This window comes from Flavobacterium sediminis (assembly GCF_003148385.1).
In the GTDB taxonomy this organism is placed as follows: Bacteria; Bacteroidota; Bacteroidia; order Flavobacteriales; family Flavobacteriaceae; genus Flavobacterium; species Flavobacterium sediminis.
The window spans coordinates 864021-1094706 of sequence record NZ_CP029463.1 but is presented as its reverse complement, the minus strand read 5'-3'; the positions used below and the strand labels follow the sequence as shown (position 1 = coordinate 1094706).

The following is a 230686-nucleotide window of genomic DNA, read 5'->3' as shown; positions in this document are numbered from 1 at the left end:
GTTAATGGTTTTCCCCACAAGATCTTCGTCTTCTTTAGAAGCTTTGTTTTCAAATAAAACATAATCAATAGCTCTTGTAGCATCAGACTTGTATTGTTTCGGGTGCTCTTTCATGTAAGCAATGATCTCATCGTCTGAAACTTTTACTTCGTCATTATTGATCGTGTTGTAAGGTACAGTAACATATTCAAAATCTACTTTTTTATTTTCAGCAACATGTTTGAATTTTCCTTCTGCTTTGGTAGTATAGATACTTCCTTTGATCAGGTTAAAATACAATTGCTCAATTGCAGATTTTTCTACCTCATTTTCAAAATTTTGCCATTCAGCCCAACGATCTTGGTTTTGGTCGTTCTTGATTGACTTAACGAATTCTTTGAATTTTGCTTCGTCAAATTGTCCGGCAGCATTTAAAAATTGCGGATTTTGTGAAAAGTAAGGGTTGGTTTTGATAACGTTGATTAATTGGTCATCAGCAATGCCAAGTCCTAATTTCTCAACTTGTTCACCTACGATAATACCTCTTAATTCCTGTTCCCAAACGTTGTTCATTGCCTGAGTGTTGCTCATGTTCTGGTTTTGTTTCTCAACCTGAGCTACTTTGCGCATGAAAGTTTGTGCATCGATATCTGTTCCGTTTACAGAACCGATATTGTTTGCATTAGAACCAAAAAAACCATTCTCTAAAGCTCCTTGAACTACAAAGATGATTAGCGCAAGTGCTATTAAGAATATAAGTAGTCCTGTTTTTTGTCTAATTTTACCTAAAACTGCCATTTTATATCAATTTACTTTTTTTCAGAGGGCGAAAATACGATTATCTATTTAATAATAAAAAAGAAAAAATAATATTTCAATTAAAATTTTTATAATTTTTCTTCTTTAACGCAAAAACGAACCAATTCAATTTTTTTATTGCTTGCTGAATGAATGGTTATTTCAAAGTTTTCGATTTGTATCTTTTCTTCATTTTGTGGTATTTCCTTAGTGTTGTGTACAATAAACCCTCCGAGAGTACTGTATGAGTCTGATTCGGGGATGTTAAGATTGTACTTTTCGTTAAGGATCTCCACTTCTAAACGCGCAGAAAATAAATAAATATTTTCTTCCAGTTGTTCTTCTATCAGCTCTTCGTCTAAATCGTGTTCGTCTTCAATTTCACCAAAAAGTTCTTCAATGATATCTTCTACTGTAACAATACCTGAAGTTCCGCCGTATTCGTCCAGAATAATGGCCATACTTTTTCGCTTTTTGGTTAAAATATTGAGTAGGTCTTTTATGTAAATCGTTTCCGGAACAAATTCCATAGGGATCATGACTGATTTAATGGTTTTCGGTTTTTTAAACAATTCGAAAGAATGAACGTAACCTAAAATATCGTCAATGGAATTTTGATAGACCACAATTTTGGAATAGCCGGTTTCTATGAATAATTGGCGTAAATCTTCAACAGAATCCAATATGTCGACACCCGCAATTTCAGTTCGGGGCGTCATGATATCCCGGGCTTTTAAATCAGAAAACTCTAAAGCATTTTGGAAGATCTGTATCTCTGAGTCAATTTCATCCTCATCGCTTACGCCGTTCATTTGTTCTGATATGAAGTTTCCTAATTCTACCTTGCTGAAATAATCCTGAACCTGATCGCCTTCTGTTTTGAAGAATCTTTTTAAAACGAAATCGGATATCCATATGATGAAAAGGGAAACCCAATAGAAAAGATGGTAAAACAGATAAGAAGGAAAAGCAAAAAGCTTCATGAAATTATTAGCATAGATCTGAAAGAATACTTTCGGTAAGAACTCGGCTGTGATCAGGATGATCGCAGTCGAAATAAGGGTCTGTAAAAGCAGATTGGTAAATGAGGAAAAACCGATAGAAAAAGAATTAAGCCAATCCATGATCAGGTCACCTGAATAGATTCCGTAGATCACTAAGACCACATTGTTGCCTACAAGCATTGCTGTGATGAATTGCGAAGGTTTTTCCGTTATTTTAGCTAAGATCTGAGCGTTGAAATTGTTTTGCTTTTTCTCTAATGACAGAAAGACTTTGTTTGAAGAAACATAGGCGATCTCCATGCCTGAAAAAAAAGCAGAAAGTATTAAACAGACGATAATTATGACCACTTCCATTTATGTGTTATTTATCGCGATTCTGGTATTTGTTGTAAAAATGCCTTCTGAACAAAAACATTCCGATCGCTACTAAAGCAATGATAATGCTAAGCCAAGGGCTTTTATCTTCTTGTATTTTCATATAAGCATCATAGATAAAGAAACCTGCAAAAACAAGATAGATAAAATAAAAGATTTTATAAAAAGTCATAATTGGTTTTTTTACCAAATGTAGTTAAATATTTTTATAAAATAAAGAAGGATTATTCTACGGTTGTAACTTCACCACTACTGTTTTGCATGTTGAAGATTTTAAAATCACGACTGAAGTCTACACCGGGACCTTGAAGGTAACCGCCTTCCCCGTCAGAATATTTGAAGAATTTTTCTGTGAAAAACCATTCATTCTTTTGATCAAAATACAATTGAGAAGTTTCCATTTTTTTACCATCATAAGAAGTGATGACCACATTGCCCTGTAGGTCGATGATGTCGGTCATTTTGTAACGAATGGCATAATCTGATTTAATGGTGGTAATATTATTCTGGTTATCGTAAATAGTAACCAAAACGCCTTTAGGGAATTCTGTAAAAGGATTTTCAATTTGACTGTAATCCAACATTTTCGGGCTGCGTAAAGTAGATTTTATTTTGCCGGAATCGGTATACTTCAAATTGATGGAATCTGCTTCACTAATAGGTAAAAAGGATGATTTGTTGAATTTCTGTTTGTCTTTTAAAGTAGTTTCGCATGAAAAAAACATAGTCACGACAAATAGTGTCGTGACCATGATTAAGATATTATTTCTGAAATATAATTTCATATTATAGGCTTGGCACTAAAACGCTTTCACCAACCCAACAGTTGAACGCGATTCTTTGTCCTGCTCTTCCTGATTGGAAAATTTCAGTTCTTGTAGGAGCAGCGGCTCTGTAACCCGAAGCCATTTTGTTAGCTGCGCTTTTCAAAGACGGATCAACTGCACCGGCTTTATCAGCATATTGAGCCGCTAACCAGTACATTGCTCTTTTTTCAAATTGGTCATTACCACATTCGTTAATACTGTTTCCGTAAATCTGAGCGATCAATAAATATGCTTTACCGTAAGAAGGTTTTACTTTTAAAGCTTTACGAGCATAGTTTCTGGCCTGACTTTTATTTGATTTAGAATACATCGTAGCTATTCTGTAATATACAGCAGCTTTTTTAGTATTATCAGTGTACATATCAGCTGCTTTGTTGAAATATTCTAAAGCCTTAGAAGTATTTTTCTTCTGAGCTTCCACAACACCTAATTTATAAGCAGCATCAGCACTTGGATTCAATTGGTATAAAGCTTCTGATATTTTAGAGAATAAAGGATCTGAGTCGCACTCTTTTGCCTCTAAACGGTCAGCAGCACGTTTTAACCATTGTTCGTTAGATTTGTTTGCTTCAAAACCTTTTTGGTAAAAAGGAATTAATTTATCACAAGTAGAAAGTTCTACGATGATAGCATCCATACTTGAAGTAACAATACCGATATCTTCAATGTTGCCTTCTAACTTGTTTTTAGCTTTTACTTCTTTGCTGTCAAGAGCCTGACCTGCTTCTTCCTTTTCTAACAATTTGTCTAAATCATTAGAGTCAGATTCTTTTAATTCACTTAACTTGTCAGAGATGTCATCATATTTGTCAAATACTTGCTGTAAAGTAACACCTTTGTTTGCTTTGTGATCGTTAACTAAAATCTCAAAGTAAGCGTATAAAGCTTTAGTACTATTGAAATTAGCTAAGTCATTTTTGAAAGCTTTGTCAAAATAATTAAAAACCTCTTCTTTAGTACCAACTTCATAATTGAAAAGATCTAATCCTTTCTTCATGTCGACACCGCTTATTTTTTGCGGGAAATATTGTTGGTATTCATCATACAATTTTAACAGATCACGAACATACGTTTCTTTCTCTGTGTTGTTTGTTGCTTTTTCAATTTTTTGCTTGATAGCAAATACACCATAAGCATAAGTTCTGTAGTCATAAGTCGGACATTCTTTTCTCAAGCTGTTTAAATAGTCGTAAGCTGCTACATCCTTAGCTTTAACAGAAGTTGCCATAAGGCTTAAAGTTTCGGCACAATCAACGTTTTGTGCGAATGAAAACACGCTTAAAGCAAGGGCTAATAAAGTTAATTTAGTTCTCATTTTCATTAATTTTCTTTACGTAATATTAGTCGATTAAAGTTTTTCTAAACCATTTGTCTGCTATAGAGAATCCTATGCTGATGTTAAAATAGTTCTCCTGAACCAGTCCTGAATTTGTTGTTCCTGTTTTTCCTAATTCAAAGCCTACATCTATTTTGGAAGCTCCCAGCGGTAAACCAAGACCAAAATTCATGCCATAATCATTTATGCTCTGCCCGTTTAAGATAAGTCCGGTCTTGTTATAACGAAAACCGGCTCTGTAAACCACTCGGCTAAAGTAGCTTGAGAAAGAGTCAAATTTAGGAATGTAATAACCTCCTACGGTATAAGTTTGCGCATTTTCAAACTCGCCGTTAGTGTTTGCACTTGACAAGTTGATCAGCTTGCTGTTGTTTTGTAAGGTTACTTGCGCTCCGACCAACCAGCGGTTTTGTTTGCCTACTCCGGCTCCGAAACTGTATTTTGTCGGAACAGTAATTTTATAGTCAGGAACGTCAATGTCTTCACTGTCATTTACATATTCAGCACCTGAACTTTGTGAATAAACAGTTGTGGCAATATTTCGGGTATTAGCAACATTTAATTTTGTTTCCGGACTAAGTGTAAAGCTACCGTGAACGTTTAAGCCATTAGTTAATTTTTTCTTATAAAGTAAACCTATGTTATAGGTCATTCCTTTTATTTGAGCCGTGTTTCTTTCTCTGGAACTCAATTGTAAGCCACTATGCGATTCGATAAGTTCGTTTTCTATAGTTCCGAAATTATATTCTAATTGGGCTCCTACGCTGAAGTTCTTGTTGATAGTATAGGAAGCACCACCGAAAAAACGGTTGATATTTCCGTCTCCCGTAAATTTTTTAGTGTTTTCAATGCCGTTAACGTCTGTTGCGATATTTTGGAATTTATACCCTACAGATGAATAAGGCATAAGACCTATTGCAGCACCGAATTTCCCCATTGGGATACCCACTGCTAAATAATCAATAGTTGTTCGTTTTGCATTTTCACTGTTGCTTTCGTTCTTTAACGTGGTGAAATTTGTAGTTCCGCCCACGGCAAAAGCAGTTAATCTTAAGTGGGAGTAAGAAGCAGGATTAACAAGGTTTAAAGCCGTACTGTCTCCTTCAATAGCTAAACCCCCCATGGCTCTTTGATCCTGAGTGCCTCTGAAACGATCTTTACCTAAACCGAAATAAGAGTAAGGAGAAGAAGTCCCTTCCTGTGCAAAAGAATGTAAGCCGAATAGCAAACCTGCTGATAGAATTATCTTTTTAATCATTATTTGTACAATGTGTAAAAATTAGATTCAAACTTTCCAGAAGAAAATTTGAATTGGCAAATATGGTGCTTTTTAAGCTTTTAGCCAAAAAATCTGTGTCGCCACCTGTTAAAATAATTGTTAAATCTTTATATTTAAGAAAATATTGGGAAATGAACCCCTCAATTTCATAGATAATTCCGTTCATAACTCCTGAGTGAATAGCGTTGTTCGTGCTGTTACCAATAAAGTCTTCCGGAATTTCTTTTTCTAATAACGGAAGTTTTGAAGTATAATTGTTTAAGCTTTTGTATCGCATCTGAATTCCGGGAGAAATGGCACCTCCTAAATATTCATTCTTTGAATTGACAAAATCGTATGTGATACAGGTTCCGGTTCCGATGATTAATTTATTTTCATTCGGGTAGAGTAAACTGGCACCGGCTGATAAAACCATCCGGTCAATGCCGAGAGTGGTCTGAGTTGTATATAGATTTTGAAAAGGGAATGAAAATCGGTGATCGATTTGAAATAGCTGTGAATACTTTTTGAGTGTTTCTACTAGTTGCGAATCCCCGATTATTACCGAAGAATAGATAGAATGGGTTATTTCAGGATACTGAGAAAAAATTTTTTGAATTTTTTTTTCAGCATCGGAAAAAGCGAAAGTAAATTTTTCTAACATTCTATCGTTCTCAAAAACAGCGCATTTGATGAGCGTATTTCCGGCATCAAGTGTTAAAAGCATATCGGGTTATTTATGTTTGCAAATATACGAATTGATTTTTTTTGAAATTTGTTTTGGAAAATATAAAATTGGTTCTATATTTGCACCCGCAATCAACAAGCAGTAATGCTTTAATTGTTAAGGTACCTTAGCTCAGTTGGTAGAGCAACGGACTGAAAATCCGTGTGTCCCTGGTTCGATTCCTGGAGGTACCACTTAAAAAAGCCAGACAATGTCTGGCTTTTTTATTTGATATAAGACTCATTCCAAAGGTCTTAGTTTATGGCTAAAAGTGATCTTATACTTCGCGCTAGTTCCGCTTCCTTCGATCATTACGTAGACAAACTTATATTCTTTAGCTTCTTTAACAGGGATTGTAACCTGTTTTTTCAAAAAGTTATCTTCAATAATTAAATTGCTCGTATTGCTAAAACTAAAACTGTCCGCATATTTTGTTTTTAAATTACTAATGGGATATTGTTTGTAAATGGTTTTCCCGTTTTGTGTGGCAATGACCTGTTCACCTTTAAAACCTTGTGTTAAGATGATGACCGATTTGTTACTACCCGTTGCAGATTTGCTTTTTAAAAAAGCTTCTGTTTCTTTTTTGTTTAATGATTTAAAATCATCCCGGTAATTGAAAGAACTTGTACTGGTGCAACGAACCAAAAATAAAGCGAGTGTCAATAGAATTAATGTCTTTTTCATGTTTTCCGATTTTATTCTTTGCAAAATTAAACGAACAAAAACCGAAACTATTATATCTTTGTCGGAATGTTTTATATAATTGGACACCGGGGAGCTTCGGGACATATAACCGAAAATACACTTGAATCTATTCAAAGAGCATTAGATTTAAACGTTGATGCTATTGAAATAGATGTTCATGTCTGTGCTTCCGGAGAAGTGGTTGTTTTTCATGATTTTACTTTAGATAGATTGACCGATACCATCGGGGCTATTTCCGATTTCAGTCTGGAGGAATTAAAAAAGATCAAAATAAAAGATACATTTTATATTCCGACCTTAGAAGAAGTGCTGCATCTGGTCAATAGAAAATGCTGGATTAATATCGAGTTAAAAGGAGAACATACAGCAGTTCCTGTTTTTAAGATTTTAGAAAAATATATTTCAGATAAAAACTGGGAAACCGGCGATTTCGTCATTTCCAGCTTTCAATATTCCGAATTAAAAACATTTTCTCAATTCAATTCTGAAATCCCTGTTGCAGTGCTGACTCAGGCGAGCATAGATCAGGCAATAGAATTGGCTGTCGAATTCAAAGCCTCGGCAATTCACCCACATTTTTCGTTATTGACTAAAGAGAGTTGTGATAAAGCGAAAGAAATGGGCTTTAAGATCAATACATGGACAGTCAATAATTTTGAAGATATTGAGCACATAAAACGATTCCCGATAGATGGAATAATAACCGATTTTCCGGATAGAATATGAATTCAAATTACGACGTAGCAATAATAGGAGGAGGAGCTGCCGGTTTTTTTACGGCAATTAATATTGCAGAGCAAAACCCTGCCTTAAGGGTAGCTATTTTGGAAAGAGGAAAAGAGGTGTTGTCGAAAGTAAAAATTTCGGGTGGCGGACGTTGCAATGTAACACACGCTTGTTTTGTGCCTAATGAGTTGGTGAAGTTTTACCCTAGAGGGGAAAAAGAATTAAGAGGGCCTTTCCATCAATTTTGTTCGGGCGATACCATAGAATGGTTTGAAAAACACGGTGTCAATTTAAAAATTGAAGAAGACGGGCGTATGTTTCCTGATACGGATTCTTCACAAACAATAGTAGATTGTTTTTTAAAAGCAGCGCATCAGTCGGGAATAAATGTTTTAACCCAACAAAGTGTTCAGTCGTTATATAAAACGGAAGATTTTTGGAAAGTGGAAACCACTAAAGAAACTTTTTTAGTAAAAGATATTGTCATTGCTTCCGGAAGTAATCCGAAAATTTGGGAAATGTTAAGCGAATTAGGGCATACTGTTGTTGCTCCGGTTCCTTCACTTTTTACCTTTAATAGTAAGGACGAACGCATTAAAAATTTAATGGGGGTTTCGGCTGAAGCCAGTGTAAAAATACAGGGAAGTAAATTAAAAGCTTCCGGTCCGTTGCTGATTACGCACTGGGGAATGAGCGGACCGGCTATTTTACGTTTGTCGGCTTGGGGCGCTCGTGAATTAGCCGATAAAGAGTATCAGTTCAAGATACAGGTTAATTGGGTAAAAGATCAGAATTTTGAAGAAACTCTGGAGCAATTGAATAAGTTGAAATTGGAAAATGCCAAAAGGAATATCGATAAATTCTGTCCTTTTGATTTTCCGAAGCGATTGTGGGAAAGTATCTTGAAAGCCTCAGCGATTCAACCCGAAACCAAATGGGCTGATGTGAATAAGAAGCAAATGATCGCTTTGGTAAACCAATTGACCAATGCTGTTTTTCAGGTTAACGGCAAAAGTACTTTTAAGGAAGAATTTGTAACTGCCGGTGGCGTCGATCTAAAAGAGATCAATTTTAAAACGATGGAAAGCAAAGTTCTGTCCAATCTTTATTTGGCTGGTGAAGTACTGAATATTGATGCTATTACCGGAGGTTTTAATTTCCAAAATGCTTGGACAGGCGGATTTATTGCGGCCCAAGCCATAGCTTTCAGCGATTCAGCCAAAAAATAGAGGCTGTTAAAACAGTGGCAAAAAGAACCCATGCTAAATACGGAATTAAAAGCCAGGCTGCTTTGGGTTTGATTTCTTTGAACAAATGTATCGTTTCGTAAATAATCAGAGCCAGTAAAATAATTTCAATAAGTGCAATAAGAATATTGTTGAGCCCGAAAAACAAATAGCTCCACAAGGCATTAAGTAATAACTGAACGGTAAAAAATAACATGGCTTTTTTTACTTTTTCAGGATTGCTTTCATAAGCGGTCCAGATCATGCCGCCTGCAATTCCCATTAAAATATACAGTAGTGTCCAGACCGGGGCAAAAAGCCAGTTAGGCGGATTGAAGAACGGTTTTTCTAAAGTGGGGTACCAGGTTTCAACAGAACTTTGTGTCACAAGAGATGATAAGTAACCAACGGCTAAACAAATAGCAACTACATAGATAATACGTAAATAAGAATTCATGTTTTTAATTTGTTTGGCAAAGTAACGAATAAACAGCCAAAAGTGGTATTTTTGCAGCAAAAAAACAATATGTTTTCAAATCAGGATTTTGTAGCAACCAACTGTGGAAGTGTTGAAAAAGCGACATTTTCTTGGAGTGCGCCAAGTAATATTGCATTGGTAAAATATTGGGGGAAAAAAGAAACCGGAGATCAGATTCCGGCAAATCCATCCATTAGTTTTACCTTGAGTAATTGTAAAACGATTACGTCTCTAAACGTTAGTGCAAAACAAAATCCGTCCGATGATTTTTCTTTTGATTTGCTTTTTGAAGGAAAACCGAAAGAAGATTTTAAACCGAAAATTCAAAAGTTTCTGGAACGAATAGAAGGTTATTGTCCGTATTTGAAATCCTATCATTTAGAGATTGATACCCAAAATACATTTCCTCATAGTTCCGGAATAGCATCATCAGCATCTGGTATGGCGGCATTGGCTGTGAATATTATGAGTTTGGAAAAAATGCTGAAACCTGAAATTTCGAAAGACTATTTTAATCAAAAAGCTTCTTTTTTAGCGCGTTTAGGAAGCGGCAGTGCTTGCAGAAGTGTGCATGGAAAAGTAGTGATTTGGGGAAAACATCAGGACACGACAGAAAGCTCCGATTTGTTTGGAGTTGAATTTTCGGAGGTTCATGAAAACTTCAAGAATTATCAAGACACTATTTTATTGGTAGATAAAGGTGAAAAACAAGTGTCGAGTACCGTTGGGCATAATTTAATGCACAATCATCCGTACGCTAGCCAACGTTTTGACCAGGCGCAATACAATTTAACGGCAATAAAACAAATTCTTTCTCAAGGAGATTTGGAAAGATTTGTAGAATTGGTTGAAAGCGAAGCCCTGACTTTACACGCCATGATGATGACTTCTATGCCGTATTTTATTTTGATGAAACCTAATACACTGGAAATCATCAATAAAATCTGGAGATTCAGAAACGAAACACAGGTGCCGGTTTGTTTTACGCTTGACGCCGGTGCTAACGTACATGTGTTGTATCCGGAAAGTGTAAAAGAAAAAGTTTTACAATTTATTCAGAATGAATTAGTTGTATATTGTCAAAATGGGCAGTACATTTGCGATCAAATTGGAAACGGAAGTCAGTTAATAATGGACAATGGAAAAGAAGAATGTTATTAAGGATAAAACGTTTGAATTTGCAAAAGAAATAGTTTATCTTTATAAGAATTTAGCAGAGAATAAAAATTTGTTTAGTCAAAATAACTTTTGCGTTCCGGAACGACATTGGGGCAAATGTCAGAGAGGCTGAACACGCACAAAGTAGAGCAGATTTATACATAAGATGTCATTGCCTTAAAAGAAGCGAATGAAACAGAATATTGGTTAGATTTGTTGTTTGAAACTAAATATATTTCTGTTGAAGAGTTTTAAAGTGTTAAAAATAAAATTTTGAGATATTAAAGTTGCTGACCAGCATCATAAATACATCAAAAAAATAATTATCAATTATTCATTATTAATTGTGAATTAGACTATGAAAGGACCATTATTTTACTCGAAGATTTTACTTTTTGGTGAGTATGGAATTATCCAGGATTCAAAGGGGCTCTCTATTCCTTATAATTTCTACAAAGGCGCTTTGAAAAAAGCAGACAATAATCCGTCTTCAGAGATGAAAAAGTCTAATGAAAGTTTGAAAGGCTTTGCAAACTATTTAGCCGGATTACAGCAAGATCAATCGGATTTGGTTACCTTCAATTTAGAAGACCTGAATAAAGATGTGGCTGATGGGATGTATTTTGATTCAAGTATTCCGCAAGGTTATGGTGTGGGGAGTAGTGGAGCATTGGTAGCAGCAATTTATGATAAATATGCGAATGATAAGATCACGGTTCTGGAAAATTTAACACGTGATAAATTATTACAGTTGAAAACTGTTTTTTCGCAAATGGAATCTTTCTTCCATGGTAAGAGTTCCGGATTGGATCCGTTGAACAGCTATTTAAGTTTGCCTATTCTGATCAATTCAAAAGATAATATTGAACCTACAGGGATTCCAAGCCAATTGACTAACGGCAAAGGAGCTGTTTTTTTGATTGATTCCGGAATCGTAGGAGAAACGGCACCTATGGTGAATATCTTTATGGAGAACTTAAAAGATCAGGGGTTCCGAAACATGTTAAAATCGCAATTCATTAAGTATACAGATGCTTGTGTGGAAAACTTCTTGCATGGCGATGTGAAAGCATTGTTTGAAAATACCAAAAAACTTTCCGGAGTAGTTTTAAATCATTTTAAACCGATGATTCCGGAACAGTTTCATCAGGTTTGGCAAAAAGGAATTGACACCAATGATTACTATCTGAAATTGTGTGGATCCGGTGGTGGTGGCTATATTCTGGGATTCACTCAGGATCTGGAAAAAGCTAAAGAAGCGTTAAAAGATTATAAATTAGAAGTAGTATACAATTTTTAGGTGTAAATTCGATTTTTATAGATTCCTTTAAGAGTTCAAAATCTTTTAAATTAACCTGATAAATTGAGAATGTTTTCCAGAAAATTCAAATTATTACTGACCAAGATCTTCAGCTTTTTCTCAGTTGTTAGGGGGTACAATATTTGGGTTGTTGCGCTGGCACAATATCTTTCGTCTATCTTTATTTTAGCTCCGGAAGAAAGTGCTTTACATATTTTACTTGACTGGAAGTTGTTCTTAATTGTATTAGCTTCTTCTTTAAGTATAGCTTCAGGTTATATCATCAATAATTTTTACGATGCTAAAAAAGACCTGATCAATCGTCCTAAGAAAGTAATGATTGATCGGTTGGTTAGCCAAAGTACTAAGTTAAAAGTGTACTTTACGGTTAATTTTATTGTCGTTATATTAATGAGTTTTATTTCATGGCGAGCCGTTTTTTTCTTTTCGGCTTATATTTTTCTCATCTGGTTTTATTCGCATAAATTAAAGCGTTATCCCATGATTGGTAATTTAACGGCTGTGCTTTTAGCGGTATTACCTTTCTTTGGAGTGTTAATGTATTTTAAGAATTTTTATCATGTTATTTTTGCGCATGCTACTTTCTTGTTTTTATTGATTTTAATTCGTGAATTAGTTAAAGATTTGGAAAATATTGAAGGCGATTTAGCCAACAATTACCAAACAATCCCTGTGCGATTCGGAGAAAGAACGGCTAAAACGATTATTACATTCCTGACAGTTTTTTCCATTATTCCTGTTTATTTTTTAACGGAAATATATAATGTAGGTTATATGGAAATCTATTTTTACATCAGTTATTTTTTGCTTATCCTTTTCTTGATCCAACTATGGAAAGTTAATAAGAAGGAAATGTATGTTAAATTACATTTCTTATTAAAAATCATTATTTTAAGTGGTGTTTTTTGTATCGTTTTGATAAAACCGAGTGTTTTAGTTCACGGAAAAAAAATACTTTCCATTTATTAATATATCTTTGCAAAAAAAATAGTTTATGTCACGTCATCAAGGGAATGATAGAAAGAATCCTGGTTCAGGAAGACAAGGAGGGTTTAGAAAGGAACGAAGTTCGAGAGGGAATGACAAATTTGCAAGTGGTCAGCCTAAGTTCTTTAAACAGGAGGCTAAGCCAAAATCAAAACCAGTAGCCGCTAATCCGGATGAAATCCGTTTGAATCGCTACATAGCGAATTCCGGTATGTGTAGCCGAAGAGAAGCAGATATTTATATTCAAAGCGGAAACGTAAAAGTTAACGGAGAGGTTGTAACTGAAATGGGCTATAAAGTTAAGCCGGGCGATACTGTTCAGTTTGACGGTGCCACAATTACCCCGGAAAAGAAAGAATATGTACTATTAAACAAGCCGAAGAATTTCTCCACATCGCACGATGAAGAGAAGAATGCACCCAGTGTTTTGGATTTAGTACGAAATGCAAGTAGAGCTAAACTGCAACCGGTAGGTAGAATGGATAAAACCACAACAGGGTTGTTGTTGTTTACAAATGATACTGACCTGATTAAAAAGTTTACAAGTCCTAATCAGCGTTCTACTAAGTTGTATCAGGTAAGTTTAGACAGAAATCTGAAATTTGAAGATTTAGAAAAGATACAAGGAGGAATAACCATTGACGGGCACAAAGTTTTTGTAGAAGAGATCACATATATTGACAATGAGCCTAAAAGCGAGATCGGTGTGAAAATGAAAACCGCTAATATCAAGATTGTTCGTAAGATCTTTGAACAATTAAAATATAATGTGATCAAATTAGATCGGGTAATGTTTGCCGGGTTAACTAAAAAGAATTTACCCCGTGGAAACTGGAGATTTTTAACCGATCAGGAGATCATTAATCTAAAAAATAGCTAATAATAAAAAAGCCAAACTTCAGTTTGGCTTTTTTATTTATTGCTCTGTTATAATGTAATCATGGTAAGCATCAGCGATTTCGTCAAAAACTTTTAAAACATCTTCAGCACCGTCAGTAGTGACTAATTTTTGACGGTATGCTTTAAAACCGTGAATGCCTTTAAAATAATTCGTATAGTGTCTGCGCATTTCCACAATCCCTAAACGTTCTCCCTTCCATTCCATAGACCAGATCAAGTGATTTTTAGCCGCTTCAATACGATCTTTCATTGTTGGGGCTGCCAAGTGTTCGCCTGTTTCAAAGAAATGTTTGATTTCGTTAAATATCCATGGGTAACCTATGGCTGCACGACCGATCATAATACCGTCAACGCCGAATTTGTTTTTGTATTCCAAAGCTTTTTCAGGCTGATCGATATCACCGTTACCGAAAATCGGCATGGTAATTCTGGGGTTATCTTTAATGCGGGCAATATGCGTCCAGTCAGAATGGCCTTTATACATTTGAGATCTTGTTCTTGCGTGGATCGTTAAAGCCTGTACGCCGATATCTTGTAAACGTTCGGCTACTTCATCGATGTTGATAGATTCTTCATCCCAGCCTAAACGGGTTTTTACGGTAACGGGTAAGCTAGTACTTTTAATAACAGCTTGTGTCAGGCGAACCATTAAATCGACATCTTTTAAAACTCCTGCTCCGGCACCTTTAGAAACGACTTTTTTTACAGGACAGCCAAAATTGATGTCAACTAAATCGGGTTGGACAGTTTCTACGATTTTGGCACTCATGGCCATAGCTTCTTCATCACCGCCGAAAATTTGAATACCAACCGGACGTTCGTAATCAAAAATGTCCAGTTTTTGCCGACTTTTAATAGCGTCACGAATCAACCCCTCAGAAGATATGAATTCTGAGTACATCAGATCAGCGCCGTGCATTTTACACAAACGTCTGAATGGCGGGTCACTTACATCCTCCATTGGAGCCAACAGAAGCGGGAAATCAGGTAATTGTATATTGCCGATCTTGGGCATAGCGTAAATTTTTGGCAAAAATACAACTTTTATATGTTATTAACTTCACAGACTGTTTTTTAATGAAAACTTTGGTTTATATTTGCGGATTAAATCCCCGTTGTATTTAGGGAAAACGACAGATTTGAAGATGAAGAATATTAGAAACTTTTGTATTATTGCGCACATTGATCACGGTAAGAGTACGCTGGCTGACAGGCTTTTGGCGGCAACACAAACCGTAACTGCACGTGAGGAAAAGGCTCAGTTATTAGATAACATGGATTTGGAACGTGAACGAGGTATTACAATTAAGAGTCACGCCATCCAAATGGAATATGAATATAAAGGAGAAAAATATATTTTAAATTTAATTGACACTCCGGGTCACGTTGACTTTTCGTATGAAGTATCGCGATCTATTGCGGCTTGTGAAGGCGCTTTGTTGATCGTAGATGCAGCACAAAGTATTCAGGCACAAACGATCTCTAATTTGTATTTGGCCTTAGAAAATGATCTGGAGATTATTCCGGTTTTGAATAAGGTTGATTTACCCAGTGCAAATCCTGAAGAGGTGAGTGATGATATCATTGACCTGTTAGGTTGTGATCTGGAAGATATTATTCACGCATCAGGTAAAACCGGTTTCGGGGTGGATAAGATCTTAGAGGCAATTGTTGAAAAAGTTCCTGCTCCTAAAGGAGATCCTAACGAACCTTTACAAGCTTTGATCTTCGATTCTCATTATAATCCTTTTAGAGGGATCGAAGTAATTTTCCGTGTTATCAACGGAGAGATCACAAAGGGGCAAAGAATTAAGTTCATGGCTACCGGAAAAGAATATTTTGCAGATGAAGTAGGTACCCTGAAATTGAACCAAGTGCCGAAAAACAAAATTTCTAGCGGCGATGTCGGGTATTTGGTTTCAGGGATTAAAGAGGCAAAAGAAGTAAAAGTCGGGGATACAATTACAGATGCTAAAAATCCGACGACAAATATGATTACAGGTTTTGAGAATGTGAAACCTATGGTTTTCGCAGGGATTTATCCTGTAGATACAGAAGATTTTGAAGATTTGCGAACTTCAATGGAGAAACTTCAGTTGAATGATGCATCATTGGTGTTTGCAGCAGAGAGTTCGGCTGCTTTGGGATTTGGTTTTCGTTGTGGATTCTTAGGGATGCTACACTTAGAGATCATTCAGGAGCGTTTAGAGCGTGAATTCGATATGACGGTGATCACAACAGTTCCCAACGTGTCGTATTTAGCCTATACTAAAAAAGAGCCGGAAACAGCCTTTATCGTTAATAATCCGTCGGATTTACCCGAACCTTCAAAGTTAGACAGAGTGGAAGAGCCTTATATTAAGGCTACCATTATCACAAAGGCAGATTTTGTCGGACAGGTAATGAGTTTGTGTATTGAAAAACGTGGACAAATAACGAATCAGACCTATTTAACTCCTGAACGAGTAGAATTGAATTTTGATATGCCGTTGGCAGAAATTGTATTCGATTTTTATGACAGGTTAAAAACGGTTTCTAAAGGATATGCTTCATTTGATTACCACCCGATAGGTATGCGTACATCAAAATTAGTACGTCTGGATGTTTTATTGAACGGACAATCTGTGGATGCATTATCAGCTTTGATTCACGAAGATAATGCGTATACTATCGGTAAAAAGATGTGTGAAAAGTTAAAAGAGTTGATTCCTCGCCAACAGTTTGACATTCCGATTCAGGCTGCCGTAGGAGCTAAGATCATTTCGCGAGAAACGATCAAAGCTTTGAGAAAAGACGTTACAGCTAAGTGTTATGGAGGAGATATTTCACGTAAACGAAAATTATTGGAAAAACAAAAACAAGGTAAAAAACGTATGCGTCAGGTAGGTAATGTAGAGATTCCGCAATCAGCATTTATGGCGGTATTGAAACTGAACGACTAATAGTTTTTTATAGTAAAAAGATATAAATGGTTAAGGAAATGTTCTTTAACCATTTTTTATTTATATTTAATGTAATATTTTTTAGTATCTTTATACTGATTATTACTGCTATTTACCGCTTCCCCTTCCCAAAAAGCGATAAATATGAAAAGACTATTTTTAAAAATAGTGCTGTTAGTAAATGTTGTATCGTTTTCGCAAGTAGTTACAATCGATGATTCAAGTTACACGGCTGATGATCTGGTAAGTCTGTTGCTTAATACTTCCTGTGTTGAATTTGCGAATGCTACATTTTCTTCTAATCAGTCAGTGGCTTATTTTACAAATAATGGGTCGGCATTTCCTATTCAGGAGGGAATTGTAATACGTAGCGGTAATGTTTCAGATACTCAGGGAAACTATACCGGAGCTAATTTAGGGTCAACTACATTAAACGGTGGCAGTGATGCCTTTCTGCAAGGTTTAAGTGATTTAAGTAGCGGGACTACCGAGTCAATTACAGATTTAGCTTATTTACAGTTTGATTTTGTTTCGGTAGCTAATTCTTTTAACTTTAATTTTCTTTTTGCTTCTAATGAATATGGGGATTACCAATGCCTGTCTAATGATATTTTTGCTTTTGAATTAATAGATTTGGTAACGAATTCAATCACGAATCTGGCGGTAGTACCTAATACAACTACTCCGGTTTCTGTTAAAACGATTAAAAATTCGATTTATAATACTACTTGTAGCTCAACAAATCCGGGATTGTTTGCTGTTTATAATGTAGATGATCCGGGTGCATCGACAATCAATATGAGAGGATATACTGTTGTGCTTTCTGCTTCTTCTGCAATTATACCTAATCATCCGTACCGATTAAAAATGGTTGTAGCCGATTATTTGAGTAGTAATTACGATTCAGCGGTATTTATCGGTGCCGGGAGTTTTACAACAGATTTTGATTTAGGTCCTGATCAGATCATTTGCTCAGGAGATCAGTTTTTACTGGATACAGGGTTAGACAGTACTTATACTTTTCAATGGCTGCAAGACGGAGGGGTAATTCCTGATGAAACCGGATCAGCTTACACGGTTACCGAACCCGGTATTTATGAGCTAATCATAGATAAAGGAGGGTGCCATATAGAAGAGAGTATAACATTTCATCCGTTGTCGGTTACAGTTCCACAGAATCTTTTTACTTGCGACAGTGGAGCGACCACGTACTCATTTGATCTTACATTAAATGATGAAAACTATTTAGGAATAGACAATATAAAATATGATTTATTCTATTATGCTTCAATGGCAGATGTAACAGCAGATAATCCCATTCCTCAAAGTGAATTGACCGCTTTTCAAAGTTCCGGACAAACTATTTATGTGCGAATTTTCAATATACAAACGGGGAATTTTTGCGACGCTCTTTATTCATTTGATCTTGTGATAGATCCTCCTGTAGTGGCAGGAACAGAGATTGTCGGATATATTTGCGATGAACCTGGAACTAGTATATCTTATGATTTGTCACTACATGATCCAGATGTTGTAAATGGTCAGACCGGAAACTTTGTTATTACATATTATAATTCTGAATCTGATGCCTTTAATGGTGAGAACAGTATAAATAACGTAGTTGCAATTCCGGCGGGAACTTCAACAATCGTTTACTGGATTCGTATAGCTTATGCAAATAATTCTTCTTGTTTTGATATAACAAATGTTGAAATAATGATTCATCCTTTACCTCTGGTTGATTCGATTTCAGATATTGTTGAATGTAGTAATACTATCTTACCTGTGATCACTAACGGAACCTATTTCTCGTTGCCAAACGGCTCAGGATTGAATTTAGGTCAGGGTGGTCCGGGATCTTATATTGAGGATAGCGGGACTTATTATATTTTCGCAGGACCGGATGCAAACGGTTGTACAAATCAGACTAGTTTTCAGGTTACTTTTATTGACGAATACGGGCCTCGGATCAATAATTGCGGTCGTTTTGTAGTGCCTGTTCCTCTTCAGGGAATAGGAGGTTTCTATACTGATTTTGGAGGTCCTAACGGTACAGGGACACTAATTCCCTCAGGGACGGTTTATTCTAACTCTTCTTCTTCGACTATTGTACAATCGATTTATTATTATGCTGAGGTTAATGGTGTTCTGTGTCGTGATGATCAATTTGATATTTACATACACCCGATGCCTTTAGTAGATGAACCGGATGATGTAACGTATTGTGATAGCTATGTTCTGCCAAGTTTATCAAATGGAAATTATTTTACGCAGTCGGGCGGAAACGGAACAGCACTTTTTGCGGGAGATGTTATAACGGCAAGTCAAGCAATATATGTATACAATCAATTAAATCATATTAATTCAGACGGGAGTCAGGGGTTTTGTTCACTTGAAAACATGTTTCAGGTGAACATTGTGGATACTTCTCAGTTTACCGATATACATACTTGTGGTAGCTTTATGTTGCCGGATATAGATTTTGGAGGATACTTTAATCAGCCGGGAGGTCAAGGGAGTTCAATTGACCCGAATGTTCCTTTGACTTCGTCTCAAGTAGTGTATTATTATGCAGAGACAACCTTGTCTCCGAATTGTACGGAAAACTTAAATTACAATATTACTATTTACGATGCTCCGGCTGTCGATCAGGTACCTAACGGAAATTATTGTGGAGAGTATATTTTTCCGTCATTAACAAATGGGACTTACTATAGGCTATCAGGTGGGCCAACGGTAGCGGGGCAACAAGAAGTAGTGTTACCTGCTAAGATAGAGATAGGAGGGACGTATCCTCCTGGTACTTATTATGTTTACAATGAGGCAAGTTATATCTTACCGGATGGCTCGTTGATAACGTGTACCAATGAGCATGCCTTTACTATAGTTGTTCGTCCTTTCCCGGGATTGGACCAGGCGATCAATAGAAATGAATGTATGCCTTATAGTCTTTCTCAGCCTCAACTCGGAACGTATTATACGGAACAAGGCGGTCCAAACGGATCCGGTCAGATAGTTGATCCCAATACTATTTTTACGTCGACCGAAACATTTTATCTCTATTATGAAGATCCGGTTACGGGTTGTACGATAGATAAGGAATTCCAGATACTTTTTAAAGGGCTTAATTTACCGGATTATCCCGATGTTGCTCGTTGTGATAGTTATATGTTACCCCTTTAATTAACCCGACACCTAATCCGGAATCTGTAAATTATGTGAAATATTATTTTAGTTCCGGCGGAGATCTGGCTGATGAAATTGATTTTAGTAATTATGTTTTTACGCCGAATAATACACCTCAAACAGTATATGTTTATGGAATAAATACGGATAATCATTTAGCATATTGTACTGAAGAAAGATCATTTATTGTGACCGTTTTGGAAACACCTGTATTACCTGATTATTCGTCTTATGATAATCAAAATTATTGTGGAGAATTTACGTTGCCGGTTTTGCCTTCAGGGAATTTTACGGTGAATTACTACACACAATCGGGTGGAGATCCAACGGATATTTTAAATCCGCAAAATTATGAGTTTAGCGTTGATCCGGGATCGCAACCCCAAACTTTTGAAGTATGGGTCTATGCAGAAATATCTGCTTACGATGAGTCTACAGATACTATGATAAAATGTTATGATGAAGAATATTTTCAATTTACGGTTTATCCCAGATTGCTCTTTGACGTTGAAGAAGGAATAATTTGTGTGGATCCGGAAACCAATCAAACTTTTCAAAGTTTTGTTTTAGAGGCAGGCTTGGATTCAAGTGACTTTAATGTTGAATGGTATTTGAATGAGGAACTGGTAGGCACAGGCTTAACTTATGTAGCTGTGGAGGAAGGGATTTATACAGCAGTGCCCGTCAAATTAACACCGGAAGTGCCGCCTGATTGTAATTATGCTCCGGTAGATGTCGCTGTTGTTCAATCGAGTCCGGCTATTGCATCTGTCGCGGTAACTTCTCCTTTTGAAGATGTAGCTAATGCTGTAGTTACTATTGAAAATGGTTTCGGAACATATATCTATAGTTTAGATGAAGAGGAATTTCAGTCCGGAAATGAATTTTTTGATCTGAGTTCCGGCGAACACGTAATTGTTGTGAGAGATGTTCTTGGATATTGTGGTGACTTTACATTGCCCTTTACGGTGATTAAATACCCGAAATTCTTTACTCCTAACGGAGATACCTACAATGATACATGGAATATCTGGGATTTACGAGATGAATATCCAGATGCGATAATCTCTATTTTTGATCGTTACGGCGAGTTTTTGAAACAAATATCGCCTTCCGGAAATGGTTGGGATGGAATGTTAAATGGTAAAGCATTGCCTTCAACAGATTATTGGTTTACGGTTGATTATCTGTATAAAGGCGAACAGAAAAAATTTAAAGCACACTTTGCTTTAAAAAGATAAAAAAAGTAACAACATAAGATTAAAATAAAAGATTAATCTTATGTTGTACAATGAGCTTTAGTTGTATTGGGCTCTCAGAAACTCTTCTTTGTATTTAGCTTTTTGAATTTCTTTTCTTCTTCCGACAGACTTTTTAGTATAATGTTGTCTTTCGCGTAATTCCTCTTTTACTTTTGTGTCTCTGAATTTTCGTTTTAGTTTTTTTAAGGCTTTCTCAATGCTTTCGCCTTGTTTTATTTCTATTTTTAACATATTAATTGGGTTTATTTATTTGTTTATATCGCATTCTTTACAGGTTTTAACTTCTCCGTAATACGTATTTCTGTATTTGTGAAGAGTTGTAATAGGTATGCCTGCAACGTATTTCTTAATATAGGTAACATTGGCTATTAACCTACCCATTTTGGGGTTAAAACGATTTTCTGTTTTAGTAAATCGTTTTATGTACAAAAAAGCCATTTTTTTAATTTTAGAGAAAATAATGTATGAAGTCTTCATTTTGCTAAATGAAATCTGAATACAAATACTTGATACTTAGAATCTTTAGACGCTAAAGTATAATTGAGGAGGAATAAATTTATTTGATTGTACTCTGAAAACTAAGTACTTAAAAGAATATATCCTTAGATTTTTTATTTCTCTGGTTTTTAAAATCATAAGCGATGCAAAGATACGAAATTATCTTTAAGGATGCAATTGACTAAGGCAGAAACAAAAAAACCTGAACAATTGTTCAGGTTTTCTGTATTGGTGCGGGTGATAGGACTCGAACCTACACACCTTGCGGCACCAGATCCTAAGTCTGGCGTGTCTACCAATTTCACCACACCCGCGTGTGTTTAAATGTGGGTGCAAATATAGCTAATTGTACTATATAAACAAATAGTTTTGAAAATATTTTTTAAGTAGTTTTAAAATGTATAGGTAACCCCAACACCTAAGATTTGCTTTAACTGAACTTTAGGACCTACCGTAATCTGTTCGCCGTTAACTTCTTCCTTCGCTTTGATGTCGTCATCGTAAATAAGATGTGAGCCGATGTTGGCTTTAACATATTGGTTTACAGTCATGTCGAGTTGTAATTGCCAGTCTACATCAATGTTGCCGAACTTATTGATATAATCAGTATATAAACTCAACCGATGTTCCAGATTGATGTTTTTGTAAACTTCTTTTTGCCATTGATTCGTTACTAAAATACCGATTTCCGTTCTGCTCTTTCTCCCGTGTCTGATCAATTCACCGGTTACTTCGTCATAAACCGCAGCATCAACACCAAATGCTCCTTGGTCTGCTAGCCTTCTGTCCAGAACCAAAGTGGTTTTTTGGGTTAAAGGCGATAAGTATAAATTTAAATGAATATCTTTTCTAACATATTCCGAACCAATACCTAAGAAAACGTATGCGGGAGCAAAAAATTTCGAGATAGGTTCATCTGTATTCGGATAGTTGTAACCGTTGGCAAACTGTGTATTAAAAGTGAACTTTCCTCCGTAAAACCAATTAGAGGTACTGTCTTTTCTAAAACCAGCCGTTGAATTAATTTGAATCTGGTCGTCTGTTTTCCGTAATTCCTGTCCTTCCTGTTTGTTGATACCGTAACGGAGAATTAGCTCATTATTCCATGAAAAATTCTTTTTTTCATATTTTCGGAGAGCTTGTCCTTTTACTAATCCGGAAACTGAATTATTTCCACCGGCATTCCAATTAACAAAAGTAATTTGGGAAATGTCTAAACCAATTTTATTTGTTTTAGTCCAGTAGGTTGTTGAGTCGGGTAATTTAGTGACAACTATTTGTGAAAAACTTTGTTGAATAAAAAGAGCTAAAAAACCCATAAAAAAGGTCTTTTTCATGTTGTAATAAGGGTGTTTAATAGGTTAATAATGTTTTTAGTATCTAGGTTACAGATTTTCCGGAGCTCTGACACTTTACCATGTTCTATAAACGCATCAGGCACTCCTAAATTGTATATATTGTTTTTTAAATGATTTTTTCTACTCCATTGATCGATCAAGCTTCCGAAACCGCCAATAATTGTACCATCTTCTATTGTTATGATATTTGTGTAGTTTTCAAAAATTTCTTTTAACAGCCTTTCGTCCAAAGGTTTTACAAAAGGGAAATGATAATGAGCAACATCTTCCGGGTTAACACATTGGTCAATTGCTTGAGAAGCATCAGTGCCAATTGTTCCGGTTGAAAGAATAGCTATTTTGTTCCCTTTTCGCAAAGAAACGGCTTTACCGATCTCAATTTCCTTAAATTCTTGTTGCCAGTCCAATAGTTTACCACGACCTCTGGGATAGCGAATAGCAATAGGGTGTTCCAAGCTTTTTTGGGCGGTATACATCATATTGCGAAGCTCTATTTCATGTAAAGGAGCTGCAATAATAAGGTTAGGGATGCAACTTAAATAAGCGATGTCAAAAACTCCGTGATGGGTAGCTCCGTCTTCACCTACTAACCCTGCGCGATCCAAACAAAAGATTACGGGCAGGTTTTGCAAAGCTACGTCATGGATCACCTGATCGTAAGCACGTTGTAAAAAAGTAGAATAGATGTTGCAAAATACAACCATACCTTGAGTAACCATTCCGGCAGCAAGCGTTACCGCATGTTGTTCGGCAATACCTACATCAAAAGCGCGTTCCGGGAAAGCTTCCATCATAAATTTCATGGAACTTCCGGTAGGCATGGCAGGAGTTATCCCGATTATTTTTTTATTAGTTTTGGCTAACTCAACTAAAGTTAAACCGAAAACATCCTGAAATTTAGGCGGTAAATTAGACTCGTCCTGAGGAATGATTTTACCTGTTTTAGGTTCAAATTTTCCCGGAGCATGATATTTTACCTGATTTTCCTCTGCTAATTGTAGGCCTTTTCCTTTAGTAGTTATAACATGAAGGAATTTAGGTCCTTTAATCTTTTTTAATCGATTCAATTCTTTAATCAGAAGCGGAAGATTGTGTCCGTCAATAGGTCCGGTATAATCAAAATTGAGCGATTTGATCATATTGTTTTGTCTCGGATTTTTCCCTTCTTTGACCTGAGTCAGATAATTTTTCAAGGCTCCTACACTAGGGTCAATTCCAATAGCATTGTCATTTAGGATCACTAAAAGATTAGCATCGGTAACACCGGCATGATTCAAACCTTCAAAAGCCATTCCGCTGGCAATAGAGGCATCACCTATAACTGCAATATGTTGTTTTTCAAAGTCATTGTTTAATTGGGAAGCCAAAGCCATTCCGAGGGCTGCTGAAATAGAGGTCGAAGAATGTCCGACTCCGAAGGCGTCATATTCGCTTTCGCTTCTTTTCGGAAAACCGGAAATCCCGTTGAGTTCTCGGTTAGTATGAAACTCAGCTCTTCTCCCGGTTAAGATCTTGTGCCCGTAAGCCTGATGCCCTACATCCCAGACCAGTAGATCTTCAGGTGTGTTAAACACATAATGTAAAGCAATGGTCAATTCTACTACACCTAAACTGGCTCCCAAATGTCCTCCTTTTTGTGATACAATATCAATAATAAAAGATCTTAATTCATCTGCAAGCTGAAGCAACTGATTTGAATTGAGATTTCTTACCTGATTCGGATCCTGGATGCTATTTAGTAGTGTGTAATCCATGTTTTAAAATGCAAAAATACTATTTCTACAGGATAAAATCAGTGCTTTAACGGTTGTTTTTTAATTCGGAATTAAAAATCAGGGAAAGCTTTTTGTTCTCAATACTCTTCTCGCGTTGTATTTCTTGCATTTCACGACATTTTTTTGCGTAAGCCCTTTATTCATGGGAATTTTGATAAAAAATAGCGGATGCCGAAAAGCTGATAGAGTAGGTGTTTTTTTAACTACAATGAACGATGAAAACAAGATTACTATTCATGATTTTACTGTTTTGTGCCAGTATCAGTAAGGCACAAAGTATAGAAACTAAGGAATTAGAAATCCATCCTTTTGGAAAAGATTGTATTCCGCAAAGAATAAAAAAAGGAGATTATATAAAAACTAAGATATATAATGTTAATGTTTTTAAAGTGAAAGGTTATACTATCGCTAAAGGATCTGATATTACTTATGAAATACCTGAATCGGTCATTAGCTTACTTGAATCTGCTAAAGAAAAGGAAACAGATAGTGTAATAAGTGAGGGAGTGAATAAAGAGATTTATTTTGATGATACAATAGATTTCACCACAGTTTATAAATCCTTTATGGAAAAATATAGAGATCTGCTTTACTATCAGAATCTGGAAAACAGACTGCAAATGCATTTAGGAGATTCGGTCTTTATTAAGAATGTTGATTTAGTTCGGGAAAATGCAGCGAATGATTATGAATTGATCTACAGTGGTTCTGATGCTTCAAGTGCTAAGAGAAATGTTAGGGATAGAATAAAAGAATTAGTAGAAACCTATTCTAAATTAACTCAACTATATGCAGACTTGAATAAAGATGTAAAATCCGGAACATTTTCCTTTTCTGGAAATCTGACCTCAAAAGAGAAGGAAAAGATTAAGATAACCGATGGTGTTATAAAATATGCAGATGCTAAGAGGTTTGAAAAAGAATTTGAGTATGCTAAAAAGATAGGTGAAGCTGTTGAATATAAATCTGATAGTATCGCGAATAAAGCTTTTGCCGGAATAGATCTGTATTATCGGATAAAGGAAGAAGATTTTGTTTATACAACTGATGCACAACAAGTAACTAATGATATTATAGCCATTACTCCTGAACTAAAATCGGCAGACGGTAAAGTGAAGCATACTTTCAACTCTTATACATTACGAACAAATGGAAATATAAAGGTAGATTTTAGTACAGGATATTTGTTGAGTTTTGATGGAAATGAGAATTATAGTTCGTTTACAAATAACGATGGAGATAAAGAGATCAAGAAATCGAAGGCAGATAAAATAACTCAGGCATTAGGGGTTTTAATGAATGTTTATTGGAATCATTCCAATATGTCATTGCCGCAATTCGGGTTTTCTTTCGGAGCCAGTGTTTCAGAAGACACGAATATAGGTTTTTATGGTGGTCTTTCTGCCTTATTTCTTGAGAAAAACCGCTTAGTGTTTACGGCAGGATTATCCTTTGTGAAAATCGATCAGTTAAATACGGTTAATCTAACTCATGTTAATGAAAGTGGTTCGTATGTATTCACAAATAGTGCAGATACAGAAATACGTTATGATAGTGTCTATAAGCCTGCATTTTTTGTAGGAGTGACATTTAATATTTTCAAATCGGAAGATTAATGTGAATCTGGTTAAGAAAGTCTAAGAGTAAATTAGTAATCTGATAAAAGTATGAATAAAAATAAATACATCTTAACATTGTTATTGGCTACAGTCTTAATAAGCTGTAAAAGTTATAAAGAGATAACAAAAAAACCGGATCGGTTACACGATGCCATTGAAATGCCTTCTTACGAAAGTAAGCTTATAGTCGGTTTAAAAGCAGATTTATCTACCTTAGAGGATCAGATAAATGAGGCTTTTAAAAATGGATATAACGATCAGGGAGAAGGAACCTTTCAATACAAATCCTGGATAAAAACGAAGGACCCTTTATATGATCCTAGTGAAGTTATAACGACAAAAAACCCTTTGTACAATCCTAATAAATGGATAAAAACAAAAGATCCTTTATATGATCCCAGAAAATGGATAAAAGTCGGTCCAATAAAGACAAAAAATCCACTATACCATCCCAATAAATGGATTGAAATAGAGAATCCGGCTTATGACCCTAATGAATGGATAAAAACAAAAAATCCGTTGTACCATCCTAATGAATGGATTGAAACTAAAGGTCCGGAAGTAGCTGTGGGCTATCAGTACCAATATGCCTTACGTCTGAAAGATAAAGTGAAGCTTTCATATTTTGATAATAATACAATTAAAGTGTCTGTTCCGATTGCATTTAAAGGGAAAGCAGGACTTAAAGGAAAAATACCGGCCGGATTAGATTTAGACAAGAAGAATTTCGACGGAGAAATTAATTTTTATATCAATACAAGAGTTTTTATGACTCCCGAATGGTGCCCTAAAGTAGAGGCAGATGTAACTCATTCTTGGATAAGTAATCCTCAGTTGGAAATAATAGACAATGTTTATATTTCATTAACAAATGTTGCAGACAAATACATAAAAAAGATTGAAGAAGATGTGGATGAAATCATTTATAACAAAATCGATTGTGATCTTTTTAGAAATACCATTCAAGAGAGATGGAAACATTATAACTTTTCATTACCAACCTTAGTAAATGATAAGCAATATCAACTGAATATTAACCCGACCGGAGCAGCATTGTCAAGCTTGAAGGTCTATAAAGACTCAATAGCTCTGTTTGTGGGAGTAAGAGGGAATATAACTATTGATGACAATATTATAAATACAACAGCAACTTTGCCTTTACTGGAAGAACAAGTAGAAGTTCCAAGTGAAGTAAAATCATTTTTATCGTTTATTCTTAAATATGAAGATATATCAGGTACGGCAAATAAATATTTAAAGGAGAAGAAAGTAGAACTACAACCTGAATTGATTCTCAAAAAGAAAGCTCATATCAAACTGAAAAAAATAGATATATATCCTAACGGTGATGAGGTAGTAGTAGGGGTGAAATTAAAAGCTAAACTCCCTGGAAATTTATTTCCGGTTTCCGGTTGGGTCTATTTAATAGGAAAACCGACAATGACGGATAATAAAAAATTCGAATTAAAAAATCTGGATTTTAGCATGGATGTGGATAACAAATTTTATCCGGTCATATCTTCATTATTCAAACCTCTCATTATAAGAGAAGTTAAGAAACAAACAACAAGAGATCTTTCAGAACCTATCGAAGATCTTAAAAAAAAGCTGCTTGAAAAAGCAAATGCTTACCAACATGATAAGATCGGATTTGTGGTTAATAGTTTAGATGTAGGAGTATATGATATTGTATTAGGGAAAGATGATATAGGGATTATTACAGAATTAAATTCGACGTTTGATGTGTTTTTAAAAGAATAATCAATAAATCGATGTTTTGTAGGAATAAGTTATAATTTATTGCAAAAAACAATTATTTTAGAACAATTTTTAAAAGAATAAGAAAATGTGGACAACAAAGATTAACGCAAAAAGAACAAGTGAAACAACGGTTGAAGTAGCACTTTCATTACATAATATTAGTGTTCGATATGGATTTATAGCTCACGAGCTGATTGCATTACCTGGCAGTGTGCAAAATGAATACGATTATGCAGTAGTATTTCATTTTAATGATATCAGTGGTACCGTTCTGTCTGATGGAAGCGAAATTTTCTCAAAAACCATATCAGTTAACATACCTAAAACCGTTAATTGCGAGGGTAAAAAGCTGAGAGTTTTTTATTGGAATGATAATGTCGGAGAATTAAGTAGTGTTTTGGACTGTTTTAAAACTCTTTTTATTGAAGTTAAACTTGATGATAGTAAAATTCCTGTAGGTCCTTTTAAAATGAATTTTTGTAATGAGTTAATTCCGCGTCAGGGAGGGAACGGAGGTGTTGTAGGAATTGCAGACAATTGTAATTAATGAAGAACTATATATTCCTTATCTTTTTTTTTCATTCTTTTCTGTTTTCACAAATAGACAAAGACTCTGTTTCATACAATTACTTTTATAAAAATGAGATACAAAAAATTGTTGCCTTAAAGAAGCAGTTTACAACTGCTTCTTCGGTAACAACTCAACAATTACTGAAAATAGCCGAGTTATACAGAGATATAAATATAGAAGACTCGGCTTATGCTAATTATTATAAAGCTTACGAAAAAGAACAGACCGATAAAACGATCAGTGAGGAAGAGTACAAACAATTGCTGTACGATATTCATTATGTAGAATCTTCTAAAAATTATTATCATAAAGACCGGCGTTTTTTTCTGAATCAACTATATTCACTTTCTCAGGAAGATAAAAGCGATAAGTGGAGATCCTATTACTATCTGGAATTAGCCAAAGACCATCTGGTTGATAGCCTTCAATTTCCGGAAGCGGAAAAAGAATTTGAAAAAATATTCCAAACGGAATATTACCAAAAGCAAGAAAACTTTCAGGCAAAAACACTTTTGGCTTACGGCTATTTAAAAAATCAACAGCAGAATTACAAAGAAGCGACAGCTATTTTTCAAAAATCGCTCTATTTGTCCCGTAAAACAGCAGACATACAAAATCAATTTTACAATTACCTGAATTTAGCGGTAAACGATGTAGATCAATCTAGATATTCAGAAGCATTGGAATATTTAGACAAAGCGGAAGCATTGCCCATACCGAAATACAAAGTGAAATCGTATCGCTTGTTGTATTTTAAGCGAAAAGAAATCTATTCTGTATTAGGAGATAGCGCCTTATTCCGTAAGAGCGACCTCATCTTTACAAAATTAGATTCCCTATTAGATGATTTTAGAAAAAACAGCAATTTCTATGAGATCGATTCAAAATTCCAACTCAAAGAAAAGCAAAGAGAATTAAGCTCGTTAGAGACAAAGTTCAATAAAAATAGAGTGGTCTATAGTATCTTACTGTTCTTGGTATTCTTATTAGCATTTTATTCCTTCCTCCGTTGGAAAAAAGTAGATGCTAAAAAAAGAAAGATACTTCAGGAAAAAACAGCTATAGAACATCGGCATACAACTACTGTCGAGGAACTTGAAAAAGTAAAACAATTGGTCATAGAAGACCATATTACACTTAAGAATAAAGCAAAAGTATATTTGAACGAATTGATCTATATAAAATCAGAAGACCACTACCTGCAACTCGTTACAACAGGTAAGAATCAATTTGTAAGAGGGAAATTGTCAGAGATCATTCAGCAGTTACCGCCAAATTTTGTAAAATGCCATCGTTCCTATATCATTAATAAAAACTTTATCGGTCAAATGAATAAAACTTCAGTAGTGATGACCGACAAAACAGAAATTCCTTTTTCCAGAAATTTCAAACTGTAAAATCATAATAAGAATAACCATAAATCAACATAGCATTTTTGAAAAAAATGTAAATTTGTGGCTATGGAAAATATTTTTACCGACGAATATTTCATGAAAAAAGCCTTGATGGAAGCCGAAATAGCTTTTGAAAAAGGAGAAATACCTGTTGGTGCCGTTATTGTAATAGATAACAAAGTAATAGCCCGAAGTCATAACCTTACCGAATTACTTCACGATGTTACGGCACATGCCGAAATGCAGGCCATAACAAGTGCCGCAAATTATCTGGGAGGAAAATACCTTAAAGATTGTACGCTATATGTAACACTTGAACCTTGCCAAATGTGTGCAGGAGCACTTTATTGGAGCCAAATCTCTAAAATTGTGTACGGCGCGGCCGATGAAAACAGAGGATTTATGAAGCTGGGAACACAACTGCATCCGAAAACGGAAGTAGTCAGAGGCGTTTTAAAAAACGAGTGTGCCTTATTACTACGTGCTTTTTTTAGAACTAAAAGATAAACTGTCGTATTTTTAGTAAAAAAACAATATCTTTAAGGTGATTTTTGCATCATTTTTGTAAGTACGAAAAACATCTATAATCCATCCCGCCATGATTAAAATTAAAACGCTTTTAAAAGGGCTCTTTGCGTTAGCATTTTTGTTAATTATTTCTTGTTCCAAATCAAATAAGGAATTTAATTCCGATTACGGATTGTTCAAAGAATATATCCAGAATTTCAGTTCCGGATTAATTTCTGCTCACGACGATATTCGCGTTGTTCTCGCATTTGACATACCCGATTGGACACCTGAAACAAAATTGGATAGTAAATTATTTACTATAAATCCGGCAGTTGATGGAAAAGTAGTGGCTTTGTCTGCAAATACAGTAGCTTTTGTGCCGGCTTCACCATTAAAGAACGATCAGGAATACAAAGTTAGTTTTCATTTAGAAAAGCTAAAAGACGTTCCGAGTGAGTTAGAAACCTTCAATTTTTCGCTAAAAACGATCAAGCAGGACTTTGTTGTTAATTTTCAGGATTTACAATCTTACAGTAAAGATTATTTTTATTTGAACGGAACAATCAATACTAGTGATAATTTTCCTTTAGAAAAAGTAACACAGTTGATTGCAGTGCAACAGGATGGAGCTAAGTTGAAAATCAAGTTAGACAAGGAATTGAGTAATGCCCGTGAATTTAAGTTCATTGTTGATAGTATTAAAAGATTTGAAGACGATTCTAAGATAAAAATAGCTTGGGATGGCAAGGATTTTGACATTAAACAAAAAGGAGAAACAGCAATAGACATTCCCGGTAAAAACAATTTTTCAGTTTTAAGTGGCGAAGTAGAAGACGGCAATACACAGGTTTTACTACTGAATTTTTCCGATCCGTTAAAGAAAAATCAGGATTTTGATGGTTTGGTACAAGTGGAATCGGCAAGTCACCTGAAATTTGCTACAGCCGGAAATTTACTGAAAGTGTTTTTCAACGAACCGTTAAAAGGAGAGTTGTTAGTTGAGGTTTTTCAGGGAATTCAAAGTGAAGACGGTTACAAGTTAAAACAAAGTTTTTCGCAAAAAATAGCTTTCGAACAGCTAAAACCAAGTATTCGTTTTGTAAAAAGCGGGACGATCTTGCCAAGTTCTGATAATCTGAAGATCAATTTCGAGGCTGTTAACCTAAGTGCGGTAGATGTTAAAGTATATAAGATATATAAAAATAACGTGTTACAGTTCTTACAAGATAACGAACTTAACGGGAACTATAATCTCAGAAAAGTAGCCGGACCGATTGCAAAACAGAAAATAATACTCAAAAAAAATAATCTGACCAATTACAGCAAATGGAATACGTACGCTTTAGATTTGTCTAAAATCGTTAATCCCGATCCGGGGGCAATTTACAGAGTCGAATTAAATTTCAATAAAAAATACTCACTTTACAAATGCGGAGCTGTTGAAGAAGAAAATCAGGAAGAAACTGAAGAGCAGGATGAAGAAGTCAGAAGAAATGACGGAGGGTATTATTACTATGAAGACGACTATTATTATGATGATTACAACTGGTCAGAAAGAGAAGATCCATGTACCAATTCATACTATTACAGAAAAGCTATTGCAACTAATGTTGCAGCTACAAATTTAGGCGTAATTGCTAAAAGAGGCGAGAATGGTTCTTATTTCTTTGCCGTAAACAATATTGTAACTACAGAACCGGTACCCGGAGCAACAATCGATTTGTATAATTTCCAACAGCAAAAATTAGGAACGGTACAAACGAATGATAAAGGTTGGGCAGAAATTGACCTTGAGAAATATGCTTATTTTGCTGTAGTGACACAAAATAACAATACTACGTATGTTCGTTTAGACGAAGGACAATCTCTTTCTGTTAGTAATTTTGATGTGAGTGGCGAAACCCTGCAAAAAGGGTTAAAAGGGTATATCTATGGAGAACGGGGCGTATGGCGTCCGGGTGATACCCTGCACATTGCTTTTATGCTTAATGATAACGAAAGTAAATTAGCCGGAAAACACCCGATCAAGTTCCGTTTGTCAGATCCCAAAGGGAAATTAATGTATCAGACAGTTCAGAAATACAAAGAGAACAATCATTATTTATTTGATGTAGCTACTAAACCGAGTGACTTGACAGGGAACTGGGAAGCAAAGATTAGCATTGGCGGGGCTAATTTCTATAAATCCATTAAGATTGAAACCATCAAGCCGAATCGTTTAAAAATAAAGAACAGTTTCAATGATGCTCAGATTTATGGCAATCAGCCTAATAAAGGAACCGTTCAGGTAAATTGGCTGCACGGAGCACCGGCTAAGAATTTAAAAGTAGAAATGCAGGCAAAATTCATGAAAGAGAAAACTACTTTCAAAGGATATGCTCCATACGATTTTGATGACGACGTTCGAAAGTTTTATACGGAAGAGGTTAATGTATATTCCGGAAAAGTAGACGAAACAGGTTTGGCAAATGTAACACTTCAGCCAGAAGTGAACCGTCAGTCACCAGGAAAACTAAAAGTGGTTTTTCAAACCAAAGCCTATGAAAACGGAGGGGATTTCAGTACCGATGTCGTTACGGCTCATTTTTCGCCTTATGAAACGTATGTAGGTTTAAAAAGTCCGGAAACCAATAAATACGGTATGCTGGAAACCGGGAAAAAGAATCGCTTTGAAATCATAACGCTTTCCGAAAAGGGCAAACCAAAAGCCGTAAAGAATTTAGAAGTTCGGGTATATAAAGTCGACTGGCGTTGGTGGTGGAATTCGTCAAATGATGATTTAGCGAAATACAATTCGGCGAGTAGTACAACAGCTTACAAAAACTTTGTGGTCAATACTGATGCTAAAGGAAAAGCTTCCTTTCAGTTTGAAGTACCTGAAGAAGATTGGGGACGTTATTTAATTCGGGTTGTTGATGAAGAGGGAGGTCATGCAACCAGTACAACTCAAATTATTGACTGGCCTATCTGGTCCGGGAAATCGAAATCCGGAAATGGAGAAACTGCAAACATGTTGGTCTTTACCTCAGATAAAGAAAATTATCAGGTAGGCGAAAAAGCCGTTGTGTCTTTCCCTTCGAGTGAAGGCGGCCGTGCATTATTGTCTTTTGAAAATGGTTCAAAAGTGGTGCAAACACTTTGGGCAAATACCACAAAAGGAGAAACTAAAGTAGAGGTGGAAATAACTCCGGAAATGGCGCCTAATGTTTACATCCATATTTCATTGCTCAAGCCGCATGCCTCAACGCAGAACGATTCTCCTATCCGCATGTACGGAATTTTACCTATCGAAGTTATAGATAAAAATACCGTTTTGAAACCGCAGATTGAAATGGCAGAAGTGCTACGCCCGGAAAAAGAAGCCACTATAACGGTAAGTGAGCAGTCCGGAAGAGAAATGACCTATACAATTGCTATTGTAGACGAAGGATTATTAGATTTAACCCGATTTAAAACACCTAATGCATGGGATAAATTTTATGCAAAACAAGCACTTGGCGTTCGTACTTGGGATATTTATGATGATGTGATCGGAGCTTATGGCGGAAAGATCAATCAGATATTCAGTATAGGTGGTGATGAAGATTTAGGCGGAAGCAAAGCTAAAAAAGCCAACCGTTTTAAACCGGTAATTATTTATAAAGGACCTTTTAAATTGGAAAAAGGTCAAAAGGCAACGCATCATTTCACAATGCCTAACTACGTAGGCTCGGTTAGAGCAATGGTTGTAGCCGGAAATGCTCAGGAAGATGCATATGGAAGCACAGAAAAAACAGTTCCGGTTAAAAACCCGCTGATGGTTTTGGCCTCAATGCCGAGAAAAATATCTCCTACAGAGAAGATCACATTACCGATCACGGTCTTCGCTATGGAAAATAAGGTTAAAAATGTTTCTGTGCAGATTAAAACGAACAGTTTCTTAAGCCTTCAGGGAGCATCACAAAAAAGTGTTTCATTTGAATCACCGGATGAAAAAATGGTGTATTTTGATCTGGAAGCCACAGATAAGATCGGAATTGCTAAGTTAGAAGTAATTGCCACGTCCGGTAGCCAAAAAGCAACGTATGAAGTGGAATTGGATGTGGAAAATCCGAATCCGTTAACCAATGATTTTGTTGATGTAGTATTGGAACCGAATGAAAGTAAAGAGATCAATTGGTCTACTTTCGGAGTTGCCGGAACCAATAAAGCGGGGGTTGAAGTTTCTTCATTCCCGACGATCGATTTTGGTAGAAGATTACAATATTTGATCCAATACCCGCATGGTTGTGTGGAACAAACCACATCAAGTGTATTTCCACAACTGTATCTGGCTGATGTTGTAGCTGTAAGCGATAGTCAAAAGCAAAAAATCCAGCAAAACATCAATGAAGGAATTCAACGCTTGGGTCGTTTTCAGTTAGCTAGTGGGGGATTGTCGTATTGGCAGGGAAATAGCACAGCTAATGATTGGGGGACGTCTTATGCCGGTCAGTTTATGATGGAAGCAGAGAAAAAAGGTTTTGTATTACCGATTGGTTTCAAACAAAAATGGATCGCATTCCAGCAAAAACAAGCTAAACAATGGCGTTACAATACTGATTTTCATAATGATTTTGCTCAGGCATACCGTTTGTATACTCTGGCAGTAGCCGGGCAAGCCGATCTGGCCTCCATGAACCGATTGCGAGAAACCGTTGGTATATCAACTGATTCTAAGTTGCGTTTGGCAGCAGCTTACGCTTTAGCAGGTCAAAAAGCAACGGCACAAAAAATTATGAGTTCCATAAACTGGAATGCTGTAAATGATGAAAATCGCTACTACTATTATTACTATGGTTCGGAAGATCGAAACAGAGCAATGTTATTGGAAACGTATTTGTTGGTAGATGATAAAGCCAAAGCATTCCAGACTGCAAATATTTTGGCAAAACACTTATCCGGACGATATTATATGAGTACACAAACCACGGCTTACTCTTTATATGCTATGTCAAAATTTGCTATAAAGAACGGGAGTAAAGGTGTTAATTGTAATGTGACGTTTAATGGAAAAACGGAAAAACTGACTACGACAAAATCAGTACTGGAAAAAGAATTAGTGGTAAACCAAGGGGAGTATAGTGTAAGCCTGAAAAATACAGGAAATGCTACTTTGTATGTCAGAGTCTTGAATTCAGGTGTGCTACCAATGGGACAAGAACGTGAGATGCAGAAAAATTTATCAGCTCAAATAGCATATAAGACTAGAAACGGAGAAGCTGTCAATTTATCAAATGTGAAGCAAGGAACAGAACTTGTTGCTCAGGTTACAGTTAAAAATACAGCTACGGAAGCTATTCAAAATGTAGCTTTGGCACAGATATTCCCTTCCGGATTCGAAATTGTAAATTCACGTTTTACAGATTTCGGAAGTTTTGCAGAAAATAAAGCCGATTATATTGATATACGTGATGATAGGACGCAATTCTATTTCGGATTAAAACGAGGAGAAAGCAAAACGTTTACAGTATTGTTAAATGCTTCTTATTTGGGAACTTACTATTTGCCGGGAATCCAATGCGAAGCCATGTATGATGATAATTATGTTTTCAGAAATAAAGGACAGTGGATTACCATTGTAAATGAATAAACGGAATTAAATGCAAAATAAGATTTTTGCGTATTTCAAACGTCATAAAATTAAAACTACCATAGGGATTATTCTTGTGGTAGTTTATTATTTTTCGTTGCCCCGAACCTTGTTTAAGGATTCGTATGCAACAGTTATTGAAAGTAGTAACGGACAGTTTTTGGGAGCCAAAATTGCAAATGACGGGCAATGGCGTTTTCCGGAAAGCGACAGTGTGCCTTATAAATTCCGGCAGTGTATTGTTGCATTTGAGGATCAATATTTTTACAAGCACATCGGGTTCAATCCGGTAGCCATGCTACATGCTTTCCAACAGAATAGAGCTGCCGGAAAAGTAGTTCGGGGCGGAAGTACTTTAACGCAACAAGTTATTCGTCTATATAGAAAAAATGCGGAAAGAAGTTATCTTGAAAAACTTTTTGAAGTCATTTTGGCCACTCGTTTGGAGTTGCGACATTCTAAAGATAAAATCCTGAATTTATATGCTTCGCATGCGCCTTTCGGAGGGAATGTTGTAGGTTTGGAAATGGCTTCCTGGCGGTATTTCGGTTTGCAACCGCATCAATTGTCCTGGGCGGAAGCCGCAACTTTGGCCGTTTTACCTAATGCGCCAAGGTTGATCTATCCCGGTAAAAATCAGGAACTGTTATTGCAAAAACGAGATCGCTTGTTGCATAAGCTTTGGCAAGAAAAAATTATCGATAAAGAGACGTATGACTTGGCCTTGTTGGAACCGCTTCCTCAAAAGCCTTATGCCATACCTAAAATAGCTCCGCATTTGACGGAAAAGATCAATCAGGAAAAACGAGGGCAAAAAATAACCACAACTATTGATTATAACCTACAGGAGCGAGTTAATGAAATTGTTGCACAGTATTATAATGTGTATAAGCAAAATAAGGTTTTTAATATGGCAGTTGTAGTAGTTGATGTCAAAACCCGAAAAGTGCTTTCGTATGTGGGGAATTCGCCAACAGATAAAGAACACCAAAAAGATGTCGATGTAATTCAGGCACCCAGAAGTACCGGTAGTATTTTGAAGCCTTTTTTGTATGCAGCGATGTTAGACGAAGGAGAGTTGCTGTCACATACATTGGTTCCTGATATACCGACGCAGATCAGCGGCTATTCGCCACAGAATTATAATTATACTTATGACGGAGCTGTTCCGGCAAGCAGAGCTCTGGCACGTTCTTTAAACATTCCGGCAGTACTTATGTTAAAAGAATATTCAGTGAATCGTTTTTATGAAAAGCTGCAAAAACTAAAACAACATCATATTAACAGACCCCCTTCTCATTATGGGCTATCATTGATATTAGGAGGTGCAGAAACCAGTTTATGGGATTTGTGTGGAGCGTATGCGTATATGGCTTCAACCCTGAATCATTTTACACAAACGCAGGATTTGTACAGAAGTAATGAAATGACCGCGCTTCAATATATCGGGAATAAACCAATTGATTTCGGAAAAGAAAAAAGGGAAAAGAATAGCTACGGAGCAGGAGCTATTTGGCAAACTTTTAATGCTATGAAAGAGGTAAATAGACCGGAAGGAGATGAAGCATGGCGTTTTTATGATTCTTCTTTGGAAATTGCCTGGAAAACCGGAACCAGTTTTGGCGGTAGGGATGCGTGGGCTGTAGGAGTAAATCCGGATTATGTTGTTGGTGTTTGGGTAGGTAATGCCACAGGAGAAGGTCGGCCGTTATTAACAGGTGTGGAAAGTGCTGCTCCGGTTTTGTTTGATGTTTTCAGGACGTTACCGAGAGGGGAATGGTTTAATCAGCCATACAATGATATGGAGAAAGTAATGGTTTGTAAGCAATCCGGCTATTTGGCACAGGAAAACTGTCCGACCATAGAGCAATGGATCCCTAGAACTTCTAAAAAAACGGAGGTATGCCCGTATCATAAGATGATTCATTTAGATAAGAGTTTGAAGTATACGGTAAATAGCAATTGTGAAAAGGTAGAGAATATAGTTTCTAAATCGTGGTTTATTTTACCTCCGGTTATGGAGTGGTATTATAAAAGCAAACATGTAGATTATATTCCGGTGCCACCGTTGCGCGACGATTGTAAGGATGCTAATGCAAAACCGAGAATGGCATTTATTTATCCGAGTGAATTCACTAAAATTATTTTGACAAAAGATTTTAACGGAATCGAACAACCCGTGATTTTAAAAGTGGCACATTCCAATCCGGATGTGGAGCTTTTCTGGTATATTGACGATCAGTTTTTAGGGACAACCAGAACCTTTCATGAGAAACCTTTAATAGCTTCAAACGGATTGCATTGGGTCACTGTTGTAGATGAAAATGGCAATGAAATTAAACAGCGAATAGTGATTGAAAGGAGTAGTGGAAAATAAAAAATCCGTTACTCAATTAAGAATAACGGATTTAAGTTATTTAATTTCATTTCCTTCTTTGTCAAAGAAATGATATTCTAAATACGTGTAAGCGTCACGAGGTATAACTTTCACCCAACGTTTGTGTTCAAAATACCATTTTGAACGAACGGATGGAAAACCTTTTGTAAGGTATGCTGCCACAAATGGATGTGTATTCAATACAACCTTTTTGTGGTCTTTTGTAATTCTTTCCAGGTCAGCTTCTATTTTGTCGATCAATAAAATCGGAGCTTCAATTTCCCCGTTTTCATTCGGGTCTTCTTCTCTCGTTTTAATGTGAACTTCTGGTCTGACTCTTTGTCTAGTAATTTGTATCAAACCAAATTTACTAGGAGGCAAGATTTTGTGTTTAGCCTTATCGTCACTCATTTCTTCTTTTAAGAAGTCATATAGTTTTTTTCTATTTTCTGCGTTTTGCATGTCAATAAAATCGACGACAATAATTCCGCCCATGTCCCGAAGTCTTAATTGGCGCGCAATTTCAGCGGCAGCAATTAGGTTTACTTCTAGAGCTGTTTCTTCCTGGCTTTGGGCTTTGTTTGAACGATTACCGCTGTTCACGTCAATTACGTGTAAAGCTTCAGTATGTTCAATGATAAGGTATGCTCCTTTGCTCATGGAAACAGTTCGACCGAAAGACGTTTTTATCTGTCGTTCTATATGATATTTCTCAAAAAGAGGTAATTCTTTTGATTGATAGTGTTTTACGATAGACACTTTATCCGGAGCTATCTCTTGCAAATACTCCTTCGTTTGTAAATACAATTCTTCTTCGTCAACATGTATTCCGGTGAAAGTATCATTAAATACATCTCTTAAAATAGAAGATGCTTTATTGAGTTCACCAAGAACTTTTGACGGGTGATGAGCCGTTTGCAATCTTTTGCACATAGCTGACCAACGATCCATGAGGTTTAATAAATCACGGTCAAGTTCAGCTACTTTTTTGCCTTCGGCTACCGTACGGACAATTACGCCGAATCCTTTTGGTTTAATGGAAAGAACTAAACGTTTTAAACGCTCTTTTTCGTCTTTGGAAACGATTTTTTGAGAAACCGATACTCTGTCTGAAAAAGGAACTAAAACGACATATCTTCCGGCTAAAGAGATCTCAGAACTAATTCTTGGTCCTTTAGTCGAAATGGGTTCTTTCACAATTTGCACTAAAATAGATTGATTGGCACTAAGTACATCAGCAATAGCACCGTTTTTATCAATTTCAGGTTCAAAAGGAAAATTTTTGAGTGAATAGTCTTTTAATTTACCTGCGCTTACAAGTTTAATGAATTTCATCAAAGAAGTCAGATTAGGTCCCAAGTCATGATAATGTAGAAAGGCATCTTTTTCGTAACCTACATTAACAAAAGCGGCATTTAAGCCGGGAACAGGTTTTCTTATTTTAGCGATAAAAATATCACCAACCTGAAATTGGGTTCCTTTTTCCTCTTCTTTGTGTAATTCTATTAGTTTTCCATCTTTTAATAAGGCAAAATCTACGGCACCGGAACTGGAACGAATAATTAATTCTTTGTTCATGCAGTACATTTTTATCCGTGAATTAGCATCTGACAAAGCGTTTGTTACACTAGTCATTAACTTCTGCAAGGATGGATTAAACATTTTTTTACAGGTATTTTACCCGAGAATCGATCACGTGATCGATCCATTTCAAAGAACTTTTAAAAAAAGAAAAGTAGTATTATACTACTTTTTCTTTTTGTGACGGTTAGCTCTCGCTCTCTTTTTACGCTTGTGAGTTGCTACCTTATGTCTTTTTCTCTTTTTACCACTTGGCATAACTTTGTTGGTTTAGATTAATAAATAATTATACGGTTACTTCAGTCTTTGTTTTTACTCCTTCAACAAAAACTTTAGCGGGTTTAAATGCAGGGATGTTGTGTGCAGGAATTTTAATTGTAGTGTTTTTAGAGATGTTTCTTCCTGTTTTTTCAGCTCTTGTTTTGATGATGAAGCTTCCGAAACCTCTTAAGTAAACATTGTCTCCTGTTTCTAATGAATTTTTCACTTCTTCCATGAAAGATTCAACTGTTGCTTGAACATCTGCTTTTTCAAGACCTAGTTTTTCAGAAATTTTCGCTACGATATCTGCTTTCGTCATTTTCTTTCGTATTAATTTTTATGTTCATTTTTAGAGTGTGCAAATATACAAATTAAAAAAACAATAAATCAACCTTAATTGATTAAATTTTAAATGTTAAAGTTATAATTTTGTTTTTCAATTGTAAAAAATGAATTTTTCTAACTCTTTAATTAATTGGTATTTACAAAACAAACGGGACTTGCCTTGGCGAAAAACGCAAAATCCGTATCATATTTGGCTGTCTGAAATCATGTTACAGCAAACCCGAGTAGCTCAGGGAATGCCTTATTATGAGGCTTTCACAGAGGCTTTTCCTGTAATTCATAACTTGGCAGATGCAAGCGAGGAAATGGTCTTGAAACTATGGCAGGGACTGGGGTATTATTCCAGAGCGCGTAACCTGCACGCTACCGCTAAATATATTAGTAAGGAGTTGCAAGGTAATTTTCCGGATACCTATAAAGAATTGCTGAAATTAAAAGGAGTGGGGAGTATACGGCTGCTGCGATAGCTTCTATTTCGTTTAATGAAGATGTGGCAGTTGTAGACGGAAATGTTTTCCGGGTGCTGGCACGTTATTTTGGTGTTGAATCAGATATTGCCCAGTCGAAAACTAAAAAAGAATTTCAGGAATTGGCAAACAGTTTATTACCCAAAGGGAAAGCGGCTTTGTTCAATCAGGCGGTTATGGAATTCGGGGCAATGCAATGTGTGCCTAAAAATCCGGATTGTAATGTTTGTCCTTTAAATGAAAGCTGTTTTGCTTTGCAACGAAAAAGAGTGGAGGCGTTGCCGGTAAAGTCTAAGAAAGTAAAAATAAAAGATCGCTACTTTAATTATTTAATAGTAACGGATGTTAATGGGAACTTTTTGGTCGAAAAGAGAACATCTAAAGGAATCTGGCATAACTTGTATCAATTTCCGTTAGTCGAAACAGAAAAAGAGATCCCGATAACTGAAGTGAAAAATAAAATAGCGGAAAAGTATAAGGGAGCAACTTCTGTTTTTTTTGAAGGAGCCTCAGTGATTCATAAATTATCACATCAACATTTGAACATTCGTTTCTTTCAGGTACAATTGCATACAGAAGTAAAAAATGCGATCGAACCGGAAGCGCTTTTGAAATTGCCTGTTCCTATAGTGTTGCATAATTTTATTATAGCAAACCTTAGTACGGTATTCTAAAAAATACTATATTTGATTTATACTAACACAAATATACGCCATGAACGGAACAGTAAATAAAGTACTTTTAATAGGACATTTGGGAGACGAAGTGAAGATGCATTATTTTGACGGAGGAAATTGTATTGGCAGATTTCCGTTGGCAACCAATGAAGTTTATATTAATAAAACAACAGGAGAGAAAATTACATCTACAGAATGGCATAATATTGTAGTGCGTAATAAAGCTGCTGAAATTTGTGAAAAATATCTTTCTAAAGGAGATAAAATTTATATTGAAGGTCGTATTAAGTCAAGACAATGGCAGGCTGAAGATGGTAATACCAAATATACCACTGAGATTCAGGTTACAGAGTTTACTTTTCTGACTACTAAAAAAGATCCTGATGCAAACAGACAAAACTTAAAGTCTAATGAACAGGAATCTCCGAAAAATAGTAATTTTGACGACGAAAATTTAGGTAATGACGATTTACCTTTTTAATGTTTAACTAATACGTACTAATTTGGACTCGGACCCTTCCAGTTTTTTTTCTACTATTGATTTTGAAATGCTAACCGGAATGTTAGTTGTTTTCGTTCTGCTTATTTGCTCAGCTTTTATTTCCGGTTCTGAAGTAGCTCTTTTTTCGCTTTCACAGAAAGATATTGACGATTTAGAGCATGAGGATACAAATAAAGGCAATCAGGTTACTAAATTACTTAACAGACCCAAGCAGTTATTGGCTACGATCTTAGTGGCTAATAATTTCATTAATATTGGTGTAGTTATTATTTTTTCTTCTTTTAGCGAAAGGCTTTTTGGAAGTGTTCATTCGGTTGTGATGCGTTTTGTACTCGAAGTAGTTGTCGTTACATTCCTGATATTGCTTTTCGGGGAAGTGTTACCGAAGATCTATGCTAATAGAAATAATGTAACTTTTGCTAAAATGGTTTTAATTCCGGTTTCTCTATTGTTCAGAGTTCTGGCACCAATAGCCATTCCGATGCGAAATATCACTTTGTATATAGAAAAGAAATTTAGTGTTCAAAAAACAAATTTTTCGGTAGATCAGCTTTCTCAGGCTTTAGAGTTGACCAATCAGGAAGAAACAACGGTAGAAGAACAAAAGCTGTTGGAAGGAATTGTTTCTTTCGGGAATACGGAAGTACGTCAGGTAATGAGTCCTCGTATTGACCTTTTCGCATTGGATATAGAAGAAACTTTTGATGAAGTCTTACCGAAAATCATAGATAAAGGATACTCTCGTATTCCGGTGTATAAAGAAAGTGTCGATCAGATAGAAGGCGTTCTTTTTATTAAAGACCTTATTCCTTATATAGACGAAAAGAAAGATTTTAAATGGCAAAGTCTGATCAGAGAACCGTTCTTTGTTCCTGAGAATAAAAAACTGGATAACTTGTTGAAAGAATTTCAGGGAATGAAAAATCACTTAGCCATTGTGGTAGATGAATACGGAGGAACTTCCGGTTTGATTTCTCTGGAAGATATTTTGGAAGAAATTGTCGGAGATATAAGCGATGAGTTTGACGATGAAAACTTGGTGTATTCACAGATTGATGATAAAAATTATGTGTTCGACGGAAAGATAGGACTGAAAGATTTTTTCAGAATTGTAGAGGTTGATGAAGAAGTATTTGAACAAGCAAAAGGAGAGGCAGAAACCTTAGCCGGATTTATATTAGAGATATCCGGTAATTTTCCTAAAAAAGGACAGAAAATCTCATTTGAATCTTACTTGTTTACAATTGAGAGTTTAGATAAGCGAAGAATAAAACAGATTAAAGTTACGTTATCGTAATGTTGAAAAAGAGTATTATGCGAAAAATTATATTGATTCTACTTTTTTTAGGTTTACAATCTTGTGGTGAAGACACTTTGCCTAAACCGCAAGGGCAATTGCGATTGGAATATCCGAATCCTGTTTACGGGAAGTTAGAAGGTAGTTGTCCTTTTACTTTTGACGTTAATAATGAAACAAAAATAAAAGGAAATGAGAATTGTTCTTTTGAACTGCATTATCCTAAAATGAAAGCAACAATATATGTTACGTATAAAAAAGTTGAAGGAAATGTAGAAGACTTATTGAGAGATGCTCAAAAACTAACATACGAACATGCCATCAAAGCAGATGAGATCAGTACGCAGCCCTATATAAATTCAGAAAAAAAGGTATACGGTATGTTTTCGGAAGTCGGAGGAAATGCAGCTACAAATGCACAGTTTTATGTTACGGATAGTACAAAGAACTTTTTAGTAGGCAGTATGTATTTCTATGCAAAACCTAATTTTGATTCTATTTTACCTGCAGCCAGTTATGTCAAGGACGATATCAGGAGGATTATGGAATCTGTTGAATGGAAAGAATAATAAAAAAGCCTCTGTTTTATACAGAGGCTTTTTTATTAGAAATAAATTTTCATTATGCTTTCGGAGTTACCTGAATATCACTTACGGTGTAAGTATCACCGCCGGCTACATCTTCAACAGTTGATTTTAAACTTTCAGCAGATTGTTTGTTAGCGTCAAAAACAACAGTAGCTTTTTTCTCTTCAAAGTTTACTTTTGCTTCTTCTACACCTTCCAGACCGGAAAGTTTACTTTCAATTGTTTTAGCACAACCTATTTCGCAAGTCATACCGTCAATTGTAAAACTAGCTGTTTCAACTTTTGCCGGAACGTCATTTTGAGCTTCTGTTTTTGTAGTTTCGGCTACTTGAACTTTGGCAGATTCTTCGTTTTCTTTTTTACAGCTTGTTAAAGCTATAGCAGAAAGGATTATTAGGGAAAAAACTTTTATTTTTTTCATAACAAATTGAGGTTTAACATGAATTATTGACAAAAATACAAAATTTAAAACCGTATTTAAAAATAAAGTTAGAATTTTGAACCTTAAAAAAAGGTATGGGAAAGAATAATTTAAAGTGGTATTTGTTAGGGTTCTTGGGGTGCGTATGGGGTAGCTCATTTATCCTGATGCAATTAGGTTTAAAAGGCGTAAATCCGATTCAGCTAGGTTCGTTGCGGATCATTTTTGCAGGATTGTTTTTGTTAGTGATCGGTTTTAATCATTTAAAGAAAATACCATCCTATAAATGGAAATATATAGCCTTAACAGCTTTATGCGGAACGTTTGTTCCGGTTTTTCTGTTTGCTATGGCTTTGTCAAAAATTGACGGATCCATAAGTTCTATTTTAAACTCACTTACTCCGCTGAACACGCTTTTGGTAGGCTTGCTGTTCTTTAAAATTCCGGTAGAGAGAAGACAGTTTTTTGGTGTAGGCTTAGGTTTTCTAGGATGTGTTTTATTGGTATTATTCGGAAATAATCACGGAACAACAGAAAATTATTTATATGCCGTACTGATAGTTCTGGCTTCACTTTTTTATGGAACCAATGTAAATCTGATAAAGAAGTATCTTTCAGATTTGCATCCGTTGACCATTAGTGTGGGGAATTTTTCAATTATGATAATACCTGCTATTCTGGTATTGTATTTTTCAGATTTCTTTTTGATCGCAGATCAGCCGAAAGTACAGACTTCCTTGTTGTTTATCGGGATCTTGGGTATGGTAGGTACGGGGATTTCGAATATCATTTTCTTTAAGTTGATCCAGTTGTCTTCACCGGTTTTTGCTTCTTCCGTTACTTATATCATTCCGGTTGTGGCTATCTTTCTCGGAACATTTTTTATGAATGAAAGTTTGAACGTTCTTCAGATAATCGGAGCTGTAGTAGTGTTAATCGGAGTCTATTTCTCCAGTAGAAAATAAAAAAAGGGTTTCCGTTAGGAAACCCTTTTTTGTTTGTATAAAAAGTAAATTTTATTCAAAATCCGAATCAGAAACCCCTTCATTGATCTTAACATCAGAAGTTGTGAATTCAAGATCCATTCCTACGCTTAAAGTCGTATTGTACGGAAACTTGATTCCTTTTACATCTACATAATTATCATAGTAAGTGAACTGAGTCATTTTTTGTCCCATTTGTTCTTTCTCTCTGGATTCAGCAACTTTTAATCCTGATTTTACGTCGTAGTAATATGTTGTTTCGCCTTTTTTGATAGCATAAGCATCTTTGTCTTTGATCGTTTCAATTCCGGCTAATTCAATATCAGGGTTGTTTAAAAGTTTTAACTCTTTGAAAGTTCCTGCAGATTCCTGCATTTGTTTCAAATCATCTCCTGTGATGTCCATTCTTTGTCCTTGGTTAATAGTGTAACCGTATTTAGGAGTCACAACGGTTTTTGAAACAGTCATTCCCATCATGCTGATCTCAGCAGAGAATTTATCCTGAGCTGATTTAGTAACCATATCAAGTTTTTGTCCTTGGATAGTAGCACCTGAAAAGCTCATAACACTTTTTACTTTTTTAAGAGCTTCTAAGCCACCGATAGCCTGAATGTGTTTCTCAATTACAGATTTTGCAGTTACGCCTGCAGGAATTGGTTTTTTTACAACAGGTTTGTCAGTAGGGTTACCATATTTGTCAAAATAGAAAATAGGTAATTTAGCGGATTTGCTTAAATCCTCAAGTCCCGGTAAAACATCTGCTGCTTTCCCAACGATGATTACTCTCGTATTGTCAGCTAAGAAATATTTTTTGGCAGCATTTAGAACATCCTCTGAAGTTACAGCGTTGATGTTTTGCATGTATTTTTCGTAGAAATCATCCGGTAAGTTCTGTGTTTCTTTGTTTAAAGCATAACGAGCGATAGTTGTAGGTTTCTCGATCTGCATTACAAAGTTACCGATGTACTTAGCTTTAGCGTTTTTCAGTTCTTCTTCAGAAACTAATTCTGTTCTGATTCTTTTTAATTCATTGAATATTTCAACAACAGCACTGTCAGTTACAGTATTACGTACTGAAGCACTTGATCTGAATTTATTGATATATTTTCCGGCTCCTATTGAAGAGTAAGAACCGTAAGTCCAACCGTGTTTTTCACGAAGGTTTAAGAATAAGCGACCTTCTCCGCCACCGCCTAAAATTTGGTTCGCAATTAAAACTGCAAAGTAGTCTTTGTCTGTCATTTTCAAATTAGAAAGATTTACTAATGAAATCTCAGACTGTACAGCGTTTGAAGCATCAACGAAGTTGATTTGGCTATATTGAACGTCTTTAGGGTCGTTGTAAGCAATTTGCGGAGCAATTGCTTTTTTCCATTTACCGAAAAGTTTTTCTACTTGTTTTTTTGTTTTCTTATAATCAATATCTCCTACGATCACTAAATAAGCATTTCCCGGAACGAAATATTCGTTGTAGTTCAATTTAACATCTGCTAAGGAAACATTTTTTAAAGTTTCTTCTGAAACGAATTCTCCTTTATAGTGTTTTTTACCGAAAGTCAATGCGTTTTCAACTCGACGAGCAATTGAAGGAACGCTTTTTTCGTCAGCTTTTAAGCCTTCGATCATTTTATCTTTTTGCTTGTCAAACTCTTCTTGAGTGAATACAGGGTTTAAAGCACCATCTGCCATTAACTCTAAAATTCTGGAAGAATAACGAGATAATCCGTTTGCAGAAGCTCCTTCTGACCAAAAGTTGATATTTGCTCCTAAGAAATCGATCTCTTCATTAAAAGCATCTTTAGAGATGTTTTCAGTGCCACTTCCTAACATGGAACCCAATAAGTCGGCAACTCCTTTTTTATCGCCCTGAGCATAAGGAGCATTGTCTAAAGTTAAGGTGTAAGAAACTCTGGGTAATTTATGATTTTCTACAATCAAAACTTTCAATCCGTTTTTCAAAGTGAACGTTTCAGGATTTTTAATATTAATTGTAGGAGCCGGGCCCGGTTTCGGCATGGATCTGTCTTGTGCTTGCATTGTTATTGTTAAAAATAAGCAGGTAGCAATATATACTATTTTCTTCATTGTCGTCTTAGTTTTGAGTTTTTTCCTTAGCAGGTACGTAATCTAAAACCATTCTTTGGTTAGGTTTTAGGTACTTGTTAGCTACTTCTTTGATTTCTTCTCTGGTAATAGAACGGAAAATGTCAATTTCTGTGTTGATCAGATTGATGTCTCCATATAGTAAATAGTAATTGGCTAAGTTGTTAGCAATTCCTTCCACACTTGCATTACTGTTTACATAGTCACTTTCAAATTTATTCTGAAGTTTTTCATAGTCTTTTTCAGAAATAAGTTCTGTTTGCAGTTTGGTTATTTCTTCATCTATACCTTTTAATAAGTCTTCTTCTGTAGTTTGTCCCATTGGTAAACTGTAGATAAAGTACATACCATAATCTTCCTGACTGTAGTTAAAAGCGCCGATTTGCAATGCTTTTTTCTGATCGTCAACTAACTTTTTGTATAGTTTTGAACTTTTTCCGTCAGAAAGGTAAGAAGAGATCATGTCTAAAACTCTGGCATCACGTGTTTTCATAGAGGGTGTTCTGTAGCAAGCCACATACATAGGAATCTGAATGTTCGGGTCTTCCCAGGTGGTTTTGAATGACTCAGTGATCGGAGCTTCTTCATAATGCTTGCGGGTTACAGGAGTCCCTTTTGGAATAGGACTGAAATATCGCGCAATCCATTCTTTTGCCTGAGCTGTATCAAATTGCCCGGCAACTACTAAAACAGCGTTGTTAGGAATGTAGAATTTTTTGTTAAAAGCTTGGAATTCTTCTAAGGTCGCTGCGTCTAAATGTTCCATTTCTCCGATGGTTGTCCAACGGTACGGGTGAACTTTAAACATGTTTTGTTTTACGGCTTTAATAAGATTTCCGTAAGGTTGATTGTCAACACGAAGTCTTTTTTCTTCTTTTACTACCTCATTTTGCGTGTCAACACCAATTTGATTGATAACCGGATGCATCAAACGTTCCGATTCCATCCAAATGGCTAATTCTAAGTTGTTTGAAGGGAATACTTCATAGTAGTATGTTCTGTCGTCGGTAGTATTGGCATTATTTTGCCCTCCGTTGGCTGTAACAATCTTAAACCATTCTCCACGGTCGATGTTTTTAGTGCCTTCAAATAATAAGTGTTCAAAAAAGTGAGCGAATCCGGTTCTGTCCGGTTGTTCATCTTTAGCTCCTACGTGGTACATTACAGATGTAATGACTACCGGTGCTGAGTTGTCTTGGTGAAGCACAACGTGTAATCCATTGGCTAAATCATATTCTTCAAATGCTACCTTTTGAGCATTGGTAACACCTCCAAGTAGTAATGCAGTACTCAAAGCCATTAAAGATTTTTTCATAAATTATAATTTAATTAAAAAACGTTTTTAATAAGTTGCAATTTCTGATTTTTTGTTACAATAGAGGTCTGTTTTTTGTCTTTTTTAACAAAAAGTAGTCAAGGTGATTTTTTAAGTGTTGGAAATTAAAGAATTAGTTGTATATTTGCACACTTGAAATTTTAACTAAAAAAATTCATACTGTATGTACGCAATCGTAGAGATAGCAGGGCAACAATTTAAAGTAAGCAAAGACCAAAAAGTTTTTGTACATCGTTTAACAGGAGCTGAAGGAGATAAAGTTTCTTTCGATAAAGTTCTTTTGTTAGAGGATAATGGTACAGTAACTTTAGGCGCCCCAGCTATAGAAGGTGCTTCTGTGGAAGCCAAAGTTTTACAACATGTAAAAGGTGACAAAGTAATCGTTTTCAAAAAGAAAAGAAGAAAAGGTTACAAAAAGAAAAATGGTCACAGACAAGCATTGACTCAAATTATTATTGAAGGTATTGTAGCTTCAGGAGCTCCTAAAAAAGCTGCTGCGCCAAAAGCAAAAGCTGCTGCTAAAAAAGGAGATGATTTGAAAAAAATTGAAGGTATCGGGCCTAAAGCTGCTGAGGTGTTAGTAGCTGCCGGAGTAGATACTTATGCTAAATTAGCTGGAACTTCTGCTGATAAAGTAAAAGAAATTTTAGATGCAGCTGAAGCTAAAGTACAACATTTAGATCCTACTACTTGGGCTCAACAAGCACAATTAGCTGCTGACGGGAAGTGGGATGAATTACAGAAATTACAAGATGAATTAAACGGTGGTAAAGCTGTTTAATTTGAGTATTAACTTTTAAAATCAAAACGTCATGGCTCATAAGAAAGGTGTCGGTAGTTCGAAGAACGGTAGAGAATCAGAATCGAAACGTTTAGGCGTTAAAATTTATGGTGGTCAAGCTGCTATCGCAGGGAACATCATCGTTAGACAAAGAGGTTCTAAACATAACCCAGGTGAAAACGTTTACATGGGTAAAGATCATACTTTACATGCTAAAGTTGACGGAATTGTTCAGTTTCAAAAGAAAAGAGATAACAAATCTTATGTTTCTGTAGTTCCGTTTGAAGCTTAATAAGTGTAAAAAACAGATAAAAAAAGGGTTGTGAAATTTCACAACCCTTTTTTTATATTAATATGTGTTTATTTTATAAACTTAGAAATACTTCTGCTGGCAATTAAGGAGGCTAAGTAGCCTAATGTGGTAATAGTGATGATAACGATAGCTATGTTTTGTATTTCAAAAACAACAGGGTAAGCTAAGTTAGGGGTGATCATAATTAAGCTGAATTGTTGTTGTAAAATAACAAGCAAAATGCCTAAAAGTAGACCGATTATTCCTCCTGAAAAGGTCATTAACAGACCTTGGTATAAAAATATTCTGGAAAGTTCCTGTTTTAAACACCCTAAAGAGAGTAGTGTTTTTAAATTGTTCTTTTTGTCGATAATCATCATGATTAAGGCGCCGATCAGGTTAAAAAGAGCAATGATGATGACAAGGGTAAAAATAAGATATACGGCAATATTTTCGGAATTGAGCATTTTGTACAGCGCATCGTTTAATTGAGCTCTGTTTTTAATCTTGATCTGGTCTTTAAAAATTCTGTTTAATTCTGTAATTCCTTGATCTTCACTTATGCCTTCGTTGAGTTTGACTTCAATAAAACTAATCTGGTTCGGTTTGAAGAATAATAAATTTTGAGCCAGACTTAAATCGCAAAATACATATTTATTGTCAATGTCTTCACTAATACTGAAAATGCCTGTCGGGGCTAGTTTTTTTATGGTAAAAGCATCTTCTATATTGTCAATAGCGCCTTTTCCGGCTTTTGGTGTGTAAACTTCTAAGGCATTGTTGAAATCAAAAAGCCCTAAGTTTAATTTTCTGCTTATCTCAGAACCGACAACCACTTCGTTCGATTGGGTTTCAAGCCAGTTACCGGCATAAAGATGTCGCTTGATGTCGGTTACCTTGCTGAAATTTGAGTCTACACCTTTTATATAAGCGACTTGTTCTTTTTCCTTGTAGTAAAAAAGTACGCGTTCTTCAATAGTTTTGCTGAAATCGGCAATGATGGTACTTTTTTGGAGTTCTTTTTCAATTTCCGGAGAAAGTGTTAAAACTTTGCCCTGAATAGGTTGTATACGTAAATCAGGATCTGTTGCATTGGTAAAGCTCAGGCTGAAATCGCGTAAGCCGCTAAAGACAGAAAGGACAACAAAAAGAGCCATGGAGCTAGCAATAATGCCTATAGAGGCAATAATGGTGATAAAGTTGATTGCTGAACTTTTACTGAAAGAAATGCTATACCGTTTAGCTATGTATAGAGAGAAATTCAAATTATGATTTTTTTCTTTTGGCTAATAGATCAGGGTTTTTAACCGGATTTTCTTCTCCGCTTAGTGCTTGATCTATCTTTTCTATGTAGTCTAAGCTGTCATCGATATAGAAAACTAAGTTCGGTACTTTTCGTAATTGGTTTTTAACACGTTGAGCTAAGTCATTTTTGATTAAGGGACTGTTTGATTTTATTGCTTTTAAGATTTCTGCTCCTTTTTCAGAAGGGAAAACGCTTAAGAAAATCTTAGCGATCGATAAATCAGAGGTAACATTTACTCTTGATACGGATATAATAAGATTGTGAATTCCGTTTTTTCTCACTTCACCTTGTAAAATATCAACCAAATCATTCTGTATGAGGTTGCCAATTTTTTTTTGTCTGTTTGTTTCCATACTGCAAAAATACATAAAAAGTAATTTAGTTTTTTAGTGCTGAAACTTTGTTTTACTTTTGTGAGTCAGGAATTCAAATTTGTTTTGGTATAATAGGTAAAAATAAATTATAAAAAAGATGAATAAAATAGAACATATAGGAATAGCGGTGAAAGATTTGAAAGAGTCTAATTTGATTTTTGAGAAGCTTTTCGGGCAGCCGGCTTATAAAGAAGAAGAAGTGGAAAGTGAAGGGGTGAAAACTTCTTTTTTTATGAATGGTCCTAATAAAATAGAATTATTGGAAGCAACCAGAGAAGATAGTCCTATTGCAAAATTTATAGAAAAAAAAGGAGAAGGAATTCATCATATTGCTTTTGATGTAACAGATATTGTAGCTGAAATTGAGCGTTTAAAAGCAGAAGGGTTTGTGGTTTTAAACGAACAACCTAAAAAGGGAGCGGATAATAAATGGGTAGCTTTTTTGCATCCAAAAACGACAAATGGAGTTCTAGTTGAACTTTGTCAGGAAATAAACTAAAATTTTCTTGCAACAAAAAGAAATTAGTATTAATATTGCAACCTCAAAACTGGTCCTATAGCTCAGTTGGTTAGAGCACCTGACTCATAATCAGGTGGTCCCTGGTTCGAGCCCAGGTGGGACCACCAGTAAAATAAAGCCTTCCAAGACAATTGGGAGGCTTTATTTTTTTTAGGTCAAACATAGGTCAAACATATAATTTTAATTATTACTTTGCGGTATTAATTAAGCAGTATGTTATCCAATTTAACAGATAATCCACTTCATATTTTTCATTTAATTTACTTTGAGGATTTTTTGAATATTCTCAAGCAAGATTACTATTCCAATAAAGTTTATTTAAAAGAAATTTTAGTCGTAGAGAATTTTGAAGAATACCCAAATGAAAAAGATTATATTCATTCCTTTTTTCAAGAAATAAGGAAAAAGATAGTTAATAATATTGTTAAAGAAATTTCAGATTTAAATGAACTTGAAATTGAAAACTACATTAGTACTTTAATAAGCAAACTCAATAATTACAAATCAAATATTGACCGCATTAAAGATTACCAAGAAGATGTAAATTCTGAATTAGAAAATATCATTAAATACATTAAGATAAACTATGGCGATGTATTAGAGAATGTTGAAATTAAACATAATACTTCTATTTACTTTAATTTAGGTTCTGACTTAACTCCTTTTAAATTTTTAGATGATTTATTATACAGTGATGGGTTTGAAAGATTAAGCCAATCATATGATTATAAAACAATACATACCAAAGATTACAGATATATTTTTCATAGGGATGAAAAAATATTTTTTGAATCTTGGGTACAGAAAAAAGACATGAGTTATCAAATGGATTTTCCAAAATATAGTAAAGTTGTAAGTGATTATTATTCTACTGCTGGTTTGGAAATAGTGCATAATAACTCTCAACAAACTGATTTTAAGAATTATTTAATTCAACAATTAGATACTTTGTTCAATTATTATTTAAAAGCAGAAGATTTAAAGAAACATGAATTTGAATTAATTTGCCATTCAGTAAATAATATTGTATCAGTATTGTACTCAAAATACAAATCATTAAATATAAATCATAAATTATATAGAATTATTATTGAAGGCGATGACGTTAGTAAATCTGATTTTAAACCAAAAAGAAATTTAAGAATAGAACTTTTTATAGATTTATATACAAAGTCAGAAGAAATTGAAATGTTTGATTCAGAGGAATTATCAGAGGATGATTTTTTGAGTATTTTGGTTTATAAGGAAAGTGAGAATGATTTGAAATTGAAGTTTACAAAATCAAATCCTTTTATTGCTTACTACTTAAAATCAATTGAAGTGTTTTTTGATAATTTGAATCCTCTTACCATTGAAAAAAGTCAACAATTTTATAATAAACAAAATAAGCTTATCAAATCATCAGATTTATATACCGCATTATCAAGAGGAAATATTGAAAACACCAGATTGAAAAGTGATATAGATTTATTAATAAATAAGCTTACTGAAAAATATTTAGAATAAGTGTCTTACACTTTACCTTACATTTTGTCTTACACCCTTATTACACTGTAGAAATAAGGGTTTTTTTATGCGCTTACTTTGCTTCAGTAATAACAGGAAAAGCGCTTTTCCATAATTTTTTAAGATTATGGACTTATTCCAAAAACTAAATGAAATTGAAGCATTATTAAAGAGACAATATGCTTTAGGTAAAGAAATTTTAACTCTTGATGAGGGTGCAGATTATTTATGTTTATCAAAATCTGCGTTGTATAAAATGACCAGCAAAAAGGAAATTCCTTTTTATAATCCTGGAGGAAAAAAAATTTATTTCAAAAAGTCAGAACTTGATAATTGGGTTTTGAATAGCAAGTCAATTTCTACTGAAGAAATAGAAGATGAAATAAATTCATATTTAGGTCGAACTCAAAAATCAAGATTATGATTGATTTTGTAAGAGTTCACTATAATGATAAAATCAAATTAGAGACTTTTATCAAAGACCCAAATAATTTTGAGAAGATGTTTTCTGTCTTAGAATATCATTCAGCAGAAGTATTATATCCTTATAAAGTTAATCTCGAAAATATTGAGGTTGTAGTTAATGAGAAAAGTGGATATGCAAAGAATTCAATTCACAAACTGAATAATTTGTTGATTGAGGGTAAAGAACACAATCATAACGATTTTACTTATTCTCAATTATGTTCTGTTATTGATTACTTAAGAGATAATGTTATTGAAATAACGAATAAAAAACTAACACAACTTGAATTCGGATTTAACTTAAGAGTTCCTATTCCAGCTCAAGAATTAATTTCAAAAAGTGTATTAATGCACAATTTTGACAGACATTCTATGATAAATAAGTTTAAAGGAAAAGGTTACTTAATGAGTTTTGAACATTTCAATTATATCATAAAAATTTATGATAAAGCAAAACAATATAAACTTAGTAATGAGAATATTTTAAGATTTGAAATTAAGTTTTTAAGCTCAAAAGAATTTAACCCACTTGGTGTTTACAATTTAAATGATTTAAAAAATAAAGAAGTACTTGAAAACTTATTTGACTATTTACTAAAGAGATTTAATGAGCTATTAATTGTTGATGATTACTCTGAGGATTTAATTTCTGAAAAAGACTATGAGAAGTTAAACATGTATTCGAGTTTCATTTTTTGGAATAAACTAAATGAGGCAAATAAAAGACAAGTTAAATCCAATCATAAGAAAAGGTATTTAGCTCTTTTAGAAAAGCACAATCTTCAGAAAGTAAAAAATCATTTGAGAATACAATTAACAGAAAAGTTCAATCAATTATTAAGCAAATAAAAATATTGACAAATTCCACACTTCCTATTGTTAGAATTTGTCAACTCAAAATATAAAATTATGGCAAGTATAAAAATATTATTAAGAGATAAATCAACAAATGAAGGACTTTATCCAGTTATATTGAGAATAACTAATAACAGAAAGTCAAAGATTATTTCATTAGGATTTAAGTGTAATTTATTAGACTGGGATGAAGTTAACATTCAATTTAAGAAGACATTTCCAAATCATACACAAAGTAATTTGTTGTTAGCTAAGATGAGAGAGAAAGCTTTGAAGATTATCAATGACTTTGAATTAGAAGAGATAGATTTTAGTCTTGACCAATTTGAAGAAAAGTTTAGAGGTATTGAACCTAATAAAATTACTGTGTTAGAATTTTGGAATGAAGTAATTTCAGATTTGAATAAGTCAGGAAAAGCTGGAAATGCAAAAGCATTAAGTGAAACAAAGAAATCCGTATTTAATTTTCATAAAAAAAACAACTTGATGTTTAAGGAGATTACACCAACTTTTTTGGAGAAGTACGAAGTTTATTTGAGAGAAAACAATAATTCAGATGGAGGGGTAGCTTTTAAAATGAGAGAATTACGTTCACTATATAATAGAGCAATCAAGAAAAATGTTATTGATGAAAAGTATTATCCTTTCAAGGTTTATAAAGTATCTAAGTTAAAAGTTGGAAATATTAAAAAAGCATTAACAAGAGAAGAGGTAAGATTGATAGAGAATTTTGATGAAACAAAATATCCAAATCTTGCAGAAGCTAAAAGAATTTTTCTCTTTTCTTATTACTGTAGAGGGATGAATTATTTTGATATTATGATGTTAAAATGGTCAAGTGTTTCAGGAGATAGAATAACCTATATTAGGTCAAAAACTAAAGGGAAGTTTAACATCAACATACTACAACCTGTCAAAGAAATTTTAGATTCTTATAGAAATAGACCATCAACAACAGATTATGTTTTCCCAATATTATTAAGTAATAATTTAACTGCAACTCAAATTCAAAATAGAAAACACAAAAAGCTAAAAAAGTTTAATAGTGACTTGAAGAAAATTGCAGGAATAGTTGGGGTTGATAAACCTTTAAGTAGTTATGTAGCAAGGCATAGTTATGCAACAAATTTAAAACAAATTGGAGTTTCAACTGACATAGTATCTCAATCTATGGGACATAAAAATGTTGCAATCACAACAGCATATTTAAAAGATTTTGAAGATGATGTTATTGATAAAGAAAATGAAAGATTAATTATGTAAAAATATTTATCTTTAAAACCTATATTTAGGTTTATGGAAGAAAATAAATTAAGAGCAGCATTACAGGAGAAAGAAATTGTGTTTGAACAACACTTTTATTTATATCAAAAAAATGTAAGAAGGTTTGAAAATTACATAAAATATGATGCTTTCAAAGACTTAAAATTAATTTTTGAAATATATTCTGAAATTTTTCATTTGAGAGGTTATAATTATAATAAATTAACTCCTGATAAAATGGAAAAACTGTTAACTCCTTTTAGCATAAGTGAACAAAGGGAATTGTTAAACCATCTTATTAAATCACTTTCTAAAAATGGTAATGATGATGAAGCCAAAGAGATGATGTGTATTTTAAATGATGTTGAATTAAAATATTATTGGGAAAAAATTAAAAATGGGCAAGATTTTTTTACCAGTTTGTTTAAATTATTTCTTAAGGGTATTTCTTATAATTTATATATTTTATTATTAATGATTATAATCTATTTGTTTTTTTCTACTTTAATATTTTGTGATGCTAAATTTGAAATATTTGCAATAATTGAGGTCAAAAAAATAAGTTTTACAGAATGTGTGTGGTCAAATAATTTTGCAAACCTAATTTCTTATTTATTTGAATTAGATGAAAAAATGGAGGTAAAACCATTAAACTTTTGGGGAGTTATCTTATTAGCTTTTCAAAAAGCATTTTTATTTTTAGTTATAGGGAATTATTTAATAATGGAAATGTTTAATAAAATAAAATTACAATAAATGACATTAAACGATATTGATTACGATATAAGGAGATTCAATTCTTTTATTCTTCGTATAGTTTTGATTATTATACTTGTAAGTATAATAATATTTAATCAAAATTTTTTTAGTGATTGGATTTACTATGCTTCATTAATAATATATATTGCTCTACTTTTTTTGAATTTATTTTTTGTTAAAATTGAAAGAAAAGGAGTTGTAAGGTTGGTTTTAGATTTGGCAATCATAAATATATTCTTGTATAATAAAGACCTTAATTATATTTTAAATTATTTGCCTTTTTTTCTCTTAATTTATAATGTACAAAGTCATTCCAATAAAAATGACAAACTTATATATTTTGTCTTAGGAGTACATTTGTCACTATTGAATATTGATAAATTTAGTTTAATATTAACACATCATTTGATTCCAATAATATTTTATTTTTTTATCTTTATTTTGAGTATAAGGAAGTCATTTTTATTTGTAAATCAGGAAATTATAGTTTTAATTGGGGATTTGTTTATTGAAAATGTAAATGAGAATAATAGTCATAAAATATTAAAGGATGTAATAACTAAAATTAATGATTCTAAGGTCAAAATTATAAATCAAGTAGATGAGATTTTTTTATTTATTAATAATAGTGAAAAACTGGTATTGATAAAGGCATCAAAGTTTGTAATTAATAATGACATTACTTCATCATTGGGTTTGAACAATTAATAGTTGGGTCAAAGATTAAAAAAAATCCTCTTAAAGATTCTGTGACCATTGATAATATAAAGTATCAAAATTGTTATTGGTTAAATCATAAAGTTCAGAATAAAGATTATTACTTTATGATTTCTTTGAAAAAAGAGAATGTTTTTAATGAATCATTGATTTCTAATTTAAGACCAATTTTTGAATACATAGCGAGGATTTTTTTTATGAGTAATTCTTTGATTGAGGTAAATAATCATAATCAAAAAATAATTAAACAAAAAGTTGCCTATGTTTTTGATGCTCAAAATGCTTTACACTTTGTGAAGAATAAATTATCTCCAGTAACTGCAACAATTGGTTTGATAGATAGATACTTTAAACAGGAGATAAACTCAGAGCAAAAAAAATATATTGAAGGAAGATTGAAGAATAATAATAACAGTAATGAAATAAAAGGAATCATTAAAAAAGCAGAAATTTTAATAAAAGGGGTAGATAATATTATTGATGAAAATGACGAAATAATTTCATTAAAAACTTTGGTTGATGACATAAGAAAACATTGGTATTTTCATTTTAATAATATAGATGATGTAATAATTAATATAGATGATTTATCTGATTTTGATATTGAAATTAATCAAATGATGTTTGATTTTGTCTTTACAGATATAATTGAAAATATTAACAAGTATGGTACTCATGTTAGAAAAGTTGAAATTTCAATCCAAGAAGATTTTGTTACTATAAAATTTGTTAATGAGATTAAAGATTTTGAGAGAAACAAACTCGATTTAGATGAAATAGTTAGTCTATATAATTTAAAGGACAATGATGAAATTTATAGTAGAAAAACTCATGGTCTAAGTTTTATTAGAAGATTATTAAGAAAGAAAAATATAAATAATAGAATTTTTATTGATCAAGAAAATAAAACTTTCAATAACGAAATAAAAATTAAGAAGTTAAGAAATGAAAATATTAGTGTTTGAAAATGAAATTCCAAAGGTAAAGGATGCTTTTGTAGATGTTAATGAATTGGATTTTAATAATGAGTTATCAGTAAAATATATTGATAAATCTCAAAATTTTGGAGACTATAAAAACGTGAAAGATTTTGACCTAATTTTTGTTGATATAGATTTATCTCCTACAAGTGAAAAAGATGGTTATGGAGTAATTGAGGATATTAAAAGATTTGGAAATGACAACATAGTTGTTTTGACAGGAAATTTGGTTGAAGAGGAATTAAAAAAAAGAGGGTTAAGTGAAATAAAAATTCTTTCTAAACCTATTTTTTTAGATGAATTAAAGGATGTAATAGATGATTTTGTGAAATAAATTTAAATTTAGAATAAGAATATTTAAAGGGAGCATTTGCTCCCTTTTTTTATACCTAAAAATTAAACAATACAATTATGCAATTAAGAAAATCAGAAAGAAGTAAAGCAAAAATCAAGATGGCTTTACAAGGACCAAGTGGTTCAGGAAAAACTATGAGTGCAATTTTAATTGCACAAGGATTGACAAATGGAAACCTTAATAAAGTTGCCATCATTGATACAGAAAATGGAAGTGCTGACTTATATGCTCACTTAGGAAAGTTTAATGTACTTACATTGAATAATCCACATTCACCTGAGAGATATATTGAAGCAATTGAAGTTTGTGAAAAAGCAGGTATGGAAGTTATCATTTTAGATTCAATCTCACATTGTTGGGATTTTCTACTCGATTATCATTCTTCTCTTGCTGGTAATTCATTTACCAATTGGAATAAAATCACACCAAGACAAAAGGCTTTTGTAGATAAGATACTCAATAGCAATTCTCATATCATAGCAACTATGAGAGTAAAACAAGATTATGTTTTATCTGAAAAGAATGGTAAAATGGTTCCTGAAAAGGTAGGTTTAAAAGCTATACAAAGGGATGAGATTAGCTATGAGTTTACTATTGTGTTTGATATTGACAGTAAACATTTTGCTACTTCAAGTAAGGATAGAACTTTACTATTTGAAGGCAAACCACAATTTATCATTAATACTCAAACAGGAAAGAAAATCTTGAATTGGTGCAATAGTACCATGACAAAAGAGGAACTCAAAGTAAAAGTAATTGAATGCAATACTTTGAAAGAACTTACTGAACTCTATCAAAATAATCTTGATTTGGCTAAAACCATTGAGAAAGATTTCATTAATAAAAGAGATTTACTTCAGAACCTAATTAATAACGCAATTAAACCAACAAATGGAAATGGAACTACACACAATTGAAACTGATGTACAAATACCAGCAAAGCAAATAATTATTCCTTCTGCTGGTTTTCACAGAGAAGTGCCAACTTATAAAAAGACTTCTCCATTTATAGAGGCTAACACAGAAGAGGTTAGCCTTTCACAATTAAAAGAAGACTGCATTATTCCTGTATTCACAAAGGATAACGAAATTACCATATCTCACCAAGAGTTTATTGATTCTGCTTTTGCTGGTATAAGTAAATTATTCCCAAATGAAGTGATAGATACTCCTGAAATTAGGACAAGTCATTTAATTAGAGGTAGAACTCCTGATGCTTTACATGTACCAGCAAAGGAATTATTGGAACATCAAAGAACAATGTACTATGAGAGAATGGCTTTCATTATCAGGATTTCTTCAATTACTGAAAATATTAATGGTAATGAATTAGCTTTAACCATAGGCGGAGTAAGAAGTTACAATTTGGAAAACCTTTACAACAAAAAGACTTTTGAAAAGTTTAAGTTTTTTATTGGCTTCCAAAATATGGTATGCTGTAATCTTTGTGTTTCTACAGATGGATTTAAAGATGAGATTAAAGCTACAAGTAGTCAGGAGCTATCAGGTAAAATCATGGAAATTGTACAATCATATAATATACACCAGCAAATAAAGAGTATGAATGATTTAGTTGATTATAAATTAACTGAAAAACAGTTTGCTCAAATTATTGGTAAAAGTAGATTGTATAATTATTTACCAAAGAATGAAAAAGCATTATTACCTGAATTACTTATGAATGATGGACATATCTCTGCTATTGCAAAAGATTATTACAATGATGAAAGTTTTTGTAGAGAGAGTAATGGAGAAATTAATCTTTGGAACATATATAATCTATTTACAGGAGCTAATAAAAGCTCTTATATTGATACTTTCCTTGATAGAGGAGTGAATGCCTTTTCATTTGCAAAAGGCATCTCAAATGCACTAAGTGATAGTAATTCTAACTATTCTTGGTTTTTGAGTTAAATGTATCCAATCTCTTTTTAAATTAGAGATTGGATTTTTTTAAATTTTACTTAATTATCTGAGTGAGAATTATATTATTTCCAAATATTGTTTTTTTATCTTCAATCTTCATTTTTAAACCAGAATCAAGTAATAATTCAAATTCTTCTCTATTACTTATGGGTTCAAGATATAATGCATTAATTCCTTTAGGTACTTTAATTATGATGATAGTTTCATTTTTTAATGGAGAATAATTACTTTCATAATCTTTTCTGTAAAACAAGTCCAATGAAGTGCTTAAAAAGGCTAATTCTTGTATCACTCCATTCTTCTTTAGTTGTTTTCTTTCTAAATAAACTTCTTTTAAAAATGTATTACTAATTCTTCGAGTTACTACAAAATTTGACTTTAATGGAAACTTTTCTATTTCTTTTTTTAGAATTTCTGTATGTTTTAGAATTTTATTAATTATTAATGATTTTTGATTATTAGGCAGTATGCCTCTTAAGTTATTGTTAATTTTTTCGTGAAAATAACCTGTGTAATATTTTATTATTGTATAAGGTAATAATTCCGTTCCATCAAAAAAATGAGAATTATTATACTCTTTTTCAATTTGTAATGAATAATTTTGATACATTCCCATGGCATTATCAATTTCCGTTGTATTGATAAAAAATGAATATCCATTAGGCTTAAAGTCATTGTTTATAAGTTGAGTTATATATTTTTTATATAAAATTTCAAATAAAATTTCAACTACTTTTTTATAACTATATCCCATTATCTTTTTTAAACTGTTCTCCAATAATATTTATAGTTTCATTTTTAAATTTAGTTGCTAATAAAGTAGCATTCCATTTGATTAATTCTTGAATGTTTTTTCTTACTGATTCTTTTTTTGTTATAGATAATTTTTCTTTCCATCTTTCTAAAGAACTAATCAATCTTATTACTACTTCTTCTTTACTATTATTTAAAGAAATTCCCTTTTTTAATGATGAAAAATGAAGTCCATAGTATATGTATATATTTTCATCCTTACTTCCTTTAGAATATATTAAAGAATCATGAAGTGAATTCATAATGGTTGTAGAAAATAAATTTGAGTAAAAATGTTCAGCACTTTGCTTCGCTACATCATTATTAATATTCCACAAAGTTCCTATATAACCTCTTGCACCTGAACTGATAAAATGGTCAGCTATATCAGACCAAGACCAGCAGGTATTGTTAAAAATAATGGGAGAATGAATACCAGCAATAATGTTAAACATAGCTTGATAGTATGATGAATAACATTTTATTGCACATGAATTTGTTATTGAATCTTTAGGTTTCCTAATCATGTTTTCTCTTTTTGATATTTGATTTAGCATATCTGAATATACATAATGGGGATAATTTTTACTTCTAAGTTCCTCACTTCTCCAAATGTAACCATCAAATTTTCTCCATAGGTATTTAAATACTACAGGTACTTTTTCTTCAGGATTCTTAAAATCTATTTGTGTTAAATCAAAAGTTACTACTTCATCATATTCTACGATATGTTTATTACCATCTCTATCAATAAATTCAAAACTAACATCATAGCCTCCAATTTCTCCACCATGACTACAAATATGTAATAAATTAAAAGGGAACTCTTTTATATGATAATCAAGATTGATTGCATTTGCATTCTTATCAACTAATTCAGCTACATAGTAATTATTATTCTTTAAAGTGTTAATTATATTATCAGTTTCTTCATCTATAAATTCTAAAGGAGAAAATACAATTGCTGAATTTATATTAAAAGCATTTTGATAATAAATAGCATTAAAGACAAAAAAGTCAGGATTTATATAAAGATGTACATGAGTGCAGGGTATCACATTTTTTATTATTAGTGAATATGGAATCCCAACAGTAAAAAAAGTTGCAAATTGATAAGATGCAAAATCAACATTTTCAATACTTGGATAAATAAGTGAGCTTAAATCATATAAGTAGCTATCATTATTACTATTCTTCCATTTTTCTATGAAATCTGAAATTTTTCTTTTATCAATATCTATTTCTGGAATTACATATAAGGATAAATTTAAGGACGTCGCATATATAACACTTATAACGCATGAAACCTTATTAATGTCTTCAACGACAATAATGCCTGAATTAGCTTCAAGTGTGATTATAACTTCTTCAGCTTGTTCATCTATTTTTAAAATAGAATTAGACTTTATAGCTTTGTGTAATCCATTTAAAATATCACAAGACCTACATTTAAGAATGTTTTTTTTTGAATTAAATGCTTCAAGATTGGTCTCAACATCATAGTAGTTTTGAATTTCTATTACGTTGTATTTTTCTAAGAAAGTTAGATAACTTTTTTGTTCTTCACTTAGTCCTGCTATTATTAAATATTCGCAACCATAAACTTGATTAATCGCGTTTTTAACTTTAATATTAAACTCATTTGCAATTGTTCTTGATATATGATGTTCATCAATATCATCATCTAAATAATCATAATGTTCAGTTGTAACTGAAGGGAACTCAAAAATCAAATTATACATATTGGGAGAACTAATATAGCTTGTAATCAATGCTGCCAATTCTTTATTATCTCTATTTATTATACAAATAAATCTATTGTCAATTTTAGGTGGGCTATAATTCATTTTCAATTTGTTTATATATCATGGTTTCACAGAAAAAATAATAATTTTCAGTCAGATGTTGTTGCAACATCTCTAATTGATTAACATCATTATTGTCAAACGAATACCTATTAAATAGATTTTTGATTTCATTAGATAGTTTTATGTCTAAGTGCTCTTCAATTCTATTTAGGCTTTTCTGAGATTTTTTTATCCCTTCATTCAGAAAATTATCAATAACTCCTTTATATCTTAAAAAAATAGATTCTCCAAAAGAATCTTTTATTTCTTTGGCTATAGATAAAACTTGGTTTGTTAGTTCCTTCATGTTAGAAATTTCTCCCATGATATTTTCATAATCCTGAATTTCCCAGATAATTTCATTCCAAAAAGATAAGTCTAAATGTGAAATAATATTATTTTCAATTTTGGAAAAAGTATTGAAATACATAAAAATATTATCTTCATCAATATCATTATCAAGATTATGTAGTGATATTTCTACTGCTCTTTTGTTTAATGCTTTCCCTTCAAAGAGAGGAATATAAATTACTGAATCAATATTTGATTCAATAATTATTCTTTTAAAACTAAAATAGTCTGAGTTAATGGAGTTTTGGATAAATATACGTGCAACTATAAGTGATGTCAAATATGTTTGAGAATTAACATCACATGTTAATAACAGTGTTTTTCCAAGCTTACTTTTTGAATTATTTATCTCAATTGTATATGATAAACCAAAATCTTCAAATATTTTTTGTCTTTCTTTTTTTATTTTTTTTGTTAGATTTTCTTTAGTTTCAGAAAACATTGCAATTGCATTTTTACGAACTTTATTGTTGATATTCCCTTTTTGATTTAAAATTTGTTTCCAACAATAAAACATAGTTATAAGATTATCTTCTTCAGATTTATTCATTCTGTCTAAATCTGACTTATTGAAAAATTTATTAAAATGTTTCTCAAAAATTGTTATATATAAACTATGATTAATTAATGCATTTTTTATATTGCTGGTAATAGCTCCTGAATGATAATCATCAATACTGTCTATTTCTGTTCTTATTTTATATAATGACAAAATATTTTGCCCAATTTGATTTAAAAAATTCTCAATTGAAGAGAAATAATCCCTTTGGGCTTTTCTGAAAGATTCGTACTTTATTAAAGAGATTGATTTGATTTGTTTATCTTCATGAGATTCTTGATTTTCAGTTATAGTATTTCTTGATTTCCCCTCTGATATATACCCCCAATTATCGGATATGTTTTTAGGTAAAGGAATCGTTTTTATTTTCTTAATCTCTAACTCTATTTCAGAGATGATATCTATGAAAAACTTAAAATTATTAGTTCGAAAATAATCTGAAAAAGAGTTAATTAATTTAGAGCTTAGTTCGTTATATTTATTCCTCTTAGCTTGTATTGCTTCAATATACTTTGACCAACTCTCATATCTGTATTGGTATAAGTACAAATTATTAATTAGGACATTAATTTGAACAAGATAGGGTATTGGTAAATTTTTATTTTCAATGCTTTTTTCAGAAGGATCATAAGGCATATTGATTCCAAAAAAGTTTTTGCCTATTCCAACTATATTATACTTCTCTTTAAATGGAAAAACATTTCTCAAGAGGTCTATTATTTCCATTGTTCTGTCATTAAAAAAATTGTTTCCTGAATTAGAGTTGTCTTCAAAATCAACAGGATTATAAAAATAAACACATTCAATATGTTCTTGAATATCTAAGTTAATAATGTTATATCTGCTTCTGAGATTTGATATTGCATAAGTTTTTATATCTAAAAGTAATTTATCATATGATTTATAATATTCTAAACCCAAAATAAGTTCTGAAATATTTCCTAATGATGTGTTATTGGCTTGTATTAACTTGATTATATTGTCTTTATTCAAGTTAACTTTTACTTTATCATTTAATTTTAAATGACTAATCCAGAATAAAAACCTACCTAAAGAACTTAAATCTGTATCCAAAAAACATTCAGAGTTAAAACTTTTTTTATTTTCTAACCAAATTTTCACATATTCATATACATCTTCTTTGGGGGTAAATTGAGATTGTATTTTTTCTATATTTTCATTGACTTCTTTCGGTATATATTCTTTAAATAAATCATGAAGTGCTCCACTTGTAACCTCAGAATAATCATATGGAATAATAAAATTCCATAAGCCTCTGTAATTGTTATAAAGAGTATCAAAGACAACTTTGTTTTTAATGAATATAAAATCATAAATACCTTTCCATAAGAGAGCATTAAAGACATTGTTTAGTCCTGTAAAAGAATTTAATTGAATATTAGTTAATTGTATATTTAAAGTTTCAACACTATAACCATTATCAAAACTATTAAGTAAAAATATTTGCAGGTCTTTTTCGTCAATAAGGGAAAGAGATTTATCTATATAATGGTTAATATCAATATAATCATTTTCTGAAAATAATATCTCACATAATAATTTTGAACGTATAGGGTGTAAACCTGTTAAGTATTTTTTATTTTCATTAAATTTTAATAAATATTCATTTTCAAGTAAATCAACAAAAGAGTTAGATATTCCAATATTTATATTTAAACTTGTAATCAGAGCAACATAATTAATCTTTGAGCTATAAGAATCACATAGACATACAAATCGTAAAATTTCAAGTTCATCTATTCTGTTTTCTTTTTCAAGTCTTCTAACTTGATTTTGTAATCTTACTTTAAGCTTGTCACCTTGATTAAGAAGATAGACATATTCTAACAACATCCCTCTTTCCCCATGTTGAAGCCAAGATTCTTCAAAATCAGTAAACTTAAGGTCTAATTTATATTCTGATAAAGATTTATAAATTATTTCAGCTTCTTTTTTATCAAATGTTAATTCTAAATCATCAAAATCAAAATCAACACCTAAACTGGTTCTATTCCAATCTTCTTGTCGAATTGTAATTAAAAAATTGAGATTAGATTTTGTAGAAAGCTCCTTTAAAACCTCATTCCAGTAATTATTTTCGGGAGATACATCTATGTACAGGGTTATTGGGAATTTTAACCCTTTTGAAAGAGAATCTAAACAGTTTATAGTTTCAAAAACTTCCCCTAATCTGTCAGAAAGTTTTAATTCATAGGCTGTGTTACTGTCTACATAATTGTGTAGATAACGGTATGCTAATGTGCTTTTTCCTTGTCCTGATGCTCCATGAATAAAGAAAATATTAGTTTTCTTTAGTGAGGAATTTATAATTTCAAGTTTTTCATTTCTTACTACATCAAGGTTAGCAAGAATATGCTCAAATTTTGCAGAAACACCATAATAAAATCCTTTATGTAAAAGATTTGTATCTTCATTTTTTAGGCTTTTGATACTTAAAGGAATAATTGAATTTCCGAATTGATTATTAAATGAGCTTTGTTCACTTAAAAACTTTCCAATTTTATTTAAATCTTCAAATAAATTTTTAGTTCTTATTTCTTTCTGATTCTCACCTGATTTATAAATCCAGAATAGCAATAATTCCAAAGCTATTTCAGGATTAGTGAAGATGTTATAAGACTTAATAATGCTAATTATCTTATTTACAAGAGTTTCTTCATCGACTATTTCAGGACTACAATAGCTGGTCAAAGTTTTGTCAATATTTATTTTTTTAAACCCTTTCTTTTGAAGTTTTTTATTTAATTTTTCTTTGTCTGTTAAATCATCGCTTATTTTATTAAAAGACACTATTTTTACAATTACATCAGGGTCTTGCAAGACTAATTCTTCAGCTCTTTTAAAAAATGAATCTTTTTTTGAGAACATATCAGAAAAACTTAGTGTTTCTCCTTTATTTTTAATCTGTATAGTTTCTATATATTTATAAGATGAGTCTAAAATATCGAGGTCTTCATATTTACCTTCTACTTTGAAAATATATTCCTCATTATGATTGCTTAATATTCTGTATAATGAATATAAAAATTGTGTACGGTAACCTTTTAATGCTGAAATAGCACTCATATATTATTAATTTATAAATTTCTAAAAAAGAACTACTTGCTTATTGAGTACTAAATTAATAAGATATTTGAATTTTTATATTTTTTAAAAAAAATCAACACAAAAAATAGGCATTTTTGAGACACCCTCACAAACTACCCCCACCTATCTAAAGCTCATCGAAATACCCCCACCCATTAGGAGCAATCCAAAATTTACCAGCAGGATTAATGATATTCATTTGTAGTGAATGTTTTTATCCTTCTGCTGGTTTATCAAAGGTTGTTACAAATTTTATGTTTAACTCAAAAAACTAAAGAAATGGTAAGAATTGTAAACTATCAAAAAAGAACAACGGAGGAGGGAAAAGATTTCTTCGTGTTAGAGATTCAAGGTGGAATTGAATTAGTAAAATCCAAAGCTACTGGGAAACATTATGTAACTGCAAGAAAGGCAAACATTGCAAGTACATTTGATGAAATGACTTGTCAAGCTTTAATTGGTTCTGAATTGCCTGGTAAAGTAGAGAAAGTTACTTGTGAGCCTTATGAGTATGTTATCAAAGATACTGGTGAAGTTATCACATTGGCTCACAGATTTGAGTATGTTGAAGAAAACCAGCAACAAGAAAACGCTATTACATCACATGTTGAGAAAAGTGCTACTAAAGTAGATGATTTCATTCAAGGAATTGATGAAGAACATACCTTTTCCAAAAATGGTGTTTTAGAACATGCTTAACAAATTGCAGTATTAACCTTGTGTCTGAAATTTATACAAACTCAATAAGAGAAGATTATAAATTTCAGACACTCTTTTATTTTTTTAATCATGGAAAATAATGTTGCCGAAATTCAGGTTAGCTATTCAACCAATAGCAGAGTAAGACCAAAAGTAGCTTGTGGAAAGTCAGCCTTTGATTTGTTATACAATTCATGGTCGCAAAATACAATAGAACTTCAAGAAGAATTCAAAGTTCTATTATTAAATAGAGCAAATAACGTATTAGGGATTTATCCTCTTTCAAAAGGTGGTTCTGCTGGAACTGTAGTCGATTTAAAATTACTTTTTGCTGTAGCTTTAAAGTGTAATGCGACTTCAATAATTGTTGCACATAATCATCCAAGTGGAACACTAAAAGCAAGCGAACAGGATATTAAAATTACTAAGAAAATTAAAGAAGCTGGAAATTTATTAGAAATCACACTTTTAGACCATATCATTATTACCAAAAACAACTTTTTGAGTATGGCTAATGAAGGATTATTTTAAGTTCATGTAAATGTGAACGTATTCAAAAATCCATCTTTATGATAGTAAATTGAAATGTGTAAAAAATTTAAGATTATTATAAATAGCTTTTTCTTAATTTTATCTTTTATGACAACTTTAAGATTGTGGAGAAGAGTTTAAATGAATATCCTTTAGAATACCAAAACCAAATTTTAAGAGAAGTACTTTTTACTTTCTTCCCTTTTACATTTGAAGACATGCAGGATTATGAAAGTAATATTGATTTTAAAATACTTTCAAAGAACCAGTATGTAAATTGGAATGAAGAAATACTTATAAAATTCAAAGATAAATGGGATTGGGAAGCAATACAAACCAATCCCTTAATCATTGCGTATAACAATTTAGCAGTATTGTTTCCTGAAATTGCTGGTTTACCAGCAGTAAAATGTAAATGTGAAAATCAATTATCAGCTTGTAATCGTGCTAAAATTTGTTACATCGAATACAATGATGAATTAATGAAAAAGGACATGAAGAATCCTAATCATATACATTTTACACATTGGGTAAATTTCCTTATTGAGGAGTCCTATATAAATAGCGAAAATTTAAGTTACTACCTTTTGTATGATACTGTAATAGAAGATGGAAATACTTATAATACTGAATCTATTAATCCTGAAAATGTAGAAAAAAACAATAATCAGATTAATAGAGAAGATGTTCCTTTTTAGAATTTGAATAATTCTACAAGTTCTACATTCAAAGCTTTGGAAATTTTTTCAAGTGTTGTAACCGTCATATTGGTTTTTCCAGCTTCCAATCTGCTCATGTTACTTTTGTCATAATTGATTTTAGCAGCAAAATCCTGTTGAGATAAATTTTGCAATTCCCTCAGTTCTTGGATTCTTTTACCAATTTTCTTAAGTGTATTATTTTCAATTTTAGACAAATCAGAGTTGTATTTTACGACAAGTCAAAATTTGTTATAAATTTGCTTAGTTGGTTATCATAAAGTACAACTGAAATTTATTTAAAGATTAAATGAAAAGAATTGAAGTTTTATTATTAACTGTAATTGCTGTTATAGTTGTCTTATTCATCTCATGCTTTATTTACACAAAAGAGCTAAGACATTTAATTGCAGACGAAAAGAATTTCATTATTTTCTTTCTACTCATGTTTATTGCTTTACTAATAATTAACTCCTATAAAAAAGTTGACAAAGAAGATTCTCAGAAAGGGTTAGGGTATTTGTCAATTTTAAGCATTTCAATATTTACATCATTTGCTCTCTTTGTTGGAATGCACATTATACTTTTTATTACAGAATGGATTAAATCACTTTTAAATTAAATACAAAACAACATGAAAAAAATTATATTCGTTTTAGCTCTATGCTATTCTTTAATTGCAAACTCTCAAAATCAAACAAAGAATTATTATTTTGATTTAGGAGAAGAATTTTTATCAAAGAGAGATTATGTTAATGCTTTAAATAATTTTGATTTGGCGATTAAAAGCAAAAGCTTTTCAAAAGAAAACCAAAATTTAAACTATCCGTTAACTAACTCCAAATTGTATTATTTCAAAGGTTTTACTTTGTTTAAAACTAATAGATATGCTGAAGCATTAGAATATTATAACCTATCAATTAGTTCAATGAATACAAAAGAGTATTATTGGAATCAAGCTCTTCAGGAAAGAGCGTTGTTAAAATGCCAATTAAATCATTTTGACAGTGCAATTGAAGACCTAAATACAATAATCAATAATTATAATGATTCCAAAGCTAATTATGGATTACAAATATTTTTGAAGTTAAATAAACCAGCAGAGATAAGTAGAGCTTATTGTCTAAGAGCATTTGCTAAAATAAAAATTAATCAATTTAAGGCAGCTTATGAAGACGTTGATTTAGCACTTTCATATAATCATGAAAATAGCGAAGCTTATTTATATGGCGGTTTATGTATGTTGAATACAGGAGAAAAAGACAAAGGTTGTTTGAAATTGATTATCGCAGAGAGTTTGGGTAATCAAGAAGTCAATCCCATATTTGAAAAATATTGTACAAATTAATCTACCACCTTTTAGGTGGTTTTTTTATGCTTATGGTAAAACTATCAATTCCTTTGTTCAGATTAGGAGAAGAATATGAGTTACATGAGTTTGATTTAAATCCTTTAGGTTGCTTTTTAGCTGAAAACAATTTTGCTTATGAATTATATAGATATAGAAAGATTAGAAAATATCAGATTTATCTCTTTTATAATTGTGATATTTTAAGTGCTTTTTGTGTATTTGATAATAAGGAGAATTTAATTAAAATTAAAACAAAGCGAAATTTTAAAAAGGAGATGGTTTTAAAAATTATAACAAAATTTAAAGAATAAGTTTTGTAAAATAGATATTTAGAATATATTTGCACCTCGAATGAAAAGGTTCTGAAAAAGACCAATTGAATTTGAGGTCAAACATAGGTCAAACATTTTTGCTGAAAAGAGTAAAAATCTGAAAACAAAAGAAACTATTAATATTAGTAAATCATTTGTTTTCAAACATTTACAAAGAAAAGCAATAATCTGTAAGACATTTGTTACAGTCTCATAATCAGGTGGTCCCTGGTTCGAGCCCAGGTGGGACCACAAGTTGAAAGAAATAGTCGGTAAAAGACTATTTTTTTTAGCTGATGAGGAAGAAATTAAGATTTTTTTAAGTTTTTTTTTAAAAATCATTGATTAATATAAAAATATTTTTATTTTCGTGTTTTCAAAAGCAATGTTTTAACGACTTTGTTTGCAAATCGTTAATAAATAATTAAGAAAACCCATTTTCTTCCATTAAAGAATAAAAATTTATACTTTAGGCCTATGAAATTAGCAGTACAAAAAATAGTTTTAGTTTTCGTGGCATTACTAAATGTTGATATGGCTTTGGCAGCTGATCCGACCCCGCCGCCACCAACGCCACCACCACCGCCAGGTTTACCTATTGATGGGGGATTAGTATTTTTGTTCTTCTTGGCATTAATATTTGGCTATTTTATATCAAAAAAATATATATCAGCAAAAAAAAGCTCTTTTTAAAAAAGAGCTTTTTTTGTTATTGTTACTACTGATTTAATTCATGGATTCGTTTTACATATTTGCCTAAAACATCAAATTCTAAATTGACTTCTGTTCCTTTTTTAAATGTTTTGAAATTAGTGTGCTCATACGTGTAAGGTATAATGGCTACGCTGAATTCATTTCTTTTGGAGTTGACTACTGTTAGACTGGTTCCGTTTATGGTAATTGACCCTTTTTCTATTGTAATGTTGTTGAGCTTGTCATTATATTCAAAGGTGAAAAGCCAGCTTCCGTTTGTTTCCTGAATATTTATGCAAGTTCCTGTTTGGTCAACATGGCCTTGAACAATATGTCCGTCTAAGCGGTCTCCTAATTTCATGGCTCTTTCTAAGTTGATTAAGTCTCCTTTTTGCCACAATCCTATGTTGGTTTTGTCGATGGTTTCTTTAATTGCAGTGACAGTGTAGTTGTTTTCGTCTATTGCTACAACTGTGAGGCAAATGCCGTTATGAGCTACACTTTGGTCTATCTTTAATTCGTTAGTAATGGTGGAGTTGATTGTAATATGGAGGTTATCTTGCTCTTTTTGAATATCTTCTACTGTTCCGAGTGTTTCTATAATTCCTGTAAACATAACTGATTTTATTTTATTAAATTTGCAGTTCAAAAATACGTAAATAATAATAACCGAAAATGGTTAAAAAGGTAGAAAATATAATAGTTGGTATCTCAATAGGTGATTTGAATGGGATTGGGCCTGAGATTGTTTTGAAAACTTTTGAGGACAATAGGATGTTTGATTTTTGTACGCCGGTTATTTTTGCCAATACAAAAATAATTTCCTTTATAAAAAAAACATTAAATGCAGAGGTTAGTGTTCAGGGAATCGATAATTTAGAACAGATTGTCCCGGGTAAGCTGAATGTGTTGAATGTTTGGCGGGAAGGTGTGAATTTAGATTTTGGTAAAGCAGACGACAATGTCGGACGTTATGCCGTTAAATCGTTTGTAACTGCTACCAAAGCCTTGAAGGATGGTTTTGTCGATGTTTTGGTTACTGCTCCGATCAATAAATACAATATTCAGTCGGATGAATTCAAGTTTCCGGGACACACAGATTATTTGAATCAGGAAATTGAAGGGAGTGCTTTAATGTTGATGGTGAGTGGAAACTTGCGAATAGGTTTGTTGACTGATCATGTTCCTGTAAATGAAATTACAAAATATCTGACTCCGGAATTCCTGGAATCAAAAATAAGAACCATTCAACAATCTTTAATCCGGGATTTCGGAATTGTAAAACCTAAGATTGCAGTTTTAGGACTTAATCCGCATAGTGGAGACAATGGAGTTATAGGAAAAGAAGAGCAAGATATTATTCGTCCCAAAGTTGAAGAATTATTTAATAGCGGAATAATGGCTTTCGGACCTTATTCTTCAGATAGTTTTTTCGGATCGAATCAGTATGAGAAGTTTGATGCTATATTGGCAATGTATCATGATCAGGGTTTGATACCGTTTAAAACGCTGTCTTTTGGTAATGGGGTGAATTATACTGCAGGATTGGAAAAAATAAGAACATCTCCCGACCATGGTACGGCTTATGAGATAGCCGGAAAAGGAGTGGCTAGCTATAATTCTTTCAGAGAAGCAGTGTATCTTGCGATTGATGTTTTTCATAAAAGAAATGAATATCAGGAGCTTATACAGAACCCTTTGAAAATAAAACAAGGGTAGTTGTAAACAAAAAAATGTTTATAACTGGTTTTGGATTTGTAATAATTTTATATATTTGCATCCCTTTTAGAGGGTAAACTGTTGTTATGAAGAATATTAAAGAATATTTGATCCCGTTTTCAGGATTAAAGATAGGTAAGCATCAGTTTGATTATCAGATAGATAATTCGTTCTTTAAACACTTTAATTATGATGAGTTTGATGCGGCTGATATTAAAGTGAATATAGTTCTGGAGAAAAAAAGTACAATGTTGGAGTTGGCTTTTAAGCATAAAGGAGAAGTTAGAGTGCCTTGTGACTTGACTAGTGAATATTTTAATTTACCTGTAAAAGGAAAATTAAAACTAATAGTGAAGTTCGGAGAGGAGTTTAATGATGAAAATGAAGAATTGCTGATATTGCCACACGGAGAGTTTCAAGTAGATGTTTCACAGTATATCTACGAGATGATAGTGCTTTCAGTTCCGGCTAAGAGAGTGCATCCGGGAGTGAAAGACGGAACTTTACAAACGGACGCTTTACAGAAATTGGAGCAGTTGGCTCCGAAAGAAGAGAAAAAAGAAAAAGAAGATATAGACCCAAGGTGGGAAAATTTAAAAAAACTATTAACGGATAAAAATAAGTAAAAATGGCACATCCTAAGAGAAGACAGTCGTCAACAAGAAGAGATAAAAGAAGAACGCACTACAAAGCATCTGTTCCACAGATCGCAACTTGCCCGGTAACAGGAGAGGCTCATTTGTATCACAGAGCTTACTGGCATGAAGGTAAATTATATTACAGAGGTCAGGTAGTAGTTGATAAAACTGAAGCAGTAGCGTAATTGTTTTAAAATACAGAAAACTCTCACGAAGTGAGGGTTTTTTTGTTACTAGTACAGCTCTTTTATTTAGCATTGGTTTTATAATCGTATATTTTTTTGTAATTTCCACCACTTTTTTAGGAGATTACAAATTTTTGGTGCGCTAAAAATAACCAAGGCTGTTTTTCTATATAAAAAAGTAGTTACCATTTTTTAAAAAATTGACAAATGAGTAAAATAACGGCTGCCATTACAGCAATCGGTTCTTATGTGCCTAAATATGTTTTGTCTAACCAGGTATTGGAAACAATGGTAGACACTAACGATGAATGGATTACAACCCGTACAGGGATAAAAGAAAGAAGGATTTTAAAAGAGGATGAAGGAGTCGGGACTTCTTATTTAGCTATAAAAGCAGCTCAGAACCTTATAGAAAAGGCAAATCTTGATCCTAAAGAAATTGATCTGGTTATTATGGCAACTGCCACACCGGATATGCCTGTAGCTTCAACAGGAGTTTATGTAGCAACACAGATCGGAGCGACCAATGCTTTTGCTTTTGACTTGCAAGCTGCCTGTTCCAGTTTTCTTTACGGAATGTCAGTCGCATCTGCTTATATTCAATCAGGAAAATATAAAAAAATATTATTAATAGGTGCTGATAAGATGTCATCTATAATAGATTATACAGATAGAGCCACTTGTATCATTTTCGGTGATGGAGGTGGCGCTGTTTTATTTGAACCTAATGAAGAAGGTTTCGGTCTTCAGGATGAAGTATTGAAAAGTGATGGCGTAGGGCGTGAATTTTTAAAGATCGATGCAGGAGGTTCAATATTGCCGGCTTCAGAAGAAACAGTTAAAAATAAGCAACATTATGTTTTTCAGGATGGAAAAACAGTATTCAAATATGCTGTTTCCGGAATGGCTGATGTGAGCGAGAAGATCATGCAGCGAAACAATTTGTCGCATGAGGATGTAAATTGGCTGGTTGCTCATCAGGCTAATAAACGAATTATTGATGCTACAGCAAACAGAATGGGAGTTGATGATTCAAAAGTTCTGATTAATATTCACAAGTATGGTAATACAACTTCAGCTACATTACCGTTATTACTTTGTGAATTCGAAAAGCAAATTAAAAAAGGAGATAATATAATTTTTGCAGCATTCGGAGGTGGCTTCACTTGGGGAGCTATTTATCTGAAATGGGCATACGATACAAAATAACAACAAGCTAAACCAAATTTCAAAGAGTATGGATATTAGAGAAATTCAAAACCTAATTAAGTTTGTAGCTAAATCTGGTGCTACAGAGGTGAAGTTAGAAATGGAGGATTTTAAAATCACCATTAAAACCACTCAGGAAGGAACTGAAACAACTTACGTTCAACAGGTTCCTGTAACTACAGCTTTGCCACAGGCTGCGGCTCCTATGCCAGTTGCTCCTACAACAGCAGCTGCGCCGGTTGCTCCGGAAGTTAAAAGTTCAGAAGAAAATAGTAAATATATCACTATAAAATCTCCTATCATCGGTACATTCTATAGAAAGCCGGCACCGGATAAACCTGTGTTTGCAGAAGTAGGAAGTACAATTTCAAAAGGAGATGTGGTTTGTGTGATTGAAGCTATGAAACTATTCAATGAGATTGAGTCAGAAATTTCAGGGAAAATCGTTAAAGTATTAGTAGACGATGCCTCCCCGGTAGAATTTGATCAACCTTTATTCTTAGTAGATCCATCTTAATAAAGTTAGAAATTAGAAGTTAGAGATCATATTTTTTGATTTCATTTAATTGTCTAATTGACACAACTTGTCCCGTTTTTTCGGGATGGACTAATTATCTAATTTGATTATTATGTTTAAAAAAATATTAATCGCAAACAGAGGAGAAATTGCACTACGTGTAATTAGAACCTGTAGAGAAATGGGGATCAAAACAGTAGCAGTATATTCCACTGCAGATGCTGATAGTTTACACGTTCGTTTTGCAGATGAAGCAGTGTGTATTGGTCCGCCGCCAAGTAATTTGTCTTACTTGAAAATGTCAAATATCATAGCTGCTGCAGAGATCACGAATGCAGATGCAATTCATCCCGGATACGGATTCTTATCTGAAAATGCTAAGTTTTCAAAGATTTGTGAAGAGCACGGAATAAAGTTTATCGGTGCTTCAGCAGAAATGATTGAAAAAATGGGAGATAAAGCTACCGCAAAAGCAACAATGAAAGCAGCGGGTGTACCTTGTGTTCCCGGTTCAGACGGAATTTTGGAATCTTTTGAACAAGCTAAAAAAGTAGCTAAAGAAATAGGTTATCCTGTGATGATGAAAGCCACTGCCGGTGGAGGTGGAAAAGGAATGCGTGCTATTTGGAAAGAAGACGAATTGCAAAAAGCTTGGGAAAGTGCTCGTCAGGAAGCTGCTGCAGCATTCGGAAATGACGGTATGTACATGGAAAAATTAATTGAAGAGCCAAGACATATCGAGATCCAAGTTGTGGGAGACCAATACGGAAAAGCGTGTCACCTTTCTGAAAGAGATTGTTCTATTCAACGTCGTCACCAAAAATTGACAGAAGAAACGCCTTCGCCTTTTATGACGCAGGAGTTACGTGATAAAATGGGTGAAGCAGCTGTGAAAGCAGCTGAGTATATTAATTACGAAGGAGCAGGGACTATTGAGTTCTTGGTAGATAAGCATCGTAATTTCTACTTCATGGAAATGAATACTCGTATTCAGGTTGAACATCCTATTACGGAACAAGTTGTAGATTATGATTTGATTCGTGAGCAAATATTAGTTGCATCAGGAGTGCCGATTTCAGGTAAAAATTATTATCCGCAATTGCATTCCATAGAGTGTCGTATTAATGCTGAGGATCCATATAATGATTTCAGACCATCTCCGGGTAAAATTACTGTTTTACACGCACCGGGAGGTCATGGAGTACGTTTGGATACTCATGTTTACGCCGGATATACTATTCCGCCGAATTATGATTCTATGATTGCTAAGTTGATTACAACAGCTCAAACAAGAGAAGAGGCAATTAATAAAATGAAACGAGCTTTAGATGAGTTCGTAATTGAAGGAATCAAAACAACTATTCCTTTCCACAGACAGTTAATGGAGAATCCGGATTATGTTGCCGGAAATTATACCACTAAGTTTATGGAGGATTTCAAAATGGAAGAAATTAAAGAATAGTGAAATATAATTTCAATAAAAAATCCCGATTCTTTGAATCGGGATTTTTTATTATTGATTACAGCTACAGAGTTTCTTTTAACCATTTAAAGAATTCGCGTTGCCAAACAATTCCGTTTTGAGGTTTTAAAACCCAGTGGTTCTCGTCAGGGAAAAACATAAAACGGCTGTGTATTCCTTTCAGTTGGGCTGCCTGAAAAGCTTCTTGTCCTTGTCCGATCGGAACCCGGAAATCTTTTCCGCCCTGAATTACAAAAATCGGAGTGTTCCATTTATCAACGAGTTTAATAGGATTGAATTGTTGATACGTTTTTTGAGCGGCAACATTATTTTTATCCCAATAAGGTCCGCCCAAATCCCAATTCGTAAAGAAAACTTCTTCCGTTGTTCCATACATACTTTCAAGATTGAAAACGCCACAATGCGAAATGAATGTTTTGAAACGATTGTTGTGAATTCCTGCTAAATAGAAAACCGAATAACCACCGTAACTTGCACCAACAGCTCCTAAACGTTTGTTATCTACGTAAGGTTCTTTGGCAACATCATCAATAGCACTTAGATAATCCTGGATAGCTTGTCCCCCCAATCCTTGCTGATATCTTCATTCCATTTTACACCGTGTCCCGGCATACCTCTGCGGTTAGGGGCAACTACAATATAATCTTGTGAGGCCATTACCTGAAAATTCCAACGGAAAGAATAAAATTGTGAAAGAGCCCCTTGTGGTCCCCTTGGCAATATAATAGGGTTGGATATTTTTTAGTTTTGTCAAAATTTGGCGGTAAAATAACCCAAACTAACATGTCTTTACCGTCGGTAGTTTTAACCATTCTTTTTTCAACAGTTGGCAAAGCTAATTTGGCATATGTCTTGGTATTTACATTGGTAATCTGATTCCATTTTTTCTTTTTCAGGTCATAGGAAAAAATTTCATTGGCATGGTTCATATCACTTCTTGTAACTAAAACATTATTTCCGCTAAAACCGATAATCTGATTGACATCGAACTGACCTTCTGTTAGTTGCTTAACTCTTACCATAATCTTACTCAGCCCCGGGAAATTCACTTCAAAAAGTTGTTTGGTTCCGTCAACAGGCGCTAAAAAATATACTTTTTTCCCATCTTCGCTCCAAATGAAACTGTCTACAGTTCCGTCCCAAGCAGAAGTTAAGTTGATTAAAAAGCCTTTGTGGTTAACTACAATATCATTTTTATCGGCCTCATAGCCTTCTCGTTTCATTTGCAGCCATGAGAGATCGCCGTTAGGAGAAAACTGTGGGGCAACATCATATCCTTTGTTTTCCTTCGTTAAATTTTTAGTTGTTTTGGTGTTTATATCGTACTCATATAGGTCTGTATTAGTACTAATAGCGTAAGCTGCTCCTGTTTTCTTTTTACATACATATATTATTTTTGAACCATCAGGAGACCAAATGTAGTCCTCATCCCCACCGAAAGGTTTTTGTGGTGAATCAAAAGGTTCGTTAGCCATAATATCAATTTCTTCTTTTTGGTTATTCGTAAAAATAATATGGTTGTGAGTACCGTCGTTCCAAGTATCCCAATGACGGTAATCTAATCCGTTATAGATATGAACTTCGCTTTTTTCTAATTCAGGATAAAAGTCTTTTCCATAAACGTTATCAATTTTAACTTCTTTATGAGAAAGAGTGCCGCCTTTTTCATTATTATTTTTATCATTTACTAAATCAGAAGCGTTTTCAATTACAGTTGCTTTGCCGCCTGTTACAGGGATACTGTAAAATACACTATTTGATTTGTTTTCTTCAACAGAAGGGGTTGATACTTTATAAATGATTGATTTTCCGTCTTTTGAAATTCCTAAAGGAGAAATGCGTCCGAGCTTCCATAAAAGTTCGGGTGTCATGACTTCTTGAGCACTAAGTGAAAGTCCTGCCATAATTAAAATAATAGATAAAAATTGTTTTTTCATAGGGTTTAAATTTGTAGCGTATAAAATTACTTAAATAAAGGCTATAAAAAAAGCCTCATTTCTGAGGCTTTCTTGAAGTGATTAAAGATTTTATTTTTTGATAAATCGTTTCGTTGTGATTTGGTCATTATTTTGAATTTCAATTATATAATGTCCTTGTTCTAAACTCTCTACGTTAATCATATTGTTTTCTGCATTTCCTTTTTTAACCGGTTGGCCTAATAGATTGTAGATTGTAAAAGCACTACTATTACTCAATCCGGTAATGTTTAGAATGCTACTGGTCGGGTTCGGATATAAAGTGATTTCAGTTGAAGTAAACACAGTATCTTCAATTTCTTTTCCACTTGAAGTGATATTTACAGTATAATCTTCAACTTGTCCGTAAGTGAAAGATTCGCAAGAAGTCGGGATTGCATTATACTTCATCGAAACTCTCATTTTTGTAGCTCCAAGTGTAGCTGTTGAAGGAATTGTAATGGTTCCGGAAACCGGAGTTGTTTTACTTGCAGATTTGCTCCATACTAACTCTCCGGAGTCGTCAAAGTCACCATCTTGGTTGAAATCGATCCAAACCGCATAACCTTCACTGTAAACAGTTCCTGACCAATAAGGGGTTATGGTAATGGTTTGAGAAGAACCTCTGGCAGCATTAGTAGATACAGAAGTAAAATCTTCATATCCGGAAGTTCCTGTTGAAGAATTGTTGATAGAACCGTAAACTACTTGTGCAATTCGCTCATCAGAAGTGTTGTTACCTTGTGAAGAACAATACGTTACTGTGTTAGCAGATGTCGTTACACTAACTGTATTACTGGATGCGGATATGTTTCCGGCAGCGTCTTTGGCTTTTACTGTAAAGCTATATGTAGTAGAAGCTGTTAATCCGGTAACACTATAAGATGTAGCAGTAGTGGTGGTTCCGATCTGACTTCCGTTTTGGTAAACGTTATATCCCGTTACGCCTACGTTGTCCGTAGAAGCTGTCCAACTTAAATTAGTGGTGGTTTGGGTTGTTCCGCTTGCTGAAAGAGTAGGTGCTGAAGGAGCTGTCGTATCTGCAGCTCCGGTAGCTAAATTAACGGTGTAATCTTCAACTTCTCCGTAAGAGAAAGTCTCGCAGGAAGTCGGAATTCCGTTGTATTTCATGGAAACTCTCATTCGAGTTGCTCCGCTGGTAGCTGTTGTCGGTATAGTGAAAGTTCCGGAAACCGGAGTTGTTGTGCTTGCGGCATTACTCCAAACCAGTTCTCCTGAGTCATTAAAGCTTCCGTTTTGGTTATAGTCGATCCAAACCGCATAACCCTCACTATAAACAGTTCCTGTCCATGTTGGAGTAATAGTAATGGTATAAGCTGTTCCTTTTGTAAGGTTTGTAGATATAGAAGTAAAATCAGAATAGCCGTTTCCGTTACCTGATGAATTATTGATGGTGTTCAATTGAACTCTTCCGATATATTCGTCCGTAACTGTATTTCCTTGAGAAGTACAATAAGTCGGTGTGGTGGAACCGGATAATGTTGTAACGTTTACGGTATTACTTGTGCTTGAAATATTTCCGGCAGCATCTTTAGCTTTAACAGTAAAACTGTAAGTAGTGGAAGCTGTTAATCCGGTAACATTATAAGAAGTGGTAGAAGAAGTTCCGATCTGAGTTCCGTTTTGATATACATTATAACCTGTCACAGCCACATTATCTGTTGAAGCAGTCCAGTTTAAACTTGTAGTTGTTTGTGTCGTTCCTGAAGCTGCTAAATTGGTCGGTGCACTTGGTGCTGTTGTATCATTTCCTGAACCTGCAGTAATGGTAAAATTAGTATTAGAAACATCAAAGAAAATATGATTGGTTCCTTTGATCATAATTCTACACTGTGAAGAAGGTGTGTTTGGTATAGTAACATCCTGTGTTCCGTCGTTCGTTGTAGCGGCTAAAAGAGTTGTCCAAGTGCTTCCTCCGTTTGTAGAAAGTAAAATATCTACATTAGCACAGTTCACACCGTTAGAAGTAGTTCCTGCAACATTCCAAGTGATTGTTTGCGTACTTCCACCTGTATAAGTTACGGCGGTATTAGGAGCTGTAACTACAAATGGTCCTGCCGTGCCATTTACAGTTACGACCATATCGTCACTATTATTAGCTGATCCGCCGGCTCTGTTATCTCTTACAGTAAATCTGAAATTTAAAGTTCTGGCTACCGAAGAAAGAGCTTCAACGGTAATTTCTGAACCTGAAGTTGTTGTAGCACCTGCCAGAACTCTGGACATCATTGGGAAATAACGAGTAGATGAAGTCGTTGGAGTATAGGATCTGAAATTCGGACCGCTGGTTTTAGTTGCGCTAGCGGCTGAGCTAGATCCTGTTTGTGAGCTTGAAGCATTGTCCATTTGTTCCCAACAATATGTAAGTGCATCTCCGTTAGCATCTATTCCGGAACCGGTTAACATAAATGGAGTGCTTTTAGGAATAGTGTAGTCAGAACCCGCATTTGCAGTCGGAACACTATTTCCTGTACTGGTAAGGGTCGGACAAGATTTTGCCTTAATGTTATTAGTGACTTGTTGTATACTGATAGAGTGGAAGTAAGCATCAGAATGTGCTTGAATATCTTGAGAAGTAATACCGGCATATCCCATAATTGTGGAGCCAGATCCCGGTTCCATATTGGCTCCGGTTCCTTCATTGCTCATTGAAAAAGTGTGATTAGCCCCTAATTGATGTCCTAATTCGTGAGCTACATAATCAATGTCAAAATTGTCACCTGAAGGAATTCCGTCAGCCGGAGAAGTGTATCCGCTACCTTTTTGTCCGTCTACACAAACACAACCGATACAACCGGCATTTCCGCCGCCGCCGTCTTTTCCGAATAGGTGTCCGATATCATAGTTAGATTCGCCGATTACACTAGTTAAAGTCGATTGTAATTGTGAATTCCAATTCGACATACTACTTGAAGGTGAATAAGGATCAGTTGAAGAATTGGTATAAATAACTGAATCAGTATTTGAAATCAGAACTAGTCGAACGCCAAAGTCTTTTTCAAAAACACCGTTAACACGTGTCATAGTGTTATTGATAGCAGCCAAGGCATTTGTCTTTGTTCCTCCGAAATAAGCTGTGTATTCACCTGTTACAGACATAGCTAAGCGGAATGTTCTCAGGGTTGAATCGTCTGCATTAGGGCGTAGTTGAGTGCCAACAACAGCAGATTGGTTTACCTGATCTATTACAGAACATTCAAATTTTGAAAAAGCTTGTCTTTTATCTGATTTTCTGTAAACCGCATAAGAAGATAGATCTGAAGTATAAGGTTCAATAAATAGTGCTGATTGATCGGGATAGAGAGTCATGGATTGGAACCCAAGCGGGGAAATACTGATGTAAATTGTTGCTCCCGGGTTTTCGACACCTTGTCCGACATAAGATTTAATATCCGGATAACGATTAGCCAGATCGGGATCCATAACGGAATACTCAATAATTTTAAAATTTTCAAGTGCACCTTCTGCATTTGGGAATGATAAGGTTAAGTTAGATTGGTCAGCTGAAGTTGTTTTGTGGGACAATTGACTTAGCTTTTGTTTCATTTTTACCATATCCAATCCGAAGAGTTTTGGATTTTGGATCATTCTTTTGTTCTGAACTATTTCAGAATCTGCTTTTTTCTGGGTTCTGAACCAGAATGAGTCTCCGTTTTGCCCAAAGGCAAAGGATGAGATTGCCAGTAAGGCAATTCCTAGGAATTTTTGTTTCATAAAAAAATAGTTAAGGTTAATTATCAAATCAAATGTATTTATTCTAATGTTAAAATAGTTACAGTTTTTCTGTATATTTTGTTAAAATATAACAAAACGATAAAAAATAGCTGTATTTATTACATTTAAGAAATGAATTTTGTTAGAATTTGAGGTAATTAGAGAGAGAGTATTGGGGTGTGATTTGAAAAAATATCCGTATTTTCACAGCTTAATATATTAATTAGCTGTTATGAGGAAACTGGCATTACATTGGCAAATACTTTTAGGGATGTTTCTGGGGTACTTTTTGCTGTTGTTTTGATACAATTTAGTTGGGGGAAAGAAATTATTGTGGATTGGATTAAACCCTTCGGTAATATTTTTATTAACCTGCTTAAACTGATAGCCGTTCCCTTGATTTTAGCATCTTTGATAAAAGGAGTTTCCGATTTAAAAGATATATCGAAACTATCCAGAATGGGAGGGAGAACTATAGGGATGTATGTGCTGACTACTGTTTTAGCAGTTTCGATCGGTTTAGTTGTTGTAAACATAATAAAGCCGGGAAGTTATATTTCCAAAGAAACACGTACTGAATTGGTCGGAAACTATGCCAGTGATGCTAACTCTAAGATCATGGCGGCTGAAGAGCAGAGCGAAACAGGACCTCTACAGGCTTTAGAAGATATGGTGCCAAGTAATATCATGAAGGCGGCTTCAGATAACGGTAATATGTTACAAGTGATCTTTTTTGCAGTCTTTTTCGGGATTGCCTTAATCCTTATTCCACAAGATCAGGCTGCTCCGGTCAAAGCTTTTTTTGACGGATTTAATGAAGTGATCTTGAAAATGATAGATATTATCATGTTAGCTGCTCCGTTTGGTGTTTTTGCACTTTTAGCATCATTAGTGGCTGAATCGCCTAGCTTTGATCTGTTTAAAGCTTTGGGGATGTATGGGATAACAGTGCTGATAGGATTGGGGATAATGATATTGGTTTATATGTTTTTAGTGAAAGTATTGGCAAGAAAATCTCCGAAGTTCTTCTTTAATGGTATATCTCCGGCTCAATTATTAGCCTTTTCAACAAGTTCAAGTGCGGCAACTTTACCGGTTACGATGGAACGAGTAGTCGATAATTTAGGCGTAGATGATGAAGTAGCCAGTTTTGTATTACCGATAGGGGCTACTATTAATATGGACGGAACCAGTTTATATCAGGCCATAGCGGCTGTCTTTATCGCACAGGCTTTCGGTATGGATTTAAGTTTGGGAGTTCAGTTAGGAATTATTACAACAGCAACTTTGGCTTCTATAGGAAGTGCAGCAGTTCCGGGTGCAGGTATGGTAATGTTGGTAATTGTTTTGGCACAAGCAGGAATACCCGAAGCAGGATTAGCCTTGATTTTTGCCATTGACAGACCTCTGGATATGTGCAGAACCACAGTAAATGTAACCGGAGATGCAGCAGTTTCAATGGTTGTGGCAAAATCAGTAGATAAATTAGCGTAATATGGAAGATTTTCACTGGACGAAATTATTTAATCCTGAGTTTTACATCACAATGGAAATCGGTGGGGTTCCTGTCGGTATCTATATGGTTTTATTTATTGTGTTTGCCGAAACAGGGTTATTTGCCGGTTTTTTCCTGCCCGGAGACAGCTTGTTGTTTCTATCCGGAATCTACTCCAGAGAATTAGTGGAGACTTTTTTCTATATACCGGGTGATTTTTCTAACGTTACAATTTTAGGTTTGTTGATTGCTGCGGCAGCTACTTTGGGAAACATATTCGGTTATTGGTTCGGAGCGCGTAGCGGACAATTTTTATACCAAAGAGAGGATAGTTTTTTCTTTAAGAAAAGATACTTGCACGAATCACAGATATTTTTTGAAAGACATGGAGGGAAAGCTATTATTTTTGCTCGTTTTTTACCTATCATAAGAACCTTTGTCCCGATCATTGCCGGAATTGTTCACATGAAAAAAACACGCTTCATGTTTTATAATGTATTGAGTTCTGTTATGTGGTCGTTTATTTTAGTTTTTGCGGGACATTATCTCTATGGTTTGTTCTTAGAAGAGTTTGATCTGGACTTAAAAAAACATATTGAAAAGATTATTTTTATCCTTATTGCTGTAACTACTTTTCCTTTAGTAATGAAAGCAATAAAGTCGGCTAAAAACAAATCTAAAAAGGAATGATACCATTAAGTTACTGGGAGTTGAAAAACTGGTTTACGAATGTAGATTTTACTATTGTAGGAAGTGGAATAGTAGGATTGCATTGTGCGATAGAATTAAAACAACGCTTTCCGAAAGCTAAGATATTGGTCTTAGAAAAAGGAATATTACCTCAGGGAGCCAGTACAAAAAATGCAGGTTTTGCCTGTTTTGGAAGTCTTTCCGAAATTTTAGATGATTTAAAAACACATACGGAAGATGAAGTAGTTTCTTTGGTAGAAAAAAGATGGAATGGATTACAATTGCTTCGTAAGAATTTAGGAGATAAGATTTTAGATTTCAGACAATATGGAGGTTATGAGTTGTTTTTACAGCAGGATGAAGCTTTTTTTGATGAATGTGTAAATCAGCTTTCATTAGTCAACCAAATTTTAAGTCCGATTTTTAAAGAGAAAGTTTTTATTAAAAAAAGCAATGTCTTTGGTTTTCAAAACATTTTTAATTATTTGCTGTATAATTCTTTTGAAGGTCAGATCGATACCGGAAACATGATGCAGGCTTTGTTAAAAAAAGCAATAGCAAATGATATTTTAATTCTGAATCAACAAAATGTTACTACTTTCCATGATTCGGGTGCTAAAGTAGAGGTCGTTACCAATGGTATCTCTTTTTATACCAACAAACTATTATTGGCTACTAACGGATTTGCTTCTGAATTGATGAAAGGGGATATCAAGCCGGCCCGGGCTCAGGTATTGGTAACAAAGCCTATAGAAGGCCTTTCGGTCAAGGGGACTTTTCATCTAGACAGAGGGTATTACTATTTCCGAAATATTGAGAACAGAATTCTTTTTGGTGGCGGAAGGAACCTTGATTTTGAAGGTGAAACTACAACTCATTTAGGGCAAACAAAAATTATTCAGGAACAGTTAGAACAATTACTTAAAAGTGTAATTTTGCCGCAATTTGATTTTGAAATTGAACACCGTTGGAGCGGAATAATGGGAGTAGGAAATCATAAAAGACCGATTGTAAAACAACTTTCTGATAATGTGGCCTGTGGTGTTCGTTTAGGCGGAATGGGAGTAGCAATAGGAGGTTTAACAGGAAAAGAATTAGCGGATTTACTATAAATGACAGCAAAGAAGACAACTACCAAAAAGAAACCGGCTAAAAAACCGGTAAAAAGAACTTTTAAGCAAAAATTACTTCGTTTTGTACTGAAGTTCATTCTTTGGTTTAATGGGATCTGTATTTTCTGGGTGTTGTTGTATAAGTTCGTTCCGGTTCCTTATACTCCTTTAATGGCTATCAGAGCAATTGAGCAAAAAAATGTCGGGAAAGAAATGACCTGTTCACATCATTGGGTGGCAATAGAATACATTTCACCAAATTTACAAAAAGCAGTTATAGCCAGTGAAGACGGCCATTTTTTAGAGCATAATGGTTTTGATTTTACAGCTATGCAAAAAGCTTTTGAAGGCAATCAGAAAGGAAAAAAAATAAAAGGAGGGAGTACAATTTCACAGCAAACAGCCAAAAATGTGTTTTTATGGCCGGGTCGTAGTTATGTTCGAAAAGGATTTGAAGCTTATTTTACGGTTTTGATCGAGTTGTTGTGGAGTAAAGAGCGCATTATGGAAGTCTATCTGAATAGTATAGAGATGGGAGACGGAGTGTATGGTGCAGAAGCCGCTTCCAGACATTGGTATCATAAAGAAGCCCGGAATTTATCGCGTTATGAAGCGGCAGGGATAGCGGCTATTTTGCCTAATCCTCGAAGATATAAACCTGTAAATTCAACGCCTTATATTAATCGTCGTAAGAAAACAATTAGCCGTTATATTGGCTATGTGAAGTTGGAGTATTAGTTTTTCAGTAACAAAAAACGCTGTTTTTCGACTAATCAATCAAAAATATAAATTATGACTGCACACGAAATTGACTACCATATTTATGGTGAAGAAATGCAATATGTTGAAATAGAACTGGATCCGCAAGAAGTTGTAGTTGCTGAGGCCGGAAGTTTTATGATGATGGATAATGGTATTAAAATGGAAACTATTTTCGGTGACGGAAGCAATCAAACAAGCGGGATCTTCGGAAAATTGTTGTCTGCCGGGAAACGTGTTTTAACAGGTGAAAGTTTATTCATGACGGCTTACCAAAATGTGGATTTCGGTAAGAAGAAGGTTTCTTTTGCATCGCCATATCCCGGTAAAATAGTTCCGATAGATCTACAAAAATACGGTGGTAGATTTATATGTCAGAAAGATGCTTTTTTATGTGCTGCCAAAGGAGTTTCAGTAGGAATTGAATTTTCAAAGAAATTAGGTCGAGGTTTGTTCGGAGGTGAAGGATTCATTATGCAGAAGCTGGAAGGAGACGGAATGGCATTTGTTCATGCCGGAGGAACGCTAGCAAGAAAAGAATTACAACCCGGAGAAGTTTTAAAAGTAGATACAGGTTGTATTGTAGGCTTTACAAAAGATGTACACTACGATATTGAATTTATAGGAGGGATCAAGAATACTATTTTCGGAGGCGAAGGAATGTTTTATGCTACCTTACGAGGTCCCGGAGTGGCTTATATCCAGTCTTTACCATTTAGTAGATTGGCAGACAGAGTAATCCAGGCTGCACCTCAAATGGGAGGGAAAGATAAAGGCGAAGGAAGTTTATTGGGAGGTTTAGGAAACCTTTTAGATGGAGATAATAGTTTTTAATTATAATTAATATAACATACTAAAGCCAACTTTTAAAGTTGGCTTTAGCTTTTTATTTTTTGTGAGGAAATATTTTTTAGTCAAATAGAGATGCTAATTTTAATTTAACGTAATTTTATGTATTGATTATCAGTGTTTTATATTGATATTTTGTAACTTTATAGTTTAAATTTTGTTAGTCATGAATAATTCGGTTTTAAAAAATGCAGTTCTAATTTTTATAGGAATTGCCTTGTTTTTCCTAGCAATGGATTTTTTAGGTTTAGCAAGTAAAAATTACTTAAGAGCTTTAAATGCGTTTATCGTTTTGTACGGTATTCGTAAAACCATAAGAGAAAGTTACTTAAAAGGTAAAATAGACTATTTTGAAAACTTTTTTTCTGGCTTCATTACTGGAGTTTTAGGTGTTTTTTTAGGAATCGTTGGCCTTATCATTTTTATCTATTTAAAAGGAGGAGAAACGTATCTAAACACTTTATCTAATACTTTCTTTTTTGTGGGTAAAGTAAGTATTCTACAATATTGTGGAGTGCTATTCTTTGAGGGAGTTGCTTCTTGTGTAATAGGCACATTAGTGCTAATGCAAATTTACCAAGATGTTAATGTAAGTCATAAGTATTAATTTCTAGTAATGACATAACTTTATTTACAAAATTGTTAAAAATAAAAACCGCTCATTGAGCGGTTTTTTTATTGTATTTTAGTCTACTATTTTTATGATATAAGTTGCAACTATATAATCGTTGATTTTAAGATGTACATCGTAGTTTCCTTTCTTGTTAAATTTATATACGAATGATGTTATATCATCTTTTTTTTGAATATTATAAATTTCAAAAGGAATTTCTCTTGATCCTATTAATTCTACAAGCGATGTTTTGTATTCACTATTTGAGCTTTTATAGCTAAATGCAATTTCTTCTCCTATTTTAAATCTATTGATCATTTCATTGGGCAATATGGGATCAATATTTAACTTAAAAGTTTCTCCGTAAACAAGTGGAAATATTTCTTTTGTTTCTTTACTATTAGTTTTGAGAGCCCATTTTGAGTCTTCTGGGATATGATTTTTTTCAAATAGATTAGGTTCTGTTAAGAAATATCCATCATTATATTCTTTAATGAAATATCCTTTTTCATTTAAATAACCGCTTGCCCAAGTAGCATCGCATAAATACCATTTGTTATTTACCTGAACAGCATTCCATGAATGATTGACCAGATCTAAAGATTTGACATTGTCATCAGATGTTCTTCCGTATCCATTAATAATTTCGCATTTAATATTTGCAAAAAAGCACAATTCTTTAACTAAATAAGCATAACCGGTACAGGCAGTTGTTTTTTGCTTGATCAGTTTTTTAAAAGTCTTTTTCTTATGCTTATTGCTCCAGGCGATATAAGCTAAACTGTCGTTTTGGAATTTTTTTCGCATTTGGATGACTTTTGAATTTAGGAAATCATCCGCAGAGATGTTATGGCATACCCAATAAAAAATAGCTCTGAACTTTTCGATATCAGTTGAAAGCTTATGTGTGAGTTTATACGAAAGGACAGGAAGGTTCTCTAAGTTTTCTCCGTCGTTTAATTTAGCGATATTATCTGCTTTTTTTAGATCAATTGAATTAAAATCAGAAATTTGAGCATTTGCAGTTGTAAAGAAAAGAAATAAAAAGAGTATGAGGATACTTTTCATGCAAGGAAATCTTATTTTTTCTTTTTTGAAGAGTATACCCCTTTTTTAGCAACTTTTCCCATCATGTAAAGAGTGCAGGAACTCATATTAACGTTTAATTCAATCTGTAAATTGGAATTCTCGTTGCCCATGATAACCTTTTTTGATTCTAGGCCTACATAACTAAAAAGTAATACGTCTCCTTTTTTAAGTTTTTCAGGAAATTCAAAATTCCCGTCAAAGTCAGTTGTTGTTCCTATTGCAGTTCCTTCAAGAACAACATTAGCGCCGGCAACAGGTCCCAATTCATCTACAACCGTTCCTTTTACGGTAATGTATTCTTGTTGCTGTTTACTTTCTTCAATGGGTTTCTGGTTAGGGTCTTCCTGAGATTTTATTTCCTGAGCCTGAATGTTTCCGCTATTAAAAAAAGATAGATAGGCTAAACCAATTCCGCTAAAAAAACTTAAATATTTCCTTTTTGGATGATTCTTTTCATAAACTTTTAATTGATCGGGTTTAAACCTACCACAGATAACATCACCTTTTTTAAAGTATTGGATGATTTCGTCAGAATTCATTTTACTAAAATCGATAACTTCTTTTTTACAGGAATCACAAAATCCACCTTTAGCAGTAGACGAAAAATTATTAAAGTCCTCTGAACAAGGATTGTCGATATTTAAGCTGAATTTGTTTTTCATAACCTGTAGTTTAAAGAATTGGCTAATGCAATATAATAAAAAAACCGCTCAAACGAGCGGTTTTTTTATTATCTGACTTCCTGATTTAATATTAAGTCAAGATATAAATTTACCTTGTTTTTAAGCTCTTTTCTGTGGATAATAAAATCAAGGAATCCGTGTTCTAATAAGAATTCTGATGTTTGGAAGCCTTCCGGCAAATCTTTTCCGGTTGTGTCTTTTACGACGCGAGGTCCGGCAAATCCGATCAAAGCTCCGGGTTCACCGATGTTAATGTCTCCTAACATTGCATACGAAGCTGTTGTACCACCTGTAGTAGGATCTGTACACAATGAGATATAAGGGATTTTAGCTTCTGCTAATTGTACCAATTTAGCAGAGGTTTTAGCTAATTGCATCAGTGATTGTGCTGCCTCCATCATACGAGCTCCACCGGATTTTGAGATCATTAAAAAAGGAACGTTGTGTTTGATCGAATAGTCAATTGCACGTACTATTTTTTCTCCTACAACAGCCCCCATTGAGCCTCCGATAAAAGCGAAATCCATACAGGCTACAACAATGTCTTTACCTTTAGATTTTCCTACAGCAGTTCTGACAGCATCTTTTAAATGGGTTTTAGCCATTACATCTTTTAAACGATCGCTATATTTTTTGGTGTCAACGAACTTTAGAGGATCCTTTGAAGTCATATTCGGATTTAATTCTTCAAACTCATTATTGTCAAAAAGAATTTCAAAATATTCAGCACTACCGATTCTTACGTGGAAATCATCTTCCGGGCTTACCCAAAGGTTTTTAGCTAATTCTTCTGTGTCAACAATTTTCCCGGTTGGTGATTTATACCATAAGCCTTTAGGTACATCCTTTTTTTCTTCCGTTGGAGTTTGTATACCTTTTTCTTTTCTTTTAAACCAAGCCATAGTCTTTAGTTAGATGTCAGAGTATTAGCCGGAAAAATCCGGCTAAGATCTCGACCGATTAATGATTAATATTTTGTGTTTTTATAACGTGTTTACGTTATTTAAATCTGCAAATGCTTGTTCTAAACGTTTGTTGAAAGTTATTTCGCCTTCACGAACCCATTTTCTAGGATCGTAATATTTTTTATTCGGGCTATCCGAACCTTCAGGGTTACCGATCTGTGTTCTCAGATAGTCGATTTTAGAAGTTACATAGTCACGAATTCCTTCAGTATAAGCAAATTGTAGATCGGTATCAATATTCATTTTGATTACTCCGTAAGAGATAGCTTCTCTGATCTCTTCTAAAGTTGAGCCACTACCACCGTGAAATACAAAGTCAACCGGATTCTCTTCTGTTCCGAATTTTTTCTGAACATATTCCTGAGAATTCTTTAAGATTTTTGGAGTTAATTTAACGTTTCCGGGTTTGTAAACTCCGTGAACGTTACCAAAAGCAGCAGCAATTGTAAATCGAGGACTAATTTTCATCAGCTCTTCATAAGCGAATGCTACTTCTTCCGGTTGTGTATATAATTTAGAGCTGTCAACATCAGAATTGTCAACACCATCTTCTTCTCCTCCTGTAATTCCTAATTCAATTTCAAGAGTCATTCCCATCTTGCTCATTCTTTCTAAATATTTTTTAGAAATTTCAAGATTTTCTGCAATCGGCTCTTCTGAAAGATCAATCATGTGAGAACTGAATAATGGTTTTCCGGTTTCGGCAAAGTGCTTTTCCGAAGCATCCAGTAATCCGTCGATCCAAGGAAGTAATTTTTTAGCGCAGTGATCAGTGTGTAAGATAACGGTTGTACCGTAAGCTTCAGCTAAGGTGTGGATATGCTTAGCTCCTGCAACTGCTCCTAATATAGCGGATTTTTCATTTTCATTACTTAAGCCTTTTCCGGCATTGAATTGTGCACCCCCATTTGAGAATTGGATGATTACAGGTGCATTTAGCTTTGAAGCTGTTTCTAAAACACCGTTAATTGTGCTTGAACCTACTACGTTTACTGCAGGTAGCGCAAATCCTTTTGCTTTTGCATAGTTGAAAATTTCCTGGACTTGATCACCCGTTGCAACGCCCGGTTTAATATTGTGCTTCATAGTTTTGTTGGTTTATGATTAATAAGCAAAATTAATAAAATCTAAATTAGAAAGGATAATTAATACCAAAATTTAAAACAGTTTTACTGAAATTGATGCCTTTAAGCCAACGGTCACTCATCTCTCTTGAAGGATCATAAGTTTTATATCCTAAATCGATCCTGAAAACAAAAAAGCTAAAATCATATCGGAAACCGATACCGGATCCTACCGCCAGATCTTCAAATGATTTAAGACCGTTAAAGGTAAAATCTTTATTTTCCACATTGTCAAATACATTCCAAATGTTTCCCATATCTGAGAATAAAGCACCATCTAAATTTCCAAAGAAATTAAAGCGATATTCGGCACTAAATGCCAATTTCATGTTGGCTTCATTGAAGTCTAATATGCTGGAACTCCTTCCGGGACCTAAGCTATAGGCTTGCCAACCTCTGTTATCATTTGATCCACCACCGAAATAACTTCGGGAGAAAGGAATTGACGTTCCGTTTCCATATGGGATAGCAATACCGGCAAAAGAGCGTATTGCAATACTTTTTTTGCGTCCCAGATCCCAGTGTTTGATGTATTCTACTTCGCCTTTGGCATATTGAGCATATTCAATACCAAAAACTTTTTGGTTTCCGGCAGCACTGGTTTGGTCTGAATTGCTAAAACTATTTGCGAGTAATCGCAGAAGATTACCGGCAGATTCAAGTTTTGTTCTGAAATTGTAATAATTCTTATCAGTAATGTTGTTCTTTGTAGTTCTGCTGAACGTAAAACTCGAAGAAACGATCAGGTTGTCTTCAATCAAACGGACATATCGTTCGGAAATACTTAAAATCGATTTGAAATCCGCATCTTGTGGTGATAAATAACTTCCGCTTAATGCTTCAGCCATAAAATTGACAGCTCCTTCGCTGGTTAGATTACCATATTCGTCAAGGTTTGCCGGAGCAGTGCCATAGATCGCCGCAAATTCATTCAGGCTATTATAGGAAGTTCTGTAGACATTAAAGTAATTGCCAACATTTAAGTTTCTGACATAATTAACACCTAAAAGCTCAAGCTTAAAGTTGTTTCTTTGGTTGTTGGTTTTCCAGTTGTAATTTAAACTTCCTGATACACTCTCTTTGTCTAAACCAATATTTCGTTGACTTGAAAAACCAACGGAAACTTGAGTTGTAGGAAGCATTTCTTTTTTAATGATCTTTTGGGTGTTGATAGGAAAGAAGATACGGGGAAAACTCAGCTTCATGTCGCCACCGTATTCCGAAATGTTAAAAAAGGTGTTGTTCGGGTTGGCTAAGTCTCTTGAAGATCCGATATTTCCTCTTCCTGAAATTTCCAGAATTTCTGCTCCTTTAAAAATGTTTCGGAACATTAAAGATAAATTACCAGAAATACCAAAATCCTGAATATTAGAATGAGTAAAGTCGGTTGAAAAGTTGAGGTTGTATTTTTTTTTCGGGACTAAATAAATATTAGCAATTAAACCGTCATTGTCTACACTCAGACTGTCTTCAACGTATTCTATGGTTGGAAAATTAAACACTTTGAGATTACTTATAGACTGTGAGGTTAACGATTTTTTGTCGTCACTGAAATAGTCTCCTTTTTCAATAAAGATAGCATCAGTTAGAGCTTTAGGCCTATAATTTAATTTTCCGGAGCTATATATGTTGTACTTTTTGTAGAAAACACTATCTTTTATTTGATCGGTTTCTTTTCTGGAAGAATTGGATGTGAAAACATTAACCTGACTGATCTTGTAAATTTTAAAAGGGGTTTTGATCAGAGTGTCTCCCTTTTTAACGCTTCGATCCTCAATGTCAACGACAACATTCACTTTGTAATTCGGGTTTAAGGTATCAATGTCATATTTTACATTGTTTACCTGAAAATGATATACTCCATGGTTTCTGAAATAATTAGTGATACGCGATCTTTCACTTAAGAAATTTTGAGAATTAAAGACATCTCCTTTTTTGAGCAAGGACTCTTGCTCGATATCTGTAAATAGTTTTTCCAGTTCCGGGGTTTCAATTCTATGTGAAATAGTATCGAGAACGGATGCTTTTCCGGTTGTGATCTTGTAAGTGACCTGACCTTTTTTGGGACCTGAAGAATCTATTTGCGTTTGCACATCGGCTTTAAAATACCCTAAATTATAATTGTAGTAGGCTTTAAGTTTATTACGGGTACTTTTTATCTTTTTATCGTTGATAATTACTGGAGCCTGTCCTGTATTTTTAAGAAAGTTACTCAGTCCGGAAACTAAAAAAGATTGACTTAAGCGATCTACTTGTTTGTCAGAAAGTAATTTAGCCAGACGCTCTCTACGGTTTGGTTTGCGGCTTAACCAGTCATAGTATAATGAATCCGGATTGTCTTTTGCCATGTTGTACATAGCCAAACGCAATGGGTAACCGAAAAACTTTCCGTTTGGTTTTTGGTAATAAAAATTTTCCAGAATCTCATCCTTTTTAACGGTGTCATTAACTAAAATGGTGTTTTTAGTCAGGAGCTGTTGTCCTTCCGGAACTTTTTTTGTGATGGAACACGAATAAAAACCAAGTCCTATTCCGAATAATAATAGTATTTTTGGGAAACTTTTTTTCAAAATAGCATTATATAATTAGTCAAAAATACAACTTTTATGGTTAGTAAAAACCAAATTAAACTTATAACGAGTTTACAGCAAAAAAAATATAGAAATCAACATCAATTATTTTTTGCAGAGACTAAAAAAGTAATAGATGAGTTTCTTGATGCTCAATTTGAATTAGTACAGATTTATACAACTCAAGAAGGACTGTTTTCTCAGGTTAATCAGAGCAAGATATGTGCCATTTCTGAAACGGAATTAAAAAAAATAAGTGCTTTGGTTACACCTAATGAATGTTTGGCTGTTTTTAAAATACCTGTTCATGCTTCTTTTGAGGCTAAAGGATTAATAGTTGCCTTAGACGATATCAGAGATCCGGGAAACTTGGGTACAATTATTAGGTTATGCGATTGGTTTGGAGTGGAAACATTATTGTGCTCCAAAGAGACTGTTGATGTATATAATCCTAAAGTAATCCAGTCTACTATGGGGTCGATTAGCAGGGTAAAAGTGATCTATGAGGATCTGATCCCTTTTTTAAAGGAAACAAAGTTACCTGTTTATGGTACTTTCATGGACGGAGCTACTATTTATGCTGAAAAATTGCCTGAAGATGCTGTTGTTGTGATGGGGAATGAAGCAAACGGAATTTCACCGGAAGTAGAACTAGCGGTAACAAAGAGAATTGCGATTCCTCGTTTCGGGAATATTCAAAAAACTGAAAGTCTGAATGTAGCTACAGCTACGGCAATTACATTGAGCGAATTCAGACGAAATTAGTGAAATGCGAAGTTAATGAAGATCCCGCGTGTTTTCATGGATTGAACGTTTCCTGTCCACGGGCTGTTTGGGTTATTGTCACGGATTAATTCGTCTTTAGTGCTGAACACTCCGCGAATAGATGGCGAAAATTTAAAGTATTCAAAATAAACATCAATTCCGAAACCTATTTCGTAAAAGCTAGACCAATTGGTCATTCTGAATTTACGATTATAATTGTCTTCAGGTGATTTGGCTAAACTCCCTAAGTTTAAAGCTGTAGATAAACCTCCGATCAAATAAGGTTTGATGTTGCCTGTTCTTTTTGAAGAAAATTTTAATAAGGCAGGAAAGAAAATATAGGTTGATTTTACTTCGCGAAACCTCTCGATCGGATCCTCAATAGTAGGATAAGTTAAATTGCGTTGTGTAATATAAAGCCCCGGCTCAAAACGAAAATCAAAATGATCGCTCAGGCGAAGATTTCCTATGAGTCCTACATTAAATCCGATAGTGGAGTTTACCTGAATGTCTTCGGTAACGGATAAGTAATCAAATTTAAAATCTAAGCTGTTGAACCCTAAGAAATATCCCCAATGCACACGTTGCTTATCAAAGTTTTCTTTATTGATAAGAGGATCTCTGCCGAACATTTTAAATTGCCCGTAAGAAGAAATACTGATTAAGAATAGAATTAGAATCTTTTTCATACTACTTTTTAGAAGCTTGATAAATAGTTGCCACACCAAAAGTTTGCGGCAAGTGTTTTACCTCTATAAACCCGATTTTTCGCAAAATATTGTTCAATGCCTCTCCGAAAGGGAAAATATTTGCAGAATCAGATAGATATTGGTAAGCCACTTTGTCTTTTGAGAACAATTTTCCAATAGTAGGTAAGATATATTTGGAATAAAAGGCATAACCTTGTTTGTATGGGAATCTTGTAGGAACGGAAGTTTCCAAAATTACAAAAATTCCACCCGGTTTTAAGACTCTTAAAATTTCAGCCAGACCTTTTTCTAGGGTTTCAAAATTGCGAACACCGAAAGCAACTGTAATGGCATCAAAATAGTTATCCGGATAAGGAATGTTTTCACTATCTCCTAAAACCATTTTAATTTTATGATCCAGATTTTGGGCTTTTATTTTTTGTTTTCCTACTTCAAGCATTCCGGCAGAAATGTCTAAACCAACGATTTCTGTAGCGGAAGTTTTGGTCATTAAAATAGCAAGATCTCCGGTTCCCGTTGCAATGTCTAAAACAGTTTGTGGCTTTTTGTCGGCAACTAATTGCAATACTTTTTTACGCCATTTGATGTCAATTCCAAAAGAAATAACCCGGTTTAAACCATCGTAATTTTCGGAAATAGTATCAAACATTTGGGCAACTTGCTCTTTTTTACCCAATTGTGAATCTTTATATGGCGTAATATTTTTAGACATTCTATATCAAATTAGTGGGAAGCAAAAGTACAAATTTTATTCAGACAAATCTCTTTTTACATAGGTTAAAAAGGTAAAGGGGAATGAATGTTTTTCATCAGAGGGATGAAAGCTTTCTTCGACAAGTTTCCAATCTTCCGATTTGATTTCCGGGAAAAAAGTATCGGCTTCCACTTCTGTATGAACTCTGGTTAATTCTATTTTAGTAGCCACTAACATAGATTGTTTGTAGATTTCGCCTCCCCCGATGATGAATAAATTTTCTTCTTGAGGACAGACTGATATGGCTTCTTCAATTGAAGAAACAACTAAACAACCTTTAGGAACTTTATAGTTCTTTTGGCGTGTAATAATGATATGTGTGCGGTTTGGTAATGGCTTTGGGAAACTTTCGAAGGTTTTTCTTCCCATGATAATATAATGTTCCGAAGTTAAGGCTTTAAAACGCTTAAAATCATCCGGTAAATGCCACACCAAAGTATTGTCTTTTCCTAAGGCATTGTTTTCAGCAGCAGCAGCTATAATAATTATCTCCCTCATGTTAAACAGCAACTTGACCTTTAATGTGTGGGTGCGGATCATAACCTTCCAATGTGAAATCCTCATACGTAAAATCAAAAATATTTTTGATCTCAGGATTCAGCTTCATGGTCGGTAACGGTCTGCATTCTCTTGATAATTGTAGGTTTAACTGCTCAATGTGGTTGTTGTAAATATGAGCATCTCCGAAAGTGTGAACAAAATCTCCAAGCTGCAGATCGCATACCTGAGCAATCATCATGGTTAATAAAGCATAAGATGCAATGTTAAACGGTACTCCTAAGAAAATATCAGCACTTCTTTGATACAATTGACAGCTTAATTTTCCATCAGCGACATAAAATTGAAAGAATGCATGACATGGAGGTAAAGCTGCTTTTTGATTGGCAACATTTTCAGCAAAAGAAACAGAAGTATCCGGTAAAACGCTTGGATTCCATGCAGAAACCAACATACGACGACTGTTTGGGTTGTTTTTTAACGTTTCGATCAATTCAGATATTTGGTCTATCTCTTCGCTATTCCAATTACGCCATTGGTGACCGTATATAGGACCTAAATCGCCATTTTTATCAGCCCATTCGTCCCATATTTTTACGCCGTTTTCTTTGAGGTAACCAATATTGGTTTCTCCTTTTAAGAGCCACAACAACTCGTAAATAATAGATTTTAGGTGTAATTTTTTAGTAGTGACCAAAGGAAATCCTTCACTTAAATCAAAACGCATTTGGTAACCGAAAACACTGATAGTTCCGGTTCCGGTTCTATCGCCTTTTTGGTGACCGTTTTCTAAAACATGCTTTACTAAGTCGTGGTATTGTTTCATTTTCTTTTTTTTTATTGTCATGCTGAATTTATTTCAGCATCTAATTCTCGAGATTCCGAAACAAGTTCGGAATGACAAGGTTATGCTTATCCTATAATCATTCCGGCAATAGTAGCTGATAGTAATGAGGCTAAACTACCCCCGATTACAGCTTTTAATCCGAATTCAGACAACGTTTTACGTTGGTTTGGCGCTAAAGATCCGATTCCTCCGATCTGAATACCAATAGACGCAAAATTAGCAAAACCACACAACATATATGTTGCCATAATTACAGACTTCTCATACGTAAAATGTATATCGTTTGCTGCATTTTTAAGCTCAGCTAATTGAATGTAACCCACAAATTCCGAAGCTGCTAATTTTATGCCTAATAATTGCCCCATCAACATCATGTCTTCTTTTGCTACACCGATTAACCACATCAGCGGAGAGAAGATGATTCCTAGGATGGTTTCAAGTGAAAACTTAGTATATGGTGTATGAGCGGCAATAATATCATTTAAACCTGTAAGATCACCAAAATAGCCTAGCATATAATTAATCATAGCGATAAATGCAATGAAAACCAATAGCATGGCTGCAACGTTAGCCGCTAATTTCAGACCTTCAGTTGTTCCTGTAGCAATAGCGTCTAATATATTAGAGCCGATCTTGTCTTTGGTAACTTCAACTTGTGTATTGATGCTTTCGGTTTGCGGATATAACATTTTTGAGATAACAATAGCTCCGGGAGCTGCCATTACTGAAGCTGCCAGTAAGTGTTTTGCAAATTCCAGGCGAAGTACAGGATCATTTCCTCCTAAGAAACCAATGTAAGCTGCCAAAACGCCACCTGCTACTGTGGCCATACCACCGACCATAACTAAAAGGATCTCACTTTTGTTCATTTTCTCCAAATACGCTTTGATCATTAGCGGCGCTTCAGTCTGTCCTAAGAAAATATTACCGGCTACTGAAAGGCTTTCTGCACCTGAGATCTGAAGTATTTTGGTTAAAACCATAGCCATTCCTTTTACTACAATCTGAATAACTCCCAAATAGAACAGTAGAGAAGTTAATGCCGAAAAGAAAATAATAGTTGGAAGTACTTGGAAAATGAAGATAAAACCAAAGGTTTCTACATTCATCATTCCGCCTAATAAAAATTCGCTACCGGCTTTAGTAAAGTCTAAGATTAAGACAAATAAATTCCCGACGTATTCAAAGGCTAATTTTACAAAAGATATTTTCAATACGCCAATGGCTAGGATCAATTGTGATAATAATCCTAAGCCGACAGTTTTCCAGTTGATTGCTTTTTTGTTAGAGCTAAAAAGGAAGGCAATCGCTAATAAAGCAAGCATGCCTATGATTCCTCGAATCAGCCCGGAAGTTGTTAATCCCTGATTGGGAATAATTGTATCTTGTTGAAGCTCTTTTTTCTTCACTTTGTTAGAGGCAAAGAAAGAATAGGCTTCATTTCCTTTTTTTAATGTTAAAGTAGAGTCTGTTTTGGTTTCGATTAAGAAACGTTTGGTTGGGGAATCAGCTCCGTTCTCAAATAAGAAAAGATAATTGTCCTGTATCCAATAATCCCCTTTTTGAAAAATGCTGTCAGAAGAAAGTTTAAGTTGATAGGTTCCTTCCTTTAACTCTAAATAATCATTTTTGGAAGAGCTCAGTTGCCATTTTTTTTCAAGCTGTTGAGCAGAGATGCCTAAGGTAAAAAGGCAAAAAAATATAAGGAAATAAAATTTCTTAATCATTTTCAGGTCTGGAATTAATTAGGATTCTTTTTTTGAGATCTCATCTCTTATTTTAGCTGCTTTTTCATAATCTTCGTTTTGAACAGCTTCTTCTAGTTTGTCGTAAAGTTCTTGTAAAGTGTATTTGCTAAGGCTTTCTGTTTCTTCCGGTTTTTCTTCTTCATTTAGGCCAAAAGCTTCCGGAGTAGTCAGAATCTCTTCTTCGTTTTCTGCATTTTCTTTTGATTCTTCAGAAAGATTAGTTTTTAGGTAAATACCGGCTTTGTCTAAAATGTTCTTGTAGGTAAATATAGGCGCTCCGAACCTAATAGCTAATGCTATCGCATCAGATGTTCGGGCATCGATAATTTCTTCAATCTTATCGCGTTCACAAATAATACTGGAAAAGAAAACACCGTCTACTAATTTGTGAATGATAACCTGTTTTACGACAATATCAAATCGTTCTGCAAAATTTTTGAACAGATCGTGCGTTAAAGGTCTGGGAGGTTTTATTTCTTTTTCAAGTGCAATAGCAATGGACTGGGCTTCAAAAGCACCAATAACAATAGGTAAATTTCTTTCACCGTCCACTTCATTTAGGATAAGCGCATAAGCACCATTCTGGGTTTGGCTATACGAAATTCCTTTTATTGTTAATTTAACTAAACTCATACTTCCGTAGTGTAAAAAATAAATAACACGCTTCTAATTAATTCGTCAAAAATAAAAAAAAGAGCTATCCTAACAAAGATAACTCTTATTTTAAAGTTTTAGAAATAAATATTATGCGTTATTTGCTTTGAACGCTTTTAATTTTTCAATTAGTTTCGGTACAACTTCAAAAGCATCACCTACAACACCATAATCGGCTACTTTAAAGAAAGGAGCTTCCGGGTCGTTGTTGATTACTACTTTTACTTTTGATGCGTTGATCCCGGCAATGTGCTGGATAGCACCTGAAATACCTACAGCAATATATAAGTTAGCTGCTACCGGTTTACCGGTTTGTCCTACGTGTTCACTGTGAGGTCTCCATCCGATGTCAGAAACCGGTTTTGAACAAGCTGTTGCAGCTCCTAAAACAGAAGCCAGTTCTTCGATCATACCCCAGTTTTCAGGGCCTTTTAATCCTCTACCGGCAGAAACAACGATTTCAGCATCAGCAATAGTTACTTTTCCTGTTACTTTTTCAACGTTTTCCGTTTTTATGTTAAAATCAGCATCATTTAATGCCGGTGCAAAATCTTCTTCTGTTAACGAAACGGCTCCTTCTGCTAAACCGAATGAGTTTTTAGCTAAGCCGATAACTTTAACATCTGTTGAAATTTCAGTAATGTTGAACGCTTTGTTTGAGAAAGCATTTCTCTTTACTTGGAACGGACTAGTACTTACAGGTAATGCAACTACATTTGAAGCGTAACCGGCATTTAAATTAACAGCAACGATAGGAGCTAAATATAAACTGTCGGTCGTTGATGATAATACCACTAATTTTGTTCCTTCTTTTTCAGCCGCTTGTTTGATGACATCGGCATAAGCTTTAGCATTAAAGTTAGCTAGTTTGTCGTTTGATACTTTTAAAACTTTACTAACACCGTATTTTGCTAAATCACTAACGTCAGTTGCATTTACAGTTACGGCAGTAACTGTAGTTCCCATAGCATCGGCTACATTTTTAGCGTAAGATGCTAACTCTAAAGCCACTTTTTTAAATTTTCCTTCTGCTGATTCAGCGTATATTAAAATTGACATGATTTCCTGTTTTTTAAGATTAGAGATTAGATTACTTTAGCTTCGTTGTGTAATAAGTTTACCAATTCGTCTAAGTTGTCAGCGCTAACTAATTTAACGGCTGATTTCGGAGCCGGTTTTTCAAATTTAACTGCTTTAGTAGCTGAAGCCGAGCTGGTAGGTTCGTTAACGGCTAAAGCTTTGGAACGAGCCATCATAATTCCTCTCATGTTCGGAATTCTTAAATCTTTCTCTTCTACTAATCCTTTTTTTCCTGCAATTACCAAAGGTAAAGTAGTGCTTACGGTTTCTTTACCACCATCGATCTCTCTGATCGCTGTAGCATTATTTCCGTCTACTTCAATATTTATACAGGCATTGATGAAATTATAACCTAATAAAGTAGCTAACATACCGGGAACCATTCCTCCGTTATAGTCAATAGATTCAGTACCGGCAATCACTAAGTCATATCCTCCGTTTTTAACAACTTCAGCTAGTTCTTTAGCTACAAATAAACCGTCAGTTGGGTTTGCGTTAATACGGATGGCTTCGTCAGCACCGATAGCTAATGCCTTTCTTAAAGTTGCTTCAGTGTCTGATCCGCCTACATTAACAACGGTCACTGTAGCACCTTGTTTTTCTTTAAACCAAATTGCTCTTGTTAAACCAAATTCATCATTTGGATTGATTACGAATTGAACACCGTTTGTGTCAAACTCAGTATCGCCATTTGCGAAGTTAATTTTTGATGTAGTATCAGGTACGTGACTGATGCAAACAAGTATTTTCATATTCTGATTTTTGAATTTTTATTTTTACGACACGAAGTTACTAAAAAAAAATATATAAAAAGCTATGCGTGCATAATAAATTTTGATTTTTAAAATATTTTTAAGTTTTTTTGAGGTTTAATCAAAAAAATACCGATTAATCGGGTTTAAATTTAATATTTTATTAACTATAAGGTTTTAGTAAATAAATTTAGGATTAATGCGTATTTAGATACTGATAAATTAATTTTTGTTATTTTTGCGTTTGTACATCTATAATAAGAAACAATGAAAACGATACAATTTAGAGAAGCAGTTTGCGAAGCAATGAGTGAAGAGATGCGTCGTGACGAGTCTATATATCTAATAGGAGAAGAAGTAGCAGAATATAACGGGGCTTATAAAGCATCAAAAGGAATGCTTGACGAGTTCGGTGCTAAAAGAGTTATTGATGCTCCGATTGCTGAACTTGGTTTTGCAGGGATAGCTGTAGGTTCTGCTATGAACGGTAACAGACCGATTGTAGAATTCATGACATTTAATTTCTCATTAGTAGGGATTGATCAGATCATCAACAATGCTGCTAAGATGCGCCAAATGTCAGGTGGTCAATTTAATATCCCGATTGTATTTCGCGGTCCGACAGCTTCAGCAGGTCAGTTAGCGGCAACGCACTCTCAGGCTTTTGAAAGCTGGTATGCTAATTGTCCGGGTCTAAAGGTAGTAGTGCCTTCTAATCCGTATGATGCAAAAGGGTTGTTGAAATCTGCTATTCGTGATAATGATCCTGTAATTTTTATGGAGTCAGAACAAATGTATGGAGACAAAGGAGAAGTGCCTGAGGGAGAATACACGATTCCACTTGGTGTTGCCGACATTAAAAGAGAAGGAACAGATGTAACCATTGTTTCTTTCGGTAAAATATTAAAAGAAGCATTAATTGCAGCTGAAGAATTGGCTAAGGAAGGTATTTCTTCTGAAGTAATCGATTTGAGAACGATTCGCCCAATGGATTATGATACAATTCTTAATTCGGTTAAGAAAACAAACCGTTTAGTTGTATTAGAAGAGGCTTGGCCTTTTGGAAGTGTTGCTTCTGAGATCACATATATGGTTCAGGAAAAAGCATTTGATTATTTAGATGCTCCTGTTCAGCGTATAACTACGGCTGATACTCCTGCCCCTTATTCGCCGGCTTTGTTAAAGGAATGGTTGCCTAATGCAAACGATGTAATAAAAGCCGTAAAAAAAGTAGCTTATAAATAAGATAGAACTTCTTATATTTGAAACTTCATCAGGACTTCTGATGAAGTTTTTTCGTTTTAAACCATTATTATGTTAAAATATCTTTTCTTTTTTAGTTTTATATGTACTGTAGCTTTCTCACAAACTAAAGTTGGTGGTAAGGTTGTAGATGAGTTTGGTGAGCCAATTCCTTTTGCCAACGTTATTTTTAAAAATTCTAAAGAAGGTGTTATTACAGATGAGAATGGTTATTTTTATTTTGAATCGGATAATGATTATACTGTCTTACAAGTTTCTTTCGTTGGTTTTGAAACCTTAGATGTTCCCTTGAAAAAAGGGCTTAATTCCAATTTGAATATTGTTTTAAAAGAGGGAACAACTTTGAAAGAGGTGGTAGTGTATACCGGAAAGACCTCAAAAAAGAACAATCCGGCTTTAGATATCTTACGAAAGATATGGGCACGCAAGCGAAAGAATGGCCTTTACATGTTCGATCAGTATAAATATGATAAATACGAAAAGGTAGAATTTGATATCAATACGATTGACAGTGCTTTCATGAGTAGCAAAGTTTTTAAAGGGATGGAGTTTGTATTTGATAATATTGATACTTCAAGAATAACCGGAAAAGCTTTTCTTCCGATTTTTATTAATGAAAGTATAAGCGAAGTATATGGCGATAATATTAAGAAAAAGAAAAAAGAGATCTTAACGGCAAATAAAAAAGCAATGGGTAACGGAGACGGTGTTAATACGTTTATTAAAGATCTGTATGCCGATTACGATATCTATAACAATTATCTCAAATTTTTTGACAAAGCTTTTGTAAGTCCGCTTTCAAGAACAGGAATCGATGTATATAACTATGTGTTGAATGATAGTGCATTTATTGATAATAAATGGTGCTATAATATTGTGTACTATCCGAGAAGAAAAGGAGAATTGACCTTTAAAGGTGATTTTTGGGTGAACGATTCTACATGGGCTATCAAAAAGATTAATTTAGAAGCCAGTAAAAGTGCTAATATTAACTGGGTAAAAGAAATCTATATTGAACAAGAGTTTGATGTGTTAAATGATTCCGTGTTTTTATTGAAACGGGATTATATGATGTCCGACTTTAGTTTTTCTAAAAAAGAAGAGTCAAAAGGACTTTACGGAAAACGAACTACTATCGTTAAGAACCATGTGTTCAATCAGCCTAAGGACGATAAATTTTATAAAGAAGAAGTTAATTTTTACGACAATAAAGTTTTTGACAAGTCTGACGAATTCTGGTCAGAGAATCGTTTTGAAAAACTGAATAGAAACGAGTCCAGTATTTATAAAATGTTGGACACGTTGCAAACAGTACCGAAATTTAAACGTATCTATAATCTGGCTACTATTTTAGGAAGCGGGTATATCCAATTCGGTCATTTTGATTATGGACCTATATTTTCCACTTTTGGTTATAACGATGTGGAAGGGCAACGTATAAGGATGGGAGGAAGGACTTATTTCGGGCCAAATGATCGTTGGAGGCTACAGGGGTATACTGCTTATGGTTTTAAGGATAATAAATTCAAATACGGAATCTCAGGAAAATGGATGGTTAATACTAAAAAAAGATTGATTTTAAATGCCGGAAACCGTAGAGACGTAGAACAGATCGGAGTGAGTTTAACGACTTCAAATGATGTCTTAGGTCGAAGTTTTGCTTCTTCATCTTTATTTTCCAGCGGAACGAATAATAAGCTGACATCAGTGAACCTCACGACAGTTGGGGCAGAAATAGAACCGGTGAAGAATTTGGTTTTTCAGACTAACTTTTCGTATCGTACTTTAAAATCGGCTTCAGATGCCTTTAGTCTGGATTATTATACAGACGCCACACAATCAGAAATTAAAAGTGAAGTAAAACAATCTGAGATCAATCTTGTGGTGGAGTATACACCTAAGAGAAAAACAGTAGGTTATGGTGTGGAGAGACTGGAAGTAGACAATAATTATGCTCGTTTCTTTGTGAGTTACAGCAATGGTTTTAAAGGAGTTATGAATAGCGATTTTAATTACCAGAAACTACAACTATTTTACAGACAGCCTGTTTTGGTTGGTGGTTTCGGGCGTTTGTTTACAACTTTTGAAACCGGAAAGATTTTCGGAGAAGTACCGTTAGGATTGATGGGAGTAGTTCCCGGAAATCAGTCTTGGTTTATTATAGAGAATACCTATAATCTTTTGGATTATTATGATTTTGTAGCTGATGAATATGCGTCGCTTCATTTTGAGCATCATTTTAACGGAAGGTTATTTTCCAGAATTCCGGGATTAAGAAAATTGAATTTAAGGGAGATCGTAGGGATTAAAGGGGTTTATGGAAGTGTTTCAGATGAGAATAAACGGATTAATGCTTCCGGACTGAATTATGTGGCTCCCGAAAATGTATATTGGGAATATCATGCAGGTGTGGGGAATATTTTTAAAGTGTTGCGAATCGATTTTGCCTGGAGAGGAAGTTATATGGATATGCCTAATGCAAGAAAGTTTGCCGTTAAAGCATCATTCGGTTTCTATTTCTAAATTTTCAGAAGTATATTTTTTTAGCATAACATTTTTGCATCTAATGTTTTATAGTGCTAAATTTGTCGACCTTATATAAATAAAAAATAAAACATGACAGCAGATAATGTTACTACTTTCGACGTGTTAGTAGAAATCCCGAGAGGAAGCAGAAATAAATACGAGTACGATTTTGATTTGAAAAAAATCCGTTTTGACAGAATGTTATATTCTTCAATGATGTATCCGGCAGATTACGGGTTCATTCCTGAAACTCAGGCTTTAGATAACGACCCACTAGATGCTTTAGTGTTGTTCACAGAGCCTTCTGTTCCCGGGTGTGTGGTTGAGGTAAAACCAATCGCTATTTTCTATATGTCAGATGATAAAGGACCGGATGAAAAGATTATTTGTGTTCCGGTTTCTGACCCAGTAGCGAATAAACTGAACAACTTGTCAGATATCAATCCGCATTTGATTCAGGAAATCGAACATTTCTTTAGAGTATACAAAGATCTTGAAAACAAGAAAGTTGATGTAGGCGGATGGGGAGATGTTAACGAAGCGAAAGAAGCTTTCGCAACGTGTAAAAACAGATTTGATGCTATTGAGAACAAACCGGAAGGTTTATTCAGTATCTAAGTAGATAAAACAAAAAACCGATTGTTTAACAATCGGTTTTTTGTTTCTATAAAAAAACGGATTTAAAACAAACCGTTAATTTCAGCATCAATTCTGTTAATGATCATTCCTAGGTCTTCAGGATTGTCTACAAAGTTGATATTGTCTACATCAATAATTAATAATTTCCCTTTGTCGTAAGTCTGGATCCAAGCTTCATAACGCTCATTGAGTCGACTTAAGTAATCAATAGAAATAGAATTTTCATATTCTCTCCCTCTTTTATGTATCTGGTTCACCAAATTGGGAATAGAGCTTCTTAAATAGATCAATAGGTCAGGAGCGCCTACCAAGTCTTCCATAAGGTCAAACAACGATTTATAATTGTTAAAATCCCTGTTCGTCATTAATCCCATAGTGTGAAGATTAGGAGCGAAGATATGGGCATCTTCGTAAATCGTTCTGTCTTGTATAGTGGCTTTTCCGGACTCTCTTATTTGTAAGACTTGTCTGAAACGGCTATTTAAGAAATAGATCTGTAGATTAAAACTCCAACGTTCCATTTGATGATAAAAATCATCCAGATAAGGATTATCTACGACATCTTCAAAGTGAGCCTCCCATTTAAAATGTTTTGACAAAAGTTTGGTCAAAGTCGTTTTTCCAGCACCTATATTACCGGCAACAGCAATATGCATTTTATAAATTAATTTTGTAATTAATAATAGAATTCCAAGGGGTAAAAATAGACAAAATTCCTTCTTTATAGAAGAAATTTACAAAGCTTTTTTGGTTTATACTGATGGTGTTAATTTCTTTGTTCTCAAAATTATAAAGAAAAAGTTCTTTGCTTGTGGCAAAAAGGCATTGCTTTTCGTTGATAAATTGGAGCTGTTCTGTAACAGGAATGTTCCCGATTCGGAAGATTTTTCCAAAAAGATTGATGCCATAAACATTATTTTCTTCATCTACCCAAAAGGCATAATTGTAATCGGTTTTGAAAAATTTTATTTCAGAACTTATGGGAGTGGAAATTAATTTTAGCTGATTTGTCTTAAATTGATACAGCCCTATTTTTTGAGTGATACTGTCAAAAAACCATATTCTGTTTTGAGAAGCTAATCCGATGTTTTCAAAACTGATAAGTTCATTCAGTTCATTACCATTAATAATAGTAGTTTGGTTAAGTTGATTGTCTAATAAAACAATACTGTTAAAATCTTTGTAGAAGAGAACGATTTGCAACGGATTCAAGATGTCGACTGTTTCAATTTTGCCTAAAGCTAGATTCTTATATTCTTTATGATTTTGTGTATTACTTTTGATTAATGCGTTGTCTTTGATATAGTAATAATTGTCAAAAGCATCACGACCAATGAATCTGTCGGCTTCCGGGAAAGATAAACTGTCTTTATAAACAGGGCTCTTTTTCTCCTGAGCAATAGCAAAAGAGCAAAAAAAGAAAAAAAACAATAAAAATTTTGTATTCATCGTGATCCCAGATTAAACTTTTTGTGTTAATAATTGTCTAAAGTTAGTGTTTTAACTGTGTAAAAAAGTAAAATTTGTAACAAATAAAAGAAATAACAGTCTAAAATAATAAACAATATTCACATGAAAAAAATATTATTTTCTTTAGTTTTCATGACTGGATTTGTATCATTTGCCCAAGATTTTCAAGGAATGGCGGTATATGAGTCAAAGACCAGTACAGCAGAATTCATGAAAAACATGCCTAAGAACAGGGATATCACCCCGGAGATGCAAAAATCAATGGAAGAACGAATGAAAAAAATGTTTGAAAAAACATTCATTCTCAATTTTAACAGAACGGCTTCTGTCTATAAAGAAGAAGAAAAACTGGATATGCCCGGACAAGAAAATGCCGGTCGAATGATGCGAATGATGGGCGGTGGAGGAACACATTATAAAAATGTGAAAGAAAAAATATATGTTGAAGATAAGGAGTTTATGGGGAAAGAATTCTTAATTAAGGATACATTGCCGAAATTAGAATGGAAATTAGAGAATGAAACCAAACAAATAGGAAATTATACCTGTTTTAAAGCTACGGCCATAAAACCAATTGACGAGTCTGATTTTAGAAATTTTCGTATGAGAAGAAGAAATGAGGACGAAAAGGCTAAAGAAACTGAAGAGAAAAAAGATACACTTAGCGACTCTGCTAAAGTGACCAATTTCATGGATCAGTTGGAAATCCCTAAGGAAGTAACGATTACGGCTTGGTATTCACCGGAAATTCCGGTAAATCAAGGACCGGAAAATTATTGGGGACTTCCGGGATTAATTTTAGAAGTAAATGATGGGCAAACCACTATTTTATGCTCTAAAATAGTATTGAACTCTAAAGAGAAAGTAGATATTAAACCTGTGACTAAAGGAAAAGAAGTTACTCAAAAAGAATACAACGAAATTGTTATGAAAAAGATGAAAGAGATGCAGGAGATGTTTCGTAACAACAGAAACGGAGGACATAGAGGAGGTTTTGGGCCAAGATAATTTTTTATGAAGAAAATATTATTTGTTCTTACAATGGCACTTTCAATAAGTGCTGTTGCTCAAAATATACGTTTTGAAGGCGTTGTAAAAGATAGTACAGGTGTGGGGCTTGAGATGGCTAATGTTATGGCAGTCAACAATGATACTAAAGCGATGGATTCCTATGCTATTACCAATGATAAAGGAAAATACGTATTGAATTTGAAAGCCAATGCTTCCTATACGTTAAAAGCCAGTTACATTGGTTTTCAGTCATATGAAAAGACATTGAGAACTTCAGCACAAAATATGACCTTTGATATCGAGATGAGTCAGGGAGTTCAGTTAAAAGATGTTGAGGTCGTGTATGAAATGCCGGTTACGATTTCCGGTGATACCATTGTGTATAATTCCGATTCGTTTACTAACGGAACAGAACGTAAGCTTGAAGATGTATTGAAAAAGCTTCCGGGTGTGGAAGTCAATAAAGACGGAGAAATTCAGGTGGAAGGGAAAACCGTTCAAAAAGTAATGGTTGAAGGAAAAGATTTTTTTGACGGAGATACTAAAATTGCGACCAAGAACATTCCGGCAGATGCTTTGGATAAAATTCAGGTGCTTCGTAATTATAATGAGGTCTCTAATTTAAAAGGATTGGAAAACAATGAAGAAAGTATAGCTCTGAATATTAAACTGAAAGAGGGGAAAAAGAACTTCTGGTTTGGCGATATTACAGCAGGTATAGGTGTTGGTCATGAAGAGGACAGGCATATTGTAAATCCCAAGTTGTTTTATTACAGCCCGAAATACAGTATTAATGTCATTGGGAATATTAATAATATAGGAGAACTACCGTTGACCATGAGTGATTATTTTAAATTCACCGGCGGATTTAGAAATATGATGAAAAAAGGAGGCTCTTCCTTTAATGTTACTTCAAATGATTTAGGGATCTTAGGGTTGCGAAATAATCAGGCAGCCAATATTGACACGAAGTTCGGGGCGGCTAACTTTAGTTATAACCCTTCTAAAGCTTGGACAATCAGTGGTTTCGGTATTTATTTAGGGAATAAGACCAATATTATTACAAATTCAGTAAATGACCTGCCGGTAGGAAGTTCAGCTAATTCTCAGGAAACCCGAAGTCAGATTACGGAACAAAAGAGTGATTTGGGAATGTTTAAGTTAAGCTCAAGTTATGTGCCGTCTGATAAAGTACATTTTGATTATGATGCTTTCTTAAAATATTCCAAGCAAGATGAAAACCAGAGTGTCGTATCGTCAGAAGCAGGGACAATTTTTACCAATAAAGAGCAAAAACCGTTTAGTATTAATCAGAATCTGAATTATTATTATACACTAAATGATAAAAATGTGTTTGCATTTGAAACACAACATTTATATCAGGAAGAAGATCCGTTCTATAATGCAAATCTTGAAATGCTTCCTTTTACCCTTGTGGGGTATGATAATACGCAAACAAGAGACGATATTACTCAGAAACGCTTTGTAAAAACAAATAAATTAGATGCTAAATTTGATTATTACTATATGGTTACACCAAAAAGTAATATCAATGTTACTTTAGGGAATACATACTCGTATCAGAATTTTGATTCCGGTATTTTTCAGATTTTGGATAACGGAACGCAAAATGACTTAGATGATGCAGAGAATACAAATAATGTTGATTATTCGTTTAATGATGTGTTTTTAGGATTGCATTATAAATTTATTTTAGGTGAATTTACCTTTAATCCGGGAGTTACCGCTCATTATTATAGTATGAAAGATTCGCAGTTAGGGGATGAGTTTACAAGAAATTTTAACCGTTTTTTACCTGATTTCTACGCTTTATGGCAAATCAAAAAATCAGAGACTTTAACCTATAACTTCTCGTTGACCAATAATTTTACAGATATAGTAAAATTAGCCGAAGGCTATGTATTTTCAAATTATAACAGTTTGTTTCAAGGGAATCGCTATCTGGAAAATTCATTGTCACAAGTACATAGTCTGAGATATTTTAAATACAATATGTTCAATTTTGAAAATATCTTTGCAAACATTACATATACCCGACAAGTAGACGCTGTTAAGAACAGAGCTTTTTTAAGTAGTATCAATCAGGTTTCTACTGCTGTTAATATGGATTCTAACTTTGCAGATGAGACTTTTATTGCTTCCGGAAATTATGGAAGAAGTTTTTTGAAATATTACAAAGCTTCAGGAGGGTTGAGTTTAAATTGGAGTAAATTCAACAATATACGTGTATATACAACAGGAGATCAGATTCAGGCTACGGAATCCTTTGCACAAAATTACTATGTCAGATTTTCGACCAATTATAAAGAATTGCCTAATTTAAGCTTGGAATACGCCTACACAATAAACGATAACTCCAGTGATATTTTCTATACAGACAATCCGTCGATTGAGTTAGAATATTATTTTTGGGATGCTTTCTCTTTTGTTTCAGAGTATAGTTATTACCACAATAGAAATAAAGGAAAAACGATCGATTCTGAATATGATTTCTTGTCAGCCAGTTTAATGTATCAAAAGAAAGACAGTAAATGGGAATGGAAATTGTCCGGAACTAATTTGTTGGAAACAAAAGGATTGAATTCCAATAGTTTTAATCAGTTGGGAGGAACCAGCAGTTTTTCAAGTTATGTAGTTCAGCCGAGGTATATTATTTTAAGTTTGAAGTATAGTTTATAAAAAAGAGCCCCGTATGTATATTCGGGGCTCTTTTTTTATTCCTTTAAAAGTAATTTTTCCAGACGCTCTAAACGACTTTCTAATTCTTCATTCTTCTTACGCTCTTTATCTAATTCTTTTTTCAGTGTTTGTATTTCCGCTTGTTGTTCTTGCGTCGCTTTTACTAACGGAACTACAAATTCTGCATATCGCAGACTGTAGTGGCCGTTTTCATTCTGAGGTTTGTCAATACCACTGAAATCATAACCCACAGCATTAGCTGATGCTTCAACATCTTGCGCTAAAAAACCGGAAAAACGAACGTTTTCATTTTTGTTTAGATCATTATCCAAATCGTTATTTCCTAAAAATTGCTGTAATCGGGTAAGATCCAGATTATAAGTAACAGGCTTTAATCGTAAGATAAAGTCTAAACCGATCACATCTTCTTGCACGTTTTTCTTAAAACGCTTGTCCGAAAGATTAGACCAGTTCACAAAACCTCCGATACTGGTTACATAATAATTTCCTAAGCGAATCTGATTATTTCCATTAATAACGGTATTGTATCCGATGGCAGTAGAATTGCTGTAATTACCATTGTAAAAAGCACGGTAACCGATGGCGGTATTGTTATTCCCGTTAACGTTACTGCTTAGTGCTAATGCTCCGGAAGCCGTATTGTAATTGCCGTTTTGGTTGGCTCTTAAGGAACCTTTTCCTAAAGCTAAGTTGAAACTACCGTTAATATTGTAGTAAAGGGATTCTGTTCCTAAGGCAGTATTTTCATTTCCGTTGGAATTATTCTCAAGACTTCCTACTCCTACTGAAGTATTAGAATTTCCTCCGGAATTAACTAATAAACTATTTTCACCGATAGCCGTATTCTTAATTCCGCTGATATTACTTTGTAGTGAATAAGTCCCGATAGCAGTGTTCTGACTTCCTGTCGTATTGTTTTCTAAAGTATTGGATCCAAAAGCAATGTTTTCACTACCAGTAGTGTTCTTGTTTAAAGCATTAAAACCGATGGCATTATTTTTAATTCCTGAAGCATTGCTTTCTAAAGAATTACTTCCTAAAGCAATATTTTGAGTTCCTATAGTGTTTTTATTTAAGGCATTAAAACCGATCGCAATATTTTCATCTCCGGAAGTATTGGTGTACAACGTGTTTTCACCTATAGCAATGTTTTTGTTTCCGGTAGTGTTGGAGTACATAGCATTTACACCGATAGCAGTGTTACTGTTTCCGGTTGAGTTAGAACGCAAAGCTCCCAATCCGAAAGCATTGTTGTTCTCTCCGGTTTGGTTAGCGTTTAATGCGGCACTTCCTATAGCCGTATTGTATTTTCCGGTGGTATTGCTCAGCATAGTATAAGAGCCTACGGCGGTATTGTTCCTGCCGCTACTATTATTGAACATACTATAGACTCCTATGGAAGTGTTTTCATTTCCGGAAGTATTGTTTCGCAAAGAATTGACACCAACACTTGTGTTGTTAATACCGATAGTATTTTCGGTTAATGAATAAGTACCGATAGCTGTATTGTTATTTCCGGAAGTGTTTTTAACCATACTGTTACTGCCTACAGCGGTATTGTAGTAGCCTGAATTGTTCAGGTGTAAAGCATTATAACCTTCGGCTGTATTTTCATAACCGGAATTGTTCGTATTTAAAGTACCGTATCCTATAGCTGTATTGTAACTCCCGGATGAATTAGAACTCAGGGAATTACTTCCGAATCCGGTGTTGTGTGTGCCGGAGGAATTAGTTTTAAGGGAGTTATAACCATAAGAGGTATTCTCGATACCTATTAATCCTGATTCGGTGTTGTTTCTTCTGATCAGAAAATCGTTATCGTCTGTAGTTCCTATGAAATTAGTATTACTGTCTATATTACTATTCCCGGTTGTGAACCAAACGTTTTTGGAAGAGGCTAATGCGATCCATTGATGTGTCGGATGATCCCAATAATATAATCCGGGTTGGTATGTACCGTTGATGGTCGTTAAAAATACCAACATTCCGTTTTGGTCAGTCGTAGGATTGACACTAGGGAAAGCAGCAACTCTTGGGATAAGAATTCCGTCTTGGTTGTTTGGAGTAGCAGCGTTGGACGCTTTGATATCTAATACTGCTTTAGGGTTGGTCGTATTGACGCCTACTTGACCGAATATCAGTTTAGGGAATATAAAGGCTAAAGATAAAAATACAAAGAGTAGTTTTTCTTTCATTATGGTTGGTAGTTGGATTAAAGGCGCAAAGGTATAAAAAAAATCAGCCTATAGGCTGATTTTTAATATTTTGAAAAAAAACTAAATTTTAAAAGCATCTTTGATTTTTTCAACATGATCTAATTTTTCCCAAGTGAACAGTTCAACCTCCGTTGTTACTGTTTCGCCGTTTGGAGAAATAAACGTTTTGGTTATTACCTCAGGAGTTCTTCCCATATGACCGTAAGCAGCAGTTTCACTATAAATAGGATTGCGAAGTTTTAACCTTTGTTCAATAAAATAAGGGCGCATGTCAAAGATTTCACTTACTTTTTTAGCAATCTCACCATCGGTTAAATTGACTTTGGCTGTGCCATATGTGTTGACATAAATATTAGTTGGTTGAGCTACACCGATGGCATAGGAAACCTGAACCAGAATTTCATCAGCAACTCCTGCAGCAACTAAATTTTTAGCGATATGACGGGTAGCATAAGCCGCTGAACGGTCTACTTTACTTGGGTCTTTACCGGAGAAAGCACCACCACCATGTGCGCCTTTTCCTCCATAAGTGTCCACAATAATTTTTCTTCCAGTTAATCCGGTATCACCATGAGGACCGCCAATTACAAATTTTCCGGTTGGATTGATATGGTATTTGATGTTATCATTGAATAAATGAGCATATTGCTCATTTTTAGCAATAACTCTTGGAATCAAGATATTAATAATATCTTTTTTAATTTTAGCCAACATCGTTGGTTCGTCAGCAAATTCATCATGTTGTGTAGAAACAACAATAGCATCAATACGAACAGGTTTGTTGTCGTCAGAATATTCTAAAGTAACCTGAGCTTTGGCGTCAGGTCTTAAATAAGTGATTTCGGTATTTTCTCTTCTTAAAGCAGCTAATTCCTGTAAAAGTTGGTGCGATAATTTTAAAGCAAGAGGCATGAATTCTTCTGTTTCATTGGTCGCATAACCAAACATCATTCCTTGGTCTCCTGCACCTTGATCTTCTTTGCTAGCTCTGTCCACCCCTTGATTAATGTCCTGAGATTGTTCGTGAATAGCAGAAAGCACACCACAAGAGTTAGCTTCAAACATATATTCGCTTTTGGTGTATCCGATTCTTTTGATGACATCCCTGGCAATTTGCTGAACATCTAAATAGGTTTTCGATTTTACTTCACCGGCTAAAATAACTTGCCCGGTAGTAACTAATGTCTCACAAGCTACTTTAGAATCGGGGTCAAATGCTAAAAAGTTATCGATTAATGCATCTGAAATTTGATCCGCAATTTTATCCGGATGTCCTTCACTAACCGATTCTGACGTAAATAAATAAGCCATAATAATTTTATTTTTAAAGATGAGTGAGGAAAATTTGTTGCAGGGAAAAGCTAAAAGAAGTAAAACACTGCTTTAGCATTTTTTTATGAGGTTGCAATCAGTTCAAATTTTTCCTCGAATTCGGCTGCAAAGTTATGAAATGGAAATGAAATCCAAATAGTTTTTTGAAAAAAATTATGATTTATGTTCGTCATAGGGGCTTTAAAGAGGAATACAATTTAGATTCATTTTCTAAAAGTTGTTTCAATAACTTTTAAAAATTCTATTAATTGCGTAAGCTATGGTTTAATTGTGAAAATTTTGTTATAAGTTTTGGGTTTTAAAGGATTAAAACTAACTTTACGGTATAAAATTCAAAGAAAATGAGATTTACGTGTTGTAGCGTGTGTACTTGCATGGGGAGATTATCCGCAGAGGAACGCTATTACATATAGTTAATCAAAGAACTATACTATTAAAAGCCTCTGTGTAATACACAGAGGCTTTTTTGTTTTTAACATTTATTACAGAGAAATATGGAAAACAGATTAAAACAGTTATTCGAGTTTAAGCAAAGCCAGCAACATTATTTATTTGATAAATACAGAGCCGAGATTTGGAGTGAAGAGCTTTTCAAATGGCTATTTCTTGGAGGAGAAGAAAGTTGTCGTTTTGATCTATTTGAAGAAAAAGAAGCTGAGTTGAAAAATGAACTAACTGTTTTTTTGAAACAATTACTGGTTGAAAAGACTTCGGATATTGTAGATTCTTTTTTTAACGAATTGTGCTCAATTCATAAAATACTTCTTTCCGATTTAGATGCAGTGATGAAGTTTGATCCGGCAGCTAAATCCCATAGTGAAGTATTGATGTCGTATCCTGGCTTTTTTACAATTGTGATTTACAGGATTGCACATTACTTCTGGAATCAAAAGATCCCTGTTTTTCCAAGAGTTCTTTCCGAATATGCACACTCTAAAACAGGAATAGATATACACCCGGCAGCACAGATCGGAGAACGCTTCTTTATAGATCACGGAACTGGTGTAGTGATCGGTGAAACTGCCGAAATAGGGAATGACGTAAAAATTTATCAAGGTGTAACATTAGGGGCATTAAGCGTAAGTAAAGATAAAGCCGAACAAAAAAGGCATCCTACCATAGAAGACGGTGTGATTATTTATGCGAATGCAACCATTTTGGGAGGTAAAACTATTGTTGGCAGAGGTTCGGTAATCGGAGGGAATGTTTGGTTGACAGAAAGTGTACCATCACAAACTTTGGTATTTCATAAAAGCGAAGTAATCGTGAAAGATAAAATTGATGTAAGTAAAATAATAGACTTTAGTATATAAATATTGTAAAACTATAAAAACCAATAAATATGAAAGCAAATAACATTTTAGAGACCATCGGGAATACTCCGGTGGTGAAAATTAATAAATTATTTGGTGCAGCTAAAAATGTATTCATCAAGTTAGAGCGAACTAATCCGGGAAATAGTATTAAAGATAGGATTGCGTTAGCCATGATTGAAGATGCAGAAAAAAAAGGTATTTTAAAACCGGGGAGTGTTATTGTTGAACCGACTTCAGGAAATACAGGAATCGGTTTGGCTTTAGTTGCTGCAGTTAAAGGCTATAAAGTAATTTTGGTAATGCCGGAATCAATGAGCGTTGAGCGTAGAAAATTAATGGAGATCTATGGTGCTGAATTTGATTTAACACCTCGTGAAAAAGGAATGAAAGGGGCTATTGAACGCGCAGCAGAATTAGTTGAGGAGATTCCGAATGCTTGGTCGCCGTCACAGTTTAGTAACCCTGCCAATGTAGAAGTGCATCAAAAAACGACTGCTCAGGAAATTTTAGCCGATTTTCCGGAGGGATTGATTATTTGATTACCGGTGTAGGAACCGGAGGGCACATTACCGGAGTGGCTTCTGTTTTGAAAGAAAAATTTCCGAACCTGAAGGTGATCGCTGTTGAGCCCGAAGCTTCACCGGTTTTAAGTGGAGGAGAGCCGGGGCCTCACCCATTACAGGGAATCGGAGCCGGATTTATTCCTGAAGTGTACCGAACAGATTTAATTGATGAAATAATTACCGTAGGTAAAGACGAAGCATTTGATTTTGTAAAAAACATAGCTAAAGAAGAAGGCATTTTAGTTGGAATCTCTACCGGAGCATCTTTAGCTGCAGTGTCTAAAAAGATAAAACAGCTTCCGGATGATGCAGTTGTGTTGACCTTTAACTATGATACAGGAGAGCGTTATCTTTCAGTTGAAGGTTTGTTTTAAAGGGAAGTTCTCTTTTAATAGAATAATAATTTATTTAAACTAAGTTTTTATGGTTTAAAAAACTAGTTTTATGTTTAAAATAAGTAAAATTTAGAAAAATTAACTACGTAATTTGTATTTGTAGAAAATAGTTCTAAATTTGCTTCGTCAAAATGAATAAACCAATGAGAGTAACTATGTGCAATATGTGTATGATGATGTGGGATAACCCGCAGAGGAACACTATGGCATAAAGTAACTATTTTTCTTAAACTATAAACCATATTAAACCTCTGCAAAAGCAGAGGTTTTTTTATAACTAAAACTCATAAAAAATGAAAATGTATTTACCGAGACGATGTTGTCGAATGTGTTGCTTAGGCTAAACTTTAGAACTTAAAAAATTAATAACACATTCATAAAAAATAAAAATTATGAGCACACAAAAATTTGCAACAAACGCCCTTCACGCAGGATATGACGTGAAACAAAATAGAGGAACAAGAGCTATTCCGATTTACCAAACAACATCATACGTTTTTAACGATGCCGATCATGCGGCTAATTTATTCGGTTTAGCAGAACCCGGTTATATTTATACAAGATTGAACAATCCTACAAATGATGTTTTAGAACAACGTTTAGCAGCATTAGAAGGCGGAATTGGAGCTGTAGTAACCGCATCGGGAGCAGCAGCCATTTCAACAACTTTGCTAACTTTACTAAAAGCGGGTGATCATATTGTGGCTTCCAATAGTTTATACGGCGGAACCTATAATTTACTGAATGTTACCTTGCCAAGATTAGGAATAACGACCACTTTTGTAGATCCTTCAGATGCCAAAAACTTTATCGATGCAGCGCAAGAAAATACCAGAGCTTTTTTTGCTGAAACGCTAGGAAATCCAAAATTAGATATACTCGATTTAGAAGCTATTGCTAAAGAAGCAAAAGCATTCAAAGTTCCATTTATCGTAGATAATACCGTACCTTCTCCTTATCTGTTAAATCCGATTCAGTTTGGAGCCGATATTGTGATTCATTCGTTAACCAAATATATTGGCGGAAATGGAACTTCATTAGGTGGTGTAATCATCGATGCCGGAAATTTTGACTGGAGTAGTGGAAAATTTCCTGAATTTACAGAACCATCACCGGGTTACCACGGATTAAAATATTATGAAGCATTAGGAGCAGCTTCGTTTATTGCAAAAGCAAGAATTGAAGGATTACGTGATTTAGGTGCTGCTTTGAGTCCGTTTAATGCGTTCCAAATTTTACAAAGCTTAGAAACTTTGGAAATCCGAATCAAAAAGCATAGCGAAAATGCCTTGGCTTTAGCCCAATGGTTGCAAGAACAAGATGAAGTAGCTTGGGTAAACTATCCAGGGCTAAAAACTTCGGAATATTACACATTGGCTCAAAAGTATTTGCCAAAAGGACAAAGCGGGATTGTGACGTTCGGTTTAAAAGGTGGATACGATGCTGCTAAACAGCTAGTGAATGAAACTGAATTATTCTCATTATTGGCGAATATCGGGGATACGAAATCATTAATTATTCGTCCGGCAAGTACAACGCACCAACAACTAACAGAAGAACAACAAAAAACCACTGGCGTGACTCAAGATTTAATTCGTTTGTCAGTAGGTTTGGAAGATATAGAAGATTTGAAATCCGATTTACAAGCGGTTTTTGAAAAGCTTGCCGTGAATACAACAATTTAGTGTTTTAGTTTGTTTTTGACTGTCGGGATTTAGTTTCGGCAGTCATTTTTTTAAAGAATTATTAAGGTGATACAGAAATTAGTTTTTCATCAGTTTACACTCCAAAATCAAAAAGTTCAAGACAAAATAATTTTGTCCTACCAATTATTTGGCCAAAAATTAGGAAAAGCACCGGTCGTTTTGGTCAATCATGCGTTAACCGGAAATTCTCAGGTTATAGGCGAAAGCGGCTGGTGGAATAGCCTTATTGGCGAAGGCAAAACTATCGATACCGATCAGTATACGATTTTAGCGTTCAATGTGCCGGGAAATACCTATCAGGATCAAGAGAACAGCATTGAGAATTATAAAGATTTTACCGTAGCTGATATCGCTGCTGCTTTTTGGAAAGGAGTTGAAAGCTTACAAATTGAAAAATTATATGCTGCCATAGGAGGAAGTTTAGGCGGAGCAATTGCTTGGCAAATGGCAATTCAAGAACCTGAAAAAATTTCGCATTTGATTCCGGTGGCAACCGATTGGAAATCGACAGATTGGTTAATGGCGAATGTTTTGGTTCAAGATTCGATTTTGAATAATTCTAAAAATCCAATTGCCGATGCGCGAATGCATGCCATGTTGTTGTACCGAACGCCACAATCACTTCAGTTTAAATTCAACAGAGAAAAACAACCTGATTCCGATTTGTTTCAAATTGAAAGCTGGTTGTTACATCACGGCGATAAACTGCAAAAACGGTTTCAATTATCGGCTTATAAATTGATGAATCACTTGTTGCGAACTATTGATATTACAAATGGCAACGGAAATTTCGAAAAAACCGTTGAAAAAGTAACGTCAGAAATTCACATTGTAGCGGTCGATACCGATTATTTTTTCACAGCTGATGAGAACCTAAAAACTTATGAAAACCTAAAAAAACTAGGAAAAAAAGTAAACTGGCATCAAATTGAATCCATTCACGGACACGACGCCTTTTTAATCGAATTTGAACAACTCAACACTATTTTAAAAGACATATTTAACAAATGAAAATATTAAAATTCGGAGGAAAGTCTTTAGCAAACGGACAAGGAATTCAAAATGTACTCCAAATTATATCTAAAAAACAAACGAATAATGAAGAAGTAACCGTTGTAGTTTCGGCTCGCGGGAATGCAACTGACGAATTGTTATTGTTGTTAGAAAAAGCACATGGCAACGTTCCATATAGTGACGATTTTGAACTTTTTAAAGAATACCAAAGCTATAATGCGTCAACTTTAAATTTAGAAAAAGAATTTTCGTTGATCGAAAAAATCTTGGAAGGGGTTAATCTTTTAGGAGATTATAGTGAAAAAGTGAAAGATCAATTGGTGGCTTTAGGCGAAGTTATTTCAGCTAAATATTTGACCAATTTATTAAATGAAAACGGAATAAAAGCCAATTTTGTCGATGCCCGAAATGTATTGGTAACCGATGCTAATTTTGGAAATGCGCAACCTATTGAAGCGGTTTCTAAGAAAAAAGTCCAACAGTATTTCAAAGAAAATCAAGGTGTTGTTAACGTGGTAACCGGATTCATCGCGGCAACAGCTTCAGGCGAAACCACAACTTTAGGTAGAAACGGAAGTAATTATACCGCAGCTTTATTAGCTAATTTTTTAGAAGCTAAAGAATTGCAAAATTATACACACGTAGACGGAATTTTTACTGCCAATCCGGATTGGGTTGCTGATGCTAAAAAAATCGATCACCTAACGTTTAATGAAGCGAATGAATTGGCCAATTTCGGAGCCAATATTCTGCATGCTAAAACCATTTTGCCTTTAGTAGAAAAAGATATTCCGTTACGTATCGTCAATACGTTTAATGATGACAACGAAGGAACTTTAATTAGTGCAGCCTTGACTTTAGAAGGAATTAAATCGCTTTCGGTATTGCCAGATGTTTCTTTAATCAATTTTGAAGGTCGAGGTTTGTTAGGAAAAACCGGAGTTGATGCCCGAATTTTCAAAGTAATGGCCGATAATGATATCAGCGTGAGTATTATTTCGCAAGGTTCTTCAGAACGCGGAATCGGAATTGTGGTCGCGGCGAGTAATGCTACCAAAGCGGTTATTGGTTTGGAAAAAGAGTTTGAAAATGACTTTTATACCAAAGACGTAAACCGAATTTCAATTGTAGATAATGTTTCGGTGATTTCAATCATTGGGCAAGATCTGAGTACGTTTCACAAATCGTATACAGCGTTGATTAACAATAATATTGTTCCAATTTTATTCAACAATACAATTACCGGAAAAAATGTGAGTTTAGTCATCAAACGAGATGAGGTTAAAAAAGCGCTAAACGTAATTCACGGACAAATTTTCGGAGTGGCCAAAAAAATAAATATCGCGGTTTTCGGTCACGGAACTGTTGGTGGAACATTGCTAGATCAAATTTTGCAATCAGCCGACACGATTGAAGAGAAAAAAGGAATTAAGCTGAATGTTTTCGCAATTGCCAACTCTAAAAAAGTGTTGTTAACTAAAAAAGGAGCGACTAAAAATTGGAGAGAAAAAGTAAACGAAAAAGGTGTTTCTTATGCCATTTCGGATGTTATTGAATATGCAAAAGACCATCATTTGGAAAACTTAATCGCGATTGATAACACGGCAAACGGAACTTTTGTAGAAAACTACATTCCGTTAGTCGAAAATGGTTTCGATTTAATTTCGTCCAATAAAATTGCAAATACCATTAGTTACGAATTCTATCAAAACTTGAGATCGGTTTTGGCTAAAAACCAAAAAGAATATTTGTATGAGACCAATGTTGGTGCCGGATTACCATTAATTGATACCATAAAATTATTGCATCTTTCGGGTGAAAATATTACTAAAATTAGAGGTGTTTTTTCAGGAACTTTAAGCTATTTATTCAATCATTTTTCAGCAGAAGATCGTAACTTTTCAGAAGTATTGCAAGAAGCGATTGATAAAGGTTTTACCGAACCTGATCCGCGTGAAGATTTATGCGGAAATGACGTAGGTCGAAAATTATTGATTTTAGCACGCGAACTGGAATTACAAAATGAGTTCGACGAAATCAAAATTCAAAATTTAATTCCGGAATTTTTACGTGAAGGTTCAGCTCAAGACTTTTTACAACGTTTAAACGAACTGAATCCGGTGTACCAAGAAGTAAAAGAACAACAAGAATCGAATCATGTCTTGCGTTACATCGGTGAATTATCGGGCGATTTACAACAAGAAAAAGGAAATTTAGAAGTGAAATTAGTTTCCGTTCCGGTAAGTTCGGCTTTAGGTTCACTTAAAGGTTCCGATTCTATTTTCGAAATTTATACTGAATCTTACGGAGAGCAACCTATCGTCATTCAAGGAGCCGGAGCCGGAGCTTCGGTAACAGCAAGAGGCGTTTTCGGTGATATTTTAAGACTTTCCGAAAAAAAATAAAACAAATGAACACACAAAACAAACTAGGATTAGAAACACAAATTATTCGCACGCAGGTAGAACGAACAGAATTTCAAGAGCATTCCGTTCCGTTATACTTAACGTCAAGTTTTATATTTGAAGACGCAGAAGATATGCGTGCTTCATTCGCTGAAGAGAAGGAACGAAATTTATACAGTCGCTTTTCAAATCCGAATACATCTGAATTTGTAGAGAAAATCTGTATCATGGAAGGAGCAGAAGATGGTTTTGCTTTTGCAACTGGAATGGCAGCAGTTTACGGAACGTTGGCGACGTTGTTAAATGCGGGCGATCACATTGTTTCTGCAGGAAGTGTATTTGGTTCTACACACACGTTATTTACCAAATATTTCCCGAAATGGAATATTCAAACGACATATTTCGATGTAAATCATCCGGAAGAAGTAGCGTCTAAAATTCAAGAAAACACTAAAATTCTTTATGTAGAATCGCCAACTAATCCGGCGGTGGATATTTTGGATTTAGAATATTTAGGCAAAATTGCTAAAAAAAACAACTTGATTTTTGTAGTCGACAACTGTTTTGCAACGCCTTATTTGCAAAATCCAATACAATTTGGTGCGGATGTTGTCATTCATTCGGCTACCAAATTAATCGACGGTCAAGGTCGTGTTTTAGGAGGAATTGCTGTTGGTAGAGCTGATTTGATAAGAGAAATTTATTTATTTTCAAGAAATACTGGTCCGGCTTTGTCGCCATTCAATGCTTGGGTTTTGTCAAAAAGTTTAGAAACATTACCACTTCGTGTGACCAAACAATCGGAAAATGCGTTAGAAGTTGCTCAGTTTTTAGAAAAACATCCGAATGTAAAATCGGTAAAATATCCATTTTTACCATCACATCCACAATATGAAGTAGCTAAAAAACAAATGAAATTAGGAGGAACTATTGTCGCAATCGAAATTGAAGGTGGAGTAGAAGCCGGAAGAAGATTTTTAGACAGTATCAAGTTATGTTCTTTGTCAGCCAATTTGGGAGACACCCGAACAATTGTGACGCATCCAGCTTCAACAACACATAGCAAACTATCTGTAGAAGAGCGTTTAGCGGTTAGTATTACTGACGGTTTAGTCCGAATTTCCGTTGGATTAGAAACAGTTAGCGATGTGATTGCTGATTTGGATCAGGCTTTAAATCAGGCTTAGTGTCTTTTGGTTGTAAAAAAGTTTGATTTTTTAAATTGAAACAGAAATATATTCTAAGAAAATGAGTTTGTATTTGTTTTTTTAGAATATGTTTCGAAAATAAAATAATAGTATTACTTTTGCACTGTTCATAAAAATAGTGTTTTTGTTATCACGAAAGCGGGAGGGAATAGACCCAACGAACGCTTAGCAACCCTACTCTTGTAGAAGGTGCTACATTCTATTCTGATGCAAATCGGAAACAGATAACGTTTAGTTTTTCCTAACTACTGATAACAAACACCAAAAAGAAATAAGAATAAAGTTATCAGGTTATGCCAACCATACAAGAAGAATTACAAAATAGAATTTTAGTGCTAGACGGCGCCATGGGAACCATGTTGCAGCGCTTTAAATTTGAAGAAGAAGATTTTAGAGGCGAACGCTTTAAAGATTTTCCGCATCCTTTAAAAGGAAATAACGATTTACTTTCTATAACACAACCCGAAGCGGTAAAATCGGTACATCGTGCGTATTTTGAAGCGGGTGCTGATATTGTGGAAACCAATACCTTTTCGGGGACAACCATTGGTATGGCTGATTATCACATGGAAGATTTGGTTTACGAACTCAATTTTCAATCGGCTAAAATTGCTCGTGAAGTGGCAGATGAATTTACAGATAAACCTCGTTTTGTTGCAGGTTCTATTGGGCCAACAAACTGTACGGCTTCGATGTCACCCGATGTGAATGATCCGGGATTTCGTGCGGTGACTTTTGATGATTTAAAGATTGCTTATCGACAACAAGTAGAAGCGTTGTTAGATGGTGGTGCCGATTTACTTTTGGTGGAAACTATTTTTGATACGTTGAATGCCAAAGCGGCGTTGTTCGCTATTGAAGAAGTAAAAGAAGAACGAAAAATTGATGTTCCTGTTATGGTTTCGGGAACAATTACAGATGCTTCCGGACGAACACTTTCCGGGCAAACAGTAGAAGCATTCTTGATTTCTATTCAACATATTCCTTTGTTAAGTGTTGGCTTCAATTGTGCTTTAGGAGCCGATCAGTTGAAACCGTATTTAAAAAGATTAGGTCAAAATACCAGTCTTAATATTTCGGCACATCCTAATGCAGGTTTACCGAATGCCTTTGGACAATATGACCAAACACCGGAAGAAATGCAGCAATTGATTCGCGATTATTTACAAGAAAATTTAGTAAATATCGTTGGCGGATGCTGCGGAACGACACCCGAGCACATTAAATTAATTGCTGAGGTGGCAAAAGAATTTAAACCAAGAACTACTCAAGTTGAAGCATAATGGCAGAGTCAGACTGTACAAAATATTTAAAACTTTCAGGATTAGAACCGCTAATTGTTACTTCGGAATCTAATTTTATTAATGTTGGGGAACGAACAAACGTTACGGGTTCACGAAAATTTCTTCGATTAATTAAAGAAGAAAAATACGATGAAGCATTGGATATTGCTAGAGCTCAAGTAGAAGGTGGTGCCCAAATCATCGATATCAATATGGATGAAGGAATGTTAGATGGCGTTTACGCTATGACAAAATTCCTGAATTTAATTGCTGCCGAACCCGATATTGCTCGTGTTCCGGTGATGATTGATAGTTCGAAATGGGAAATCATCGAAGCCGGTTTAAAAGTAGTTCAAGGTAAAGGTGTTGTAAATTCAATTTCCTTAAAAGAAGGAGAAGAAAAATTTATTCATCATGCCAAATTAATTCATCGTTATGGTGCGGCTGTAATTGTTATGGCTTTTGACGAAGTAGGTCAAGCCGATACCTATGAAAGACGAATTGAAATTTGTAAACGCTCTTATGATATCTTGGTCCAAAAAGTAGGTTTTCCTGCAGAAGATATCATTTTTGATCCCAATATTTTCCCGGTAGCAACCGGAATGGAAGAACATCGTAAAAATGCAATTGATTTTTTCAAAGCAACAAAATGGATTCGTGAAAACTTGCCATGTGCTCATGTTTCGGGCGGTGTAAGTAACGTTTCGTTTTCTTTTCGTGGAAACGATAAAGTTCGCGAAGCCATGCATTCGGTATTTCTATTTCACGCCATTCAGCACGGAATGACCATGGGAATCGTGAATCCTGAAATGTTGGAAATCTACGATGAAATTGACAAAGAACTTCTGGAATATGTTGAAGATGTATTGTTGGACAGAAAAGACGATGCAACCGAACGTTTATTGGAGTATGCCGAAAAAATTAAAGGCGATACCAAAGTTTCGGAAAAAGCAATTCAAGGCTCGAGCGAAGCGAACAGGCGTCAGCAATGGAGAAGCGGTACGATTCAGGAACGATTGACGCATTCGTTAGTAAAAGGTGTTGACGAATTCATTGAGCAAGATGTAGAAGAAGCTCGACTTTCGGTTACCAAGCCTATTGAAGTTATCGAAAATCACTTAATGAACGGAATGAATGTAGTGGGTGATTTGTTTGGTTCCGGAAAAATGTTTTTGCCTCAGGTAGTAAAATCAGCTCGAGTGATGAAAAAAGCAGTGGCCTATTTGCTACCGTTTATTGAAGCTTCAAAAGATGGTTCAACGTCATCGAGTGCCGGAAAAGTGTTGATGGCAACTGTAAAAGGCGATGTTCACGATATCGGTAAAAATATTGTTTCGGTAGTTTTGGCTTGTAATAATTTTGAAATTATCGATTTGGGAGTTATGGTTCCACCCGAAAAAATTATCGAAACAGCAATAAAAGAAAAAGTGGACATCATCGGGTTAAGCGGATTAATTACGCCTTCGTTAGACGAAATGGTGTATTTAGCCAAAGAATTGGATAAACTAAATATCAATATTCCAATGATGATTGGTGGCGCAACGACTTCCCGAGCGCATACAGCTGTAAAAATTGCACCTGAATATAAAGATACGGTGGTTCACGTAAACGATGCATCGCGAGCGGTAACTGTAGCTTCTAATTTGTTGCAAACCGAAACCAAAGGAAATTACGCCAAAAACATTCGTGAAGAATACGATAAGTTGAGAGAAGGTTATTTGAATCGTGGTCGCGAGAAAAATTACTTGTCCATTGAAGAAGCGCGTAAAAATAAATTCAAGGTGGATTGGGAAACGTACCAACCGGTAAAACCAAATAAGATTGGAACACAAACGTTAGAAGTTGCTCTTTCTGAATTGGTTGATTTTATCGATTGGACACCATTTTTTCAATCTTGGGAATTGTACGGAAAATATCCGGCAATTTTAACAGACGAAGTTGTTGGCGAACAAGCCACTTCTTTATTTGCCGATGCTCAAAAAATGTTACAGCAAATTATTGACGAAAAATGGTTTGTTGCCAAAGCGGTTTTCGGAATTTTTCCAGCCAATACAGTGAATGACGATGATATAGAAGTTCTGACTTCAGATTTGTCACTTCCAGCGGAGTCGAGAAGCGAGAAATTTTTAACGCTTCGTCAACAATCACAAAAAACAGTTGGTGCGCCGAATATTGCTTTGGCAGATTTTATTGCACCAAAAGAAAGTGGAAAACAAGATTACATTGGAACATTTTGTGTGACTACAGGTTTTGGTGTAGACGAAAAAGCAGCAGAATTTGAGAAGAATTTAGACGATTACAATTCCATTTTGGTGAAAGCCTTAGCCGATCGTTTGGCGGAAGCTTTCGCAGAATATTTGCATTTAAAAGTTCGAAAAGAATTTTGGGGTTATGCTCAAGAAGAAAATTTCAGTAATAACGAATTAATTAAAGAAAGTTATGTTGGAATTCGTCCGGCTCCCGGTTATCCGGCTTGTCCTGATCATTTGGAAAAACCAACGATTTGGAAATTGTTAGATGTTGAAAATCAAATAGGAGTTACACTAACCGAAAGCATGGCGATGTGGCCGGCAGCTTCAGTTTCGGGCTATTATTTTGCCAATCCGGAAAGTAAATATTTTGGTTTAGGAAAAATTAAAAAGGACCAAGTGGAAGATTACGCCAAAAGAAGAAATATTACCATTGAAGAAGCTCAAAAATGGTTAGCACCAAATATAAGTGATAACTAAAAAATAATTAAAAACTGATTACCCACTTCAGTCACCCCTCTTTGGGAGGGAACGGGGAAGCTCATGAAAGTAACTGAACATATAAAAAACGCAAACGGAAAGACGTTGTTCTCTTTCGAAATTTTACCGCCTTTAAAAGGGCAAAATATCCAGTCGATATTTGACGGTATCGATCCGTTAATGGAGTTCAATCCTCCTTTTATTGATGTTACCTATCATCGGGAGGAATATGAATATAAAGAACTTCCGAATGGATTGTTGCAGAAAAAAATTGTAAAAAAGCGACCGGGAACCGTTGGCATTTGTGCTGCTATCCAGAATAAGTATCAGGTAGATGCTATTCCGCATATTTTATGCGGTGGATTTACTAAAGAAGATACTGAAAACTTCCTGATCGATTTAGATTTCTTAGGAATTGACAATGTAGTGGCACTTCGCGGAGATGCTGTAAAAAGCGAGATCTATTTTAAGCCTGAAAAAGAAGGACATCGGTATGCTTCTGAACTAGTGGAACAAATAGCTAACTTAAATAAGTCAGTTTATTTAGATGAAGATCTGAAGAATACCACTGCAACTGATTTTTGTATAGGTGTTGCCGGTTATCCGGAAAAACATATGGAAGCACCAAGTATGGATAGTGATATTCATTTCCTGAAACAAAAGATCAAAAACGGAGCTGATTATATCATTACCCAAATGTTTTTTGACAACCAGAAGTTTTTTGACTTTGTAAGTAAATGCAGAGCCGAAGGCATAACAGTACCTATTATTCCGGGATTAAAGCCTATTGCTACCAAAAAGCAATTGAACCTTATTCCGCATCGTTTTAAGGTGGATCTGCCCGATTGTTTGATTATGGAAGTAGTAAAGGCTAAAGATGATGAGGGCGTAAAACAAATAGGAATAGAGTGGAGTATTGAACAAAGCAAACAATTGATTGCAGCAGGAACACCGGTTTTACATTATTATTCTATGGGGAAAGCCGAAAATATTAAAAGAATAGCTTCAGCAGTCTTCTAAAATTTACTGTTTTTTTATTGAAGTTAGATAATTTTTTTCGTACCTTTAAAGGGATAATTCTAAATGATCCTACCTATGAAAAAGATTATCTTACTTCTATTCGTTGTATTTTCTTTACAATTTAGTTTTGCAAATCTTAATGATGCAGTTTTAAAACAAGCAAGAGATTATTACAAAAACGGAAATTACGAAAAAGCTTTAGAATTGTATAAAAGCTATAGTAAAGACGCTGATTTCTCAGATAAAAAAGATATTTATCTGGAAATGGCTAATTGTTATTATAAATTAGACGATACAAAAAAAGCAATAAAATGCCTGAAAACTGCTATTGCTAAATATGGATTAACAGAAGATGTATTTATTTACAGTGATCTTATTGATCCGGAATTTTCTAAATACGCTTTAGCTAAGGTATACGATGATTTAGATAAGTTGCAGCAAGAGTATATTGCAGCAAATAACTAAATCAATGTTGTTTTTTAGGTTGAAGAGGCATCCGGAATTTAATTTATTTTTTTCCGGATGTTTTTTCTCTGAAAATTTGTTCCAGATTTTTATTCTTAAGAGACAATTGTAAGATCTTAAAACCGTTTTGCTGAGCAAAATCAAATACGTTACCACGCATATCGCTAGTCGCTTCAAAAGTTAACTCCCAAACAGTATCCGATAAAGGTTTTTTGCGGATTAAAAAATCAAAAACCAATTGTTCAGCAGAAATAGCCAGATCAAACTCTACTTCTATAACTTGTTGCTGTGTTTGTTCTTTTACTAAAGAATTCAAGGTTTTGTCTTCAACTAAATTTCCTTTATTGATGATAATGATACGGTCGCAAATAGCTTCAACCTCTTGCATGATGTGTGTAGAAAGAAAAACCGTTTTATCTTTTCCGATGTTTTTAATCAATTCGCGAATCTCAACTAATTGATTCGGATCCAAACCTGTAGTAGGTTCGTCTAAAATCAAAACTTCCGGATCGTGTAATAAAGCACAGGCTAAACCTACACGCTGGCGATATCCTTTGGAAAGTTGGCCAATTTTTTTATGACTTTCAGGAGTTAGTCCGGTTAAGGCAATTACCTCGTCAATTCGTGATTTGTTTACCTTGTAAACGTCAGCATTAAAAGCCAAATATTCCCTGATATATAAATCCAGATACAACGGATTGTGTTCCGGTAAATAACCTACTGATTTCTGAACATCTTTAGCCTGAGTAATCACGTCAAAGCCATTTACTTCGGCTTTACCGCTATCTGCCGTTAAATAAGTAGTTAAAATTTTCATCAAAGTTGATTTTCCGGCTCCATTCGGTCCTAAAAAACCAACGATCTCTCCTTTTTTGACTGAAAAACTTATTGCATCAAGGGCTTTTTGTTCACCATAAGTTTTAGAAATATTCTCAACTACTATTGACATACGTGATCTTTCTTGTTTTAAACTGTAAAGATATTTAAAATTTTGTCGTAAAGATAAACAAAAACCCAAACCGGAACGAATCACATTATACAATGAATTTGTATTGAACAAAATTTAAAACTAAAACGATTTCGTAAAAAAATATTAAAAAATGTTTGGTGTTTAACAATTTTCATTAAATTAGCTGCATCAAACAAGACAAAATGTTGAATAATTTCTTTACATATTTTAACAGCTTTTATTATTTCTTTTTCTGGAGAGAAAAGGGATTGTTGTTATGTTATGTAAAAAAATGAACAGGTTAGTAAAAACATAAAAAAATATACAACAATCCCGGAGAGTTTCTTCGGGATTTTTTTTGATATATGGAAAACAAGATAGCAATACAGGGAATCAAAGGTTCTTTTCATCATCAGGTGGTTTTGGAATATTACAAGCAGGATTTGGCTATTGATGAATGTTTATCTTTTGAGGATTTAGTTGGGAGTTTGCTGAAAGAGAAAAGTACGCAGGCAGTTATGGCTATTGAAAATTCAATTGCCGGGTCGATCATTCCTAATTATGCTTTAATTGATAAGTATGATCTTCAGGTTATAGGCGAATATCATATTCCTATTCAGCAGAACCTGCTGGCTTTGTACGGGCAAGATTTAGAAGATATAAGAGAGGTGCATTCACACCCAATGGCGCTATTACAGTGTATGGATTTTTTACAGAAATATCCGCATATTAAATTAGTAGAAGATAAAGATACAGCCGAAACGGCACAAAGGATATCTAATCAAAAAATAACCGGAATTGCTGCGATAGGAAGTGAAGTGGCTGCTGAAATGTATCAGTTGGAAATACTGGCGCCTTCAATTCAAACGATAAAAAATAATATGACGCGTTTTGTGATCCTGTCTAAACAGAAAGTAGAAATTCCGCAAGCTGATATTAGTAAAGCATCTTTGAAATTTGAACTGGATCATAAAAGAGGAAGTCTGGCTGCCATATTGAACGTAATGAGTGATTGCAAGCTGAATTTAACAAAAATACAGTCAATGCCTATTATTGAGACACCTTTTAAGTATTCTTTTTTTGTGGATGTGACTTTTGAAGTATATAAAGACTATGAAAAGGCCAAATCAATTATTAAGATCATGGCTGAAAAATTTAAAATTTTAGGAGAATATAAAAATAACCCGATATGATAACTACAGCAAATAGATTGCAAACGGTACAGGAATACTACTTTTCCCGTAAGCTGAAAGAGGTCGCTCAGATGCTACAGGAAGGTAAACCTGTTATCAATTTAGGAATCGGGAGTCCGGATCTGGCTCCTGATGCATCTATCGTAGATGCAATAGTAGAGAGTATGACACATGAAAAGGCGCATCAGTATCAGAGTTATCAAGGCTTGCCGGAATTACGTCAGGGAATGAAAGCTTTTTATCAGAAATGGTATGAAGTAGCATTAGATCCGTCAACGGAGATTCTTCCGTTAATGGGCTCAAAAGAAGGGATTATGCATATTTCTATGGCTTTTTTAAATCCGGGAGATGAGGTTTTAGTACCTAATCCGGGATATCCGACCTATGCTTCGGTAACGCATTTAGTGGAAGCAAAATCTGTTTTTTACGATTTGTTACCAGAGAATAATTGGGAACCTGATTTTGAACGTTTAGAAAGATCAGATCTTTCAAAAGTAAAATTGATGTGGATTGGTTATCCGCACATGCCAACGGGTGCTAAAGGTAGTAAAGCACTTTTTGAGAAATTGGTCGCTTTTGCCCGAAAGCATCATATTATTTTGGTGAACGACAACCCTTATAGTTTTGTGTTAAACGACAGCCCGCAATCAATTTTAAGTGTTCCGGGAGCCAAAGAAGTGGCATTAGAATTAAATTCGTTGAGTAAAACCTTTAATATGGCCGGTTGGCGAATAGGAATGGTTTGTGGTAATGCAAAATTTATTGAAGCCATTCTGAAAGTAAAAAGCAATATGGATAGCGGAATGTTTTATGGGATTCAAAAAGGAGCCGTTGCCGCATTGGCATTGCCGGATAAATGGTTCGTACAATTGAATAAGATTTATGAGAACCGGCGAAAATTAGTTTTCAAGCTGGCAGATAAATTAGGATGTACCTATGATAAAAAAGCTGTAGGAATGTTTGTTTGGGCAAAACTGCCGGAAGGGCAGGATTCTGAAGTTTTTATAGATAAGGTATTGCATGAGAAGAACATTTTTATTACTCCGGGAACAATATTCGGAAGCAATGGTTCGGGGTTCATTCGTTTTTCTTTGTGTTCTAATGAACAGCAACTTGAAGAAGCTATCGACAGAATAAAATTATCATTAGATCTTAAAATAGCATTATAGTAGATGAAAATATATGTTATAGGAATCGGGTTGATTGGAGGATCGTTAGCCAAAGATTTTAAAAAACAGTTGGATAATGTAACGGTTTTTGGTGTTGATTTGAATGAAGCTCATCTGAATACAGCTTTGGAATTAGGAGTTGTAGATCAAAAAGCAACACTAAAAGACGTAGTGCATGCTGATTGTGTGATCGTTTCGGTTCCGGTAGATGTAAGTGCTGTTATATTGGAACAAGTTTTGGATCTGGTTAAAGGAGATACCTTGGTTTTTGATGTAGGTTCTACTAAATATACTATTTGTGAAAAAGTCAAGAACCACTCTAACAGGCGTAACTTTTTAGCAGCACATCCTATTGCCGGAACAGAGTTCTCTGGACCAGAAGCAGCATTGGAAGGGTTGTTTGACGGAAAAACCAATATCATTTGTGAAGTTGAAAAAACAGCATTTAAGTTGCAAGAACGAGCTTTGGACATGTTCAATAAAATAGGAATGCGCATCCGATACATGGATCCGGTGGCACATGACAAGCACATCGCTTATGTTTCACATTTGTCGCATATCAGTTCCTTTATGTTAGGGAAAACGGTAATTGAAAAAGAACAGAATGAACGCGATATTTTTGATTTGGCAGGAAGTGGATTTGAAAGTACCGTTCGTTTAGCGAAAAGTTCGCCTGCCATGTGGACGCCTATTTTTAAACAAAATAAACAATTTGTTTTAGAATCCTTAAAAGAGTACATAGATAATTTAAGTAATTTCAAAGCTTTGTTAGAGGATGATTCTTTTGAGAAAGTTTATGACGAAATGCAAAATACCAATAGAATAAAAGAAATATTAAACGGAATAAGTATTAAAAAATAAGAGTTATGGAAAATAAAAAAGAAATGAGAACATGGTTAGACGAATTCAAATTAGATCATCCGTTAGTGATCGCCGGACCATGTAGTGCTGAAACAGAAGATCAGGTGTTAAAAATTGCACATGAATTGAAAGACTCAGATGTTTCTGTTTTCAGAGCCGGAATCTGGAAACCGAGAACGCGTCCGGGTGGATTTGAAGGTGTTGGGGCTATCGGATTAAAGTGGTTACAAAAAGCAAAAGCAGAAACCGGACTTTTAATGGCGACTGAAGTAGCAACGGCGGCTCACGTTCAGTTAGCACTGGAGCATGATATTGATGTGTTGTGGATTGGTGCTCGTACAACGGTAAACCCATTTGCCGTTCAGGAAGTTGCAGATGCTTTACGCGGAACCGATAAAATTGTATTGGTAAAGAATCCGGTAAATCCTGATTTAGCCTTATGGATTGGTGGATTAGAACGTTTGTATAATGCTGATATTAAAAAGTTGGGTGTAATTCACCGCGGTTTTTCAACATATGAAAAAACAAAATACCGCAACAATCCGGAATGGCAGATTGCCATTGAATTGCAAAATCGTTTTCCTGATTTGCCGTTAATCTGTGATCCTTCACATATTACAGGAAAAAGAGATATGATTCAGGATGTTTCACAACAAGCGTTAGATCTGAATTTCGACGGATTGATTATTGAAACACATATTGATCCCGATAACGCATGGAGTGATGCCGCTCAGCAAGTGACACCAACTGCTTTAAAACAAATTTTTAAAGATTTAAAAGTTCGTAAGGAAACCGACGAAGCAGACGATTACAATTCAAGATTAGCTAAATTAAGAGCCCAAATCGACGAGTATGACGAAAAAATATTAGAAATTTTGGGAGGGCGAATGAAAATTGCAGATCAGATCGGTGGACTGAAAAAGGAAAAGAATGTGGCTATTTTGCAAAATAAACGTTGGAATGAAGTTTTAGGGAAAATGATCTTAGATGGAGAAAATAAAGGTTTAAGCGAAGAATTCGTATTGCGAATATTTAAGGCAATTCATCAGGAAAGTATTAATCATCAAGAAAAAGTTTATAAAAAATAAAGATTTCGTAATAAATGATTTTCAATGAAAAACGATGAAAAAAACGCTCTTAATAATTTGTTAAATATATCCATTTTTTTGTAATATCGCGGCTTAAAAATTTATAAGATGAGAAAAATCTACCAGTTTTTACTGCTGCTTATTTTGACTGTTCCTGCGATAGGTCAAAATAAAATTGACAAAATTAACCTTACGTACGGAGAAGAATTACCGGATGACGGGAAAAAAATTGTTAAGATTGTTGGTGAAACAGCCAATAAAATTTACGCATTAGCTATTAAAGGAAAAGATCAATTCTTTATTAAAACCTTTGATTCGGCATCGATGAAAATCCTTTCTTCTAATGAGATTGTTATTCCTACAATGTCTGATAAAGATGTAGATTTTGAAGAGATCTTCATGTTAAATGGGAAGTTATATGTTATTGGAAGTGTTTACAATAGAAAAGAGAAGATCTTTAATTTAACAGCGACACAAGTTTCTGAAAAAGGGATATTAGATAAAAATTCAACTGTTTTATTTGATGCAGAAGTTGCAAAAAAATCAAAAAGGGGAGATTTTTATTTTAAATTATCTCCGGATGACAGTACCTTGTTAATTATGCACACTTCCGAATTCCCTAAAGAAGATGCAATAAAATATGACGTTAAGCTTTTTGATGAAAATTTAAAAATGCTTTTCTCTAATGTAGAAAAAGTAAACTTTGATGACTCTAAAAAAGATTATGAGTTTACTATTTCTGATTTTGAAGTGAATTTTCAAAATGATGCCTTTTTAGTAATTAATGAGAGTTACAGAGATTCAAAAAAGAAAGAGCAAATAGAAAAATTTGAAATACATACTTTTAAGGCACAGGATAACTATGCTAAAGAAGTAGTGAAAATAGATATTAAAGACAAAGAAATTATAAACTGTTCTTTACTATCTACCAATAAAAATACATTAAAAGTTGTTGGTTTTTATTCAAGCGTTAGAGATAACGGAAAGGCAAATAAAGAGTTGAAAGGAGTTTATAACGGAACGATCAACCTGGCTACAAATCAAGTAGAAAGTGTGAAATTTAATGAGTTTGATTATGAAACTAAAGTAAAATTGATCGGAGAGCGAAGAGCAAAGAAAGGAAAAGATGTAAAACCATTATACAATATTACTACGATAATAGAGAAAAACGATGGTGGTTTAATTGTCCTTTCTGAATACCAGTTAGTTGTGGTTGGAAGATCTTCGGGAATAGGACCTTTAGCACTTACTCCTATAACATATACTAAAAATGAGATTATCGTAACTTCTTTAAAGCCGGATGGTTCTCTTGACTGGAGTAATGTAATACCGAAAGAACAACAAGCTTCTGTTAGTGTAATGTCAATAGGATTAGGAGTTAGTAGTTCTAGTGGTTCGTTTACAGTTGGGGGCTCTATTCAGATCCCGATTGCACAAATGGGTAAAGGTCCGGAATATTTAGGAGCAATTCCTATTTATAAAAATGGTGTTCTGAATGTTTTGATCAATGATAATGTAAAAAACAAAGGTATTACAGATATTGAAGAGATTAAATCATTAGGAAATTATAACAAAGCTGTTCCGGCTCTATTTGTTTTTGATGACAACGGAAATATTTCCCGTAAAGATCCTGAAGAAGTAATTAAAAACGAATTAGTTTTAAGACCAGGAGTGTATTACAGAAAATCAGCTAAAGAATTCATTGTTTACTCATCCAGAAAGAAAAAAGATAAGTTAGGAAGAATGATTCTTGAAGATTAAAAGTAAAAAGGAGAAGTAATTATAAACTTCTCCTTTTTTATAAATTCAAAATTCAATAGTATATTTGTTTCATGACAGGAACCGTGTATAAATCTACTGGCAGTTGGTATGTAGTAAAAACCGAAGAGGGAGAGACGTATAATTGCCGTATAAAAGGGAAATTCAGAATCAAAGGTATTAAAAGTACCAATCCTATTGCGGTAGGAGACAGGGTAGATTTTGATGCGGATACTTCAGCAGATGAAGTTTTCGGAGTGATTCATCATATCCATGACCGAAAAAATTACATTATCCGTAAATCGGTTAATCTTTCCAAACAGACTCATATCATAGCATCAAATATTGATATTGCTTTTTTACTGGTTACCATAAACAATCCTGTAACTACAACCAGTTTTATAGATCGTTTTCTAGTAGCTGCCGAAGCTTACGGAATTGAAACAGTCCTTGTTTTTAATAAGATTGATACGCTGGATGAAACAGCGTTAGAGGAACAACTTTATTTGCAGGCTGTTTATTCAGATATCGGATACCAATGTTTGCGAGTTTCAGCAAGAGAAGGAAAAGGAATAACAGAATTAAAGGAATTAATGAAAGGAAGGGTGTCTATGTTTTCAGGACACTCAGGTGTGGGGAAATCTACATTAGTTAATGCAATAGAACCTGAGTTGAACTTAAAAACGGCTGAAATATCAGAACAACACCAACAAGGGCAGCATACCACAACATTTGCTGAAATGTATGATTTGAGTTTCGGAGCTAAAATTATTGATACACCCGGAATTCGCGGTTTTGGAATGGTGGATATGGAACCGGAAGAAATAGGAGATTATTTTCCGGAGTTCTTTGCCTTAAAAGAACATTGTAAGTTCAACAATTGCCTGCATAAAGAAGAACCTAAATGTGCGGTGAAAGAAGCTTTAGAAAAAGACGAAATTGCATGGTCTCGTTACCAAAGCTATTTACAAATATTAGAAGGAGATGATGAAACATATCGCAATGATATTTATGGAATGAAAAATAATAATACAAACGCAAACGTTCTGAATAAAAAATGAGAGTAGTCATTCAAAGGACCTTAGAAGCATCTGTAACAATAGAAGGGGAAAAAGTAGCCAAGATCAATAAAGGCTTACTGGTTCTTGTAGGAATAGAGGATTCGGATAATAAGGAAGACATAGACTGGCTGGCATCAAAAATAGTGAACTTAAGGATATTTGCAGATGAAAACGGAGTGATGAATAATTCCGTTAAAGAGGCTGAAGGTGATCTTATCATTGTGAGCCAGTTTACTTTGCATGCATTAACAAAAAAGGGGAATCGCCCGAGTTATAGTAAAGCAGCCAAACCGGATTTTGCAATCCCGATGTATGAAGAATTTGTAGCAAAGGTAAAGAAAGAATTGGGCAAGGAAGTACAAACCGGTCGTTTCGGTGCTGATATGAAAGTTGCTTTAGTGAATGACGGCCCGGTCACTATTTTAATGGATAGTAAAAACAGAGAGTAAATTTAACCATGAAAAAATATTTAAGATTACTACTTTTTTTATGCTACTCAGCAATAGCATTTTCTCAAGAAAGTTTTATAGCATTTTACCCTAAAGATGTATATGAAAAAGCAAATGCAGTAATCAAAGACTACAAACTCAATCTGGAAATTACAGATTATAATAAGTTTAAATTAAATAAGTACAGAGTCATTACAGTATTTAATAAACAAGGACTAAATTGCTTGGATACGTATGAGTTCTTTAGTAAGTCAACAGTTGTCAGAGATGTTGAAATTACCGTTTTTAATGCTTTGGGTAAAGAAATAAAAAAAATCCGTAAAAAAGATTTTGAAGAGAATTCAGTGAGTCAAGGATCTGTAATAACGGATAACAGGGTGCTTTATTTTGACTATGTACCCACGGAATATCCTTTTACAATAGTTTATAAAAGTGAAATAGTTTCCGATAATACCGCTTTCTTACCTTCGTGGATGCCAATAAGTGATTATAACATGAGTTTAATACATTCTGAGTTTGAAATAAAATACAACAAAGAATTGAATCTGAACTACAAAATATTAGATCCTGAAACCAAAATAACAGATCATTCAATAAAAGTAGAAGACGAACAAGACCTGTTGAGATTTAGCTTGGATAGTGTTAACGCAGTTCAGAAAGAGCGATATGCACCAAGCATGTATAAAGTTTTTCCCAAAGTGATGATTGGTTTGGAAGAATTTGAACTGGAAGGAATAAAAGGAACGGCTAAAAGCTGGGAAGAATTCGGGAATTGGATGTATACCTATTTATTGGCAGATACGGAAGAAATTCCGGAAGAGACAATTCAGAAAATTGCAAATCTGATTAAAGACGAAAAAGACAATTTAAAGAAAGCGAAGATCATTTACAACTATGTCCAGAATAATACTCGTTATGTAAGTATTCAATTAGGAATAGGAGGCTGGAAACCGATGAAAGCTGCTGAGGTTGATAAATTAGGATATGGTGATTGTAAAGCATTGACAAATTATACCAGAAGTTTATTAAAAGCATTTGATATTCCGTCATATTATACGATTGTTTACGGCGATCGGGCGAAAAGAGATTTAGTTGAAGACTTTGTGTCTGTTCAAGGAAACCATGTGATTCTCGGAATACCAGACAAAGAGGATATAATATGGCTGGAATGTACAAGTCAGGATATTCCGTTTGGCTTTCAAGGAAATTTTACAGATGACAGAAAAGTTTTGATTGTTGATAAGGACAAATCAAAGATTGTAAGAACTAAAACATACGAAGCCGAAACAAACAGGCAGATAACTACCGGGTCTTATAAAATAACAGAAAGCGGAACTATGACTTCAAAGATCACCATAGAATCTTCGGGGTTAGATTATTTAGTGTATAGAGAGCTTTATACTGCTCCTGAAAGAGATAAAAAAGACCATTACTTAAATACGTATAGCTATCTTAAAAACCTGAATATTCAATCATTAAATCTGATAAATGATAAGGAGGCCGTTCTTTTTAAAGAAGAGATAGCTATGGAGTCTGTGAATTATGTCGAAAAATACGGTGACGATTTGATATTTCACTATAATGCATTTAACAGAATGCAGAAAAACTCCCGAAAGGATCCCGACCGCTTATTACCATTTGAGATAGAAAGAGGTTACTATGAAGAAGACCGTATCGATATTCTTTTACCTGAAGGCTATACAGTAAGTGAATTGCCATCAGAGATCAGTATTCGTTCTGAGTTCGGAGAATACGATTTAAGTTTTCAGTTAAAGTCTGAAAATACAGTAAGTTATATCAGAAAACTGACCCTTAAGAAAGGGAAGTATCAAAATGATCGGTTTGATGAATACCAAAAATTTATAGGAAAGATTATAAAAGGAGACAACATAAAGATTCTAATTAATAAAAAATGATAAAATATCTATTCATTCTAATCGGATTAATGGGCTATTCTCAGGATTACGAGCTAGGAGAAGTTACCGTTGAAGAATTAAGCCGGAAAAATCACCTTACAGATTCTACCGCATCGGCATCTTATATGTTTAAAAAAGGATTGACAGAGTTTATCCTTTATCGGGAAGGAAATTGGGAAATAGTAACAAAAGTAGAGGTTAAGATAAAAATTTATAAAAAAGAAGGTCTGGACTTTGCTAATCAGGAAATTCTTTATTTTTCAGGACATAACAGTGAAAGGATAAACATCACGGAAGCTAACACTTATAACTTAGTAGATGGAAAAGTTGTAAAGACTAAAGTTAGGTCAGATAGTGAATTTAAAGAAGAGATTAACGATAGATGGAGTAAAAAAAAGTTAGCTTTTCCGGATGTTAAAGTAGGTTCAATCATAGAATATAGTTATAAGATCACCTCACCCTATATAAGCAATTTTGATGATTGGTATTTTCAATATGATATTCCGGTCGATTTTGTAGAGTATATGGTCTACATTCCGGAGTTCTTTAGTTACAGAACGTTAATGACAGGATATGAAAATATTGCATTAGAAGAAAAGACGGTTAGGTCGACAGATTTTAATAAGCTAAAGCATACATATACAGGAAAAAATATTCCGGCAATAAAAGAAGAAAAATTCGTTAGAAATATTGATAATTATACGTCAAAGATCAGTTTTGAGTTGGCCAGAATCAGTTACCCGAATCAGGCACCGAAAGAAGTGGCAACAACCTGGAAGTCTGTTGTAAAAACTATTTACGATGAAATCAGGTTCGGAAAAGAGATCAAACAGAAAAGATATTTTGAAGAAGATTTAGAAGCCATAATAAAAGGCTTGAGTGAAGATGAAAAATTAGAAGCAATATTTAAGTTTGTTCAAAATAGAATGAACTGGAATGAAAAGAACGGATACCTTGTAGACAACGGAGTCAAAAAAGCATATAAAGAAAAAATAGGAAATGTAGCAGATATTAATTTAATGTTAGTAGCCATGCTTCAGTATGCAGGATTTGATGCTAATCCGGTACTTTTAAGTACCAGAAGTAACGGAATTGCATTATTTCCCAGTAGATTTGCTTTTAACTATGTCATTGCAGGAGTTCAAAAGGGAGATGAGGTGATTCTACTGGATGCTACCAATAAAAACACGGAACAAAACATCATCCCGATCAAAGCAATTAACTGGTTCGGAAGACTCATAAGAGCAAACGGAACGATGGAAGATATCGTTTTAGAAAGTAATATGAGGTCAATTCAGGCGAGTACTCTCATGGTAGAGATGGACGAAGAAGGAACCATAAAAGGAAAATACAGAGAACAATTAACAAATTATGAAGCATTTGTTTTTGCCGAAAGATTTGCGGATAAAGCTGAAGATGTAGTTCGGAAAAATACCGAAAATGAGTATGATAATATCGAAATATCTGAATTTGAAGTTAATGATGACAAACCAAAGAATGTAATTGTTAATTTTGAATTAGAAAGTTCAAACCTCGTAGATCAAATAGGAAATAAAATGTATTTATCACCTATGATGTTCCTGAAAATGGATGAAAACCCATTTAAGGATAGTGAAAGAAAATTTCCGATAGAGGTCAATTACCCATTTAAGGAAAATTATAATATAGTGATTAAGTTACCGGAAGGATTTGAAATAGAATATTTGCCGGAGGCCGTAAGTTATGTGACTGAAGGGGAGAAATTTTATTTACCTATCAAATAGCAAACCCAACCCCTAATAGTATCCAAATGGTATCAACATTAGAATTCAGGTCTTCTATTGTTCCGGTACATAATTACCAGTCTTTGAAAACATTTTTTGATGAATTGTTAAAAAAGACCGATGAGAAAATAGTTTTAAAACAAAAAATATAATGGATATAAAAAACGCACAGCAAGAAGTTGATAATTGGATCAAAGAACATGGTGTACGCTATTTTAATGAATTGACCAATATGGCTCAATTAACAGAAGAAGTAGGAGAAGTAGCCCGTATCATTGCTCGTCGTTATGGAGAGCAAAGCGAAAAAGAAAGTGATAAAAATAAAGATTTAGGAGAAGAACTGGCAGATGTTGTTTTTGTGGTATTGTGTTTAGCTAATCAAACCGGAGTAGATTTACAAGCGGCTTTTGATAAAAAAATGGATGTAAAAACCAAACGCGATCACGATCGTCATCACAATAACGAAAAACTGAAATAGTTTTCAGTTTAAACCTATTAGTTTGTTATTCCGTAGGAATCTCATAAAAGAACAATGAATTTACATTTAGAAAAGGCAAAGGTCAATAATCAAAAGTCAGAAGTCAGAATAACGGGTTCTAAATCCGAAACGAATCGTTTGTTATTGCTGCAAGCGTTGTATCCGCACTTGACTATTGATAATGTTTCCAATTCAGATGATTCAGAAGTAATGCAAAAAGCTTTAAAAGGATTGTCTGAAAAAGAGAGAACTGTTGATGTCCACCACGCAGGAACTGCCATGCGTTTTTTAACAGCTTTTTTTGCAGTCCAAGATGGAAAAGAAGTACTATTGACCGGCTCTTCCCGAATGAAAGAACGCCCGATTAAAATTCTGGTCGAAGCTTTACGACAATTAGGCGCCGAAATCTCATACGAAGAAAAGGAAGGCTATCCGCCAATTAAAATAAAAGGAAGAAAATTGAGCGAATCACAAGTTGCACTTCCGGCAAATGTAAGCAGTCAGTATATTTCTGCATTGCTACTTATTGCATCTAAATTAGAAAATGGACTTGAGCTGACTTTAGAAGGAGAGATTACTTCGATTCCCTATATTAAAATGACTTTGGCTCTTTTAGACGAGATCGGTGTAAAAACTTCTTTTAAAAACAATATAATTTCGGTTGGTCATGCTGAGCTTGTCAAAGCATCCCGACTAACCGTAGAATCCGATTGGAGTTCGGCCTCTTACTGGTATTCTATTGTGGCATTGTCAGAGATCGGAACCCGGATTACCTTGTCCAGTTACAAGAAGAACAGTTTACAAGGAGATTCAGCTTTGGCTCAGATCTATGAAGATTTCGGAGTGCAAACTGTTTTCAGTGAAAATCACTCGATCGTACTTGAAAAAGTAAAAAACGATCAACAAGCAAAGGTTAGTTATCAACTTAATAATTGTCCGGACATTGCCCAGACCATAGCCGTTACTTGTTTCGGTTTAGGAGTAGCTTGTGATTTGTATGGATTGCATACCTTGAAAATTAAAGAAACGGATCGTTTGGAGGCGTTAAATGCTGAACTAAGTAAATTAGGAGCGGAGATATCCGTTACAAATGAATCGTTACACTTAAAAACAACAATGGAGATTAATAAAAATATAGCTATAAAGACTTATCAGGATCATAGAATGGCTATGGCTTTTGCGCCTTTAGCACTTAAGGTTCCGCTTATCATTGAAGAAGCAGAAGTGGTAAGCAAATCCTATCCCGACTTTTGGAGCGATTTGAAAGCTGTAGGGTTTCAAATGGATAGAATATAACAATTAAGCTGTTTTTCAAAAATAAATCTTAATTTACTTGACAACCCCTACTTTGCAGTAGTATATTTGCAACCGTTTTGGATTTTAGCCTAATAAGCTGAATTCTAATTTTCTAATTTCTAAAATTTAAGCATGAAATTATCTAATTTTAATTTTAATTTACCAGCTGAATTATTAGCTGAATTCCCGTCAGAGAACAGAGATGAGTCCCGTTTGATGGTTGTACACAGAAAAACAGGGAAATTGAACATAAAATGTTCAAAGATATCATTGATTATTTTGATGATGGTGATGTTATGGTTTTAAACAATACAAAAGTATTTCCGGCTCGTTTATATGGAAACAAAGAAAAAACAGGAGCTCGTATAGAAGTATTTTTGTTGAGAGAGCTAAATGCAGAACAACGTTTGTGGGATGTTTTAGTAGATCCGGCTCGTAAAATTAGAATTGGGAATAAATTATATTTCGGGGATGACGATTCTCTTGTAGCAGAAGTTATCGATAATACAACGTCAAGAGGTAGAACCTTACGTTTTTTATATGACGGTTCTTATGAAGAATTCCGCCAAAAACTAATTGATCTGGGAGAAACCCCGATTCCTAAATATATTAACAGAGATGTTACTCCGGAAGATGCGGATCGTTACCAGACAATTTATGCAAAAGAAGAAGGAGCTGTAGCAGCACCGACTGCCGGGTTGCATTTTTCTAAACATCTAATGAAACGTTTAGAGATCAAAGGAATTAATTTTGCTGAAATTACACTACATGTCGGCTTAGGAACTTTTAATCCGGTTGAAGTGGAAGACTTGTCAAAACACAAAATGGACTCTGAAGAGATGTTCATTTCACAAGCAGCCTGTGATGTTGTAAATTCAGCAAAAGCAGCAAAAAAGAAAGTTTGTTGTATCGGAACAACTTCTATGCGTGCTATGGAAAGCTCTGTTTCATCAATGAAAACATTAAATCCTTATGTAGGATGGACCAATAAATTTATCTATCCTCCTTACGATTTTAGTATAGCAGATTGTATGGTAACCAATTTCCATACACCGAAATCTACTTTGTTAATGATGATCTCAGCTTTTTGCGGACATGATTTGATGAAAAAAGCATACGAAGAAGCGATTAAAGAAAAATACCGTTTCTATTCTTACGGAGATGCAATGCTAATCATATAATAAAGAGTCCCGACATAAGTTGGGATTTTTTATCCTCTTAAGTTAAAAAAATAAAAATGCTCAGTAAAGAAATTCAGTTAGCAGTAGATAAAGGAGAAATGCTTCCCTTAATGGAAGAGTTCTATACCATTCAGGGAGAAGGATTTCATACCGGAAGAGCGGCCTATTTCATAAGGATAGGTGGCTGTGACGTAGGTTGTCATTGGTGTGATGTTAAAGAAAGCTGGAATGCAGATCTGCATCCGCCCACAACAACGGATGATATTGTGAAGAATGCTAAAGAACTTGCGGAAACGGTAGTCGTAACAGGAGGAGAACCTTTGACTTGGGATATGTCCGTTTTAACAGCAAAGTTAAAAGCAGAAGGATTACGAGTACATATTGAAACTTCCGGTGCTTATCCGGTTACGGGAGAATGGGATTGGTTTTGTTTGTCACCCAAAAAAACAAAGTTACCCGTTCAGCAAGCCTATGAATGTGCGCATGAATTAAAAATGATCGTACACAATAAACATGATTTTCAATTTGCTGAAGAACAAGCCGCAAAAGTAAATCCGAATGCTATTTTGTTCTTACAGCCGGAATGGAGCCGAAAAGAAGAAATGACTCCGCTTATTATAGATTACGTAATGCAGCATCCGAAATGGAGAATTTCTTTACAAACTCATAAATATTTGAATATTCCATAGTGAAATTCTACGTGTTTTCTATATTTGTATAAATTATAAATCATAAAAAATGAAAAAAGTTATTTTAGTTGCTTTCTTAGTATTGTCTGGGGCAGTGACATTTGCTCAAGATGGTTTTAAAGCAGATGTGTTAAAAGTAATTGAAAAATCAGGAGCTGCAGGACCAATGGCTGCCGCAAAAGAGCAAATCATGGCTAGTATTCCTGAAGCTAATAAAGAAGCATTCTCTAAAGATTTTGATGCTACTTTACCATCATTATACGAAAAAATGGCAAAAGTATATATGGAAACATATACCCACGATGACATTAAAGCAATGTTGAAATTCTATGAAACTCCTGTTGGAAAGAAAATGGCTGAAAAAGCAGGCGAATTATATAAAAAGAATATGGCTGCCGGTCAGGAATGGGGAATGGAATTACAGGGATTAATGATGAAATATATGCAATAATCTGCTGATTTTTTAAGTTATAAAAGCCCCGTAGTACGGGGCTTTTTTTATTTTACTAATATTTGAGAATCTTTGTTTGACTTTTTTCGGATTCGGTATATACATTTAGCAGATACATACCGGATTGTAAGTCGGTAATATCGATATGGATAGCCATAGCATTTGTTTTCTGACTTGAAACAATTCGTCCATTAATATCTATAAGCTCAAACTTTTCGATTGAAGATGAGCTACTTTCAAGTTGAATGAAATTTGTTGCTGGGTTAGGGTAGACTTTAAAATTCTGAGTGAAAAAGTTTTCAGTAGAAAGTGGACGGTCTACAGAAAAAGAATCTACACCAATATAATCTGAATTAGTTCCGCTTGGTCCGCCGTCAGTCACATAATATCTAAACGCAATTTTGCAATCAGTTGCACTGCTCAATCCGCTAATAGTAGCAGTATATAAGGTCCAGGTACTCGGATAACCACTTGTCGTTAAGGAAGGGTTGATATCAATAAGAGTAGTGGTAAAACTTCCTACATCAGTTGGTCCCCCGGATGGGATGGTTGTGCTGTTTCCGGTAGTACTTAAAAGTATTTGCAACCTATCGGGATAAGCAGGAGAACTCACTGTTCTGGTATAAAAAGAAATAATATCGCCATTTTGTAATGACAATGTAGGCGTGATTAGCCAATTACTGATATCGCCAGTGCCAACACTGTTATAGTTACAGGCAACATAAGAGTCCGCTGCTCCTGAATAAGAATCAAAAGGACCGCTATTGCCTATATTGTTTCCTTGAAACCAGTTTGGATTCGTACCGGTTGTTGAACTCTGATTAGTTTGTGTCCACCCGCTTAATGTGGTAATATCGTCAAAACCTTCAGATATTAGATTCGTTTGGGCATTAAGAGCGGTTAACCCGCTTGTTAATAATAAAGAAAGGAGTAGAATTTTTTTCATAAAATTTGATTTATAATTAGACAATGTTATAAATATATGAAAAAAATAATTTAAAATGTTGTTTTAGTGTATCTTGGCTAAATAATCATAATGTTCGCCTTCTAAAACCAGTTCGCATTGCGATCCATTTGCGTGAACAGCATTTTGTAATGTGTTATAGTCAATATACATCCAGTTAAAAGAGTCTTCTTTTTCTCCCTTATATTGGATGTCAAAAATGACTTCGCCATAATAATCCACATCAGTGGGTATCCATTTTCCTCCGTCCTCATCTTCGTCAAACATATAGATAATGTCTGATGAGTCAACTAAAATTTGGCCTCCTTTATTCAAAAGCGATTTCAGTTTTTGAAGGAACTTTGAAATGTTCTTTAATTTTCCGCACATTCCCGCACCATTCATAAGTAAAAGGATGGTGTCGAATTTTTCGTTTTCTAATGTCATTACATCCTGAACTTTGGCTTTTTTCAATCCGCGCAATTGGCAAGCTTTAATAGCATTGGGAGAAATGTCAATTGATGTTACATCAAGTTTTCGTTCGTTTTGTAAATACAAGCTATGACTTCCGGCACCACAGCCTACATCGAGTATTCTGCCATTTGCCATTTGCAATGCTTTTTGTTCTATTCGGGGCATTTCATCATAATTTCTGAAAAGATAAGCCACGCTCATTTCGTCAGCTTCACTTATTGAGGTTTCTGTGATTAAATCTTCAGGCTCGTTCTGAGTTTGATAATCCAAAATGGCTTTTCCGAATAGATCTTTCATTGTATATAATTAATGTTTTTATTTGTTAGTACGAAATGAGTAATTTTGTGTTCTTAAAAAGTAAACTAAATTGACACATCCGCAAATCGATATATTGCCGAAACTTGCCAAAGATAAGCATAACGAAAGCAAAAAGTATTTTGACAAGCTAAAAAAGAAACCACCTAAGAATTTAGATTATGTGATGCAAGATCTACATGAAGCTGAATTCAAACGGACGGATTGTTTAGAGTGTGCAAATTGTTGCAAAACAACAGGACCTTTGTTTACTGCTGCTGATATTGAGCGAATAGCAAAATTCTTGAAATTGAAACCGCAACAATTCATTGAACAGTACCTTCGGATAGATGAAGATAATGATTATGTATTGCAATCATTACCATGTACTTTTTTAGATCATGATAATAAATGCTTTATTTATGACGTGCGCCCGAAAGCCTGTAGAGAATTTCCGCATACCGACAGAAAAAAGTTTTATCAGATAGCAAACCTGACATTAAAAAATGTTGCCATTTGCCCTGCAGCTTATAATATAGTGGAAGAAATGAAAAAGAAATTACCCATGTAAACAAAAACGGCTTGATTTTTCAAGCCGTTTTTGTTTTTAAAGCATCATTCCTCCCGATGCTTCAATACGCTGTCCGTTTATCCAGTGCGCTTCTTCACTGCATAAAAAGGCAACTATTCCACCGATATCATCCGGAAGGCCAACGCGTCCCAATGCTGTGATACTTGCAATTTGATCATTGATCTCTTTGTTATCGCGAATCCTTCCGCCACCGAAATCAGTTGCAATGGCACCAGGTGCCACAACATTAGCACTAATTCCTTTCGGTCCTAACTCTTTGGCAAGATATCGGGTTAAAACCTCAATAGCACCTTTCATTGAACCGTAAGCGGAAGATCCGGGAAATGAAAATCTGGCAAGACCTGAAGAAATAGTGATGATCCGACCTCCTTTATTTATATAAGGAAGTGCTTTCTGGGTTAAAAAGAATACCCCTTTATAGTGAATGTTAAACATTGCATCCAGTTGTTCTTCTGTAGTTTCTGAAAACGGAGCATAAAGAGCCGTTCCGGCATTATTGATAAGAAAATCAAAATTAGGGCTTCCGGTACTTTCTTGTAGATGCTGAGTTATTTTTTGAATGAAGGAATCAAACATTTCTGTTTTTTCCACATTTAATGGAAAAGCAATGGCTTTTTGTCCGATAGCCTGAATTTCTGCAACAACTTTCCCGGCTTCAGTTTGGTTACTATTATAGGTGATAATAACACCAATTCCGTTTTTAGCCAGATTAATAGCCATATTACGACCTAAACCACGGTTTCCGCCTGTAACTAATGCGATTTTTTGTGTTTTCATATTTTTGTTTTTTTTGTTAATACAAAATTATGATAACCATGAAAGGACAGGTTTGCGTGTTTCAAACAGTTTGTTGCAAAAATCAAATATTAAGTCTGTGACCGAAAAGTTAAAGGAGTCATTTCAGTATGTTTTTTGAAGAAATTGGAAAAATGCGCTGTTTCCTCAAAGCCTAGACAATAAGCAATCTCAGAAACATTCCAATTCGTCTGCTTAAGCAGTATTTTTGCTTCTTGAATTAGTCGACCGCTAATAATATCAGTAGTTGTTTTTCCGATATTTTCTTTTAACACCTTATTTAAGTGATTAACATGAACAGCTAACCTTTCGGCAAAGTCTTTAGCGGTTCGTAAAGTTAATTTCTGACTTGTGGATTCAATAGGAAATTGCCGTTCTAAAAGTTCAATGAATAACGAAATTACCCTTTCAGAAGCATTTTGGGTAACAGTTAAAGAGCCGGTAGGTTGTAATTTTTGCCCGTAATGAATTAATTCAAGAAGGTAATTGCGTAGTAAATCATATTTAAAGGTGTAATCAGAAGCTATTTCTTGTTTCATCTTTTGAAATATAATAGCGATTTCATCTGCTATTTCATCTGTAATTTCGAAAACAGGAATCCCTCCTGACTGAAAAAGCGGTAATTCATCTAAAACGACTCCGCTTTTATTTTTAATCATAAACTCTTCAGTAAAAACACAAAACATACCTGATTGTTCTGCATCTTGAGGAATCCAGTGATAAGGGATTTTTGGGGTAGCAAATAAAAGAGCATTTTTTTGTATGTTGATCACCTTGTCAGCATATTCAGCTTTGTTTTTACCTCTGATCAGACTTATTTTATAATAAGTTCTGCGATTATAAGGCATTACTTTCTGTTGCTGTACATCTTTAAGCGTTTCAAAAATATCGAAAATATTAAAATGACCGATTTCTTTAGATATATCCTGTGGCAGGATCTCATGCAGTTCTTTACCTGTAAACTCTACAGCTTCCTTGTAAAATTGTTCCAGAGATGTGCGTGTAATATTTTTCATTTCTAAAAGGTCTTAATGGTGAAAAATACAGGTTTTATCTTTTTATGGATAGATCAAATATTTTTTTCGGATATTCTTAAAGTTTTCCAAGCCTGGTTGCCAAGAATCTCTGATTTGTTTTTCAGTTAATCCTGCTTCGATTTGTTGCTGTAATTTAGGGGTTCCTGCCAGTTTGGTAAAAAAGGAATTGAAGAATTTAGTCTTATCAGTAGTTTGATGGTATGCTTTTAATAACCATTTTAATTCTAATTGTGTTACTTTTTCAACAGCGGTTAAATCTTCACCATAACAAACTTTACCATTATATAAAGGATCTTTTGCGCCTTCATTAGGTTTTGGTGTAAAAGTAAAATCAGTTTTAGGTAAATAAGGAGAACCATAAATTTGAAACTGGATATCAGTACCACGACCAACACTCACATTAGTCCCTTCAAAGAAACATAAGCTGGCATATAAGTTGATAGATTGATCATTGGGTAAGTTAGGAGAAGGCTTTACAGGCAAACTGTAAGACATGGTTCTTTTGTAATTTTTACAAGGGATAACAGTTAAGTCACAGTGAATGCCGTTTTTCAACCACTTTTCACCGTTAATCATTTTAGCGTATTCACCTATGGTCATTCCGTGCAAAACCGGAATTTTGTGCATTCCCACAAAACTTGTATATTCAGGTTCTAATATTGGACCGTCTACTATAGATCCGTTAGGGTTGGGTCTGTCAAGAACCAGTAAAGGAATGTTTTGTTCGGCACAAGCCTCCATTACATAATGTAATGTAGAAATATAAGTGTAAAAGCGAGCTCCTACATCCTGTATGTCAAAGATCACAACTTCAATTCCGTCAAGTTGCTCCGGTTTAGGTTTTTTGTTACTCCCATATAAAGAAATAATAGGCAATCCGGTTTTTATGTCTTTTCCGTCTTTTACAACTTCTCCGGCATCGGCGGTACCTCTGAAACCATGTTCGGGAGCAAATATTCGTTTGATGTTAAAATTTCGTTGAAGCAGATAATCGACCAAATGCATTCTTCTAAAAGGGACAGTACTGGTTGCATTAGCTACAACTGCTATTTTTTTCCCCTTTATAATAGGTAAGTAAGAAAAATTTTCAGAACCTAAAACAAGTCCGTCGGTAATAATCTCAGTTGCTTCTGTTGCAATTATAGTATCATTTATAGTCGGGTTGACCTGAGCATTATTCTTACCACAAGAAACAATTAGTAAACCAAAAAATAAAAATGTATTTTTGAACATTAATTTCGGAATCATATCAAGTTGAATTTAGAATATTTTATAGCAAAACGCTTAGTTAAGGATAAAGCATATAAAAGTAGCGTTTCTTCTCCAATTATAAAAATTGCGATAGCGGCTATTGCATTAGGCATTATCATGATGATAGTTGCAGTAGCGACCAGTATAGGCCTGCAAAAAAAGATTCGGGAAAAAGTATCGGCTTTTAACGGACATGTCATTATTTCTAATTTTGATAATAATCAATCTCAGGCAAATATTGTTCCGATTTCTACGAAACAGGATTTTTATCCCCATTTCAATTCAGTTTCCGGGATAAAGCATATCCAGGCAGTTGCTAATAAAACCGGTTTAATAAGAACAGAAGAGACTGTTGAGGGATTGTCTTTAAAGGTGTAGGAGAAGATTATGATTGGAGCGCTGTAAAAGAATATCTGGTACAGGGAACTTTACCTAAGATAACAGCTAAGTTTACTGATGATATTGTGATTTCTCAATATTTGGCCAATAGATTGAATTTAAAATTAAATGATATATGCCGAACCTATTTTATAAAAGAAGGAGGTAAAGGATATAATCTGCGAAGTTTTAAAATTGTAGGGATTTTTAATTCAGGGTTTCAGGAATTTGATGCCAATTATATTATAGGGGATATAAAACACGTTCAGAAGATTAATAAATGGAAATCAGATGAAGTAGGAGCTTTCGAAGTTTTTATAGATGATTTCGACCAGATTGAACAAAAAGGAAAAGAAATATACAAAGCCATTCCGTCAAATTATGATAGTGAAACTATAGCTGAAAAATATTATAGTATGTTTGAGTGGCTAAAACTTTTTGACTTTAATACTATAGTAATTCTCATTGTGATGATTACGGTTGCAACTATTAATATGATGGTAGCATTATTAGTGCTTATTTTAGAACGAACACAAATGATCGGGATATTAAAAGCATTGGGAGCGACCAATTGGAGTATTCGGAAAATATTTTTATACAATGCGGCTCATCTTATTATAAAAGGATTGCTTTGGGGTAATGCAATAGCCCTAACACTTTTAATGTTGCAGAAATATTTTAAAATAATTAGCCTTAATCCCGAAAGTTATTATGTTCGGGTTGCTCCGGTTGATATAAATTTTCTTTATATAGGCTTGTTAAATTTAGGGACAATAGTCATTTGTTTGATGGTTTTATTGATTCCTTCTTATATAATAACAAAAATTTCTCCTGTAAAAGCTATAAGATTCGATTAAGCTCACATTTTAATTGGTTAGAGATATTTCTTATTTAGCACTTCATTTTTGTTATATATTTAGAAGGGTTAAAAAAAGTTTTTCTTGTAAGTTATTGTGTTTCAGGGTTAGTAAAAAAAACTTTAAAAAAAAGGCATAAAAAAGTTTGCGAGAATGGAAAAAGCTACTACTTTTGCACCCGCAAATCAGCCGAGATATGTTTTTAAATAAAGCGATTTAGGGAGGTTTGAGAGGTTCATAGAAAGGGTGTTAAAACGGGAAAAATATTTTGAAAAAAACTTGAAAAAATATTTGGATTGTAAAGGATAAACACAGTATCTTTGCCCTCCGCAAGATGAGAGTTCTTTGGAAGCGTTAAGGTTTTAATTTTAACGAAAAAATACTGAAAAAACGAGTTTTAAAATTTTTGAAAAAAAATTAAAAAAAAGCTTGCCAGTTAAAAAAGAAGTTGTACTTTTGCACCCGCTAAACGAAAGAATAGCGAGAATAAAAAAGAAGACACGTTCATAGACATATTGAATTGACAGCATACAAAAAAGAGAGTAAGGCGAATTAATTAGACGAATGACCAAGTATCGTACGAAATTAAAAATACTACGATGAAGAGTTTGATCCTGGCTCAGGATGAACGCTAGCGGCAGGCCTAACACATGCAAGTCGAGGGTAGAGTTAGCTTGCTAACTTGAGACCGGCGCACGGGTGCGTAACGCGTATGCAATCTACCTTGTACAGGGGGATAGCCAGAGAAATTTGGATTAATACCTCATGGTATTTTAGAGTGGCATCACTTTATTATTAAAGATTTATCGGTACAAGATGAGCATGCGTCCCATTAGTTAGTTGGTGTGGTAACGGCACACCAAGACGATGATGGGTAGGGGTCCTGAGAGGGAGGTCCCCACACTGGTACTGAGACACGGACCAGACTCCTACGGGAGGCAGCAGTGAGGAATATTGGGCAATGGAGGCAACTCTGACCCAGCCATGCCGCGTGCAGGAAGACGGCCCTATGGGTTGTAAACTGCTTTTGTACGGGAAGAAACACTGGTATGTATACCGGCTTGACGGTACCGTAAGAATAAGCATCGGCTAACTCCGTGCCAGCAGCCGCGGTAATACGGAGGATGCGAGCGTTATCCGGAATCATTGGGTTTAAAGGGTCCGTAGGCGGCCTTATAAGTCAGTGGTGAAATCTTCTGGCTCAACCAGAAAACTGCCATTGATACTGTAAGGCTTGAATATTTGTGAAGTAACTAGAATATGTAGTGTAGCGGTGAAATGCTTAGATATTACATGGAATACCAATTGCGAAGGCAGGTTACTAACAAATGATTGACGCTGATGGACGAAAGCGTGGGGAGCGAACAGGATTAGATACCCTGGTAGTCCACGCCGTAAACGATGGATACTAGCTGTTCGGATGCAAATCTGAGTGGCTAAGCGAAAGTGATAAGTATCCCACCTGGGGAGTACGCACGCAAGTGTGAAACTCAAAGGAATTGACGGGGGCCCGCACAAGCGGTGGAGCATGTGGTTTAATTCGATGATACGCGAGGAACCTTACCAGGGCTTAAATGGGAGACGACAGTTTAGGAAACTAGACTTTCTTCGGACGTCTTTCAAGGTGCTGCATGGTTGTCGTCAGCTCGTGCCGTGAGGTGTCAGGTTAAGTCCTATAACGAGCGCAACCCCTATCGTTAGTTGCCAGCGAGTAATGTCGGGAACTCTAGCGAGACTGCCGGTGCAAACCGAGAGGAAGGTGGGGATGACGTCAAATCATCACGGCCCTTACGTCCTGGGCCACACACGTGCTACAATGGCCGGTACAGAGAGCAGCCACTTAGCGATAAGGAGCGAATCTATAAAACCGGTCTCAGTTCGGATTGGAGTCTGCAACTCGACTCTATGAAGCTGGAATCGCTAGTAATCGGATATCAGCCATGATCCGGTGAATACGTTCCCGGGCCTTGTACACACCGCCCGTCAAGCCATGGAAGCTGGGGGTACCTGAAGTCGGTGACCGTAAGGAGCTGCCTAGGGTAAAACTAGTAACTGGGGCTAAGTCGTAACAAGGTAGCCGTACCGGAAGGTGCGGCTGGAACACCTCCTTTCTAGAGAAATCGATACGGTTTATTCGAGATGAGTTTTACTCTCGCTGTTAGTTCAAAAATTAAAGCTAAAAATACAGAGTCTCGTAGCTCAGCTGGTTAGAGTACTACACTGATAATGTAGGGGTCGGCAGTTCGAGTCTGCCCGGGACTACTAATTTTAGTTTTAAAAAAAGAGGAAATTCTAGGTGTTGGCTAACCGTTTAAAGTTACTGTTAACTGTAGACTGTTAACTGATCACTGAGACGGGGATTAGCTCAGCTGGCTAGAGCGCCTGCCTTGCACGCAGGAGGTCATCGGTTCGACTCCGATATTCTCCACGAGATCGAGAGATCAAAAGTTCATTGACATATTGAGATACTAAAAAACAAAGTAGAAAGAAAACACAAAGAATACGAAAGTATTAAAGTACAATAAGCAAAATAAGGGCGTATGGGGATGCCTAGGCTCTCAGAGGCGAAGAAGGACGTGATAAGCTGCGAAAAGCTACGGGATTGGCACATACGAATAGATCCGTAGATATCCGAATGGGGCAACCCACTATGTTGAAGACATAGTATCCGATAGGAGGCGAACCCGCTGAACTGAAACATCTAAGTAGGCGGAGGAGAAGAAAACAAAAGTGATTCCGTAAGTAGTGGCGAGCGAACGCGGATTAGCCCAAACCAATGTTGTTACGGCAATATTGGGGTTGTAGGACCACGAGATTTCTTACGGATTGAATTAGAATAACCTGGAAAGGTTAACCATAGAGGGTGATAGTCCCGTATAAGTAAGAGAAGATAAGGATAGTGGTATCCTGAGTAGCGCGGGGCACGTGAAACCCTGTGTGAAACTGGCGGGACCATCCGCTAAGGCTAAATACTCCTGAGAGACCGATAGTGAACCAGTACCGTGAGGGAAAGGTGAAAAGAACCGTGAATAACGGAGTGAAATAGATCCTGAAACCATACGCTTACAAGCGGTCGGAGCCCTTTTGGGGTGACGGCGTGCCTTTTGCATAATGAGCCTACGAGTTACCGTTGCCGGCAAGGATAAGCACTTCAGGTGTGGATCCGTAGCGAAAGCGAGTCTGAATAGGGCGCCATAGTCGGTAATGGTAGACGCGAAACCGTGTGATCTACCCATGGGCAGGTTGAAGCTGTGGTAACACATAGTGGAGGACCGAACCGGTTGACGTTGAAAAGTCTTCGGATGACCTGTGGGTAGGGGTGAAAGGCCAATCAAACTCGGAAATAGCTCGTACTCCCGAAATGCCTTTAGGGGCAGCGCTGGCTTAGTTTATTAGAGGTAGAGCTACTGATTGGATGCGGGGGTTTCACCACCTACCAATTCCTGACAAACTCCGAATGCTAATAAATGTTTACCAGCAGTGAGGGCATGGGTGCTAAGGTCCATGTCCGAGAGGGAAAGAACCCAGACCATCAGCTAAGGTCCCCAAATGTATACTAAGTTGAAAAAACGCGGTTTGTCTGCTTAGACAGCTAGGATGTTGGCTTGGAAGCAGCCATTCATTTAAAGAGTGCGTAACAGCTCACTAGTCGAGCGGACGAGCATGGATAATAATCGGGCATAAGTATACTACCGAAGCTATGGCATCGAAAGATGGGTAGGGGAGCATTCTAAACTGGGTTGAAGGTGATCTGTGAGGATTGCTGGACTGTTTAGAAAAGCAAATGTAGGCATAAGTAACGATAATGCGGGCGAGAAACCCGCACACCGAAAAACTAAGGTTTCCTCAGCTATGCTAATCAGCTGAGGGTTAGTCGGGTCCTAAGGCAAACCCGAAGGGGGTAGTCGATGGCCAACGGGTTAATATTCCCGTACTACTTATAATTGTGATGGAATGACGGAGTGATGAAAGCACCGCGAACTGACGGAAGTGTTCGTTGAAGTATGTAGCTATAAGACCTATAGGCAAATCCGTAGGTTTTGGTGAAATACGATAGTACTCGGAGTCTTCGGACAAAGGGATAGTGTGCCTAAGGGCTTCCAAGAAAAGTTTCTAAACTTAGATTATAAGTACCCGTACCGTAAACCGACACAGGTAGTTGAGGAGAGAATCCTAAGGTGCTCGAGAGATTCATGGCTAAGGAATTAGGCAAAATAGACCTGTAACTTCGGGAGAAAGGTCGCCCCGCTCAGGCGGGGCCGCAGTGAAAAGGTCCAGGCGACTGTTTATCAAAAACACAGGGCTCTGCAAAATCGTAAGATGAGGTATAGGGCCTGACACCTGCCCGGTGCTGGAAGGTTAAGAGGAGATGTTATCTTCGGAGAAGCATTGAATTGAAGCCCCAGTAAACGGCGGCCGTAACTATAACGGTCCTAAGGTAGCGAAATTCCTTGTCGGGTAAGTTCCGACCTGCACGAATGGTGTAACGATCTGGACACTGTCTCAGCCATGAGCTCGGTGAAATTGTAGTATCGGTGAAGATGCCGATTACCCGCAGTGGGACGAAAAGACCCTGTGCACCTTTACTATAGCTTAGTATTGACCTTGGACACGTGATGTGTAGGATAGGTGGGAGACTTTGAAGCGGCGTCGCCAGGCGTTGTGGAGTCATTGTTGAAATACCACCCTTTGCTTGTCTGAGGCCTAACCCTGCGGATGTAGGGGACATTGCTTGGTGGGTAGTTTGACTGGGGTGGTCGCCTCCAAAAGAGTAACGGAGGCTTCTAAAGGTTCCCTCAGCACGCTTGGTAACCGTGCGTAGAGTGCAATGGTATAAGGGAGCTTGACTGAGAGACATACAGGTCGATCAGGTACGAAAGTAGAGCATAGTGATCCGGTGGTTCCGTATGGAAGGGCCATCGCTCAAAGGATAAAAGGTACGCCGGGGATAACAGGCTGATCTCCCCCAAGAGCTCACATCGACGGGGGGTTTGGCACCTCGATGTCGGCTCGTCACATCCTGGGGCTGGAGAAGGTCCCAAGGGTTGGGCTGTTCGCCCATTAAAGTGGCACGCGAGCTGGGTTCAGAACGTCGTGAGACAGTTCGGTCTCTATCTACTGCGGGCGTTAGAAATTTGAGTGGATCTGATTCTAGTACGAGAGGACCGAGTTGGACGAACCTCTAGTGTATCTGTTGTCTCGCCAGGGGCACCGCAGAGTAGCTACGTTCGGAAGGGATAAGCGCTGAAAGCATATAAGTGCGAAACCCACCACAAGATGAGATTTCTTTTAAGGGTCGTGGAAGATGACCACGTTGATAGGCTATAGGTGTAAAGGCAGTAATGTCATAGCCGAGTAGTACTAATAACCCGTAAGCTTATGTACACGCTCTTCCCCGCTGCAAGGCGGGGGAGAACTTTCTTAAGGTTTTTTATTATCTTAGTATGTTACAATATTGCAACCGATGTTGCAGTCTTAAGTAAAGTATTTTTACTTTAGACTAAAAACTTAAGGTGGTTATAGCGTCGGGGCTCACCTCTTCCCATTCCGAACAGAGAAGTTAAGCCCGACAGCGCAGATGGTACTGCAATCCTGTGGGAGAGTATGTCGCCGCCTTTCTTTAAGAGGATCATATAAAATATGATCCTCTTTTTTTTTACCCTATTTTTGAGAAATGGAGTTTACACATAAATAGGGTATCTCTTTTAAAAAAGGAAAAGGAAAAGGAAATGAAAAGGAGAATCTAATTAATCTTTTTATTGATTAAAATCGTTTGTATGAATGTATTTGGCGAGGTTTCTGCCGTCAGCAATAGCATTTACGACTAAGGAAGCACCGATTCTGGCATCACCGATAGTGAAATATTTAGGATTTGAGGTGTTGTAGTTTTGGCTGTTGAATCGTTGTTTATGCCAAGTTACAGAACTCCCTGAAATAGCAACTGAACCCGTAAAACCTATCGCTACTAATAGTAAATCACAGGGTAGTGTGCGGCTAGTGTTGGAAATGATTTCTTTGGTTCTGTTGCCGTTTTGATCTATTCCAATCTTTACTTCACTAATTGTGATAGATATGATGGTGTTGGTTTCATCAGTATTAAACTGTGTAGCGTAGTTTTTAAAGATACGCTGACTGCCTTCTTCATGAGAGGTTGAGTCTTTATATTGTAGAGCATCCATAGGCCAAGGTGTGCTTTCAGAGCGCTCTTTAGGAGGTTTTTCATGATAATCTAGTTCAGTTACCGATAAGGCACCTTCACGATTAGCTGTTCCGATGCAATCAGAACCTGTATCACCTCCACCTATTACTATAACATGCTTGCCGTTAGCATTGATCTTTTTTTTGCTAATTTCGTCTGAGATAAATTTATTAGTTTCTGTCAGATAATCCATTGCATAATAAGCATTAGTAAATGTGTCAAGAGGGATATCGTATTGACGCTCTTTTTGAGATCCAATTGCTAAGATGATTTTATCATATTTTTGTTCTAATTCTTCCGAAGAAATATTTTTACCTATTTCAGTTTGAGTATAAAATTGAATTCCCACTTCTTTTAAGAGTTCAATTCTTCTTTTGATAACAGATTTATTTAGTTTAAAGTCGGGAATCCCGTAGCGTAATAAACCACCCGGCTCTTTGTCTTTTTCATAAACAGAGACGGTATACCCATAAGAGTTTAAATAATAGGCAGCTGCCAAACCAGCAGGACCAGAGCCAATGATAGCAATTTTGATTCCGTTTCGTTCTTTAGGTTTTTCAATAGTAATCCAGTTGTTTTCAAATGCTTTTTCGATAATCGTTTTTTCAATTTCTTCAATAGTAACAGCATCACTATTGATTCCCAAAACACAACCTTGCTCACAAGGTGCCGGACAAATTCTTCCTGTAAACTCAGGAAAAGGATTGGTTTTTGATAAGATTTGGTAGGCATCTTTCCAACGATCTTCAAAAGCAGCTTTGTTAAAATCGGAAATGCTATTATCTAAGGGACATTTGTAATGACAAAAAGGAACTCCACAATCCATACAGCGGGCAGATTGTTCCTGTTCTTTTTGTGTGTCAAAAGGCAATGTGAATTCTGAAAAATGCTTTATTCTTTCAGCTACTTTTTGTTTTTCAGGTAATTCTCTTTTATATTTTAAAAATCCGTCCATTTCAGTTTTTATTAGTATTCTGCTACTTTAGCTTCAGTTGATTTGATGATTTTTTTGTATTCGCCCGGAATCAATTTGAGGAAATAATGCTTGGAAACATTCCAGTCCGTTATAATTTCTTTTCCTAAAGTACTATTAGTTAATTTAATGTGTTCCTGAATTTTATCAAAGAGGAATTCATATTCATTTGAAGATATTTCGTCGATTTCAAGCATTTCGAAGTTTATCATAGCTTCTAAATTCTTTTGTGTTTTGAACAAATAGGCAATACCGCCACTCATTCCTGCCCCGAAATTTTTTCCAATGGTTCCTAATATAAGTACTTTTCCACCGGTCATATATTCGCAGCCATGTGCTCCTACACCTTCAACAACAACATCAGCACCTGAATTCCTAACGGCAAAACGTTCTCCTGCTCTTCCGTTAATGAAAACATTTCCTGAAGTAGCTCCATAAAGGGCTACGTTACCAACGATAGAATTCTCTCTCGAGGAGAAAGTTGCTTCTTTTGCTTTTTTAGCAACTAACTGCCCTCCTGAAAGGCCTTTTCCAAAATAATCATTGGCTTGTCCAATTAAATTCAAAAACAGGTTAGAATGTGCAAAAGCACCAAAACTTTGCCCGGCCGATCCGATAAAGTTTAATTTAATGAAGGGTAACTTTTCAAGATTTTCCTTTTCATATTTTACCATGTAATGTGATAAAGTAGTTCCGACACTTCTGTCTAAATTGAAAATAGTATAATTTTTCTCGATAAAGTTTTCTCCTTTAAAGCGAGGATAAATATCATCAACAATTCGTTGATTTAAACTTCCCTCTAAATTAAAAGCCTGGCAACTGAAAACATGGTTAGGTATGTTATAGGTATTATAAGCTTTGTATAAAAGAGAATCTAAATTGAGAGTTCTGGTTTTCCATATAGAGTTGTTAGTGGTATCTGCTTTTAAAACATCTACTTGACCTACCATTTCATTAATGGTTCTAAAGCCCAGTGAAGCCATGATTTCACGAAGTTCGATAGCAATATGAGTAAAATAATTAATTACGTATTCCGGTTTTCCTTTGAATAATTCGCGTAATGTTTTGTTTTGAGTGGCGACACCAACAGGACAAGTATTTGTATGGCATTTGCGCATCATGATACAACCTTGTGTGATTAATGCAGCTGTAGAAATACTCCATTCTTCTGCTCCTAATAAAGTAGCAATAGCAATATCTTTTGCTGTACGTAATTGTCCGTCGGTTTGCAGAACTACCCGATCGCGCAAGCCATTCATAACTAAAGTTTGATTGGCCTCTGCCAGACCTAATTCCCAAGGTAAGCCCGCATGTTGAATGGAGCTGATAGGAGAAGCTCCGGTTCCGCCATCGTAGCCTGAAATCATAATGGCTTCAGCTTTAGCTTTCACTACTCCGGCAGCAATAGTTCCTACTCCGGCTTTAGAAACTAATTTTACATTGATTCGGGCAGAAGGATTAGCGGATTTCAAATCATAGATTAGTTGGGCCAGATCTTCAATAGAATAGATGTCATGATGAGGCGGTGGTGAAATCAGACTTACTCCGGGTGTAGCATGACGAACCCGTCCGATCCATTCGTCTACTTTATAGCCCGGAAGTTGTCCTCCTTCACCGGGTTTTGCGCCTTGAGCAACTTTAATTTGTATCTCATTGGCTTCAGTTAAATATTCAATTGTAACACCGAATCTTCCGGAAGCTACTTGTTTAACTGCCGAACGCATTTCGGTTTTTTCGTAGCGAATGGGATCTTCACCTCCTTCACCTGAATTGGATTTTCCGCCAATTCTATTCATGGCAATGGCTAAGGAAGTATGAGCTTCCCAGGATAGCGAACCAAAGGACATCGCTCCGGTAGAAAATCGTTTTAAAATAGAAGTTACCGGTTCGACTTCTTCTAAAGGGATACTAATTCGTTTTCTGAATTTTAATAGATTGCGAAGTGAGATCTTTTCACTTGAATTGACTAATTCTGCAAACTTTTTATATTGCTGGTAATCATTTTTCCAAGCTGATTGTTGTAATAGATGAATAACTTCCGGTGAAAGTAAATGTTTTTCACCTTCTTTGTTCCATTGGAAGAAACCGCCTGTCGTTAAATAATGTTCGGTGTAGTCGTAAGCATAGTAATGTTTTTGTAAAATTTCTTTAGCAATATCATCAAAGTTTAAACCTTCAATACGAGAAACAGTTCCTGTAAAAGCATATTGAATGACTTCATTATGAATGCCGACAGCTTCAAATATTTGAGCACCATGATAGGATTGTAGCGTTGAAATTCCCATTTTAGAGAAAATCTTTAATAATCCGTCATTGATTGATTTGGTGAAATTTTTATAGTAATGGGCTTTTTTGTCTTCTTTTTGATATTTTTCGCAATACGCATCTATCGAAGCAAAAGCCATATACGGATTCACTACATTGGCTCCGTAACCAATTAAAGTGGCAAAGTGATGTGAATTTAAAACATCACCCGCTTCAACAGCAATACCGGTTCTTACACGTAATTTTTTACGGGTTAAATGATGATGAATGGTTCCTACAGCTAATAAGGATGGAATAGGAGCCCATTTGTCATTTGAATTTCTATCGGAAATAATTAAAATATTAATTCCTTCATCTAACAAGGCTTTGTCTGCTTCTTTGCAAATTTTTCGAAGCGCTTCACGCAATCTTCCCGGTTTTCCATCGGCTTCAAAAACAGCATTGATTTGTTTGCTTCTGAAATTAGTATGATCTATTTGGCGAACAGCTTCTAGTTGGTCATTGGTTGCCACCGGATGTTCAAAAGTAATTTGTTTACAATGTGCCGGAGTTGTCGATAAAATATTGAACGAACGACCAATACTTGTATTCAGAGACATCATGATGCGTTCGCGAAGCGGATCGATAGGCGGATTGCTGACTTGCGCAAAATGTTGTTTGAAATAATTGCTTAAATGTTGTGGCTTGCCGGAAAGAATAGCCAAAGGCGAATCGAATCCCATAGAACCAATAGGTTCTTTACCGGAAGTGATTGTTTCCACTAAATGGCGATCAATATCTTCTTCGCTAAAACCAAACATTTTTTGTTTTATAAATAAGTCTTCTGGCTTTTCAATTGTATATGTCGTATTTCGTTTCGGAAGTTGTTCAACACTAATTTCATTATTAGAAATCCAGGTTTTATAGGGTTTTTGGTTAACAATTTCCGCTTTTACTTCGTCATCTTCAATAAAACGCTCTTTGTTTAAGTCAATTAAGAATATTTTTCCGGGCTCTAAACGACCTTTGCGTTCAATGTTTTCTTCTTCAATAGGTAAAGCACCGGCTTCCGATGATAAAATAATTCGTCCGTCTTTGGTAAAGCAAAATCGCGACGGACGTAAACCGTTTCGGTCTAAAGTGGCACCTACAAAATCACCATTGGTAAAACACAAGGAAGCCGGACCATCCCATGGTTCAATCAATGAAGCGTGATATTGGTAAAAATTGCGTTTGCCTTCGTCCATATTCTTATCTTCCTGCCATGCTTCCGGAATTAACATCATCATGCTATACGGCATACTTCTTCCGGCCTGATACAGTAATTCCAACATGTTGTCCAGATTAGCAGAATCTGAATTTTTATGATTTACTACCGGATTTAAAGTGGCAATGTCTTTTGGCGAAAAATGAGAAGACTCGATATGGTTTTGGAACGATTGCATCCAGTTTACATTTCCTTGAATAGTATTGATCTCTCCATTATGTGCTAAAAAGCGGAAGGGTTGAGCCAAATGCCATTTCGGGAATGTGTTGGTTGAAAACCGAGAGTGGATTAATATAACTTTGGATTTGTATAGCGGATTGGTAACATCCAAAAAATATTCTTTAACCTGAAAAGTGGTTAGCTGTCCTTTGTATACAATCGTTTTTGACGAAAAAGAGGCAATATAAAAACTTTCGTCCGTCAGGTTGAATTTTAAATGAATGCTCTTGGTTATTTCTTTTCGTAGAACATATAAACGGCGTTCAAACTCACGTGAATCATTAGAATATTCGGTGTGAGAAACAAAAAGTTGCTCTATAGCCGGTTCTGTTTGTTTAGGGGCATTTCCTAGGGATTGATTATTAACGGGAACTTTTCGGTAACCTAATACATCAAAATCCCTGTTTTCCAGAATGGAGTTAATAGTTTCACGACATAAGGCTCGCAGTTTTTTATCTTTCGGAAAAAAAATCATGCCTACGCCATAATGTCCACTTTCCGGTAACTCAACGCCTATCTTTACTAATTCATTTCGAAAGAATTCATCGGGAACCTGCGTTAAAATTCCGGCTCCGTCACCTGAGCAAGAATCAATTCCGGTTCCCCCTCTATGTTCCATGTTTTCCAGCATGGTAATTCCATCAGCAACCAGTTGGTGATTAGCATCACCTTTTACCTGAGCGATAAATCCTATCCCGCAGGAGTCATGCTCAAAAGAACTTCTATATAAACCTTGATCTTTCATTCATTTTTGCTTTTTTCATTCATGAAAAGTTTCATGAGATTCCGTTTTTCAAATTGAACGGAACTATTAAAGTATGAAAAAAACAGCAAATAAGGATAAGTTCTGAGAAGAATTAGTAAAAAAATAACAAAGTGTTGTTAAAAGTAAAATGTTGTTAAAAAAATAGTATAAAAAATGTAAAATAAAAAAAGAGCGCAATTGCGCTCTTTTTACGGGTTATTTCTTTTTAATTTATTTTGCAATGCCTCTCGAAATTACAATTTTCTGAATTTCAGAAGTTCCTTCATAGATCTGAGTGATTTTTGCATCACGCATCATGCGTTCTACATGGTACTCACGAACATAACCATTTCCGCCATGGATCTGAACGGCTTCCGTAGTTACATCCATTGCAGTAGTAGAAGCATATAATTTCGCCATAGCTCCTGATAAAGAAATATCTTGACCGCAATCTTTTTCATAAGCAGCTTTGAAGCATAACATTCTAGCAGCAGTGATATGTGTAGCCATATCTGCTAATTTGAAAGCGATAGCTTGATGTTGAATGATTGGTTTTCCGAAAGATTTTCTTTCTTGAGCATATTTTAAGGCTAATTCATAAGCTCCTGAAGCAATACCTAAAGCTTGAGAAGCAATACCGATACGACCTCCATTCAATACTCCCATAGCAAAATTGAATCCGAAACCGTCTTCACCGATTCTATTCTCTTTCGGAACTTTTACGTCAGTAAACATCAAAGAGTGAGTGTCAGAACCGCGAATTCCCATTTTATTTTCTTTCGGTCCGATTTCAAAACCTTCCCATCCTTTTTCAACGATGAAAGCATTAATTCCTTTATGTCCTTTTTCAGGATGTGTATGGGCAATTACAACATAAGTTGAAGCATTGCCACCATTTGTGATCCAGTTTTTAGTACCGTTTAACAAATAGTAGTCACCCATGTCTTTTGCAGTTGTCTTTTGAGATGTAGCATCAGATCCTGCTTCAGGTTCAGATAAACAGAATGCTCCGATTACATCACCTTGAGCCAGAGGGACTAAGTATTTTTGCTTTTGTTCTTCGTTACAATATTTTTCTAACCCGGCACAAACCAATGAATTGTTTACAGACATAATAACAGCAGCAGAAGCGTCTATTTTTGCGATCTCTTCCATTGCCAAGACATAAGAAACACTATCTAATCCGGCACCGCCATATTTAGGGTCAACCATCATACCTAAGAATCCTAATTCTGCCATTTTCTTTACTTGTTCGTGAGGAAAGATTGAATGTTCGTCACGTTCAATAACTCCCGGTAAAAGTTCTGTTTGAGCAAAATCACGAGCAGCTTGTTGAATCATCAATTGCTCTTCGGTTAATTGTAAATCCATATTATTTGAATAAGTTGTTTGATTATTTTGTAAATAAAGTTCCCAAATGTAATTATAAAATACCATATTTTCAATAACTATTTGTATTTTTAGCCCATGCATGCGGATCGTTATTTTGTGTTAGGAGTTATGTCCGGAACTTCTCTTGACGGAGTTGACATTGTTTATGTTAAGCTGTTTAAAACAGAGGGAATTTGGTCTTATTCGCTTGTAAAAGCAGAGACTTTTTCATACACTGATGAATGGGTTCAGGAACTTACTGACGCGATTCATTTTTCTGAAGAAGACCTGAGTAGTCTGAACGAAAGATATACGTTTTTATTAGCAGATTATATACGGAAGTTTATAGATAAATATGCTATACAAAAGTTGGATGCAGTATGTTCTCACGGACATACTATCTTGCATCAGCCTGATAAAGGATTTACTCTTCAGATCGGAAATCTTCCGGTTATTTCTGAAATTTTAAATCAAACTGTTGTTTGTGATTTCAGAGTTCAGGATGTAGAATTAAAGGGGCAAGGAGCACCTTTAGTGCCGATAGGAGATAAGGTTCTGTTTTCCGATTATGATTACTGTTTGAATTTAGGAGGTTTTTCCAATATATCATTTGATGATAACGGAAAGAGAATAGCGTATGACATTTCGCCGGTAAATACAGTATTGAATTTTTATGCGGAAAAGTTAGGTTTTCCGTATGATGACAGAGGGAATCTTGCTCAAAAAGGGACGTTAAATAAAGAATTGCTAAAGGAATTGAACGCTTTAGAATTTTATGAGCAATCTTATCCTAAGTCACTGGGGAAGGAGTTTGTAAATCAGTTTGTATTTCCGCTACTTGAAAGTTATGATATAAATGCTGAAGATGTTCTTAAAACTTTTACAGAACATATTGCTTTTCAAATCGCTGATAATGTTAAAGAAAATAGTAACGTTTTAGTAACAGGAGGTGGTGCTTACAATTCTTTTTTAATACGAAATTTGCAAAAAAATAAACCTGACGTAAAGTGGGTTGTTCCGGAGGATAGTCTTGTTCAGTTTAAAGAGGCCTTGCTTTTTGCTCTTTTAGGGGTTTTAAGACTGAGAAATGAAGTTAATGTTTTGGCATCAGTAACAGGGGCTTTGCACGACCATTCGTCCGGTAAAATCTGGTTGCCGAAATAAGAATTTTTTAAAAATGAAGGGTTTTAAAAATCATTGACAGATTTCAGAAAAGCAAATTTTCTTTGCTTATATTTGTCAAACTTTAAAACATAACCATAAAAATGAAAGAATTATTAACAAAATTCGAAAATAAAGAACCAGAAATTATATTTAATTGGAAAGATCCGGAAACAGAAGCGGAAGGTTGGACGGTGATTAATTCATTACGTGGCGGAGCTGCCGGAGGGGGTACTCGTATGCGTAAAGGTTTGGATATGAATGAAGTACTTTCGTTAGCAAAAACAATGGAAGTAAAGTTTACAGTTTCAGGACCTGCTATCGGCGGAGCAAAGTCAGGAATTAATTTTGACCCGAACGATCCGAGAAAAGAAGGAGTGCTTAAAAGATGGTATAAAGCAGTGTCCCCGTTGTTGAAGAATTATTACGGAACCGGAGGTGATTTGAATGTTGATGAGATCCATGAAGTAATTCCTATGACTGAAGATTGTGGGGTTTGGCATCCGCAAGAAGGTGTTTTTAACGGGCATTTTAAACCAACAGAGGCTGATAAAATTAACAGAATCGGTCAATTGCGTCAAGGTGTGATAAAAGTTTTAGAGAATCCTAATTTTTCACCGGACGTTAACCGAAAATATACAGTAGCCGATATGATTACCGGTTATGGAGTAGCTGAAGCTGTTCGCCACTATTATTCCGTTTTCGGAGGAGATGTGAAAGGAAAGAAAGCAATCGTACAAGGTTTTGGTAATGTAGGTTCTGCTGCTGCATTTTATTTAGCAGATATGGGGCTAAAGTTATCGGGATCATTGATAGAAACGGAGGTGTATTAAAAGAGGAAGGCTTTACATTTGAAGAAATTAAGACTATGTTCTTAGGTAAAAACGGAAACCAATTAGTGGCAGACAATATGATTTCTTTTGAAGAGATCAATACTAAGATCTGGTCGGCAGGAGCCCAAATTTTTGCACCATGTGCTGCATCAAGATTGGTGACTAAAGAGCAAGTAGACCAGATGATCGCTTCCGGTTTAGAAGTGATTTCAAGCGGAGCAAATGTTCCTTTTGCGGATAAAGAAATTTTCTTCGGTCCTATTATGGAAGAAACGGATACAAAAGTGAGTTTAATTCCTGATTTCATTGCAAACTGTGGTATGGCAAGAGTTTTTGCTTATTTTATGGAGCGCAAAGTACAAATGACCGATGAAGCTATATTTGCTGACACATCGAATACAATTAAAGCAGCAATTCAAAAAGTCTATGAAGCTAGTTCCGATAAAAAGAATATCAGTGCCAGAGCTTTTGAAATTGCTTTAAAACAATTAATATAAATAAAATTTAATGGAAACAGTATTAGTAGTAGTTTTTGTCCTGGGTTATCTGGGAATTGCATTAGAACACACTTTTAAGATAGATAAATTAATTCCCGCTTTGGGGATGATGGCTATTTTATGGGCCTTAATTGCTGTAAACCACATGGAAGTTTTTGAGATCATTCCCGGGGTTGGTAAAGAGCCACATGAATTAGAAGGAACATTGCTACACCATTTAGGAAAAACTGCAGAAATCTTATTCTTTTTAATGGGGGCAATGACTATTGTAGAGATCGTTGACTATTTTGATGGTTTTTCTACCATAAAAGGGTTTATTAAAACTAAAAGTAAAGTAAGGCTACTTTGGTTGTTTACAACTTTAGGATTTGTTTTATCTGCTATTATTGATAATCTTACGGCGACTATTGTATTAATCACTATTTTACAAAAAATTGTAAACGATAAAGAATTGCGTTTGTGGTTTGCAGGGTTAATTGTTATTGCGGCAAATGCAGGTGGAGCATGGTCTCCTATAGGGGATGTTACAACCACAATGCTTTGGATCGCGAATAAAGTTTCTGCTGCATCTTTGATTGAACATGTATTGATTCCTTCAATTTTATGTTATGTTGTTCCAACATTTATTGCTTCAAGAATGAAGATTTTTAAAGGAAAGGTAGTTGATGATAGCGAAGTTGAAGAAACACAAACTGAAAATAAATATGGCCCTTTAATGTTCTATTTAGGATTAGGAGCAATTTTGTTCGTGCCTATTTTTAAAACAATTACTCATTTGCCTCCTTATGTCGGAATGATGCTGTCTTTAGCTGTTGTAGCTGCATTAGCAGAATATTTGAGCAATACTAAATTTAGTTTAGGGCATGCAACTGCAGGAGAGGGAGCTGTTCATCATAGTCCGGTTCATAGATCGCTATCAAAAATAGAGATGCCTAGTATTTTATTTTTCTTAGGGATTTTGATGGCAGTAGCAGCCTTAGAGTCTCTTGGAATGTTGTTTGATTTTGCCGGAGTTTTAGAAGCAAATGTTCCGAATTTAGGAACAGAGCATCATTCTACTAAAATTTCAGATCTAGTGGTGCTTTTATTAGGTGCTGGCTCGGCAGTAATTGATAATGTTCCGTTAGTGGCTGCAAGTATTGGTATGTTCCAAATCGGAATGGATGAACCGGCTTGGCACTTTATTGCGTATGCAGCGGGTACAGGTGGGAGTATGTTGATTATAGGTTCTGCAGCTGGTGTTGTAGCTATGGGTATGGAGAAAATTAATTTCGTTTGGTACTTGAAAAAAATCGGTTGGCTAGCCTTAGTCGGATTTTTAGCAGGTTCAATAGGATTCTTCATTATCAGAGATTTGATCCTAAATGCAGTGTCGTAACAATTTTTAGCTTTAATTTTCGTTAGAATAAAAAAATAAAAGTATGAGTATTTTTCTTCAAGCAGATAGCTTAGCTGTTGCAAATGAAATGTTAACCGACGATCAACAGCCGGTAGAAAAAACATTGTCTATTTGGGAATTAATTACAAACGGAGGTATTGGCGGACAAGCCATTATGCTGGTATTGTTTATTCTGTTGTTTTTTGCAATTTACCTGTATTTTGAACGCCTTATGGCAATTAATAAAGCAAGTAAAATTGATTCGAATTTTATGAACAACATCAAGAGTAATATTATGGCAGGTAAAATTGATGCCGCCAAAATGCTATGTGCCCAAACGAACTCTCCGGTTGCGCGATTAATTGAAAAAGGAATTTCCCGAATCGGAAAACCGCTTGAAGATATCAATACAGCTATTGAGAATGCAGGCGCTCTGGAACTGTATAAGCTAGAGAAAAATACCAGTATGTTAGCTACAATTTCAGGAGCCGGACCTATGATCGGTTTCTTGGGAACCGTTTTAGGTATGATTCTTGCTTTTCATAAAATGGCAAGTGGTGGCGGACAAATTGAGGTTGGCGCTTTAGCGGAAGGTATTTATACCGCTATGACCACTACTGTAGTGGGACTTATTGTAGGGATTGTAGCTTATATAGGGTACAATCACTTAGTGGTTCGTACCAATAAAGTAGTGAATCAGATGGAGGCTAATGCAGTTGAGTTCTTAGACCTGTTAAATGAGCCGATATAAAATTAAGCAGCAAAATCAAGACACATGAAGATCGGAAAAAATAAAAATAAAGTATCCACAGAATTCAATATGTCATCCATGACTGATATTGTGTTCTTGCTACTCATATTTTTCATGCTGACTTCAACTATGGTGACTACCAATGCATTAGATTTGGTGTTGCCAAAAGGAAAAGGGAAGACAGATAGCAACAAAAGTATTACCGTAAACATTACAAATGATTTACAGTTTTATATAGATAAAGCGGAAGTGCCTAAAAACGATATTGAAGGACGTCTATTGGAAATGCTTCCCGCTGAAAATGAAGAAAACAGAGCTATTGTTCTTAGAGCAGAAAAGAAGGTTCCTTATGAGGATATTATTTATGTGATGGATATTGCTAATCGGAACCATATTAAAATGGTTGCTGCAGTAGATCCTAAATAAGTTATAGTTTTCAACGGATTTTAAAGTATATTAGAATGAAATTTTTAGAAACAGAAGAAGAGAAAAAATCCTTTGTCATCACAAGTGCAATTTTTGTGATGCTTTTTCTGTTGATCACATTTTTAGGGTTGTCCTATATGGATCCGCCTCCTGAGAATGGTATTGCTATCAATTTCGGAACCAGTGATGTGGGGCAAGGAGAAATTCAACCTACTGAACCGATAAAAAGCGCGCCTCAGCCTTCGGTAAGTCAACCGGTAACTTCTCAGAATGATGAGGTGTTAACCCAAGATGAAGATTCACCGGTTACAGTGACTCCGACAAAGAATGATACGAAACCAAAAACCGAAACTCCGAAAGAAACGCCAAAACCAAAGGTAGAGACACCTAAGCCTTCTAAAGAAGCTACTAATGCTTTAGACGCTTTGTTGAATGGTCCTAAATCTGATGGGCAAACAACCGGAGGACATGGAAATGACGGACTTCCGGGAGATAAAGGAGATCCGAACGGAAGTATTTATGCGAATAGTTTTTATGGGAACGGTTCGGGTAATGGTTCCGGAAACGGAACGGGTTGGGGATTAGCCGGACGAAAATTAGCTGGGAACAGTAAAAAAGTTCAGGATTGTAATGAAGAAGGCAGAGTTGTAGTGAAAGTCTGGGTAAACCGTAACGGAACGGTTATAAAAGCCGAACGAACTCAAGGAACTACTAATACCAATCCTTGCTTAGTGAATCCTGCTTTAGAAACGGCTAAAAGTTTTAAATGGCAACCTGACGCCAAAGCGCCTGAGACACAAATAGGGTTTGTAGTAATTAACTTTAAATTAGGGGAATAGTAAACTGAAAATAAATTAAAAAGCCATCTTATAGTTACTATAAGATGGCTTTTGTGTTTAGACTATATCTTTTTAGCAAAAATAGGAGAACAATTATAGTAGAACTTGCCGTAACTTTGTAGTCCCAAAGAAAAAACGTAACTTTGGTAATTACGATTTTTTAACCCTAAAAGTTTCGCTCCAAATGAATTATACAGAAACTACCGAATGGTTATTCCAGCAGTTGCCTATGTTTCAAAGCAAAGGCGCTACTGCCTATAAAGCAGATTTAAAAGGCATTCATTTACTTTGTAATCATCTCAATAGTCCTCAAAAATATTTTAAGTCAATTCATATAGCCGGAACTAACGGCAAAGGATCTACTTCGTCAATGTTGGCCTCCATTTTTCAAGAAGCCGGTTTTAAAGTCGGACTTTATACGTCGCCCCATTTAAAAGATTATAGAGAACGTATTAAAATAAACGGGAAAAAGATCGGTAAAGATTATGTGACTAATTTTGTTGCTGAGAATAAGGAGTTTTTTGAACAATACAAGCCTAGTTTTTTTGAAATGACCACTGCTTTGGCTTTTGATTACTTTGCACATGAAAAAGTAGATGTAGCAATAATTGAAGCCGGTTTAGGAGGAAGGTTAGATTCAACGAATCATATAGATCCGTTATTGGCAATTATTACCAATATAGGAATGGATCATAAGCAATATTTAGGAGATACATTAGCACAGATAGCTTATGAGAAAGCCGGAATAATTAAAAGTCGCATCCCTGTAGTTATTGGTGAATATACTTCGGAAACAAAACCGGTCTTTGAACAAAGAGCCGAAGAAAAATTGGCTGAACTTCATTACGCACAGGATAAGCATTTTCCTCATTACGATTCTGATTTAAAAGGAAATTATCAGGAAAAAAATATCAGAACGGTTTTAACGGCAATTTCGATCTTGCAAAAATATTTTACAATAGCGAAACAAGATATTGTGAATGGATTGAAGCATGTTGTTCATAATACCGGATTGCAGGGAAGATGGCAGGAATTACATAAAAAACCTTTGGTAGTTTGTGATGTTGCGCATAATGTTGATGGGCTTCGTTATGTAATAGATCAAATCAAAGAACAGACCTATAAAAAATTACATATTGTCCTAGGTTTTGTAAAAGACAAAGATCTGAATGAGATCTTGCCTTTATTTCCCGTTGATGCGCACTATTATTTTGTTTGCCCGAATATCGAAAGAGGGCTCGATGCCGAAGAATTAAAGCTAGAAGCGAATAAAATAGGACTTAAAGGTGAAAAATTTAATTCTGTTGCAGAAGGCTATGAAAAAGCATTAGCGCTTGCAAATGAGAAAGATATGATTTTTGTAGGTGGAAGCACATTTGTAGTTGCAGAAATTTTATAATTTTTTTACAAAAAAGACTTGCAAATACAAATAATGAGTGTATATTTGCACTCGCAATACAGAACTGATAACAACAGTAAGGTAAAGCACCGAAAGGGCGATTAGCTCAGCTGGTTCAGAGCACCTCGTTTACACCGAGGGGGTCGGGGGTTCGAATCCCTCATCGCCCACAAGATTTAAATCCCGCATTTAGCGGGATTTTTTGTTTCTAAAACCTTCCTTTATCATTATAAGTTTTCAATATCTTTGTTATACATATTTATTAAACAAGATAAGATTGGAAACTAAAGATATTAAAATACTACACATCGATTCTAATAACCCTATATTGTGGAATCAATTAGAAGCATTGGGTTTTCAAAATGAAGCCGACTATACTTCATCTAAAGAAGAAATAGAAGCTAAGATTGAAAATTATCACGGAATTGTTATTCGCAGTCGATTTAAAATAGATAAAACTTTTTTAGATAGAGCCAGGAATCTTCAGTTTATTGCTCGTGTCGGGGCAGGTCTGGAAAGTATAGACATTGATTATGCAGAAGCCAAAGGAATCCATTTAATTGCTGCTCCTGAAGGGAATAGGAATGCGGTGGGGAACATGCCTTAGGGATGTTGTTATCTTTGTTCAATAATCTGAATAAAGCAAATAATGAAGTAAAATCAGGACATTGGAATCGAGAGGCTAACCGAGGATATGAATTAGACGGAAAAACGGTCGGAATTATTGGCTATGGTAATATGGGAAAATCGTTTGCCAAGAAATTAAGAGGTTTTGATGTTGAGGTTTTATGCTATGATATTTTAGAAGGTGTAGGAGATACTAATGCAAAGCAGGTTTTGTTTGAAGAATTTCAACAAAAAGCAGATATTGTCAGTTTGCATACGCCGTGGACACCTTTAACGGATAAAATGGTGAATAAAGCTTTTATTGAGGGTTTTGCAAAGCCATTTTGGCTGATTAATACAGCACGTGGTAAAAGTGTAGTGACGAAAGACTTGGCAGAAGCTCTGCAAAACCAAAAAATTTTAGGAGCAGGATTGGATGTGTTGGAATACGAAAAACTTTCATTCGAAACATTATTTGAAGAAGAAAAACCGAAAGCATTTCAGTACCTATTAGAAGCTGAAAATGTTTTGTTGACACCACATATTGCCGGTTGGACCTTTGAAAGTCACGAAAAGTTAGCACAAACTATTGTAGATAAAATTAAGCTATTTTATGGCTTGAAAGAAGATGTTGAGGTTCAGCCTAAGAAAGTGACAGGAATCGGCGGTTTTTTCTTTAAAAGTAAGAATCCGAAAGATTTAAAAGATTGGTATGCAAAACATCTTGGTTTCTTAAGTGATCAATACGGGAGTACCTTTTGGTGGAAGAATGATAAAGGAGAAGATTGTTTAACCCAATGGAGCCCTTTTGATGCTAAAACGAAATATTTTGATCCGTCCGAAAAAGATTTTATGATTAACCTGAGAGTTGATAATTTGGAGTTTTTATTATTGCAATTGGAGCAAGCAGGAATTTCTCAGGTTGGACAAACGGAAGAATACGATTATGGGAAGTTTGCCTGGATCTTAGATCCGGAAGGAAACAAAATTGAACTTTGGGAGCCAAAAGATGATAAATTAAAATAAAAAAACTATTTTAGCATTGTAATAAAACTAAAACAAATTATGGAAACATTTAATGAAACGAATCAGCCTCAGCAGGAAAATAAAAAATTAGTTGCTGGGATCTGTGCAATCCTAATCGGAAGTTTAGGAATTCATAAATTCATTTTAGGGTATACTAAAGAAGGGATTATCCAACTTATCATTTCTTTTGTAAGTTGTGGTATTTTAGGAATTATTCCTTTTATAGAAGGGATCATATACCTTACGAAATCAGACGAAGAATTTTATCAAACATATCAGGTAGGAAAAAGACCTTGGTTCTAAAATAAAAAAGTCTGCAAATTGCAGACTTTTTTATTTTATATAAGATTCTCTTTTTATCCTTTTTCTTTTCGTTCTAATTCAGCTTGGAATTCTTCCATAACCGGTTTAACTGTACTTTCCGGTAAATCAGAGATTTTTATATACATTAAACCATCAACAGAATTGTTGAACAATGGATCTACATTAAAAGCAACTACACGAGCATTTTGTTTAATGTATTTTTTTATCAATACTGGCAAACGTAAATTTCCCGGTTCAACTTCATCGATGATCTTGTCAAATTTATTTAGATCTGATTCTGTTTCATTAAATACAAAATCCTTATCGGCATCTTTTAATTTTACCTTGTATTCCTTTTTAGGTCTTACATATTGTGCAATATAAGGATCATAGTAATGCGATTTCATGAATTCAATCATCAACGATTTTGAGAAATCAGAAAACTGATTGCTGATACTAACACCACCTATTAAATATTTGTGTTCCGGGAATCGCAGGGTAGTATGAACGATTCCTTTCCACAACAAAAATAAAGGCATTGGTTTTTGCTGGTATTCTTTACAAATGAAAGCACGTCCCATTTCGATAGACTTACTCATCATGTCATACAATTCCGGTTCAAAACGGAATAGTTCGTGAAGATAGAACCCGTCAATTCCGTATTTGGTATAAATGTCAGTTCCTAATCCCATTCGGTAAGCACCGGCAATTTGTTGCGTTTCATCATCCCACAAAAACATGTGGTGGTAGTATTTGTCGTATTGGTCTAAGTCTATAGATTCGTTCGTTCCTTCGCCAACTTCCCTAAAGGTGATCTCTCGTAAACGACCTATTTCATGTAAGATGTTCGGGATCTTATCGGCAGTAACTAAAAATACTTCGTAATTTTTACTTTGTAACAAACGGTAATCAGCACCTTTTAAAAATGCTATTTCCTCTAAAATTTGCTCTTGATTAGCCGGCTTAGCAATTTGTTTAGGCGTTTTTTGAATTTTTAATGAAGGTGTATTGATTAATTTTTGATCGCTTTCAAAAACATTGGAAAGCATGTATGTTTTTCTTCTTAAAAAATCACCGTAATCTTCAATAGATTCGTGTTCATTTTGCTCAGCAACTGTTATGGGTTTACCGATACGGACTTTTATGATTCTGTTTTTCTGAGTCAACAGTTCACTAGGTAACTTGGCTGTTCTAAGGGTATCATTCAGGTTTGCTAAAAAGTAAAAAAGTTTACTGTTTTTAGCGTGAAAATAGATAGGAACCACCGGGACATTCGCTTTTTTGATAATTTTGATTGCGCTTTCTTCCCAGGGTTTGTCAACAACAAGTTTGCCATCTTTATAAGTAGAAACTTCGCCTGCCGGAAACATCCCTAAAGGTTTTCCTTCAGACAAATGACGTAAGGTTTCCTTTATTCCTGCAACACTCGATTTGGCATCTTTATGATTTTCAAAAGGATTTACAGGCATTATATAAGGCTTCATGGGCTCAATTCTATGCAATAGAAAATTAGCAATGATTTTAAAATCAGGCTCTTTTTCCAGCATGAGTTTTAAAAGCAAGATCCCGTCAATTCCGCCCAAAGGGTGGTTTGAAATCGTTATATAAGCTCCGTCTTTCGGTATTCGTTTAAAGTCTTCTTCCGGAATTTCAAATTTAATTTGAAACTCATTTAAAATAGCATTCAAAAATTCAAGGTCTTTTAAATGCTTATTGCGGTCATAGATTTTATTGAGAGTAGAAATTTTAAGGACCTTCATCAGTAACCATCCTGAAAATGTACCTAAAAAACCATATTTATCAGCATTAATCGCTTTGGCTACTTCTTTGGCTGTAACTAATCCCATTTAATTGTTGTTTGAACGAAAAACAAAGATAGCAATTCTCCTTAATATTTTAAGTTTTTGCTTGACAGAGCCTAAAATATATTTCACAAAAATTGTTACTGTGTTGATTTTTAAGGCATTGTGTTTTATGCTTAAAATGTTATAATTTTGCTTTCAGATTAGATGTAAAAATGTCCTTTAAAATTTTCGTTAAGTCTGAATTTTTATGTAGGTTTGAACGAAAACTAAAGAAAAATGAAGATCATTTCCTATAATGTTAACGGGATAAGAGCAGCTATAAACAAAGGCTTTTTAGAGTGGTTGCAGCAGGCGAGTCCGGATGTGATTTGTTTGCAGGAAATAAAGGCTACTGAAGATCAGGTGCCTAAATTTGATATTGAACTTGCCGGTTATCCTTACCAATATTATTTTTCAGCCAAAAAGAAAGGTTATAGTGGTGTTGCTATTTTAAGTAAAACAAAACCTGATAACGTTGTTTATGGTACTGGGATTGATTATATGGATGATGAAGGCAGAAATTTACGAGCTGATTTTGGTGATATTTCTGTTATGAGCCTGTATTTGCCTTCCGGAACTAATATCGATCGTCTGGATCACAAGTTCCAATATATGGACGATTTTCAATTGTATGTCGATAAATTAAAGAAAGAGATTCCCAACCTGGTAATCTGTGGAGATTATAATATTTGTCACGAAGCAATTGACATACATGATCCGGTTCGGAATGCTAAAGTTTCCGGGTTTTTGCCGGAAGAGAGAGCTTGGCTGGATGCTTTCATGAAAAGTGGTTTTATTGACACTTTTCGCTTCTTTAATAAAGAACCGCACAATTATAGTTGGTGGAGTTACAGAGCTAAAGCCAGGGTTAATAATAAAGGCTGGAGAATCGATTATTGTCTGGCAACAGATCCGTTAAAGGATAAATTAAAAAGAGCATTGATCTTACCGGAAGCTCATCATTCTGACCATTGTCCGGTATTAGTTGAAATTGAATAAAAATCACAGGAGTATAAAATTTAGTAATATGATAAGAAAAATGATCTTAGCCGCAGTAGTTTTAAGTTTAACTACTTCGTGCGTATCCAAAAAAATCTACCAGGATCTTGAAAGTAAATACGCTAATCTAAAGAAAGAGCGCAATGCTCTGGCTGATGAGAATGAAGATCTTAAATCAAATAACAACAAACTGGATCTTGAAAAAACTGCTTTACAATCCGAATTGGATAAAGTAAAAGCAGAACGTGATAAGTTGGCATCAGATTATGCGGCGACCAAAAAGAATCTGGATAATTTAAAATCATCTTATTCGGCATTAGAGAAGAACAGCAATGATGCTTTGGAAAGCAATATGAAGAAGAACAGAGAATTGTTAGCCGAACTTGAAGCCAAAGAAAAAGCATTAAATGCAGAACAGGAGCGTTTAGATAAACTAAAATCAGATTTGGAAGCTTCTTCAAATCGTTTAGCGGAGTTAGAAAAGATGATGGCTGAAAAAGAAGCAGCTATGGCTAAATTGAAAGAATCTTTGTCAAAAGCATTGAATGCTTTCGAAGGAAAAGGTTTGACAGTTGAGCACAGAAACGGAAAAGTATACGTTTCGATGGAAAATAAATTACTGTTTGAATCAGGAAGCTGGACCGTTGGAACAGAAGGTAGAAGAGCAGTAAAAGCATTAGGAGAAGTTTTAGCACAAAACCCGGATATTTCGGTTTTAATTGAAGGTCACACGGACAATGATAAGATTCTCGGAACCATTGGCGGTGGAGTAGAGAACAACTGGGATCTGTCAACTAAAAGAGCAACTGCTATAGTAAATATCCTTTCGGAAAATAAAGGTATAGATAAAAAGAACCTTACGGCTGCTGGTAGAGGAGAATATGCTCCTTTAGCATCTAATGAAACTGTTGATGGAAAAGCTAAAAACAGACGTATTGAAATTATTTTGACTCCGAAGTTAGATGAAATATCAAAACTGATGAACGAGATCTAAGATTTCTTAAGTCTTCGTTAAAAAGGTCTAAAACGATTTGTGTTTAGACCTTTTTTGTTTTTGAAAGTTCGTAAATTTGGACAAATCTTAATAAAAATTGAAATGAAATATATAAATCTGCCTAGAACAGACATCAAAGTGAGTACAGTTTGTATGGGGACAATGACCTTTGGAGAACAAAATACGGAACAAGAAGCACACGAACAATTAAGTTATATTACCGATCAAGGGGTTAACTTTATTGATACGGCCGAAATGTATCCTATAGCAGCCCGAAAAGAAACTTTGGGAAGTACAGAACGCTATATCGGTTCTTGGTTGAAAAAAACAGGGAAAAGAGATCAGTTGGTTATTGCTACTAAAATAGCCGGGCCTAATCGAGGGATGGAATACATTCGTCAGCCATTGTCTTTTTCGAAAAAAAGTATTCATGAAGCGGTTGAAAACAGTTTGAAGAATTTACAAACCGATTACATTGATCTTTACCAAATGCACTGGCCGGAGCGTGTGATGAATATGTTCGGAAAACGTGGAGTTTCTGATATTGATCACCGATGGGAAGATAGTGTTTTAGATGTTTTAACTACTTTTGACGGTTTGATTAAAGAAGGGAAAATTCGCCATATAGGGGTTTCTAATGAAAATCCTTGGGGGGTAATGCGTTATTTGATGGAAAGTGAAAAACACGGTTTGCCTAGAATTGCTACAATTCAAAATCCATATTCATTGCTAAATCGTTTGTTTGAAGTCGGACTTTCAGAGATAGCACTTCGTGAAGAAGTTGGTTTATTAGCGTATTCGCCGTTAGGTTTCGGCTTTTTATCCGGAAAACACTTAAACGGTGTTGATTCGAAATCACGAATAGGTCTGTTTCCGCAATTTACTCGCTATACAAATGACAATTGCTACAAAGCAACTGCAATGTATCAGGAAATCGCTCAAAAACACAAGTTGTCTTTGGCTCAAATGGCTATTGCTTTTGTGAAAGAACAAGCATTTGTAACATCAACTATTATCGGAGCAACAACTATGGAACAATTAAAAGAGAATAGGAGCGCTTTTGATATTGTGTTGAATGAAGAAATTATTGCTGAAATTAATGCTGTTCAGGATTTAATTCCGAATCCTGCGCCTTAAATTTATTTCTGAAAACATAAAAGAAGAGGAGAATTATTGTAAAAGTGATTTTCCTCTTTTTTATTGCGGGAGATCTAAAATAAGCAGATCCGTAGAAATACTGTCAGGAACTATGCTATCCTGAATAGCAATTTTAAGGTACTTTTTAGCCGGACCTTTTATTGAAAAAGAAGGTTTAATCAATGTGTCATTTGGTGTAATCAAACCTCTTTTTAGCATTACGCTCTCTATAAATTTATTTCTGTCAGAAACTTGTTTTTTTAGATTTCCGTAAGCATCAAATTGCCAGATGAATTTTTTAGGTTTGGGAACAATTGAAGTGAGAAATAAAGATTCTTCTAAACTAAGATCTTTAGCTGATTTGTCAAAGTAAAATTGTGAAGCCTCCTGAACGCCATATACACCGGGTCCCCATTCAATAATATTAAAATAGATTTCTAATATTCGTTCTTTTTTGACATTGGTATTGTTTTCTAAGAGATAAACTAAAATGACTTCCTCTAATTTTCTCGTGATGGTTTTTTCTTTGGTCAAGAAAATATTTTTGACCAATTGCATGCTGATCGTACTGGCACCTCTTGAAAATTGTTTTGTGTGGATATTCTTTAGTATGGATTGTTTAAAAGCATCCGGCTCAAATCCTTTATGCTGAAAGAAGAACGGATCTTCAGATGTGATAACACTTTTTTGTAAATAGGGAGAAATTTCATGTAGCGGAATGAAGTTAGGATCATTTGGACTAATGAATATTTTTTGTTGAGGAATGCCATTTTCGATGGGCTGATAGGTGAAATCGCTATTCAATTTTAGTAAATCGGCATTGCCAAAGCGAGTAACTTTCAGTTTATCATTAGTCAACGTGCTTTCAAATAAAATGTCATCCGGTTTTGAAGTTGTATAAGCAAATAGGAAGTGGTAGTCAAAATTTCCTTCAATTTGTAGATCTTCTATCTGTGAAAACAATCCTCTCGGAAGCGAATTGATAAAGTCCTGTGCTTTTATTTTGGGAATAGTAATTGATGCTGTAATTGTCGTGTCTTGTTCTTTTTGTATTTTCAGATACGGGTTGATCTTTATCTTCTCAACTTCAACTACGGAACTACTGTCAATTGTAACGGATCGTTCTTCAATCAAGGTGTGGTACGAAACAGAAGAGTTTGAGATAGTAATATCTTTCGGAGCAATTTTTTTGTGATGGACCAATAAGTTTTCTATAGAAGTCTTGCCTTCTATGTGAAAGACATTGCGGTGTAATTCCATTTTATAAATCTCGAAAATTGCCTTTCTGAATTCTGTTTTTAACCCGAATTTTTCTTTGATGAACGGAATCTTGATGATGGAATCATTTTTTGCTGAAAGTTGGATCGTAGCCTTTCTTTTTCTGGGATTGGCTTTGCCATTTAAGATCCAATGCTGTTCTGAATTTTCAGTTTTTATATGAGTCTCGAAATTGAAAGTTTGGTTTGTGAATTGAATTTCAGGAATTGTTGCCTGTACAAAATTTCGATTTTCCTGAACTTTAAACTTGAGATTATGAGCTTTCATATTCTCCGGAATAAAATTGAGAAGAGAGGATGTGATTCGTTCTGCCAGATCGGCATAGTCTATCTTTTCGTGTTTTGCATCTGAGTCCTCGTCTTTTTTTTTTAGAAAAGCTTCGTAGTTAGTTCCTTTTTTGTTTTTTAGTAAGGCTAAAGAAGTATTTTCAAGTGTAAGGGAATGAACTTGTATAGCCCCTTTTAATAAGGGGAGAAAGTTAATTTTTATTTTTAAAGAGCTTGTTGTGAAAAGTGTGTCTTTTTGAATTGGAACCAGCGCAATCTCTTGAAGTTCAACTTCCGTAAAACCTGAAAAGCGAGCTTCTTTTACGGTTAATTCGCAATCATAATCCCTTTTTAGTTTCAGTTTGGCTTTTTGGATGGCTTGTTCTAAAAAAGTATTTCGAAATGAAAGGATGAACAAGTATAATGTTACTAATACTACAAAAGTGATGAGAATTGATCTTCTTCTGTTTAAAAGAATCAATCTTCTGTACCATTTCATTTTGAATTTCATAAGTGGGACTATTGAGGCTAAATAAAATCTAAAACTCGTTCTAATTTCATTCCTCTGGAACCTTTTATCAAAATAAGTTGGTTTGAAAAAGAAAGCTTCTGTAAATATTGAGATAAGTCTTCAAAACCTTTAAAAAAATAAAAGTGTTCAGAATTGATTTTATGCTTAAAGAATTCTTCACCCACAAAGAAAAAATGAATGTTTTGCTGTTCTTTGCAGAAGTTTATGATTTTTTGGTGTTCTTCAAAACTTTCAAACCCCAATTCAAACATATCCCCTAAGATAGCTGTCTTATTGTTTTCTTCCAGTTGAAAAAAATTAGTCAGAGCGGCCTGCATGCTACTTGGATTAGCATTGTAAGCGTCTAAAACAATCTTGTTACTATTTTTTTCAATGATCTGCGAGCGATTATTGTCAGGTGTATAGGTTTCGATAGCTTCTTTAATTTCTGAAGTAGAAATGTTAAAATATGTTCCAATTGCAATTGCAGCACAAATATTTGTAGCGTTATAGATACCAATCAGATTAGATTGGATTATGGTGTCGTTAAACGTGACTTTAGCAAATGGATCGGCTTCAATGGCTTCAAAAAAGACATTTGCGTGAGTTAACTGATTTGAAAAAGTAAAATTGTTGAGTGTTTTGCTTTTTTCTTCCTGAATGCTGTCATCCAAATTGATTAAAGCAATCTTTTGATTAGCTTTTAAATAATCGAAAAGTTCACTTTTTCCTTTGATGACACCTTCAACTCCGCCAAATCCTTCTAAATGTGCCTTTCCGAAATTTGTGATATAGCCTAAATCCGGTTGCGCTATAGAACATAGAAATTCAATTTCTTTTTGATGGTTTGCACCCATTTCTATTATTCCTATCTCAGTTTCTTTTGTCAGGCGAAGCAATGTTAAAGGAACACCTATGTGATTGTTCAGATTTCCTATGGTAGCTATAGTATTGAATTTTTTAGACAATACTGCGTTGAATAATTCTTTAGTTGTAGTCTTTCCGTTGCTACCGGTAAGTCCTATAATTTTAGTGTCTAAATAAAACCGATGAAATTTTGCTAATTCTTGAAGCGTTTTCAGACTATTTTCAACAAGAATAGTTCTTTGGTCTATGTAGTACTCTTTGTTGTCTATAATAACGTAAGAAGCACCATTTTTTAGGGCTTCTGTAGCAAAAGAATTGGCATCAAAATTTTCTCCCTTTAAAGCGATAAAAAGCGTGTTTTTTTTAATAGAGCGAGTATCGGTGCTTACCCCGTCAGTAGTAAGGAATATTTGGTGGATTTCTTCTATTTTCATAAAGCGAATATAACTAAAAAAGCCCTTTCATTTGAAAGGGCTTTTGTATAAAGTATATGAAAATTAAAATTTAGGATTTCCTCTAGGTGTTTTTTTGTTAGATTTTGGTCCAACTTTAGACATTGCACATCTGAAACCGATGTAGTCAGTTGCCATATCCTGAGGGAAATATCTTCTTGAAGCAGGGTCTAACCAATATGCTCTGTCTCTCCAAGAACCACCTTTGTAAACTCTTACGTTGTCATCAACTAAAGTCGTACGTTTTCCTTCCATCATGTTAGTTTTGTCGTACTTTTTAATCATTGTACCAGCGCTGTCTACTTGGATTTCGTGTTTAGGGGATTCATACATTCTGTATTTGTCATCGCCTTCGCTTTCTTCGTCTTCAGATACTCCGAAGTCAAAATATCTTGTTGAAGCTCTATCACCGTCTCTGTAGTTTCTGTTGTCAGAAGTAGAGAATTGAGTTCTTAAATAAGTTTCATTATCATCAACAGGAACTTGAGCAATTTGTCCCGGTAAGTTTCTGGCAATGATTTTACCGTTACTTAAAGTATCATAGGTAATTTCGTCTGTTGTTACTACTTCAGTAGTTCCGTCTTCACCGATTTTGTTTTTCATGTACACATTACCTCTGTAGTAGTTGAAGTCATTTGCTTCATCATCAACTGTAGGTCTGTAGACATCAGCAACCCATTCTGCAACGTTTCCGGCCATATCATATAAACCAAAATCATTAGGAGGATAGCTTTTTACTTTATTTGTGATATCGGCACCGTCATCAGACCAACCTGCAACTCCGCCGTAATCACCTTTACCTTGTTTGAAGTTAGCCAATTGGTCACCTCTGTATTGTCTTTTTCCTGAACGAGTATATTGACCGCTCCAAGGATATTTCTTTTGTCCTTTGTAAAGGTTGTATTCTCTGTTGCCTACAAGTGCAATTGCAGCATATTCCCACTCGGCTTCTGTTGGAAGTCTGTATTCAGGTAATATAAGTCCTGAACTTCTTTGAGCATAAACATTTTTTGCAGTGTCTGCAACTTGTTTTCTACCTCCGTTCATTTCTTTTTTCAATACGATATCTTCATTACCTCCGAAAGCTTTGGTCGGAGCAGCTAAATAAGTTTCAGTGCTGAAAGTAGATTCTGCAGAAACGTCTTTGATTTTAGCGTCTTTTTTCAAATAACCGTTTTGTTCTAAAATGTTCTCGTTTACACGATCCGTTCTCCATTTGCTGAATTCCACAGCTTGGATCCAATTAACACCTACAACAGGGTACTCAGCATAAGCCGGGTGTCTTAAGTAGTTGTTAGTCATGGTTTCGTTGTAACCTAAACGGTTTCTCCATACTAAAGTATCAGGTAAAGCGCCTGAATAAATGTTTTTGTAATTTTCTTCTGCCGGAGGGAAAACTGTTTTTAACCAGAATAAGTATTCTGTATACATTAAATTAGTTACCTCAGTTTCATCCATGAAGAAAGACTGAACATGTTGTTGAGACGGAGTATTGTTCCAGTCATGCATAGGGTCGTCTTCCACTTTACCCATAGTAAATGTACCACCTTCTACCGGAACCATTCCTGGAGGAGTTTCTTGTTTTTTGTACTTAGTGTTGTACTGAAATCCGCCGTTTTTGTCATTAATCTTCCAACCTGTAGCTCTAGAGCCACCCTTTGTACCAGAGTTTTTACTACAGCTAGCCAAACCTAAAGCTATTGACAATGCAACTAGCAATTTTAAAGTCTTCATACTCTTAATTTTCATACTTTAGTAGGTAATAATTTTAGTGACGCAAGATAATAATTATGTATTAAAATGCAACACGTTTTTGAAAAAAAACTAAAAAAATTAAAATTTTGTTAAAACTATAATAAGCATAACGCTTTATCTTAAATTTTATTGTAATTGTTAGTTTAAAATAAAATATTTTTTTCTCTTTGTAATATATAAGGGTAATTTACGTTGTACACTTGATGAAAAAAATAGCTTTTTTATTCGTTTTTTTTGTTTTAACCGTTAGATCGCAAAGTAATTTGACGGTAAATTTAGATTGGGATGGCTATCATACTTATACAAATAATGAGTATGTATTTAAATATCCGGTTTTCAAAGACAAATCATTTAGCCTATCCTTAACTGATAAAACCATTTCTTCGGTTACGGTTTTTGATGTCGGAGGAAGGGTGAATGGTAATGCTTTGGTTATTAATTCTTTAGTTGTAGAGAATGTGTCGGAGAATGAGTTGGCTGATCTGGATAAAACAAAACTGCCTCTAACTGTAAATGCAAAACTTGAAAGTTCGTCTGTTCGTGATGCTTTTAAGGGAGTGTTTACTTTTTCTCCTGTATTTAAAGAAAACGGACAATATAAAAGGGTAAAATCAATCAGTTTTACTTATACATTATCAACTTCTTCTGAAAGAGCTTTGAATTATTCTGCAGTTCAGATGTCTAATTCTGTGCTTGCCACTGGTAATTGGTATAGGTTTTATGTTGAGAAATCAGGGGTCTATCGAATTGATAAAAGTTTTTTACAGAGTTTAGGGTTTGATACTAATGTAGACCCTCATAATATTAAGATTTTTGGAAACGGAGGAAGAATGATCCCGTTGCAAAACGCATCAGATTATCTGGCTGATCTGGAAGAAAATGCTATTCAGTTCGTTGGTGAAAATGATGGAGTTTTTAATGATAATGATTACATTTTATTTTATGCCGAAGGAGTTGATGTATGGAATGATGAAAGTCTCACTAGTGTAAATCTTTATGCTGATAAATCTTATTACTATGTAACAAATAGTGGTGGAACCGGAAAAAGAATCCAGCAAGCAGTTGAACCGTCAGGAACGCCTACAATGCAGTTTACGACATTTCATAATACTAAGATATATGAAAAAGATCTGGTCAACCCTGGGAAAATAGGAAGAAGATGGTTTGGCGAGGATTTTAAACTGACAAATAGCCAGACATTTGACTTTAATTTTCCTAATTTGGTCACAACAGAACCTTTAGAGCTTAAAATAAATCTGGCTTCACAATCTTATGGGAGTTCGTCTTTTGAAGTTAAAGCTAATGGACAAAGTTTAGGTAATGTAGGCTTTTTGTCTTTGCAGTCCGGTAGTGGAATTCAAGGGTATGAAAATGTGTTCAACGGCTCGTTTAATAGTTCTTCTTCCGCTATTGCAATTAATTTAACATATAATAATGGTGGAGTTCCTTCTTCTGATGGCTTTTTAGATTATATAAGAATAAAAGGAGTTTGTGGATTGCAGGGATATGGGCAGCAATTTTCATTTTTTAATGAAGATGAATCTTCTAATATAGGGGTTGGGGCGTATGTCTTGGCTAATGCTTCTGGAGTATCTCAAGTTTGGGATGTGACGGATATCTTTAATGTGGAATCGTATACGAATAATGGTCAAAATAGTTTTTCATTTAAAGTAAATCTTGGTAATGAAAAAAAATATATTGCGGTGGTTGGAGCTGATTTTTATTCACCTTTAAAAGAGACAAATAGCACTGTAAATAATCAGAATCTTAAAGGAGATGTCTTTAAGAATTCACAAGGTGTTTTTGAGGATATTGACTACTTGATTATAACTCCCGGTTTTTTAGCTGTTCAGGCAGAAACTTTGGCAAATTTTCATCGTTCCAATTCTGGGTTGGTAGTAAAGGTTGTTCGACTTGAACATATTTATCAAGAGTTTGGTTCGGGAAAACAAGATATCGGTGCGATCCGGAATTTTATACGTTATGTATATGATAATGCTTCATCGGCTGCAAATAGGGTTAAATATGTGAATTTATTCGGGGATGCATCTTATGATTATAAAGATAGAATTAGTAATAATAACAATATTGTTCCGGTTTTTCATGGTTTTAATCCGAATACCTCTGAGGTAAATAACAGTTCTAATTTTTCTTTGTACAGTTCGTTTATGTCTGATGATTTTTATGGATTGATGGATAACGGAGAAGGGCAAATGTTATCAGGATATGATGGAATTGATATAGCAGTGGGAAGAATGCTTGTTTCAAGTGTTGCTCAAGCTCAGGAAATGGTTACTAAGCTTATACAGTATTACCGTATAGATTCTTATGGTCGCTGGCGAAATAATTATGTGATCTATTCGGATGATGCGGATGATCAGACAGATGCAGGTTTACAGTTTGACTTGGATCAATTAGCAGATGATCTGGTGGCAGAAAAACCATTCGTAAATGTGAAAAAGATCCATACAGACGCCTATATTCAGGAAGTGGCTGCCGGAGGAGAGCGTTATCCTGATGCTAAAGAGGATTTTTTAAATGCTTTTGATGTGGGAGCCTTGGTTTTTAATTATTACGGACATGGAAATGAGGAGTATTTGGCAAGGGAACGTTTGTTTGAAAAGTTAGACGCTCAAAATTTGAAGAACGAATATAGATTTCCTTTGTTTATAACAATAACCTGTGAGTTTACTCGTTTTGATGATCCGGGGAAACCTACAGGAGGAGAGTATATGTTCTGGAATTCAGAAGGAGGAGCGATAGCATTGATCGCAACGACAAGGCAAATTGGGGTGACCACCGGATTGATAATGAATAATATCTTTAATGAAGAATTATATGCTTATGGCTCTTATGATTATCCTACAATAGGGGAGGCTTTGCGGTTGACAAAACTTCAGACGGGGTCTTCTAACAGGCGAGTAGTTTTTTGTGTGGGAGATCCGGCATTACAATTGGCAATTCCTAAACCAAGAGTGGTCTTAACTGAAGTAAATGATATTCCTGTTGCACAGGCTTTGCCGCCGTTCAGGGCTTTGGATTTGATGAAAGTAGAGGGAGAAGTGGTTGATTTGAATAATGCCCTGATTGCTGATTATAACGGAGATGTAGCAATACAGATCTTTGATAAAGATATTGATAGAAGTACTTTGGGTAATGACGGAACTACAGATAGTAATGGTTTGATAATAATGGACTTTACTACTTTAGGAGAAACGATCTTTAGAGGGAATGCTTCTGTGGTAAATGGTAAATTTGAAATTAGTTTTGTTGTTCCGCAGGATATAAGAATCCCTTTGGGAAATGGTAAAATTAGTTTTTATGCTAAAAGTGAATCACCTGCTCTTCGGGATGAAACAGGTTATGATCTGTCAATTCAAGTTGGAGGAGTAAATGAAAATGCAGGTGCAGATACAACTCCGCCGACCGTTGCTCTCTATATGAATGATGAAAGCTTTGTCTCCGGAGAAATAACAAACTGTTCACCGGTTTTAATTGCCTACCTTGAAGATGAACATGGTATTAATACAGCTAGCGGTATAGGTCACGATATTGTGGCGATCTTAGACGGAGATGAAGAAAATCCGTATATTTTGAATGATTACTACGAAACTGAATTAGATGATTTTACCAAAGGGAAAGTACGTTTTCCGTTTCGAGACCTGGAGTCCGGTTTGCATACCATTCTTTTTAAAGCTTGGGATGTGTACAATAATTTAATTACCATGGAGATTCAGTTTAATGCAGTTTGTTCAAATGACGGATTGCAAATACAAAGAGTGCTGAACTATCCGAATCCGTTTGTGAGTTATACAGAGTTCTGGTTCACTCATAACATGCCGTTTGAACCTTTGGATGTTCAGGTGCAAATTTTAACAATTACCGGAAAGTTGGTAAAAACGATTAATCAGCAAGTGGTAACTGACGGTTTTTTATGTAGAGATATTACTTGGGACGGGAGAGATGATTTCGGAGATAAGATAGGAAAAGGAGTCTATGTTTATAAGCTCACAGTAAAATCAACAACTACCGGAGTGAAAAAGGAAAAATATGAGAAACTTGTAATCCTATAATAAAATAGTATATTTGTCAACCTTAATAAATTGTTATAATGAAAAAAATTGCAGTATTATTAACTTTATTCATAGCAACACATATAGTCCAGGCGCAGGAACGTGTTATCACAACAGGTGTCCCCTTTTTGTTAATTGCAGCTGATGCCCGATCAGCAGGTATGGGAGACATGGGTGTAGCAACTTCTGCTGATGCTTATTCACAGCAATATAACCCCGCAAAATATGCTTTCTCTTTGCAAAAGCAAGGGTTTTCATTGAGTTATACACCATACTTGAGTAGTATTGCCAATGATATTTCGTTAGGACAGTTAACATATTACAATAGAATTAATGAGCAGAGTGCTTTTGCAGGATCGCTTCGTTATTTCGGTTTGGGAGATATACAGCTTACAAATAGCAATGGAGAGGCTTTAAATACAGTGAGCCCTAATGAATTTGCTTTAGACGGGTCTTATTCCTTGAAGCTAAGTGATCGTTTTTCCATGTCGGTAGCAGGTCGTTACATTCGTTCAAATCTGAAAATTGCAGATGCGGGAACTGATTCGTCTCCGGCATCAAGTTTTGCGGTAGATATTGCAGGATATTATCAGTCAGAAGAGGTTGCATATAATGATTTCAACGGTAGATGGAGAGCTGGTTTTAATTTCCAGAATATGGGGCCGAAAATCAATTATAACAACGATAATCTCGACGAGAACGCCAATTTTTTACCGGCAAATATGCGTTTAGGAGCTGGTTTTGATTTTATCTTTGACGATTACAATAAAGTGAGTGTAACAGGAGAAATTACAAAGTTATTAGTACCTACACCTCCGGCAGATGTAGAACCAGTTGATTCGAATGAAGACGGTACTATTGATGCTTCTGAGATAGCAGATGCTAATGCGGCTTACCAACAAGCGGTGGCTGATTATCGTTCGCAAGGTTGGGTAAGTGGAATTGCTAAGTCTTTCGGAGATGCACCGGGTGGTTTTTCAGAAGAGTTGAGAGAGGTTACCTGGGCTTTGGGTGCTGAATATTGGTATCAGGATTCATTTGCTTTGAGAACCGGTTATTTTCACGAAAGCGAACAAAAAGGAGCCAGAAAGTATTTTACTTTAGGAGCAGGCTTCAAATATAATATAGTTAAAATTGATGTGTCGTACTTGTTTTCAGCATCGAAAGTTAGAAACCCTTTGGAGAATACTTTGAGATTTTCGTTAACTTTCAATTTCGGTGATTCGTACGATGAATTATAATAATAAGAACTAATTAAATTCAAATCCAAATTCTAAACAGAGTTTGGATTTTTTTTCCTCGATTATGAAACAAATTTCAATTACATCTGATTTTACGGTTTTCACTTCTATTGATGAATTGGAAGCATTAGACCGAGAGCTAATGGAAAAAGCTCATGAGGTAAGAAAAATTGCGTATGCACCCTATTCTAAGTTTCAGGTTGGTGTTGCGTTGCTTTTGGATAACGGAAAAGTGGTAACAGGAACTAATCAGGAAAATGCGGCTTATCCGTCAGGATTGTGTGCGGAAAGAGTAGCTGTTTTTTATGCCGGAGCTAATTACCCTGATGCAGTGATACAAAAGATCTTTATCTCAGCTTCGCCACAAGATAAAGAACTGGCAGATCCAATACCGCCCTGTGGTGCCTGTCGTCAATCAATAGCCGAGTATGAGGTCAAACAAAGTGCCGGAATTGAAATTTTCTTTATGGGAGCAATAGGGGAAATATATAAATCTGATTCGTTAAAGAATTTATTGCCATTACTTTTCGATAAAAAATACCTATAACGATTTCGTTAATAAAAATATCATTTTATAAATAAAAAACGTTAATTTCCTTGAAATTAATTTTTTCAATATTTTTTGAAGTGCTATTTTTGCTATTGCTAAAATTTCTACTTTGGGAATTTTGGATTTACATTTTAAATTAACAAACAAATCAAAATGAAACCGATAACTAAAGAAGTTTACCTTAAGTGGTATGAAGATATGCAGTTCTGGAGAAAGTTTGAAGACAAACTGGCTGCGTTATATATCCAACAAAAAGTAAGAGGATTTCTTCACTTGTATAATGGTCAGGAAGCTGTTTTAGCTGGGGCTTTACATGCGATGGATTTATCAAAAGATAAAATTATTACAGCTTACCGTAATCACGTTCAGCCAATAGGAATGGGAGTTGACCCGAAAAGAGTTATGGCAGAACTTTTAGGAAAAGGTACAGGAACTTCTCAAGGTTTAGGCGGTTCAATGCACATTTTTTCTAAAGAACACGGTTTTTACGGAGGACACGGGATTGTAGGAGGGCAAATTCCGCTAGGAGCAGGAATTGCTTTCGGGGATAAATACTTCAATACAGGAGGTGTAACGCTGACTTACTTCGGAGACGGAGCTGCTCGCCAAGGTTCGCTTCATGAAACATTCAATATGGCAATGAACTGGAAATTACCGGTAGTGTTCATTTGTGAGAACAATGGATACGCAATGGGAACTTCTGTGGAAAGAACTGCTAATCATACAGATGTATGGAAATTAGGTTTAGGGTATGAGATGCCATGCGGACCGGTAGACGGAATGAACCCTATTAAAGTGGCAGAAGCAATGTATGAAGCTATCGAAAGAGCACGTCGCGGAGACGGACCTACTTTCCTTGAAATGAAAACATATCGTTATCGCGGACATTCAATGTCAGATGCTCAACACTACAGAACAAAAGAAGAAGTTGAGGAATACAAAAAAATCGACCCGATCACACAAGTCTTAGAAGTTATTAAAGAAAAAGATTTTGCGACAGAAGCAGAAATCGAGGCTATCGATGAAAGGGTAAAGAATTTAGTAGCAGAATGTGAAAAATTTGCAGAAGATTCACCATATCCGGAACTGAATGTAATGTATGATGTGGTGTACGAACAAGAGAATTATCCATTTTTACCTCATAAATTATAAGCAATATGGCAACAGTAATTACAATGCCTCGTTTAAGCGATACCATGACAGAAGGTACTGTGGCAACATGGCTTAAAAAAGTTGGAGATAAAGTAAAAGAAGGAGATATTTTAGCGGAAATTGAAACGGATAAAGCGACAATGGAATTTGAATCGTTTAATGCCGGAACGCTATTGCATATCGGAATAAATGAGGGAGAAACGGCTCCTGTAGATTCACTTTTGGCCATCATCGGAGACGAAGGAGAAGATATCAGTGCTTTGATTAGTCAGGGTGCAGGTGCAGCTCCTAAAACAGAAGAAACTGCGACTCCGGAAGTTAAAGAAGAAACTAAAGCTTCGGCAGAAGTTGCAATACCGGAAGGGGTAAAAGTTGTAACGATGCCTCGTCTAAGTGATACGATGACAACCGGAACAGTAGCTACTTGGTTGAAAAAAGTAGGAGATGCCGTAAAAGAAGGAGATATCTTGGCGGAAATCGAAACTGATAAAGCAACAATGGAGTTTGAGTCATTTAATGCAGGAACATTGTTGTATATAGGTGTTCAGGAAGGAGAAACAGCTCCTGTAGATAGCATTTTGGCTATTTTAGGACCTGCCGGTACTGATGTTTCTGGTGTTGTGGCAAACTTTAAAGCAGGAGGTGCTTCCGAAGAAACAACTAAAGAAGAATCTAAGGTAGAGAATACTGCTGTTGCTACAGCAACAACTAATAGTTCTTCTGCAGCTGCTCATTCAAATAACGGGGGCGAATTTTCGCTTCTCCATTGGCTAAGAAGATTGCTGAGGAGAAGGGAATAGATCTGAATCAGGTAAAAGGGACCGGTGAAAACGGGAGAATCGTTAAAAGCGATGTGGAGAACTTTACGCCTTCTGCTGCGCCTGTTCAGGCAGTAGCTGAAGCAACTCAGGCAGTAGCTTCTGTTAAACCTTTTGTTCCGGCGGGTGAAGAATTCCGTGAAGAAATTAAAAATTCTCAAATGCGTAAAACAATTGCGCGTCGTTTGGGAGAATCCAAATTTACAGCACCGCATTATTATTTAACTATCGAATTAGATATGGATAATGCAATGGCTTCACGTGCCATGATCAATACATTACCGGATACCAAGGTGTCATTTAACGATATGGTGGTTAAAGCTTGTGCAATGGCATTGAAGAAACATCCACAGGTAAATTCACAATGGAGAGAGGATGCAATGGTGCTGAATCATCATGTACACGTAGGAGTAGCAGTTGCCGTTGAAGACGGTTTAGTGGTTCCGGTATTGAAATTTACAGATCAGATGAACCTATCACAAATCGGAGCTGCTGTAAAAGATATGGCAGGAAGAGCTAAAGCGAAAAAAATACAACCGACAGAGATGGAAGGTAGTACTTTTACAATCTCTAATTTAGGAATGTTCGGAATTCAGTCTTTTACGTCTATCATAAATCAACCGAACTCGGCAATTATGTCAGTAGGGGCAATTGTAGAAAAACCTGTAGTTAAAAACGGACAAATTGTAGTAGGGCATACCATGACCATTACATTAGCTTGTGATCACAGAACAGTTGACGGGGCTACCGGTGCACAATTCCTTCAGACATTTAAGTCTTATATGGAGAATCCGGTTACTATGTTAGCTTAAAAGAATATTAAAAATACTTTCAATCCCAAGATTTTCTTGGGATTTTTTTATTTTTTACCTTTACCCAAAACAGGAATCTGAATGAAAAATATAATTATCACGGGAACCTCTCGTGGCATAGGTTATGAATTAGCATTGTTATTTGCCGAATCCGGGCATCAGGTTCTGGCAATATCCAGAAAAGCACCGAAACCTTTAATGGAGAACCCTAATATTACGTGTCTGACAATTGATATTGCTAAATCAGAGGAGTTGGTAAAAGTTGAGGATTTTGTAGAAAAGGCTTGGGATAAAAAGATTGATGTTTTGATTCATAATGCGGGAAGCTTGATCAATAAGCCTTTTGAAAATCTTACGGCTTTGGATTTTCAGAATGTTTATGCTGTAAATGTCTTTGCAGTGGCAGAATTAACAAGGATTTGTATTCCGTTTATGCTGAATGAAAGCCATGTGGTTACGATCAGTTCGATGGGAGGGGTACAAGGAAGTATGAAGTTTCCGGGATTAGCAGCTTATAGTTCCAGTAAAGGAGCCGTGATTACACTTTCTGAGCTTTTGGCTGAAGAATATAAAGAAAAAGGTATAGCCTTTAATGTATTGGCTTTGGGAGCAGTCAATACAGAAATGTTGCAAGAAGCTTTTCCGGGCTATGAAGCGCCGCTATCCGCTCAGGAAATGGCAGATTATATTTTCAATTTTGCCTTAACAGGGAATAAATATTTTAACGGAAAAGTTTTGCAGGTGAGTTCCACTACTCCGTAATGTAAAGAGTGATCTGAAAAATGGTTGAAATTTTAGTAAAATATTTACCGGAGCATGCTGTTCATCCTTGTTTTGAACTTATAAAGATGAATCATGTACATCTGAAGATCGTTAATGATCGGGTAACACGGCATGGTGATTATCGTAAAGATACTAACGGATACCATTTGATTACAGTAAATGCAAGCTTGAATAAATATCGTTTTCTGATTACTTTAGTCCATGAAATTGCGCATCTGGTAGCTTTTGAGAAATACGGTAGGATGATAAAACCCCATGGGAATGAATGGAAATATACGTTTCAGCAACTAATGGTTCCCTTTATTCGTCCGGAAGTTTTTCCAAACCAGTTGTTACCGCTTCTGGCTCGTCACTTCAGAAATCCGAAAGCCAGTAGCGATACAGATGCAACTTTAAGCTTGGCTTTGAAGCAATTTGATGAAAAGGAAGAGAACGGAAAGATTTATGTGTTTGAATTGCCTTATGGTGCTCATTTCAGGATTCATAACGGAAAAGTTTTTAAAAAAATAGCGCTACGGGTAAAACGTTATGAATGTATTGAGTTAAAGACAGGTAGAGTTTACCTTTTTCAGCCCAATGCAGAAGTTGAACAACTTAGCTTTTAATGCTAAAAAATTGTAAAGATTAAACAGCATATTCTTAAATTACCTCTTATTTGAAAAAATCTTAGTATTTTTGAACCTTAGCAGATATGTGTTTCTATGAATAAAAATTATTATGCTATAATAATGGCCGGGGAGTTGGCTCTCGTTTTTGGCCGGTTAGTACAACAGAGTTTCCTAAACAATTTCATGATATGTTAGGAACAGGAGTTACGTTGTTGCAAAAAACCTTTTCCCGGTTGAGCAAAGTTATTCCTGTTGATAATATTCTCGTTTTAACGAATGAAAAATATAATGACTTAGTTCTTAAGCAGCTACCTGATTTGAAACCGGAGCAGGTTGTTTTGGAGCCCATTATGCGAAATACGGCGCCTTGTATCTTGTATGCTTCGTTAAAAATTAAAAAACAGAATCCTGACGCAGTTATGATTGTAGCACCTTCGGACCACTGGATAGAAGATGAAGATGCTTTTGCGAAAGATGTCGAACAGGCTTTCCAGTTTTGTGAAAAGCATGATTCGCTAGTGACATTAGGGATCAAGCCGACATTTCCGAATACTGGTTTTGGTTACATTGAATATAATAAAGAAGATAAACACGCTGTAAAAAAGGTTGTTCAGTTTCGGGAAAAACCGGATTATGATACTGCAAAAAAATTTTTAGAAAGCGGAAACTTTCTGTGGAATGCCGGAATTTTTATTTGGAGCGTGCAATCTATAGAGAATGTCTTTAAAAAATTCAAGCCAACAATGTACCAGTTGTTTTATAGTGGGTACGACTTTTATCAAACAGTAGATGAAAAACAGTTTATAAAAGACAATTATATTTCAGCAGAAAATATATCTATAGATTATGCAGTCTTAGAACGAGCTAAGAATGTATATGTATTGGCTGCTAATTTTGACTGGAACGATCTGGGGACCTGGGGTTCACTTCATGAAAAATTAGTTAAAGATTCTAATAATAATGCCATTGTAAATGCAACAGTAGTATTAGAAAATTCTTCAAATAATATTATTCGTGCCGAAGGCAAAAAACTTGTGGTGATAGATGGATTAGATGATTACATCATTGTAGATAAGGATGATGTACTATTGATCTACCCGAAATGCAAAGAGCAGGATATTAAGCAAATAGTGTCTAAAATTAATGGCTAATGGAAAACCAAAATCAAGAGCAAAGTTCAGTTTCTTCATTGTTGAGCAGCTTTAAAGAGTTAATCCGGGAGATTTTCGATATCTCTAAAGATACCGACAGAAGAGCAACAATAGAAGATATAAGAGCCGGTATTGACATGAGGGGGCAGAATGCCTGGGTTTTGATCTTTTCCATTTTAATAGCTTCAACAGGGTTAAATACCAGCTCAACAGCAGTTGTAATCGGTGCCATGTTAATTTCTCCCTTGATGGGACCTATTTTGGGAATGGGGTTGGCATTAGGGATCAATGATATTGAATTGTTGCGCAAATCATTGAAAAACTTCGGAGTTATGGTTGTCCTGAGTCTTTCAACCTCTTTTTTGTTTTTCAGTGTGCCATTATTTCAAAATGAAACCCCTGAATTAATAGCCAGAACTTCTCCTAATGTGTTGGATATTATTATTGCTCTTTCCGGAGGATTGGCACTATTAGTAGCGTTAAGCAGAAGAAATAAATCTACAAATACAATAGCCGGTGTAGCAATTGCTACAGCCTTGATGCCTCCATTATGTACGGCAGGATTTGGTTTGGCAACGGGAAAATGGGATTTTTTCGGAGGAGCTCTTTTCTTATTTTCGATCAATACAATTTTTATTGCAACAGCAACTTATTTAGTGGTTAAATCTTTGCGTTTTCCACTTAAAGAATATGCAGATAAACAGCGTAAGAAGCAAATTTCTCAGCTTTTAACGGTAATCGCTCTGGCTATTTTTGTGCCAAGTGTTTATTTCTTTTATAAATTATATAAGAAGTCTGATTTTGAGAGAAAAGTGGAAACCGTGCTTTTAGCAATGAAAGATGATAAAGGGATCGGGGTTTTTGATATTCAGACCAGCTATAAAGACAATACCGTTAGTTTTGCAGTGATTGGAGAAAGTCTGGAAAATACGGAGATCAAAAAGATTCAGGATAAAATAACATCTTTGGGGTATCCCGGCGTACAGGTTAAAGTTTTGCAGGATTTGGAAAGCAAGAAAACACTGTCGCGCTTAAATGAAATTGAGAATTCTTATTTAACAACACAACAATTGCTGATGAAAAAAGAGGAGCAATTGTTAGAAAAGGATAAAGAAATTTTTAGTTTAAAATCTCGGTTAAACAACGGATCTACTATCTCTTTTGTGGATGTAGCAGAAGAATTGAAGAGTTTGAACGAGAATATTCAGGAAGTCTCTTACTATAATATACTACATACTAATTTTAAGGCAGTTGATACGGTTCCTAATTTTATTGTAAAATGGGATAAGGAAATTCAAAGTTCTATAAAAGAAAAAGAAACTGATCGATTTACTAAATGGCTGCAGACCAAGTTAAAAAGTAAAAAAGTAGTAGTGAGATCAGAGTAAATTTATTTGCTTTCTGAATCTTCTTCGAGATACATTCTCCTTACTTTCTTAAACAATTCTGAAGAGTATACAAAGTCTGTTACCGCTTCGTTATCGGTTTTAAAGATCTCTTTGTTACTGCCTTCCCATTCCAGAAGTCCGTTTTTCAGGAATATGATCTTTTCACCAATTTCCATTACTGAGTTCATGTCATGGGTATTGATTACCGTAGTAATGTTGTATTCCTTAGTAATTTCCTGAATCAGATTGTCGATAACAATAGCCGTTTTAGGGTCAAGTCCTGAGTTAGGCTCATCGCAGAACAGATATTTAGGATTATTTACAATAGCTCTGGCTATTGCGACGCGTTTTTGCATTCCACCTGAAATCTCAGACGGCATTTTATGATGTGCATCTATCAGATTTACTCTTTCAATAACAAAATCAACACGTTCTTTTATCTCTTTCGGTGTTTTATTAGAAAACATCTTTAATGGAAAACCAACGTTTTCTTCTACGGTCATACTGTCGAACAAAGCGCTTCCTTGAAAAACCATTCCCATTTCGGTTCTGAGATCCTGTTTTTCGTCTTTTGACATTTCCGAATAAATCCTTCCGTCAAATGAAATCGTTCCGTTCTCAGGAGTATGTATGCCTAAAAGAGACTTTAAAAATACAGTTTTTCCGGATCCGCTCTGACCAATGACTAAACTGGTTTGACCTGCTTCAAAAAGGGTTGAAATTCCTTTTAAAACTTTTTGTGTGCCAAATGTTTTTTCTAAATTTTTGACTTCTATCATTAGCTTAATAACATTTGGGTTAAAATATAATTCATCAAAATAATAACAACCGATGTCCAGACGAAAGATACAGTACTGGCTTTACCTACTTCTAAAGCTCCGCCTTTCATGTAAAAACCATGGAAAGAAGGTATCGTGGCAAGAATGAATGCAAAGACTACTGTTTTGATAAAAGCGTAAGCGATGTGAAACGGAATAAAATCTTCCTGTAAACCGGTAATGAATTCGTTACTGGAAGCAAACCCTCCGTATACAGTAGCCATCCATCCGCCTAAATTCCCTAAGAACATAGCAATCCCGATCACAAACGGATACAAAAGCAGAGCTATAATTTTCGGGAAAACCAAATAGTTCAAAGAATTAACTCCCATTACTTCCAATGCGTCTATCTGTTCCGTTACTCTCATGGTTCCGATACTCGAAGTTATGAAAGAGCCCATTTTACCAGCCATGATGATGGAAACAAAAGTAGGCGCAAATTCTAAAATAACAGATTGTCTTGTTGCAAACCCGATCAGATATTTGGGGATTAAGGGATTAGTAAGGTTCAATGCCGTTTGAATTGCAACAACTCCACCAACGAAAAACGAAATAAAACAAACAATTCCTAATGAATCGATTACTAAGTCGTTTACCTCTTTTAAAATTAACTGTTTCATTACGTTCCATTTAGTATGACGACTAAATATTTCTTTGAGCATAATGAAATATTTTCCTATTTGAGATAAAATTCGAATTACAAACATATATTCTGAAAATATTGGCTAAAGTACTAAATTAATGTGGCAATACAGCAATTTGAAAATTTGAAAATGATAAAATCTTGTTTTTCAATGTTCCTTATGACCTGATCTGTTAATGCAACAACTTTTCTTTCATTTTCTTCCAACGATATTGTCTGATAAATTTAGCTTGTTCTTGGTTGACTAATAATGGCTTTTTATCTTTTTTAGCTTTCCAAAACCCGTTGAGGTAATCTATAAAAAGGAATGGTTTTCCTTTTCGTAAAGCTAATTTCAACGATGCAATTGCTGTAATTATAAAACCATAACCTAAAGAATAAAAAGCTTCGCCTTGTTTGTAGCGGGAGGATTTGTTATAATTAGCACCGGTGGGTTTTAAATGTTTGACGTGCAGGCTTTCGTCTGTTGTAACTTGCCAACCGTAAAATTTACAAAGTAGTTCATCTACAGTGTCCCAACCCATAGCGGGTTTTAGTCCGCCAATTTGTTCGAAGCATGCTTTGCGATAGGCTTTAAAAGCACCACGGATATGATCTTTATCAGTTAAGTTCTCTAAAATCCATTCTCCGTTTTTTTCTATATAAGCAAAACCGCCAACCATTCCTAATCTTGGGTCAGATTGAAAGTGTTTAACAATCATTTCAAAGTAGTTCTCGGGAAAAATCAAGTCGGCATCAGCTTTTACAATGAAATCATAATCGGTATCCAGCGTTTCCAAACCTTTGTTAAAAGCTAAAATAACTTTACTTCCCGGTAAATGTAATGCTTCAGAAGAATTATTGATCAAAGATAGCCAAGAGTATTTCTCGGAAAATTGATCTATGATGTCTTCTGTGTTATCCGTAGAATTGTCATTGACAACTACCACTTTGCTCGGTAAAACGGTTTGGTTTGCCAAAGATTCTAGTGTTAATCCAATCAGATTAGCTTCATTATGAGCCGGGATGACAATGTAAAACTTCATAGAAAATGGTAATTCAAAACAAAAATAAGCAATTAAGAGGTTACAGCAGAAATATCTTTATTTTTGTAGAGAAAATAAAGTTTTGCATGGATATAAAGGTTGCTGTTATTTTAGTTACATATAATGGAGAAAGATGGCTTGAAAAATGCCTGAAATCTCTGCAAAACTCTATTTTTAAGGTTCAGGTTATTGCAATAGACAACGCTTCAACAGACAACTCTATTTCTATTTTAAAGGAATTTGATTTTGTAGAACTAATTCAGTCAAAAGAAAATTTAGGTTTTGGTAAGGCTAATAATATTGGGATACATAAAGCAATAGAAGCTGGTTTTGAGTATCTTTTTTTACTAAATCAAGATACTTGGGTTTATCCGCAAACTATTCAGAATTTAGTTCTGATAGCGGATGGTAATCCAGATTATGGAATTGTAAGTCCAGTGCATTTTTCGGCAGATGAAAAGGCTTTAGATGCTAATTTTGAAATGTATTGGAATAGGAAAACTAAAGCTGTTTCTCAGGTTGTCGATGAAGTACCATTTATAAATGCTGCGGCTTGGCTGTTACCTAAACGAGTAATCGAAAAAGTAGGGTATTTTGAACCGATGTTCAGTCATTATGGAGAGGATAGAAATTATTCAGACAGGGTACACTATCACGGTTTTAAAACCATAGTGGTTAAAAATTCAGAAATTTGTCATGACAGGATAATTTCGAGAAGTTTTCAAAAAGATATCAAGCAATCTAAATATAAAATGTTGGCTGAAGTTTTAGATGTTAATCAGTCATGGTTAAAAGCATATTTTTCAGCTTTTCGTTCTGCTATTGGTTTGCCTAAATATTTCTCTAAATTCTATAGTTTGGAGCAAACTCTTTCGATGGCAGTTCAATTAGTGGGATATTATGTTTTGCTGAAATTACATTTTTTAACCATTTTTAAAGCAAGAAAAAGTTATCGTTAATGCAAGACGTACAATCACATAAACAGGCATTTTGGTTTACTCTGATTAATTATTTAGGGATTGCTATCGGAGTGATTTCTACGGTTTTTGTATATCCTAACGATAAAGATTTTTTAGGTAAAGTTGGTTTTGTAGATAGTATTGCGCAAATGTTGTATCCGATTCTGGTATTTGGCGGAGCACAAGCTCTGATTCACTTCTATCCGAATCTTTCCGATAATAATAAACGCCAGCTTTTTAAATACGGAATTTTTACGATTTCGGGAATTGGTATTGGAGTATTGTTGCTATTATTGTTAGGACAATTTCTCATTGACTGGGATCGTTACCGGTATTTATTTTTTGCCTTTCCGTTAGCTGTTGTGTCGGCATTTGTTGAATTGTTTAAACGGCAGGCAGCCAATTTGCAGAAAATTGCAGTTCCGACATTTTATGAGAAGATAATCCCGAAAATAGCCCTTCCGGTAGTTTTTGTATTGGTTTTACTCGGTTGGATGACAGAAAGTATAGCCATCACAACATTTATAGCCTTTTACTTTTTGCTCTTATTGTTGTTGAGTCAATATCTCTTTCGCTTTTTTTCAATCAGAGGAGAAGGGAGTTTCCAGGAACTCTTTACAGAAATTCCTAAGAAAGAATATTTAAGCTATTGTTTCTATACTTTTATTGGAAGCTTCGGTTCTTTTTTAGCTTTTAGAGTAGATGGCTTTATGATTCCGTTATTTTGCGAGTTTGAAGACAACGGGACTTATAGGATCGCTGTGAATTTGGCTTCGGCTTTGGCAATTCCTGCCACAGGATTATTTACAATATATGCTCCTCAGGTTTCAGCTTTAATTAAAAATGAAGATTGGAATACATTGCAGATGAAATATGTGGAAACAGCTAAAGTATTGTTTTTTATAGGGGCAATTGTTTTAGGCTGTGTTTTTTTGGGAATTGAATCGTTTTTTGAATTCTTGCCTACGGGACAAAAATTAATGGCTTCGGTTCCTATTATCTATGTTTTAGGAAGTAATGTGTTGTTTAATATGGCAACCGGCTTTAATTCGGAAATTATTTCGTATTCCAAATATTATCGTTTTAATATAGTTTCAGTGCTGATTCTGGTAGTTTTGAATATTTCATTGAATTGGTATTTCTTAACACAAACCGAAATCGGAATTTTAGGTGTGGCCATCGCTTCTTTTATTGCCATGGCACTTTTTAATATAGCTAAATTGATTTTTATCTATAAAAAATTTGGCATACTTCCGTTTGATAAAAGTTATGCCAAATTAATTTTAGTGTTGAATATTACATTTTTCGGAATTTATGCAATGCCGAAATTCGAAAATCTATGGGTGGATGTAGCTGTGAAAGTAACATTTTTTTTAGTAGTTACTTTAAGTTTGGTACTTCAAATGCAATTGATACCGGCGATGAATTTCTGGCTTAATAAATTTAGAAAATAATCCGGATTACATCTGGTATACAAAAGCATTGATGTTCATTCCGGCTCCTACTGAGGCAAACATAATAATATCACCTTTGTTAAGTTCATGTTTTTCCAGCTTGTTTTTGACCAATAGATCGTATAACGTCGGAATTGTTGCTACACTGGAATTTCCAAGTTTATGAATACTCATAGGCATCACTCCGTCTGGTGGCGTTTGTTTGTATAAACGAAAGAAACGTTGAATAATAGCTTCATCCATTTTTTCATTGGCTTGGTGAATCAATATTTTTTTGACTTTCTCTATAGGAACCCCGCTTTTATCTAAACATGCTGCCATAGCTTTCGGTACATTGCTTAATGAGAATTCATAAATTTTTCGACCATGCATTTTAATGTAGCGAACATCTGGATCCAGTTGTTTATCATAAGAATTGCCAAAGAATAAATAGTAAGCCTCATCATAGGTAAAAGTGGCTGATTCATGTGCTAAGACTCCACCTTCTTCTTCCGTTGCTTCAATAATAGTAGCTCCTGCACCGTCAGAATAGATCATAGAATCCCTGTCATGAATGTCTACAACACGTGATAGCGTTTCTGCACCGATCACTAAACATTTTTTTGCCATTCCGGCTTTGATAAAAGCCTGAGCTTGGATAACCCCTTCAACCCAACCCGGACATCCGAATAAAATATCATAAGCTACACATTTAGGGTTCTTAATTTTTAAACTGTGTTTTACTCGTGAGGCTAAACTGGGTAGAATATCAGATTGAATAGCACCTTTTTTTACGTCGCCGAAATTGTGAGCCAGAATAATATAATCTAATGTTTCCGGGTCAATTTTAGCATCATCAATAGCCCGTTGTGCTGCAATTGCAGCGATGTCAGACGACAATAGATCATCAGTGACATATCTTCGTTCTTCAATTCCGGTTATCTCTAAAAATTTTTGAGCAATAATTTCATTAGGTTGCGGAAATTGTGTTCCGTCTTCATTTAAAAAATTGTGTCGAGCAAAGTCTAAGTTGGTTACTTTTTCAGTAGGAACATAAGAACCTGATCCTGTTATTTTGATATTCATTTTTTATTCAATTTTAGAACAAGCCAAGTTAGTTATTTAATATGTATATAGGCTTTTTAAGGTGAAATATTTTGACATAATTGTCAAATTATTAAGATAAAATCATTTTTTTAGCATTTTGATAAAAAAAGTAAGTTAAGTAAATTTTATTTGCATCACTGTCGCCATACTTTGTGACATTGTTTTCATTTGTTCGGCTTTTGGTCCTGAAAAATATTCGTCTAAAGTAGTAAAAAGATGCTTGAGCCATGTTTTGTAATGCTCCCCGGAAAATGGACTTTGGTCGTGTACCTTTTTGTGTATTTCAATCATGTTTTTAAAATAGCCACCTCTTAAAAAGAGAGCTTGTTCCCAAAAAGTGGCTAATGTCTCAAAGTGCTCCGGCAGATGTTGGCTAACCGTTGTGGTTTCTGTAAAAAAATGTTTGATAGTATCATCAACTAAGAGCTTGTTATAAAATTTTTCCATGATTAGTAACAAATCTTCTCGGGTCTCAATATCTTTCATTTTAATTTATTTTTTCAAAAGTAATTAACAACTAGGGATTAAAAATTGATTTTTGTCATAAAAAAAGGTTTTAGGCAAACGCCTAAAACCTTTTACAGTGTTTATTTAGTTTTATATAATATTATTACATATATGCTTCAATCGGAGCACAAGAACAAATTAAGTTTCTGTCGCCATAAGCATCATCAACACGTCTTACCGTTGGCCAGAATTTGTTTTCAGCAATATAGTCTAACGGGTAAGCAGCTTGCTCTCTTGTATAAGGCATGTTCCAGTCGTTAGCTGTTAGCATAGCTAAAGTGTGAGGTGCATTTTTCAATACATTATTAGTATCTTCTTTACTCGCTGTTTCAATTTCTTTACGAATAGAGATCATTGCATCGCAAAAACGATCTAATTCCCCTAAATCTTCTGATTCCGTCGGTTCAACCATTAAAGTTCCGGCAACCGGGAATGAAACAGTCGGAGCATGGAATCCGTAATCCATTAAACGTTTAGCGATATCTGTCACTTCAATTCCTTTTTCTTTGAACGCTCTACAATCTAAGATCATCTCGTGAGCAGCTCTTCCCATTTCTCCGGAATATAGAACAGGATAGTGTTCCGTTAAACGCGCTTTCATATAGTTAGCGTTTAAGATAGCATATTTTGTGGCTTCTGTTAAACCTTCAGCCCCCATCATGCTAATATATCCATAAGAGATCAGACAAACTAAAGCAGATCCGTAAGGTGCAGCAGAAATGGCAGAAATAGCATGTTCTCCGCCAACTTTTATAATAGGATTGGTAGGTAAGAAATCGACTAATTTTTCGTTAACACAAATCGGACCAACACCAGGTCCACCACCACCGTGAGGGATAGCAAACGTTTTGTGTAAGTTTAAGTGGCAAACATCAGCGCCAATTGTAGCCGGATTGGTTAATCCAACCTGAGCATTCATATTCGCACCGTCCATATAAACAAGACCTCCATTTTCGTGAATGATGTTAGTGATTTGTCGGATAGCACTTTCGTAAACACCATGTGTAGATGGATAAGTAACCATCAAACACGCTAGTTTATCTTTGTTTGCAATAGCTTTTTCTCTTAAATCTTCTACGTCAATATTTCCTTCAGGAGTTGTTTTGGTTACTATGATATTCATTCCGGCCATAGCAGCAGAAGCAGGATTGGTTCCGTGAGCAGAAGCAGGAATTAAACAAACTGTTCTGTGATGGTCACCTCTTGACTGATGATACGCTCTAATCGTCATTAGACCCGCATATTCACCTTGAGCACCAGAGTTCGGTTGTAAAGTAGTTCCCTTGAAACCGGTAATTACATTCAGTTGATCCTCCAGTTTTTTCAGCATAATTTGATACCCTTCTGTTTGCTCAGCCGGAGCAAAAGGGTGAATGCTGTTCCAGTTTGGCATAGAAAGTGGTAACATTTCAGAGGCCGCATTTAACTTCATGGTACATGAACCTAATGAAATCATTGAGTGATTTAAAGATAAATCTTTGCGTTCTAATTTTTTAATATAACGCATTAATTGCGTTTCCGAGTGATGGTTGTTGAATACCTCGTGTGGTAAGAATGTTGAGGTTCTCATCAATTGGCTCGGGATATGTTCGGTAGAAGCTAATTCGTTAACAGTGAATATTTCTTTGCCTAAGGCTTCTGCAAAAATGAAAATAATCTCATTAATGTCTTTTAAAGAAGTTGTTTCATTGAAAGCTATAGCGATAGTTTCGTTGTCAATGTAGTAGAAGTTTACTTCTTTGTCTTCCGCAACGGTTTTTACTTTGTTAGCATCTGCTTTTACAACAATGGTGTCAAAATAAGCCGTATTTGTCTGGTAAACACCTAATTGATTCAAAGCTTCTGCGGTAGTAACTGCGGCAGCATGCGTTTTGTTTGCAATATATTGTAATCCTTTAGGTCCGTGATACACAGCATACATTCCTGCCATAACCGCTAATAATACCTGAGCAGTACAGATATTAGATGTCGCTTTTTCACGTTTAATATGTTGCTCACGGGTTTGCAAAGCCATACGTAGTGCTCGGTTTCCGTTAGCGTCAACAGTAACCCCGATGATACGTCCCGGCATAGAACGTTTGTATTCTTCTTTAGTTGCAAAGTAAGCGGCATGAGGACCGCCGTAGCCCATTGGGATACCGAAACGTTGCGTAGTTCCTACAACGACATCAGCACCTATTTCTCCCGGAGGAGTTAATTTTACAAGGGATAAGATATCAGCAGCAACAGCAACTTTTATATCTTTTTCTTTGGCTTTGGCAATAAAACCTGCATAGTCATAAACCTGACCGAATTTTCCGGGATATTGTAAAACAGCGCCAAAGAAATCATTCGTAAATTCAAAAGTTTCATGATCTCCTACAACTATTTCAATACCGATAGGAGTGGAACGTGTTTGAAGAACGGAAAGTGTCTGTGGTAAAATTTCTTCAGAAACGAAGAATTTATTTACATTATTTTTCTTTTGATCGCGTGTTCTTACGTCAAAAAGCAAGGCCATTGCTTCAGCAGCGGCTGTACCTTCGTCTAGAAGTGACGCATTAGCAATCTCCATTCCGGTAAGTTCAATGATCGTAGTCTGGAAATTCAAAAGAGCTTCTAAACGGCCTTGTGCAATTTCTGCCTGATAAGGTGTATAAGCAGTGTACCATCCCGGGTTTTCGAAAATGTTTCTTTGGATAGGAGCCGGTACAATTGTAGGGTGGTATCCTAAACCGATATAAGATTTGAAAACTTTATTTTTTGACCTAATTCTAAAATATGATTTGCATACTCATATTCAGTCATCGCCGGGTCTAATTGAAGAGGAGATTTTAGTTTAATGTCATCAGGTAAAGTTTCGTAGATCAATTGGTCTAACGAATCTACACCAATCGTGTCCAACATTTGATTTAGGTCAGCTTCTATCGGACCTAAGTGTCTCAAAGCAAATGCATCTGTTCTCATTAATCAATAATGTGTATTTGAAATTTGTGTTGTTTAAAAAGTAAGCAAATGTAATTATTAATCTTGTAATATTTAGTTTTTAAAAATTGATTTTTTGTGATTTTTTCAACTAAACGATGTTCTTATTAACACATTTGTTATTTTTTTTAAATATCTCTAAGTAGTAAGGATACTTTTAAAGAGTACAATGATATTCTTCAGTATTTTTTGTTTCAATAATGGAAAATACTCCGGTTCAACTTTATTTCGATTCTTTTATTGCTTTTGGATGTTATCGTTCTAATATTGAAATTGTTACCCCGTAGTTTTGACTGATTTTTAAAATCAGGTATTTGTACTATTATTTGGATTCTTATGAAGTGCTAGTTTTATGACTGTAATATTACAATTAATAAAAATGGAGCCAGAAACCATCTTAAACGGGGCAAAACCTGAAAAGCCATAAGAGTAGGGAACAAAGTAAAAAATTATGTCAAAATTATCAAAATCAGAGTTAGCAGCAATTGACCTAATGATTGCGCAACTAGAGGAAGAAGGAGCGCCAAGTTTTAAATCATTTATTTCATCGGTAGTGCATGCCGTGACTGATGTAGCGTCGGCAGCAACAAATGTTGCAACAAGCGCAGCTCATGCTGTTTCCGATGTAGCAACGGCTGCTTGTCCGGCTGTACAAGTAGCAGCGCAGGTGTGCCCTGCAGTAGCAGCTGCCGGAGCTGAGATCACTGAAAAAAGTGCATTAAATTCTATTAAAGAAAGCGGATTGGAATCAGTGTTAACATTGGAGCAATTGAAAGCAATAAGACAAAAGAATTCGTAATATGTTATTCTTATTACTAGTAGCAATGCTTGCCATATTTACTGTGGTAAGCATTCTTTATCAAATAAAGGGGCTACAAAAGGCGATACAAAAATGGGATAAATTCGGGTTGCTGCCTAATTATTGCTTTTTTGCACCTAATCCGTTATTGAATGATTACAGAATAGTTTTTAAAAGGATAAATTCGGAACAAGAAGAATGGGAAGAGGTACCTATTTATATGGAGTTTAAAATTGTTAAAATATTTTGGAACCCTTTTAAATATTATAACAAAGGACTAATAGATTCGTGCCATTTTCTGATCGATGAATTTAACGTTTTGGAGAATAAAAAAGGGATACAGTTCTCTGTTTTTTACCTAAATATTTTAACGCTCATATCTAATTTTCTTAAAAAGGAAAGAAATTATAAAAATGAAAGTATTGTGAGATTCAGTATCGTTTCTTCAAAGGGAATAAAAGATATTGCAATCGATCATGTGATGTTTGCATCTTATAATCAAATAATTTAAGAACAATGGAGATAAATTTAACCGTAAATACAGCATATACTATTAGTGTGTATATCCTTTTAGTTTCAACTTTTGTTTCAACTTTAGAACTTTCAAGTATTCCCGCACTCTATCTGGATTTTGTTTATCCTTCAATAAAAGTTAAGAATAAATATTCAAGATGGAGGGTTTTTAACTATGTTTTACTAAGTTTAGTTTTGCTTGCTTTTTTGTTTTTCTCTTTCGGGGAAATAAAATATTTTAAAATAACTTTTTTGCTGATTACAGGCGGAGTCTTTTATTTGTATAAAGTAAGGACGGTCAGTAAAGACGGGGCAGACCAAATGAGATTACTGGCCTTACTTTCTTTTTCTCTTTGTTTTCTGGTAGAAAATGAGAAAGGAATGCTTTTGTCAGTTGTCTTTGTCGGAGCTCAGGTTTTAATTGCGTATGCTACTTCCGGAATAGCAAAACTTTTGTCACCCAGTTGGAGAAAAGGAAATCTACTTTCAGGAATTTTGAGTACGTATTCTTATGGAATACCCGGGATTTCTTTATTTTTAAAGAAGCATCCTGTAATAGAGAAGTTAGCATCTCATTCCGCAATCATAACAATGATTTTGGTTCCGGTATGTTTCTTTATTCCTCAACCCGAATTCATCTATATCTCATTGTGTTGTATCTTTCTTTTTCATTTCAGTACGGCAGTATTAATGGGATTAAATGATTTTTTATTGACATTTCCTTTGACTTATCCGGGAGTGTTGATCCTTCATGGAATTGTACATGGATATTTAACAGTAGGACAATTATTATGAACCAGAAAGTTGTTTTTTTTGACGGAATATGTGCTATGTGTAATTATTTGGTTCTGTTTGTTTTAGAAAAAGATAAAAACAAGCAGACAAAATTTATTTCATTACAATCTCAAAGTGCAAAAGAGTTATTGGATAAGTATAAGGTTCAGTATAATGTTGAAGAATTGACAACGATATTTTATCTAAAAAATGAAACTGTTTATACGCATTCAGATGCTATTTTGGAATTGTTGATCGATATTAAATATTATAAAACAGTTGCAAAAATTTTTAAAAAGATTCCGGTTTCTTTGAGAAACGGAATTTATTCACTTATTGCAGATAAAAGATATTTCTGGTTCGGAAAAACAGAAGCTTGTCAATTATTAACAAAAGAAGAAAGAAGCAGAATAATTGAATGATTGGCTGTATTATAAAAGTACGTTTGTATAATGTAAACAGAGAAAAAAGCAGATGAATGACTGTTTGTAATTACTTTTTTAGCTAAATTATGTTCTTATTCACACATTTGTTATTTTTGCCGAATGCGTTTTTTACAGAAAGTACTCGATTTTTATATTGAAAGCAGTATTCATGTTGCTTTAGCGGTTTATGCCTTGATAAGGGTTACTTTTTTGAAATTGCACCTGCCTTATGACGAAGCTGTGGCTTATTTTGGTTTTTACGGAACTATTGTAGGGTATAATTTTATTAAATATGACGAATTAGCCAGAGTACGTCGGGTTCCTTTGACCAATCGGTTTAAAGCGATTATCGGTTTAAGTTTTTTGTGCTTTTGTGCAACACTCTACTATTTTTGGCAATTACAGTCCATAACAAAGTGGATAGGAATTGGTTCTTTGCTTTTAACGGTTTTATATACTATTCCTTTTTTTCCGAACAAGTCCAATATGCGAAATTGGAGCGGAATAAAAATCTATTTAGTAGCGATCGCATGGGTAGCCGTTACAGTTTGGCTTCCGGTGATCAATGCGCATTATTCTATAGACCTGATTGTAGTTTTAAAAAGCCTACAGCGCTTCATTTTGGTTTTTGTGCTGATGTTGATCTTTGAGATTGTCGATCTGCAATTTGACGAGTTGTATTTAAAAACCATTCCGCAGCAAATAGGAGAGAAAAGAACAAAATGGCTGGCTTATGGTTTATTGTTTCTTTTTGTTTTACTCGACTTTTTCAAACCTTATGTGTCAAAGCAGCAGTTTTTTGTAAATACTTTTTTTGCTTTGGTCCTAGGGATCTTTACTTTTTATGCCAATTCCAGAAAAAATAAATATTTTACGAGCCTCTGGGCTGAAAGCTTACCGATTTTTTGGTTGGTGATGTTGTTGGTTTTTGAAAGGTAGATTATATTATAATTTCAAAATGGTTGTTGCACTTATTGATTGCGGGAATTACATTTTTCCAACAGTAATTTTTGTTTTCACCTAATTCAAATTCGCCAAAAACAAAAATGTGTAATTTATCAATTCCTAATATTTTTAATTGATTAATAATTTTTTTGAAAAGCTCAATTTTAGTTAGTTGATCTTCATTTTTTAATAAAAGTAAATGAGAATAATCGATTGGTATTTTTATGCGAAGTTCAATAAAATCCTCATAAATAATAAATCGAAATTCTTCTTGAACTAATTCATATTTAATTTCAGGAATTAACAAGCTTATCCGTTCTCTTAAAAAAACTTTTTCAGTTACTCCATTTATAGAAATTGTTTTGTCGAATAAAATAGAACTACTATCATAAACCATTTCAATATTTAAATGTAGTTTTTGAGATAAATCGTTAGCTAAAGTTTTAAAATCTGAAATATTTAATTCATGTTTGCAAGTAATTCCAAGATGTTGATAGGTCTCTTCGAGGTTATTCATTTAATATTGGTGTCCAGTTTAATGTTGCTTCTATTTCTTTTCTAAAAAAAGTACTAATTTCAATAGGAGTTCTTCTTATATATTCTTCTGCTATTACACTTTTATTTCCTTTTAATTCTTTTAAATATTCGATTCTTCTTTCAGATTCGATTTGACGAATTATATCACCTTTATCATTTTTAATATTCCAATTTTCACCTAAATTTGTCCAAATCACAGCGTCAAAATCAGTATTTTTAATCCAATTTTTTATTTCATCTTCAAATCGGAATTTTGAAGAAAAAGTATCTTTATCATAACTTCCAATACTATTTCTTCCAGAACCTTCCCTAACTGCTAAATTTAAAATTGCTTCTTCCAAATTGTGATAATTTGATAAAGTAAATAAAACAGGAACTTTTGTGCCGTTTTCTGTTATAACTAAAGTTAATCTACCGTCTTTCGAAATTCTTGCAAATTCAATAGGCAAAATTGGACCATCTTTTTGCCAACCAAAAGTTTTGTTATATGCTAATTTTTTGGGTTGCCAAATTAAGGAACCCCAACCAAGGATTGCTATTTTCATTTTAATTGTTTCTTTAATTTTACCAAAATTCTGACGGATCAGACCATTCGTTACCACCACCACCATCATTGTAAGAGTCTTCGATTGTGTATCTTTCAGAATTATTCTCGTTATTGAATTTTTCTTCAATTTCAGTATTTTTAATTTCAATCTCAAAATCTAAATTTTCTAAATATTCTTTAACGATTGAGGTTATTTCTAATTCACTTTTATTCAATTTATAATCAACTAGATAATCATATAATGTGAATAGTTTGTCATTTATTATTACGTTAAAAGATTTGATTAATTTATTATCATGTTTTACAATTGTACTATCCTCATATCCATATTTTTCTCCAACATTAAAATATTTTAATTCAATAAAAGGTGTTTCTTTAGTTAGTATTGCCATGATTTCAAATAGTTCTTGAGAATTAAATTTTTTAAAAAAAATTGTAGAAATCAGATAAATTGAAATTTCTTTATAATCTTGATATGTTTTTGGGAGTTTTGGAAACTCATTAAATGGATCATATCTTTTCTTTTCACCTAAGTGAATTTTAATTCGGAGTGCTATTTTCTTGTTTGTTAAAAAGATATCCTCCCAAGAATTTGTATGATTGTTAAATTTTCTATATTCATGTTTTACCCAATTATATTTGTCTTTATCTAAATAGTTTTTTAATGTATATTGTCTTTCGTTTGTGTAATCTATTGGTTTTGCAAAATCTACTTGATATTTAGGTTTCATATTTTTGAGTTTGAAAGTAATTAGTATTGCTTTTTTAAAGTATATTAACTAAACTTTTATATTTTAGAAATAAGGAATTGTTTTTCCTAAAAATAACGAAAAAAGGATTACCAATATTTCATCGGTAATCCTTTTTGTTTCATTTTATTAACAATCTAAACCAATCCCGCTCTTTTTAATAAAGCTTCCGGTGTCGGTTCATGACCACGGAATTTTTTATACAACTCCATCGGGTGTTCGGTTCCTCCTTTAGAAAGAACATACTCTTTGAATTTCGCAGCCACTTCTTTGTTGAAGATGCCTTTTTCTTCAAAGTAAGCAAAAGCATCAGCATCTAAAACTTCTGCCCATTTGTAACTATAATAACCGGAAGAATAGCCGCCTTGAAAAATATGTGAAAAGGAAGTACTCATGCAATTTTCAGTCACATCCGGATATAGTTTAGTACTTTCAAATGCTTTTAATTCAAATTTTTTGACATCCTCTATAGGTTGAGGTTTTCCGTGATAAGCCATGTCAAGCAAACCAAAGCTCAGTTGGCGAACCGTAGCCAATCCTTCTAAAAAGTTGGCACTTTCTTTAATTTTATCTACATATTCCTGCGGAATAATTTCTCCGGTTTCATAATGTGTAGCAAATAATGCCAAAGCTTCCGGTTGGTAACACCAGTTTTCCATGATTTGACTCGGTAATTCTACAAAATCCCAATACACAGAAGTTCCTGATAAACTCGGATAAGTAGTATTTGCTAACATACCATGCAAACCATGTCCGAATTCGTGAAACAAAGTAGTAACTTCATTAAAAGTTAACAAAGATGGTTTGGTTTTAGTAGGTGGTGTAAAATTACATACATTGGAAATATGCGGACGCTCGTTGATTCCGTTTTTGATAAATTGTGATTTAAAGGAAGTCATCCAGGCACCGTTTCGCTTTCCTTTTCTAGGGAAAAAATCAGCATAAAAAAGCGCAACAAGATTGCCTTCAAAGTCTACAACTTCGTATGTTTTTACATCTTCGTGATATTTGTCGATGTCAAATATCTCTTTAAATGTAATTCCGTATAATTTTTCAGCAACGGTAAAAGCACCTTGTAAAACATTTTCTAATTTGAAATACGGTTTTAATTTTTCATCATCTAAATTGAATTTTTTCTGTTTCAATTTTTCCGAATAATAAGCACCATCCCATTTTTCCAGATGCTCAATTCCGTCTGATTCTTTTGCAAAAGCAGTAAGTTCGGCAAATTCTTTTTCAGCAGCTGGTTTGGCTTTTTCTAAAAGATCATTTAAAAACGATTGAACTTTTTCCGGACTTTGAGCCATTCGTTCTTCCAGAACAAAATGAGCATGAGAAGCATAACCTAATAAGTTGGCGCGCTCGTGACGCAAACGAACGATATCTTTAACGTTTTGCTGATTGTCAAATTCGTTATTTTGAAATGCTTTTTTCCCGTAAGCAATAGAAATTTCTTTTCGTAATTCTCTATTATCAACATAGGTTACAAAAGGCAAATAACTTGGAAAATCCAAAGTAAAGATCCAACCTTCAACATTTTTACTTTTGGCTAAGTCGGCTGCGGCTTCTTTAGCACCTTCCGGTAAGCCTTGTAAATCGGCTTCATTCGTAACATGTAACTGGTAATTGTTGGTCTCTGCCAAAACGTTTTCGCCAAAAGTCAATTTAAGTTTAGCTAATTGTGTATCGATCTCGCGAAGCTTTTTCTTCTGCTCTTCATTCAATAAAGCGCCGTTGCGAACAAAACCTTTGTATTTTTTGTCCAATAACGTTTGCTGTTCCACAGTAAGAGACAGATTGTCTTTTGTATCATAAATTGCTTTGACTCTTTTGAACAGATCTTCATTTAAAGTGATATCATTGCTGAATTCAGTCAGCCAAGGCGATACTTCCTGAGCGATTTTTTGCATCTCATCAGAAGTTTCTGCTGAATTTAAGTTGAAAAAGATGCTGGATAAACGATCTAATTCTTGTCCGGCAAAATCTAAAGCAGCAATTGTATTATCAAAATCAGGCGCTTTTGTATCGTGAATTATGCAATCGATTTCCTGCTTTGCCTTTGCTATGCAAGCTTCGAACGCCGGTTTGTAATCAGACAGTTGAATTTGGCTGAAAGGAGCCGAATTATATTTAGTGTTAAATTTTTCCAAAAAAGTGTTCATAATTTTGTTTTTATCGATAAAGTGTATAGATTTGCCGACGAAATGCTATAACGAATGCATTAATTAATCAGAAAGAGTAGAATTTTTTTTATAGTTGTCACTTAATTGTGGATGGAAATACCCCGATCTTTTCGGGGTATTCTATTTTTATATCCTAAGCTTTCAAGTCGGCTGCGGCTTTTAAAACAGCTTGTTTTAAACTTTCTTTATAGGCAACGATCTTGTCTAATATAGTTTTATCACTGCTTCCTATGATCTGAGCGGCTAAAATACCGGCATTCTTTGCCCCGTTCAGTGCTACAGTCGCCACAGGAACACCGCCCGGCATTTGTAGAATGGATAGGACAGAATCCCAACCGTCAATAGAATTGCTCGATTTTACCGGAACACCGATAACCGGAAGCGGACTCATAGAAGCCACCATCCCCGGTAAATGTGCGGCACCTCCGGCACCGGCAATAATGACAGAAATTCCTCTGTTGTGCGCATTTGAACTGAAATCTACTAATTTTTCAGGCGTACGGTGTGCAGAAACAATATCTACTTCTACCTCAATTCCAAATTCTTTTATGATGTTGATGGCGTCTTGCATTACCGGCATATCTGAAATGCTGCCCATTACTACTGCTACTTTCATTTAATTAAGTCGTAATTTAATTATTTATAGTTGTTGTTTTTTACGTTTAGAAAATAAAAATACAATTATCCAATGAATTAAATAATCTATGATAAAATAAAAATGGTTGATTCCTTTTATTTCATCATTATCTAACCATTCTGTTTTTTGAAAAGCAAAAGGAAACCCTATGTTGATGCTAACTTTATTCGGTGAAATCAATAGGTAAAATCCTTCAATAAAATATCTAAAGCAAGTAATTAAGCAGAAAAAAATAAAAGAATAAATGCTAATTCTAAAAAATGATTTTATTTTTTTCAAATCTTCAAATTAACACATTATTAAATTGAAATCACTTTAATACTATTCTTCACTTCTTCAGCAACTCGTCTGGCTTCTGTCATATCTTCATTTACAATCGTTACATGTCCCATTTTCCGAAAAGGGCGTGTTTCTCTTTTGCCGTAAATGTGTGGTGTAACGCCATCGATAGCCATTATCTTTTCAATGTTTTCATAAACGACTTGACCGCTATAGCCTTCTTCACCTACTAAGTTAACCATAATTCCGGCAACTTTACTATCGGTATTTCCTAAAGGTAAGTCTAAAATAGCACGGATGTGGTTTTCAAATTGAGAAGTATAGCTAGCTTCAATAGAGTAATGTCCCGAATTATGTGGTCTTGGAGCCACTTCGTTAACCAAGATTTCATCGTTTTCTGTTTGGAACATTTCAACAGCTAATAAGCCTACGTGGTTAAACGCTTCCGAAACTTTTAAAGCAATTTCCCGAGCTTTTTTAGCGACAGTTTCGTCGATACGAGCCGGACAAATAACATACTCTACCTGATTTGCTTCCGGATGAAATTCCATTTCAACAACCGGATACGTTTTGATTTCGCCTGAAGTACTTCGGGCAACAATAACCGCCAATTCGTTCTTAAAAGGAACCATGTCTTCTGCCAAACATTCTACATCAGGTAAGTTTACCAAGTCCATAGCCGAACGGCAAATTTGTACACCATTACCGTCATATCCGCCTTGTGCACTTTTCCAGACAAAAGGAAAATCCAGTTCGTCCTTATTCAAAGCTTGGTGTAAATCATCAAGTCCCACAAAACGTTGGTGTTTTGAAGTAGGGATATTGTGCTTTACGTAAAAATCTTTTTGTTTGCCTTTGTTTTGTATCAGACGTAATGTTTGAGGTGACGGGTAAACCGGTAAGCCTTCTTCTTCCAATTTTTCCAAAGCTTCAAGGTTTACGTTTTCGATTTCAATGGTTAAGAGATCCACCATTTTTCCTAATTGGTAAACCGTATCGTAATCAATTAAACTTCCTTTGTAAAAAGCATTGCATCCGAATCGGGAAGGAGCTTCGGCACTTGGGTCTAAAACCACGGTCTGTATATCAAATTTTCGGGTTTCGGTCAGGAGCATTTTTCCCAATTGGCCTCCTCCTAAAATTCCTAATTTAAAGTCTGATGAAAAGTAATTCATTTGTTTTGCGTTGTTTGCCTGCAAAGATACTCAGACAATTACGAATTCACAATGATGCGCCTGTAATTTGTTATCGGTTCAGTTTCTTTAAAAGATTGCGTGCGACACTTTGGTAAGCTGCTGAATGATCGGGGAAATCCTGCGCTAAGATCAGTTTTAAATCGTCGGCGATCCAAGGGTACTTTTTACTTAGCACAAATAAAGCTTTCATAGCATACACTTTAGCAGCTACTTTTTCATTTTGGATCAAGCGATCTAAAAGAACCTCAATGATGTTGTGTTCCTGCTCTGTACTCAGTGAAATACCGTTTTTACGATGATTGCTTTTTACCATAAAAAAGCAAATCTTGATAGCTGGCCGTATAGCGGAATCATTTTGTAGTAGCGGTAAAGTTTCACAGAAAGCATCAATGTATGGAACAAAGAGCTTTAATTTTTTCTCGCATACGAATTCTAACCCCCAAAAGGCTTTAACGTGATTTTCATTTGAAGAGGAAAAAGCAATAGCGGTTAATTCGTTAATTTTTTCTTTGCGAATAACATAATTACAAATACTCATTCTGCTTTTTCGGTGAGCCGTACTTTCTGTTAATTTTTCTTCCAGTTCCGTTTTCATACTGTAAATATATCTAATTTGCAAAAAAGTTCAACACTTTAAACCTATATCTTGAATACTTCCTTAAATTTGTGGTTTATTGCAAAAAAATAAGAGAAGTGATTCAACTACACGATAAAACTTTTGAGCCTTTTATATCAGCGCAAGAGTTAGACTATGCTATTCAAAATGTAGCCAAACAGATTGAAGATGATTTTTTTGATGATGTTCCGGTATTCATCGGAGTCTTAAACGGATCTTTTATGTTTTTTTCCGATTTGTTGAAACATTATTCACGCCCGTGTGAAGTAAGTTTTATCAAGTTGGCATCTTACGAAGGAACACAATCCACTAACGATGTAAAGCAACTTATTGGTCTTAATCAGAACCTGAAAGGAAGAAGTGTTATTGTGGTTGAGGATATTGTAGATACCGGAAATACAGTAGTAGAACTAAAAAAAATGTTCAAAGCACAGGAAGTAAAGCACTTCAAGATTGCAACACTTTTCTTTAAACCGGAAGCCTATACAAAAGATATCAAACTGGATTATGTAGGAATTCGCATTCCAAACAAGTTTATTGTAGGCTTTGGTTTAGATTACGACGGATTAGGAAGAAATTTAAAACAAGTATATCAACTTTCAAATACAAACAACACAATGATTAATATAGTATTGTTCGGTAAACCGGGAGCAGGAAAAGGAACTCAGGCAGAATTTTTAAAAGAAAAATACAACTTAGTGCACTTGTCAACCGGAGATATTTTCCGTTACAACATAAAAAATAATACCGAACTAGGTCAGCTAGCAAAATCGTATATGGATAAAGGCGATTTAGTTCCGGATGAAGTAACTATAAAAATGCTTCAGGATGAAGTAGAGAAAAATCCGAATGCTAAAGGCTTCTTATTTGATGGTTTTCCAAGAACTATTGCACAAGCTGATGCTTTAGATACATTTTTACAAACTAAAAACTGGGAAGTAACGGCAACCGTTGCTCTTGAAGCAGATGATGAAATTCTGGTGCAACGTTTGTTAGAAAGAGGAAAAACATCAGGAAGACCAGACGATCAGGACGAGGAAAAAATCCGCAATCGCTACCAAGAATACAATGAAAAAACAGCACCATTAATTGATTATTATAAAGCACAGCATAAATTTCATTCTGTAGACGGAATAGGATCTATTGCCGAAGTTACGGAACGCTTATCAGCTGTTATTGATAAATTATAAATGATTTTTCAGATCATTTTCAAAAAGCTTCCTTTTAAGGAAGCTTTTTTTATAAAAAACAGTATGTAAAAAGTTGATGAGAAAATCGGCTAATAAATATTACCTTTGCAAAAATGTTTAACAGAAGACGAAGTTAAATTTCTAACTTCCAACTTCTAACTTCTAAATTCAGTTATGACCGAAGGGAATTTTGTAGATTACGTAAAAATATATGTAGCATCGGGAAAAGGAGGGAAAGGTTCAACTCACTTGCATCGAGAAAAATTTATTGATAAAGGAGGACCCGACGGAGGTGACGGAGGTCGTGGCGGACATGTTATACTAAAGGGGAATAAGAACCTTTGGACATTATACCATTTGAAATTTACGAAGCATGTGAAAGCCGGTCACGGAGGCGACGGAGGGAGTAGCAGAAGTACCGGTGCCGATGGTGAAGATAAGATCATAGAAGTGCCTTTAGGAACTGTGGTAAAAGACAAAGAAACAGATGAAGTGCTGTTTGAAATTACCGAAGACGGTGAAGAAAAGATCCTAGCTCGCGGAGGAAAAGGAGGGTTAGGGAACTGGCATTTCAGAAGTGCAACCAATCAAACTCCTCGTTATGCTCAACCCGGACTTTCGGGGGAAGAACTGGATATAATTCTGGAATTAAAAGTTTTGGCTGATGTAGGTTTGGTCGGTTTTCCTAATGCAGGGAAATCAACGTTGCTTTCAGTGTTAACAGCAGCGAAGCCTAAGATCGCTGATTATCCGTTTACAACTTTAAAACCGAATCTGGGAATTGTGGCTTATCGTGATTTCCAATCGTTTGTTATTGCCGATATTCCGGGAATTATTGAAGGGGCTGCTGAAGGAAAAGGCTTAGGCCATTATTTTCTGCGTCATATTGAGCGCAATTCGACTTTGTTGTTCTTAATTCCGGCAGATGCTGATGATATTAAAAAGGAATATGAAATTCTTCTGGATGAACTTCGTCGTTATAATCCTGAAATGCTGGATAAAGACCGTTTGATTGTTGTTTCAAAATCAGACATGCTGGACGAAGAATTAAAAGCTGAGATGAAAGAGGAACTTGATGTAGCTTTTAGAGGGCTCAATTATATGTTCATTTCTTCGGTAGCACAACAGGGACTTCAGGAGTTGAAAGATAAATTATGGAAAATGCTTAATGCTTAAAAAAAATAAAAACAACCTTAGGGTTGTTTTTTTATGCCTGTTAAAAATAACTTAAAAAATAGAGCGGTTGAAGATTGATTTTTATAAAATTCTTAAAAATATTTTATCTTAGCCGGAAAATCAACAACTAAATTAATATGAAAAAATTTGCTTTATCATTAGTAGTAACAATGCTTTTAGCACCTGCTACTATTTTTGCAGATGAAGGAATGTGGTTTTTGATGTTCATTGAACGATTAAACCACCGCGATATGCAAAAAATGGGCTTACAGCTAACAACTGACGAAATTTATAGTATCAATCACCATAGTTTGAAAGATGCTATTGTTCAGTTTAACGGAGGTTGTACGGCTGAAATTATCTCAAAAGACGGATTAGTGTTAACCAATCACCATTGTGGTTACGAGTCTATAGCAGAGCTTTCTACTCCTGAATCTAACTATTTAAGAGACGGTTACTGGGCGGCAGACAGATCACAGGAATTGAAACCTAAAAGTTTATATGTTCGCTTTTTTGTCCGAATGGATGATGTGACCAAAAGAATCTTATCAAAAGTAAATCCGCAAATGACAGAAGCAGAGCGGGAAGCAGCCATTAACAAAGAAACAGCATTGATCCAGAAAGAGAATAGCGAAGGCGGGAAATATACAGTTTCCGTAAAGTCATTCTTTCAGGGAAATGAGTTTTATTACTTTGTGTACCAAGACTATAAAGACGTACGTTTTGTAGGAACACCACCGGAAAGTATCGGGAAATTTGGCGGAGATACAGATAACTGGGAATGGCCTCGTCATACCGGAGATTTTTCCATGTTCAGAGTATATGCAGATTCAGAAGGAAATCCTGCTGAATATTCACCGGAAAATGTGCCTTTAAAAGCGAAATACCATTTACCGATCAATTTGAATGGTGTAAAAGAGGGTGATTTTGCAATGATCTTAGGTTATCCGGGAAGAACTAACCGTTGGATGCCATCAGGAGGAATTGAGCAAAATGTAAAATATGCGTATCCGGCTTGGGTAGAAGGTTCTAAAACCGGTATGGATGCTATGAAAAAATATATGGATCAGAGTGATGCTATTCGTTTGATGTATGCTTCAAAATATGCACGCGTAGCAAACTATTGGAAGAATCGTCAAGGAATGATAGATGCTTTAACAGCGCATAGAACGGCACATATCAAAGCCGAAAATGAGAAAACTTTTAATAAGTGGGCAAGTAAAAAGGCTAATAAAGCTAAATATGGCACTGTTATAAAAGATATCAATGCCTATTACAAACTGACCAATGAAAAAGCACGTCATGATAATTACTTGATGACTATGTTCAGAACCAGTTCGTTTGCCATTATTTCCAGAACTTTGGGGAGAAGACTGAAAAATTATGCAAGTGCTGATGAGGATGTTAGAAAATTAATGAAACCGGCATTAGAAGAAGAAATCAAAGGTTTTTATAAAGAAATCTATCTTCCGGCAGAAAAAGAGATTCTGACCCGACAATTGACATTGTATACAAATAAAGCGGGATACATTTTGTCTCCGTTAGTAGTTGATGTGGCAAAAAGAGCAAAAGGTGATTTTGCGCCTTATGTGCATAATTTATTTGAATTATCACTTTTCGGAAAAGAGGAATATTTGCTGAAATTTTTAGAGATGCCAGATCTGAAAACATTAGAGAATGATGATCTGTATAGTTTTTCTGAAGCGATGCTTGGACATTATTATAAGAAAACAGAAGAAGTAGAGCAGGCAGAAGAAAAATTTTCAAAAGCATACCGTTTATTGGTGGAAGGTTTGAGAGAATCTAAATTAAGCACGATCTTATATCCGGATGCGAATTCCACATTGCGTTTAACATACGGAAAAGTAAGAGCATTGCCGGAAGATAAAAGAAATGATGCTAAAGACAACTTCTATACAACGATGAAAGGGATGGTAGCTAAGTATAAACCGAATGATCCGGAATTTGATTTGCCTAAAAAAGTTTTAGAGATGTTTGAACGAAAAGAGTTCGGACGTTATGCTGATCCGAATGGCTATATGCCGGTGAATTTCTTAACAGATAATGATATTACCGGAGGAAATTCAGGTTCGCCGGTATTAAACGGAAAAGGAGAATTGATAGGTTTAGCATTTGACGGAAATATTGAAGCTATGGCAGGAGATGTGATTTTTGATACGGAATTGCAAAGAACCATTAATGTAGATATCCGTTATGTATTATGGCTTATTGATGAGTTTTCCGGAGCGAAACATATTGTAGATGAAATGACGATTGTTGAATAAAATCATTTTATATTTTAAAAAAGTCCCGATTCGGGACTTTTTTTATGGGTTAAAATCAAGAGGAATCAGATCTCCGACTTTTTTCCAGCCCATGTATCCATAGACGAGTAGGTTAAGTGGGTTATAGTAATTGCCATTTGAAAAAACTTCAACTTTTTCATTTTCAACTTTTAAATAGGAAACTTGATAAAAGTTGTCGGTCATATATTTTGAATCCGGACTTGCCTTGGTATAAGTAATCAGTACATAATTTTCAAAATCTAAGAACTGCCTGTCTTCGGAATCTTTTACAAAATCAGTTTTACTCAATGCCTTCCCAATTATAGTAATCTCTTTTTTGGGTAGATCTTTGAAAAAATGATAGTTTCCGGTTTTTTTTGCTTCTTCTTTCATTTTTTTTAAAGTGTTCGCATCAGGATATTTTGGATTGTCTTTAATAATGTATTGGCTGATGAGAAAGCCTTCTTCTTTTATTTTGTTTTCATGGGCAGATTTTAGGAAATGATTTAGCGAACCATAATAGGCTTCTAATCTGTTTTTTGTAACTTTTTTAGGTTTTAATTTGTACTTTTCAACGATATCTTCAAAAAAGGAATATCCAAGATAGAAGGTAAAACCTTGTTGCTCTTTAGGGTTGATGAGGTTGAATTCAATTAAATCATAATTGATTAAATACCCTGTGGCTTTATTCAATACAAGTAACGGTTTATTAGTGTTAGCAATTAGCCTGTAACCTGTAGAATCCGATATTTCAGTGAAATAAAGTTCTTCTTCATTTAGTATTTCTGCATTTTGAGCCAATGTACTTTGTCCTAAGAAGCTTGTTTTGAAAATTTTATAACGCCTGTGCCAATCCTTGTCCTGTTTTTGTTTGACAACCACTACTTCATTTAACGTGTTGCTTTTTTCTCTCAATAATATTGTTTTCGAAAAATCACTGCTATCACTCAGATCTAATTTGACATTAATCGTGTAATAGCCCAGATAGCTCACAACAATTTCCTTTGTTTCCCGGGATAGCTGTAGACTGAAATCACCATCTATATCCGTAGTCGTTCCTATACTTGAATTCGGTATATATATAGAAGTGCCGGAAAGAGGTTCTTTTGTTCTGGCATCAATGACTTTTCCGGAAAAAGTTATTTGGGAGAAAATTAAAGTAGGGAGAAAAAAAAGTATAATAAATTTGAACATTTATTGTGATGATAAAGTTGTTGTTGATTAGAAAGTAAATTTATAAAATTTATCTGTAGTTTTTAATTGAAATCAATTCTTTACCTTTGAACCTGATGAAAAAACTTTGTTTCTGGCTATTATTTTCTACAATTAGTTTTGCCCAATCTGACTTTGAATTGGGGAAACAATATTTTGCTGAAAAAAAGTGGGAATTGGCACGAAATAATTTTGAAAAATACTTAGAGCAAGACCCGGAGAACTCTGAAGTTGTTGAATATCTGGGGGATATTTTCGGACATCAAAAGAAATGGGATGCCGCTATTGAAAAATACAAAATGCTCCGAGATAAATTTCCGGGAAATGCTGATTATTGGTACAAATATGGCGGCGCCTTAGGCATGAAAGCAAAAGAAAGTTCCAAATGGAAAGCGCTTGGGATGATTGATGATGTGGAAGAAGCTTTCTTAAAAGCAGCTAGTCTTGATAAAAGTCATATTGATGCCCGCTGGGCACTGGTAACTTTGTATATAGAATTGCCCGGAATAGTAGGCGGAAGTGAAAAAAAAGCGCAGTACTATGCTAACGAGTTGATGGGGCTTTCAAAAGTGGACGGTTATTTAGCAAAAGGCTACATAGATGTGTATTTTAAACGTTATGAAAAAGCCGAAAAAAATTATAGCAACGCCCATAAGATCGGACATTCAAAAACTACTTTTGAAAAGTTATATGACTTATATTTGAACAAGCTTAAAAATGCCGAAAAAGCCAAACAATTAAAAAAAGAATTTTACAAAACATAAAGTTATGGATTTCTAACTTTTAACTTCTAACTTTGAAATGAGAGTACACTTCATAGCCATTGGCGGAGCAGCCATGCACAACTTAGCCTTAGCCTTACATGAAAAAGGATATCAAGTAACCGGAAGCGATGATGCTATCTTTGAACCGTCAAAATCACGTTTAGATAGAAAAGGCTTGTTGCCAAAAGAATTAGGTTGGTTTCCGGAAAGGATCACAACCGATTTAGATGCGGTTATTTTAGGAATGCATGCTAAAAAAGACAATGCTGAATTATTGCGTGCACAAGAGTTTGGCGTGAAAATATATTCGTATCCTGAATTCTTATACGAACAGTCAAAAGATAAAACCCGTGTGGTTATAGGAGGGTCGCATGGAAAAACAACCATTACTTCCATGATTTTACATGTGATGAATTATCATGATATTGCCGTTGATTATATGGTTGGAGCGCAATTAGAAGGTTTTGATACGATGGTGCATTTAACCGAGGAAAATGAATTTATCGTTTTGGAAGGCGATGAATATTTAACGTCACCTATCGATTTGCGTCCGAAGTTTCATTTGTACCAGCCTAATATTGCTTTGATCTCCGGTATTGCCTGGGATCATATTAATGTATTCCCGACGTTTGAAAATTATGTAGAACAATTCCGGATTTTTACCAATGGGATTACTAAAGGCGGGATTTTAGTTTATAATGAAGAAGATGCGGTTGTAAAACAAGTAGCGGAAGAATGTGAAAACCAAATCCGAAAAATTCCGTACCAAACACCGGAATACACTGTTGAAGGAGGAGTGACTTATTTGGGAACACCGGACGGTTTTATGCCGATTGAGGTTTTCGGGGCACACAATCTGAACAATTTAGCAGGAGCGAAATGGATTTGCCAGTGTATGGGTGTTGATGAAGCTGAATTTTACGAAGCAATTGCTACTTTTAAAGGAGCAAGCAAACGTTTAGAGAAAATTGCAGAAAGCACTAATAAAGTAGCATATAAAGATTTTGCACATTCACCAAGCAAAGTGTCAGCGACGACAAAAGCAGTAAAAAATCAATATCCTGACAGAAAGTTAGTGGCTTGTTTAGAATTGCATACATATAGTAGTTTAAATGCCGAATTCTTAAAACAATATCAAGGCGCTTTAGATGCTGCTGATGTTGCAGTGGTTTTCTATTCACCTGATGCTGTTAAAATTAAGCAATTGGAAGAAGTAACGTATGAACAAATTGCCAATTCTTTTGAGCGCAAGGACTTGGTTATTTATACCAATCCAGTGGAATTTAAAGATTTTTTATTCAGTCAAAATTTAGATAACTCCGCTTTATTACTAATGAGTTCCGGTAATTACGGCGGATTGAATTTTGACGAAGTGAAGCAATTAATTAGTTAGTGTGTCAATTTGAAAATTTGATAATGAATAAAAAAATCCGAATTAAATTCGGATTTTTTTGTTTAAAATAATGTTATTTAATATTAATTTGATTTTGTAAAAACTCCATTAATGATTCTGTTTTTTGTAAGTCTTCATTAGAAGAATTAATTTTTAGTTTTCCAAATTTTGGATCTAATATAAATTCGAATGATATTTGGTTTAAGTTTTCTAAATTTACTTTTATAACTTTATTTATAAATTTGAAAGGAATGATATTGAAATAGGGTTCGGGTTCATTTCTACTATTAGAGGATTCAGTTAAAGTTGAAGAATAGATTATGAAATATTTTTTTCTAAGTCTAAGTATATTATTGGTTTTCCAGAATATTTTGGTTGTTATACCAAAGAATCTTATATGTATTAAAATTTAATGAAGAGGCTTTACAGTTTTACTATATTTATACCTCCTTGTTTCATGACTAACTAAATAAATCATTACAATTAGAACTAAAATAGGGATAATAATCATAATCTTTTTTGAAAATAAAATCAAATATAACTTTTTCCACTTAATAATTTTCAAATTTTCAAATCAACACATTATTTCCCATATCGATAGTGCCCGACAATTTTCCAATTGAAAAGGCAATCTTCTAAAACTTGTCCACTTCCTATGTTGTGGACAATTTTATTTCGTTTTCCATCATTTGATTTAATATGCGTTACAATCCCAATATGTGGAATCCCGTCGTCGGAAAGCCGCCATGTTACAATGTCGCCAATGGTATAATCACCAGCGTTCTGAGAAATGGGTAGACTTCTTCCTTTTCGTTTAAAAAAAGTTTCCAGATTAGGAACTCTGCGATGATCAATATTTTTATCGGTAGTTTTTAATCCCCAGATTTTCGGGTATAAGGAAAAGTTAGTTTTCATGTCTTCATGTACCTCTTTTTGCAGATCAATGCCTAATTTTCGATATGTCCGAATTACTACATCACTACAAACCCCTGTTTTAGCAGACACATCACCATTTGGATAAGTAATAGAAACATAAGTTGGAGTATATACTACTTCAGGATCTATAATTGAAATAGCAGCATTAGAAAGTTTCTGGTAGAAATCAATTTGATTTGAATCTTGAAAAAAATTTTCTTTCCGGATTTCTTTAGTGTCTTTTAAAACCCAATATTTAGTTTTCTCTTTACAATTAAAAAGAAGAAAGGATAAAAAAAAGGTGCTGATAATTTTCATAAGACTCATTTTAATTTTAAAACGGACTAATCATACTTTTAGTATTTATCGGCTATTCATGCTTGTTTTCAAACTTTATGATGATTCTAGAATGCTGAATTTTAAAAAAGGGTTGTTGCTTTTATGGTTTTATATTGACAAATTTTTCATACATTTGTTTTATAAATGCCAAATAAAATAGTATGTATACGCCAATTAATCAGTGGGCAGAGGACGATCGCCCACGCGAAAAGTTTTTACTTAAAGGTAAATCTTCTTTGTCCGACTCAGAGCTCTTAGCAATACTTATAGGGTCGGGTTCCCGTAGCGAAAGCGCTGTTCAGTTATGCCAACGCATTTTAGCGTCTTCACAAAATAATCTCAATCTTTTAGGGAAATTATCGATACAACAACTGACCCATTTTAAAGGAATAGGGGAGGCTAAAGCTATTGCTATTGCAGCTGCATTGGAATTAGGGCGAAGAAGACGAGAGGAAGAACTCGTTCAGCTAAAAAAAGTAACGTCCAGTAAAGCTGTTTTTGATGTAATGCATTCAATAATAGGTGAATTGCATCATGAAGAATTCTGGGTCTTATACCTGAATAATTCTAATAAAATAATCTATAAGTCACAAATCAGCAAAGGAGGACTCATAGGAACAGTTGTTGATATTCGTATACTGTTTAAGTTAGCATTAGAGCATAATGCCACTTCAGTCATTTTAGTACATAATCACCCTTCAGGAAAGCTGTCGGCAAGTGAAGCAGATGTTCAGATAACGAAAAAAATTAAATCAGCCGGAGAAAATTTAGACATTAGAGTATTGGATCATATTATCATTACCGAACGCTCTTATCTAAGCTTTGTTGACAATGGAATATTTTAGAAAAGATTAAGAAGTAGATTTGGAGCAATTCCTTATCTTGCAGACTAATTGAAAATAAGTTGAATAATTCTATCTCAAATTTAATTGTTCTTAGATAGGGCATTCTTAACCTTCGCTTTGAACAGATAAATAAATTTATGATTGGAATTTAAATTATAATTGAACATTAAGTTTTTATGATTAGCACTAAAGGAATAACTTTTTCTTATGCGGATGATCAACTGTTTCACATGCCGGATCTGCATTGTGATGCAGGAAATACTATTTTGATAACCGGTGATTCCGGAAAAGGAAAAACAACATATTTGCATATTTTGGCAGGTTTGTTAAAACCGAAGACCGGAGAAATTTTAGTTGATAAAACTGATATTGTTTCTCTATCAGAAGCAAAAGGAGATAAGTTCAGAGGAAAGCATATAGGTTTAGTATTGCAGAAATCGATCTTTATTGCGGCTTTTACCGTTTTAGAAAATTTAGAAATGGCAAGTTGGCTGGCAACCGGTAAGAAAAATACGGAAAGAGCTAAAAGGTTATTAGAGCAATTAGACATAACCGATCAGTCACATAAATTACCAAACCAATTAAGTATAGGGCAACAGCAACGTGTTTCTATTGCCCGTGCTTTGATGAATGAACCTAAAGTGCTTTTAGCAGATGAACCAACGTCAAGTCTGGATGACAAAAATGCAGAAAAAGTAATAAAGTTATTAACTGATTTGTCTAAAGAGTACAAAGCGGCCTTGGTAATTGTTACGCACGACACACGAATAAAAGAGAAGTTTATTAATAAAATAACGATGGTGTAAGATGATCACAAAATTAGCTTGGCGAAATATCTGGTTTAAACCGTTAAACACTATTTTGAGTATTATTTTGTTAACTTCAAGTGTAGCTATTATTACGGTGTTGATTTTATTGGAAAAACAATTTGAAGAAAAGTTTAATAGTAATATTGACGGAATTGATTTAGTAATGGGTGCCCAAGGAAGTCCGTTGCAATTAATTTTATCGTCAGTATATCAGGTAGATGCTCCTACCGGAAATATAAGCTTTGACTCCGCAAAGATATGGATGCAAAACCCTATGGTAAAGAGAGCCATTCCGTTGGCTTTCGGGATAATTATAAAGGATTTAAAATAGTAGGGACAACTTCTGAATATTTGGAAAAATACGGAGCAGTAATTTCTGAAGGAAAGGTATTTGAGAAGAATTTTGAAGTGGTGGTAGGTAGCGAAGCTGCTCAAAAATTAAATTTAGGTATAGGAGATGAGTTTTTCGGGGCACACGGTAGTGAAGAAGAAGGTGAAGTGCATGAACATTATGCTTACAAAGTGGTGGGAATTGCGTCAGCAACAGGTAGAGTAGTAGATAATTTAATTATTTCTAATATTCCCAGTGTATGGCAAATGCACGGAACTCATGAAGAAGAAGCCCATAGACATGAAGAAAATCCTGCGCATGGTGAAGCGGGTCATATTCATGAAGAAGGAGACGAACATGAACACCATATCGATGAGGAAAGTGATATGACAATTGACGAACCCGGAATGGAAATCACTTCAGTTTTATTGCAAATGCGAAACCCTATGGCAAAACTAACCTGGCAGCGAATCATTCCGCAAAATACCAAAATGCAGGCTGCATCTCCGGCAATTGAGATCAATCGCCTGTTTACATTGTTTGGCGTGGGAATAGATGCGCTTCGTTATTTAGCCTATGGAATAATGCTTATCTCCGGAATATCGATTTTTATAGCTCTTTTTAACACTTTAAAAGAACGTAAAAATGAATTTGCTTTGTTGCGTGTTAACGGTGCTGGGAGAAGACAATTACTAAAACTGGTTTTAATAGAAAGCTTATTGCTTTGTGTCTTAGGGTTTATTTTTGGTACGATTTTGGGAAGAATTGGTTTGATGTTGATCTCAAGATCATCAGAAAGTGATTTTAAATTGAGTTTTAATCCGTATGAGTTTATCTGGGATAAGGAAGGCTGGTTGTTAGTACTGACTTTATTAGTAGGCGTTATAGCAGCATTGATCCCGGCGATAAAAGCTTATACACTAAACATATCAAAAACATTAGCATATGCGTAATTTATATAAAATAGGAGTGGCCTTAGTAGTGGCGATTGCTATGTTCAGCTTTACCGATAAAAAAGAAAGTTTCAAAAAGGATCATTCGGAAAACATAGTTTTAACGGATACTTTGACCTGGAAATTATTAGGACAGATTGATTATGTAAAAAAACCGGATAAAACATATGGAGAAGTAATGTTTCCGGTGATTAATCCTAAATTAAGAGCTATGCAGGGAAAACCTGT

Annotated in this window: 185 protein-coding genes, 6 tRNA genes, 3 rRNA genes, 11 pseudogenes and 1 riboswitch (2 of these 206 only partly in view); of the genes and pseudogenes, 131 read left to right on the top strand and 74 right to left on the bottom strand. The window is 34.9% G+C overall.

Annotation, left to right across the window (positions count from 1 at the left end; genetic code table 11):
- The 7 genes from DI487_RS05165 to DI487_RS05135 all read right to left on the bottom strand — a co-directional run.
- A protein-coding gene (locus tag DI487_RS05165; RefSeq protein ID WP_109568713.1) for a peptidylprolyl isomerase crosses the window boundary here: on the bottom strand, nucleotides 1-777 show its 5' end (the start). It extends 1326 nt beyond the left edge of the window; 777 of the gene's 2103 nt are visible here — the first part of the coding sequence; its start codon is at nucleotides 775-777; the stop codon falls past the left edge of the window.
- Nucleotides 778-866: 89 nt separating this feature from the next.
- On the bottom strand, nucleotides 867-2135 hold the full coding sequence (locus DI487_RS05160; RefSeq protein ID WP_109568712.1) for a hemolysin family protein: 1269 nt from the start codon (nucleotides 2133-2135) through the stop codon (nucleotides 867-869).
- 7 nt (nucleotides 2136-2142) lie between these two features.
- The gene (locus DI487_RS05155; RefSeq protein ID WP_109568711.1) at nucleotides 2143-2328 is read right to left on the bottom strand and encodes a hypothetical protein; all 186 of its coding nucleotides are present in this window, start codon (nucleotides 2326-2328) and stop codon (nucleotides 2143-2145) included.
- A 52-nt stretch (nucleotides 2329-2380) separates the two neighbouring features.
- On the bottom strand, nucleotides 2381-2941 hold the full coding sequence (gene lptC, locus DI487_RS05150; protein ID WP_109568710.1) for an LPS export ABC transporter periplasmic protein LptC: 561 nt from the start codon (nucleotides 2939-2941) through the stop codon (nucleotides 2381-2383).
- Between the two features lies 1 nt (nucleotide 2942).
- A complete protein-coding gene (locus tag DI487_RS05145) occupies nucleotides 2943-4298 on the bottom strand; it encodes a tetratricopeptide repeat protein (RefSeq protein WP_170108173.1) in 1356 nt (451 codons plus the stop codon).
- A gap of 25 nt (nucleotides 4299-4323) precedes the next feature.
- Nucleotides 4324-5577, bottom strand: coding sequence for a hypothetical protein (locus DI487_RS05140; RefSeq protein ID WP_109568708.1), 1254 nt, complete (start codon nucleotides 5575-5577; stop codon nucleotides 4324-4326).
- Nucleotides 5570-6304 (bottom strand): type III pantothenate kinase, encoded by a 735-nt coding sequence (locus DI487_RS05135; protein WP_109568707.1) that lies wholly within the window; start codon nucleotides 6302-6304, stop codon nucleotides 5570-5572. The genes DI487_RS05140 and DI487_RS05135 overlap by 8 nt, the downstream gene beginning before the upstream one ends.
- Nucleotides 6305-6425: 121 nt before the next feature.
- Between DI487_RS05135 and DI487_RS05130 the strand changes: the two genes are divergently transcribed.
- A tRNA-Phe gene (locus tag DI487_RS05130) sits at nucleotides 6426-6498 on the top strand.
- A 46-nt stretch (nucleotides 6499-6544) separates the two neighbouring features.
- Here the strand turns inward: DI487_RS05130 and DI487_RS05125 are convergent.
- Nucleotides 6545-6991, bottom strand: a complete 447-nt coding sequence (locus DI487_RS05125; protein WP_109568706.1) for a hypothetical protein — start codon at nucleotides 6989-6991, stop codon at nucleotides 6545-6547.
- Between the two features lie 66 nt (nucleotides 6992-7057).
- Here DI487_RS05125 and DI487_RS05120 point away from each other — a divergent pair, with 66 nt between their 5' ends.
- Together DI487_RS05120 and DI487_RS05115 are read left to right on the top strand one after the other, a co-directional pair.
- Nucleotides 7058-7738, top strand: coding sequence for a glycerophosphodiester phosphodiesterase (locus DI487_RS05120; RefSeq protein ID WP_109568705.1), 681 nt, complete (start codon nucleotides 7058-7060; stop codon nucleotides 7736-7738).
- Nucleotides 7735-8967, top strand: coding sequence for a BaiN/RdsA family NAD(P)/FAD-dependent oxidoreductase (locus DI487_RS05115; RefSeq protein ID WP_109568704.1), 1233 nt, complete (start codon nucleotides 7735-7737; stop codon nucleotides 8965-8967). Before DI487_RS05120 ends, DI487_RS05115 begins: the two co-directional genes overlap by 4 nt.
- Here DI487_RS05115 and DI487_RS05110 read toward each other — a convergent pair.
- The gene (locus DI487_RS05110) at nucleotides 8945-9421 is read right to left on the bottom strand and encodes a TspO/MBR family protein (RefSeq protein ID WP_109568703.1); all 477 of its coding nucleotides are present in this window, start codon (nucleotides 9419-9421) and stop codon (nucleotides 8945-8947) included. The genes DI487_RS05115 and DI487_RS05110 overlap by 23 nt on opposite strands.
- Nucleotides 9422-9490: 69 nt before the next feature.
- On the opposite strand from DI487_RS05110, the gene mvaD reads away from it, so the two are divergent.
- From mvaD to DI487_RS05085, 5 genes are all read left to right on the top strand, one after another.
- On the top strand, nucleotides 9491-10603 hold the full coding sequence (gene mvaD, locus DI487_RS05105; protein WP_109570613.1) for a diphosphomevalonate decarboxylase: 1113 nt from the start codon (nucleotides 9491-9493) through the stop codon (nucleotides 10601-10603).
- Nucleotides 10604-10771: 168 nt separating this feature from the next.
- Nucleotides 10772-10855, top strand: a complete 84-nt coding sequence (locus tag DI487_RS16260; protein ID WP_245896563.1) for a four helix bundle protein — start codon at nucleotides 10772-10774, stop codon at nucleotides 10853-10855.
- Nucleotides 10856-10958: 103 nt separating this feature from the next.
- The gene (locus tag DI487_RS05095; protein WP_109568702.1) at nucleotides 10959-11900 is read left to right on the top strand and encodes a mevalonate kinase family protein; all 942 of its coding nucleotides are present in this window, start codon (nucleotides 10959-10961) and stop codon (nucleotides 11898-11900) included.
- Nucleotides 11901-11969: 69 nt separating this feature from the next.
- Nucleotides 11970-12890 (top strand): geranylgeranylglycerol-phosphate geranylgeranyltransferase, encoded by a 921-nt coding sequence (locus tag DI487_RS05090; protein ID WP_109568701.1) that lies wholly within the window; start codon nucleotides 11970-11972, stop codon nucleotides 12888-12890.
- 25 nt (nucleotides 12891-12915) lie between these two features.
- Nucleotides 12916-13788: a pseudouridine synthase gene (locus tag DI487_RS05085; RefSeq protein ID WP_109568700.1), complete on the top strand. Its 873-nt coding sequence runs from the start codon at nucleotides 12916-12918 to the stop codon at nucleotides 13786-13788.
- Between the two features lie 36 nt (nucleotides 13789-13824).
- Here the strand turns inward: DI487_RS05085 and dusB are convergent, their stop codons facing one another.
- A complete protein-coding gene (gene dusB / locus DI487_RS05080) occupies nucleotides 13825-14823 on the bottom strand; it encodes a tRNA dihydrouridine synthase DusB (protein WP_109568699.1) in 999 nt (332 codons plus the stop codon).
- 130 nt (nucleotides 14824-14953) lie between these two features.
- Between dusB and lepA the strand changes: the two genes are divergently transcribed.
- From lepA to DI487_RS05065, 3 genes are all read left to right on the top strand, one after another.
- A complete protein-coding gene (gene lepA, locus DI487_RS05075) occupies nucleotides 14954-16750 on the top strand; it encodes a translation elongation factor 4 (RefSeq protein ID WP_109570612.1) in 1797 nt (598 codons plus the stop codon).
- Between the two features lie 144 nt (nucleotides 16751-16894).
- The gene (locus DI487_RS05070) at nucleotides 16895-19933 is read left to right on the top strand and encodes a choice-of-anchor L domain-containing protein (RefSeq protein ID WP_109568698.1); all 3039 of its coding nucleotides are present in this window, start codon (nucleotides 16895-16897) and stop codon (nucleotides 19931-19933) included.
- 35 nt (nucleotides 19934-19968) lie between these two features.
- Nucleotides 19969-21177, top strand: coding sequence for a T9SS type B sorting domain-containing protein (locus DI487_RS05065; protein WP_109568697.1), 1209 nt, complete (start codon nucleotides 19969-19971; stop codon nucleotides 21175-21177).
- A gap of 57 nt (nucleotides 21178-21234) precedes the next feature.
- On the opposite strand, the gene rpsU is transcribed toward DI487_RS05065, so the two are convergent.
- From rpsU to DI487_RS05040, 5 genes are all read right to left on the bottom strand, one after another.
- Nucleotides 21235-21429 carry a 30S ribosomal protein S21 gene (gene rpsU / locus DI487_RS05060; protein WP_109568696.1) on the bottom strand — a complete coding sequence of 65 codons (195 nt, stop codon included), beginning with the start codon at nucleotides 21427-21429 and terminating at the stop codon, nucleotides 21235-21237.
- Nucleotides 21430-21444: 15 nt separating this feature from the next.
- Nucleotides 21445-21636 carry a hypothetical protein gene (locus DI487_RS05055; RefSeq protein ID WP_109570611.1) on the bottom strand — a complete coding sequence of 64 codons (192 nt, stop codon included), beginning with the start codon at nucleotides 21634-21636 and terminating at the stop codon, nucleotides 21445-21447.
- 289 nt (nucleotides 21637-21925) lie between these two features.
- Nucleotides 21926-22010, bottom strand: a tRNA-Leu gene (locus DI487_RS05050).
- Between the two features lie 78 nt (nucleotides 22011-22088).
- On the bottom strand, nucleotides 22089-23033 hold the full coding sequence (locus DI487_RS05045; RefSeq protein ID WP_109568695.1) for a DUF3078 domain-containing protein: 945 nt from the start codon (nucleotides 23031-23033) through the stop codon (nucleotides 22089-22091).
- The gene (locus DI487_RS05040; protein ID WP_109568694.1) at nucleotides 23030-24808 is read right to left on the bottom strand and encodes a 1-deoxy-D-xylulose-5-phosphate synthase; all 1779 of its coding nucleotides are present in this window, start codon (nucleotides 24806-24808) and stop codon (nucleotides 23030-23032) included. The genes DI487_RS05045 and DI487_RS05040 overlap by 4 nt, the downstream gene beginning before the upstream one ends.
- A 236-nt stretch (nucleotides 24809-25044) precedes the next feature.
- On the opposite strand from DI487_RS05040, the gene DI487_RS05035 reads away from it, so the two are divergent.
- The 7 genes from DI487_RS05035 (at nucleotide 25045) to pbpC (ending at nucleotide 38672) form a co-directional block, all read left to right on the top strand.
- Nucleotides 25045-26445, top strand: coding sequence for a hypothetical protein (locus DI487_RS05035; RefSeq protein WP_109568693.1), 1401 nt, complete (start codon nucleotides 25045-25047; stop codon nucleotides 26443-26445).
- 51 nt (nucleotides 26446-26496) lie between these two features.
- Nucleotides 26497-28209, top strand: a complete 1713-nt coding sequence (locus DI487_RS05030; protein WP_109568692.1) for a DUF4403 family protein — start codon at nucleotides 26497-26499, stop codon at nucleotides 28207-28209.
- 85 nt (nucleotides 28210-28294) lie between these two features.
- Complete coding sequence (locus DI487_RS05025) at nucleotides 28295-28756, top strand: hypothetical protein (RefSeq protein ID WP_109568691.1); 462 nt, start codon at nucleotides 28295-28297, stop codon at nucleotides 28754-28756.
- On the top strand, nucleotides 28756-30177 hold the full coding sequence (locus DI487_RS05020; RefSeq protein WP_109568690.1) for a LytTR family transcriptional regulator: 1422 nt from the start codon (nucleotides 28756-28758) through the stop codon (nucleotides 30175-30177). Before DI487_RS05025 ends, DI487_RS05020 begins: the two co-directional genes overlap by 1 nt.
- A gap of 63 nt (nucleotides 30178-30240) precedes the next feature.
- A complete protein-coding gene (locus DI487_RS05015) occupies nucleotides 30241-30681 on the top strand; it encodes a nucleoside deaminase (protein WP_109568689.1) in 441 nt (146 codons plus the stop codon).
- Between the two features lie 91 nt (nucleotides 30682-30772).
- Nucleotides 30773-36295 carry an alpha-2-macroglobulin family protein gene (locus tag DI487_RS05010; RefSeq protein ID WP_109568688.1) on the top strand — a complete coding sequence of 1841 codons (5523 nt, stop codon included), beginning with the start codon at nucleotides 30773-30775 and terminating at the stop codon, nucleotides 36293-36295.
- Nucleotides 36296-36305: 10 nt separating this feature from the next.
- The gene (pbpC, locus tag DI487_RS05005; RefSeq protein ID WP_109568687.1) at nucleotides 36306-38672 is read left to right on the top strand and encodes a penicillin-binding protein 1C; all 2367 of its coding nucleotides are present in this window, start codon (nucleotides 36306-36308) and stop codon (nucleotides 38670-38672) included.
- A 36-nt stretch (nucleotides 38673-38708) separates the two neighbouring features.
- Here the strand turns inward: pbpC and DI487_RS05000 are convergent, their stop codons facing one another.
- Nucleotides 38709-40250: an Rne/Rng family ribonuclease gene (locus DI487_RS05000; RefSeq protein WP_109568686.1), complete on the bottom strand. Its 1542-nt coding sequence runs from the start codon at nucleotides 40248-40250 to the stop codon at nucleotides 38709-38711.
- A 289-nt stretch (nucleotides 40251-40539) separates the two neighbouring features.
- Complete coding sequence (locus DI487_RS04990) at nucleotides 40540-40833, bottom strand: HU family DNA-binding protein (RefSeq protein WP_109568684.1); 294 nt, start codon at nucleotides 40831-40833, stop codon at nucleotides 40540-40542.
- A gap of 130 nt (nucleotides 40834-40963) precedes the next feature.
- Between DI487_RS04990 and mutY the strand changes: the two are divergent.
- The 4 genes and pseudogenes from mutY (at nucleotide 40964) to gldD (ending at nucleotide 44371) form a co-directional block, all read left to right on the top strand.
- Nucleotides 40964-42000 (top strand): annotated as a pseudogene (gene mutY, locus DI487_RS16675) (A/G-specific adenine glycosylase).
- 40 nt (nucleotides 42001-42040) lie between these two features.
- Nucleotides 42041-42484, top strand: a complete 444-nt coding sequence (locus tag DI487_RS04980; protein WP_109568683.1) for a single-stranded DNA-binding protein — start codon at nucleotides 42041-42043, stop codon at nucleotides 42482-42484.
- A gap of 22 nt (nucleotides 42485-42506) precedes the next feature.
- On the top strand, nucleotides 42507-43802 hold the full coding sequence (locus DI487_RS04975; protein ID WP_109568682.1) for a gliding motility-associated protein GldE: 1296 nt from the start codon (nucleotides 42507-42509) through the stop codon (nucleotides 43800-43802).
- The gene (gldD, locus tag DI487_RS04970) at nucleotides 43802-44371 is read left to right on the top strand and encodes a gliding motility lipoprotein GldD (RefSeq protein ID WP_109568681.1); all 570 of its coding nucleotides are present in this window, start codon (nucleotides 43802-43804) and stop codon (nucleotides 44369-44371) included. The genes DI487_RS04975 and gldD overlap by 1 nt, the downstream gene beginning before the upstream one ends.
- A gap of 52 nt (nucleotides 44372-44423) precedes the next feature.
- Here gldD and DI487_RS04965 read toward each other — a convergent pair whose 3' ends face one another.
- Nucleotides 44424-44810, bottom strand: a complete 387-nt coding sequence (locus tag DI487_RS04965; protein ID WP_109568680.1) for a heavy-metal-associated domain-containing protein — start codon at nucleotides 44808-44810, stop codon at nucleotides 44424-44426.
- 95 nt (nucleotides 44811-44905) lie between these two features.
- On the opposite strand from DI487_RS04965, the gene DI487_RS04960 reads away from it, so the two are divergent.
- Complete coding sequence (locus tag DI487_RS04960; protein WP_109568679.1) at nucleotides 44906-45775, top strand: DMT family transporter; 870 nt, start codon at nucleotides 44906-44908, stop codon at nucleotides 45773-45775.
- Nucleotides 45776-45826: 51 nt separating this feature from the next.
- Here the strand turns inward: DI487_RS04960 and DI487_RS04955 are convergent, their stop codons facing one another.
- On the bottom strand, nucleotides 45827-47878 hold the full coding sequence (locus tag DI487_RS04955) for a M16 family metallopeptidase (protein WP_109568678.1): 2052 nt from the start codon (nucleotides 47876-47878) through the stop codon (nucleotides 45827-45829).
- A gap of 7 nt (nucleotides 47879-47885) precedes the next feature.
- The gene (locus DI487_RS04950) at nucleotides 47886-49211 is read right to left on the bottom strand and encodes a M16 family metallopeptidase (protein WP_109568677.1); all 1326 of its coding nucleotides are present in this window, start codon (nucleotides 49209-49211) and stop codon (nucleotides 47886-47888) included.
- A 184-nt stretch (nucleotides 49212-49395) separates the two neighbouring features.
- Between DI487_RS04950 and rplU the strand changes: the two genes are divergently transcribed.
- Nucleotides 49396-50013 (top strand): 50S ribosomal protein L21, encoded by a 618-nt coding sequence (rplU, locus tag DI487_RS04945; protein ID WP_109568676.1) that lies wholly within the window; start codon nucleotides 49396-49398, stop codon nucleotides 50011-50013.
- A gap of 31 nt (nucleotides 50014-50044) precedes the next feature.
- Nucleotides 50045-50305, top strand: a complete 261-nt coding sequence (rpmA, locus tag DI487_RS04940; protein ID WP_109568675.1) for a 50S ribosomal protein L27 — start codon at nucleotides 50045-50047, stop codon at nucleotides 50303-50305.
- Nucleotides 50306-50373: 68 nt separating this feature from the next.
- On the opposite strand, the gene DI487_RS04935 is transcribed toward rpmA, so the two are convergent.
- Nucleotides 50374-51570 (bottom strand): ABC transporter permease, encoded by a 1197-nt coding sequence (locus tag DI487_RS04935; protein WP_170108172.1) that lies wholly within the window; start codon nucleotides 51568-51570, stop codon nucleotides 50374-50376.
- A gap of 1 nt (nucleotide 51571) precedes the next feature.
- Nucleotides 51572-51964: a 30S ribosome-binding factor RbfA gene (gene rbfA / locus DI487_RS04930; protein ID WP_109568674.1), complete on the bottom strand. Its 393-nt coding sequence runs from the start codon at nucleotides 51962-51964 to the stop codon at nucleotides 51572-51574.
- A 118-nt stretch (nucleotides 51965-52082) separates the two neighbouring features.
- Between rbfA and mce the strand changes: the two genes are divergently transcribed.
- From mce to DI487_RS04870, 12 genes are all read left to right on the top strand, one after another.
- Nucleotides 52083-52484, top strand: a complete 402-nt coding sequence (gene mce, locus DI487_RS04925; protein ID WP_109568673.1) for a methylmalonyl-CoA epimerase — start codon at nucleotides 52083-52085, stop codon at nucleotides 52482-52484.
- Nucleotides 52485-52535: 51 nt separating this feature from the next.
- Nucleotides 52536-52612: transfer RNA gene (locus tag DI487_RS04920), tRNA-Ile, on the top strand.
- A gap of 106 nt (nucleotides 52613-52718) precedes the next feature.
- A complete protein-coding gene (locus DI487_RS04915; protein WP_109568672.1) occupies nucleotides 52719-54011 on the top strand; it encodes a hypothetical protein in 1293 nt (430 codons plus the stop codon).
- A 127-nt stretch (nucleotides 54012-54138) separates the two neighbouring features.
- Nucleotides 54139-54435: a helix-turn-helix transcriptional regulator gene (locus tag DI487_RS04910; protein ID WP_109568671.1), complete on the top strand. Its 297-nt coding sequence runs from the start codon at nucleotides 54139-54141 to the stop codon at nucleotides 54433-54435.
- On the top strand, nucleotides 54432-55325 hold the full coding sequence (locus tag DI487_RS04905; protein ID WP_109568670.1) for a hypothetical protein: 894 nt from the start codon (nucleotides 54432-54434) through the stop codon (nucleotides 55323-55325). Before DI487_RS04910 ends, DI487_RS04905 begins: the two co-directional genes overlap by 4 nt.
- 60 nt (nucleotides 55326-55385) lie before the next feature.
- Nucleotides 55386-56594, top strand: a complete 1209-nt coding sequence (locus tag DI487_RS04900; RefSeq protein ID WP_109568669.1) for a site-specific integrase — start codon at nucleotides 55386-55388, stop codon at nucleotides 56592-56594.
- 33 nt (nucleotides 56595-56627) lie between these two features.
- Nucleotides 56628-57350 carry a hypothetical protein gene (locus tag DI487_RS04895; RefSeq protein ID WP_109568668.1) on the top strand — a complete coding sequence of 241 codons (723 nt, stop codon included), beginning with the start codon at nucleotides 56628-56630 and terminating at the stop codon, nucleotides 57348-57350.
- A complete protein-coding gene (locus tag DI487_RS04890) occupies nucleotides 57351-58061 on the top strand; it encodes a hypothetical protein (protein WP_109568667.1) in 711 nt (236 codons plus the stop codon). It begins immediately after the preceding gene.
- Between the two features lie 116 nt (nucleotides 58062-58177).
- Nucleotides 58178-59035, top strand: coding sequence for a hypothetical protein (locus DI487_RS04885; protein WP_146193367.1), 858 nt, complete (start codon nucleotides 58178-58180; stop codon nucleotides 59033-59035).
- Nucleotides 59016-59384 carry a response regulator gene (locus tag DI487_RS04880; protein ID WP_109568665.1) on the top strand — a complete coding sequence of 123 codons (369 nt, stop codon included), beginning with the start codon at nucleotides 59016-59018 and terminating at the stop codon, nucleotides 59382-59384. Before DI487_RS04885 ends, DI487_RS04880 begins: the two co-directional genes overlap by 20 nt.
- Before the next feature lie 77 nt (nucleotides 59385-59461).
- Complete coding sequence (locus DI487_RS04875; protein ID WP_109568664.1) at nucleotides 59462-60322, top strand: AAA family ATPase; 861 nt, start codon at nucleotides 59462-59464, stop codon at nucleotides 60320-60322.
- A complete protein-coding gene (locus tag DI487_RS04870; protein ID WP_179948691.1) occupies nucleotides 60297-61319 on the top strand; it encodes a DUF3871 family protein in 1023 nt (340 codons plus the stop codon). Before DI487_RS04875 ends, DI487_RS04870 begins: the two co-directional genes overlap by 26 nt.
- Nucleotides 61320-61365: 46 nt before the next feature.
- Here the strand turns inward: DI487_RS04870 and DI487_RS04865 are convergent, their stop codons facing one another.
- Genes DI487_RS04865 through DI487_RS04855 form a run of 3 tightly spaced genes read right to left on the bottom strand, consistent with a single transcriptional unit; the run spans nucleotide 61366 to nucleotide 67967 of the window.
- Nucleotides 61366-62085: an ADP-ribosyltransferase gene (locus DI487_RS04865; RefSeq protein WP_146193365.1), complete on the bottom strand. Its 720-nt coding sequence runs from the start codon at nucleotides 62083-62085 to the stop codon at nucleotides 61366-61368.
- Nucleotides 62075-63970 (bottom strand): hypothetical protein, encoded by a 1896-nt coding sequence (locus tag DI487_RS04860; protein ID WP_109568662.1) that lies wholly within the window; start codon nucleotides 63968-63970, stop codon nucleotides 62075-62077. The genes DI487_RS04865 and DI487_RS04860 overlap by 11 nt, the downstream gene beginning before the upstream one ends.
- Nucleotides 63960-67967 (bottom strand): hypothetical protein, encoded by a 4008-nt coding sequence (locus DI487_RS04855; RefSeq protein ID WP_109568661.1) that lies wholly within the window; start codon nucleotides 67965-67967, stop codon nucleotides 63960-63962. Before DI487_RS04855 ends, DI487_RS04860 begins: the two co-directional genes overlap by 11 nt.
- A 300-nt stretch (nucleotides 67968-68267) precedes the next feature.
- Between DI487_RS04855 and DI487_RS04850 the strand changes: the two genes are divergently transcribed.
- The 3 genes from DI487_RS04850 to DI487_RS04840 all read left to right on the top strand — a co-directional run bounded on the left by DI487_RS04850 (nucleotide 68268) and on the right by DI487_RS04840 (nucleotide 69916).
- Nucleotides 68268-68687, top strand: coding sequence for a hypothetical protein (locus DI487_RS04850; protein WP_179948690.1), 420 nt, complete (start codon nucleotides 68268-68270; stop codon nucleotides 68685-68687).
- 90 nt (nucleotides 68688-68777) lie between these two features.
- Nucleotides 68778-69218 carry a JAB domain-containing protein gene (locus DI487_RS04845; RefSeq protein ID WP_179948689.1) on the top strand — a complete coding sequence of 147 codons (441 nt, stop codon included), beginning with the start codon at nucleotides 68778-68780 and terminating at the stop codon, nucleotides 69216-69218.
- Nucleotides 69219-69343: 125 nt separating this feature from the next.
- Nucleotides 69344-69916 carry a hypothetical protein gene (locus DI487_RS04840; protein WP_109568659.1) on the top strand — a complete coding sequence of 191 codons (573 nt, stop codon included), beginning with the start codon at nucleotides 69344-69346 and terminating at the stop codon, nucleotides 69914-69916.
- Here DI487_RS04840 and DI487_RS04835 read toward each other — a convergent pair.
- Nucleotides 69913-70134: a helix-turn-helix domain-containing protein gene (locus tag DI487_RS04835; RefSeq protein ID WP_245896534.1), complete on the bottom strand. Its 222-nt coding sequence runs from the start codon at nucleotides 70132-70134 to the stop codon at nucleotides 69913-69915. The two genes, DI487_RS04840 and DI487_RS04835, sit on opposite strands and share 4 nt — an antisense overlap.
- Before the next feature lie 416 nt (nucleotides 70135-70550).
- Here DI487_RS04835 and DI487_RS04825 point away from each other — a divergent pair, with 416 nt between their 5' ends.
- The 3 genes from DI487_RS04825 (at nucleotide 70551) to DI487_RS04810 (ending at nucleotide 72271) form a co-directional block, all read left to right on the top strand.
- Nucleotides 70551-71264, top strand: coding sequence for a hypothetical protein (locus tag DI487_RS04825; protein ID WP_109568657.1), 714 nt, complete (start codon nucleotides 70551-70553; stop codon nucleotides 71262-71264).
- Nucleotides 71252-71578, top strand: coding sequence for a hypothetical protein (locus DI487_RS04820; protein ID WP_109568656.1), 327 nt, complete (start codon nucleotides 71252-71254; stop codon nucleotides 71576-71578). Before DI487_RS04825 ends, DI487_RS04820 begins: the two co-directional genes overlap by 13 nt.
- Before the next feature lie 477 nt (nucleotides 71579-72055).
- Nucleotides 72056-72271 carry a hypothetical protein gene (locus tag DI487_RS04810; RefSeq protein ID WP_109568654.1) on the top strand — a complete coding sequence of 72 codons (216 nt, stop codon included), beginning with the start codon at nucleotides 72056-72058 and terminating at the stop codon, nucleotides 72269-72271.
- A 25-nt stretch (nucleotides 72272-72296) separates the two neighbouring features.
- Here the strand turns inward: DI487_RS04810 and DI487_RS04805 are convergent, their stop codons facing one another.
- On the bottom strand, nucleotides 72297-72887 hold the full coding sequence (locus DI487_RS04805; RefSeq protein WP_109568653.1) for a riboflavin synthase: 591 nt from the start codon (nucleotides 72885-72887) through the stop codon (nucleotides 72297-72299).
- 59 nt (nucleotides 72888-72946) lie between these two features.
- Here DI487_RS04805 and pdxA point away from each other — a divergent pair, with 59 nt between their 5' ends.
- From pdxA to accC, 6 genes are all read left to right on the top strand, one after another.
- Nucleotides 72947-73990, top strand: a complete 1044-nt coding sequence (gene pdxA, locus DI487_RS04800; protein ID WP_109568652.1) for a 4-hydroxythreonine-4-phosphate dehydrogenase PdxA — start codon at nucleotides 72947-72949, stop codon at nucleotides 73988-73990.
- A gap of 86 nt (nucleotides 73991-74076) precedes the next feature.
- The gene (locus DI487_RS04795) at nucleotides 74077-74616 is read left to right on the top strand and encodes a YceD family protein (RefSeq protein ID WP_109568651.1); all 540 of its coding nucleotides are present in this window, start codon (nucleotides 74077-74079) and stop codon (nucleotides 74614-74616) included.
- Nucleotides 74617-74618: 2 nt separating this feature from the next.
- Nucleotides 74619-74813 (top strand): 50S ribosomal protein L32, encoded by a 195-nt coding sequence (gene rpmF / locus DI487_RS04790; RefSeq protein WP_109568650.1) that lies wholly within the window; start codon nucleotides 74619-74621, stop codon nucleotides 74811-74813.
- Between the two features lie 207 nt (nucleotides 74814-75020).
- Entirely contained in the window at nucleotides 75021-76022 is a 1002-nt protein-coding gene (locus tag DI487_RS04785; RefSeq protein ID WP_109568649.1) for a beta-ketoacyl-ACP synthase III, read from the top strand.
- 28 nt (nucleotides 76023-76050) lie between these two features.
- Nucleotides 76051-76539 carry an acetyl-CoA carboxylase biotin carboxyl carrier protein gene (gene accB / locus DI487_RS04780; protein WP_109568648.1) on the top strand — a complete coding sequence of 163 codons (489 nt, stop codon included), beginning with the start codon at nucleotides 76051-76053 and terminating at the stop codon, nucleotides 76537-76539.
- A 112-nt stretch (nucleotides 76540-76651) separates the two neighbouring features.
- On the top strand, nucleotides 76652-78001 hold the full coding sequence (gene accC, locus DI487_RS04775; protein WP_109568647.1) for an acetyl-CoA carboxylase biotin carboxylase subunit: 1350 nt from the start codon (nucleotides 76652-76654) through the stop codon (nucleotides 77999-78001).
- A 64-nt stretch (nucleotides 78002-78065) separates the two neighbouring features.
- Here accC and DI487_RS04770 read toward each other — a convergent pair.
- Nucleotides 78066-79959, bottom strand: a pseudogene (locus DI487_RS04770) (S9 family peptidase).
- A gap of 90 nt (nucleotides 79960-80049) precedes the next feature.
- A complete protein-coding gene (locus tag DI487_RS04765; RefSeq protein WP_109568646.1) occupies nucleotides 80050-83712 on the bottom strand; it encodes a reprolysin-like metallopeptidase in 3663 nt (1220 codons plus the stop codon).
- Nucleotides 83713-83944: 232 nt separating this feature from the next.
- Here DI487_RS04765 and DI487_RS04760 point away from each other — a divergent pair.
- The 6 genes and pseudogenes from DI487_RS04760 (at nucleotide 83945) to DI487_RS04735 (ending at nucleotide 89224) form a co-directional block, all read left to right on the top strand.
- Nucleotides 83945-85206 (top strand): annotated as a pseudogene (locus DI487_RS04760) (dicarboxylate/amino acid:cation symporter).
- A 1-nt stretch (nucleotide 85207) separates the two neighbouring features.
- The gene (locus DI487_RS04755) at nucleotides 85208-85897 is read left to right on the top strand and encodes a DedA family protein (protein ID WP_109568645.1); all 690 of its coding nucleotides are present in this window, start codon (nucleotides 85208-85210) and stop codon (nucleotides 85895-85897) included.
- Complete coding sequence (locus tag DI487_RS04750) at nucleotides 85897-87009, top strand: NAD(P)/FAD-dependent oxidoreductase (protein ID WP_109570607.1); 1113 nt, start codon at nucleotides 85897-85899, stop codon at nucleotides 87007-87009. The genes DI487_RS04755 and DI487_RS04750 overlap by 1 nt, the downstream gene beginning before the upstream one ends.
- On the top strand, nucleotides 87010-87747 hold the full coding sequence (gene mtgA / locus DI487_RS04745) for a monofunctional biosynthetic peptidoglycan transglycosylase (protein ID WP_109568644.1): 738 nt from the start codon (nucleotides 87010-87012) through the stop codon (nucleotides 87745-87747). It begins immediately after the preceding gene.
- A gap of 54 nt (nucleotides 87748-87801) precedes the next feature.
- Entirely contained in the window at nucleotides 87802-88602 is an 801-nt protein-coding gene (locus DI487_RS04740; RefSeq protein WP_109568643.1) for a TIGR00266 family protein, read from the top strand.
- Nucleotides 88603-88783: 181 nt separating this feature from the next.
- A complete protein-coding gene (locus tag DI487_RS04735) occupies nucleotides 88784-89224 on the top strand; it encodes a hypothetical protein (protein WP_109568642.1) in 441 nt (146 codons plus the stop codon).
- A 78-nt stretch (nucleotides 89225-89302) separates the two neighbouring features.
- Here the strand turns inward: DI487_RS04735 and DI487_RS04730 are convergent, their stop codons facing one another.
- From DI487_RS04730 to tamL, 5 genes are all read right to left on the bottom strand, one after another.
- Entirely contained in the window at nucleotides 89303-90298 is a 996-nt protein-coding gene (locus DI487_RS04730) for a transglutaminase domain-containing protein (RefSeq protein ID WP_109568641.1), read from the bottom strand.
- A gap of 11 nt (nucleotides 90299-90309) precedes the next feature.
- Nucleotides 90310-90981, bottom strand: a complete 672-nt coding sequence (locus tag DI487_RS04725; protein WP_109568640.1) for a carboxypeptidase-like regulatory domain-containing protein — start codon at nucleotides 90979-90981, stop codon at nucleotides 90310-90312.
- A gap of 68 nt (nucleotides 90982-91049) precedes the next feature.
- Entirely contained in the window at nucleotides 91050-91904 is an 855-nt protein-coding gene (gene accD / locus DI487_RS04720; RefSeq protein ID WP_109568639.1) for an acetyl-CoA carboxylase, carboxyltransferase subunit beta, read from the bottom strand.
- Between the two features lie 81 nt (nucleotides 91905-91985).
- Nucleotides 91986-93053 (bottom strand): class II fructose-bisphosphate aldolase, encoded by a 1068-nt coding sequence (fbaA, locus tag DI487_RS04715; RefSeq protein WP_109568638.1) that lies wholly within the window; start codon nucleotides 93051-93053, stop codon nucleotides 91986-91988.
- 46 nt (nucleotides 93054-93099) lie between these two features.
- Nucleotides 93100-95661, bottom strand: a complete 2562-nt coding sequence (tamL, locus tag DI487_RS04710) for a translocation and assembly module lipoprotein TamL (RefSeq protein WP_245896533.1) — start codon at nucleotides 95659-95661, stop codon at nucleotides 93100-93102.
- Between the two features lie 36 nt (nucleotides 95662-95697).
- Here tamL and DI487_RS04705 point away from each other — a divergent pair, with 36 nt between their 5' ends.
- The gene (locus tag DI487_RS04705; protein WP_109568637.1) at nucleotides 95698-96426 is read left to right on the top strand and encodes a TrmH family RNA methyltransferase; all 729 of its coding nucleotides are present in this window, start codon (nucleotides 95698-95700) and stop codon (nucleotides 96424-96426) included.
- Here DI487_RS04705 and porT read toward each other — a convergent pair.
- The 8 genes from porT to DI487_RS04665 all read right to left on the bottom strand — a co-directional run bounded on the left by porT (nucleotide 96423) and on the right by DI487_RS04665 (nucleotide 103469).
- On the bottom strand, nucleotides 96423-97115 hold the full coding sequence (gene porT, locus DI487_RS04700; protein WP_109568636.1) for a type IX secretion/gliding motility protein PorT/SprT: 693 nt from the start codon (nucleotides 97113-97115) through the stop codon (nucleotides 96423-96425). The two genes, DI487_RS04705 and porT, sit on opposite strands and share 4 nt — an antisense overlap.
- Nucleotide 97116: 1 nt before the next feature.
- Nucleotides 97117-97848: a bifunctional demethylmenaquinone methyltransferase/2-methoxy-6-polyprenyl-1,4-benzoquinol methylase UbiE gene (gene ubiE, locus DI487_RS04695; protein WP_109568635.1), complete on the bottom strand. Its 732-nt coding sequence runs from the start codon at nucleotides 97846-97848 to the stop codon at nucleotides 97117-97119.
- 36 nt (nucleotides 97849-97884) lie between these two features.
- Complete coding sequence (locus tag DI487_RS04690; protein ID WP_109568634.1) at nucleotides 97885-98388, bottom strand: dihydrofolate reductase; 504 nt, start codon at nucleotides 98386-98388, stop codon at nucleotides 97885-97887.
- Nucleotide 98389: 1 nt separating this feature from the next.
- Nucleotides 98390-99214 (bottom strand): thymidylate synthase, encoded by an 825-nt coding sequence (locus DI487_RS04685; protein ID WP_109570605.1) that lies wholly within the window; start codon nucleotides 99212-99214, stop codon nucleotides 98390-98392.
- Between the two features lie 86 nt (nucleotides 99215-99300).
- Nucleotides 99301-100962: a NupC/NupG family nucleoside CNT transporter gene (locus DI487_RS04680; protein WP_109568633.1), complete on the bottom strand. Its 1662-nt coding sequence runs from the start codon at nucleotides 100960-100962 to the stop codon at nucleotides 99301-99303.
- A gap of 18 nt (nucleotides 100963-100980) precedes the next feature.
- Nucleotides 100981-101616 (bottom strand): bifunctional nuclease family protein, encoded by a 636-nt coding sequence (locus DI487_RS04675; protein ID WP_109568632.1) that lies wholly within the window; start codon nucleotides 101614-101616, stop codon nucleotides 100981-100983.
- A 111-nt stretch (nucleotides 101617-101727) separates the two neighbouring features.
- On the bottom strand, nucleotides 101728-102696 hold the full coding sequence (locus tag DI487_RS04670; protein ID WP_109568631.1) for an electron transfer flavoprotein subunit alpha/FixB family protein: 969 nt from the start codon (nucleotides 102694-102696) through the stop codon (nucleotides 101728-101730).
- A gap of 26 nt (nucleotides 102697-102722) precedes the next feature.
- Complete coding sequence (locus tag DI487_RS04665) at nucleotides 102723-103469, bottom strand: electron transfer flavoprotein subunit beta/FixA family protein (protein WP_109568630.1); 747 nt, start codon at nucleotides 103467-103469, stop codon at nucleotides 102723-102725.
- A 267-nt stretch (nucleotides 103470-103736) separates the two neighbouring features.
- On the opposite strand from DI487_RS04665, the gene DI487_RS04660 reads away from it, so the two are divergent.
- From DI487_RS04660 to DI487_RS04650, 3 genes are all read left to right on the top strand, one after another.
- Nucleotides 103737-104714 (top strand): pyruvate dehydrogenase complex E1 component subunit beta, encoded by a 978-nt coding sequence (locus DI487_RS04660; RefSeq protein ID WP_109568629.1) that lies wholly within the window; start codon nucleotides 103737-103739, stop codon nucleotides 104712-104714.
- A gap of 69 nt (nucleotides 104715-104783) precedes the next feature.
- On the top strand, nucleotides 104784-107255 hold the full coding sequence (locus DI487_RS04655) for a DUF5686 and carboxypeptidase-like regulatory domain-containing protein (protein ID WP_109568628.1): 2472 nt from the start codon (nucleotides 104784-104786) through the stop codon (nucleotides 107253-107255).
- 93 nt (nucleotides 107256-107348) lie between these two features.
- Nucleotides 107349-107876: an inorganic diphosphatase gene (locus DI487_RS04650; protein ID WP_109568627.1), complete on the top strand. Its 528-nt coding sequence runs from the start codon at nucleotides 107349-107351 to the stop codon at nucleotides 107874-107876.
- Nucleotides 107877-107938: 62 nt separating this feature from the next.
- Here DI487_RS04650 and DI487_RS04645 read toward each other — a convergent pair whose 3' ends face one another.
- Both DI487_RS04645 and DI487_RS04640 read right to left on the bottom strand, forming a co-directional pair.
- The gene (locus DI487_RS04645; RefSeq protein WP_109568626.1) at nucleotides 107939-108553 is read right to left on the bottom strand and encodes a deoxynucleoside kinase; all 615 of its coding nucleotides are present in this window, start codon (nucleotides 108551-108553) and stop codon (nucleotides 107939-107941) included.
- A gap of 1 nt (nucleotide 108554) precedes the next feature.
- A complete protein-coding gene (locus tag DI487_RS04640) occupies nucleotides 108555-109346 on the bottom strand; it encodes a hypothetical protein (protein ID WP_109568625.1) in 792 nt (263 codons plus the stop codon).
- 123 nt (nucleotides 109347-109469) lie between these two features.
- On the opposite strand from DI487_RS04640, the gene DI487_RS04635 reads away from it, so the two are divergent.
- Both DI487_RS04635 and DI487_RS04630 read left to right on the top strand, forming a co-directional pair.
- Nucleotides 109470-110375 (top strand): GLPGLI family protein, encoded by a 906-nt coding sequence (locus DI487_RS04635; protein ID WP_109568624.1) that lies wholly within the window; start codon nucleotides 109470-109472, stop codon nucleotides 110373-110375.
- Nucleotides 110376-110381: 6 nt separating this feature from the next.
- Nucleotides 110382-113078, top strand: coding sequence for a TonB-dependent receptor (locus tag DI487_RS04630; protein WP_170108171.1), 2697 nt, complete (start codon nucleotides 110382-110384; stop codon nucleotides 113076-113078).
- A 35-nt stretch (nucleotides 113079-113113) separates the two neighbouring features.
- On the opposite strand, the gene DI487_RS04625 is transcribed toward DI487_RS04630, so the two are convergent.
- Together DI487_RS04625 and metK are read right to left on the bottom strand one after the other, a co-directional pair.
- The gene (locus DI487_RS04625; RefSeq protein WP_109568622.1) at nucleotides 113114-115294 is read right to left on the bottom strand and encodes a tail fiber domain-containing protein; all 2181 of its coding nucleotides are present in this window, start codon (nucleotides 115292-115294) and stop codon (nucleotides 113114-113116) included.
- Nucleotides 115295-115375: 81 nt separating this feature from the next.
- Nucleotides 115376-116626 carry a methionine adenosyltransferase gene (metK, locus tag DI487_RS04620; protein ID WP_109568621.1) on the bottom strand — a complete coding sequence of 417 codons (1251 nt, stop codon included), beginning with the start codon at nucleotides 116624-116626 and terminating at the stop codon, nucleotides 115376-115378.
- Between the two features lie 515 nt (nucleotides 116627-117141).
- Between metK and epsC the strand changes: the two genes are divergently transcribed.
- The 10 genes and pseudogenes from epsC (at nucleotide 117142) to DI487_RS04570 (ending at nucleotide 130751) form a co-directional block, all read left to right on the top strand.
- Nucleotides 117142-117960: a serine O-acetyltransferase EpsC gene (gene epsC / locus DI487_RS04615; RefSeq protein ID WP_109568620.1), complete on the top strand. Its 819-nt coding sequence runs from the start codon at nucleotides 117142-117144 to the stop codon at nucleotides 117958-117960.
- Between the two features lie 29 nt (nucleotides 117961-117989).
- Nucleotides 117990-118900, top strand: a pseudogene (gene cysK, locus DI487_RS04610) (cysteine synthase A).
- Between the two features lie 413 nt (nucleotides 118901-119313).
- On the top strand, nucleotides 119314-120606 hold the full coding sequence (locus DI487_RS04605) for an O-acetylhomoserine aminocarboxypropyltransferase/cysteine synthase family protein (protein ID WP_109568619.1): 1293 nt from the start codon (nucleotides 119314-119316) through the stop codon (nucleotides 120604-120606).
- A gap of 66 nt (nucleotides 120607-120672) precedes the next feature.
- Complete coding sequence (locus tag DI487_RS04600; RefSeq protein WP_245896532.1) at nucleotides 120673-121638, top strand: alpha/beta fold hydrolase; 966 nt, start codon at nucleotides 120673-120675, stop codon at nucleotides 121636-121638.
- Entirely contained in the window at nucleotides 121635-124046 is a 2412-nt protein-coding gene (gene thrA / locus DI487_RS04595; RefSeq protein ID WP_109568617.1) for a bifunctional aspartate kinase/homoserine dehydrogenase I, read from the top strand. Before DI487_RS04600 ends, thrA begins: the two co-directional genes overlap by 4 nt.
- A 5-nt stretch (nucleotides 124047-124051) precedes the next feature.
- Nucleotides 124052-125233 (top strand): trans-sulfuration enzyme family protein, encoded by a 1182-nt coding sequence (locus DI487_RS04590; protein WP_109568616.1) that lies wholly within the window; start codon nucleotides 124052-124054, stop codon nucleotides 125231-125233.
- A gap of 145 nt (nucleotides 125234-125378) precedes the next feature.
- Nucleotides 125379-125485, top strand: a riboswitch (SAM riboswitch).
- 62 nt (nucleotides 125486-125547) lie between these two features.
- Nucleotides 125548-126537: a homocysteine S-methyltransferase family protein gene (locus DI487_RS04585; RefSeq protein WP_109568615.1), complete on the top strand. Its 990-nt coding sequence runs from the start codon at nucleotides 125548-125550 to the stop codon at nucleotides 126535-126537.
- A complete protein-coding gene (metH, locus tag DI487_RS04580; protein ID WP_109568614.1) occupies nucleotides 126537-129266 on the top strand; it encodes a methionine synthase in 2730 nt (909 codons plus the stop codon). Before DI487_RS04585 ends, metH begins: the two co-directional genes overlap by 1 nt.
- A 63-nt stretch (nucleotides 129267-129329) precedes the next feature.
- The gene (gene metF / locus DI487_RS04575; protein WP_109568613.1) at nucleotides 129330-130286 is read left to right on the top strand and encodes a methylenetetrahydrofolate reductase [NAD(P)H]; all 957 of its coding nucleotides are present in this window, start codon (nucleotides 129330-129332) and stop codon (nucleotides 130284-130286) included.
- 75 nt (nucleotides 130287-130361) lie between these two features.
- Nucleotides 130362-130751, top strand: coding sequence for a tetratricopeptide repeat protein (locus tag DI487_RS04570; protein ID WP_170108170.1), 390 nt, complete (start codon nucleotides 130362-130364; stop codon nucleotides 130749-130751).
- 43 nt (nucleotides 130752-130794) lie between these two features.
- Here the strand turns inward: DI487_RS04570 and gldA are convergent, their stop codons facing one another.
- Nucleotides 130795-131700 (bottom strand): gliding motility-associated ABC transporter ATP-binding subunit GldA, encoded by a 906-nt coding sequence (gene gldA, locus DI487_RS04565; protein ID WP_109570604.1) that lies wholly within the window; start codon nucleotides 131698-131700, stop codon nucleotides 130795-130797.
- A 365-nt stretch (nucleotides 131701-132065) separates the two neighbouring features.
- Between gldA and DI487_RS04560 the strand changes: the two genes are divergently transcribed.
- The 14 genes and pseudogenes from DI487_RS04560 (at nucleotide 132066) to DI487_RS04495 (ending at nucleotide 147053) form a co-directional block, all read left to right on the top strand.
- Entirely contained in the window at nucleotides 132066-132893 is an 828-nt protein-coding gene (locus DI487_RS04560; RefSeq protein ID WP_109568611.1) for a prephenate dehydratase, read from the top strand.
- On the top strand, nucleotides 132890-134062 hold the full coding sequence (locus DI487_RS04555) for a pyridoxal phosphate-dependent aminotransferase (RefSeq protein WP_109568610.1): 1173 nt from the start codon (nucleotides 132890-132892) through the stop codon (nucleotides 134060-134062). Before DI487_RS04560 ends, DI487_RS04555 begins: the two co-directional genes overlap by 4 nt.
- A gap of 3 nt (nucleotides 134063-134065) precedes the next feature.
- Nucleotides 134066-134923: a prephenate dehydrogenase gene (locus DI487_RS04550; RefSeq protein WP_109568609.1), complete on the top strand. Its 858-nt coding sequence runs from the start codon at nucleotides 134066-134068 to the stop codon at nucleotides 134921-134923.
- Between the two features lie 5 nt (nucleotides 134924-134928).
- Complete coding sequence (locus DI487_RS04545; protein ID WP_109568608.1) at nucleotides 134929-136011, top strand: bifunctional 3-deoxy-7-phosphoheptulonate synthase/chorismate mutase type II; 1083 nt, start codon at nucleotides 134929-134931, stop codon at nucleotides 136009-136011.
- A gap of 108 nt (nucleotides 136012-136119) precedes the next feature.
- Nucleotides 136120-137772, top strand: coding sequence for a hypothetical protein (locus DI487_RS04540; protein WP_109568607.1), 1653 nt, complete (start codon nucleotides 136120-136122; stop codon nucleotides 137770-137772).
- 71 nt (nucleotides 137773-137843) lie between these two features.
- Nucleotides 137844-138830 (top strand): ribosome small subunit-dependent GTPase A, encoded by a 987-nt coding sequence (gene rsgA, locus DI487_RS04535; protein WP_109568606.1) that lies wholly within the window; start codon nucleotides 137844-137846, stop codon nucleotides 138828-138830.
- On the top strand, nucleotides 138827-139279 hold the full coding sequence (gene dtd, locus DI487_RS04530; RefSeq protein ID WP_109568605.1) for a D-aminoacyl-tRNA deacylase: 453 nt from the start codon (nucleotides 138827-138829) through the stop codon (nucleotides 139277-139279). Before rsgA ends, dtd begins: the two co-directional genes overlap by 4 nt.
- A gap of 8 nt (nucleotides 139280-139287) precedes the next feature.
- A complete protein-coding gene (locus tag DI487_RS04525) occupies nucleotides 139288-141195 on the top strand; it encodes a transglutaminase-like domain-containing protein (protein WP_109568604.1) in 1908 nt (635 codons plus the stop codon).
- Entirely contained in the window at nucleotides 141192-142958 is a 1767-nt protein-coding gene (locus tag DI487_RS04520; RefSeq protein WP_109568603.1) for a DUF3857 domain-containing protein, read from the top strand. Before DI487_RS04525 ends, DI487_RS04520 begins: the two co-directional genes overlap by 4 nt.
- 151 nt (nucleotides 142959-143109) lie before the next feature.
- Complete coding sequence (locus DI487_RS04515; RefSeq protein ID WP_109568602.1) at nucleotides 143110-143436, top strand: nucleotide pyrophosphohydrolase; 327 nt, start codon at nucleotides 143110-143112, stop codon at nucleotides 143434-143436.
- A gap of 54 nt (nucleotides 143437-143490) precedes the next feature.
- Nucleotides 143491-144732, top strand: a complete 1242-nt coding sequence (locus DI487_RS04510; protein WP_109568601.1) for a 3-phosphoshikimate 1-carboxyvinyltransferase — start codon at nucleotides 143491-143493, stop codon at nucleotides 144730-144732.
- Nucleotides 144733-144864: 132 nt separating this feature from the next.
- Nucleotides 144865-145913 (top strand): annotated as a pseudogene (gene queA / locus DI487_RS04505) (tRNA preQ1(34) S-adenosylmethionine ribosyltransferase-isomerase QueA).
- Between the two features lie 56 nt (nucleotides 145914-145969).
- Nucleotides 145970-146602, top strand: a complete 633-nt coding sequence (locus DI487_RS04500) for a 7-carboxy-7-deazaguanine synthase QueE (protein WP_109568600.1) — start codon at nucleotides 145970-145972, stop codon at nucleotides 146600-146602.
- Between the two features lie 49 nt (nucleotides 146603-146651).
- On the top strand, nucleotides 146652-147053 hold the full coding sequence (locus DI487_RS04495) for a DUF2059 domain-containing protein (RefSeq protein ID WP_109568599.1): 402 nt from the start codon (nucleotides 146652-146654) through the stop codon (nucleotides 147051-147053).
- 55 nt (nucleotides 147054-147108) lie between these two features.
- Here DI487_RS04495 and DI487_RS04490 read toward each other — a convergent pair whose 3' ends face one another.
- Both DI487_RS04490 and DI487_RS04485 read right to left on the bottom strand, forming a co-directional pair.
- Nucleotides 147109-147999 carry a T9SS-dependent choice-of-anchor J family protein gene (locus tag DI487_RS04490; RefSeq protein ID WP_109568598.1) on the bottom strand — a complete coding sequence of 297 codons (891 nt, stop codon included), beginning with the start codon at nucleotides 147997-147999 and terminating at the stop codon, nucleotides 147109-147111.
- 63 nt (nucleotides 148000-148062) lie between these two features.
- Complete coding sequence (locus DI487_RS04485; RefSeq protein ID WP_109568597.1) at nucleotides 148063-148767, bottom strand: class I SAM-dependent methyltransferase; 705 nt, start codon at nucleotides 148765-148767, stop codon at nucleotides 148063-148065.
- Between the two features lie 70 nt (nucleotides 148768-148837).
- On the opposite strand from DI487_RS04485, the gene DI487_RS04480 reads away from it, so the two are divergent.
- A complete protein-coding gene (locus DI487_RS04480; protein ID WP_170108169.1) occupies nucleotides 148838-149335 on the top strand; it encodes a YkgJ family cysteine cluster protein in 498 nt (165 codons plus the stop codon).
- A gap of 36 nt (nucleotides 149336-149371) precedes the next feature.
- On the opposite strand, the gene DI487_RS04475 is transcribed toward DI487_RS04480, so the two are convergent.
- From DI487_RS04475 to DI487_RS04465, 3 genes are all read right to left on the bottom strand, one after another.
- On the bottom strand, nucleotides 149372-150133 hold the full coding sequence (locus DI487_RS04475; protein ID WP_109568596.1) for an SDR family NAD(P)-dependent oxidoreductase: 762 nt from the start codon (nucleotides 150131-150133) through the stop codon (nucleotides 149372-149374).
- Nucleotides 150134-150222: 89 nt separating this feature from the next.
- The gene (locus DI487_RS04470) at nucleotides 150223-151167 is read right to left on the bottom strand and encodes a helix-turn-helix domain-containing protein (RefSeq protein ID WP_109568595.1); all 945 of its coding nucleotides are present in this window, start codon (nucleotides 151165-151167) and stop codon (nucleotides 150223-150225) included.
- A gap of 42 nt (nucleotides 151168-151209) precedes the next feature.
- Nucleotides 151210-152436: an exo-beta-N-acetylmuramidase NamZ family protein gene (locus DI487_RS04465; RefSeq protein ID WP_109568594.1), complete on the bottom strand. Its 1227-nt coding sequence runs from the start codon at nucleotides 152434-152436 to the stop codon at nucleotides 151210-151212.
- 6 nt (nucleotides 152437-152442) lie between these two features.
- Between DI487_RS04465 and DI487_RS04460 the strand changes: the two are divergent.
- From DI487_RS04460 to rrf, 6 genes and pseudogenes are all read left to right on the top strand, one after another.
- Nucleotides 152443-153674 (top strand): annotated as a pseudogene (locus DI487_RS04460) (ABC transporter permease).
- Nucleotides 153675-154270: 596 nt separating this feature from the next.
- A 16S ribosomal RNA gene (locus tag DI487_RS04455) occupies nucleotides 154271-155785 on the top strand.
- A 77-nt stretch (nucleotides 155786-155862) separates the two neighbouring features.
- Nucleotides 155863-155936 (top strand) — tRNA-Ile (locus DI487_RS04450).
- 93 nt (nucleotides 155937-156029) lie between these two features.
- Nucleotides 156030-156102: transfer RNA gene (locus DI487_RS04445), tRNA-Ala, on the top strand.
- Nucleotides 156103-156193: 91 nt separating this feature from the next.
- Nucleotides 156194-159059 (top strand): 23S ribosomal RNA (locus DI487_RS04440).
- Between the two features lie 124 nt (nucleotides 159060-159183).
- Nucleotides 159184-159293, top strand: a 5S ribosomal RNA gene (gene rrf / locus DI487_RS04435).
- Together the 16S, 23S and 5S rRNA genes with 2 tRNA genes alongside form the textbook arrangement of a ribosomal RNA operon.
- A 137-nt stretch (nucleotides 159294-159430) precedes the next feature.
- Here rrf and DI487_RS04430 read toward each other — a convergent pair.
- The 3 genes from DI487_RS04430 to DI487_RS04420 form a co-directional block, all read right to left on the bottom strand.
- Nucleotides 159431-160828 carry a glutamate synthase subunit beta gene (locus DI487_RS04430; protein WP_109568593.1) on the bottom strand — a complete coding sequence of 466 codons (1398 nt, stop codon included), beginning with the start codon at nucleotides 160826-160828 and terminating at the stop codon, nucleotides 159431-159433.
- 11 nt (nucleotides 160829-160839) lie between these two features.
- On the bottom strand, nucleotides 160840-165321 hold the full coding sequence (gene gltB, locus DI487_RS04425; RefSeq protein ID WP_109568592.1) for a glutamate synthase large subunit: 4482 nt from the start codon (nucleotides 165319-165321) through the stop codon (nucleotides 160840-160842).
- 231 nt (nucleotides 165322-165552) lie between these two features.
- A complete protein-coding gene (locus tag DI487_RS04420; protein WP_109570602.1) occupies nucleotides 165553-166692 on the bottom strand; it encodes an acyl-CoA dehydrogenase in 1140 nt (379 codons plus the stop codon).
- A 96-nt stretch (nucleotides 166693-166788) separates the two neighbouring features.
- Here DI487_RS04420 and DI487_RS04415 point away from each other — a divergent pair, with 96 nt between their 5' ends.
- The 10 genes and pseudogenes from DI487_RS04415 (at nucleotide 166789) to DI487_RS04370 (ending at nucleotide 175911) form a co-directional block, all read left to right on the top strand.
- Nucleotides 166789-167856 carry an anhydro-N-acetylmuramic acid kinase gene (locus tag DI487_RS04415; protein WP_109568591.1) on the top strand — a complete coding sequence of 356 codons (1068 nt, stop codon included), beginning with the start codon at nucleotides 166789-166791 and terminating at the stop codon, nucleotides 167854-167856.
- Between the two features lie 101 nt (nucleotides 167857-167957).
- A pseudogene (locus DI487_RS04410) lies at nucleotides 167958-169183 on the top strand (Glu/Leu/Phe/Val dehydrogenase dimerization domain-containing protein).
- Between the two features lie 10 nt (nucleotides 169184-169193).
- Nucleotides 169194-170561 carry a sodium:proton antiporter NhaD gene (gene nhaD / locus DI487_RS04405; protein ID WP_109568590.1) on the top strand — a complete coding sequence of 456 codons (1368 nt, stop codon included), beginning with the start codon at nucleotides 169194-169196 and terminating at the stop codon, nucleotides 170559-170561.
- Nucleotides 170562-170604: 43 nt separating this feature from the next.
- The gene (locus DI487_RS04400) at nucleotides 170605-171312 is read left to right on the top strand and encodes a MotA/TolQ/ExbB proton channel family protein (protein WP_109568589.1); all 708 of its coding nucleotides are present in this window, start codon (nucleotides 170605-170607) and stop codon (nucleotides 171310-171312) included.
- Between the two features lie 24 nt (nucleotides 171313-171336).
- Entirely contained in the window at nucleotides 171337-171738 is a 402-nt protein-coding gene (locus DI487_RS04395; protein ID WP_109568588.1) for an ExbD/TolR family protein, read from the top strand.
- A 35-nt stretch (nucleotides 171739-171773) separates the two neighbouring features.
- Nucleotides 171774-172577, top strand: a complete 804-nt coding sequence (locus tag DI487_RS04390) for an energy transducer TonB (protein ID WP_109568587.1) — start codon at nucleotides 171774-171776, stop codon at nucleotides 172575-172577.
- A 184-nt stretch (nucleotides 172578-172761) separates the two neighbouring features.
- Nucleotides 172762-173976, top strand: coding sequence for a bifunctional folylpolyglutamate synthase/dihydrofolate synthase (locus tag DI487_RS04385; RefSeq protein WP_109568586.1), 1215 nt, complete (start codon nucleotides 172762-172764; stop codon nucleotides 173974-173976).
- A 95-nt stretch (nucleotides 173977-174071) separates the two neighbouring features.
- A tRNA-Val gene (locus DI487_RS04380) sits at nucleotides 174072-174146 on the top strand.
- 107 nt (nucleotides 174147-174253) lie between these two features.
- A pseudogene (locus DI487_RS04375) lies at nucleotides 174254-175197 on the top strand (2-hydroxyacid dehydrogenase); the annotation flags it as partial.
- Nucleotides 175198-175647: 450 nt separating this feature from the next.
- Nucleotides 175648-175911, top strand: a complete 264-nt coding sequence (locus DI487_RS04370) for a TM2 domain-containing protein (RefSeq protein ID WP_109568585.1) — start codon at nucleotides 175648-175650, stop codon at nucleotides 175909-175911.
- A gap of 53 nt (nucleotides 175912-175964) precedes the next feature.
- On the opposite strand, the gene DI487_RS04365 is transcribed toward DI487_RS04370, so the two are convergent.
- The gene (locus DI487_RS04365; RefSeq protein ID WP_109568584.1) at nucleotides 175965-177758 is read right to left on the bottom strand and encodes a GNAT family N-acyltransferase; all 1794 of its coding nucleotides are present in this window, start codon (nucleotides 177756-177758) and stop codon (nucleotides 175965-175967) included.
- Between the two features lie 234 nt (nucleotides 177759-177992).
- Between DI487_RS04365 and DI487_RS04360 the strand changes: the two genes are divergently transcribed.
- From DI487_RS04360 to DI487_RS04350, 3 genes are all read left to right on the top strand, one after another.
- Nucleotides 177993-178754, top strand: a complete 762-nt coding sequence (locus DI487_RS04360; protein WP_109568583.1) for an exodeoxyribonuclease III — start codon at nucleotides 177993-177995, stop codon at nucleotides 178752-178754.
- Between the two features lie 28 nt (nucleotides 178755-178782).
- Entirely contained in the window at nucleotides 178783-179748 is a 966-nt protein-coding gene (locus tag DI487_RS04355) for an OmpA family protein (protein WP_109570601.1), read from the top strand.
- Between the two features lie 102 nt (nucleotides 179749-179850).
- Nucleotides 179851-180885 (top strand): NADP(H)-dependent aldo-keto reductase, encoded by a 1035-nt coding sequence (locus tag DI487_RS04350; RefSeq protein WP_109570600.1) that lies wholly within the window; start codon nucleotides 179851-179853, stop codon nucleotides 180883-180885.
- A 60-nt stretch (nucleotides 180886-180945) separates the two neighbouring features.
- Here the strand turns inward: DI487_RS04350 and DI487_RS04345 are convergent, their stop codons facing one another.
- The 3 genes from DI487_RS04345 to gldJ all read right to left on the bottom strand — a co-directional run bounded on the left by DI487_RS04345 (nucleotide 180946) and on the right by gldJ (nucleotide 186008).
- Nucleotides 180946-182940, bottom strand: coding sequence for a transglycosylase domain-containing protein (locus tag DI487_RS04345; RefSeq protein WP_109568582.1), 1995 nt, complete (start codon nucleotides 182938-182940; stop codon nucleotides 180946-180948).
- Nucleotides 182941-182957: 17 nt separating this feature from the next.
- Complete coding sequence (locus DI487_RS04340; RefSeq protein WP_109568581.1) at nucleotides 182958-184241, bottom strand: UDP-N-acetylmuramoyl-tripeptide--D-alanyl-D-alanine ligase; 1284 nt, start codon at nucleotides 184239-184241, stop codon at nucleotides 182958-182960.
- Nucleotides 184242-184304: 63 nt separating this feature from the next.
- Nucleotides 184305-186008: a gliding motility lipoprotein GldJ gene (gldJ, locus tag DI487_RS04335; protein WP_109568580.1), complete on the bottom strand. Its 1704-nt coding sequence runs from the start codon at nucleotides 186006-186008 to the stop codon at nucleotides 184305-184307.
- A 209-nt stretch (nucleotides 186009-186217) separates the two neighbouring features.
- On the opposite strand from gldJ, the gene porU reads away from it, so the two are divergent.
- The 9 genes and pseudogenes from porU (at nucleotide 186218) to DI487_RS04290 (ending at nucleotide 198590) form a co-directional block, all read left to right on the top strand.
- Entirely contained in the window at nucleotides 186218-190087 is a 3870-nt protein-coding gene (gene porU, locus DI487_RS04330; protein WP_109568579.1) for a type IX secretion system sortase PorU, read from the top strand.
- Nucleotides 190088-190125: 38 nt separating this feature from the next.
- Entirely contained in the window at nucleotides 190126-191328 is a 1203-nt protein-coding gene (gene porV / locus DI487_RS04325) for a type IX secretion system outer membrane channel protein PorV (RefSeq protein ID WP_109568578.1), read from the top strand.
- A gap of 64 nt (nucleotides 191329-191392) precedes the next feature.
- Entirely contained in the window at nucleotides 191393-191875 is a 483-nt protein-coding gene (locus DI487_RS04320; protein WP_109568577.1) for a cytidine deaminase, read from the top strand.
- A gap of 156 nt (nucleotides 191876-192031) precedes the next feature.
- Nucleotides 192032-193030, top strand: a complete 999-nt coding sequence (gene pdhA, locus DI487_RS04315) for a pyruvate dehydrogenase (acetyl-transferring) E1 component subunit alpha (protein WP_109568576.1) — start codon at nucleotides 192032-192034, stop codon at nucleotides 193028-193030.
- A 5-nt stretch (nucleotides 193031-193035) separates the two neighbouring features.
- Nucleotides 193036-194660: pseudogene (locus tag DI487_RS04310) on the top strand (pyruvate dehydrogenase complex dihydrolipoamide acetyltransferase).
- Nucleotides 194661-194741: 81 nt separating this feature from the next.
- Nucleotides 194742-195422 (top strand): SDR family NAD(P)-dependent oxidoreductase, encoded by a 681-nt coding sequence (locus DI487_RS04305; RefSeq protein WP_109568575.1) that lies wholly within the window; start codon nucleotides 194742-194744, stop codon nucleotides 195420-195422.
- Between the two features lie 20 nt (nucleotides 195423-195442).
- Nucleotides 195443-196048 carry a SprT-like domain-containing protein gene (locus DI487_RS04300; RefSeq protein WP_109568574.1) on the top strand — a complete coding sequence of 202 codons (606 nt, stop codon included), beginning with the start codon at nucleotides 195443-195445 and terminating at the stop codon, nucleotides 196046-196048.
- A gap of 96 nt (nucleotides 196049-196144) precedes the next feature.
- Nucleotides 196145-197202 (top strand): annotated as a pseudogene (locus tag DI487_RS04295) (mannose-1-phosphate guanylyltransferase).
- Nucleotides 197202-198590: a DUF389 domain-containing protein gene (locus DI487_RS04290; RefSeq protein WP_109568573.1), complete on the top strand. Its 1389-nt coding sequence runs from the start codon at nucleotides 197202-197204 to the stop codon at nucleotides 198588-198590. The pseudogene DI487_RS04295 and the gene DI487_RS04290 overlap by 1 nt, the downstream one beginning before the upstream one ends.
- Nucleotides 198591-198592: 2 nt before the next feature.
- Here DI487_RS04290 and DI487_RS04285 read toward each other — a convergent pair whose 3' ends face one another.
- From DI487_RS04285 to DI487_RS04275, 3 genes are all read right to left on the bottom strand, one after another.
- Nucleotides 198593-199369, bottom strand: coding sequence for an ABC transporter ATP-binding protein (locus DI487_RS04285; RefSeq protein WP_109568572.1), 777 nt, complete (start codon nucleotides 199367-199369; stop codon nucleotides 198593-198595).
- Nucleotides 199369-200115: an MlaE family ABC transporter permease gene (locus tag DI487_RS04280; RefSeq protein ID WP_109568571.1), complete on the bottom strand. Its 747-nt coding sequence runs from the start codon at nucleotides 200113-200115 to the stop codon at nucleotides 199369-199371. Before DI487_RS04280 ends, DI487_RS04285 begins: the two co-directional genes overlap by 1 nt.
- A 109-nt stretch (nucleotides 200116-200224) precedes the next feature.
- Entirely contained in the window at nucleotides 200225-201076 is an 852-nt protein-coding gene (locus DI487_RS04275; RefSeq protein ID WP_109568570.1) for a glycosyltransferase, read from the bottom strand.
- An 86-nt stretch (nucleotides 201077-201162) separates the two neighbouring features.
- On the opposite strand from DI487_RS04275, the gene DI487_RS04270 reads away from it, so the two are divergent.
- Complete coding sequence (locus DI487_RS04270) at nucleotides 201163-202035, top strand: glycosyltransferase family 2 protein (protein WP_109568569.1); 873 nt, start codon at nucleotides 201163-201165, stop codon at nucleotides 202033-202035.
- On the top strand, nucleotides 202035-203489 hold the full coding sequence (locus DI487_RS04265; RefSeq protein ID WP_109568568.1) for a lipopolysaccharide biosynthesis protein: 1455 nt from the start codon (nucleotides 202035-202037) through the stop codon (nucleotides 203487-203489). Before DI487_RS04270 ends, DI487_RS04265 begins: the two co-directional genes overlap by 1 nt.
- Nucleotides 203490-203495: 6 nt before the next feature.
- Here the strand turns inward: DI487_RS04265 and DI487_RS04260 are convergent, their stop codons facing one another.
- The 3 genes and pseudogenes from DI487_RS04260 to gcvP form a co-directional block, all read right to left on the bottom strand.
- Entirely contained in the window at nucleotides 203496-204554 is a 1059-nt protein-coding gene (locus DI487_RS04260) for a 3-oxoacyl-ACP synthase III family protein (RefSeq protein ID WP_109568567.1), read from the bottom strand.
- A 135-nt stretch (nucleotides 204555-204689) separates the two neighbouring features.
- Entirely contained in the window at nucleotides 204690-205061 is a 372-nt protein-coding gene (locus DI487_RS04255; RefSeq protein WP_109568566.1) for a group III truncated hemoglobin, read from the bottom strand.
- A 124-nt stretch (nucleotides 205062-205185) separates the two neighbouring features.
- A pseudogene (gene gcvP, locus DI487_RS04250) lies at nucleotides 205186-208028 on the bottom strand (aminomethyl-transferring glycine dehydrogenase).
- Between the two features lie 469 nt (nucleotides 208029-208497).
- On the opposite strand from gcvP, the gene DI487_RS04245 reads away from it, so the two are divergent.
- The 5 genes from DI487_RS04245 to DI487_RS04225 all read left to right on the top strand — a co-directional run bounded on the left by DI487_RS04245 (nucleotide 208498) and on the right by DI487_RS04225 (nucleotide 211496).
- Nucleotides 208498-208845 carry a hypothetical protein gene (locus DI487_RS04245; protein ID WP_146193363.1) on the top strand — a complete coding sequence of 116 codons (348 nt, stop codon included), beginning with the start codon at nucleotides 208498-208500 and terminating at the stop codon, nucleotides 208843-208845.
- 1 nt (nucleotide 208846) lies between these two features.
- Complete coding sequence (locus tag DI487_RS04240; protein ID WP_109568564.1) at nucleotides 208847-209356, top strand: hypothetical protein; 510 nt, start codon at nucleotides 208847-208849, stop codon at nucleotides 209354-209356.
- A gap of 5 nt (nucleotides 209357-209361) precedes the next feature.
- A complete protein-coding gene (locus DI487_RS04235) occupies nucleotides 209362-210153 on the top strand; it encodes a hypothetical protein (RefSeq protein WP_109568563.1) in 792 nt (263 codons plus the stop codon).
- Nucleotides 210150-210554, top strand: coding sequence for a thiol-disulfide oxidoreductase DCC family protein (locus DI487_RS04230; RefSeq protein WP_109568562.1), 405 nt, complete (start codon nucleotides 210150-210152; stop codon nucleotides 210552-210554). Before DI487_RS04235 ends, DI487_RS04230 begins: the two co-directional genes overlap by 4 nt.
- Nucleotides 210555-210677: 123 nt before the next feature.
- On the top strand, nucleotides 210678-211496 hold the full coding sequence (locus DI487_RS04225; protein ID WP_245896531.1) for a UbiA prenyltransferase family protein: 819 nt from the start codon (nucleotides 210678-210680) through the stop codon (nucleotides 211494-211496).
- A 1-nt stretch (nucleotide 211497) separates the two neighbouring features.
- Here DI487_RS04225 and DI487_RS04220 read toward each other — a convergent pair whose 3' ends face one another.
- From DI487_RS04220 to DI487_RS04190, 7 genes are all read right to left on the bottom strand, one after another.
- Nucleotides 211498-212019 (bottom strand): hypothetical protein, encoded by a 522-nt coding sequence (locus DI487_RS04220; protein ID WP_109568561.1) that lies wholly within the window; start codon nucleotides 212017-212019, stop codon nucleotides 211498-211500.
- Nucleotides 212012-212584, bottom strand: a complete 573-nt coding sequence (locus DI487_RS04215) for a hypothetical protein (RefSeq protein WP_109568560.1) — start codon at nucleotides 212582-212584, stop codon at nucleotides 212012-212014. The genes DI487_RS04220 and DI487_RS04215 overlap by 8 nt, the downstream gene beginning before the upstream one ends.
- A gap of 19 nt (nucleotides 212585-212603) precedes the next feature.
- Nucleotides 212604-213317, bottom strand: a complete 714-nt coding sequence (locus DI487_RS04210) for a hypothetical protein (RefSeq protein ID WP_109568559.1) — start codon at nucleotides 213315-213317, stop codon at nucleotides 212604-212606.
- A gap of 155 nt (nucleotides 213318-213472) precedes the next feature.
- A complete protein-coding gene (locus DI487_RS04205) occupies nucleotides 213473-215497 on the bottom strand; it encodes a M3 family metallopeptidase (RefSeq protein ID WP_109568558.1) in 2025 nt (674 codons plus the stop codon).
- 154 nt (nucleotides 215498-215651) lie between these two features.
- A complete protein-coding gene (purE, locus tag DI487_RS04200) occupies nucleotides 215652-216134 on the bottom strand; it encodes a 5-(carboxyamino)imidazole ribonucleotide mutase (protein ID WP_109568557.1) in 483 nt (160 codons plus the stop codon).
- A 320-nt stretch (nucleotides 216135-216454) separates the two neighbouring features.
- The gene (locus DI487_RS04195) at nucleotides 216455-217609 is read right to left on the bottom strand and encodes a 5-(carboxyamino)imidazole ribonucleotide synthase (RefSeq protein ID WP_109568556.1); all 1155 of its coding nucleotides are present in this window, start codon (nucleotides 217607-217609) and stop codon (nucleotides 216455-216457) included.
- A gap of 70 nt (nucleotides 217610-217679) precedes the next feature.
- Nucleotides 217680-218225, bottom strand: coding sequence for a hypothetical protein (locus tag DI487_RS04190; protein WP_109568555.1), 546 nt, complete (start codon nucleotides 218223-218225; stop codon nucleotides 217680-217682).
- 98 nt (nucleotides 218226-218323) lie between these two features.
- On the opposite strand from DI487_RS04190, the gene DI487_RS04185 reads away from it, so the two are divergent.
- The 3 genes from DI487_RS04185 (at nucleotide 218324) to DI487_RS04175 (ending at nucleotide 222897) form a co-directional block, all read left to right on the top strand.
- A complete protein-coding gene (locus DI487_RS04185) occupies nucleotides 218324-219436 on the top strand; it encodes an adenylate kinase (RefSeq protein WP_109568554.1) in 1113 nt (370 codons plus the stop codon).
- A gap of 174 nt (nucleotides 219437-219610) precedes the next feature.
- On the top strand, nucleotides 219611-220612 hold the full coding sequence (gene obgE / locus DI487_RS04180) for a GTPase ObgE (protein ID WP_109568553.1): 1002 nt from the start codon (nucleotides 219611-219613) through the stop codon (nucleotides 220610-220612).
- A 137-nt stretch (nucleotides 220613-220749) separates the two neighbouring features.
- Nucleotides 220750-222897 (top strand): S46 family peptidase, encoded by a 2148-nt coding sequence (locus DI487_RS04175; protein ID WP_109568552.1) that lies wholly within the window; start codon nucleotides 220750-220752, stop codon nucleotides 222895-222897.
- Between the two features lie 42 nt (nucleotides 222898-222939).
- Here DI487_RS04175 and DI487_RS04170 read toward each other — a convergent pair whose 3' ends face one another.
- Entirely contained in the window at nucleotides 222940-224091 is a 1152-nt protein-coding gene (locus tag DI487_RS04170) for a carboxypeptidase-like regulatory domain-containing protein (RefSeq protein ID WP_109568551.1), read from the bottom strand.
- Nucleotides 224092-224186: 95 nt separating this feature from the next.
- Between DI487_RS04170 and DI487_RS04165 the strand changes: the two genes are divergently transcribed.
- Together DI487_RS04165 and DI487_RS04160 are read left to right on the top strand one after the other, a co-directional pair.
- Entirely contained in the window at nucleotides 224187-224873 is a 687-nt protein-coding gene (locus DI487_RS04165) for a tetratricopeptide repeat protein (RefSeq protein WP_109568550.1), read from the top strand.
- Between the two features lie 37 nt (nucleotides 224874-224910).
- Nucleotides 224911-226266: a UDP-N-acetylmuramate--L-alanine ligase gene (locus DI487_RS04160; RefSeq protein WP_109568549.1), complete on the top strand. Its 1356-nt coding sequence runs from the start codon at nucleotides 224911-224913 to the stop codon at nucleotides 226264-226266.
- A 582-nt stretch (nucleotides 226267-226848) separates the two neighbouring features.
- On the opposite strand, the gene DI487_RS04155 is transcribed toward DI487_RS04160, so the two are convergent.
- Complete coding sequence (locus DI487_RS04155; protein WP_109568548.1) at nucleotides 226849-227499, bottom strand: DUF1287 domain-containing protein; 651 nt, start codon at nucleotides 227497-227499, stop codon at nucleotides 226849-226851.
- A gap of 182 nt (nucleotides 227500-227681) precedes the next feature.
- Between DI487_RS04155 and radC the strand changes: the two genes are divergently transcribed.
- From radC to DI487_RS04135, 5 genes are all read left to right on the top strand, one after another.
- Nucleotides 227682-228365, top strand: a complete 684-nt coding sequence (gene radC / locus DI487_RS04150) for a RadC family protein (protein WP_109568547.1) — start codon at nucleotides 227682-227684, stop codon at nucleotides 228363-228365.
- 176 nt (nucleotides 228366-228541) lie between these two features.
- Nucleotides 228542-229171: an ABC transporter ATP-binding protein gene (locus tag DI487_RS04145; protein WP_109568546.1), complete on the top strand. Its 630-nt coding sequence runs from the start codon at nucleotides 228542-228544 to the stop codon at nucleotides 229169-229171.
- A 1-nt stretch (nucleotide 229172) separates the two neighbouring features.
- The gene (locus tag DI487_RS16255) at nucleotides 229173-229505 is read left to right on the top strand and encodes a hypothetical protein (RefSeq protein ID WP_245896530.1); all 333 of its coding nucleotides are present in this window, start codon (nucleotides 229173-229175) and stop codon (nucleotides 229503-229505) included.
- Nucleotides 229433-230458, top strand: a complete 1026-nt coding sequence (locus DI487_RS04140) for an ABC transporter permease (protein WP_245896529.1) — start codon at nucleotides 229433-229435, stop codon at nucleotides 230456-230458. Before DI487_RS16255 ends, DI487_RS04140 begins: the two co-directional genes overlap by 73 nt.
- A protein-coding gene (locus DI487_RS04135; protein WP_109568545.1) for a hypothetical protein crosses the window boundary here: on the top strand, nucleotides 230451-230686 show its 5' portion. 250 nt of this gene lie beyond the right edge of the window; 236 of the gene's 486 nt are visible here — the first part of the coding sequence; the start codon lies at nucleotides 230451-230453; its stop codon lies beyond the right edge, outside the window. The genes DI487_RS04140 and DI487_RS04135 overlap by 8 nt, the downstream gene beginning before the upstream one ends.

What these genes read in the sequence shown, in the direction of transcription:
- DI487_RS05160 (WP_109568712.1), bottom strand. Translation starts at nt 2,135, where the DNA reads ATGGAAGTGGTCATAATTATCGTCTGTTTAATACTTTCTGCTTTTTTT.
- DI487_RS05155 (WP_109568711.1), bottom strand. Translation starts at nt 2,328, where the DNA reads ATGACTTTTTATAAAATCTTTTATTTTATCTATCTTGTTTTTGCAGGT.
- lptC (WP_109568710.1), bottom strand. Translation starts at nt 2,941, where the DNA reads ATGAAATTATATTTCAGAAATAATATCTTAATCATGGTCACGACACTA.
- DI487_RS05145 (WP_170108173.1), bottom strand. Translation starts at nt 4,298, where the DNA reads ATGAGAACTAAATTAACTTTATTAGCCCTTGCTTTAAGCGTGTTTTCA.
- DI487_RS05140 (WP_109568708.1), bottom strand. Translation starts at nt 5,577, where the DNA reads ATGATTAAAAAGATAATTCTATCAGCAGGTTTGCTATTCGGCTTACAT.
- DI487_RS05135 (WP_109568707.1), bottom strand. Translation starts at nt 6,304, where the DNA reads ATGCTTTTAACACTTGATGCCGGAAATACGCTCATCAAATGCGCTGTT.
- DI487_RS05125 (WP_109568706.1), bottom strand. Translation starts at nt 6,991, where the DNA reads ATGAAAAAGACATTAATTCTATTGACACTCGCTTTATTTTTGGTTCGT.
- DI487_RS05120 (WP_109568705.1), top strand. Translation starts at nt 7,058, where the DNA reads ATGTTTTATATAATTGGACACCGGGGAGCTTCGGGACATATAACCGAA.
- DI487_RS05115 (WP_109568704.1), top strand. Translation starts at nt 7,735, where the DNA reads ATGAATTCAAATTACGACGTAGCAATAATAGGAGGAGGAGCTGCCGGT.
- DI487_RS05110 (WP_109568703.1), bottom strand. Translation starts at nt 9,421, where the DNA reads ATGAATTCTTATTTACGTATTATCTATGTAGTTGCTATTTGTTTAGCC.
- mvaD (WP_109570613.1), top strand. Translation starts at nt 9,491, where the DNA reads ATGTTTTCAAATCAGGATTTTGTAGCAACCAACTGTGGAAGTGTTGAA.
- DI487_RS05095 (WP_109568702.1), top strand. Translation starts at nt 10,959, where the DNA reads ATGAAAGGACCATTATTTTACTCGAAGATTTTACTTTTTGGTGAGTAT.
- DI487_RS05090 (WP_109568701.1), top strand. Translation starts at nt 11,970, where the DNA reads ATGTTTTCCAGAAAATTCAAATTATTACTGACCAAGATCTTCAGCTTT.
- DI487_RS05085 (WP_109568700.1), top strand. Translation starts at nt 12,916, where the DNA reads ATGTCACGTCATCAAGGGAATGATAGAAAGAATCCTGGTTCAGGAAGA.
- dusB (WP_109568699.1), bottom strand. Translation starts at nt 14,823, where the DNA reads ATGCCCAAGATCGGCAATATACAATTACCTGATTTCCCGCTTCTGTTG.
- lepA (WP_109570612.1), top strand. Translation starts at nt 14,954, where the DNA reads ATGAAGAATATTAGAAACTTTTGTATTATTGCGCACATTGATCACGGT.
- DI487_RS05070 (WP_109568698.1), top strand. Translation starts at nt 16,895, where the DNA reads ATGAAAAGACTATTTTTAAAAATAGTGCTGTTAGTAAATGTTGTATCG.
- rpsU (WP_109568696.1), bottom strand. Translation starts at nt 21,429, where the DNA reads ATGTTAAAAATAGAAATAAAACAAGGCGAAAGCATTGAGAAAGCCTTA.
- DI487_RS05055 (WP_109570611.1), bottom strand. Translation starts at nt 21,636, where the DNA reads ATGGCTTTTTTGTACATAAAACGATTTACTAAAACAGAAAATCGTTTT.
- DI487_RS05045 (WP_109568695.1), bottom strand. Translation starts at nt 23,033, where the DNA reads ATGAAAAAGACCTTTTTTATGGGTTTTTTAGCTCTTTTTATTCAACAA.
- DI487_RS05040 (WP_109568694.1), bottom strand. Translation starts at nt 24,808, where the DNA reads ATGGATTACACACTACTAAATAGCATCCAGGATCCGAATCAGGTAAGA.
- DI487_RS05035 (WP_109568693.1), top strand. Translation starts at nt 25,045, where the DNA reads ATGAAAACAAGATTACTATTCATGATTTTACTGTTTTGTGCCAGTATC.
- DI487_RS05030 (WP_109568692.1), top strand. Translation starts at nt 26,497, where the DNA reads ATGAATAAAAATAAATACATCTTAACATTGTTATTGGCTACAGTCTTA.
- DI487_RS05025 (WP_109568691.1), top strand. Translation starts at nt 28,295, where the DNA reads ATGTGGACAACAAAGATTAACGCAAAAAGAACAAGTGAAACAACGGTT.
- DI487_RS05020 (WP_109568690.1), top strand. Translation starts at nt 28,756, where the DNA reads ATGAAGAACTATATATTCCTTATCTTTTTTTTTCATTCTTTTCTGTTT.
- DI487_RS05015 (WP_109568689.1), top strand. Translation starts at nt 30,241, where the DNA reads ATGGAAAATATTTTTACCGACGAATATTTCATGAAAAAAGCCTTGATG.
- DI487_RS05010 (WP_109568688.1), top strand. Translation starts at nt 30,773, where the DNA reads ATGATTAAAATTAAAACGCTTTTAAAAGGGCTCTTTGCGTTAGCATTT.
- pbpC (WP_109568687.1), top strand. Translation starts at nt 36,306, where the DNA reads ATGCAAAATAAGATTTTTGCGTATTTCAAACGTCATAAAATTAAAACT.
- DI487_RS05000 (WP_109568686.1), bottom strand. Translation starts at nt 40,250, where the DNA reads ATGAACAAAGAATTAATTATTCGTTCCAGTTCCGGTGCCGTAGATTTT.
- DI487_RS04990 (WP_109568684.1), bottom strand. Translation starts at nt 40,833, where the DNA reads ATGACGAAAGCAGATATCGTAGCGAAAATTTCTGAAAAACTAGGTCTT.
- DI487_RS04980 (WP_109568683.1), top strand. Translation starts at nt 42,041, where the DNA reads ATGAACGGAACAGTAAATAAAGTACTTTTAATAGGACATTTGGGAGAC.
- gldD (WP_109568681.1), top strand. Translation starts at nt 43,802, where the DNA reads ATGTTGAAAAAGAGTATTATGCGAAAAATTATATTGATTCTACTTTTT.
- DI487_RS04965 (WP_109568680.1), bottom strand. Translation starts at nt 44,810, where the DNA reads ATGAAAAAAATAAAAGTTTTTTCCCTAATAATCCTTTCTGCTATAGCT.
- DI487_RS04960 (WP_109568679.1), top strand. Translation starts at nt 44,906, where the DNA reads ATGGGAAAGAATAATTTAAAGTGGTATTTGTTAGGGTTCTTGGGGTGC.
- DI487_RS04955 (WP_109568678.1), bottom strand. Translation starts at nt 47,878, where the DNA reads ATGAAGAAAATAGTATATATTGCTACCTGCTTATTTTTAACAATAACA.
- DI487_RS04950 (WP_109568677.1), bottom strand. Translation starts at nt 49,211, where the DNA reads ATGAAAAAATCTTTAATGGCTTTGAGTACTGCATTACTACTTGGAGGT.
- rplU (WP_109568676.1), top strand. Translation starts at nt 49,396, where the DNA reads ATGTACGCAATCGTAGAGATAGCAGGGCAACAATTTAAAGTAAGCAAA.
- rpmA (WP_109568675.1), top strand. Translation starts at nt 50,045, where the DNA reads ATGGCTCATAAGAAAGGTGTCGGTAGTTCGAAGAACGGTAGAGAATCA.
- rbfA (WP_109568674.1), bottom strand. Translation starts at nt 51,964, where the DNA reads ATGGAAACAAACAGACAAAAAAAAATTGGCAACCTCATACAGAATGAT.
- mce (WP_109568673.1), top strand. Translation starts at nt 52,083, where the DNA reads ATGAATAAAATAGAACATATAGGAATAGCGGTGAAAGATTTGAAAGAG.
- DI487_RS04915 (WP_109568672.1), top strand. Translation starts at nt 52,719, where the DNA reads ATGTTATCCAATTTAACAGATAATCCACTTCATATTTTTCATTTAATT.
- DI487_RS04910 (WP_109568671.1), top strand. Translation starts at nt 54,139, where the DNA reads ATGGACTTATTCCAAAAACTAAATGAAATTGAAGCATTATTAAAGAGA.
- DI487_RS04905 (WP_109568670.1), top strand. Translation starts at nt 54,432, where the DNA reads ATGATTGATTTTGTAAGAGTTCACTATAATGATAAAATCAAATTAGAG.
- DI487_RS04900 (WP_109568669.1), top strand. Translation starts at nt 55,386, where the DNA reads ATGGCAAGTATAAAAATATTATTAAGAGATAAATCAACAAATGAAGGA.
- DI487_RS04895 (WP_109568668.1), top strand. Translation starts at nt 56,628, where the DNA reads ATGGAAGAAAATAAATTAAGAGCAGCATTACAGGAGAAAGAAATTGTG.
- DI487_RS04890 (WP_109568667.1), top strand. Translation starts at nt 57,351, where the DNA reads ATGACATTAAACGATATTGATTACGATATAAGGAGATTCAATTCTTTT.
- DI487_RS04885 (WP_146193367.1), top strand. Translation starts at nt 58,178, where the DNA reads ATGATTTCTTTGAAAAAAGAGAATGTTTTTAATGAATCATTGATTTCT.
- DI487_RS04880 (WP_109568665.1), top strand. Translation starts at nt 59,016, where the DNA reads ATGAAAATATTAGTGTTTGAAAATGAAATTCCAAAGGTAAAGGATGCT.
- DI487_RS04875 (WP_109568664.1), top strand. Translation starts at nt 59,462, where the DNA reads ATGCAATTAAGAAAATCAGAAAGAAGTAAAGCAAAAATCAAGATGGCT.
- DI487_RS04870 (WP_179948691.1), top strand. Translation starts at nt 60,297, where the DNA reads ATGGAAATGGAACTACACACAATTGAAACTGATGTACAAATACCAGCA.
- DI487_RS04865 (WP_146193365.1), bottom strand. Translation starts at nt 62,085, where the DNA reads ATGGGATATAGTTATAAAAAAGTAGTTGAAATTTTATTTGAAATTTTA.
- DI487_RS04860 (WP_109568662.1), bottom strand. Translation starts at nt 63,970, where the DNA reads ATGAATTATAGCCCACCTAAAATTGACAATAGATTTATTTGTATAATA.
- DI487_RS04855 (WP_109568661.1), bottom strand. Translation starts at nt 67,967, where the DNA reads ATGAGTGCTATTTCAGCATTAAAAGGTTACCGTACACAATTTTTATAT.
- DI487_RS04850 (WP_179948690.1), top strand. Translation starts at nt 68,268, where the DNA reads ATGGTAAGAATTGTAAACTATCAAAAAAGAACAACGGAGGAGGGAAAA.
- DI487_RS04845 (WP_179948689.1), top strand. Translation starts at nt 68,778, where the DNA reads ATGGAAAATAATGTTGCCGAAATTCAGGTTAGCTATTCAACCAATAGC.
- DI487_RS04825 (WP_109568657.1), top strand. Translation starts at nt 70,551, where the DNA reads ATGAAAAAAATTATATTCGTTTTAGCTCTATGCTATTCTTTAATTGCA.
- DI487_RS04810 (WP_109568654.1), top strand. Translation starts at nt 72,056, where the DNA reads ATGAAATTAGCAGTACAAAAAATAGTTTTAGTTTTCGTGGCATTACTA.
- DI487_RS04805 (WP_109568653.1), bottom strand. Translation starts at nt 72,887, where the DNA reads ATGTTTACAGGAATTATAGAAACACTCGGAACAGTAGAAGATATTCAA.
- pdxA (WP_109568652.1), top strand. Translation starts at nt 72,947, where the DNA reads ATGGTTAAAAAGGTAGAAAATATAATAGTTGGTATCTCAATAGGTGAT.
- DI487_RS04795 (WP_109568651.1), top strand. Translation starts at nt 74,077, where the DNA reads ATGAAGAATATTAAAGAATATTTGATCCCGTTTTCAGGATTAAAGATA.
- rpmF (WP_109568650.1), top strand. Translation starts at nt 74,619, where the DNA reads ATGGCACATCCTAAGAGAAGACAGTCGTCAACAAGAAGAGATAAAAGA.
- DI487_RS04785 (WP_109568649.1), top strand. Translation starts at nt 75,021, where the DNA reads ATGAGTAAAATAACGGCTGCCATTACAGCAATCGGTTCTTATGTGCCT.
- accB (WP_109568648.1), top strand. Translation starts at nt 76,051, where the DNA reads ATGGATATTAGAGAAATTCAAAACCTAATTAAGTTTGTAGCTAAATCT.
- accC (WP_109568647.1), top strand. Translation starts at nt 76,652, where the DNA reads ATGTTTAAAAAAATATTAATCGCAAACAGAGGAGAAATTGCACTACGT.
- DI487_RS04765 (WP_109568646.1), bottom strand. Translation starts at nt 83,712, where the DNA reads ATGAAACAAAAATTCCTAGGAATTGCCTTACTGGCAATCTCATCCTTT.
- DI487_RS04755 (WP_109568645.1), top strand. Translation starts at nt 85,208, where the DNA reads ATGGAAGATTTTCACTGGACGAAATTATTTAATCCTGAGTTTTACATC.
- mtgA (WP_109568644.1), top strand. Translation starts at nt 87,010, where the DNA reads ATGACAGCAAAGAAGACAACTACCAAAAAGAAACCGGCTAAAAAACCG.
- DI487_RS04740 (WP_109568643.1), top strand. Translation starts at nt 87,802, where the DNA reads ATGACTGCACACGAAATTGACTACCATATTTATGGTGAAGAAATGCAA.
- DI487_RS04735 (WP_109568642.1), top strand. Translation starts at nt 88,784, where the DNA reads ATGAATAATTCGGTTTTAAAAAATGCAGTTCTAATTTTTATAGGAATT.
- DI487_RS04730 (WP_109568641.1), bottom strand. Translation starts at nt 90,298, where the DNA reads ATGAAAAGTATCCTCATACTCTTTTTATTTCTTTTCTTTACAACTGCA.
- DI487_RS04725 (WP_109568640.1), bottom strand. Translation starts at nt 90,981, where the DNA reads ATGAAAAACAAATTCAGCTTAAATATCGACAATCCTTGTTCAGAGGAC.
- accD (WP_109568639.1), bottom strand. Translation starts at nt 91,904, where the DNA reads ATGGCTTGGTTTAAAAGAAAAGAAAAAGGTATACAAACTCCAACGGAA.
- fbaA (WP_109568638.1), bottom strand. Translation starts at nt 93,053, where the DNA reads ATGAAGCACAATATTAAACCGGGCGTTGCAACGGGTGATCAAGTCCAG.
- DI487_RS04705 (WP_109568637.1), top strand. Translation starts at nt 95,698, where the DNA reads ATGGTTAGTAAAAACCAAATTAAACTTATAACGAGTTTACAGCAAAAA.
- porT (WP_109568636.1), bottom strand. Translation starts at nt 97,115, where the DNA reads ATGAAAAAGATTCTAATTCTATTCTTAATCAGTATTTCTTCTTACGGG.
- ubiE (WP_109568635.1), bottom strand. Translation starts at nt 97,848, where the DNA reads ATGTCTAAAAATATTACGCCATATAAAGATTCACAATTGGGTAAAAAA.
- DI487_RS04690 (WP_109568634.1), bottom strand. Translation starts at nt 98,388, where the DNA reads ATGAGGGAGATAATTATTATAGCTGCTGCTGCTGAAAACAATGCCTTA.
- DI487_RS04685 (WP_109570605.1), bottom strand. Translation starts at nt 99,214, where the DNA reads ATGAAACAATACCACGACTTAGTAAAGCATGTTTTAGAAAACGGTCAC.
- DI487_RS04680 (WP_109568633.1), bottom strand. Translation starts at nt 100,962, where the DNA reads ATGATTAAGAAATTTTATTTCCTTATATTTTTTTGCCTTTTTACCTTA.
- DI487_RS04675 (WP_109568632.1), bottom strand. Translation starts at nt 101,616, where the DNA reads ATGAGTTTAGTTAAATTAACAATAAAAGGAATTTCGTATAGCCAAACC.
- DI487_RS04670 (WP_109568631.1), bottom strand. Translation starts at nt 102,696, where the DNA reads ATGTCAATTTTAATATACGCTGAATCAGCAGAAGGAAAATTTAAAAAA.
- DI487_RS04665 (WP_109568630.1), bottom strand. Translation starts at nt 103,469, where the DNA reads ATGAAAATACTTGTTTGCATCAGTCACGTACCTGATACTACATCAAAA.
- DI487_RS04660 (WP_109568629.1), top strand. Translation starts at nt 103,737, where the DNA reads ATGAAAACGATACAATTTAGAGAAGCAGTTTGCGAAGCAATGAGTGAA.
- DI487_RS04655 (WP_109568628.1), top strand. Translation starts at nt 104,784, where the DNA reads ATGTTAAAATATCTTTTCTTTTTTAGTTTTATATGTACTGTAGCTTTC.
- DI487_RS04650 (WP_109568627.1), top strand. Translation starts at nt 107,349, where the DNA reads ATGACAGCAGATAATGTTACTACTTTCGACGTGTTAGTAGAAATCCCG.
- DI487_RS04645 (WP_109568626.1), bottom strand. Translation starts at nt 108,553, where the DNA reads ATGCATATTGCTGTTGCCGGTAATATAGGTGCTGGAAAAACGACTTTG.
- DI487_RS04640 (WP_109568625.1), bottom strand. Translation starts at nt 109,346, where the DNA reads ATGAATACAAAATTTTTATTGTTTTTTTTCTTTTTTTGCTCTTTTGCT.
- DI487_RS04635 (WP_109568624.1), top strand. Translation starts at nt 109,470, where the DNA reads ATGAAAAAAATATTATTTTCTTTAGTTTTCATGACTGGATTTGTATCA.
- DI487_RS04630 (WP_170108171.1), top strand. Translation starts at nt 110,382, where the DNA reads ATGAAGAAAATATTATTTGTTCTTACAATGGCACTTTCAATAAGTGCT.
- DI487_RS04625 (WP_109568622.1), bottom strand. Translation starts at nt 115,294, where the DNA reads ATGAAAGAAAAACTACTCTTTGTATTTTTATCTTTAGCCTTTATATTC.
- metK (WP_109568621.1), bottom strand. Translation starts at nt 116,626, where the DNA reads ATGGCTTATTTATTTACGTCAGAATCGGTTAGTGAAGGACATCCGGAT.
- epsC (WP_109568620.1), top strand. Translation starts at nt 117,142, where the DNA reads ATGGAAAACAGATTAAAACAGTTATTCGAGTTTAAGCAAAGCCAGCAA.
- DI487_RS04605 (WP_109568619.1), top strand. Translation starts at nt 119,314, where the DNA reads ATGAGCACACAAAAATTTGCAACAAACGCCCTTCACGCAGGATATGAC.
- thrA (WP_109568617.1), top strand. Translation starts at nt 121,635, where the DNA reads ATGAAAATATTAAAATTCGGAGGAAAGTCTTTAGCAAACGGACAAGGA.
- DI487_RS04590 (WP_109568616.1), top strand. Translation starts at nt 124,052, where the DNA reads ATGAACACACAAAACAAACTAGGATTAGAAACACAAATTATTCGCACG.
- DI487_RS04585 (WP_109568615.1), top strand. Translation starts at nt 125,548, where the DNA reads ATGCCAACCATACAAGAAGAATTACAAAATAGAATTTTAGTGCTAGAC.
- metH (WP_109568614.1), top strand. Translation starts at nt 126,537, where the DNA reads ATGGCAGAGTCAGACTGTACAAAATATTTAAAACTTTCAGGATTAGAA.
- metF (WP_109568613.1), top strand. Translation starts at nt 129,330, where the DNA reads ATGAAAGTAACTGAACATATAAAAAACGCAAACGGAAAGACGTTGTTC.
- DI487_RS04570 (WP_170108170.1), top strand. Translation starts at nt 130,362, where the DNA reads ATGAAAAAGATTATCTTACTTCTATTCGTTGTATTTTCTTTACAATTT.
- gldA (WP_109570604.1), bottom strand. Translation starts at nt 131,700, where the DNA reads ATGTCAATAGTAGTTGAGAATATTTCTAAAACTTATGGTGAACAAAAA.
- DI487_RS04560 (WP_109568611.1), top strand. Translation starts at nt 132,066, where the DNA reads ATGGAAAACAAGATAGCAATACAGGGAATCAAAGGTTCTTTTCATCAT.
- DI487_RS04555 (WP_109568610.1), top strand. Translation starts at nt 132,890, where the DNA reads ATGATAACTACAGCAAATAGATTGCAAACGGTACAGGAATACTACTTT.
- DI487_RS04550 (WP_109568609.1), top strand. Translation starts at nt 134,066, where the DNA reads ATGAAAATATATGTTATAGGAATCGGGTTGATTGGAGGATCGTTAGCC.
- DI487_RS04545 (WP_109568608.1), top strand. Translation starts at nt 134,929, where the DNA reads ATGGAAAATAAAAAAGAAATGAGAACATGGTTAGACGAATTCAAATTA.
- DI487_RS04540 (WP_109568607.1), top strand. Translation starts at nt 136,120, where the DNA reads ATGAGAAAAATCTACCAGTTTTTACTGCTGCTTATTTTGACTGTTCCT.
- rsgA (WP_109568606.1), top strand. Translation starts at nt 137,844, where the DNA reads ATGACAGGAACCGTGTATAAATCTACTGGCAGTTGGTATGTAGTAAAA.
- dtd (WP_109568605.1), top strand. Translation starts at nt 138,827, where the DNA reads ATGAGAGTAGTCATTCAAAGGACCTTAGAAGCATCTGTAACAATAGAA.
- DI487_RS04525 (WP_109568604.1), top strand. Translation starts at nt 139,288, where the DNA reads ATGAAAAAATATTTAAGATTACTACTTTTTTTATGCTACTCAGCAATA.
- DI487_RS04520 (WP_109568603.1), top strand. Translation starts at nt 141,192, where the DNA reads ATGATAAAATATCTATTCATTCTAATCGGATTAATGGGCTATTCTCAG.
- DI487_RS04515 (WP_109568602.1), top strand. Translation starts at nt 143,110, where the DNA reads ATGGATATAAAAAACGCACAGCAAGAAGTTGATAATTGGATCAAAGAA.
- DI487_RS04510 (WP_109568601.1), top strand. Translation starts at nt 143,491, where the DNA reads ATGAATTTACATTTAGAAAAGGCAAAGGTCAATAATCAAAAGTCAGAA.
- DI487_RS04500 (WP_109568600.1), top strand. Translation starts at nt 145,970, where the DNA reads ATGCTCAGTAAAGAAATTCAGTTAGCAGTAGATAAAGGAGAAATGCTT.
- DI487_RS04495 (WP_109568599.1), top strand. Translation starts at nt 146,652, where the DNA reads ATGAAAAAAGTTATTTTAGTTGCTTTCTTAGTATTGTCTGGGGCAGTG.
- DI487_RS04490 (WP_109568598.1), bottom strand. Translation starts at nt 147,999, where the DNA reads ATGAAAAAAATTCTACTCCTTTCTTTATTATTAACAAGCGGGTTAACC.
- DI487_RS04485 (WP_109568597.1), bottom strand. Translation starts at nt 148,767, where the DNA reads ATGAAAGATCTATTCGGAAAAGCCATTTTGGATTATCAAACTCAGAAC.
- DI487_RS04475 (WP_109568596.1), bottom strand. Translation starts at nt 150,133, where the DNA reads ATGAAAACACAAAAAATCGCATTAGTTACAGGCGGAAACCGTGGTTTA.
- DI487_RS04470 (WP_109568595.1), bottom strand. Translation starts at nt 151,167, where the DNA reads ATGAAAAATATTACACGCACATCTCTGGAACAATTTTACAAGGAAGCT.
- DI487_RS04465 (WP_109568594.1), bottom strand. Translation starts at nt 152,436, where the DNA reads ATGATTCCGAAATTAATGTTCAAAAATACATTTTTATTTTTTGGTTTA.
- DI487_RS04430 (WP_109568593.1), bottom strand. Translation starts at nt 160,828, where the DNA reads ATGGACGGATTTTTAAAATATAAAAGAGAATTACCTGAAAAACAAAAA.
- gltB (WP_109568592.1), bottom strand. Translation starts at nt 165,321, where the DNA reads ATGAAAGATCAAGGTTTATATAGAAGTTCTTTTGAGCATGACTCCTGC.
- DI487_RS04420 (WP_109570602.1), bottom strand. Translation starts at nt 166,692, where the DNA reads ATGGATTTACAATTAACCGAAGAGCAATTGATGATTCAACAAGCTGCT.
- DI487_RS04415 (WP_109568591.1), top strand. Translation starts at nt 166,789, where the DNA reads ATGCATGCGGATCGTTATTTTGTGTTAGGAGTTATGTCCGGAACTTCT.
- nhaD (WP_109568590.1), top strand. Translation starts at nt 169,194, where the DNA reads ATGGAAACAGTATTAGTAGTAGTTTTTGTCCTGGGTTATCTGGGAATT.
- DI487_RS04400 (WP_109568589.1), top strand. Translation starts at nt 170,605, where the DNA reads ATGAGTATTTTTCTTCAAGCAGATAGCTTAGCTGTTGCAAATGAAATG.
- DI487_RS04395 (WP_109568588.1), top strand. Translation starts at nt 171,337, where the DNA reads ATGAAGATCGGAAAAAATAAAAATAAAGTATCCACAGAATTCAATATG.
- DI487_RS04390 (WP_109568587.1), top strand. Translation starts at nt 171,774, where the DNA reads ATGAAATTTTTAGAAACAGAAGAAGAGAAAAAATCCTTTGTCATCACA.
- DI487_RS04385 (WP_109568586.1), top strand. Translation starts at nt 172,762, where the DNA reads ATGAATTATACAGAAACTACCGAATGGTTATTCCAGCAGTTGCCTATG.
- DI487_RS04370 (WP_109568585.1), top strand. Translation starts at nt 175,648, where the DNA reads ATGGAAACATTTAATGAAACGAATCAGCCTCAGCAGGAAAATAAAAAA.
- DI487_RS04365 (WP_109568584.1), bottom strand. Translation starts at nt 177,758, where the DNA reads ATGGGATTAGTTACAGCCAAAGAAGTAGCCAAAGCGATTAATGCTGAT.
- DI487_RS04360 (WP_109568583.1), top strand. Translation starts at nt 177,993, where the DNA reads ATGAAGATCATTTCCTATAATGTTAACGGGATAAGAGCAGCTATAAAC.
- DI487_RS04355 (WP_109570601.1), top strand. Translation starts at nt 178,783, where the DNA reads ATGATAAGAAAAATGATCTTAGCCGCAGTAGTTTTAAGTTTAACTACT.
- DI487_RS04350 (WP_109570600.1), top strand. Translation starts at nt 179,851, where the DNA reads ATGAAATATATAAATCTGCCTAGAACAGACATCAAAGTGAGTACAGTT.
- DI487_RS04345 (WP_109568582.1), bottom strand. Translation starts at nt 182,940, where the DNA reads ATGAAATTCAAAATGAAATGGTACAGAAGATTGATTCTTTTAAACAGA.
- DI487_RS04340 (WP_109568581.1), bottom strand. Translation starts at nt 184,241, where the DNA reads ATGAAAATAGAAGAAATCCACCAAATATTCCTTACTACTGACGGGGTA.
- gldJ (WP_109568580.1), bottom strand. Translation starts at nt 186,008, where the DNA reads ATGAAAATTAAGAGTATGAAGACTTTAAAATTGCTAGTTGCATTGTCA.
- porU (WP_109568579.1), top strand. Translation starts at nt 186,218, where the DNA reads ATGAAAAAAATAGCTTTTTTATTCGTTTTTTTTGTTTTAACCGTTAGA.
- porV (WP_109568578.1), top strand. Translation starts at nt 190,126, where the DNA reads ATGAAAAAAATTGCAGTATTATTAACTTTATTCATAGCAACACATATA.
- DI487_RS04320 (WP_109568577.1), top strand. Translation starts at nt 191,393, where the DNA reads ATGAAACAAATTTCAATTACATCTGATTTTACGGTTTTCACTTCTATT.
- pdhA (WP_109568576.1), top strand. Translation starts at nt 192,032, where the DNA reads ATGAAACCGATAACTAAAGAAGTTTACCTTAAGTGGTATGAAGATATG.
- DI487_RS04305 (WP_109568575.1), top strand. Translation starts at nt 194,742, where the DNA reads ATGAAAAATATAATTATCACGGGAACCTCTCGTGGCATAGGTTATGAA.
- DI487_RS04300 (WP_109568574.1), top strand. Translation starts at nt 195,443, where the DNA reads ATGGTTGAAATTTTAGTAAAATATTTACCGGAGCATGCTGTTCATCCT.
- DI487_RS04290 (WP_109568573.1), top strand. Translation starts at nt 197,202, where the DNA reads ATGGAAAACCAAAATCAAGAGCAAAGTTCAGTTTCTTCATTGTTGAGC.
- DI487_RS04285 (WP_109568572.1), bottom strand. Translation starts at nt 199,369, where the DNA reads ATGATAGAAGTCAAAAATTTAGAAAAAACATTTGGCACACAAAAAGTT.
- DI487_RS04280 (WP_109568571.1), bottom strand. Translation starts at nt 200,115, where the DNA reads ATGTTTGTAATTCGAATTTTATCTCAAATAGGAAAATATTTCATTATG.
- DI487_RS04275 (WP_109568570.1), bottom strand. Translation starts at nt 201,076, where the DNA reads ATGAAGTTTTACATTGTCATCCCGGCTCATAATGAAGCTAATCTGATT.
- DI487_RS04270 (WP_109568569.1), top strand. Translation starts at nt 201,163, where the DNA reads ATGGATATAAAGGTTGCTGTTATTTTAGTTACATATAATGGAGAAAGA.
- DI487_RS04265 (WP_109568568.1), top strand. Translation starts at nt 202,035, where the DNA reads ATGCAAGACGTACAATCACATAAACAGGCATTTTGGTTTACTCTGATT.
- DI487_RS04260 (WP_109568567.1), bottom strand. Translation starts at nt 204,554, where the DNA reads ATGAATATCAAAATAACAGGATCAGGTTCTTATGTTCCTACTGAAAAA.
- DI487_RS04255 (WP_109568566.1), bottom strand. Translation starts at nt 205,061, where the DNA reads ATGAAAGATATTGAGACCCGAGAAGATTTGTTACTAATCATGGAAAAA.
- DI487_RS04245 (WP_146193363.1), top strand. Translation starts at nt 208,498, where the DNA reads ATGTCAAAATTATCAAAATCAGAGTTAGCAGCAATTGACCTAATGATT.
- DI487_RS04240 (WP_109568564.1), top strand. Translation starts at nt 208,847, where the DNA reads ATGTTATTCTTATTACTAGTAGCAATGCTTGCCATATTTACTGTGGTA.
- DI487_RS04235 (WP_109568563.1), top strand. Translation starts at nt 209,362, where the DNA reads ATGGAGATAAATTTAACCGTAAATACAGCATATACTATTAGTGTGTAT.
- DI487_RS04230 (WP_109568562.1), top strand. Translation starts at nt 210,150, where the DNA reads ATGAACCAGAAAGTTGTTTTTTTTGACGGAATATGTGCTATGTGTAAT.
- DI487_RS04225 (WP_245896531.1), top strand. Translation starts at nt 210,678, where the DNA reads ATGCGTTTTTTACAGAAAGTACTCGATTTTTATATTGAAAGCAGTATT.
- DI487_RS04220 (WP_109568561.1), bottom strand. Translation starts at nt 212,019, where the DNA reads ATGAATAACCTCGAAGAGACCTATCAACATCTTGGAATTACTTGCAAA.
- DI487_RS04215 (WP_109568560.1), bottom strand. Translation starts at nt 212,584, where the DNA reads ATGAAAATAGCAATCCTTGGTTGGGGTTCCTTAATTTGGCAACCCAAA.
- DI487_RS04210 (WP_109568559.1), bottom strand. Translation starts at nt 213,317, where the DNA reads ATGAAACCTAAATATCAAGTAGATTTTGCAAAACCAATAGATTACACA.
- DI487_RS04205 (WP_109568558.1), bottom strand. Translation starts at nt 215,497, where the DNA reads ATGAACACTTTTTTGGAAAAATTTAACACTAAATATAATTCGGCTCCT.
- purE (WP_109568557.1), bottom strand. Translation starts at nt 216,134, where the DNA reads ATGAAAGTAGCAGTAGTAATGGGCAGCATTTCAGATATGCCGGTAATG.
- DI487_RS04195 (WP_109568556.1), bottom strand. Translation starts at nt 217,609, where the DNA reads ATGAATTACTTTTCATCAGACTTTAAATTAGGAATTTTAGGAGGAGGC.
- DI487_RS04190 (WP_109568555.1), bottom strand. Translation starts at nt 218,225, where the DNA reads ATGAAAACGGAACTGGAAGAAAAATTAACAGAAAGTACGGCTCACCGA.
- obgE (WP_109568553.1), top strand. Translation starts at nt 219,611, where the DNA reads ATGACCGAAGGGAATTTTGTAGATTACGTAAAAATATATGTAGCATCG.
- DI487_RS04175 (WP_109568552.1), top strand. Translation starts at nt 220,750, where the DNA reads ATGAAAAAATTTGCTTTATCATTAGTAGTAACAATGCTTTTAGCACCT.
- DI487_RS04170 (WP_109568551.1), bottom strand. Translation starts at nt 224,091, where the DNA reads ATGTTCAAATTTATTATACTTTTTTTTCTCCCTACTTTAATTTTCTCC.
- DI487_RS04165 (WP_109568550.1), top strand. Translation starts at nt 224,187, where the DNA reads ATGAAAAAACTTTGTTTCTGGCTATTATTTTCTACAATTAGTTTTGCC.
- DI487_RS04160 (WP_109568549.1), top strand. Translation starts at nt 224,911, where the DNA reads ATGAGAGTACACTTCATAGCCATTGGCGGAGCAGCCATGCACAACTTA.
- DI487_RS04155 (WP_109568548.1), bottom strand. Translation starts at nt 227,499, where the DNA reads ATGAAAATTATCAGCACCTTTTTTTTATCCTTTCTTCTTTTTAATTGT.
- radC (WP_109568547.1), top strand. Translation starts at nt 227,682, where the DNA reads ATGTATACGCCAATTAATCAGTGGGCAGAGGACGATCGCCCACGCGAA.
- DI487_RS04145 (WP_109568546.1), top strand. Translation starts at nt 228,542, where the DNA reads ATGATTAGCACTAAAGGAATAACTTTTTCTTATGCGGATGATCAACTG.
- DI487_RS16255 (WP_245896530.1), top strand. Translation starts at nt 229,173, where the DNA reads ATGATCACAAAATTAGCTTGGCGAAATATCTGGTTTAAACCGTTAAAC.
- DI487_RS04140 (WP_245896529.1), top strand. Translation starts at nt 229,433, where the DNA reads ATGGATGCAAAACCCTATGGTAAAGAGAGCCATTCCGTTGGCTTTCGG.